The 202,590-nt window shown below is 66.0% G+C and carries 170 protein-coding genes, 2 tRNA genes and 1 pseudogene (2 of these 173 only partly in view); 80 read left to right on the plus strand and 93 right to left on the minus strand.

From position 1 onward, the window contains the following. On the minus strand, positions 1–337 hold the start of the coding sequence (locus QXZ94_RS20135) for a LysR substrate-binding domain-containing protein (RefSeq protein ID WP_315721875.1). It extends 554 nt beyond the left edge of the window; 337 of the gene's 891 nt are visible here — the first part of the coding sequence; it begins with the start codon at positions 335–337; the stop codon falls past the left edge of the window. An 83-nt stretch (positions 338–420) separates the two neighbouring features. On the opposite strand from QXZ94_RS20135, the gene QXZ94_RS20140 reads away from it, so the two are divergent. Then, on the plus strand, positions 421–1,173 hold the full coding sequence (locus QXZ94_RS20140) for a sulfite exporter TauE/SafE family protein (RefSeq protein ID WP_315721876.1): 753 nt from the start codon (positions 421–423) through the stop codon (positions 1,171–1,173). Here QXZ94_RS20140 and QXZ94_RS20145 read toward each other — a convergent pair whose 3' ends face one another. Next, positions 1,174–1,815 carry a LysE family translocator gene (locus tag QXZ94_RS20145; RefSeq protein ID WP_315721877.1) on the minus strand — a complete coding sequence of 214 codons (642 nt, stop codon included), beginning with the start codon at positions 1,813–1,815 and terminating at the stop codon, positions 1,174–1,176. It lies immediately after the preceding gene. A 169-nt stretch (positions 1,816–1,984) separates the two neighbouring features. On the opposite strand from QXZ94_RS20145, the gene QXZ94_RS20150 reads away from it, so the two are divergent. The 3 genes from QXZ94_RS20150 to QXZ94_RS20160 all read left to right on the plus strand — a co-directional run bounded on the left by QXZ94_RS20150 (position 1,985) and on the right by QXZ94_RS20160 (position 8,618). Further along, positions 1,985–3,730 carry an adenylate/guanylate cyclase domain-containing protein gene (locus QXZ94_RS20150; RefSeq protein WP_315721878.1) on the plus strand — a complete coding sequence of 582 codons (1,746 nt, stop codon included), beginning with the start codon at positions 1,985–1,987 and terminating at the stop codon, positions 3,728–3,730. A gap of 113 nt (positions 3,731–3,843) precedes the next feature. After that, on the plus strand, positions 3,844–5,637 hold the full coding sequence (locus QXZ94_RS20155) for an adenylate/guanylate cyclase domain-containing protein (RefSeq protein ID WP_315721879.1): 1,794 nt from the start codon (positions 3,844–3,846) through the stop codon (positions 5,635–5,637). Positions 5,638–5,810: 173 nt separating this feature from the next. Next, on the plus strand, positions 5,811–8,618 hold the full coding sequence (locus QXZ94_RS20160; protein ID WP_315721880.1) for a di-heme-cytochrome C peroxidase: 2,808 nt from the start codon (positions 5,811–5,813) through the stop codon (positions 8,616–8,618). Positions 8,619–8,665: 47 nt separating this feature from the next. On the opposite strand, the gene QXZ94_RS20165 is transcribed toward QXZ94_RS20160, so the two are convergent. Together QXZ94_RS20165 and QXZ94_RS20170 are read right to left on the minus strand one after the other, a co-directional pair. After that, positions 8,666–11,194: a DUF2309 domain-containing protein gene (locus QXZ94_RS20165; protein ID WP_315721881.1), complete on the minus strand. Its 2,529-nt coding sequence runs from the start codon at positions 11,192–11,194 to the stop codon at positions 8,666–8,668. Between the two features lie 13 nt (positions 11,195–11,207). After that, on the minus strand, positions 11,208–12,794 hold the full coding sequence (locus QXZ94_RS20170; protein ID WP_315721882.1) for an NADH-quinone oxidoreductase subunit L: 1,587 nt from the start codon (positions 12,792–12,794) through the stop codon (positions 11,208–11,210). Positions 12,795–12,906: 112 nt separating this feature from the next. On the opposite strand from QXZ94_RS20170, the gene QXZ94_RS20175 reads away from it, so the two are divergent. Then, a complete protein-coding gene (locus QXZ94_RS20175) occupies positions 12,907–13,794 on the plus strand; it encodes a LysR family transcriptional regulator (protein WP_315721883.1) in 888 nt (295 codons plus the stop codon). A gap of 814 nt (positions 13,795–14,608) precedes the next feature. On the opposite strand, the gene QXZ94_RS20180 is transcribed toward QXZ94_RS20175, so the two are convergent. After that, positions 14,609–15,259, minus strand: coding sequence for a CPBP family intramembrane glutamic endopeptidase (locus QXZ94_RS20180; protein ID WP_315721884.1), 651 nt, complete (start codon positions 15,257–15,259; stop codon positions 14,609–14,611). A 454-nt stretch (positions 15,260–15,713) separates the two neighbouring features. Next, complete coding sequence (locus tag QXZ94_RS20185) at positions 15,714–15,863, minus strand: hypothetical protein (RefSeq protein ID WP_172132221.1); 150 nt, start codon at positions 15,861–15,863, stop codon at positions 15,714–15,716. Positions 15,864–16,223: 360 nt separating this feature from the next. On the opposite strand from QXZ94_RS20185, the gene QXZ94_RS20190 reads away from it, so the two are divergent. Further along, positions 16,224–17,459, plus strand: a complete 1,236-nt coding sequence (locus tag QXZ94_RS20190) for a hypothetical protein (RefSeq protein ID WP_315721885.1) — start codon at positions 16,224–16,226, stop codon at positions 17,457–17,459. A gap of 54 nt (positions 17,460–17,513) precedes the next feature. Here QXZ94_RS20190 and QXZ94_RS20195 read toward each other — a convergent pair whose 3' ends face one another. Together QXZ94_RS20195 and QXZ94_RS20200 are read right to left on the minus strand one after the other, a co-directional pair. After that, complete coding sequence (locus tag QXZ94_RS20195; RefSeq protein WP_172113227.1) at positions 17,514–17,837, minus strand: immunity 53 family protein; 324 nt, start codon at positions 17,835–17,837, stop codon at positions 17,514–17,516. Between the two features lie 158 nt (positions 17,838–17,995). Continuing rightward, on the minus strand, positions 17,996–18,799 hold the full coding sequence (locus QXZ94_RS20200) for a GntR family transcriptional regulator (protein WP_315721886.1): 804 nt from the start codon (positions 18,797–18,799) through the stop codon (positions 17,996–17,998). Positions 18,800–18,812: 13 nt separating this feature from the next. Here QXZ94_RS20200 and QXZ94_RS20205 point away from each other — a divergent pair, with 13 nt between their 5' ends. Beyond that, entirely contained in the window at positions 18,813–20,015 is a 1,203-nt protein-coding gene (locus QXZ94_RS20205) for an ABC transporter substrate-binding protein (RefSeq protein ID WP_315721887.1), read from the plus strand. Between the two features lie 99 nt (positions 20,016–20,114). Here the strand turns inward: QXZ94_RS20205 and QXZ94_RS20210 are convergent, their stop codons facing one another. Further along, positions 20,115–21,656, minus strand: a complete 1,542-nt coding sequence (locus QXZ94_RS20210; protein WP_315721888.1) for a PAS domain S-box protein — start codon at positions 21,654–21,656, stop codon at positions 20,115–20,117. 53 nt (positions 21,657–21,709) lie between these two features. Between QXZ94_RS20210 and QXZ94_RS20215 the strand changes: the two genes are divergently transcribed. Next, on the plus strand, positions 21,710–22,420 hold the full coding sequence (locus QXZ94_RS20215; RefSeq protein ID WP_172132217.1) for a hypothetical protein: 711 nt from the start codon (positions 21,710–21,712) through the stop codon (positions 22,418–22,420). Here QXZ94_RS20215 and QXZ94_RS20220 read toward each other — a convergent pair. Together QXZ94_RS20220 and QXZ94_RS20225 are read right to left on the minus strand one after the other, a co-directional pair. Continuing rightward, on the minus strand, positions 22,410–23,252 hold the full coding sequence (locus tag QXZ94_RS20220) for a tetratricopeptide repeat protein (protein WP_315721889.1): 843 nt from the start codon (positions 23,250–23,252) through the stop codon (positions 22,410–22,412). The two genes, QXZ94_RS20215 and QXZ94_RS20220, sit on opposite strands and share 11 nt — an antisense overlap. 79 nt (positions 23,253–23,331) lie before the next feature. Beyond that, entirely contained in the window at positions 23,332–24,279 is a 948-nt protein-coding gene (locus QXZ94_RS20225; protein WP_315721890.1) for an alpha/beta hydrolase, read from the minus strand. Positions 24,280–24,471: 192 nt separating this feature from the next. On the opposite strand from QXZ94_RS20225, the gene QXZ94_RS20230 reads away from it, so the two are divergent. Next, positions 24,472–24,951, plus strand: coding sequence for an Hsp20 family protein (locus QXZ94_RS20230; protein WP_315721891.1), 480 nt, complete (start codon positions 24,472–24,474; stop codon positions 24,949–24,951). Between the two features lie 275 nt (positions 24,952–25,226). Here the strand turns inward: QXZ94_RS20230 and QXZ94_RS20235 are convergent, their stop codons facing one another. Next, positions 25,227–26,258, minus strand: a complete 1,032-nt coding sequence (locus tag QXZ94_RS20235) for a hypothetical protein (RefSeq protein WP_315721892.1) — start codon at positions 26,256–26,258, stop codon at positions 25,227–25,229. 551 nt (positions 26,259–26,809) lie between these two features. Between QXZ94_RS20235 and gltB the strand changes: the two genes are divergently transcribed. Further along, positions 26,810–31,546, plus strand: a complete 4,737-nt coding sequence (gene gltB / locus QXZ94_RS20240) for a glutamate synthase large subunit (RefSeq protein ID WP_315721893.1) — start codon at positions 26,810–26,812, stop codon at positions 31,544–31,546. A gap of 395 nt (positions 31,547–31,941) precedes the next feature. Then, positions 31,942–33,390 carry a glutamate synthase subunit beta gene (locus tag QXZ94_RS20245; RefSeq protein WP_315721894.1) on the plus strand — a complete coding sequence of 483 codons (1,449 nt, stop codon included), beginning with the start codon at positions 31,942–31,944 and terminating at the stop codon, positions 33,388–33,390. A gap of 608 nt (positions 33,391–33,998) precedes the next feature. Here the strand turns inward: QXZ94_RS20245 and QXZ94_RS20250 are convergent. The 3 genes from QXZ94_RS20250 to QXZ94_RS20260 form a co-directional block, all read right to left on the minus strand. Further along, positions 33,999–34,814 carry an arylamine N-acetyltransferase gene (locus QXZ94_RS20250; RefSeq protein ID WP_315721895.1) on the minus strand — a complete coding sequence of 272 codons (816 nt, stop codon included), beginning with the start codon at positions 34,812–34,814 and terminating at the stop codon, positions 33,999–34,001. A 2-nt stretch (positions 34,815–34,816) separates the two neighbouring features. Continuing rightward, complete coding sequence (locus tag QXZ94_RS20255; RefSeq protein WP_315721896.1) at positions 34,817–35,632, minus strand: arylamine N-acetyltransferase; 816 nt, start codon at positions 35,630–35,632, stop codon at positions 34,817–34,819. 81 nt (positions 35,633–35,713) lie between these two features. After that, positions 35,714–36,046 carry a winged helix-turn-helix transcriptional regulator gene (locus QXZ94_RS20260; RefSeq protein WP_172181151.1) on the minus strand — a complete coding sequence of 111 codons (333 nt, stop codon included), beginning with the start codon at positions 36,044–36,046 and terminating at the stop codon, positions 35,714–35,716. A 91-nt stretch (positions 36,047–36,137) separates the two neighbouring features. Here QXZ94_RS20260 and QXZ94_RS20265 point away from each other — a divergent pair, with 91 nt between their 5' ends. Continuing rightward, positions 36,138–36,692 (plus strand): carboxymuconolactone decarboxylase family protein, encoded by a 555-nt coding sequence (locus QXZ94_RS20265; RefSeq protein WP_315721897.1) that lies wholly within the window; start codon positions 36,138–36,140, stop codon positions 36,690–36,692. A gap of 5 nt (positions 36,693–36,697) precedes the next feature. Here QXZ94_RS20265 and QXZ94_RS20270 read toward each other — a convergent pair whose 3' ends face one another. After that, complete coding sequence (locus QXZ94_RS20270; protein WP_315721898.1) at positions 36,698–37,699, minus strand: KpsF/GutQ family sugar-phosphate isomerase; 1,002 nt, start codon at positions 37,697–37,699, stop codon at positions 36,698–36,700. 171 nt (positions 37,700–37,870) lie between these two features. On the opposite strand from QXZ94_RS20270, the gene QXZ94_RS20275 reads away from it, so the two are divergent. Continuing rightward, a complete protein-coding gene (locus QXZ94_RS20275; protein ID WP_315721899.1) occupies positions 37,871–39,589 on the plus strand; it encodes an outer membrane beta-barrel protein in 1,719 nt (572 codons plus the stop codon). A 231-nt stretch (positions 39,590–39,820) separates the two neighbouring features. Here the strand turns inward: QXZ94_RS20275 and QXZ94_RS20280 are convergent, their stop codons facing one another. The 3 genes from QXZ94_RS20280 to hemH form a co-directional block, all read right to left on the minus strand. Beyond that, positions 39,821–40,267, minus strand: a complete 447-nt coding sequence (locus tag QXZ94_RS20280) for an NfeD family protein (RefSeq protein WP_315721900.1) — start codon at positions 40,265–40,267, stop codon at positions 39,821–39,823. 16 nt (positions 40,268–40,283) lie between these two features. Further along, positions 40,284–41,288 carry an SPFH domain-containing protein gene (locus QXZ94_RS20285; RefSeq protein WP_315721901.1) on the minus strand — a complete coding sequence of 335 codons (1,005 nt, stop codon included), beginning with the start codon at positions 41,286–41,288 and terminating at the stop codon, positions 40,284–40,286. Positions 41,289–41,478: 190 nt separating this feature from the next. Further along, positions 41,479–42,534 (minus strand): ferrochelatase, encoded by a 1,056-nt coding sequence (gene hemH, locus QXZ94_RS20290; protein ID WP_315721902.1) that lies wholly within the window; start codon positions 42,532–42,534, stop codon positions 41,479–41,481. Positions 42,535–42,629: 95 nt separating this feature from the next. Between hemH and QXZ94_RS20295 the strand changes: the two genes are divergently transcribed. Next, positions 42,630–43,037: an MAPEG family protein gene (locus QXZ94_RS20295; RefSeq protein ID WP_315721903.1), complete on the plus strand. Its 408-nt coding sequence runs from the start codon at positions 42,630–42,632 to the stop codon at positions 43,035–43,037. A 208-nt stretch (positions 43,038–43,245) separates the two neighbouring features. Continuing rightward, positions 43,246–45,336: a squalene--hopene cyclase gene (shc, locus tag QXZ94_RS20300; protein ID WP_315721904.1), complete on the plus strand. Its 2,091-nt coding sequence runs from the start codon at positions 43,246–43,248 to the stop codon at positions 45,334–45,336. A gap of 226 nt (positions 45,337–45,562) precedes the next feature. Here shc and QXZ94_RS20305 read toward each other — a convergent pair whose 3' ends face one another. From QXZ94_RS20305 to QXZ94_RS20315, 3 genes are read right to left on the minus strand one after another with little or no spacing between them, the layout of a single operon-like run. Continuing rightward, positions 45,563–46,768 carry a nickel/cobalt transporter gene (locus QXZ94_RS20305; RefSeq protein ID WP_315721905.1) on the minus strand — a complete coding sequence of 402 codons (1,206 nt, stop codon included), beginning with the start codon at positions 46,766–46,768 and terminating at the stop codon, positions 45,563–45,565. Next, entirely contained in the window at positions 46,765–47,400 is a 636-nt protein-coding gene (locus QXZ94_RS20310) for a DUF1007 family protein (RefSeq protein WP_315721906.1), read from the minus strand. Before QXZ94_RS20310 ends, QXZ94_RS20305 begins: the two co-directional genes overlap by 4 nt. A 10-nt stretch (positions 47,401–47,410) precedes the next feature. Further along, positions 47,411–49,492: a M3 family metallopeptidase gene (locus tag QXZ94_RS20315; RefSeq protein WP_315721907.1), complete on the minus strand. Its 2,082-nt coding sequence runs from the start codon at positions 49,490–49,492 to the stop codon at positions 47,411–47,413. Positions 49,493–49,616: 124 nt separating this feature from the next. On the opposite strand from QXZ94_RS20315, the gene QXZ94_RS20320 reads away from it, so the two are divergent. The 6 genes from QXZ94_RS20320 to QXZ94_RS20345 all read left to right on the plus strand — a co-directional run bounded on the left by QXZ94_RS20320 (position 49,617) and on the right by QXZ94_RS20345 (position 54,601). Further along, positions 49,617–49,877 (plus strand): hypothetical protein, encoded by a 261-nt coding sequence (locus QXZ94_RS20320; RefSeq protein ID WP_315721908.1) that lies wholly within the window; start codon positions 49,617–49,619, stop codon positions 49,875–49,877. A 676-nt stretch (positions 49,878–50,553) separates the two neighbouring features. Next, complete coding sequence (locus QXZ94_RS20325) at positions 50,554–51,696, plus strand: type III PLP-dependent enzyme (RefSeq protein ID WP_172113199.1); 1,143 nt, start codon at positions 50,554–50,556, stop codon at positions 51,694–51,696. 176 nt (positions 51,697–51,872) lie between these two features. After that, a complete protein-coding gene (locus QXZ94_RS20330; protein WP_315721909.1) occupies positions 51,873–52,460 on the plus strand; it encodes an N-acetyltransferase in 588 nt (195 codons plus the stop codon). Further along, positions 52,448–52,609: a hypothetical protein gene (locus QXZ94_RS20335; protein ID WP_315721910.1), complete on the plus strand. Its 162-nt coding sequence runs from the start codon at positions 52,448–52,450 to the stop codon at positions 52,607–52,609. Before QXZ94_RS20330 ends, QXZ94_RS20335 begins: the two co-directional genes overlap by 13 nt. Before the next feature lie 97 nt (positions 52,610–52,706). Beyond that, the gene (locus QXZ94_RS20340) at positions 52,707–53,096 is read left to right on the plus strand and encodes a RidA family protein (protein WP_315721911.1); all 390 of its coding nucleotides are present in this window, start codon (positions 52,707–52,709) and stop codon (positions 53,094–53,096) included. A gap of 80 nt (positions 53,097–53,176) precedes the next feature. Beyond that, on the plus strand, positions 53,177–54,601 hold the full coding sequence (locus QXZ94_RS20345; protein WP_315721912.1) for a homospermidine synthase: 1,425 nt from the start codon (positions 53,177–53,179) through the stop codon (positions 54,599–54,601). A gap of 301 nt (positions 54,602–54,902) precedes the next feature. Here the strand turns inward: QXZ94_RS20345 and QXZ94_RS20350 are convergent, their stop codons facing one another. From QXZ94_RS20350 to QXZ94_RS20390, 9 genes are all read right to left on the minus strand, one after another. Then, the gene (locus tag QXZ94_RS20350; RefSeq protein WP_315721913.1) at positions 54,903–55,211 is read right to left on the minus strand and encodes a hypothetical protein; all 309 of its coding nucleotides are present in this window, start codon (positions 55,209–55,211) and stop codon (positions 54,903–54,905) included. Positions 55,212–55,357: 146 nt separating this feature from the next. Then, the gene (locus QXZ94_RS20355; RefSeq protein WP_315721914.1) at positions 55,358–56,377 is read right to left on the minus strand and encodes a WD40 repeat domain-containing protein; all 1,020 of its coding nucleotides are present in this window, start codon (positions 56,375–56,377) and stop codon (positions 55,358–55,360) included. After that, the gene (locus QXZ94_RS20360) at positions 56,377–57,414 is read right to left on the minus strand and encodes a GTP-binding protein (RefSeq protein ID WP_315721915.1); all 1,038 of its coding nucleotides are present in this window, start codon (positions 57,412–57,414) and stop codon (positions 56,377–56,379) included. The genes QXZ94_RS20355 and QXZ94_RS20360 overlap by 1 nt, the downstream gene beginning before the upstream one ends. Positions 57,415–57,484: 70 nt before the next feature. Then, on the minus strand, positions 57,485–58,354 hold the full coding sequence (locus QXZ94_RS20365; protein WP_315726403.1) for a metal ABC transporter substrate-binding protein: 870 nt from the start codon (positions 58,352–58,354) through the stop codon (positions 57,485–57,487). 11 nt (positions 58,355–58,365) lie between these two features. Next, a complete protein-coding gene (locus QXZ94_RS20370; RefSeq protein ID WP_315721916.1) occupies positions 58,366–59,235 on the minus strand; it encodes a metal ABC transporter permease in 870 nt (289 codons plus the stop codon). Then, entirely contained in the window at positions 59,235–59,987 is a 753-nt protein-coding gene (locus QXZ94_RS20375) for an ABC transporter ATP-binding protein (RefSeq protein ID WP_315721917.1), read from the minus strand. The genes QXZ94_RS20370 and QXZ94_RS20375 overlap by 1 nt, the downstream gene beginning before the upstream one ends. Before the next feature lie 5 nt (positions 59,988–59,992). After that, positions 59,993–60,214 (minus strand): hypothetical protein, encoded by a 222-nt coding sequence (locus QXZ94_RS20380; protein ID WP_315721918.1) that lies wholly within the window; start codon positions 60,212–60,214, stop codon positions 59,993–59,995. A gap of 424 nt (positions 60,215–60,638) precedes the next feature. After that, positions 60,639–61,028: a fluoride efflux transporter CrcB gene (gene crcB / locus QXZ94_RS20385; RefSeq protein ID WP_315721919.1), complete on the minus strand. Its 390-nt coding sequence runs from the start codon at positions 61,026–61,028 to the stop codon at positions 60,639–60,641. A 195-nt stretch (positions 61,029–61,223) separates the two neighbouring features. Then, the gene (locus QXZ94_RS20390) at positions 61,224–61,823 is read right to left on the minus strand and encodes a superoxide dismutase (RefSeq protein WP_172113186.1); all 600 of its coding nucleotides are present in this window, start codon (positions 61,821–61,823) and stop codon (positions 61,224–61,226) included. A gap of 105 nt (positions 61,824–61,928) precedes the next feature. Between QXZ94_RS20390 and QXZ94_RS20395 the strand changes: the two genes are divergently transcribed. Next, positions 61,929–62,462 (plus strand): GNAT family N-acetyltransferase, encoded by a 534-nt coding sequence (locus tag QXZ94_RS20395; RefSeq protein WP_315721920.1) that lies wholly within the window; start codon positions 61,929–61,931, stop codon positions 62,460–62,462. Positions 62,463–63,554: 1,092 nt separating this feature from the next. Further along, positions 63,555–63,989 carry a DUF2147 domain-containing protein gene (locus tag QXZ94_RS20400; RefSeq protein WP_172113184.1) on the plus strand — a complete coding sequence of 145 codons (435 nt, stop codon included), beginning with the start codon at positions 63,555–63,557 and terminating at the stop codon, positions 63,987–63,989. An 8-nt stretch (positions 63,990–63,997) separates the two neighbouring features. Here the strand turns inward: QXZ94_RS20400 and QXZ94_RS20405 are convergent, their stop codons facing one another. Further along, the gene (locus tag QXZ94_RS20405; RefSeq protein WP_315721921.1) at positions 63,998–65,149 is read right to left on the minus strand and encodes a DUF3095 domain-containing protein; all 1,152 of its coding nucleotides are present in this window, start codon (positions 65,147–65,149) and stop codon (positions 63,998–64,000) included. A gap of 276 nt (positions 65,150–65,425) precedes the next feature. Then, entirely contained in the window at positions 65,426–66,142 is a 717-nt protein-coding gene (locus QXZ94_RS20410; protein ID WP_315726405.1) for an MgtC/SapB family protein, read from the minus strand. Positions 66,143–66,297: 155 nt separating this feature from the next. Between QXZ94_RS20410 and QXZ94_RS20415 the strand changes: the two genes are divergently transcribed. Beyond that, a complete protein-coding gene (locus QXZ94_RS20415) occupies positions 66,298–66,696 on the plus strand; it encodes a hypothetical protein (RefSeq protein WP_315721922.1) in 399 nt (132 codons plus the stop codon). Between the two features lies 1 nt (position 66,697). On the opposite strand, the gene QXZ94_RS20420 is transcribed toward QXZ94_RS20415, so the two are convergent. The 5 genes from QXZ94_RS20420 to QXZ94_RS20440 form a co-directional block, all read right to left on the minus strand. After that, the gene (locus QXZ94_RS20420) at positions 66,698–68,992 is read right to left on the minus strand and encodes a heavy metal translocating P-type ATPase (protein ID WP_315721923.1); all 2,295 of its coding nucleotides are present in this window, start codon (positions 68,990–68,992) and stop codon (positions 66,698–66,700) included. Between the two features lie 111 nt (positions 68,993–69,103). After that, complete coding sequence (locus QXZ94_RS20425) at positions 69,104–69,835, minus strand: SDR family NAD(P)-dependent oxidoreductase (RefSeq protein WP_315721924.1); 732 nt, start codon at positions 69,833–69,835, stop codon at positions 69,104–69,106. Continuing rightward, on the minus strand, positions 69,828–71,216 hold the full coding sequence (locus QXZ94_RS20430; RefSeq protein ID WP_315721925.1) for a fatty acid--CoA ligase family protein: 1,389 nt from the start codon (positions 71,214–71,216) through the stop codon (positions 69,828–69,830). Before QXZ94_RS20430 ends, QXZ94_RS20425 begins: the two co-directional genes overlap by 8 nt. Next, positions 71,203–71,448: an acyl carrier protein gene (locus QXZ94_RS20435; RefSeq protein WP_172132190.1), complete on the minus strand. Its 246-nt coding sequence runs from the start codon at positions 71,446–71,448 to the stop codon at positions 71,203–71,205. The genes QXZ94_RS20430 and QXZ94_RS20435 overlap by 14 nt, the downstream gene beginning before the upstream one ends. A gap of 128 nt (positions 71,449–71,576) precedes the next feature. Then, positions 71,577–73,379: a long-chain-acyl-CoA synthetase gene (locus QXZ94_RS20440; RefSeq protein WP_315721926.1), complete on the minus strand. Its 1,803-nt coding sequence runs from the start codon at positions 73,377–73,379 to the stop codon at positions 71,577–71,579. Positions 73,380–73,556: 177 nt separating this feature from the next. On the opposite strand from QXZ94_RS20440, the gene QXZ94_RS20445 reads away from it, so the two are divergent. Beyond that, entirely contained in the window at positions 73,557–74,555 is a 999-nt protein-coding gene (locus QXZ94_RS20445; protein WP_315721927.1) for a tripartite tricarboxylate transporter substrate binding protein, read from the plus strand. Positions 74,556–74,578: 23 nt separating this feature from the next. On the opposite strand, the gene htpG is transcribed toward QXZ94_RS20445, so the two are convergent. Continuing rightward, positions 74,579–76,450 (minus strand): molecular chaperone HtpG, encoded by a 1,872-nt coding sequence (gene htpG, locus QXZ94_RS20450; protein WP_315721928.1) that lies wholly within the window; start codon positions 76,448–76,450, stop codon positions 74,579–74,581. 298 nt (positions 76,451–76,748) lie between these two features. Further along, positions 76,749–77,243, minus strand: a complete 495-nt coding sequence (locus tag QXZ94_RS20455; RefSeq protein ID WP_315721929.1) for a MarR family transcriptional regulator — start codon at positions 77,241–77,243, stop codon at positions 76,749–76,751. A 130-nt stretch (positions 77,244–77,373) separates the two neighbouring features. Here QXZ94_RS20455 and QXZ94_RS20460 point away from each other — a divergent pair, with 130 nt between their 5' ends. The 5 genes from QXZ94_RS20460 to QXZ94_RS20480 all read left to right on the plus strand — a co-directional run bounded on the left by QXZ94_RS20460 (position 77,374) and on the right by QXZ94_RS20480 (position 81,634). Then, the gene (locus tag QXZ94_RS20460; RefSeq protein ID WP_315721930.1) at positions 77,374–77,916 is read left to right on the plus strand and encodes a VOC family protein; all 543 of its coding nucleotides are present in this window, start codon (positions 77,374–77,376) and stop codon (positions 77,914–77,916) included. 254 nt (positions 77,917–78,170) lie between these two features. After that, complete coding sequence (locus QXZ94_RS20465) at positions 78,171–79,808, plus strand: FAD-dependent oxidoreductase (protein WP_315721931.1); 1,638 nt, start codon at positions 78,171–78,173, stop codon at positions 79,806–79,808. Then, entirely contained in the window at positions 79,805–79,999 is a 195-nt protein-coding gene (locus QXZ94_RS20470; protein WP_315721932.1) for a DUF2783 domain-containing protein, read from the plus strand. The genes QXZ94_RS20465 and QXZ94_RS20470 overlap by 4 nt, the downstream gene beginning before the upstream one ends. Before the next feature lie 441 nt (positions 80,000–80,440). Next, the gene (locus tag QXZ94_RS20475; protein WP_315721933.1) at positions 80,441–81,097 is read left to right on the plus strand and encodes an Mpo1-like protein; all 657 of its coding nucleotides are present in this window, start codon (positions 80,441–80,443) and stop codon (positions 81,095–81,097) included. A 126-nt stretch (positions 81,098–81,223) separates the two neighbouring features. Then, positions 81,224–81,634 carry a hypothetical protein gene (locus QXZ94_RS20480; RefSeq protein WP_315721934.1) on the plus strand — a complete coding sequence of 137 codons (411 nt, stop codon included), beginning with the start codon at positions 81,224–81,226 and terminating at the stop codon, positions 81,632–81,634. 891 nt (positions 81,635–82,525) lie between these two features. Here QXZ94_RS20480 and QXZ94_RS20485 read toward each other — a convergent pair. The 3 genes from QXZ94_RS20485 to QXZ94_RS20495 form a co-directional block, all read right to left on the minus strand. Beyond that, positions 82,526–83,008 carry a hypothetical protein gene (locus tag QXZ94_RS20485; protein ID WP_315721935.1) on the minus strand — a complete coding sequence of 161 codons (483 nt, stop codon included), beginning with the start codon at positions 83,006–83,008 and terminating at the stop codon, positions 82,526–82,528. Positions 83,009–83,159: 151 nt separating this feature from the next. Further along, on the minus strand, positions 83,160–83,648 hold the full coding sequence (locus tag QXZ94_RS20490; protein WP_315721936.1) for a DUF427 domain-containing protein: 489 nt from the start codon (positions 83,646–83,648) through the stop codon (positions 83,160–83,162). Between the two features lie 87 nt (positions 83,649–83,735). After that, entirely contained in the window at positions 83,736–84,539 is an 804-nt protein-coding gene (locus tag QXZ94_RS20495) for an MBL fold metallo-hydrolase (RefSeq protein ID WP_315721937.1), read from the minus strand. 121 nt (positions 84,540–84,660) lie between these two features. Here QXZ94_RS20495 and QXZ94_RS20500 point away from each other — a divergent pair, with 121 nt between their 5' ends. From QXZ94_RS20500 to QXZ94_RS20530, 7 genes are all read left to right on the plus strand, one after another. After that, positions 84,661–85,776: a ring-opening amidohydrolase gene (locus QXZ94_RS20500; protein ID WP_315721938.1), complete on the plus strand. Its 1,116-nt coding sequence runs from the start codon at positions 84,661–84,663 to the stop codon at positions 85,774–85,776. A 268-nt stretch (positions 85,777–86,044) separates the two neighbouring features. Beyond that, positions 86,045–88,453, plus strand: coding sequence for a TonB-dependent siderophore receptor (locus QXZ94_RS20505; RefSeq protein ID WP_315721939.1), 2,409 nt, complete (start codon positions 86,045–86,047; stop codon positions 88,451–88,453). Positions 88,454–88,854: 401 nt separating this feature from the next. Then, positions 88,855–91,386 carry a TonB-dependent receptor gene (locus tag QXZ94_RS20510; RefSeq protein WP_315721940.1) on the plus strand — a complete coding sequence of 844 codons (2,532 nt, stop codon included), beginning with the start codon at positions 88,855–88,857 and terminating at the stop codon, positions 91,384–91,386. 45 nt (positions 91,387–91,431) lie between these two features. Then, entirely contained in the window at positions 91,432–92,121 is a 690-nt protein-coding gene (locus QXZ94_RS20515) for a Fe2+-dependent dioxygenase (RefSeq protein WP_172113160.1), read from the plus strand. 700 nt (positions 92,122–92,821) lie between these two features. Next, positions 92,822–94,147 carry a tonB-system energizer ExbB gene (gene exbB / locus QXZ94_RS20520; protein ID WP_409998759.1) on the plus strand — a complete coding sequence of 442 codons (1,326 nt, stop codon included), beginning with the start codon at positions 92,822–92,824 and terminating at the stop codon, positions 94,145–94,147. A 4-nt stretch (positions 94,148–94,151) separates the two neighbouring features. Continuing rightward, positions 94,152–94,601 carry a TonB system transport protein ExbD gene (gene exbD, locus QXZ94_RS20525; protein ID WP_172113158.1) on the plus strand — a complete coding sequence of 150 codons (450 nt, stop codon included), beginning with the start codon at positions 94,152–94,154 and terminating at the stop codon, positions 94,599–94,601. Between the two features lie 26 nt (positions 94,602–94,627). Beyond that, positions 94,628–95,416 (plus strand): TonB family protein, encoded by a 789-nt coding sequence (locus QXZ94_RS20530; RefSeq protein WP_315721941.1) that lies wholly within the window; start codon positions 94,628–94,630, stop codon positions 95,414–95,416. 341 nt (positions 95,417–95,757) lie between these two features. On the opposite strand, the gene QXZ94_RS20535 is transcribed toward QXZ94_RS20530, so the two are convergent. From QXZ94_RS20535 to QXZ94_RS20550, 4 genes are all read right to left on the minus strand, one after another. Next, the gene (locus QXZ94_RS20535; RefSeq protein WP_315721942.1) at positions 95,758–97,566 is read right to left on the minus strand and encodes an outer membrane beta-barrel protein; all 1,809 of its coding nucleotides are present in this window, start codon (positions 97,564–97,566) and stop codon (positions 95,758–95,760) included. A 270-nt stretch (positions 97,567–97,836) separates the two neighbouring features. Next, positions 97,837–98,178 (minus strand): cupredoxin domain-containing protein, encoded by a 342-nt coding sequence (locus QXZ94_RS20540; RefSeq protein WP_315721943.1) that lies wholly within the window; start codon positions 98,176–98,178, stop codon positions 97,837–97,839. A gap of 621 nt (positions 98,179–98,799) precedes the next feature. Next, positions 98,800–99,594 (minus strand): cytochrome b/b6 domain-containing protein, encoded by a 795-nt coding sequence (locus QXZ94_RS20545; protein ID WP_315721944.1) that lies wholly within the window; start codon positions 99,592–99,594, stop codon positions 98,800–98,802. 10 nt (positions 99,595–99,604) lie between these two features. Continuing rightward, positions 99,605–99,883, minus strand: coding sequence for a PepSY domain-containing protein (locus tag QXZ94_RS20550; protein ID WP_172113154.1), 279 nt, complete (start codon positions 99,881–99,883; stop codon positions 99,605–99,607). Positions 99,884–100,351: 468 nt separating this feature from the next. On the opposite strand from QXZ94_RS20550, the gene QXZ94_RS20555 reads away from it, so the two are divergent. Beyond that, positions 100,352–100,561: a hypothetical protein gene (locus QXZ94_RS20555; protein ID WP_315721945.1), complete on the plus strand. Its 210-nt coding sequence runs from the start codon at positions 100,352–100,354 to the stop codon at positions 100,559–100,561. A gap of 85 nt (positions 100,562–100,646) precedes the next feature. Here the strand turns inward: QXZ94_RS20555 and QXZ94_RS20560 are convergent, their stop codons facing one another. The 3 genes from QXZ94_RS20560 to QXZ94_RS20570 are packed head-to-tail and all read right to left on the minus strand — an operon-like array spanning position 100,647 to position 108,023. Beyond that, positions 100,647–101,261 (minus strand): DUF4399 domain-containing protein, encoded by a 615-nt coding sequence (locus QXZ94_RS20560; protein WP_315721946.1) that lies wholly within the window; start codon positions 101,259–101,261, stop codon positions 100,647–100,649. Between the two features lie 9 nt (positions 101,262–101,270). Then, positions 101,271–102,743 carry a formylglycine-generating enzyme family protein gene (locus QXZ94_RS20565; RefSeq protein ID WP_315721947.1) on the minus strand — a complete coding sequence of 491 codons (1,473 nt, stop codon included), beginning with the start codon at positions 102,741–102,743 and terminating at the stop codon, positions 101,271–101,273. 39 nt (positions 102,744–102,782) lie between these two features. Further along, positions 102,783–108,023 carry an AAA family ATPase gene (locus tag QXZ94_RS20570; protein WP_315721948.1) on the minus strand — a complete coding sequence of 1,747 codons (5,241 nt, stop codon included), beginning with the start codon at positions 108,021–108,023 and terminating at the stop codon, positions 102,783–102,785. Between the two features lie 662 nt (positions 108,024–108,685). Between QXZ94_RS20570 and QXZ94_RS20575 the strand changes: the two genes are divergently transcribed. From QXZ94_RS20575 to QXZ94_RS20590, 4 genes and pseudogenes are all read left to right on the plus strand, one after another. Further along, positions 108,686–109,690, plus strand: a complete 1,005-nt coding sequence (locus tag QXZ94_RS20575) for an efflux RND transporter periplasmic adaptor subunit (RefSeq protein ID WP_315721949.1) — start codon at positions 108,686–108,688, stop codon at positions 109,688–109,690. Then, positions 109,683–112,838 (plus strand): efflux RND transporter permease subunit, encoded by a 3,156-nt coding sequence (locus tag QXZ94_RS20580; protein ID WP_315721950.1) that lies wholly within the window; start codon positions 109,683–109,685, stop codon positions 112,836–112,838. The genes QXZ94_RS20575 and QXZ94_RS20580 overlap by 8 nt, the downstream gene beginning before the upstream one ends. A 58-nt stretch (positions 112,839–112,896) precedes the next feature. Beyond that, positions 112,897–113,295 (plus strand): annotated as a pseudogene (locus QXZ94_RS20585) (ABC transporter permease subunit); the annotation flags it as partial. A gap of 420 nt (positions 113,296–113,715) precedes the next feature. After that, the gene (locus QXZ94_RS20590) at positions 113,716–116,292 is read left to right on the plus strand and encodes a spermidine synthase (RefSeq protein ID WP_315721951.1); all 2,577 of its coding nucleotides are present in this window, start codon (positions 113,716–113,718) and stop codon (positions 116,290–116,292) included. A gap of 6 nt (positions 116,293–116,298) precedes the next feature. Here QXZ94_RS20590 and QXZ94_RS20595 read toward each other — a convergent pair whose 3' ends face one another. The 3 genes from QXZ94_RS20595 to QXZ94_RS20605 form a co-directional block, all read right to left on the minus strand. Continuing rightward, positions 116,299–116,886 carry a 2OG-Fe(II) oxygenase family protein gene (locus tag QXZ94_RS20595; protein ID WP_409998760.1) on the minus strand — a complete coding sequence of 196 codons (588 nt, stop codon included), beginning with the start codon at positions 116,884–116,886 and terminating at the stop codon, positions 116,299–116,301. A 130-nt stretch (positions 116,887–117,016) separates the two neighbouring features. After that, the gene (locus QXZ94_RS20600) at positions 117,017–117,346 is read right to left on the minus strand and encodes a hypothetical protein (RefSeq protein WP_315726409.1); all 330 of its coding nucleotides are present in this window, start codon (positions 117,344–117,346) and stop codon (positions 117,017–117,019) included. 119 nt (positions 117,347–117,465) lie between these two features. Continuing rightward, positions 117,466–119,490: a hypothetical protein gene (locus QXZ94_RS20605; RefSeq protein WP_315721953.1), complete on the minus strand. Its 2,025-nt coding sequence runs from the start codon at positions 119,488–119,490 to the stop codon at positions 117,466–117,468. Positions 119,491–119,768: 278 nt separating this feature from the next. Here QXZ94_RS20605 and QXZ94_RS20610 point away from each other — a divergent pair, with 278 nt between their 5' ends. The 5 genes from QXZ94_RS20610 to QXZ94_RS20630 are packed head-to-tail and all read left to right on the plus strand — an operon-like array spanning position 119,769 to position 123,411. Beyond that, the gene (locus QXZ94_RS20610; RefSeq protein ID WP_172113291.1) at positions 119,769–120,653 is read left to right on the plus strand and encodes a peptidyl-prolyl cis-trans isomerase; all 885 of its coding nucleotides are present in this window, start codon (positions 119,769–119,771) and stop codon (positions 120,651–120,653) included. After that, positions 120,650–121,630, plus strand: a complete 981-nt coding sequence (locus QXZ94_RS20615) for a HupE/UreJ family protein (protein WP_315721954.1) — start codon at positions 120,650–120,652, stop codon at positions 121,628–121,630. The genes QXZ94_RS20610 and QXZ94_RS20615 overlap by 4 nt, the downstream gene beginning before the upstream one ends. 17 nt (positions 121,631–121,647) lie before the next feature. After that, positions 121,648–122,259, plus strand: coding sequence for a HupE/UreJ family protein (locus tag QXZ94_RS20620; protein ID WP_315721955.1), 612 nt, complete (start codon positions 121,648–121,650; stop codon positions 122,257–122,259). Then, positions 122,256–122,873, plus strand: a complete 618-nt coding sequence (locus QXZ94_RS20625) for a HupE/UreJ family protein (RefSeq protein ID WP_315721957.1) — start codon at positions 122,256–122,258, stop codon at positions 122,871–122,873. The genes QXZ94_RS20620 and QXZ94_RS20625 overlap by 4 nt, the downstream gene beginning before the upstream one ends. Before the next feature lie 46 nt (positions 122,874–122,919). Further along, complete coding sequence (locus tag QXZ94_RS20630) at positions 122,920–123,411, plus strand: prepilin peptidase (protein ID WP_315721958.1); 492 nt, start codon at positions 122,920–122,922, stop codon at positions 123,409–123,411. A 19-nt stretch (positions 123,412–123,430) separates the two neighbouring features. On the opposite strand, the gene QXZ94_RS20635 is transcribed toward QXZ94_RS20630, so the two are convergent. Genes QXZ94_RS20635 through QXZ94_RS20680 form a run of 10 tightly spaced genes read right to left on the minus strand, consistent with a single transcriptional unit; the run spans position 123,431 to position 131,565 of the window. Continuing rightward, positions 123,431–124,054, minus strand: a complete 624-nt coding sequence (locus QXZ94_RS20635) for a hypothetical protein (protein WP_315721959.1) — start codon at positions 124,052–124,054, stop codon at positions 123,431–123,433. Continuing rightward, positions 124,054–124,617, minus strand: coding sequence for a type II secretion system protein GspM (gene gspM, locus QXZ94_RS20640; protein WP_315721960.1), 564 nt, complete (start codon positions 124,615–124,617; stop codon positions 124,054–124,056). The genes QXZ94_RS20635 and gspM overlap by 1 nt, the downstream gene beginning before the upstream one ends. After that, positions 124,614–125,684, minus strand: a complete 1,071-nt coding sequence (locus QXZ94_RS20645) for a PilN domain-containing protein (RefSeq protein WP_315721961.1) — start codon at positions 125,682–125,684, stop codon at positions 124,614–124,616. Before QXZ94_RS20645 ends, gspM begins: the two co-directional genes overlap by 4 nt. Then, positions 125,681–126,625, minus strand: a complete 945-nt coding sequence (locus tag QXZ94_RS20650; RefSeq protein WP_315721963.1) for a type II secretion system protein GspK — start codon at positions 126,623–126,625, stop codon at positions 125,681–125,683. The genes QXZ94_RS20645 and QXZ94_RS20650 overlap by 4 nt, the downstream gene beginning before the upstream one ends. Next, positions 126,625–127,347, minus strand: a complete 723-nt coding sequence (locus QXZ94_RS20655; protein ID WP_315721964.1) for a type II secretion system protein — start codon at positions 127,345–127,347, stop codon at positions 126,625–126,627. Before QXZ94_RS20655 ends, QXZ94_RS20650 begins: the two co-directional genes overlap by 1 nt. After that, the gene (locus tag QXZ94_RS20660; protein ID WP_315721965.1) at positions 127,347–127,745 is read right to left on the minus strand and encodes a prepilin-type N-terminal cleavage/methylation domain-containing protein; all 399 of its coding nucleotides are present in this window, start codon (positions 127,743–127,745) and stop codon (positions 127,347–127,349) included. The genes QXZ94_RS20655 and QXZ94_RS20660 overlap by 1 nt, the downstream gene beginning before the upstream one ends. Further along, positions 127,738–128,202, minus strand: a complete 465-nt coding sequence (locus tag QXZ94_RS20665) for a prepilin-type N-terminal cleavage/methylation domain-containing protein (protein WP_315721966.1) — start codon at positions 128,200–128,202, stop codon at positions 127,738–127,740. Before QXZ94_RS20665 ends, QXZ94_RS20660 begins: the two co-directional genes overlap by 8 nt. Further along, on the minus strand, positions 128,199–128,672 hold the full coding sequence (gspG, locus tag QXZ94_RS20670) for a type II secretion system major pseudopilin GspG (protein ID WP_315721967.1): 474 nt from the start codon (positions 128,670–128,672) through the stop codon (positions 128,199–128,201). The genes QXZ94_RS20665 and gspG overlap by 4 nt, the downstream gene beginning before the upstream one ends. A gap of 20 nt (positions 128,673–128,692) precedes the next feature. After that, positions 128,693–129,901 carry a type II secretion system F family protein gene (locus QXZ94_RS20675; RefSeq protein ID WP_315721969.1) on the minus strand — a complete coding sequence of 403 codons (1,209 nt, stop codon included), beginning with the start codon at positions 129,899–129,901 and terminating at the stop codon, positions 128,693–128,695. 8 nt (positions 129,902–129,909) lie between these two features. Then, positions 129,910–131,565 (minus strand): GspE/PulE family protein, encoded by a 1,656-nt coding sequence (locus tag QXZ94_RS20680; protein ID WP_315721970.1) that lies wholly within the window; start codon positions 131,563–131,565, stop codon positions 129,910–129,912. A 254-nt stretch (positions 131,566–131,819) separates the two neighbouring features. On the opposite strand from QXZ94_RS20680, the gene gspD reads away from it, so the two are divergent. The 10 genes from gspD (at position 131,820) to QXZ94_RS20730 (ending at position 142,112) form a co-directional block, all read left to right on the plus strand. Next, complete coding sequence (gene gspD / locus QXZ94_RS20685; protein WP_315721971.1) at positions 131,820–134,120, plus strand: type II secretion system secretin GspD; 2,301 nt, start codon at positions 131,820–131,822, stop codon at positions 134,118–134,120. Then, positions 134,092–134,640, plus strand: a complete 549-nt coding sequence (locus tag QXZ94_RS20690) for a tetratricopeptide repeat protein (RefSeq protein WP_315721972.1) — start codon at positions 134,092–134,094, stop codon at positions 134,638–134,640. Before gspD ends, QXZ94_RS20690 begins: the two co-directional genes overlap by 29 nt. 227 nt (positions 134,641–134,867) lie before the next feature. After that, positions 134,868–135,986, plus strand: a complete 1,119-nt coding sequence (locus QXZ94_RS20695; RefSeq protein WP_315721974.1) for a hypothetical protein — start codon at positions 134,868–134,870, stop codon at positions 135,984–135,986. Positions 135,987–136,355: 369 nt separating this feature from the next. Then, a complete protein-coding gene (locus tag QXZ94_RS20700) occupies positions 136,356–136,601 on the plus strand; it encodes a cysteine rich repeat-containing protein (RefSeq protein WP_172132152.1) in 246 nt (81 codons plus the stop codon). 189 nt (positions 136,602–136,790) lie between these two features. Then, on the plus strand, positions 136,791–137,459 hold the full coding sequence (locus QXZ94_RS20705; RefSeq protein ID WP_315721975.1) for a Crp/Fnr family transcriptional regulator: 669 nt from the start codon (positions 136,791–136,793) through the stop codon (positions 137,457–137,459). A 90-nt stretch (positions 137,460–137,549) separates the two neighbouring features. Then, complete coding sequence (locus QXZ94_RS20710) at positions 137,550–137,753, plus strand: DUF2892 domain-containing protein (RefSeq protein WP_315721976.1); 204 nt, start codon at positions 137,550–137,552, stop codon at positions 137,751–137,753. Positions 137,754–137,821: 68 nt separating this feature from the next. Further along, positions 137,822–138,709 carry an MBL fold metallo-hydrolase gene (locus QXZ94_RS20715; RefSeq protein WP_315721977.1) on the plus strand — a complete coding sequence of 296 codons (888 nt, stop codon included), beginning with the start codon at positions 137,822–137,824 and terminating at the stop codon, positions 138,707–138,709. A 109-nt stretch (positions 138,710–138,818) separates the two neighbouring features. Then, positions 138,819–139,193, plus strand: a complete 375-nt coding sequence (locus tag QXZ94_RS20720; RefSeq protein WP_315721978.1) for a hypothetical protein — start codon at positions 138,819–138,821, stop codon at positions 139,191–139,193. Between the two features lie 175 nt (positions 139,194–139,368). Further along, a complete protein-coding gene (locus tag QXZ94_RS20725; RefSeq protein WP_315721979.1) occupies positions 139,369–141,474 on the plus strand; it encodes a protein-disulfide reductase DsbD family protein in 2,106 nt (701 codons plus the stop codon). Next, positions 141,471–142,112, plus strand: a complete 642-nt coding sequence (locus QXZ94_RS20730; protein ID WP_315721980.1) for a DsbA family protein — start codon at positions 141,471–141,473, stop codon at positions 142,110–142,112. The genes QXZ94_RS20725 and QXZ94_RS20730 overlap by 4 nt, the downstream gene beginning before the upstream one ends. Before the next feature lie 15 nt (positions 142,113–142,127). Here QXZ94_RS20730 and QXZ94_RS20735 read toward each other — a convergent pair whose 3' ends face one another. The 17 genes from QXZ94_RS20735 to QXZ94_RS20815 all read right to left on the minus strand — a co-directional run bounded on the left by QXZ94_RS20735 (position 142,128) and on the right by QXZ94_RS20815 (position 157,797). Next, positions 142,128–144,095, minus strand: coding sequence for a methyl-accepting chemotaxis protein (locus QXZ94_RS20735; protein WP_315721981.1), 1,968 nt, complete (start codon positions 144,093–144,095; stop codon positions 142,128–142,130). A gap of 244 nt (positions 144,096–144,339) precedes the next feature. Further along, positions 144,340–144,681 (minus strand): rhodanese-like domain-containing protein, encoded by a 342-nt coding sequence (locus QXZ94_RS20740; RefSeq protein WP_315721982.1) that lies wholly within the window; start codon positions 144,679–144,681, stop codon positions 144,340–144,342. A 46-nt stretch (positions 144,682–144,727) separates the two neighbouring features. Next, complete coding sequence (locus QXZ94_RS20745; protein WP_172113115.1) at positions 144,728–145,285, minus strand: YeeE/YedE thiosulfate transporter family protein; 558 nt, start codon at positions 145,283–145,285, stop codon at positions 144,728–144,730. Positions 145,286–145,299: 14 nt separating this feature from the next. Further along, the gene (locus tag QXZ94_RS20750) at positions 145,300–145,842 is read right to left on the minus strand and encodes a YeeE/YedE thiosulfate transporter family protein (protein ID WP_315726411.1); all 543 of its coding nucleotides are present in this window, start codon (positions 145,840–145,842) and stop codon (positions 145,300–145,302) included. Positions 145,843–146,295: 453 nt separating this feature from the next. Then, entirely contained in the window at positions 146,296–147,924 is a 1,629-nt protein-coding gene (locus QXZ94_RS20755; RefSeq protein ID WP_315726413.1) for a methyl-accepting chemotaxis protein, read from the minus strand. Between the two features lie 349 nt (positions 147,925–148,273). Then, the gene (locus QXZ94_RS20760) at positions 148,274–149,374 is read right to left on the minus strand and encodes a YeeE/YedE family protein (RefSeq protein ID WP_315721983.1); all 1,101 of its coding nucleotides are present in this window, start codon (positions 149,372–149,374) and stop codon (positions 148,274–148,276) included. A gap of 67 nt (positions 149,375–149,441) precedes the next feature. Continuing rightward, on the minus strand, positions 149,442–149,882 hold the full coding sequence (locus tag QXZ94_RS20765; protein ID WP_315721984.1) for a DsrE family protein: 441 nt from the start codon (positions 149,880–149,882) through the stop codon (positions 149,442–149,444). 9 nt (positions 149,883–149,891) lie between these two features. Then, a complete protein-coding gene (locus QXZ94_RS20770; RefSeq protein WP_315721985.1) occupies positions 149,892–150,794 on the minus strand; it encodes an alpha/beta hydrolase in 903 nt (300 codons plus the stop codon). An 11-nt stretch (positions 150,795–150,805) separates the two neighbouring features. After that, positions 150,806–151,240, minus strand: a complete 435-nt coding sequence (locus QXZ94_RS20775) for a hypothetical protein (RefSeq protein WP_315726415.1) — start codon at positions 151,238–151,240, stop codon at positions 150,806–150,808. Positions 151,241–151,266: 26 nt separating this feature from the next. After that, positions 151,267–152,058, minus strand: coding sequence for a cytochrome c (locus tag QXZ94_RS20780; RefSeq protein ID WP_315721986.1), 792 nt, complete (start codon positions 152,056–152,058; stop codon positions 151,267–151,269). After that, positions 151,997–153,280 (minus strand): sulfite dehydrogenase, encoded by a 1,284-nt coding sequence (soxC, locus tag QXZ94_RS20785; protein WP_315721987.1) that lies wholly within the window; start codon positions 153,278–153,280, stop codon positions 151,997–151,999. Before soxC ends, QXZ94_RS20780 begins: the two co-directional genes overlap by 62 nt. 5 nt (positions 153,281–153,285) lie before the next feature. Beyond that, positions 153,286–154,980: a thiosulfohydrolase SoxB gene (gene soxB, locus QXZ94_RS20790; protein ID WP_315721988.1), complete on the minus strand. Its 1,695-nt coding sequence runs from the start codon at positions 154,978–154,980 to the stop codon at positions 153,286–153,288. Positions 154,981–155,004: 24 nt separating this feature from the next. Continuing rightward, positions 155,005–155,829 carry a sulfur oxidation c-type cytochrome SoxA gene (gene soxA, locus QXZ94_RS20795; RefSeq protein ID WP_315721989.1) on the minus strand — a complete coding sequence of 275 codons (825 nt, stop codon included), beginning with the start codon at positions 155,827–155,829 and terminating at the stop codon, positions 155,005–155,007. A 33-nt stretch (positions 155,830–155,862) separates the two neighbouring features. Next, positions 155,863–156,189, minus strand: a complete 327-nt coding sequence (gene soxZ, locus QXZ94_RS20800) for a thiosulfate oxidation carrier complex protein SoxZ (RefSeq protein ID WP_315721990.1) — start codon at positions 156,187–156,189, stop codon at positions 155,863–155,865. Positions 156,190–156,206: 17 nt separating this feature from the next. Next, a complete protein-coding gene (gene soxY / locus QXZ94_RS20805; protein ID WP_315721991.1) occupies positions 156,207–156,659 on the minus strand; it encodes a thiosulfate oxidation carrier protein SoxY in 453 nt (150 codons plus the stop codon). Positions 156,660–156,679: 20 nt separating this feature from the next. Next, positions 156,680–157,123 (minus strand): sulfur oxidation c-type cytochrome SoxX, encoded by a 444-nt coding sequence (gene soxX / locus QXZ94_RS20810; protein WP_315721992.1) that lies wholly within the window; start codon positions 157,121–157,123, stop codon positions 156,680–156,682. A gap of 125 nt (positions 157,124–157,248) precedes the next feature. Beyond that, positions 157,249–157,797, minus strand: a complete 549-nt coding sequence (locus tag QXZ94_RS20815) for a thioredoxin family protein (protein WP_315726417.1) — start codon at positions 157,795–157,797, stop codon at positions 157,249–157,251. Between the two features lie 123 nt (positions 157,798–157,920). Here QXZ94_RS20815 and QXZ94_RS20820 point away from each other — a divergent pair, with 123 nt between their 5' ends. Further along, positions 157,921–158,634, plus strand: a complete 714-nt coding sequence (locus QXZ94_RS20820) for a hypothetical protein (RefSeq protein ID WP_315721993.1) — start codon at positions 157,921–157,923, stop codon at positions 158,632–158,634. Here QXZ94_RS20820 and QXZ94_RS20825 read toward each other — a convergent pair whose 3' ends face one another. Further along, a complete protein-coding gene (locus tag QXZ94_RS20825; protein ID WP_315721994.1) occupies positions 158,635–159,369 on the minus strand; it encodes a cytochrome c biogenesis CcdA family protein in 735 nt (244 codons plus the stop codon). Positions 159,370–159,490: 121 nt separating this feature from the next. Between QXZ94_RS20825 and QXZ94_RS20830 the strand changes: the two genes are divergently transcribed. From QXZ94_RS20830 to QXZ94_RS20840, 3 genes are all read left to right on the plus strand, one after another. Then, entirely contained in the window at positions 159,491–159,880 is a 390-nt protein-coding gene (locus tag QXZ94_RS20830) for a thioredoxin (RefSeq protein WP_315721995.1), read from the plus strand. Between the two features lie 25 nt (positions 159,881–159,905). Then, entirely contained in the window at positions 159,906–160,256 is a 351-nt protein-coding gene (locus tag QXZ94_RS20835) for an ArsR/SmtB family transcription factor (RefSeq protein ID WP_172113100.1), read from the plus strand. Between the two features lie 141 nt (positions 160,257–160,397). After that, entirely contained in the window at positions 160,398–161,483 is a 1,086-nt protein-coding gene (locus QXZ94_RS20840) for a YeeE/YedE family protein (protein ID WP_315721996.1), read from the plus strand. 368 nt (positions 161,484–161,851) lie between these two features. On the opposite strand, the gene QXZ94_RS20850 is transcribed toward QXZ94_RS20840, so the two are convergent. From QXZ94_RS20850 to QXZ94_RS20865, 4 genes are all read right to left on the minus strand, one after another. Further along, positions 161,852–165,049 carry a hypothetical protein gene (locus QXZ94_RS20850; RefSeq protein WP_315721997.1) on the minus strand — a complete coding sequence of 1,066 codons (3,198 nt, stop codon included), beginning with the start codon at positions 165,047–165,049 and terminating at the stop codon, positions 161,852–161,854. Positions 165,050–165,108: 59 nt separating this feature from the next. Beyond that, complete coding sequence (locus tag QXZ94_RS20855) at positions 165,109–171,342, minus strand: hypothetical protein (protein WP_315721998.1); 6,234 nt, start codon at positions 171,340–171,342, stop codon at positions 165,109–165,111. Positions 171,343–171,823: 481 nt separating this feature from the next. Further along, complete coding sequence (locus QXZ94_RS20860; protein ID WP_315721999.1) at positions 171,824–173,182, minus strand: cytochrome c3 family protein; 1,359 nt, start codon at positions 173,180–173,182, stop codon at positions 171,824–171,826. 12 nt (positions 173,183–173,194) lie between these two features. Continuing rightward, a complete protein-coding gene (locus QXZ94_RS20865; protein ID WP_315722000.1) occupies positions 173,195–173,872 on the minus strand; it encodes a pyridine nucleotide-disulfide oxidoreductase in 678 nt (225 codons plus the stop codon). A 557-nt stretch (positions 173,873–174,429) separates the two neighbouring features. Here QXZ94_RS20865 and QXZ94_RS20870 point away from each other — a divergent pair. From QXZ94_RS20870 to QXZ94_RS20905, 8 genes are all read left to right on the plus strand, one after another. Further along, entirely contained in the window at positions 174,430–175,731 is a 1,302-nt protein-coding gene (locus tag QXZ94_RS20870) for an NAD(P)-binding domain-containing protein (protein WP_315722001.1), read from the plus strand. Then, a complete protein-coding gene (locus QXZ94_RS20875; protein ID WP_315722002.1) occupies positions 175,718–177,214 on the plus strand; it encodes an ankyrin repeat domain-containing protein in 1,497 nt (498 codons plus the stop codon). The genes QXZ94_RS20870 and QXZ94_RS20875 overlap by 14 nt, the downstream gene beginning before the upstream one ends. A gap of 285 nt (positions 177,215–177,499) precedes the next feature. Next, a complete protein-coding gene (locus tag QXZ94_RS20880; RefSeq protein ID WP_315722003.1) occupies positions 177,500–179,488 on the plus strand; it encodes a heme lyase CcmF/NrfE family subunit in 1,989 nt (662 codons plus the stop codon). 8 nt (positions 179,489–179,496) lie between these two features. Then, on the plus strand, positions 179,497–180,033 hold the full coding sequence (locus tag QXZ94_RS20885) for a DsbE family thiol:disulfide interchange protein (protein ID WP_315722004.1): 537 nt from the start codon (positions 179,497–179,499) through the stop codon (positions 180,031–180,033). Between the two features lie 17 nt (positions 180,034–180,050). Further along, positions 180,051–180,536: a cytochrome c-type biogenesis protein gene (locus tag QXZ94_RS20890; RefSeq protein ID WP_315722005.1), complete on the plus strand. Its 486-nt coding sequence runs from the start codon at positions 180,051–180,053 to the stop codon at positions 180,534–180,536. Further along, complete coding sequence (gene ccmI / locus QXZ94_RS20895) at positions 180,533–181,852, plus strand: c-type cytochrome biogenesis protein CcmI (protein ID WP_315722006.1); 1,320 nt, start codon at positions 180,533–180,535, stop codon at positions 181,850–181,852. Before QXZ94_RS20890 ends, ccmI begins: the two co-directional genes overlap by 4 nt. A gap of 62 nt (positions 181,853–181,914) precedes the next feature. Next, positions 181,915–182,568, plus strand: a complete 654-nt coding sequence (locus QXZ94_RS20900) for a response regulator transcription factor (RefSeq protein WP_315722007.1) — start codon at positions 181,915–181,917, stop codon at positions 182,566–182,568. Positions 182,569–182,602: 34 nt separating this feature from the next. Further along, a complete protein-coding gene (locus QXZ94_RS20905; protein WP_315722008.1) occupies positions 182,603–183,940 on the plus strand; it encodes a HAMP domain-containing sensor histidine kinase in 1,338 nt (445 codons plus the stop codon). 305 nt (positions 183,941–184,245) lie between these two features. On the opposite strand, the gene QXZ94_RS20910 is transcribed toward QXZ94_RS20905, so the two are convergent. After that, positions 184,246–184,322: transfer RNA gene (locus QXZ94_RS20910), tRNA-Met, on the minus strand. Positions 184,323–184,427: 105 nt separating this feature from the next. After that, complete coding sequence (locus QXZ94_RS20915) at positions 184,428–185,573, minus strand: hypothetical protein (RefSeq protein WP_315722009.1); 1,146 nt, start codon at positions 185,571–185,573, stop codon at positions 184,428–184,430. A 91-nt stretch (positions 185,574–185,664) separates the two neighbouring features. On the opposite strand from QXZ94_RS20915, the gene QXZ94_RS20920 reads away from it, so the two are divergent. Continuing rightward, entirely contained in the window at positions 185,665–187,020 is a 1,356-nt protein-coding gene (locus QXZ94_RS20920; RefSeq protein WP_315722010.1) for a hypothetical protein, read from the plus strand. A gap of 153 nt (positions 187,021–187,173) precedes the next feature. Here the strand turns inward: QXZ94_RS20920 and QXZ94_RS20925 are convergent. Beyond that, positions 187,174–187,250: transfer RNA gene (locus QXZ94_RS20925), tRNA-Met, on the minus strand. Between the two features lie 492 nt (positions 187,251–187,742). Between QXZ94_RS20925 and QXZ94_RS20930 the strand changes: the two genes are divergently transcribed. Together QXZ94_RS20930 and QXZ94_RS20935 are read left to right on the plus strand one after the other, a co-directional pair. Next, entirely contained in the window at positions 187,743–189,176 is a 1,434-nt protein-coding gene (locus QXZ94_RS20930; protein WP_315722011.1) for a coniferyl aldehyde dehydrogenase, read from the plus strand. Positions 189,177–189,332: 156 nt separating this feature from the next. After that, entirely contained in the window at positions 189,333–190,937 is a 1,605-nt protein-coding gene (locus tag QXZ94_RS20935) for a GMC family oxidoreductase (RefSeq protein WP_315722012.1), read from the plus strand. Between the two features lie 209 nt (positions 190,938–191,146). On the opposite strand, the gene QXZ94_RS20940 is transcribed toward QXZ94_RS20935, so the two are convergent. Then, positions 191,147–191,908 (minus strand): SDR family NAD(P)-dependent oxidoreductase, encoded by a 762-nt coding sequence (locus QXZ94_RS20940; RefSeq protein ID WP_315722013.1) that lies wholly within the window; start codon positions 191,906–191,908, stop codon positions 191,147–191,149. A gap of 111 nt (positions 191,909–192,019) precedes the next feature. On the opposite strand from QXZ94_RS20940, the gene QXZ94_RS20945 reads away from it, so the two are divergent. Beyond that, positions 192,020–192,535 carry a CvpA family protein gene (locus tag QXZ94_RS20945; protein WP_315722014.1) on the plus strand — a complete coding sequence of 172 codons (516 nt, stop codon included), beginning with the start codon at positions 192,020–192,022 and terminating at the stop codon, positions 192,533–192,535. A gap of 114 nt (positions 192,536–192,649) precedes the next feature. After that, the gene (locus tag QXZ94_RS20950; RefSeq protein ID WP_315722015.1) at positions 192,650–193,432 is read left to right on the plus strand and encodes an SDR family oxidoreductase; all 783 of its coding nucleotides are present in this window, start codon (positions 192,650–192,652) and stop codon (positions 193,430–193,432) included. Positions 193,433–193,508: 76 nt separating this feature from the next. Here QXZ94_RS20950 and QXZ94_RS20955 read toward each other — a convergent pair whose 3' ends face one another. Both QXZ94_RS20955 and QXZ94_RS20960 read right to left on the minus strand, forming a co-directional pair. Then, entirely contained in the window at positions 193,509–194,732 is a 1,224-nt protein-coding gene (locus QXZ94_RS20955) for an IS4 family transposase (protein WP_315722016.1), read from the minus strand. Positions 194,733–195,209: 477 nt separating this feature from the next. Continuing rightward, positions 195,210–195,665 (minus strand): DUF3775 domain-containing protein, encoded by a 456-nt coding sequence (locus QXZ94_RS20960; RefSeq protein WP_315722017.1) that lies wholly within the window; start codon positions 195,663–195,665, stop codon positions 195,210–195,212. 115 nt (positions 195,666–195,780) lie between these two features. Between QXZ94_RS20960 and QXZ94_RS20965 the strand changes: the two genes are divergently transcribed. The 4 genes from QXZ94_RS20965 (at position 195,781) to QXZ94_RS20980 (ending at position 199,252) form a co-directional block, all read left to right on the plus strand. Continuing rightward, a complete protein-coding gene (locus QXZ94_RS20965; protein WP_315722018.1) occupies positions 195,781–196,644 on the plus strand; it encodes an MBL fold metallo-hydrolase in 864 nt (287 codons plus the stop codon). A 78-nt stretch (positions 196,645–196,722) separates the two neighbouring features. Further along, positions 196,723–197,565, plus strand: coding sequence for a fumarylacetoacetate hydrolase family protein (locus tag QXZ94_RS20970; RefSeq protein WP_315722019.1), 843 nt, complete (start codon positions 196,723–196,725; stop codon positions 197,563–197,565). A 187-nt stretch (positions 197,566–197,752) separates the two neighbouring features. Next, on the plus strand, positions 197,753–198,367 hold the full coding sequence (locus QXZ94_RS20975; protein ID WP_172181008.1) for a glutathione S-transferase family protein: 615 nt from the start codon (positions 197,753–197,755) through the stop codon (positions 198,365–198,367). A gap of 18 nt (positions 198,368–198,385) precedes the next feature. Then, positions 198,386–199,252, plus strand: coding sequence for an MBL fold metallo-hydrolase (locus QXZ94_RS20980; RefSeq protein WP_315722020.1), 867 nt, complete (start codon positions 198,386–198,388; stop codon positions 199,250–199,252). 2 nt (positions 199,253–199,254) lie between these two features. Here QXZ94_RS20980 and QXZ94_RS20985 read toward each other — a convergent pair whose 3' ends face one another. Both QXZ94_RS20985 and QXZ94_RS20990 read right to left on the minus strand, forming a co-directional pair. Next, entirely contained in the window at positions 199,255–199,587 is a 333-nt protein-coding gene (locus QXZ94_RS20985) for a DHCW motif cupin fold protein (protein ID WP_315722021.1), read from the minus strand. Between the two features lie 94 nt (positions 199,588–199,681). Further along, complete coding sequence (locus tag QXZ94_RS20990; RefSeq protein ID WP_315722022.1) at positions 199,682–200,224, minus strand: methylated-DNA--[protein]-cysteine S-methyltransferase; 543 nt, start codon at positions 200,222–200,224, stop codon at positions 199,682–199,684. Positions 200,225–200,416: 192 nt separating this feature from the next. On the opposite strand from QXZ94_RS20990, the gene QXZ94_RS20995 reads away from it, so the two are divergent. Both QXZ94_RS20995 and QXZ94_RS21000 read left to right on the plus strand, forming a co-directional pair. Further along, positions 200,417–201,217 (plus strand): phytanoyl-CoA dioxygenase family protein, encoded by an 801-nt coding sequence (locus QXZ94_RS20995; protein ID WP_315722023.1) that lies wholly within the window; start codon positions 200,417–200,419, stop codon positions 201,215–201,217. A gap of 161 nt (positions 201,218–201,378) precedes the next feature. Next, positions 201,379–202,590, plus strand: partial view of an NAD(P)H-dependent oxidoreductase gene (locus tag QXZ94_RS21000; protein ID WP_315722024.1) — the 5' portion only. It continues 93 nt past the right edge of the window; 1,212 of the gene's 1,305 nt are visible here — the first part of the coding sequence; its start codon is at positions 201,379–201,381; its stop codon lies off the right edge, out of view.

A 202,590-nucleotide genomic window follows, 5' to 3' on the forward strand; every position in this document is an offset into this window, starting at 1 on the left:
CAAGCGCCCTGGGCAGATGCTCGGCGAGGCCAACCGTGTTGGCGAGCAGCTGCACGTTGGCGCGCCGACCGGCCGCGAAGCCTGACAGCTCGCCCTGCATGGTCTCGACATTGGCCATGATGATGCGGGCGTGCTCGAGCAGGCTCTCGCCCGCAGCAGTCAGGTCGACGCCACGGCGGCCGCGCTTGAACAGCTCCACGCCGAACGCATCCTCCAGGCCCTTGATGCGGGCACTTGCGGAGGCCAGCGCAAGGTGCGCGCGCTCGGCGCCGCCGGTGATGCTGCGGGCCTCGGCAACGGCAATGAACAGCCTGAGATCGACGAGATCGTAGCGCATGCTCCCTGCCTCTGCCCTTGACGAAGGCTGGCTCCGTAACCTTCACATTGTGCTGACGACGGACATTGGTCAATGTCGGCACCATGATCGATCCGATCCTCATCTTCATCGCCCTCGCCCTGACGCTTGCAGGCTTCGTGAAAGGCGCGCTGGGCCTCGGTTTGCCGACCATCTCGGTCGGGCTGCTCGCGATCGCCATGCCGCCGGGGCGCGCGCTCGCCATCGTCATCGTGCCGGCCGTCGTCACGAACATCTGGCAGACCTTCGCCGGTCCCTATCTGCGCGACATCGCAAAGCGGCTGTGGCCGCTGATGGCGGGCACCGCAATCGGCATCTGTCTCAACGCCGGCGCCCTCAGCCATGCATCGACGCGCTACGGCAACATCGCGCTCGGCGCGCTGCTGATCATCTATGCCGTCCTGGGCCTCACTCGCTTTGCCTTCAAGGTGGCGCAGCGCCACGAGAAATGGGTCGGCGGCATCGTCGGGCTCATCACCGGGCTGATCTCAGCCGCGACCGGCGTGCAGGTCGTGCCATCGGTCCCCTACATGCAGGCGATCGGGCTCGAGAAGGACGAGCTGGTCCAGGCGCTCGGCGTGTTCTTCACGGTCGCCACCATCACGCTCGCCTTCAACCTGACGAGTTCCGGCCTGCTCAGCACGGCCACCGCCCTCCCCGGCGCGATCGCGATGGCCTGCGCCTTTCTCGGCATGTTCGCAGGCCAGGCAGCGCGATCGAGACTGCCGGCCGAAGCGTTCCGCCGGGTGTTCCTGATCGCGATGGTCCTGCTCGGCCTCTACCTGGCCGGCAGCGCGATCATCCCGTTGGTACTTTGATCAGCGCGCCTCGAACATCGCGATCCTCACACCGAGATAGACCAGCAGGCCGCCGATGGCGCGATTCAACCAGAGCAGCGCGGCGGACGAGCCGCGGACGCGGCGCGCAGTGCGTGCCGCGATGACGGCGACGCCGAGACACCAGATCGTGCTGTTGACGATGAAGATCGTGCCGAGCAGCACGAAGGCGAGCGCCTTGTTGGGCGCGTCGGCTGCGACGAATTGCGGCAGGAAGGCGAGAAAGAACATCGCCACCTTCGGATTGAGAATGTTGGTGAGCGCGCCCTGCCAGAACACCTGGCTCAGCGTGATCACGGGGGCTACCGGCTCAATGCCCGACTCTGCGGCATTCGGCCGACGCGCAAGCAATTGGGTGAGGCCGAGATAGACCAGGTAGGCGGCACCCGCCCATTTCACGACGGCAAACGCCGTAGCCGATGCGGTGAGCAGGGCCGACAAACCGATCGCGCTGCCGAAAACGTGAACCAGGCAGCCCGTGCTGATGCCGAAGGCGGCGGCCGCGCCCCCCCGCCAGCCGATCTGCGCGCTGCGGCCAACGATGTAGGCCGTGTCCGGGCCCGGCGTCATGTTGAGCAGCAGCCCGGAGAGGAGAAACAGCGGCAGATCATGGATTCCGAGCATGATTGAACGTTTCCTAACGATATCGATCTAATTCTGGAGCCATCCAGGGTGTTGCCCTCCCGAACGGCGGGCTGCAAGCTGCTTGATCGAAGGTCGCGCGATTGGTTCTGCAAAAGGATTGGATTCGGCCGCCTCGGCCATGGTATGCGCGAGGCGGGAGCACGATGTGATGGAAAGACGCCTCGCTGCCATCCTTTGCGCCGACGTCGCCGGCTATTCGCGCATGATGGGGATCGACGAAGCCGGCACCCACGCGGCCTTCAAGGCTCATCGCGGCGCCATCCACCCGATCATCCTCAATCATGCCGGCCGCATCGTCAAACACACCGGCGATGGCTTCCTGCTGGAATTCGCCAACGCCGCCAGCGCGATCCAGTTCGGAGTCGAGATGCAGTGCCTGATGGCGGAGCGGAATGCCGAGTTGCCCGCCGACCGCAGCATGCGCTTTCGGCTTGGAATCCATAAGGGTGAGTTCACGATCGACGATGGCCAGGCCTTCGGAGACGGCATCAACGTCGCCGTCAATCTCGAATCCATCGCGACGCCGGGTGGCGTTGCCGTCTCGGCGAAGGCCTATGAGGAGGCGAGCCCGCAGCTCCCGGTCAGGCTGACCAGTGCCGGGAGCTTCCAGTTCAGGGATCTGCAGGAGCCGGTGCAGGCCTGGACCTGGGAACCCGGCAGCGAGACGACCATCAGGGCACGGACGAATGCCACGACCCTGCCGCCACAATATCGCACGGCGATCGTCGGCGTCTTGCCATTCGTGAACCTCGCGGACGGCCCCGACGAATACCTCGCCGACGGGCTCGCCGACGACCTGATCCACGCGCTTTCGCTGCAATCGTTCTTTCGTGTCTTGAGCCGGACCTCGACGTTTCGCTTCAGGGACCGCGGCCTCAACCCCCGTCTGGTCGCCCGCGAGATCGACGCGACCTATCTGATCCAGGGAACGGTGCGGCGCTCGCTCCAGAAGATCCGCGTGACGGCCGAGCTGATTGCGCCCGAAACCGGCGCCCAATTGTGGGCCGGGCGCTACGACCGCGACCTCGGCGATCTCTTCGCGATGCAGGACGAGATCACGACCAGCCTCTGCGCGGCGCTGATGCCGGAGATCTATCGCGTCGAGGCCTCGGTCCCGGTTCGCTCGTCCGCTGCAGACCCGACGGCCTGGGACCGGTTTCTGCGCGGACTGTCGCACTACTATCGACCGACCAAGGCCGACTATGAGGTCTCGATCACGCTGTTCCGCGAGGCCATCGGCCTCGATCCGACGCTCGGCATTGCCCACGCCTATCTGGCGACCATTCTGATGCAAGGCATCAACTTCGGCTGGATCAAAGGGTCGCGAGAGCTCTGGGACGAAGCAAAGAGTCTCGCACTCGACAGCGTCCGGCTCGATGCGCGCTCCTCCTTCGCCTACGCGATCCTCGCCTTCGTCCAGGCCATGCAGGGCGCTCATGAGGACGGCATGAAAGCGGCGCGCAAGGCGACCGAGCTCAACGCGTATGACATGGGCGCGCGCGGCGTGCTCGGTCTTTGCCACATGGTAACAGGCGATCACCAGCAGGCCATCGATCAGTTCTCGGTCGCAGCCCAGCGCGGCAACAGTGACCCGCGCTATCAATGGCCGGCGTTGAACGCCTACAGCCATTATCTGATCGGCCGCTACGAGGCGGCGTTGTCGTGGGCACGCGAGGAGCTATTCCTCTACCCTAACCATCTGCAGGCGTTGACGATCCGGGCAGCGACCCTGGCTCAGCTCGGCGATCGCGACCAGGCCCGGGACGCCATCGGCGCGCTGTGCGAGCAATATCCCTGGCTGACGCTCGACCGCCACATGAAGAACATCCGTTGGAGGAAGCGGGACGACATCGAGCATTACCGGGACGGGCTGATCAAGGCCGGATTGACCTGACCGATCGGGGCGTCGGTCATCCGCCTGCCACATGGCCTGCACATTGCTTCCGCAAATTCATTGGATTCGAGCTACGTTGCCGTGGTATCGCCCTCTGTCAGAGCGAGGAACGGATGGAGAGACGGCTGGCCGCCATTATCTGTGCCGATGTGGTCGGTTACTCGCGGATGATGGGCGCCGACGAGGCGGGGACCCATGCCGCCTTCAAGGCGCATCGCGGCGCCATCCACCCGATCATTCTCAATCACGGCGGCCGGATCGTGAAGTACACGGGGGATGGCTTCCTCCTGGAGTTTCCGAGCGTCGTCGGCGCGATCGCGGCCGGGGTCGAGGTGCAGAAGCTGATGGCCGAGCGCAACGCGCACCTGCCGGCCGACCGGGTGATGCAGTTCCGCCTCGGCGTCAACATGGGCGACGTCATCTTCGACGAGGACGAGGTGTTCGGCGACGGCGTCAACACCGCCGTGCGACTTGAAGCCGCAGCTCCCCCGGGTGGGATCGCGCTGTCGAACAAGGCCTACCAGGAAGCCAGCAAGCATCTGACGGTCACATTCGTCGATCGCGGACCGTTCCGCTTCAAGAACATCGAAGACACGATCAACGTCTGGACCTGGGATCCTTCCGCCCCCGAGACCAACCGCGAGGCCAGGCCTGCCGCGTCCCTTCCGGCACAGTACCGAACGGCGATCGTCGGCGTGCTGCCCTTTGCCAATCTCAGCAGCGAAACCGACGAATATTTCTCGGACGGATTGGCGGAAGACCTGATCCACGCGCTGTCGCTGCAATCCTTTTTCCGGGTGCTGAGCCGCAACTCGACCTTTGCCTTCAAGCATGCGGGAATGAGCGCCCGCCTCATCGCCCGCGAGATCGATGCGACCTACCTGATCCAGGGCTCGGTGCGGCGGTCCGGCAACAAGATCAGGGTCACGGCCGAGCTGGTCGCGCCGGAGAACGGCGAGCAGTTGTGGGCCGGTCGCTACGACCGCGACATCGGCGATCTGTTCGCCGTGCAGGACGACATCACCGCCAATCTGTGCACCGCGCTGATCCCCGAGATCTACCGTGCCGAGGCGGCGGTGCCGGTGCGGTCCGTCACCACCGACCTCACCGCGTGGGACCGCTTCCTGCGCGGGTTGTCGCATTACTACCAGCCGACCAAGGCCGACTACGAAAGCTCGATCGCGCTGTTCCGTGAGGCGATCAGGATCGACCCCGGTCTCGCGATTGCTCACACCTATCTCGGCACCATCCTGCTGCAGGGCATTCATTTCGGCTGGATCCGAAACTCGCGTGGGCTGTGGGACGAGGCGATGGGGCTCGCCGAGGCCAGCGTGCGGCTCGATTCCCGCTCGTCCTTCTCCTATTCGCTGTTGGCCTACGTCCATGCGATGCAGGGGCGCGTGGAGGCGGGCATGGAGGCTGCGCGCAAGGCGCTGCAGCTCAATCCGTACGATATGGGCGCGCGCGGCGTGCTCGGCGTCTGCCATCTCGTCGGCGGCGAGCACCGTCAAGCGATCGAGCTGTTCTCGGTGGCGGCGCAGCGCGGCAACAGCGATCCGCGCTATCAATGGTCGGTGCTGAGCGCGTTCAGCCACTACATGCTCGGTCAATATGACGCCTCGCTGTCCTGGGCCCGGGAGTCGCACTATCAGAACCCCAACCATCTGCAATGCCTCGCCATTCGCGCCGCCGCCCTGGCGCAGCTCGGACGCTCGGTCGAGGCCGGCGAGGCGGTCGCCGCGCTGCTGAGCCAGCATCCGTGGATGACGATCGACCGGCTTCTGAGCAACATCCGCTGGCGCAATCCGGCCGACATCGCGCATTATCGCGACGGCCTGGTCAAAGCCGGGGTGCCGCTGACCAAGCTGACCCTGGTCGATACCAAGGCCAAACGCGCGAGCGAATGACGCAATCTCGACTTGAGGTTGACACCGCGCCGGGTTACTCCATCATTCATAATTGCATTGTAGCGTTCAGACGCTGAGGGCTACGCCCTTCCGCGGCGCCATTCGGCGCCGGCTTTATCTGTTTGCGTGATCCACGTTTTCATCACTCAGGTGCTTTCCAAGGATGTCGTTCGATGCAAGAAGACACCGCCCGCGTCCGTGACGCCCTTCCTGGACAGATTTCTGTCTCGCCCGACAACCCCTGCCCCTTCCTGCGTGCGCTCGTCGCCGGCGGCTTCGTCGACGGCCACAGCGTCCCGCTGAAGACGATCGGTGATCGCGTCGAGGCGGCCAGCGGCGAGACCGGCTTGAAGAAGCGCATCGTCGGCATCGAAACCTTCGGCGTCGCGCTGATTGCCAACGGCTTCTCGCCGCTGCGGCTGCTGAAGAGCCTGTGGTCGGGCGCCGATCTCGATCAGCTGCGCAACGGGCCGCTCGACAAGCATGGCGGCGGCTCGCGCATCCTCGACGCCGAGGCCAAGGTCCACCCGGACGAGATCGATCGGTTCGCGAGCTTCGGCAGCGATCATGCCGACCCCAATGGTGGCACCGAGCGCGGCCTGAACGCGGCGCAGATCCAGACCTTCATGAAGGCCAATCTGAAGCGCGACGGCGACAAGGCGCGCTGGTACTTCCCCATCCTGATGCAGGGCGAGTGGCCGGTGCTGCTGAATATCCTGGGCAAGGGCGAGGGCGACGGCCGTTATCTGTCCGTCGCCGAGGTCCGTACGTTGTTTGTCGAGCGGCGCTTCCCGCAACGCATCGCGGCGCGGCTGATGGCCAAGCCGAAGCCCGCCAGCGTCATCTGGCGCATCGCCAAGACCGTGGTCAGCGCCGTGGTGCTGGCAGGCGCTGCCGTGCTCTTGGCCTGGATCGCCGCGCCGGATGCGGTGAGCGACAAGCTCAGCGCCATGCTGCCGAAGAAGGTCGCGGCCTTCATCCCGCCGGCACTCCCGGAGGCGGAGCCGACCAAGGCGGCCTACTGGCTCGACCAGGGCTGGACGACCAAGGACCGGCACTGGTTCCATCACGTGACGCAGGGCACGGCCACCTTCCCGATTCCCTACAACTGGTTCATGGCGATGGAGCAGCCTTATCTGTCGCCGTTCGGCACGCCCGGCCTGATCTCAGACAGCGCCTATCTCGAGCGTTTCGGCTTCATCCCGAGCCCCAAGAGCGTCGATGGCGATCCCGGCGCGCTGCGGCCGTTCGGCTACGCAGCCAACGCGACCGCCAAGACCGACATCGCGCCGGCGCTGCCGGCTGGTCTAAAGCCGACGCCGGCCGGCAATGAAGGCGGCCTGCCGGTCGGATTTGCGCGGCTCTCCGGCGCCGCCGATCCGGCCACCGGCGCCGAGCAGTCCGACAAGATCGGCCTCACCTGCGCGGCCTGCCACGCCGGCAGCATCCACTACAAGGGCGTCAGCGTCCGCTTCGACGGCGGCCCGGGCATGGTCGACCTGCGCAAGCTCGAAGAAGCCATGGGCTTTGCGATGATCTTCACGCAATACGTCCCCGGCCGTTTCACGCGCTTTGCCGACCGCGTGCTCGGCCCCAATGCCTCCGACGCCGATCGCGACGCCCTGAAGAAGGGTCTGAAGGCCGCGACCGACTTCGCACTCAACATGCAGGCGAAGAACTACCAGAAAGCGATCGAAGCCAAGGGCCAGACCGAGACCGAGGAAGGCTTCGGCCGGCTCGATGCGCTCAACCGCATCGGCAACCAGGTGTTCTATCTCGACATGGCCGTGAGCGGCCTGCCGAACATGCTCGGCAACCAGGAGGCGATCGACGCGCCGGTGTCCTATCCGCCGATCTGGACCGTGCCGTGGTTCTCCTGGGCGCAGTATGACGGCTCGATCGCGCAGCCGCTGATCCGCAATGCCGGCGAGGCGCTCGGCGTCTTCGCGCAGATCAACTTCTCGCCGGAGACGGCGAGCGACAAGCTATGGCGCTCGTCGATGGCGATCGAGAACCTGCTCCATATCGAGGACATGCTGCGCGGCCCCGATCCGTTTGCGACGACGACGCCGGCGTTCGGCGGCCTGACGTCGCCGAAATGGCCTGAGAAGCTGTTCGCCGGCGACGACGCCTGGAAGGTGGACCAGGCTCGCGTCGAGCGCGGCCGCAAGCTCTACGCCACGGTCTGCGTCGAATGCCATCTCGGCCCGGTTGCCGATCCCGTGTTCGACAAGACCTATCCGGACAAGAGCTTCTGGAAGATCAAGCCGGCCGACGACTGGGAGAGCAAGGGCTGGAACGCCAAGGGCCCGATCCTCGACCTCGTGCAGAAGCCGGTCGATGCGATGCAGACCGATCCCGGCCAGGCCAGCATTCTCGCCACCCGCAAGGTCAAGGTGGCCGGCTTCCTGGAGGTCGACCCGGCCAAGGATCTGAAGGGCTGCAATCTGCCGCAGGGCTCGACGACCGACATGCCCTATGCGCTGGCGCTGATGGCGGTGGTGCAAAAAGCGAGCGACAAATGGATGGAGGATCGCAAGCTATCGCCGGCCGAGCAGGCGGCGCTGTGGGGCGACCGCAAGAACTGCCCGAACCCGGCCGGCAAGAGCTATCGCGCCCGCCCGCTGAACGGCGTCTGGGCCACGGCACCCTATCTGCACAATGGCTCGGTGCCGTCGCTGTACTGGATGCTGACCCCGGCCGCCGAGCGGCCCACCTCGTTCTGCCAGGGCGCGCGCGACTTCGATCCGAAGCATGTCGGCTTCGACGTGCCCAAGGGCGGCGAGACGGCGTGCAAGGTCGGGCAGTCCCTGTTCGCCGTCAAGGACAGCAGCGGCAAGCCGATCAAGGGCAACAGCACGCTCGGCCATTCCTTCGAGGGCCCGACCAAGCCCAACAAGGACTATCCGAACGGCATCATCGGTGGCGCCTTCTCCGAGGAGGAACGCTGGGACCTGATCGAGTATCTGAAGACGTTGTGAGGTCACCACGCGGCGCGTCTCGCTGATGGCGAGGCGCGCCGGCAGGCTCACGCCGCCCTCCAGACGCCGGGACGGAGGCAGCGCCGGATCGTCGCGCCCTGCTCGCTCAGGGAATGCAGCATGACCCAGCCATTGACGACGAGATCGCGCACACCGGGGTGACGCTGCATGACCTCGTCCATCGCGCCCTCCGGCGCGGCAATGAAGACGTTCAAACGCACCGGCTCGTGGATGAAGCGGGTGCCGTCATGCACCGACTGCCATGGCAGCCCGACCCTGAGATCACCGGCATTGCCTTCGAGCACGCCGAGCTGGCCGACGATGTTGTGCAGCACCTTGTTGCCGCTGCCGAAGGCGGCGTTGTTCACCGTCGAGCCGTAGTATTGCAGATTGATCCAGCTCGCGACCACCATCGGCGCCGTCATGATCAGCTCGAGCGTGCGATGGCCGTCGTCGCGCGCTTCCTCGTAGGAATGCAGGAAGGCACGGCCGCCGAGATCGAGCCCGCGGGTGAAGGTCCGCGGCGCGGCGATGAAGGCGGCGTTGCCGGCGAGTCCCCATTCGGGGCGCACCTGCGACCAGTCGCGGCTGCGCGCGATCACGGCTTCGTCGACATCGGATGTGTCGCGGATGCCGAGCAGCGCGCTGCGCTCGAGCCGCGCCAGCCGCGCAGCGTCTGCCAGCCGCGCCTTCAGCCGCGACAGATCTGGCGCGAGCACGGCCGGAACGTCGTCTTCATCGAACAGCGTCACGGCATCGGTCGTGGTGTCGTGCAGCGCGCCGATGAACCAGCAATCGGCGGGAATGTCGATGCCCTTGGCGCGCAGGCCCTCGCGGACGCGCCAGTCGTTCAGCACGGCTGCGGCCACCCGCGCATTCGCCTCGCCGGTGTGGCCGCCGCAGGCGCCGCAATCGAGCCCCGAGGCATGCGGATTGTTGACTGTGGTGCTGCCATGGCCGGCGAGCAGCACCAGCCGCGCGAACGGCCCGGTCAGCGACATCGCCTTCAGCACCGCTTCCGCCATCGCGATGCGCTGCGGATCGGTGAAGCCTGTGGCCCGGCCGCCGAGCTCGCCCGCTGTCAGTCGCGGCTGGACGCGGGCAGCGACCTCCGGATCGAGACCGTCGACGACCGGCGAGGGCACCGGCCGCGTCAGGCCGAGGCTGTCGGTCGCGATCTTGGCGGCAAAGCCGAGGCCGGCGGTCTCGACGAAGGAGAACGACGACACGGCCGAGACCTTGAACGACTTCCACGCCTTGGCCGCGCGCCGCCGCAGCAGCCGCAGGCCGAGCACCTCGGCTTCCTCGACGTCGTCAGCATCCTTGACCGCCTCGCAGACGATGAAGGCGGGCTTCAGCAGCACCGGGCATTGCGCGCCGCCCCGGCCATGACCGATCGGGACATACTCGATCGGGAAGCCGAAGAATCCGGCGAAGCCGATGGTCTCGGCTTCGGGATAGGCGGTCTCCAGCGCGCGCCGGAATATCTCCGAGCGCACGTCGATGCAGAAGGCGGCCTGCACGGCTGGCCGCGCTGCCAGCCGCGCCGGGGCGGCCAGCGACCCGTGTGCCGCCAGCTTTGCAACGAGCGTCGTCCGGAACGCGATCTCATGGGCCTCGTGGAGGACCAGATCGATGGCGAGTTCGGGCGTCTCGTCCAACCGATGATCGGCCGGCAGCTTCGCCGCCTCGGCCATCGCCTCGGCCCAGGCGGTCTTGAACGCCGCGTCGGTGCGCGACTGGAACAGCGCAAAGCCCCAGGCCAGCCGGATCGCCAGCAGCTCCAGCAGCGTGTCGTCGCGCCGGCCATCGAGCTCTGCGGTCCAGCCGATGTAGCGCGCATAGGCCGACCAGCCGCCGAGATCGAACAGCGCCCGCACCAGATAGTCCTCGACCGCGCGCTCGGGGATGCCGAGCCGATCGATGATCAAGTCGATCGCCTGCACCGGATCGCCCGGCAGCTCGGCGATCGCCTCGCGGAATCCGGTCAGGCCCATGACCTCCGGATTGCGGTCGGAGGCCGCGAGCTTCCGCCAAGCGGCGTAAGGCTTCAGCTTGCGCACCGGGCTCGGCCAGCTTGCCTGGCCCTCGTCGAAATAGCTGGCTGAGAACGCCGAGATCTCGTCGATCATGAAGGCGACCAGCGAGACGTAGCGATCGCCCTCGGCGAGCCGGTCGAGCACCTCGGCGACCGTCGCCACCACGGCGGGCGGCGACGATCGTTCGGCATCGGCACGCGCCTTCTGCTTGAGCGCTTCGACGTCGAGGCCCGTCGAGGGATGCAGCGCGAGCGCCTGCGCCAGCGCTGCATCGTCGATCCGGCCGTCGTCGAGCGCCTGCCGATAGTACGCCCGCGGCATCAGCATCCGCGTCCGCGCCACGCGCTCGAAGGTCGCCGCCGTCGCCGCGAAGCTCTGCGAGGTGAAGCCGAGGAACGGATTGACCGCGACGAAGTGCTTGAGCGGCCAGAGCGGCGCGACCCGCCGGCAGGCGCTGTCGATGCAAGCCATCAGCGCGGCATCGGCGGTGGTGTCGATCGGGTCCGTCATCGGCATGGCAAGGGCGGCCTGGGTCATGGGAGATCTCGGATCACGGGTTGGATGGAGAGGAGGTCGAGGTGCGGGGCCAGACCGTCAGCACGAGGCGGTTGGCGAGCGTGTTGAGATAGAGGCCGTTGCGCAGGTGGACGTAAGCCGCGATCCAGAACGGCGCGTCGGCGCGACGCATCATCTGGTTCTGGAACACGGTGACGGCCGCAAACGAGACCACCACGGCGACTGCGATCAGCATCGGCACGACGCCGTCGATCGGGCGTGAGGCAGGGAAGCTGCCGGCCACCAGCCAGGCCATGCCCGTCTGTAGCGTGAAATAGAGCAGCGCGACGCCGACAGCGGTGACCGCGGCGCGGGCGACGACGAAGCCGTTCGGCCGCTCGTCGATGGCATTGGCCATCAGATGCACCAGGCCCATCAGCAGCACCGCGCCGAGCGCGATCTGCGCGGGATTGCTGCGGAGTGTCATGCCGAAGGCGAGCCCGGTCAGCAGCGCCAGACCAATCACCGCGACCAGCGCCAGGATGAGCCGGGCCGCATGCGGCTGGCCGCCCGGGCTCGGCGTCCACGACGCCCGGGCGAGATCGATGATGCTGCCCGAGGACAGGAAGGCGTGCGCCTTGTAGAGCGAGTGCGCCACGATGTGGAGCAGCGCCGCGGAGAAGGCGCCGAGGCCGCATTGCAGCAGCATGAAGCCCATCTGCGCGACGGTCGAATACGCGAGCTGCACCTTGACCGAGGTCTGCGTCAGCATCACCAGCGAGCCGAACAGCGCGGTGGCGCCGCCGACGACCGCGAGCACGTCGAGCGCCGGCGTCGCCAGCAGCAGCACGTCGCTGAGCCGGAGCACCAGGAAGCCGCCGGCATTGATGATGCCGGCATGCAGCAGCGCCGACACCGGCGTGGGCGTCTCCATCACCTCGATCAGCCAGCCATGTAGCGGCAGCTGGGCGGATTTGAGCATCGCGGTCGCGACGATCAGCAACGCGGCGATCGTGACCAGCGTCGATTGTGCCCCCTCCCCCGCCCGGGCGTGGGCGGCGAGGCTGCCGATCTCGAGAGTGCCGAACCGGACGTAGAGCAGCAGCGCCGCGAGCGCGAGGAAGGCGTCGCCGAGCCGGCTCGCCACGAACTTCTTGCGCGCGGCCCGGATCGCGGCCGGCCGGGTGCCGTAGAACAGCAGCAGCTTGCCGAGCGCCAGACTGGTGGCGACCCAGGCGGCGAACAGCAGCACGAGATTGCCGGAGATCGGCAGCAACAGCACCGCCGCCAAGGTCAGCAGCAGCCAGCGCGTGAACCGGACCTGGCCCGGATCGCCGTCGAGATAGTTGCGGCTGTAGCTGATGACGACCAGGCCGATGAAGCTGACCAGCACGGAGAGGATCGCGCCGAGCGCATCGAGCTGCAGCGACAGTCCAAGCCCGTAGCCGCCGAGCAGCGGCGTCCGCCCTGCCCCGATGATCGCTGCGCCCAGGCTTGCGACCAAGGCGATGGCGAGGGCGACCGCAGCAGCCGCGATCGCGTTGCGGGTGACGGCTCTGGCGCTGCCGCCGGTGCCGGCGAGGCCGGCGACGGCGAGCGTGAGGGGCGCAAGCGCTGCAAGACAAGGAAGGAACTGGTTCATGGCGGCCCGGTCGGTTGGTCGGATGAGACGATGTCGCCCTGCTTACCGGCTGCCGTTCCTTGTTAAAATTTCAATGATTGAACCTGATCGTTGTAAAATATAGAACGATGCCATGCCGCATCTGAACTACCATCACCTGCGCTATTTCTGGATCATCGCCAGCGAAGGCAGCATGAGCCGGGCGGCGCAGCGCCTCAACGTCTCGCCCTCCTCGCTGTCGGTGCAGGTCAAGGCGCTGGAGGAGCAGCTCGGGCAGAAGCTGTTCGAGCGCACCGGGCGCACCCTGCAGCTGACCGAGGCCGGACGCATCGCGCTCGACTATGCCGGCAGCGTATTCAAATCCGGCCATGAGCTGATCGAGACGCTGTCCGGTCTGCGCCCTGGCCGGCAGCTGCTGCGGGTCGGCGCCGCGGCCAATCTGTCGCGCAACTTCCAGATCGCCTTCCTGAAGCCGCTGATCGGCCGCGGCGATGTCGAGCTGATCATCCGCACCGGCCAGTTCGCCGACCTCCTGGAGCAGCTCGACGCGCACAAGCTCGACCTCGTGCTCGCCAACCATCCGGCGGCGCCGGACACGCGCAGCAATTTCGACAACACGCTGCTCGACGAGCAGCGCGTCAGCCTGGTCAGCCGTAAGCCGTCCAAGGCCGTCCGCTTCCGCTTTCCGCACGATCTTGCGACGACGCCGGTGATCCTGCCCGGCCGCGGCAGCGCCCTGCGCTCCGCCTTCGATGCGCTGGTCGGGTCGAGCGGAATCCGCCCCATCATCGCCGCCGAGGTGGACGACATGGCGATGCTGCGTCTGATGGCGCGCGAGAGCGGCGCGGTGACCCTGGTGCCGTCGATCGTCGTCATCGACGAACTGCGCTCCGGCGTACTGGTCGAGCGCGCCCGGCTGAGCGCGCTGAAGGAGCAGTTCTTCGCCGTAAGCCAGCAGCGCCGCTATCCGAATCCGCTGGTCGCCGAACTGATCGGATCGCGCGGCAAGAAGGCGGGGTGAGGCCATACGAGTCGCTGCCCGATACAGCGCCCTCTCCCCTTGTGGCAGAGGCATCGCAGATTTTTCCACATACTCGGTTGGGTGAGGGGTTCTCTCCGCCGGTCCCGATCGTGGAGACATCCCCCTCACCCGACCGAGCTTGCCGCGCCGTCCTGCAAGCCCTCTCCCGCAAGGGGAGAGGGCGCATTCACGAGCAACGCAATCATGTCCCATGCCTGTCCTCACATACGAGGGTCAGGCAATCGCACTCGACCTACTACACGGATGTCAAACAGCCTAAATCACACGGGATCGCGCTCTCGCGGCCAAGGCGGCCCGAGCTTTGCGCTTGTTCACCCTCCGCTGATCACGGGAGGGCGCAGGGAAGGCCGGACCTCGACTGAGGCCCGTGGCCCCCGTGCGGACAAGAATGCACGGGGCAGGAACCACAGGTTCAGCCGGACAGACCCGGCCTTCCCTGCGCGATGGCTTTACGAATTATACGCGATCTCCCCGGTGTCCGGCTCTTAGCCACCGTCACCCGCGCGCTTCGTCAAGACAGCGCAGCGAGCTTGACGCCAGCATCGGGGCGTCAGGACCACGCGATTTCTCCGTGCGCAGCGGATCGTTCGTCGGCATGATTGCTCACGCTGCGACCCGCCGCGCCCACCGCATCCAGCCTCCCACGCTCGTGACGACCGCGATACGCCCCTCCTCGCGGAGACCGGACGCGCGCAGACTACACGAATCTTGAATTACGTAAATCAGAATATTTTTCGCCGCAGGGCTGGACAAGGTTGTGCGGGGCAAGCCCGTCGGGCAAATCAGTTGCGGCTCACGCGAAAGCGACCAGGTCGATCAGATAATGCGCGAGGATCACTGGCCATAACGCCACCGATCGCTGCAGCATCAGGGCCAGACCTGCGCCGATCAGCGCCGCCGTCGTGACGTTTCCAAGTCCCGTCCACCAATGATAGACACCGAAGAGAATAGACGAAACGAGGACGATCGAGATGCGATTCTTGTCCAGCCATAGCCGCAACACATGTCCGACACAGCGGCGGAAGACGATCTCCTCGCTGACGGCGACCAGAGCGAGACCGACGACGAGATCGAACAGATATAGCCAGCCCTCGGGACGAGGATAGCTTCCGAAAACCGTCCCAGGAAACATCCCGTTGATGACGGCGCTCATTGGCTGGCAGAGACGTTCGGCCAACGACAGACCGACGACCCAGAGCGCGGTCTCCGAGGGGACGATGCGTGTCTGCTCCCGTCGAAACGCGGCCATTCGTACGGAGGGGATCGCTGCGGCGACCACGAGCGCACCAAGCCGGCCGGCGTAGTCAAAGGCGATCCAGCCGAGCGCTTCGTGCTGGTGCAGCCGCATCACCTGGGACACGATCATCGGTGCAAGCACAGCCGCGAGCCCCGCAACCGCGGCACCTCTGGCCGCCTTGTCGCTGGGATTTCCGATCTCGCGCACGAACTGGCTTCCGGATGTTTGACGACGCAGCAGACTCCATTCGATGCGAACGTCAATCGTTCACGCGTGAAGCCCTGCGCGACTGACCGATGCCAGCCCCGCTGGAAATTTGCTAGTACTACTGCATCAGAAACACTGCCCGCTATCCGTCGTCATTCCGGGGCGCCCGAAAGGCGAGCCCGGAATCCATAGCCACAGAGGGATGTTTGGCGGCAAAGTGCCCACAACCAGCCTGCCTTACACTGTTGCCTGTGGGTATGGGTTCCAGGCTCGCCCTTCTGGCGCCCCGGAACGACACGTGGAGGGAGCAAAGCCCTTTTCTAACGCAGTACTAGACGGTGCTTCGGTGCAGAGAAAATTGATGGACGATTGGCATGCAGGAGTTCGCCAATCTTGCGGACCAACTCCCAACACGCATCAAGCCGGGAGCCAGTCCGCTTTGCGGACGGCCCGATCAGAACATCGCGGGCGGGCTCAGGTTGACGCCGTGCTGGACCAGCACGAGCGACGCGACGACGCCGGTGAGTGCAAACATCGTCACGAGGCCGAAGCCGGAATTGAGGGCGTGGGGACCAAGTAGTTTTCGCGCGATCATCTTCAACATAATTGTCTCCTCCTGGAAATATCAACGCGCATCACTAGAGGGACGGCGCGTTACCGGGGGGTTTCCAAGCTTGGAGAGATCGGCGCGTGGTGAATGCATCCTTGTGTGCGCCGTGGGTCTGGCATGAAGTCCGCTTAACGCTGCCGGCGCATTCGGATCTGCCTTGTCGTCGAGCCGCGAGGCGGCGGTCCCAACCCGAGTCGGTCCATCTGCGGCATCGAGGGGGGCCATCCCCGCTTTGATTGAACACACTCAAAATGATATACATTTCGAATCATCGCGTAAGGGTTGTTTTCATTCGCGTCTGATCGGCTGTTCTTTTCACACCGTTACTTCAATGATTTTCAGGAGATTATAGTGATGACGAGCACCAGCAATGCCGTTCCGATCGTTTTCGAGAACCTCAGCAAACAAGACGTCTGGGTGCAATTCCTCAACGGGTCGTTCGGACCCGGCCAGCTCGGCGGGAGCGGCACGGTCCCGCTCAGCGGCAACACCGGTTATGCGTTGTCGGCCCTGGAGGGGATCGTTCCGGCCTATTCGGCCACGCAGAAGATTCCCAACGTCTTTCTCGACAACTTCACCAATGGCCGGATCTATCTGAACTTCGGATCGAGTGGCCTGTCGGGGCTGGGCAACGGCTATCAGCCGGCGCCGCAGAATCCCAGCGACGCCAACTACAACACGTCCTATGCATATCTGGAGACCAACATCTTCGGCAACACGCAGAACAATCTCGACATCAGCGACATCGATTTCGCCAGCATGGCGCTGGAGGCCAGCACCTGGAGAAGCGGCAAGCAGGTCGGGGCGCTGAAGTTCAACGACTCCAAGCCCGGCGCCATCGGCGCGAACATGGAGGCGCTGGGGACGCTATCCGGCGGAACGGCGGTGGTCGGGAACTACGTTCGCGTCATCGGCCCTGGCCTGACCAGCGGCTACCCGAACTGGAGTGCGTATTTCACCTTCCTGGCGTCGCAGGGACCGACCAAGATCGCCGGCTATTACGGCGGGCAGGCGGGCGGCAGCGGGCCGACCTCCGCTCACCACTACGCGCTGACCGCGAGCTTCGGAAGCGCCGACGTCACCCTCACGGGCACCATCACCAAGGCCGGCTCGCGGACGCCGGAGGCCACGACGATCGTCATCACCTACGCCAACCTGAACCAGCCGACCGGCGTCTATGGCTGCAACCCGTCCTACTCGGTGAACGGCGGAACGCCGACAGCGGGGATCGTCAACGACGTCTATGGCTGGATCGTCGGCGATCTCCTCGCCGGGCTCAGCTACGGCTTCCCCGGCAGCACCACGCAGGTGACGGTCGACGGCAAGTCGACGGCGCTCGGCGACGTGAGCTCCACGACCTGGTTCGAGCTGGCCAAGAGCACCCCGTCGCTGATGTTCGCCGGCGCGCAGAGCAACAGCGCCTACTACAATCAGTACGCGGCGCAGATCGCCGCCATATCGGGCGACTTCTACGGCTTTCCGTTCTCCGACCGCGTGCAGCAGCCGCTGCTGTACTTCCCGCCGCTCGGTCAGTCCGGCGGCGTGGACTATCTGAAGATCACGATCCTGCCGGTCGCCTATCCGGCCTGACGAATCGCGCCCGCGTGCCCATTGCGCCGAATGAGCACGCGGGCTGCCCTCGCATCAATGCTGAGCGCCCCGCGCGGCCGCAATGGCCCAGGCGAGGAAGATCGCGATGACGTCCTCCAGGTGATTGGGTCCGCAGAAGGCCTCGAAGACCTTGCCCCGAACGTGGCAGTGGCACCAGTCATCGTCATCGTCGCCCTGAACCTTCACCTCCGTGAAGGGACGCTCCGCCAATGCCGTGGCGGACAGGTCGATCCTGAGGGTCCATCCCGGATTGTCCAGGGTGCCGATCTTGATCCCGTATTGATGCTCCCACTGGCCGTCGCATTGGGAGGCGTACCAATCCTGAAGGGCTTTCAGAGGGTCGCGCTGATCCCGCATCTGCATCCCATCCGTTGACGACGTCCGGTCCGGGACCGATCGGTCGGAGACATTTGCGGCCTGCGTCCCGGTACGGCGGACCGGTGCAGGATGATGCAAGTCGCTGATCCGCGCGAGAGCCGCCGGAGCACAGTCTCGGGAGCGACTCTCGGCCACCATCACCTCGCCTCGTTCATCGCCGCGGCGGCCAGCAACGCGGCTTCGATCGTGTCCCGGGTCTTGCCGAGATGGGCCGTCATGATGCTCACCGCACGCTCGGTGTCGCGCGCCACCGTCGCCTCCATCAACTCGCGATGCTCGCGAGCCGCGTCGCGCTTGCCCCGGTCGGTCTTGCGGGCGAGGTCGAGGTAACGCTCATTGTGCGCCGACAGCAGATCGCGCACCCGCAACATCCAGGTGCTGCCGCAGGCCTGCGCCAGCGCGGCGTGGAAGTCGCCATGGGCCAGTGTCCAGGCCGGCGAGAAGCTGCCGTCGTCGGCGGCAATCGGCGTCGCCGCCAGACGATGATGGGCGGCAACGACCGCCGTTTCCCATTCGAGATCGCCGTTGGCGATGGCGCGGCGCAGGCATTTGGTCTCGACCTCGATGCGCATGTCCGTGAGGTCGCGCAGATCGGCAATCGACACGGGGGCAACGCGAAAGCCGCGTTGTGGCAGCGCCGTCACCAGCCCCTCCGCCGTCAGCCTGGCCAGCGCCTCGCGGATGGCGCCGGTGCTGACGGAGAACGCCGCGCCGAGTTCGCTGATCTTGAGCTTCTCCTCCGGCCGATAGAGGCCGGCGAGCAGGCTGGCGCGGAGCCGTTCATAGGTAGTCTGTGTGGCGCTTGCGGACATGGCTCGCTCGATGACTCGCAATACGATAGCAGAACCAGAAAATAGATTTTCAATAAAAAGTATATTTTTATTGCCCGTCGCCCGGGACGTCCCTATGCTTCGACACAAGGCCGCCGCCAGCGCGGCCATCAGGGAGGTGTCCATGCGAAGCGTGATTGCAGCTGCAGGCTTGCTCATCGTGTCGTCGATGCCGGGTGCGCCGGCCAGGGCGGAGGATCAGCCGGGTATCACGGCCACCGAGATCCGCATCGGACAGACCATGCCCTATAGCGGGCCGGTGTCCGCCTTCGGCATCCTCGGCAAGGGCGAGGTGGCCTATTTCAAGATGGTCAACGATCGCGGCGGCATCAACGGGCGCAAGGTCAACCTGCTCTCGCTGGACGACGGCTACGTGCCGCCCAAGACGGTCGAGCAGACGCGGCGGCTGGTCGAGAGCGACGAGGTCGCCTTCATCTTCTCGACCATGGGCACCGCGCACAACACCGCGATCGCCAAATATCTGCAGGGCAAGAAGGTGCCGCAGCTGTTCGTGGCTTCCGGTGCCTCGAAGTTCGGCGATCCCGCGCAGTTTCCGCTGGCGCTGATGGGCGTGATGGCACCGTTCCGCAACGAGGCGCGGATGTATGCGCGCTACGCGCTGCAGAAGAAGCCGGATGCGACCTTTGCCATTCTCGCGCAGAACGACGATTTCGGCCGCGACTATCTCGCCGGGCTGAAGGACGTGCTCGGCGAACGCTTCGACACGGCGGTGACGGTGGCGAGCTACGAGTCCACCGAGCCGACCATCGACTCGCAGATCGTGAAGCTGAAATCCTCCGGCGCCGATGCGCTGATCATCGCCGCGACGCCGAAATTCGCCGCGCAGGCAATCCGCAAGACCTTCGAGATCAACTGGCGGCCGATGACGTTCCTGACCAACGTCTCGGTGTGGATGTCCTCGGTGATGGAGCCGGCCGGCCTCGAGGCCGGCACCGGCATCATCTCGACCGCCTACGTCAAGGACCCGCTCGATCCGGCCTGGGCCGACGATCCCGGCGTCAAGGGCTGGCGCGACTACATGGCCAAATACGTGCCCGACGGCGACATCCGCGATTCCAACTACGTCAACGGCTACAACAACGGCATGGCGCTGGAGCACGTGCTCAAGGCCGCCGGCAACGATTTGTCGCGCGAGAACATCCTGAAGCAGGCGCTGTCGATCAAGGATCTGGAGCTGCCGATGCTGCTGCCCGGCATCAAGGTCAACACGTCGGAGGGCGACCATCTGCCGGTCGAGCAGGTGCAGTTCATGCGCTTCACCGGCAAGCAGTGGGAGCGCTTCGGCGAGGTGCTCTCGACGAGATAGTCGAAGGCACCCCGTTGCCGCTGCTGCATCGATCGTGTGCGGCTGACCTGTCACGCCGGCCATGAAATGCAGGGACGGATCGGGCCGTGGCTGTCCGGCTCAGAGCCCCCGCGCTCCGGAATCGTCGCTGCCCTGCGCCTGCACTTGCTCGAGCGGCACATCGAGCCGCCAGACGAAGCCTTCGGGCGGAAAGGCAAGTTGCACCTCCGCCTGCAGTGCCAGGCGCGGATTGCGATCAATCATCACACTGCCGAACCCGGTCCGCTCTGGCGCCGCAACGGCAGGGCCGCCGCTCTCGCGCCAGACTATTCGTAGGCGCTTGCCGTTCGCTTCATCGATGACCGCGCAGGCGATGGAAACCTGCCCGGCGGCGCCGGACAGCGATCCGTATTTGGTCGCGTTCGTGCCGAGCTCGTGGATCGCCAGACCGATCGTCTCGCTGGCGGCGGGGGACAGCAAGACATCGAGATCCCCTGTCAGGATGATCCGGCTCCCGACGAGATCACCGACCGGTGCGAGTTGGGACGAAATCAGCTCGCCGAGCCGCGCGCCGCTCCAATTGTGCTGGGTCAGCAGATCCTGGTTGCGCCCCAACGCCGCGAGCCGACTCGCCAAGGCGTCCGAATCGTGCCGGTCGACAGTTCTCATCACAATAGCCTGGACGACCGTGATCATGTTCTTGGCGCGATGGTTCACCTCCCCCATCAGCAGCCGGATCTTCTCTTCGCTCTGGAGCTGCGCGGTGATGTCGGTGTTGGTTCCGAACCAGCGCCAGATCTGGCCGGTGTCGTCCAGCACCGGCTTGGCTCGTGACAGGAACCAGCGGTAGGTGCCGTCCTTGCCGCGCAGCGGAAAGGTGTCCTCCCATTCGACGCCGGAATCCCAGCTTTCCTGAATGCGCGCCTTCACCCGCTCGACATGATCGGGATGATGCACGCTGGTCCAGCCCCAGCCCTTCATTTGCTCGATGGTCGTACCTGTGTAGTCGTACCAGCGCTCGTTGTACCAGAAGATCGATCCATCGCGATCGGCGATCCAGGCAAGCTGGGCGATGTTGTTCGCCAGCATCCTGAACTGACGTTCGCTGTCGGCCAGCCTGTTTCTCAGCTCGATCGTCCGGCTGATGTCGCTGGCGATCTTCGAGGCACCGACGATCGTCCCGGCCCTGTCTCGGATCGGTGACACGCATATCTCGACCGGGATCGGCAATCCCTGCTTGTTGAGCCGCACCGTCTCGAAGCGAGGCACGATCTCGCCCGCGCCGACCCTTTCGATGATGTGCTCCTCCTCGCGGAGCCGGTCGGCAGGAATGATGGTGCGGATCGAGCGGCCTACGATTTCTCGTGCAGACCAGCCAAAGATGTCCTCTGCGGCGCGATTCCAGCTCCGGATCGTGCCTTGCAAATCTTTTGAGATGATGGCGTCGAAAGAGTTCGCGACGATTGCCGCCAGATGCGCATCACTTGTCCCGCTATTCCTGCGGCCCATTGCAAGCCAGACCCTGCCTTTTTCACGGCAAGGAAAACACAAATTTGCGCAGCTGCAAACAATAGACTTGGGCCACCGGAGGCATATGGCGGAGCTTGACGGAAAAGCCGAATGCCGGCGCTCGAAGCCGGCATGACGGATCATCGCTGTCATCGTGACAATCCGGAGGTTATGATCCTGCGCGCTACAGGAGCACTGCATTTCCGATGTCCGAGACCGATTCCCTCACGTTGAAATTTCGTTGCCCCAAGGAGCTCGAAGGCCGCATTCCGCAGCCGGTGCCGGCGCCGATGGGCGTTCCCGAATGGGTCAAGAGCATGCCCGCGACGGCGTTCAGCGCGCTCAACCAGGCGGAGGAGCAGACCGTCAAGCGCTGCCCGCCGTTCATCGACGCGATGACGACGGGTTTCCTGATTCCGCTGATCTGCGATCTCAAGGTCGAGGACGGCGGCATCAGCTGGGACAACGAGCTGCCGCCGGGCGGCGCCATCGATTTTCCGCGTTCGCCGATCAGCTTTCACGACGTCTCGCAGGTCACGGGATCGCCGCTGTTCGAGGCCGACCGCTTCCTGCTCAAGTTTCACAATCTGTGGACGATCGAGGCGCCCGATGGCTGGGCGCTGCTGTTCACCCACCCCGTGAACCGCTTCGACCTGCCGTTCACCACGGTGACCGGCCTCGTCGACAGCGATCGCTTCCACGACAGCTTCGTGCACTTCCCGGCGCATTGGCACGACACGGCATTTCGTGGCGTGCTGCCGAAGGGGACGCCGGTCGCGCAATGCATCCCGGTGAAACGGCAGACATGGGCGATGCAGACCTCGGCCTTCACCGAGGAGGAGATTGCCGACATTCACGAGGTGCGCGACGCGCTCAAGCGCGAAACCGGCGTCTATCGCAAGAGGTTCAGGGCTTGAGGGTCCCGTCGGCGCCAAGGAATTTGGCGGCCGCGCTCGGACGGAAGAAGAAGCGGCCATGCGAGGTCACCGCCAGCGTGTAGGCCGCACGGGTCAGCAGATGCGGCCGGCCGCGCACCACCGTGCGCAGCGCCGCCTGGGCACCGTCGCGATCGCCCATCTCGGCCAGGCACATCGCCAGATTGGCGCGGGTCTGGGTATCCTCCGGCCGCAGCCCCAGCGCATGGCGGTAGGTGCCGGCGGCCTCCGCGTAGTCGCCATCCAGAAAATGCACCCAGGCGAGTTCGACCAGGATGTCCGGACGTCCCGGCGCCGCCTCGCGCGCCGCGACGAGATTGTCCCGCGCACGCGCGCGCTCATTGGCCTGCAGGCAGAGCCGCGCGAGATCGAGCTTGAGATCGACACTGTCGGGCGATAGCGCCTGCGCCTCCTCGATGACTGCGATGGCCTCGCCGAGGTCGCCGGATTTCGCCAGCCGTCCGGCGAGCTCCTGAAAGGCAGGGAAGAACGGCGGGCGCCGCGCCGCGGTCTTGCGCAATTGCGCGATCCCATCGGCTGCACGCCGCGACTCGCACAAGGCCGCGCCCAGCAACGTCTCCAGCTCCGGATCAGGGCCGCGCAGCGCTGCCTTCTCCAGCGCCGCCACCGCCTCGCCCGCGCGCTGCTGGCCGAGCAGGGCATGGGAATGAACGAGCAGCGCGGCGCGATCGGTCCTGGCCGTGCGCAGGATCGAGGCGGCGATCTGCTCGGCGCGCGCGAACTGCCGCGCACGCAAGGCGTGGATCGCCTCCTGCAGCGCCTGGGCCTGCAACCTGTTCTGCGCCTTGCTCACGACCAGCCGTCACGACCTCTCGGAATGGCCGATAGCTCTAGCCCGCAAGACGACAGGGTGTCCAGCAACGGCGGATGGCTCAGCCGAACAGCGGCGTTCCCGGCACGAAGGCGTCGAACGCGGCCCAGAACTGCGAACGGTAGCGGTCCTGCTCCTGCAGGATCTCGTGCTTGGCGCCGGCGATGACGAGATGCGAGCCGGCGCGCAGATGATAGGCGAACTCCTCGATCGCGGCTGTCGACACCACGCTATCGCTGGAGGCGGCCAGCATCAGGATCGGCTGGCGGATCTGCGACGGGTAGCTGATACCGCGGAAGGTCGCCATGGCCGAGAAGGCGGCATCGGCCCAGGCCACCGTGGGCGAGGCGATGCCCAGCGTCGGATCCTCCTCGAGGATCGCGGCGTTGCGCGCATAGCGCACGGGATCCGAGGTCAGCGGATTGTTGACGAAAGGCGCGAGCCCGCTGATCTCGTCATTGCCGCCGGGCACGTAGCGACCGCCCTGCCCTGCGATCCGCATCGCGCGCAGCAGCAGCCGCGCCGGCAGCGAGGTGCGCCGGCCCGGCAGATCGATCATCGGCGCCGACAGCACGACGCGGTCGAACCAACGCTTGCCGGAATGAGCGAGCCGCAGCAGCACGGTTCCGCCCATCGAATGCGCCAGCGCGAAATAAGGCGGCGGGCAGTCCGGCAGCACCACCTCGGTGACGAAGGTCTCGACGTCGACCTCGTAGTCCGAGAACGAGCGCACATAGCCCTTGCGCGTGTCGCGCAGGCGCCGCGACGAATGGCCCTGGCCGCGCCAGTCGATGATGGCGACCGCAAAGCCGCGATCGCGCAGATCGCGTACCGTCTCGAAATACTTCTCGATCGACTCGCTGCGTCCCGTGAACACGCAGACGGTTCCCTTGCGCCCGGCCGGTGGCGCCCAGCGCGCAAACCGCAGCTCGGCGCCATCCGGAGTCTTGATGGTGCCGGCGGTGGCGTCTTCGGGAACGGGATTGGCGGGAATCGAGACGAGCGTCATGAGGCGCCCATCGAATAGGTGAACGGCAGTGGGAATCAAGGGGTGGAACGGCAAAAAGAGCCGCTTTCGGGGACCCTTGAACGCCAAAACGTCCGACCCATATCGAGATCGTGCAGGCCGTCACGGCTGCACGACAGCCCGGCCCGATGGCGGGCGGGTTTGCCAATAGTCGCTCAATGGAGGACTTTGACCATGCGTACCTACGACCTGACCCCGTTCTATCGTTCCACCGTCGGTTTCGACCGTCTGTTCTCGATGCTCGACCAGGCGACCGCCGAGCCCAGCCCCGGCTACCCGCCCTACAATATCGAGCGCACCGGTGAGAACGCCTACCGCATCACCGTCGCCGTCTCCGGCTTTGGCAAGGATGAGCTCTCCCTCGTCGCGAAGGAAAACACGCTGACGATCAAGGGCGAGAAGGCCGCCAACGAGAACGGCAAGAAGAGCGAGGTGCTGTATCGCGGCATCGCCGCCCGCGCGTTCGAGCGCAGCTTCCAGCTCGCCGACCACGTGGTGGTGAAGAACGCCAGCCTCGAGAACGGCCTGCTCCACGTCGACCTCGTCCGCGAGATTCCCGAGGCCAAGAAGCCGCGGTCGATTCCGATCTCGACCAATGCGCAAGCCGTCGAGCAGCCGGCGATCGAAGGTTCGGCCGAGAAGGCCGCCGCTTAACCGGCACGACGGCACTCCACAGACACGAACGCCCCGGGCAACCGGGGCGTTTTTTTCGCTCTGTCAGCTGGATGGGATCGCGCGCGATCACCCGGAGATGCCGGACCGCCGCTCACCGCTGTCATGCCCGCGCAGGCGGGCATCCAGTACGCCGCGGCGGCGGTGATGAACCGAGATGCCGGTGGCTACTGGATCGCCCGGTCGAGCCAGGCGATGACAGTTGTGGGTGGGGCAGCGGCGGGGGGCAGACGCTCCGCGGAAGTTTTCAGCCTCAGTTATTCCAGCCCCTGGGCCGGCGGCATCTTCGCGGTCGGTAGGATCTGCGGCGCTGGCTTGGCTGCCGGCGCGGCGATCGATCCGGTCGTCTGCGGCGCGGCCGCGGCCGACTGGACGGGTTTGGCATCCGACGGCTTCGCTTCGGTTGCCTTGGGCTCCGATGGCTTGGCGTCAGACGACGTGGCCTCGGCCGGTTTGACCTCGCCTGCCTTCGGCGCGTCGGCCTTCGGATCGGCCTTGGCCTCGACCGGCTTCGTCTCGGCCGGCTTCACCTCCGCGGGCTTAGTCTCGGCCGGCTTGATGTCCGCGGGCTTGGGCGCGGCCGGCCTGGCTGCCTCTGCTGGCTTCGGGTTGAGCGCCGCCGTCTGCGGCGGGGGAGCGACCGGCCGCGCGGCGGGCGTCGGCACCTTCGGCAGCTGCGCCGGCATTGCATTGGCGACCCGGGGCGCCGCCGGCGGCACCAGCCGCGGGTCGGCGCGGATCACGGTCGGCGGCGGCAGCCGGTCGAGGCCACCGCGCGGCGCCGGCTCGTAGCGCATGCGTTCGTAGTCGTCGCCCCACTGGAACGCCGGCACGAAGCGGATGATGCGCCCGGATCGGGCATCGACCACGAGCTTGCCGTCCTCGCCCTGGCGGTCGAGCACCGCCACGACATAGACATTGCCGCGCTGGCGCGGCGCGCCGAGCGGCGAGAAGCCGTTGTCGCGCAGGATGGCATAGACCTCATGCACCGGCAGGAACGCCGGCGCATAGCCATAGTCCTGCTGGTAACCGTCGCGATACCCATCCTGGCGGTACACCGGCGCCGGCGGCGCGTAGCGCTCCTCGCGGTAGCCGTAGTCCGGGGCCGGACGATAGCCGTAGCGCGGCGGCGGCGCGGGCAAGACGGCCGGCGGCGCGTCGGAATAAGGCGCATCGAAATCGGAGACCGCCGTGTACGACCCGCGCAGACCCGACGGCGGCAGCGGCTCGGCCTGCGCGGCAAAGGCTGCGATCAACGAGGCCGAGACGGCTCCAACTAGCAACTTCATGGCTCAAAGCTCCTGCATGCCCCCGCACGTGAAGCTGTTCGCTTCTTCTCAAGTGGGCGGACGTTCTGCCGTGATTCCGGCGGCCCTGGGTCGGAGACGGGGCAGGAACAGGGCGAAAGGTTTCAAAAATGCGCGCGGCGCGTGATCGGTGCGGCGGCTCGCCCGAGAAAAACGGAAGATTTGCCGGGGAATGCGCGCGGTGGGGAGCCCGGAGCTCAGGACTCCGCTGCGCTTGTGTGATAGGTTAAAGTTTGGCATCTTGCGGTTTAGGACAGAATTGCTGTCTAAAATTTCGTTGCAAAGGTGACCGAGACTTTGCAATGATGTTACGGCGCCCAATCACGTTACGACATGGGGCGCTGCGACATGACCAGGCCGTGGTCGTCCAGCGGGGACATGGTCCCCCGGCGACTGGCCTGAATTCTGCAAATGCGGCTCGCTGAAAAGGACGAGCGTTGGCTCCGGAGAGGGGCCCGCGCAGCGCCCGGGGTGCGCCGGACTGTGTACCGGACTGTGGTGAAGGCCCTGACCAATAACTGATGGGGACGGATATGAGCGGATCGAAGGTCGAGCACGGAAAGTTGGGCGGCGCGGTGCTGGCTGTGGATTCGCACGAAAAACCGGCCGAGATCACCCGCGAGCTGCACACGTGGCGCCCGGACGCCGAAGGTCTCTATGACCCCGCGCAGGAGAAGGATTCCTGCGGCGTCGGCTTCATCGCCAACATCAAGGGCCAGAAGTCGCACCAGATCGTCGCTGACGCGCTGAACATCCTGTGCAACCTCGAGCACCGTGGCGCCGTCGGCGCCGACCCGCGCTTCGGCGACGGCGCCGGCATCCTGGTGCAGATCCCGCACGCCTTCTTCTCGCGCAAGGCGAAGGAGCTCGGCTTCACGCTGCCCGCCCCCGGCGAATACGCCATCGGCGCGCTGTTCATGCCGCGCGACGAAGCCTGGCGGAACGTCATCAAGAGCATCATCGCCGACCAGATCGAGGACGAGGGCTTGGTGCTGCTCGGCTGGCGCGACGTGCCGACCGACAACTCCTCGCTGGGCGTGACGGTCAAGCCGACCGAGCCGCGCAGCATGCAGGTGTTCATCGGCCGCAACGGCGCCGCCAAGACCGAGGACGAGTTCGAGCGCAAGCTCTACATTCTGCGCAAGTCGATCTCGCAGGCGATCTATCAGCGCCGCGACCGCGGCATGTCGGGTTACTACCCGTGCTCGATGTCGTGCCGGACCGTGATCTACAAGGGCATGTTCCTGGCCGACCAGCTCGGCAAGTACTACGCCGACCTGCACGAGCCGGACTTCGAGAGCGCGCTGGCGCTGGTGCATCAGCGCTTCTCGACCAACACCTTCCCGACCTGGTCGCTGGCGCACCCCTACCGCATGATCGCGCATAACGGCGAGATCAACACCCTGCGCGGCAACGTCAACTGGATGGCGGCGCGCCAGGCGTCGGTGTCGTCGGAGCTGTTCGGGAAGGACATCAGCCGGCTCTGGCCGATCTCCTATGAGGGACAGTCCGACACCGCCTGCTTCGACAACGCGCTCGAATTCCTGGTGCAGGGCGGCTACTCGCTGCCGCACGCGGTGATGATGATGATCCCGGAGGCGTGGGCCGGCAATCCGCTGATGAGCGAGGAGCGCCGCTCGTTCTACGAATACCATGCCGCGCTGATGGAGCCGTGGGACGGCCCGGCCGCGATCGCCTTCACCGACGGCCGCCAGATCGGCGCCACGCTCGACCGCAACGGCCTGCGGCCGGCGCGCTATCTCGTGACCAAGGACGACCGCATCGTGATGGCGTCCGAGATGGGCGTCCTGAAGATTCCGGAGGACCAGATCGTCACCAAGTGGCGGCTGCAGCCCGGCAAGATGCTGCTGGTCGACCTCGTAGAGGGGCGCCTCATCCCCGACGACGAGATCAAGGCGCAGCTCGCCGCTAGCCATCCCTATCAGGAATGGCTGACGCGCACCCAGATCCAGGTCGAGAAGCTGCCGGACGCGCCGACCAAGGGCGCGCGGACGAACCTGCCGCTGCTCGATCGGCAGCAGGCGTTCGGCTACACGGCCGAGGACATCAACATCCTGATGACGCCGATGGCCGCCACCGGCGAGGAGGCGACGGGCTCGATGGGCAACGACGCGCCAATCTCGGCGCTGTCGGACAAGCCCAAGCTGCTGTTCACCTACTTCAAGCAGAACTTCGCCCAGGTCACCAACCCGCCGATCGACCCGATCCGCGAGGAGCTGGTGATGAGCCTGGTGTCGATCATCGGCCCGCGCCCGAACCTGTTCGACCTCGAAGGCGTCGCCTCGACCAAGCGGCTCGAGGTGCATCAGCCGATCCTGACCGATGCGGACCTCGAGAAGATCCGCTCGATCTCGCAGGTCTCCGACAGCCACTTCGTCTCGCGCACGCTCGACACCACGTTCGATGCGAGCCTGGGCGCCGCCGGCTTCGAGCAGGTGCTCGACGATCTCTGCGGCCGCGCGGAAGCTGCCGTCCGCGAGGGCGTCAACATCATCATCCTGTCGGACCGCATGGTGTCGAACGACCGGATCCCGATCCCGTCGCTGCTCGCCTGCGCCGCCGTGCATCATCATCTGATCCGCACCGGCCTGCGCACGTCGGTCGGTCTCGTCGTCGAGAGCGGCGAGCCGCGCGAGGTGCATCACTTCGCGTGCCTTGCCGGCTACGGCGCCGAGGCGATCAACCCGTATCTGGCCTTCGAGACCATCGTCGCGCTGAAGGACAAGCTGCCGGGCGCGCTGAGCGACTACGAGGTCGTCAAGCGCTATATCAAGTCGATCGGCAAGGGCCTGCTCAAGGTCATGTCGAAGATGGGCATCTCGACCTACCAGTCCTATTGCGGCGCGCAGATCTTCGACGCGGTCGGCCTCAAGGCCGAGTTCGTGCAGAAGTTCTTTTACGGCACCCACACCCGCGTCGAAGGCGTCGGCCTGGCCGAGATCGCCGAAGAAACCGCGCGCCGCCACCGCGATGCGTTCGGCGACGCGCTGGTCTACAAGTCCGCGCTCGACGTCGGCGGCGAATATGCCTTCCGCACCCGCGGCGAGGACCATGCGTGGACCGCCGAGTCCGTCGCGACGCTCCAGCACGCCGTGCGCGGCAACTCCAAGGACCGCTATCAGGCGTTTGCAAAACTGCTCAACGAGCAGTCCGAGCGGTTGTTGACGCTGCGCGGCCTGTTCCGGATCAAGTCGGCCGAGGACGACAAGCGCAAGCCGGTCCCGCTCGACGAGGTCGAGCCGGCCAAGGAGATCGTCAGGCGCTTCGCCACCGGCGCGATGAGCTTCGGCTCGATCTCGCGCGAGGCGCATACGACCTTGGCGATCGCCATGAACCGGATCGGCGGCAAGTCGAACACCGGCGAGGGCGGCGAGGAAGCCGACCGCTTCAAGCCGCTGCCCAACGGCGATTCCATGCGCTCGGCGATCAAGCAGGTCGCCTCGGGACGTTTCGGCGTGACGACGGAGTATCTCGTCAACTCCGACATGATGCAGATCAAGATGGCGCAGGGCGCGAAGCCCGGCGAAGGCGGCCAGCTGCCCGGCCACAAGGTCGATGCGACAATCGCCAAGGTGCGCCACTCGACCCCGGGTGTCGGCCTGATCTCGCCGCCGCCGCACCACGACATCTACTCGATCGAGGACCTCGCGCAGCTGATCTACGACCTGAAGAACGTCAATCCCGACGGCCAGGTTTCGGTCAAGCTGGTGTCCGAGATCGGCGTCGGCACGGTTGCCGCCGGCGTTGCGAAAGCGCGCGCCGACCATGTGACGATCGCGGGCTTCGAGGGCGGCACCGGCGCCTCTCCCCTCACCTCGATCAAGCATGCCGGCTCGCCGTGGGAGATCGGCCTTGCCGAAACCCACCAGACGCTGGTGCGCGAGCGGCTGCGCAGCCGCATCGTGGTCCAGGTCGACGGCGGCTTCCGCACCGGACGTGACGTCGTGATCGGCGCACTCCTTGGCGCCGACGAGTTCGGCTTCGCCACGGCGCCGCTGATCGCGGCCGGCTGCATCATGATGCGCAAGTGCCACCTCAACACCTGCCCGGTCGGCGTTGCCACCCAGGACCCGGTGCTGCGCAAGCGCTTCACCGGCCAGCCGGAGCACGTCATCAACTACTTCTTCTTCGTGGCCGAAGAGGTCCGCGAGATCATGGCAGCGCTCGGCTACCGCTCGTTCAACGAGATGGTCGGCCAGGTGCAGATGCTCGACCAGTCCAAGCTGGTGGCGCATTGGAAGGCCAAGGGTCTCGACTTCTCAAAACTGTTCGTGAAGCAGAAGGAAGCGCCGGGCCAGAAGATCTTCCATTCGGAGAAGCAGGACCATCACCTCGACGCCGTGCTCGACCGCAGGCTGATCGAGCAGGCCAGGCCCGCGCTCGACCGCGGCGCCCCGGTCAAGATCGAGGCCGAGATCAACAACACCGACCGTTCGGCGGGCGCGATGCTTTCCGGCGCGGTGGCCAAGATCTACGGCCATGCCGGCCTGCCGCAGGACACGATTCATGTCAGCCTGAAGGGCACCGCCGGCCAGGCGTTCGGTGCGTGGCTCGCCAACGGCGTCACCTTCGAGCTCGAAGGCGAAGGCAATGACTATGTCGGCAAGGGCCTGTCGGGCGGCCGCATCATCGTCAAGCCGCCGCGCAACTCCGGCATCGTGCCGGAGGAGTCGATCATCGTCGGCAACACCGTGATGTACGGCGCCATCTCCGGCGAGTGCTTCTTCCGCGGCATCGCCGGCGAGCGCTTCGCGGTGCGTAACTCGGGCGCAGTCGCCGTCGTCGAGGGCGCGGGCGATCATTGCTGCGAGTACATGACCGGCGGCATCGTGGTCGTGCTCGGCAAGACCGGGCGCAACTTCGCGGCGGGCATGTCGGGTGGCGTCGCCTATGTGCTCGACGAGGCCGGCGACTTCGACAAGCATTGCAACATGGCAATGGTCGAACTCGAGCCGGTGCTGTCGGAGGAGATGATCGCCGAGGACACCTATCACCAGATGGGCGACCTCGAGGCGCACGGCCGGGTCGACGTGTTCAAGAACCTGCTGGCGTCCGATGTCGAGCGCCTGCACGTTCTGATCTCGCGTCACGCCAAGGCCACCGGCTCCAAGCGCGCCGCCGACATCCTGGCGAACTGGAAGGAGTTTGCGCCGAAGTTCCGCAAGGTCATGCCGGTCGAGTACCGCCGCGCCCTTCGCGAGCTCGCGGCCAAGACCGACGCCGAGCCGAAGATCGCGATCGGGGCTTGATGTTGCTCCTCATGTGAGGAGGCGCGAAGCGCCGTCTCGAACCATGAGGCCGAGAGCGGGGCCTCGCCCTTCGAGACGCGGCGCAAGCGCCGCTCCTCAGGGGTGAGGGTCAAGAGTGAGACGTCATTGCGAGCGCAGCGACGCAATCCAGGGCCAGGAAGAAAGTCTGGATTGCTTCGTCGCCGGAGCCCGTCATCGGGCTCGCCGAAGGCGAGACCCGGTGGGCTCCTCGCAATGACGGAATGAAGCAGACGGGCCTCGCCCTTCGAGACGCGGCGCAAAGCGCCGCTCCTCAGGGTGAGGAGGAGAAGCAGGAAACTAAACCCTCATGGTGAGGAGGCGCGCAAGCGCCGTCTCGAACCATGAGGCCCGAGCAGTCAGGGACGTCACAGGTCATGGGCAAGGTCACAGGTTTTCTCGAAATCGAGCGGCACGATCGCAAGTACGCGCCGGTTGCCGAGCGGCTGAAGCATTTCCAGGAATTCGTGGTGCCGCTCTCCGAGAAGGAGCTGCGTGACCAGGCGGCGCGCTGCATGAACTGCGGCATCCCCTATTGCCACGGCACCGGCTCGGCCGCGCCGGGCACGCCCGGCTGCCCGGTCAACAACCAGATCCCGGACTGGAACGACCTGATCTACAACGGCAACTGGGAAGAGGCGTCGCGCAACCTGCACTCGACCAACAATTTCCCGGAGTTCACCGGCCGCATCTGCCCCGCCCCGTGCGAGGCATCGTGCACCCTGAACATCGACGACAATCCGGTGACTATCAAGACGATCGAATGCGCGATCGTCGACAAGGCGTTCGAGCAGGGCTGGATCAAGCCCGAGCCGGCCGCGGTCAAGACCGGCAAGAAGGTCGCCATCGTCGGCGCCGGCCCGGCCGGCCTCGCAGCCGCGCAGCAGCTCGCGCGCGCCGGTCACGAGGTGCACGTCTATGAGAAGCACGCCAAGGCCGGCGGTCTTCTTCGCTACGGCATTCCCGACTTCAAGATGGAGAAGGGCATCATCGACCGCCGCATCGCGCAGATGGAAGGCGAAGGCGTGGTCTTCCACTACGGCGCCCATGTCGGCGGCAAGGACGGCATCGATGCGAAGTCGCTGCTGAAGGATTACGACGCGGTGGCGCTGACCGGCGGCGCGGAAGCCCCGCGCGACCTGCCGATCCCCGGCCGCGACCTCGCCGGCGTCCACTACGCGATGGATTTCCTGCCGCAGCAGAACCGCCGTGTCGGCAACGAAGCCGTCAACGCCACCGACATCCTCGCCGGCGGCAAGCATGTCGTCGTGATCGGCGGCGGCGACACCGGCTCTGACTGCATCGGCACCTCGCTGCGCCAGGGCGCGCTGTCCGTGACCCAGCTCGAGATCATGCCGGCGCCGCCGGAGCGTGAGAACAAGGAGCTGACCTGGCCGAACTGGCCGCTGAAGATGCGGACCTCGTCGAGCCAGGCCGAAGGCGCGGTGCGCGAATTCGCGGTGCTGACGCAGAAGTTCGAGGGCGAGAACGGCGCGGTCAAGAAGCTGCACTGCGTGCGCGTCGACGGTCAGTTCAAGCCGATCCCGGGCACCGAGTTCGTGCTCGATGCGGACCTGGTGCTGCTGGCGATGGGCTTCGTGCATCCGGTGCACGAGGGCCTGCTCAAGAGCCTCGGCGTCGACCTCGACCCGCGCGGCAACGTCAAGGCCAACCTCTCGGACTACCAGACCTCGCTGCCGAAGGTGTTCTCCGCCGGCGACATGCGCCGCGGCCAGTCGCTGGTCGTCTGGGCGATCCGCGAAGGCCGCCTCTGCGCCCAGGCCGTGGACAAGTTCCTGATGGGCAAGACCGAGCTGCCGCGCTGAGCGGCAGTCAACTCCGCCAGTTGAAATCCAGCTGCTGACCGCACTCGCGCTGCGCTCCCCTCCCCCTTGCGGAGAGGGGAGCGCAGCGTCTTCGCGGCTGAGTCCGGGTCTATTTAAAACGGCGAAGCAAAAATGGGTGGGGGCTTGCTCGACATGTGTCTCCGCGCGGCCCGAAGTGGCAGGTCGGGCCGTGGTCTCATGATCGATTCGGATGAGCGTCGAAGCGTCAGAGTCGACGTTTCACCGTGAAGCCCCCACCCGTCCTGGCCGGGAGGCCAGCTCGGATGAGCCGCATCGCGGCTCTGATGTCAGGAGGGGTGAGGCCGCGCGCGGCGGTGACAGGTCTGCTCCGAGGTGTTCAGCAGGATTGATCGCGTCGCGTGCATTCCGATGTCAGTCATGCTGGACGTTCCCCATCGATCGACGGCCGGACGCCGCGAGCCCCTCAGGTTCCCGCAACCTAAGGCTGCGACTCTTAAGATAAGCACAATGCCCGGCCCGGCATTCCCCTCAAATGCGCTACAACCACGCGATAAGTTCGTATTCGGCTTGGCGTGCGAGCGATGGGGAAGCACGTTCAAACGTCGCGCACAGACGATGCCGCGCGATCAGCTCGTCGTCCGCGCCCAAAGCTCCTCAGCCGACACCGGTGGCGTGACCCGGAACACCTCGTCGATATGCCGGCCGAGCTCTTCGGCGCTCCCGATCATGCGCTCCGCGATCACTTCACCGTTGCGCGCCTCGACGGTGCAGCGGCGGTTGACCAGCTTGTGCCGCGCACCGCGCCCGACCCGCTCCATCATCAATGTCGTCGTGATCGGCACGGTCGGATTGGTCGAGGTGTACCAGCTGCCGAGCACGTAGTCGGCGTGGATCTGCGGCACCAGGTCGAAGGCGTACATCATGCGCCAGCCCGTCGGCTGCTTTGCGCTGATCGTGAAAAGCCCGTTCCATTGGCCGATACGAAAGGTGCCCATCGCGGTCTGCTGCTCGTGGCCGACCTCGAGCCGAATCGGCGCATCCATCATGCAGATGCCAAAGCCAACATCGGCGATGTAGGGGCGGCCATCGAGCTCGACCAGCAGCATCATGTGCTGCCGTGGCCCGAGAGGATCGGTTGGCGCCGAGCGCCACCGCACCCGGCCCGTCAGCCCCGTGACGGCGAAGCCAATCGCCCGCAGCACGGCCTGGAACAGCACGCTCTGCTCGAAGCAGTAGCCGCCGCGCCGGCTGAGCACGAGCTTCTGCTGCACCGACGGCAGATCGACGTCGACCGGACGGCCCAGCAGCGGATCGAGCGCCTCGAACGGGATCGCGTCGACATGCGCCGCCTGGAGCGCCGTGAGCGTCGCGAGATCCGGTGTCAGCGGCCCGGAATAGCCGATGCGGGCGAGATAGGAGTCCAGATCAAAGCCATTTTCCATGCTCAGCTCTCGATCCGCGCCCAGACCTCGTTGACCGGCACCGGGAGCGAGACACCAAACAGATCCTCGACGACGCTGCGCAGCGCGTCCGGCGTTTCGATGATGCGTTCGCTGACGATCTCGCCGTCGCGCGCCTCGGTCACCAGCCGGCGGTTGACGAGCTTGTAGCGTACGTCTCGCGTGAGCCGTTCCAGGATCAGCATCGAGGTGAACGGCGTCAACGGGCTGGTCGAGGTGAACCAGTTGCCGAGCACATAGTCGGCATGGATCTGCGGGATGAGGTCGAAGACGTACATCGTGCGCCAGCCGGCCGGCTGCTTCGCCGCGAGCCAGTGCAGCCCATCGGAGATCGTCAGGCGAAACGTGCCCATGGCCGTGACCTGCTCCACGTCCGGCACCATCCGCAGCGGCGTGTCGAGCAGGCAGGAGCCGAAACCGACATCGGCGATATAGGGGCCGTCCGGCAGGTCGACCTTCAGCATCATGTGCGTGCGCGGCGTCAGCGGCGCATCGGCATCGAGCCGCCAGCGCACCCGCGCCGACAGCGGCGTGACCGTAAAGCCGATCACCTCCAGCGCCGCCTTCAACAGCGCGTTCTGCTCGAAGCAATAGCCGCCGCGGCGGCCGTCGACGATCTTGGCCTGCACCGCGGCGAGATCGATGTTCACGGGACGGCCGAGCAAGGGATCGATCCCCTCGAAGGCGATCGCATCGACATGGGCCGCCTGCAATCCGGCAAGCGTCTCGAAGCTCGGCTCAAGCGGCCCGCGATAGCCGATGCGCGCGAGGTATTTGTCGAGATCGAATTGGTCAGGCATCGCCCCGTCTTTCCGTCGTCGCCGGAGCCATAGCACGGGCCGCCGCGGGCAGACAGCCGGACACGAGCATGGTGGCCCTGCCTACCGCTCATCCACCTGTTTGCGCCAGCGTTCGGAGAAGCGATGCAGCGGCAGGAAAGTCTCGAGGAGCTCCCGCCCGAGCGGCGTCAGCCCATAGCCGTCGCCCCCCAGTTGGAGAAAGCCGGCATCGCGCAGCTCGTCCAGCCGGCTCTGCAGCACGGTCGGAGACGCATCATCGCAGGCCGCCCGCAGCGCGCGCGACGTGAGCTCGCCCTGCCGGAGCTCCCACAGGATGCGCAGCGACCAGCGGCGGCCGAGCAGATCGAGCAGCGCCATGATCGGTCGGCCCGTGCGCGAGCCGCGCACGCGACGCGGCTTGGTGACGCCAGTCATTCCGTGATCCTCCCGGGGTCTTGCCAATCGCTACGGAAAGCGTAGCATCCTGCTACATAATTTGTAGCACACGATCCGGAGACACGCCACCATGCCACGCCTCGGCGCCCTGCAGCCGCCCTACCCGGCCGACATCCAGACCCAGTTCGACCAGATCATGCGTGGCGCGCCGCCCTTGATGCTGTTCCGGGTCATGGCCGGCCATGCGCGCGCCTGGAGCAAATTTCGCGGCGGCAGCCTGCTGGATCGCGGGCCGCTGTCGCTGCGCGACCGCGAGATCGTCATCGACCGGACCTGCGCACTCAACGCCTGCGAATATGAATGGGGCGTCCACGTCGCAACCTTTGGCGCCGCGGCGCAGCTATCGCCGCAACAGATCGAAGCCACTGTGCTGGGCGCGGCGGACGCGCCATGCTGGTCGGAGCAGGAGCAGGCGCTGATCGCAGCGGTGGACGCGCTGCATGCGCGCGCGACCCTGAGCGAGATCGAGTTTGCCGGTTTGAGAGCCTGCTACGCGGAAGACCAGGTGCTGGAGATCATCCTGCTCTGCGGCTTCTACCGCACGGTCTCCTGTCTCGCCAACGCGCTCGGATTGCCGCTGGAGTCAGGCGCGGCACGCTTTCCGCGCGCGGCCGGGACCGGCTGAGACGATCACGCCACGCCGGCGCGCAGCAGGTCGTGCATGTGCAGGATGCCGACGGGCTTGGCGCCGTCGGTCACGATCAGGGTCGTGATCTTGGCGGAGTTCAGGATTTCCAGCGCCTCGGAGGCCAGCGCCTCGCGGCGCACGGTGCGCGGGTTGGCGGTCATGATCTCGTCGACCGAAACGGACAGCAGGTCGGACCGCATCTTCCGGCGCAGATCGCCGTCGGTGATGATGCCAGCGACATGGCCGCGGCCGTCGACGATGATGACGCAGCCCAGCCCCTTGGCCGACATCTCCTCCAGCGCATCGGCCATGCCGGTGCCGAGCGGCTTCAGCGGCACGGCGTCGCCGGAGCGCATCAGATCCGAGATGTGCTTGAGCATGGCGCCGAGCTTGCCGCCCGGATGGAAGTTGGCGAATTCGAGCGCGGTGAAGCCGCGGCCCTCGAGCAGCGCGATGGCGAGCGCATCGCCGATCGCGGCCTGCATCAGCGTGGAGGTGGTCGGCGCCAGATTGTGCGGACAGGCTTCGCGTGCCTTCGGCAGCTCCAGCACGATGCGCGCGGCCTGCCCCAGCGACGACTGCGCGTTCGAGGTGATGGCGACCATGGGGATGGCGAAGCGCTTGGTGTAGTTGACCAGCGTCTTCATCTCCGGCTGCTCGCCGGACCAGGACAGCGCGATGACGACGTCATCCGAAGTGATCATGCCGAGGTCGCCATGACCGGCCTCGGCGGAATGGACGAAGAAGGCCGGCGTGCCGGTCGAGGCCAGGGTCGCCGCCATCTTGCGGGCGACGTGGCCTGACTTGCCGAGCCCGGTCAGGATCGCGCGGCCCTTGGCCTGGCGGATCAGCTCCACCGCAGCGGCAAAGGCCGGGCCCAGGGGACCGCGCAGCGCAGCGGAGATCGCGGCAATGCCGTTGCTGCCGGCGTCGAGCGTGCGCAGCGCCGATTGGATGTCCGCGTTGGCGGGAGGGGCTTCGGTCAACGGCTTCGATCTCGGCATTCGCGCTTCCAAGGCTGAGACAGTCAGGCGCCGCTCTTTAGCATGGGTAAGGCGGCAAGGCGTCATCAACAGCCCATTAACCATATTTGTTTTTACTCCCTTAACGACGCGGTTTGCCGGCGGCGCGGGACTCCCCGACGACGCAGTTGATTTTGTTGGAGTATTTTCATCGTGGGGTGGAGGCCTGACAGCGGCCGCGCAAGGCGCGCGCTACGGGGCGCGATGTGGCGCGGCGCCTCCGCCGCTTGCCTGCTGCTCGGCGCTGTCGGTATCGAAACGGCCGTAGCCCAGACCATCGATGCGTTCCGCCCGGTGCGCGACGGCTTTCTGGCCCCCCAGGAGTCGCCGCTGCGGCGGACGGCCGTGAGCGGCCTGTCGGATGCCGTTCCGACGCCGGGTCTGCCTGCCGCGCCTCCTCCCGTGAGCTCCCAGGCGCGCCAGACGCGGGTTCCTCTGCCCGACGTGCCCGCCGCCAGCGGCGCCGCCGATGTGGGCTATGATTCGTTGAACCGCACCCGCAGGAAGCCGAAATACTATCCCGCCCAGGCGCGGCCGAAGCCGGCCCCGGGGCCTGGCACCCGGCCGTCGGGCGAGCTGACCGGACAGCTACGCCCGACTTTACCGCCCTCGGCCTTCGCCAACCGGCAGCCGGTCCCCGCCGCCATCGCGGGCACGGTGCCCGGCCAGCCGCCGCGCAAGCGGCTGCGGATCGATGACGATCCGTTCGGCGCGGTCGGCGACTATGTCGGCCCGTTCCTGATCAAGGGCGCCGTCGAGCTGTCGGCCGGCTATGACAGCAACCCGGCCCGGCTCGCCAAGCCGCGCGGCATGCCGGCCTGGATGATTGCGCCGGAATTTTTGGCGGTGTCGAACTGGGAGCGCCACGCCCTGGTCGCCGATCTGCGCGGCTCGTTCACCGGCTATGGCAGCACCCTGCCGGCCACGATGGATGGCGGCATCAATTCGGCGCCGACCACGCTCGACCGCCCCGATTTCACCGGCCATGTCGACGGCCGCCTCGACGTCACCCGCGACACCTCGGTCGGTGCCCAGCTTCGGCTGCGCGCCGCGACCGACAATCCCGGCAGCCCGAGCGTGCAGGCCGGGCTGGCCCGTTATCCGGTCTACACCACGCTCGGCACCACCGTGGGGTTCGACCAGCGCTTCAACCGGCTGCAGATCTCGGCCGGCGCCACCGCCGACCGCACCAGCTATCAGCAGAGCAAGCTGACCGACGGCACGATGACGTCGAACGACGACCGCAACTACAACCAGTTCGGCGGCATCGGCCGGGTGTCCTACGAGGTCATGCCCGGCCTGAAGCCGTTCGCCGAGGTGCAGGGCAACACCCGCACCTACGACCAGCAGTTCGACCGCTCGGGCTACCAGCGCGATTCCGCCGGCGGCTATGCCAAGGCCGGCACCTCGTTCGAGTTCACCCGGCTCCTGACCGGCGAGCTGTCGCTCGGCTACGCCACCCGCAGCTACACCGATCCGCGGCTCAACCGGCTGCAGGGCTTCCTCACCACGGCCTCGCTGGTGTGGTCGGCGACGCCGCTGACCACCGCGCGCTTCTTCTCCGACACGCAGGTCGCGGAGACCACCGTCGCCGGCGCCTCCGGCGTGCTGATCCGCACCTACACGGTGCAGGTCGACCACGACTTCCGGCGCTGGCTGACCGGCATCGGCAAGTTCACCTTCGGCACCCTCGACTATCAGGGCTACGGCCGCAACGACCGCACGTATTCGGCCGAAGGCAACCTCGTCTACAAGATGACGCGCAGCCTGTGGGTCAAGGGCACGCTGCGCTACGACAAGCTGGACTCGAACATCACGGGCGCGGCGTCGTCGGGGACCGTGGTGATGCTGGGCGTGCGGCTGCAGAACTGAGCGTCAGCTCATATTCCAACCTCTCGACGATTGCAGCAACCGCAGTGCCCATGACTGCGCCCTCGCCCCTTGTGGGAGAGGGCATGTAGGACAGTGCAGCAAACGCGGTTGGGTGAGGGGTCCTCTCCACGCGCGTGCTCGCGAAGGGAACCCCTCACCCAACCGAGTATGTGGATGGGCCGGTGATGCCCTCTCCCACAAGGGGAGAGGGCGCTGTATCTAACAGCGCACCTACGCCGCCGTCACTGTCAGATGCGCGCCATCCGCCTGCACGATCCGCACGCGGCTGCCGGCTGGTATATCCGGACCGGCCACGCGCCACACCGTGTCGTCGATGCGCACCGTGCCGTTGCCGTCGATGATCGGCTTCTCCAGGGTGAACTCGCGCCCGACAAGCGCCGCCGAGCGGCGGTTGAGGAACGGGTTGTCCTGCGACGGCGCGGCGTTGGCGCGGGCGAGGCGTCGCCACAACGGTACGGCGGCGATCGAGAACAGCGCGAACAGCAGGATCTGCAGCTGCCATCCCGGCGAAAGGGCAAACGACAGCAGCCCGACCAGCAGCGCCGCCAGCCCGAGCCAGATCAGGAAAATGCCCGGTGCGAGCAGCTCCAGCGCCATCAGGATGACGCCGAAAATCAGCCAGTTCCAGGTGCCGAGCGTCACGAACATCTCGCTCATGATGACCTCCCCTGCCTCAGGCCTGCGGCGGTACCGGCGGCTTCGGCGGCGCTCCTGCCGATGGCACCGAGCCGCCGCGACGCGCGGCCGCGACCGCCGAGGCTGAACTCTCCCCGAACGTCGCCTTGGCGATCTCGCCGATGCCGGCGAGCGAGCCGAGCATGCCGGTGGCCTCGATCGGCAGCATGATCACCTTCTGGTTCGGCGAATCCGCGAGCTGGCCGAACGCCTTGATGTATTTGTCGGCGATGAAGTAGTTCAGCGCCGCGACGTCGCCCTTGCCGATCGCGTCCGACACCATCTGCGTCGCCTTGGCCTCGGCCTCCGCCGCGCGCTCGCGCGCCTCGGCGTCCAGGAACGCCGATTGGCGGCGGCCCTCGGCCTGCAGGATCTGGCTCTGCTTGGCGCCTTCGGCGCGCAAAATCTCCGACTGGCGCTGGCCCTCGGCCTGGAGGATGTCGGCGCGCTTGACGCGCTCGGCCTTCATCTGCCGGCCCATCGCCTCGACCAGATCCGCCGGCGGCACGATGTCCTTGATCTCGATACGGTTGACCTTGAGCCCCCATGGCGACACCGCGGCGTCGACAACGCGCAGCAGCCGCTCGTTGATCTCGTCGCGATGCGACAGCACCTGGTCGAGGTCCATCGAGCCCATCACCGAGCGGATGTTGGTCATCGTCAGCGTGATGATGGCCTGATTGAGGTTCGAGACCTCGTAGCTCGCCTTGGCGGCGTCGAACACCTGGTAGAAGGCGACGCCGTCCACCGTCACGGTGGCGTTGTCCTTGGTGATCACCTCCTGCTCGGGGATGTCGATCACCTGCTCCATCATGTTGATCTTGCGTCCGATGCGGTCGAAGAACGGCACGATGATGTTGAGGCCCGGCGACAGCGTGCGAGTATATTTGCCGAACCGCTCCACGGTCCAGTCGAAGCCCTGCGGCACCGTCTTCACGCCGGAATACAGCGTGAAGATGACCAGCAGCACCAGCGCTATGGCGAAAATGTCGAAACCGCTCATGGATCCTCCAAGGGAGGAGACGTCAGTCACCTCACCAGCCTCTGCAGCAATCACAATCTAGGGATTGCTACATGATTTTGTCGGGGGTCCGTGAGGCGCGGTTCAGGAACATATTTTCGACGGCCGCGCCGCCGTTAACCTTGTTCTGGCGCGAAGCCGACCTAGCGGTCGGCAACGGGCCGGTACACGCTCAGAGCCAGCCCTGCAGCTCGCGCAGCACCAGTTGCCGCAGCACCTCCATGCCGGGCGCGCTGTCGTTCAGGCACGGCACGGCGGAAAACTCCTCACCGCCATTGTGCTTGAAGATCTCGCAGTTCTCGCCGGAGATCTCCTCGAGCGTCTCCAGGCAGTCGGCCGCGAAGCCCGGCATCACCACGGCGATGCGCTTGACGCCGTCCTTGGCGAGCTTCTCGATGGTCTTGTCGGTGTAGGGTTGCAGCCACTCCGAGAAGCCGAAGCGGGACTGGAAGGTGAGCAGCAGCTTGCTGTCGTCCATGCCGAGCCGCTTGCGCAGCAGCTCGGTGGTTGCCACGCACTGCTCGCGATAGGGATCGCCCTTGTCGACATATTCCTTGGGCATGCCGTGGAACGAGGCCACGATCAGCTCGGGCGTATACGACAGCGTCTTGAGGTGATCCTCGATCGAGACCGCCAGCGCCTCGATGTAGAAATTGTCGTTGTAATAGGGCGGCGTCACCCGGAGCGTCGGCTGCGCGCGCAGCTCCGTCAGCACCCGGAAGGCCTCGTCACAGACGGTGGCCGAGGTCGCGGCGGAATATTGCGGATAAAGCGGCACCACCAGGATGCGATCACAGCCCTTGGCCATCAGGCCATCGACGCCGGCCTTGATCGACGGATTGCCGTAGCGCATCGCCCAGTCGACGATGACGTGGCTGCGATCGGCGATGCTGACCGCCAGCTTCTCGCTCTGCGCCCGCGTGATCGTCTTCAGCGGCGATTCGTTCTTCTCGGTGTTCCAGATCGACTGGTAGTCCTTGGCCTTCTTGCGCGGCCGGACGTTGAGGATGATGCCGTTGAGGATGATCTTCCACAACAGCCCCTGGTCCTCGATCACGCGGCGGTCGGACAGGAACTCCTTGAGATACACCCGCACGCCGGCGGCGTCGGCCGTATCGGGCGTGCCGAGATTGACCAGCAGCACACCGACGCGCGTCGTGCTCGCGACCGGCAACGGCTTGGCATTGTCAGGAGACCTGGCATTGTCCAGTGAGATGGCGGCGGTCATGATGCCCGTGACTGGTGAAGGGCGTGGCTTGGCGGCTTGTTTCGACATTGTCAAGATAAGGGCCATTTCACCGATGTCATCGGGCTGGAGGAGCCATGACGATTGCAGAATTGTGCATTTTCGCCAGCGTAATGCTCTACCTCTTAACGATCGTGCCGGCGAAATGGATCAGCGTCGACGGCGCCGGACGCTATGACAATGCCCGGCCTAGGAATCCCGCCTTCTATGCCGGCGGCATCCGCGAGCGGGCGCTGGGCGCCCACCAGAACGGCATCGAGGCGTTCCCGTTCTTCGCCGCCGCCGTGCTGCTGGCGGAGTTCCGCGCCGCGCCGCAGAACCTGATCGACGAGCTGTCGGTGCTGTTCGTGATCGTGCGGGTGGCCTACGTGCTGACCTATATCGGCGACCGGCCGTCGCTGCGCTCGATCCTGTGGGCGATCGGCTTCCTGATCACGGTCGGGATCTTCTTCCTTCCTTTGCTGCGCGCCTACCTGCCGGTCTGAGCCCGCCGCCGGACGTGAGGGTCGTCACATCCTCGTCCCCACGGCAGTGCTAACCACGACCACGGAAGACCGCTGTCTGTACGCCCTTCGTTTCCCGTTTGATCCGGCCGGCTACGGCCAGTTGATTGGATTTGGCGGCGAAATTCCCTATAGGGCGGGATGAATTCGACTGCTGAAGCGGCGCCGTGAGGCCGCCAGAGGACTTGTGATGACTTTGACCAGCTCGGCCTCCGCGCGCGCGCCGCGCGACCCGGGAAACTACCAGACTGCCCTGCAATCGACGGTGCGGGCGGCGTCGGACTGGCTGATCGCCAACCAGAAGCCGGACGGCCACTGGGTCGGCCGCGCCGAGTCCAACGCCTGCATGGAGGCGCAATGGTGTCTGGCGCTGTGGTTCCTGGGGCTCGAAGACCATCCCCTGCGCAAGCGCCTCGGCCAGTCGCTGCTCGACAGCCAGCGCCCCGACGGCGCCTGGCAGGTCTATTTCGGCGCGCCCAACGGCGACATCAATGCGACGGTCGAGGCCTATGCCGCGCTCCGCTCGCTCGGTTATCCCGACGACGAGCCGCCGGTGCGACGCGCGCGCGAATGGATCGAGGCCAAGGGCGGCCTGCGCAACATCCGCGTCTTCACGCGCTACTGGCTGGCGCTGATCGGCGAATGGCCGTGGGAGAAGACGCCGAACATCCCGCCCGAGGTGATCTGGTTTCCACTCTGGTTTCCGTTCTCGATCTACAATTTCGCGCAATGGGCGCGCGCCACTTTGATGCCGATCGCGGTGCTCTCCGCAAAGCGGCCGAGCCGGCCGCTGCCGCCGGAGAACCGGCTCGACGCGCTGTTTCCGCGCGGCCGCGCCGCGTTCGACTACGAGCTGCCGGTCAAGGCCAATGCCGGCGGCTGGGACAAGTTCTTCCGCCGCGCCGACAAGGTGCTGCACGCGCTGCAGAACCTCGGCAACAAGCTCAACCTGGGCCTGTTTCGCCCGGCGGCGACCAGCCGCGTGCTGGAATGGATGATCCGCCACCAGGATTTCGACGGCGCCTGGGGCGGCATCCAGCCGCCCTGGATCTACGGGCTGATGGCGCTGTACACCGAAGGGTATCCGCTCAACCATCCCGTGCTCGCCAAGGGGCTTGATGCGCTGAACGATCCGGGCTGGCGCGTCGATGTCGGCGACGCCACCTACATCCAGGCGACCAACAGCCCGGTGTGGGACACGATCCTCACCTTGCTCGCCTTCGACGATGCCGGCGTGCTCGGCGACTATCCGGAAGCCGTCGACAAAGCGGTTAACTGGGTGCTCGACCGCCAGGTGCGCGTGCCCGGCGACTGGTCGATGAAGCTGCCGCGTGTCAAGCCGGGCGGCTGGGCGTTCGAATACGCCAACAACTATTATCCCGACACGGACGACACGGCGGTGGCGCTGATCGCGCTCGCGCCGTTGCGGCATGACCCGAAGTGGAAGGCCAAGGGCATCGACGAGGCGATTGCGCTTGGCGTCGACTGGCTGATCGGCATGCAGAGCCAGGGCGGCGGCTGGGGCGCGTTCGACAAGGACAACAACCAGCAGATCCTGACCAAGATCCCGTTCTGCGACTACGGCGAGGCGCTCGATCCGCCCTCGGTGGACGTCACCGCGCATATCGTCGAGGCGTTCGGCAAGCTCGGCATCTCGCGCAGCCATCCGTCGATGGTGCAGGCGCTGGACTATATCCGACGGGAGCAGGAGCCGAGCGGCCCGTGGTTCGGCCGCTGGGGCGTCAACTACGTCTACGGCACCGGCGCGGTGCTGCCGGCGCTGGCCGCGATCGGCGAGGACATGACGCAGCCCTATATCGGCCGCGCCTGCGACTGGCTGGTCGCCAATCAACAGGCTGATGGCGGCTGGGGCGAGAGCTGTGCCTCCTACATGGACGTCAGCGCCGTCGGCCGCGGCACCACGACAGCGTCGCAGACGGCGTGGGCGCTGATGGCCCTGCTCGCCGCCAACCGTCCCCAGGACAAGGAGGCGATCGAGCGCGGCTGCCTGTGGCTGGTCGAGCGGCAATCGGCCGGCACCTGGGACGAGCCCGAATTCACCGGCACCGGCTTCCCCGGCTACGGCGTCGGCCAGACCATCAAGCTGAACGATCCGGCTTTGCAGGAGCGGCTGATGCAGGGCCCCGAGCTCTCCCGCGCCTTCATGCTCCGCTACGGCATGTACCGCCACTACTTCCCGCTGATGGCGCTGGGCCGGGCCCTGCGGCCGCAGGGGCATGGCCACGCTGCGTCCACGCCCACGCAGTCGTCCCGGCCTTGAGCCGGGACCCATAATCACAGGGAGCAGTTTGAGGCGGGCGGGTCAATCCTAGCTCGCGCATCAGAACCGCCGCGGAGTATGGGTCCCGGCTCAAGGCCGGGACGACACTGTTAGGTGTTGCGCAAGCGGCGCCATAAACTCCGCTGTCATGCCCCGCGCAGGCGGGGCATCCAGTACGCCGCGGCGGGCGTGTTGGACATAAGCGGAGTGGCTGAGCGCACCCCGCTCAGAAGCAGGTCGTCCGTTCCGCCGCCATGTAGCCGAACAGCAATCCGACGCCAAACAACAGCACCAGACCCGCCGCGCCAAACTCCAAGCCCCGCATGATCAGCGCGCCGCCGCCGTCGCGGCCGGCGCTGAGGCGGCGGGCGACGTCCTTGGCGGCGACGGCGAGCACAGCAATGGTGGCGACGGTGATCGCCGTGCCCATGCCCATCACGACGGTGGCGGCGACGCCGGCCCAGAACATGCCCTGAGCCAGCGCGAACACCAGCACCAGGATCGCGCCCGAGCACGGACGGATGCCGGCGGCGAAGATCGCCTGGAAGCCGCGCTGCCAGCCGCCGGGACCGGCGAGCTCGCTCGGTGCCGGGCCGTGGGAATGGCCGCAGCCGCAATCGTCGCCGTGCACGTGATCGTGGTGGACGTGATCATGCGCGGCGTGACCATGCACCGCCGCATGGGCATGACCATGACCGTGGTGATGATCATGTCCATGATGGTCGTGGCCGTGGTGGTCATGGCCATGATGGTGATCATGGCCGGGATGATCATGCTGAGGCGCGCGATGCTGATGATCATGCGCATGGCCTTGATCATGACCCGCCTGCACCGCGCCCGCAGGTGCACCGGCCAGCGCCAGCGCCGGAGCCGGCGGCTGCCAGGTGCGCAGGAACGCCGCGCCCTTCACCCACACCAGACGCGCGCCGAGCAGCGCGATCAGACCGTAGCTCGCGATCTCCACCACCTTTTCGGCGCTGCACATGCTGGCCGCGGTGGCGTTGAGCAGCACCGCGCCGACACCGACGATGGCGACCGCGACAAGCGCCTGCATCAGGCCCGAGGCGAACGACAGCACGATGCCGCGCTTCGCCGTCTCCTGGTTGGCGACGAGATAGGACGCGATGACCGCCTTGCCGTGGCCGGGCCCCGCCGCATGGAAGATGCCGTAGGCGAACGAAATCGCCAGCAGCCACCACACCGCCGAGCCGTCCTCCTTGGCGGAGCGGATCGCCCCGGACATCTGGCGGTAGAACTCCGACTGCTTCGCCAGGATCCAGCCGACGATGCCGCCGACCTGCGGCTCGGCCGCTGGCGCGCCGAACGGCGGCTTGGCGAGCAGCGCGTGGGAGGCGGCGTCGGCGGCGAGAAGCGCAACGAGGATCGCGGCGCAGGTCAGGAACGGTCGGGCGGAGCTGGGGCGAGGTGTCATGGACATTCCACTGAGATCTTGTTGGCGAAGTTCATTCCGAAATTGGCGTTCGCCCCGCCGCTCAGGAATGTCTGTTCGTTCATGGTCTGCGCGACGGTGCCGCCGTCGCTCGGTCTCACCAGGCCGAGCTTGCAGCCTGCGGGAGCGCTGACCAGCTTGACGGGATCCTTCTCCGCCATCTGGAAATCGATGAAATAGCTTGGATCGTAGACCTCGACCTGGAGCTGGCTGGACTTCACCGGCGCTTTCAGCGGCAACGTGAAGTGCAGGGTCAGCTTGGTGTCCTTGTATTCGAGATAGTAGTCGACGGGGTCCACGAGCTTCTGCTTGCGGCCGTCGGCCTTGATGAAGGTGAAGTAGGCATACTCCTTCAGCGACTCGGCGTTGGTCTGCGCCAGCGGCGCCAGCTCCTCGCGGGTGTAGACGCCCTTCTGCTTGGTCTCGAGCCCCTGCAGCGCATAGGTCGCGAACATGTCGTCGAACGTCCAGGCGTGGCGCACGCCGGTCACCGTGCCGTCGGCCGCGTAGAGCAGCTCGCTGGTCGCGGTGACCCAGACATGCGGATGAGCACTCGCGGCGCTCGCGCCCAGCACGAGCGTCAGCGCAGCGAGAACGACACGAACCACCGCCATCACCGTCACCTCAAGCCGCCTTGGGAACATCGAGAAGTCCGCGCCGGCGGAGCAGCGCGTCAGGCTCCGGCTCGCGACCGCGGAATGCCACGTAAGCCGCTTCCGGATCGACCGAGCCGCCCGAGGCGTAGACATTGTCGTGCAGCCGCTTGGCGACCGCGGGATCGAAGATGTTGCCGGCTTCCTCGAAGGCACCGAAGGCATCCGCATCCATCACCTCCGACCACATGTAGCTGTAGTAGCCCGCCGCATAATGGTCTCCCGAGAAGATGTGGCCGAATTGGGTCGGCCGGTGACGCAGCGCGATCTCCTGGGGCATGCCGATCTTCTCCATCTCGGCTTTCTCGAACGCGCGCACGTCCTTCGAGGCCGCGGCCGGCTGAGTGTGGAACTCCAGATCGATCAGCGCCGATGAGACGAACTCGACGGTGGCAAAACCCTGGTTGAAACGGCGCGCCGCCAGGAAGCGCTCCAGCAGGTCCTGCGGCAACGACTCACCGGTCTGGTAGTGCTTCGCGAAGGTCTGCAGCACCTCCGGGCGCTCCTGCCAGTGCTCGTAGAGCTGCGACGGCAGCTCGACGAAATCGGTGAACACCGACGTGCCCGACAGCGAGGGATAGGTCACGTTGGAGAGGATGCCGTGCAAGCCGTGGCCGAACTCGTGGAACAGCGTGCGCGCATCGTCCGGCGACAGCAGCGAGGGCTGGCCGTCGGCGCCCTTGGCGAAGTTGCAGACGTTGATGATCAGCGGCGCGGTGTCGCCGTCGAGCTTCTGCTGGTCACGCAGCGAGGTCATCCAGGCGCCGGAGCGCTTCGAGGAACGGGCAAAGTAGTCGCCGTAGAACAGCGCCTTGTGGCGCCCCTGCGCGTCCGTGATCTCCCAGACCCGCACGTCCGGGTGCCACACCGGAATGTCCTTGCGCTCAGCAAAGGTGATGCCGAACAGCCGCGTGGCGCAGTCGAAGGCCGCCGCGATCATGTTGTCGAGCGCGAGATACGGCTTGATCGCGGCGTCATCGAAATTGGCCTTCGCCTGGCGCAGCTTCTCGGCGTAATAGCGCCAGTCCCAGGCCTCGAGCTTGAAGTTGCCGCCCTCGGCCGTGATCATCGCCTGCAGCTGGTCGCGATCGGCCAGCGCCTTGGCGCGGGCCGGCTTCCACACCCGCTCCAGCAGGCCGCGCACCGCCTCCGGCGTCTTCGCCATGGAATCCTCCAGGCGATAGGCGGCGAAGTTCGCAAAGCCCATGATCTTGGCGGCCTGCTCGCGCAGCGCCAGGATCTCGCCGATGACGGCATTGTTGTCGTTGGAATTGCCATTGTCGCCGCGCGCGGTGAAGGCCTTGAACACCTTCTCGCGCAGGTCACGGCGGGCGGAGCTCTGCAGGAACGGCTCGACCGAGGAGCGCGACAGCGTCACGATCGCCTTGCCGGGCATGCCGCGCTCCTCGGCGGCTGCCTTGGCGGCGGCGACGAAGCTTTCGGAGAGGCCGGCGCGGTCATCCTCGCCGAGCTCGAGGAACCAGTCCTGCTCGTCGCCGAGCACGTGATGGCTGAAGGTGGTGCCGAGCTGGGCGAGCTTCTCGTTGATCTCGGCCATCCGCGCCTTGTCGTCGTCGGAAAGACCGGCGCCGGCGCGGCGGAAGCGGGTGTAGGTGCGCTCCAGCAGCCGCTGCTCCTCGCTCGTGATGGTGAGGTCCTTGCGGTTGTCGTAGAGCAGCGCGATGCGGCCAAACAGCACGGCGTTCATCATGATCGGGTTCCAGTGCCGCGCCATCCGCAGCGACACGTCCTTGTCGATCTCCAGAATGGCCGGGTTGGAGTTGGCGGAGACCAGATCGTAGAACACCGCGGCCACCTTCGACAGCAGCTTGCCGGAGCGCTCCAGCGCCGTGATGGTGTTGGCGAAGTCCGGCTCCGCCGGATCGTGGGTAATCGCAGTGATTTCGGCGGTGTGGTCGGCGAAGGCGCGCTCGAAGGCCGGCAGGAAGTGCTCGGGCCTGATCGCGTCGAACGGCGGTGTCTGGTGCGGGGTCTCCCAGGCCACGAGCAGCGGATTGCTCTGGGCGTCGATCGTGGCGGTCGTGTCGGACATCGGCTCTTGCTCCCCGGATCAAACAGGGCCCCTCTTACCACGGTGACGGTCCTTTTTGGGTCATTTCCCCTTGAAGGACGGAGCCATTTCGGAGAGATTGCGGCCCCCGAGAGGACCCCGGACCATGAGCGCAGACACCACCTCGAAGCCCGCCCGCCAGATCGCCTGGCCGAGCGTGATCACCGTGATCTCGGCAGCGATCCTGATCGGCGCGGAAGTGTTCGGCGCGGCCTTCGCCGGCGGCTGGGCGCTGGCGATTCTGTTCGGGCTCGGCGACGGCGGCGCGCACATCCTGCAGGCCGTGCTGTTCGCGATCGGCGTGTTCGTGATGATCGGCTTCATCCGCGGCGCGCAGCGCATCGAGCCCTTCACCAAGCGCGCGTGAGCAGCGTAAAAACACTGTCCTGCAAGCGTGAACGCGTTACGAAAGTTTAAGCTCGCTTAACGTTCGTTCAGACACCGGCGCCGCTCACTGTGTCGCGTAAGCACAGATTAGGGAAATCTTTCCCGGCGCTGAAAAATCCCTTGCGAACGAAATTCAAAACCCCTATTTCCGCTTCTGCCCAATTTCGCACGTGCCTGTGGTCGTGTGTCAGTCGGTAGGTATCCGGACAAGAGGCCGGACAGCCGCCAAGGGATGAGGAACCGAGGGGTTCTCGGATCGTTGCGATCAAAGATCATCATGATCGAGATCGTCATGCTCCAGGAGCCCAGCATCTCTCTCAAGAGATGCCGCTGAAGGTCACCTCGTCTTTTGCAACCGTGACTGGCAGCCGGAGGCGAACCGGCGCACCCCGCTCTCAACGGGGGACGCGACTTAAAGCAACGACGGATCGGGCTTTTTTGGTCTCTACCGGCAGTCCAACGCCGGCGCGGGCTACTGAAAAGGCTTGTCCTTCATTGCCAGGTGTGCGGGCGGGAAATTCCCAACCAATCCACGGCAGCACAATTCGGCTACGGGTTCGAGGTTTTGTCGCCTTTCCATCGGGCGGCAACGCCAAGGCACCCGTGTCGGGATCATTTTGAACGGGCCTCGTCGCTGGGGCCGTTTGGAGGGTGCTATGACCGAACGTATCCGGGAATTCCTGCGCAACCGCCGCGAGGAAGGTCTGGACCACGAGCCCTGTCTCGTCGTCGACCTCGAGATCGTGCGCGACAACTACATGAACTTCGCTCGGGCGTTGCCGGACAGCCGCGTGTTCTACGCGGTGAAGGCCAACCCGGCGCCGGAAGTGCTGTCGCTGCTGGCCTCGCTCGGCTCGTCCTTCGACACGGCGACCGTCGCCGAGATCGAGATGGCGCTGGCCGCCGGTGCGACGCCGGACCGCATCTCCTATGGCAACACCATCAAGAAGGAGCGGGACATCGCGCGCGCCTATGCGCTCGGCATCCGCCTGTTCGCGGTCGACTGCGCCGCCGAGGTCGAGAAGATCTCGCGCGCCGCGCCGGGCGCGAAGGTGTTCTGCCGCATCCTGTACGATTGCGCCGGCGCCGAGTGGCCGCTGTCGCGCAAGTTCGGCTGCGATCCGGAGATGGCCGTCGAAGTGCTGGACCTGGCGAAGCGCCTCGGCCTCGAGCCGTGCGGCATCTCGTTCCATGTCGGCTCGCAGCAGCGCAAGGTGAAGGCGTGGGACCGCGCGCTGGCGATGGCCTCGACGGTGTTCCGCGACTGCGCCGAGCGCGGCATCAACCTGACCATGGTCAACATGGGCGGGGGCTTCCCGACCAAGTACCTGAAGGACGTGCCGCCGGTCGTGCAGTACGGCCGCTCGATCTTCCGTGCGCTGCGCAAGCATTTCGGCAACCAGATCCCGGAGACGATCATCGAGCCGGGCCGCGGCATGGTCGGCAACGCCGGAATCATCGAGTCGGAAGTGGTGCTGATCTCGAAGAAGAGCGACGAGGACGAACTGCGCTGGGTCTATCTCGACATCGGCAAGTTCGGCGGTCTCGCCGAGACGATGGACGAGTCGATCCGCTACGCCATCCGCACCCCGCATGAGGGCGCGGAGATGACCCCGTGCGTGCTCGCCGGCCCGACCTGCGATTCGGCCGACGTGATGTACGAGAAGCTGCCGTATCCGCTGCCGGTGACGCTCTCGATCGGCGACAAGGTGCTGATCGAGGGGACCGGGGCCTATACGTCGACCTACTCGTCGGTGGCCTTCAACGGCATCCCGCCGCTGAAGACGTATCACATCTGATCCGGCTGCCCTCGCCCGTGCGCGGGTGAGACGGCTAAGAGCCTCGGGTGGGGCGTTCCCCACCCCGACCCTCCCCCGCAAGCGGGGGAGGGAGCGACAGACCGTCACCTTCAACCTGACATCACGTGTTTGCGCGCGGGCGACAGCCCGCGGCGCAGGCCGGGGACTGACGTGCCATGACCGCTTTCCGCTCCCAGATGACTGCGCCCTCTCGGACTGCCGCTCCGTTCGTGATCCGTGCGGAACGTGCCTCCGACGTCGCGGCGCGCGAGACGCTGCTCGACATGTGCTTTGGCGACAACCGCCATGAGCGCACCTGCCAGCGCCTGCGCGACGGACGCGCGCCCGCCGCAGGCCTCGCCCTGACGGCCGTGCGCGGCGGCAAGCTCGTGGGAACGCTGCGGTTGTGGCACGTCAGCGCCGGCGGACGCGATGCGCTGATGCTCGGGCCGCTGGCGGTTGCCCAGGAGGCACGCAGCCTCGGCGTCGGCGCGGCGCTGATGAATGCCGCGCTGATGATCGCGGCGTCGCGCGGCCATGGCGCGGTGGTGCTGCTCGGCGATGCGCCCTATTACGCGCGCTTCGGCTTCGAAGCGGCCAAGGCAGCCACGCTGGAGCTGCCCGGTGCGTTCGAGCGCTCCCGCCTGCTCGGGCTCGAGCTGGTCGACGGCGCGCTGGACGGTGCCGCCGGCATGATCGTCGCCACAGGCGCGCCTGAGCGGAAGGCCCGCCGCCGCAAGGAGCGGCTGCCATGCGCGGCGTGAGGGCCGAGGCGGCGGCACGTCCGCCCCGGCGGACGTGGCTGCCGACGCTGGTGCTGGTCCTGCTCGGCATCATGATCGTCCGCGACATCGTGATCCGGCGCTGGAGCAGCACGCCACCCGCCGGACCCGACGTCACGCGGCTGCGTTAGGCATGCCGGCACTGCGCGCCGCGGCCGCCCCGCCAGGGGTTGCGCAGGTGCAGCAAAAGCTCTTTAACCCCGGAAAATCCCCCGACGAGGTCCCAAAATGCCCCGCCGCCTGATCTCTACCGGATCACCATTCGAGACAACCGCCGGCTACAGCCGCGCTGTCATCGACGGTGATTTCGCCTTCGTCGCCGGGACCACCGGCTATGACTACACCACCATGACGATGCCGGCCGATGTCACGAGCCAGTCACGCAACTGCTTCAAGACCATCGCGGCCGCCCTGCAGGAGGGCGGATTCGAGATGGCCGACATCGTCCGCGCGACCTACTACCTGACCGACGTCGCCGACGCCGACGCGCTTTTTGCGGTCTGCGGCGAAGTGCTCGGCGACATCCGCCCCGCCGCCACGATGGTGGTCGTCGCGGCGCTGCTCAAGCCCGAGATGAAGGTCGAGATCGAAGTCACCGCCAAGCGGCGCAGCCCTTAAGAGCGGCGCAGCGCCCGATTGCTGCCATTTCCTGTGCTTGCGCCCCCGGCGCAGCCACCGTCCGAGAAGAGAGACCCCTCATGAGCTCGCAGATCCACGCCAAGATCACCGGCCCCATCGTCATGATCGGCTTCGGCTCGATCGGCAAGGGCACCCTGCCTTTGATCGAACGCCATTTCGACTACGACAAGAGCCGTTTCGTCATCATCGATCCGCATGACGACGGCGAGCTCGCCAAGAAGCACGGCGTGCGCTTCATCCAGCAGGGCGTGACCCGCGACAATTACCGCGAGCTCTTGGTGCCGCTGCTCACCGAAGGCGGCGGCCAGGGTTTTTGCGTCAACCTCTCGGTCGACACCTCCTCGGTCGACATCATGACCCTGTGCCGCGAGATCGGCGCGCTCTACATCGACACCGTGGTGGAGCCGTGGGCCGGCTTCTATTTCGACAAGCAGATGGGCGTCGAGCAGCGCTCGAACTACGCGCTGCGCGAGACCTTGCTGGCCGCGCGCCGCAAGAGCCCCGGCGGCACCACCGCCGTGTCGACCTGCGGCGCCAATCCCGGCATGGTGTCCTGGTTCGTCAAGCAGGCGCTGCTCGACATCGCCAAGGACACCAAGACCGAGATCGTCGAGCCCAGGAGCCGCGAAGGCTGGGCGCAGCTGATGCAGAAGCTCGGCGTCAAGGGCGTGCACATTGCCGAGCGCGACACCCAGCGCTCCAAGAACCCGAAGCCGATGGACGTGTTCGTCAACACCTGGTCGGTCGAGGGTTTCGTGTCCGAGGGCATGCAGCCGGCCGAGCTCGGCTGGGGCACGCATGAAAAGTGGATGCCGGAGAACGGCCGCTGCCACACCGAAGGCTGCGGCGCTGCGATCTACCTGCTGCAGCCGGGCGCCAACACCCGCGTGCGCTCGTGGTGTCCGACGCCGGGGGCGCAATACGGCTTCCTGGTGACGCACAACGAGTCGATCTCGATCGCCGACTACTACACGGTCCGCGACGGCGACAAGGTGGTGTATCGCCCGACCTGCCACTACGCCTATCACCCCGCCAACGACGCGGTGCTGTCGCTGCACGAGATCTTCGGCGCCACCGGCAAGATGCAGGAGAAGTGGCACATCCTGGATGAGAACGAGATCGTCGACGGCATCGACGAGCTCGGCGTGCTGCTCTACGGCCACGGCAAGAATGCCTATTGGTACGGCTCGCAGCTCTCGATCGAGGAAACCCGCCGCGTCGCGCCGTATCAGAACGCCACAGGCATGCAGGTGTCCTCCGCCGTGCTCGCCGGCATGGTCTGGGCGCTGGAGAACCCGAACGCCGGCATCGTCGAAGCCGACGAAATGGACTTCCGCCGCTGCCTGGAAATCCAGACGCCGTATCTCGGCCCGGTCAAGGGCTACTACACGGACTGGACGCCGCTGAACGATCGCCCGGGCCTGTTCCCGGAGGACATCGACACCTCCGATCCCTGGCAGTTCCGCAACATCCTGGTGCGGTAAGCCTCCGCTGTCGTCCCGGCCTCGAGCCGGGACCCAGACTCCGTGACGCCTATGAGGCGGGAGCTGGAGCTAACAGCCTGTCTCAAATCACGAACGGTGACTATGGGTCCCGGCGTTCGCCGGGACGACGACGGAAATTCCGGCTGCGTTCATCCACACCCTCACCTCCGTCATGGCCGGGCTTGACCCGGCCATCCACGTAGCCGCACCCAACGAAAGACGTGGATGCCCGGGTCAAGCCCGGGCATGACGACGTTGAGACAGAATGCGCCCAATCGAGCACTTCGCTCGTGGCGACCGACTACTTCTTCTCCATCGGCGGTGCGACCTTCTCGGCCGGGGCCGGCGGCAGGGCCGGCTTGGCGCCTTCCTTCTGAGCTTCGATGTCCGGGCGCGCGGGCTCCGGCGCCGGCGTGGTCGGGCGGGTGCCGCCGGGCTTGGATTCGGCGGGCGTGGCCGAGGGCTCGGGCGTCGCCTGCGCCATCTGGTCGAGATGTCCGGCCTTGATCTCGGTGAACGAGATGATCGCCACCAGCGCGCCGAGGCCGAGCAGACCGGCTGCAAGCCAGAGGTCGCGGCGCAGAGTGCGTTTGCTGTTGATCGGGGCCATCGGCTGTCCTCCGCATCGTTCGACGCGCATCGCGCCACCTCATGTGGCGCTCGCATCGGATCATGCGCGGGAACAACGGATTGACAGCGGCGCGGTTCCCATTCGGGGCTGCGCCGCTATGCCCCACTTCCGCCCCTACCGGCCCCTCAGAGCCGCAGCAGCCCCGCCTCGCCGCTTTCGTCGGAGAACGCCAGCCAGGTTCCCGCGGCATTCCAGCCCAGCGCCACCACCGGCGGGGTCTCGTTCCGGCGTACCAGAATCTCGGCGCCGTCCTGCATCCGCACCATCAGCACCGTGCCGTCGTCGTAGCCGCAGGCGAGAATGTCCTGCTTGGGATGGCAGGCGACGGCCGTGACCTTGGCCTTCATCGGCGCCAGCATCGCCGGCTCCTTGCCCATCGGGCCGTCCTTGCCGACGAACGGCCAGAGGATGACCATGTCGGCGCCCGACGTGGCGAGGAAACGCCCGCCGCTGCCCCAGGACATCGACTTCACCCGCGACGGGTAGCCGGTCATGCGCATGTGCCGGCTATCGGCGAGCCGCCAGCCATGCAGCGCCGGCTCGTGCATCGCGGTGACCAGGAACTTGTTGTCCGGGCTGAACGTGACGGCGTGATGCGAGCCGGCCCAGCCGAGGAATTCCGGTTCGCCCGCCATGTTCGGAAACCACAGGGTCGCGCCGTTGTAGTGCGCGATCGCCAGCCGCAGCCCCTTCGGCGCGAACGCCAGCCCGCCCGCGGTCGAGGGCACCTCGAGCGACTTCTCCTCGCCCTTCGGCGCCCGCACGAACGCGGTCTTGCCGACCGACCAGGCGATCGCGCCATCCGGATGGACGGCGACATTGTCGATCCAGCGCCGCTTCGGATCGGTCGCGAGCACGCTCACCGTGCCGGCCTTGTCGAGCGCCGAGACCTTGCCGTCATCGCCGCCGAACAGGATGCGCGAGCCGTCCGACACCGCCGACAAAATGCCGCCACTGGACACCTCGACCTTGCTGATCTCGCCCTCGGTGTCGACCACCGCGACGCTCTCCTCGGTGCCGACGAAGGCTGCGCGATCGCCGAGATAATGCACTGCCGTGACGGCCATGCCGAGCGAGACCGGCTTCACCTTGTCGGTGACGGAGACGATGGATGCGGCCTCGCCGCCCGTATCGAAGTTGGTCATCAGGTCACGATGCAGCGTTCAAAACCTTCGCGGATGGCGTCTTCCGGCAGCTCGCGGCCGATGAAGACGACGCGGCTCTGCCGCGCCTCGTCCGGCTTCCACTTCCGCTGGTGATCGCCCTCCAGCATCATGTGCACGCCCTGGAAGACGTAGCGGTCGTCATCGTCCTGGAACGCCAGGATGCCCTTGGAGCGCAGGATCTTCCCGCCTTCGGTCTGCACCAGGTTCTGCAGCCACGGCATGAATTTCGCCGGGTCGAGCGGCTTGTCGGAGCGCAGCGACAGCGACTGCATCTCCTCGTCGTGATAGTGCTTCAGGCCGTGGTCATGGTGGTGATGATCATGGCCGTGGTCGTGATCATGGTGGTGATGATCGTGATCGTCGCCGGCGTTCAAGAATTCCGGCTCGATCTCCAGGATGCGATCGAGATCGAACGCGCCGCGCTCCAGCACGTCCGAGATCGCGATCTGGCAACGCTCGGTGCGATGCAGCCGCGCGTAGGGGTTGATCGCGCGGATGCGCGCCTCGACCTCGGCGAGCTCCGGCTTGGTGACGAGATCGGTCTTGTTGAGCACGATGACGTCGGCGAAGGCGATCTGGTTCTTGGCCTCCGGCGCATCCTTGAGCCGGTCCGACAGCCACTTTGCGTCGGCGACGGTGACCACCGCATCGAGCCGCGCGTTCTTCTGCACGTCCTCGTCGACGAAGAAGGTCTGCGCCACCGGCGCCGGATCGGCGAGCCCGGTGGTCTCGACGATGATCGCGTCGAACTTGCCCTTGCGGCGCATCAGGCCGGAGATGATGCGGACGAGGTCGCCGCGCACGGTGCAGCAGATGCAGCCATTGTTCATCTCGAACACTTCCTCGTCGGCGCCGACGATGAGGTCGTTGTCGATGCCGATCTCGCCGAACTCGTTGACGATGACGGCGTACTTCTTGCCGTGGTCTTCGGAGAGGATGCGGTTGAGAAGGGTGGTCTTGCCGGCGCCGAGATAGCCGGTCAGCACCGTCACGGGGGTCTTGCTCGCGTCGGACATGCGCACTCCGAAAACGTGGGATCGCGTCGAAAATGGCTCAAAAGCGCCCCGCCGCGAGGGCTCGAAAACCCTAACGGACCAGCGCGCTCGTCAGGGCCCTTATATTGTGCCTGACCAGGGCAATGTAAGTGGGAACGGGCCCCTTTTCATCGCTCAGGGCGTCCGAATACAGGGTGCCGCCGATCTTGGCGCCGGTCTCGGCCGCGATCCGCCCGACCAGGCGGTCGTCGTTGAAATTCTCCAGGAAGACGGCCGGAATCCCGGCTTTTTTCACCTGGCGGATGATCTCGGCGACGTCGCGGGCCGACGGCTCGGTCTCGGTCGAGACGCCGAGCGGGGCGATGAAGGCGATGCCATAGGCATCGGCGAAATAGCCGAAGGCGTCATGGGTGGAGATCACCTTGCGCCGCTCGGCCGGGATCTTGTCGGCCTCCGCGCGCACCTCGCGATCGAGCGCATCGAGCTCGCCGAGATAGCGCGCGGCATTGGCCTTGAACGTCTCGGCATCGGCAGGGTCCGCCGCCACCAGCGCATCGCGGATGTTCGTCACATAGACCTTGGCGTTGCCGACCGACTGCCAGGCATGCGGATCGGCATCCGAGCCGCGCTTGCGCGGGGTGATCCCTGTCGTCGCCACGATGATCGGCGCCTTGCTGCCCGACGCCTGCTGCAACCGCGGCAGCCAGCCTTCGAGGCCGAAGCCGTTGACGATGAGGAGCTTCGCCGCGCCGACCTCCTTCGCGTCGTGCGGCGTCGGCGTGTAGACGTGGACGTCGCTGTCCGGGCCGACCAGCGACACGACACTGACCTTGTCGCCGCCGACCTGGCGGACGAAGTCGGCCAGGATCGAGAAGCTGGTGATGACGTTCAGCCGCGTCTGCGCGGATGCGGGGGTGACGAGAGCAAGGATCAGACCGACGACGGAGAGCAGGCGCATCATGGACATCAATTTCACGCTTCGAGGTGACGCCCCGGAAACAGCTGCGGAAGCACGCCGCCCACGCGTCCGAACAGAACCGAGCCGAGATAGATCAGCGATGCGACCAGGATGATCGCGGGGCCGGAGGGAATGCGGGTCTGGAACGACAGCACCAGGCCGATGTAGCCGGAGACGATCGCCGATCCGACGGCGATGCAGATCATCGGCGTGACGTCGCGCGACCAGAACCGCGCAATGCCGGCCGGGAGGATCATCAGGCCGACCGCGAGCAAGGTGCCGAGCGCCTGGAAGCCGTTGACGAGATTGACCACGATCAGACCGAGAAAGACCAGATGCGCCGGCGCGCCGGCCCGGCTCACCGTGCGCAGGAACAGGGGATCGACGCTCTCGACCACCAGGGGGCGGTAGATCACCGCGAGCACGATCAGCGTGATCGTCGCGTTGGTCGCGACCATCAGCAGGGTCGGATCATCCATCGCCAGGATGTTGCCGAACAGCACGTGCAGCAGATCGATGTTGGTGCCCTTGACCGAGACGATGGTGACGCCGATCGCCAGCGAGGCCAGATAGAAGGTCGCCATCGAGGCGTCCTCCTTCAATCCGGTGGAACGCGAGACGAGACCGGACAGCAGCGCCACAGCGAAGCCGGCGATCAGGCCGCCCGTGGTCATGGCGAACAGATTGAGCCCCGACAGCAGGAAGCCGATCGCGGCACCGGGCAGGATCGCATGCGCCATGGCATCGCCCACCAGGCTCATGCGCCGGAGCATCAGGAAGACGCCGATCGGACCGGAGCCGAGCGACAGTGCGATGACGGCCGCGAGGGCGCGGCGCATGAACTCGAAATCCGAGAACGGGGCGAACAGCAGCTCGTGCAACATCACGCAGCCTGAGAGGCGTGCGCCGGCAGGCAGGGCGCAGCGGCATCGTCGAACGCCTCGCACATCCGGCGCGCCTGCGAGAGATTGTCTGTCGTCAACACTTCCGCGGTCGGTCCCCAGGCCACCGCCTCGCGCGCGAGCAGCAGGGTCTGCGGGAAGTGCGCGCGCACCATGTCCATGTCGTGCAGCGCCGCCAGCACGGTGCGCCGCTCGCCGTGCCAGTGCTCGATCAACTTCAGGAGATCCGCCGACGTCTTGGAGTCCATCGCATTGAACGGCTCGTCGAGCACGATCACCCGGGCATCCTGCAGCAGCACGCGCGCGAACAGCATGCGCTGCATCTGGCCGCCCGACAGCGTGCCGATGCCGCGGCCCTCGAACCCGGTGAGGCCGACCGCGGCAATGGCTTGCGCGATCTTCTCGCGCGCGGCCGCACCGATGCCGCCGAAGATCCCTGTGCTGCGCCATAGCCCGGTGCTGACGAAGTCGAACACCGAGATTGGGAAGGAGCGGTCGATGTCGGCGATCTGCGGCAGATAGGCGATCTCGCGCGGCTTCAGCCCGGCGGCGGAGATGCTGCCGGCGAGCGGCTTCAGCAGGCCGACGATGCCGCGGAACAGGGTCGACTTGCCGGCGCCGTTGGGGCCGATCACGGCCAGCAGCGCGCCCTCGGTCACGTCGCCGGAGAGGTGATGGACGGCCGGGTGCCGGTCATAGCCCAGGGTGACGTCGCGGAACTGCAGTTGCGCCATGGCTCTCACCGCATCGCCAGGATGACGATCACCCACAGCACCGCGCTGGCGGCGAGGGCGGCGCCGAGCCGCACCGTCACCGGCATCCGCAGGATCGACCACGGCGCCGGCTGCGCCGGATGCGGCGCGGCGGGGTCATGGCTGTGAGCGTGATGATGGCCGTGGCTGTGCCCCTGCGCGCCATGCGCATGGCTGTGGCCGTGACTCTGAAGCGCGGAGTGGGTCATTTCGTCATAATGTTACATTATAACATCACCCCTGTCCACCGCAGCCGAGGGACGTTTTCCCGCTTGGACGGTCCTGGTCCGACCCGCATTCGAGGGCAAGGCGAGCTTGAGCCGCACCGCCGGTGCGCGCCCTCTCCCCGTTCTTCACGGGGAGAGGGTTGGGGTGAGGGGCAGCCGCACGGGTGGTGCCAGCTGGCGAGCTACAGCTCGTACTGATTTCTTCAGACGATGCACGCCAGCGTCGTCCTCGAAGCGACGTCCCTAATCGCGCGGTTCAGGCGAGGCCGAGAGTGAGTGAGAAAGGCCTTTCACTAGCACCGCCCGTGCCGCTGCCCCTCACCCCGACCCTCTCCCCGTGAAGAACGGGGAGAGGGAGCACACCGCCGTCTGGGCAGGACATCAGGGCCATCATCAGATCTAGCTCTCAGCTCAAGGCCCGCATCAGCGCCAAGCCGGCGAACAGGCCGGCGATGGAGATGCCGACCGAACCGAGCACGTAAAGGACTGCCAGCCCCAGCGCCCCGCGTTCATAGAGCAGTGCTGTATCGAGCGAAAAGGCGGAGAACGTGGTGTAGCCGCCGAGGATGCCGGTCATGAGCACCAACCGCCACCATTGATGGCTGGCGCCGCTCCTGAACGTGAAATAGCCGGCGATCAGGCCCATCACGGTCGAGCCGGTGATGTTGATGATGAAGGTGCCGTAGGGAAAGGCGGTGCCGAACGCCTTGCTGCTCGCCATGTTGACGGCGTGGCGCAGCGCAGCTCCGGATCCGCCACCGACGAAAACGAGCAGATAGCCTAACAGCTGATTCACGGACCTTCACCCCCGCACGGCATCGAGGAGCACGAACTGCCCTGCCGCCCATCTCGAACGATGCAAGACTTTTGCCGCAGCGGTCTCATCCTTGCAACGCCTGCCCACGTCACATCAGCGTCAAACACCCAACGCGCCAAATAAAAAGGGCGGCGAACTCCAAGCTCGCCGCCCTCCTCTGTCGATCATGTCAGATCAGACAGCCTTGCTGTACAGCTCTTCGACATATTCCCAGTTGATGAGGTTCTCGACGAACGCCTTGAGATAGTCGGGACGGCGGTTGCGATAGTCGATGTAGTAGGAGTGCTCCCAGACGTCGCAGCCGAGGATCGGGGTCGCGCCGTGCACCAGCGGGTTCTCGCCGTTCGGGGTCTTGGAGATTTCCAGCTTGCCGTCCTTGACGGAGAGCCAGCACCAGCCCGAGCCGAACTGGCCGACACCGGCGGCGGCGAAATCGGCCTTGAACTTCTCGAAGCCGCCGAGGTCCTCGTTGATCTTCTTCTCCAGCGCGCCCGGCAGCTTGGAGCCGCCGCCATTCGGCTTCATCCACGACCAGAAATGGATGTGGTTGTAGTGCTGGCCGGCATTGTTGAAGATCGCGGCGTTCTTGCCGAACGAGCCCTTGACGATCTCCTCGAGGGACTTGCCTTCGAATTCGGTCCCCTTGATCGCATTGTTGCCGTTGGTCACATAGGCCTGGTGATGCTTGTCGTGGTGGTACTCGAGCGTCTCCTTGGACATGTAGGGGCCGAGGGCTTCATAGGCGTAAGGCAGGGGGGGAAGCGTAAATGTCATGGGGTCGGTTCCGCAACTTGTGGGAAGACGGGATTTAACGGGACCTCCTTATAGAAGGTTCCGACCTCCTAAACACTGTGATTCTGGAAAAAGCGAGCCGTTTTGATGAGCATCGAAATCGAGGTCCTGAATGGCGACGTCTCCTGGCCGCAGGTCAAGCCGCTCCATGACGCGATCTGGCCGCCCGAGGTGGTCGCCACCTTACCCTGGGCCGGTATCACCTTTGCGCATGCCGACCTGCGCGTGCTGGTGCTGGACGAGGCCGGCGATATGCTCTGTCATGTCGGCATCTATCGCCGCCTGGTGAAATGGAACGGGCAGAACGTCAACATCGCCGGCATCGGCGGCGTTTTGACGCGCGCTGACATGCGCAATCGCGGGCTGGCCACGGTCGGGCTGAACGCCGCGATTCAGACGTTGCGGCACGAGGACTCCATCAACTACGCCCTCCTGTTCTGCGCGCCCGACCGCCTCGGCTTCTACGGCGCACGCGGCTTCATCCCGTTTGACGGCGATGTCTATGCCGAGCAGCCGGAGAAGGGCCGCATCCGCTTCGACACGCTGTCGGCGATGGTCCACGACGTCAAACGCACCGCGCCGACCCGCGGAACGATCGATCTGTGCGGACTGCCGTGGTGACAGCACAAGACCTCTCTCGCGTCGTCCCGGACAAGCGCGCAACGCGCGCGCCGATCCGGGACCCCTACCCCCAGGGAGCAGTTTGACCCACGCCTGCAATTGGCTCTTCGCCCAACACGTCCGCCGCGGCGTCTGGGTCCCGGCTCAAGGCCGGGACGACAGCGGAGCGCGGGGCACGGGCAGTGCCCGCCGGGCTCTCTCTACCCGCCATCTCCGACAATACAACTTCCGAAAAAAATAATCCTCTTGCGTATTTCCGTAAATCATGATTATCTTCCGCGCATCCCGCCTCATGCAGCAGGGGCGTAGCGCGCGATCGTCACGACACGCGAGGCGGGGATGCGGTGGCCGCGAGGGATCGCAGCGTCTTCTCACGAAGGCGCGGACGAACGATCGATCGCGGACGTGAAGTCGCAGCGTCCTGACACCCCGAAGCTGGTGTCGACAGCGCAAGGCGCAAGCCTTGTCGCGGCATGGTGGCCAACAAGCCGGCGCACCAGGGAGACTGCGTATAAGCGTGAAGACCATCGCGCAGGGAATGCCGGCGTGTTCGGCTTTGCCTGTGGTACCTGCCGCCTGCATTTTTTCAGCAGGCGGGCCATGGGTGAGGCCCTCACCCGGCATTCCCTGCGCCCTCTGCATGATTGCGAGGGACGTGTTCGATGCACCACTCGGGCGAGTTTCGCCGCGAGACCACGCCTTCATGTCTTCAAGTCGATCGCTGTTTGACTCGTAAAATCCGCTCCACCCATTGCTGTCGTCCCGGACAAGCCATGACGCGCGCCAGCGCGGCATGGCGCCGATCCGGGATCCAGACTCCTCAGCAGACGTGATGGGCACAGAAGCCAACGACCAGCCTGCCTCAAACCACTCCCTGTGGGTATGGGTTCCGGCTCAAGGCCGGGACGACGGCGGTGATTGTCGCGCCAGCCAGATCTGATCCGAGGGGCCATGAGACAACCGCGCAAGGAATTGAGACAACCCGCCAGCATTGCACCCGATCGTGATGACGGCGCTTTGGACAACCGCACCTCTCCCGATTGCAACCGCGCCGTTTGCTGTTAAGGAAGCGCGGCTTGAACGGGGGGTAAGATGATTTGGAAATTGCGTCTGGCTGGTCTCACACTGGCGGCTCTGGTGATCGCGCAGCCGGCCCTGGCTGCCGACGATCCGAGCGGCACCTGGCTGACCCAGGCCGGCGACGCCAGGATCAAGGTCGCCAAGTGCGGCGCCAATCTGTGCGGCACCGTCGTGTGGCTGAAGGAGCCGATGGACACCGACACCGGCAAGCCGGCCGTCGACAACAAGAACCCCAACCGCGCGCTGGCCAATCGCCCGATCATCGGCCTGCAGCTGTTCGAAGGTGTCCGCCCCGATGGGCCGAACAAATGGTCCGGCAAGATCTACAACGCCGATGACGGCCAGAGCTACACCAGCCACATCTCGGTGTCCGGTCCCGATACGCTGAAGGTCGAAGGCTGCGTCGGCACGCTGTGCGGCGGCGAGACCTGGACGCGCTCGCGCTGACGTCGCGCTCAGGCGGCCGCGGCCTTGAGCGCGGTCGCCGCCGACGCGTAGCCGCCCTGGGCGCCGTCGACGAAATGGACGTGATCGGGGCGAATGGCCGAGGGCGTGAAGCAGGTCATCATCGCCGCGCCCTGCCGGTGCAGGCCATAGCGCACGATGCCCCGTGACGCGGCAGCACCGAGCCGCCGCTCCAGCTCCCGCGCAAGCTCCTCGGTGCAGTCGAGGATCATGCGCAGCGCGTCGTCATACTTCCGAAAGTCGGAATTTTCCACGACCTGCTGCCGGTAGAGCTCCGGCACGAAGCCGCCCATGCGGATGCCGAAGCGCATGACCGTATAGACGAACAGCGTGCGCCCGAGCACGCGGACCCAGCGTGAGAGCAGCGAGCTGCCGCGCGTCGCCCGCACCTCGTAGCCCAGTCCCTGCGGCGGCCAGTTGAGCGCCGGACCGCCGGCGGGCACCGGCCGCCCGGCATCAGGGCTGCGCTCGGTCAGCGCGATGATGTCCTCGATCGCCTTGCGAAACGCGTCCGGCTCGGCCCCGGCTGCCGGCAGCACCAGCACCGAGAGGATCAGACCGCGCGAGGACGGCATCTCCTCGAACCGGCATGACAACCCCGACAGGTCGGGTTGCGCGCCGGGCGGCGCTGGCGGGATCGCGAACTCGCCTCGCTTCATCGCGGCCTCGGCCCAGCCCAGCCCACCGCCGGCGAACATCGCATAGGACAGATTGGCCGACGGTCCGTAGCGCGCCACGCGCACGTCGAGCCCCTCTGCGCGGATCGCGCTCACCGGCACCAGCGCGACGCGCATCGAGAGGCCGAGATCCTCGCGGACCCAGGTCGCTGTCGTCGCCAGCGCCTCGCGCGCGGCGGCCGCATCGTCCGGTCCGACCGCAAAGCTCGCACCATCGCCGCCGAACACGAATGGGAATTCACGCCCCTCCAGCGCATTGGTGACCGCGGCGATGACCGCGGCGCCGGCCATGTTGACCGCCTTGTAGCGCTTGTCGGCAATCGCCTTCGTCGACTCGACGATGTCGGCCGTGCCGATCATCCAGTCGTCCGGCACCGGCTTGTAGAGCTGCGGCTCCATCAGCCGCGCAAAGCCGCGAAACACCGGGATCGAGGCATAATAGTCCGCAGCGCTGGTCATCGGCATCGCGTGGTCATCCGTCCGGAGTAGGCCTTCCATGGGGAGCTACGATCATCCCTGTCAAGCAGGTTCAGCTGCCGGGCGATCCTGCTGCGCCAGACTGCAGCGAGGCTGACCCCGCACGGCGATACCTGCCGGCGTGCCGCCGGGCGACGGGCTGCCCATTCAGCCATGGTTCACAGGCGACATGGAACATTCGGCCCATGTTCGATGAGTTGGTTGCGGGGAATGTCGGACCATGGCGGAGGCAGCAGCGTTTCGGGCGGACGCCTCGTTGCGCCGCTACTCCAGCGCGCTGACGTTCCAGGTCGCATGACGCACGCCGGACAGCTTCGCCAGCTCCGATACGACGCGATCGAGCTCGGCGGTCTCGGCCGCCAGCGGCACCAAGGTCGCGACGATCTCCACGATGTCCTCGGAGCGGTAGGCGACATCGGTTTCCCGCACCGGATATTTGGCGGCCTCCAGCCGCTCGTCGAGCGCCTCGCGCAGCTCGGCGACATGCAGAACATCGGTCGTCACGACGATCTTGTAATTGGCCTCCGAGGCCCGCGCATTCAGCGGGATGCGGTCGATGGCGTTGACCAATGGCCGCAGCAGCGTGTTGCCCGCGAGCACGAACAGGGTCAGCGCGACCGATTGGGCGAGCAGGTCGGCACCCGCACAGGCGCCGACGGCGGCGGAGGCCCACAACGTGGCCGCCGTGTTGAGGCCGCGGACGTTCATGCCTTCCTTCATGATCGTGCCGGCGCCGAGAAAGCCGATGCCCGACACGACATAGGCAATGATCCGCACTGCGCCGTCAGCGCCGGTGAGGCGGTTGCCGATGTCGACGAAGGCCGCCGCGCCGACGGCAACCAGCACGTTGGTGCGCAGGCCGGCGCTGCGCTGCCGGTACTGCCGCTCGGCGCCGATCAGCGTGCCCAACACAAAGGCGGCGAACAGGCTGACCAGCGTGTCGAGGAAATCATGGAGCTGAAAGGTGTGCAGGAATCGCATGGGCAATGACGATCTTCGGGATCACGCTGCGCCGGCCGCCGGGCGGCAGACAGATGTTTGGCCTCCGACGGCGGAACCGCCGCGAGAACGCCGCTTTCTTAGGCCGTCCTTGATCGAAATCAAATCCCATTCCCCCACGCATATTTTAGGCTGATATGATCAACAGGCAGATGACGCCGATGACGCCATTGTCCGACACGCGCAGGGATCACAGTCCCGCTGTCCGGCTGGGACATGATGCAGTGAGCGCGGTGAAGCTGTCGCAGCAGCTCACCGCCGACATCGATGCCTGGGCCGAGACGCACCAGATCACGCGCTCGGATGCGATCAGCCGGCTGCTCGCGATCGGCCTGCATGCGTCGAGGCCGCCGGCCATGACACAGCCGAAACTGCGTGACCCGGTTGCCATCGAGCAGAATGCGATCCGGCTGATCGATCAGATGCTCGATCCGAGCCTGCCTGCCGACGAGCGCGAGCGGCGCATCCGTCGCCTGGTCGAAGGCCCGGCCGAATTTGCCGGCGAGCGCATCGACCTGCCCCGGCACTCGGGCTGAGCTACGCGGCCGAGCGCGCCGCGACAGCCTCGTAGATGTCGTCCTCCTGGGCGGTGTGCATGCGCACCAGGGTCTCGATCGCCTCGATGACCCGCTGGGCATCGCGGATCAGATAGCGGTCGACCTTTTCCGACGGCAGGTCCTCGACCACCCGCCCGAGCAGGCGCGCCAGATGCAGGATTTCCCGGTGCGCCCGGCTCATCGCGGACAGGCCGTGACTATCCTGCAGCAGCCGCGCCAGCCTGGGATAGACCGAGCCTTCGTCATCGCGCTCATGCGCGACGACCTGGTCCTGCACCAGCGCATTGGCTTCGACGATCAGGACGACCGCCCGCTCCGGGGCGGCCTCGTCGAGCGCATCCACGATGGCACGCAGGCGGTCGAGGCCGCGCAGCAGCGCCTGATGATCATGCCGGAGACCGCGGCCGTCCTCGGCCGTGATCTGGCCGACCCTGCCGCGGCCGCCCGGGAGCAGCGCCCTGAGCGCGTTGAGAATGACGGCGACGTCGATCGCCTCCTGCACCAGGGCCGCGGGCACCGGCTGCAGCAGGCCGAAGGCCGCAGCTCCCATGGCAATGAAGGACAGCGCCATGCCGGCGATGATGCTCTCCAGCGCGATCCGTCGGGCGCGCTGCGCGATCACGATCGCCTCGCCGACACGGTCGAGCCGGTCCGCCAGGATGACGACGTCGGCGGCCTCGGACGAGGCGCTGGCGCCGCGGGCGCCGAGCGCGATGCCGACATCGGCCGACGCCAGCGCCGGCGCGTCGTTGATGCCGTCACCGACCATGATGGTCGGATGCAGGCGCTGCTCGCTCTTGACCGCGTCGACCTTGTCGGAGGGCACGCGATCGGCGAGCACGGCATCGAGGTCGAGCGCGGCACCGATCGCCTGCGCGGCCGCCGCACGGTCGCCGGTGACCATCACCATCCGCGCGATGCCCGCCTCGCGCAGCAAGCGGATGGCGCGCGGCGTGTCTGCACGCAGTTCGTCGGCAAGCAGCAACGCCCCGATCGGGCGGCCCTCGACCGCCACGAAGACGATCAGCGCCGAGCGCCAGGAGGCGCGTCGGATGGCGCGCGCCGCCCAAGGTGGCGGCGCATGATTGCCGAGGATGAGGTCCGGCGAGCCGGCGCTGATCCTGCGGCCGTCGATGGCGCCTTCGAGGCCGGAGCCCATCGTCTCCCGCACTCCCTCCGGCACCTTGAGCTTGAACCCGCGGGCGTGGCCGGCCTCGACGATGGCGTGCGCCAGCACATGGTGCGAGGCCTGCTCCAGCGAGGCGCCGAGCAGCAGCACGGCATCGGCCTCCTCGCCGGGCGCCGCTTCGACCGAGAGCAGCCGCGCGCCGCCGACGGTCAGCGTGCCGGTCTTGTCGAACAGCACCGTATGCGCCCGCGCCAGCGCCTCGAGCTTGCCGCCGCCCTTCACCAGGATGCCGCTGCGCGCCGCCTGCGCCACGCCGGCGATGAAAGCGACCGGGGCCGCCAGGATCAGCGGACAGGGCGTCGCGGCGACCAGGACCGCCAGGCTGCGGATGACATCGCCGGAGGCGAAGTAGGCCGCGGCCGCGATGGCGAGGCTGACCGGCAGGAAGATCAGGGCGTAGCGGTCGGCGAGCCGCACGAACGGCGCCTTGGCGGTCTGGGCCGTCGTCACCAGCTTGACGATGCCGGCATAGGTGCTTTCGCCCGCCGTCGCGGTGACCGCCAGGTCGAAGGTCTCACCGGCATTCAGCGAGCCCGACAGAATCGCCATGCCGCGCGTCTTCGACACCGGGATCGGCTCGCCCGTGAGGGCCGACTCGTCGACCACGGCGATGGCTGTTTCCACCACGCCATCGACCGGAACGATCTCCCCGGCCCGCACCATCAGGCGGTCGCCCACGGTGACATCGGCGACCGGAACATCCTCGATGCGATCCTCACGCCAGCGATGCGCCAAGCGCGGCGCCCGGTCGACCAGCGCCCGCAGATCGTGCTCGGCACGCGCGACCGCGATGTCCTCGAGCACGTTGCCGCCGGAATACATCAGCGCCACCACGGCGCCCGCCAACGGCTCGCCGAGGACGATCGCCGCGCTCATCGACACCAGCGCGATGGCGTCGACGCCGATGCGTCCGGCCAGAAAATCTCTGACGATCGAGACAAGCAGGCCAAGGATGACCGGCACCGTCGATGCCGTGAAGGCATATCCTGCGAGATCGGGCCGGCCGACCAGATGCGCAACGCCGCCGGCGGCGAGACCCGCGACGGCGATTGCTACGAGGGTCCACCGCAAGATGCGCTCGAACATGGCACGAAGGTTCCAGATTGTGGCGCCACTATCGCCGCTGCGACCCGGCGTATGCTTGAGCGAAATCAACCGCGAGGCACGTTGCCGCGGTGCCAGCCGGAGGCATTGGCCTCAAGCGGTGTTGCCTGCGTCGACCGTCAGCACGGTACCCGTGACGTTGCGGCCACCCTCGCCCATCAAGTACTCGACCATTGCGGCGACGTCGTCAGTCTCCGGCAGCCGCCGCAGCGCGCTGCGACCGGCGATGCGCCGCTGCTGCTCCGCGTCCATGTTCTGGGTCAGCTCGGTGGCGATGAAACCCGGTGCGATCGCGTTCACGGTGATGCCGACCTTGCCGACCTCCCGTGCCAGCGAGCGCGTGAAGCCGTTGGCGGCTGCCTTGGTCGCACCATACACCGAAAGGCCATTATAGCCGGTGCTGGCGATGATCGAGGAGATGTTGACGATGCGCCCTTCGCCCGCAGCCATCATGTGCCGCACGACATATTTGGTGAGGATCATCGGCGCCAGCACGTTGAGCCGCACCAGGCCCTCGATCTCCGAATTGTGCATGGTCGCAAGCAGACCCTCGGTGCCAATGCCGGCATTGTTGACGAGACCATAGAGCGGACCGAACTCGTCGCGCACCGACTTCACGAAAGCGGGGATCGCGTCGACGGCGCTGAGGTCGCAGGCGCGGAAATGAATTCCGGCACTGCTGGCGCTGAACTCGGCGATGGCCGCGCGCAGATCTTCGCTCTCGCGGCGGGCCACCGCGACGACGTCGAAGCCAGCGCCCGCGAGCCGGCGCGCGATGGCGAGCCCGATGCCGCGGCTGCCGCCGGTGACCAGGACATTACGCATCGCTGCGCGCCAGCTTGCCGGCCGGGGTGACGTCGAGCGCCGGGACGAAGCGGATCATCGCCGGCACCTTGTGAGCCGCGAGACGCGCACGGCAGTCGGCGAGGATCTCCTTGGTCACTGCATCCGCGCGTGAAGGATCAGCATCCGCCGTCAGCACGACCTCGGCGACGACGATGCCGCCGGTAATCGGGCTGCGCCGCGACTTGGCGCGCGACATCCGCACGTCGGGATGGGCATTGATCACGGCTTCGATCTCCTCGGGGTGAACCTTGAGGCCGCCGACATTGATGATGCCGTTGCGCCGGCCGACGAAGTAGTAGCGCTCGCCGCGCAGCTCGACCATGTCACCGGTGTCGACATAGCCATCGCCATCGGTGAGCGCAGCCGCCGCGCGTCCGACATAGGCATGCGCGGCGCGCCTGGAGCGAATGCGCAGCGAACCGTCCACAACCTTCATGTCGACGGCACCGCGGCCTTCGCCGAGCAGCGTCGCGGGAAACCCTTCCAGCCCGTCATTGACGGCGAAGCCGACGCCGGCTTCGGTCGAAGCATAGGCGTGGCCGATCGAGGCCCGCGGAAACGCCTGCTTCAAGCCATCCAGCACCGCCTGATCCGCGATCTCGCCGGAAAGCCGCACGTAGCGCGGTGCGAACTGTTCGGCCGATCCGCTCATCAGCAGCTTGCGCCAATGTGATGGTGTTCCCGAGATGTGCGTGACGCCGCATTTGTTGAGGCGCGCAACATGATCGGCCAGCGCCTCGCCCGGGTCGGACAGCACCATCGAGCCGCCGCCGACGATCGCACGCAGAAAGATCTGCAGCCCGCCGTAGCGGCGGATGTCGTAGAAGGTCGCCCACACCGGCAAAGCGTCGCCCGGGACCGGTCGATCGCCGATGATGGCGCCGCACAGGCCTTCCAGCGTATGGCCGACGATCTTCGGCACCCCCGACGTGCCCGAGGTCAGCATCAGCCATTCGGTGGCACGCGTGGTCTGCGCCATCCGGGCCGAGAGCGCGGGCAGCCCAACCGGAACGCTGAGGTTCACCGCGCACTCGGAGAAGCGCTCCGGCTCGTCCGTGACGATGGCATCGATCTCCGCGTCGGCGATGATGCTGGCGAGATGCTCGGTTTTCAGGTCCGGCGGGCACAGCAGCATGCGCCGGGCAACGCCGTCGATCTCGATCAGCGCCAGGCCGGCCAGGAGCTGGCCGGAGGTCGCGAGCAGCACCGAGCGTCCGTCGAGCTCGCCGGCGCGTCCGCCGAGGCAGCTGCCCGTCGTCAGTTGCGCGAGCGTCACGGCGTGACGCGGATCGGAAATCGTCCGCTCCGTCAGCGCAGTCCCGAGATGATCGCGTAGCGCGAAGATCTCACGCGGGGACATTCTCATAGGCCCTGATGAAGTCGCCGATCGTGTTGGGGAACGTCACGTCCTCGGACAGGGTGAACGGATCGACGCCGAGATCATCCTCGAGGCGGGCGACCAGAATGGCGAACGCAAGCGAATCGAAGCCGGTCTCGTGCAGCGTCAGCTCATCCGTCAGTTGCGGCAGCTTGACCTTCTGCTCGTCCGCAATCTGCTTGATCGCCGCAATGATCCTCAACCGTACCGACATGGGCCAATCCACTTGCTGTTCAAAACGATGCAGCCAACGATAGGGGGCGATGGTGAAGGAACCCGGTGTTTACCCGGATGTTTCGAGAGCGTTGGTAAATGCGCTTCATCGCCTATGATTAAAATTCTCTACAAGCGGACCTCGCCCGCCACGATGCGCGCATAGCCTTCGCGGTCGAGCACGCGATAGGCGCCGGTCACCGCCTCTCTCAGATAGATGGGGTCGGACACCAGCGCCGGATCGAATCCGTCGCCCATGAGTTCCTGCTTTTTTTGCTTGAAGGTCTCAGTCGACTGCAGCGACGGCGTGATGCGCAGCGCCACCGGCTGCGCATAGGCCGGGAGCCGCCGGGCAAGCGCTGCTGATAGCGCATCGACGTCGAAGTCGTCATTGACGACGAGTGCAGCCATGCCGGCACGTCCGTCGGCATTGGGCACGACGACGCCATATGTCGACGCCTCCATGACACCCGGACATTGCAGGATCGCGTCGTTCACCTCGCTGGTCGCGACGTTCTCGCCTTTCCAGCGAAACGTGTCGCCGACGCGGTCGACGAAATAGAAGAAGCCCTGGTCGTCCTGGCGCATCAGGTCGCCGGTACGAAACCAGGCATCGCCCCTGACGAAGACATCGCGCAGGATCTTCTTCTCCGTCTCGGCCCCGTCCGTGTAGCCTTCGAAGCGACCGCCGCCTTCGTCGGCCTTGCCGATGCGGCCCACCGCCTCGCCGGTCTCGCCGCGCGCGCATGGCAGGCACAACCCGTCGGGCCCGCGCAGCGGCGCGCGCTGATCCGCATCGAGCTGGATGATCGCAGCCGGAAACCGATGCGCGAGCAGCGACGGCACCCGGCCGATTGAACCCACCCGGCCCTCGACATTGTAGAGCGAGAAATTGCCTTCGGTCGCCGCGTAGAATTCGAGCACCTGCGGGATCGCGAAGCGCGCCTGGAATGGCTCCCAGATGTCGCCGCGCAGGCCGTTGCCGCAGGCGAGCCGCAGCCGATGCATGCGATCGAGCTCCGAGGGTGGCGCCGCCAGCAGATAGCGGCAGAGCTCGCCGATATATTGGACAAGCGTGCAATCGTGACGAACGATGTCGCGCCAGAAGTTCCGCGCCGAGAATTTCTCCGCCAGCACCGCCGTGCCGCCGGCGCGCAGCATGCTGCAGGGCGCGACGATGCCGCCAACGGAATGATAGACCGGCAGGCAATCGTAGAGCCGGTCATCGGGACCGGCACTGGTCAGGCCGGCAAACCAGCCACCCCAATTCAGGACGCGGCGATGGCTGATGCTGGCGGCCTTGGGCAGGCCGGTCGTGCCGGAGGTGTAGATCAGCAACGCGCGGTCGTTGATGGTGACGGCGGGACGTTCGGCCGCTGCGAGCGCCCGCGTGTCCATGGCCGCGACCGTCGCCTCGAGATCGCCGCCATGCATCCAGACGCGGGGCGCGCTCGCGATCAGCGGCGCCGCGCCGGCGTAGGCTTCGGCGAACTCTCGGGACAGGATGACATGGGCTGGCTTGGCGACGCCGATGCCATGCGCCAGCGACGGTCCGACCAGATTGGTGTTGATGAGCGCGACCACGCCGCCGACGCGGCTGATTCCGAGCCAGGCCGCCAGATAGTCCGGCTGGCTCGGCATGATCAGGGCAACCGTGTCGCCTGGACCGACGCCGACGGTCAGCGCCCAGCGGGCATATTGGTTCACGCGGGCGGACAGGGCGGCATAGCTGAGCGTGCCGCGATCCGAGATCAGCGCCGGCCGCGCGGGCTGCTTCGCGGTCCAGTCGTCGATGATGTCGGCAAACAGCCGTTGAGGCTCGGCCTCGATGCGCGAGGTCAGCTCGATCGCCTTGAGCCAGATCTTCGCCGCCGACGGCTTCGGGCCGGGCATGATGGGGTCCGCAGATCGCTCCGCGCGCTCGGATGTCATGGCTGCCACCGCTTCGAGTTCGGCGTCCTTATAGGCGGCCGCGCCTGACCGGCCGTTAACCGGCACGGTTAACCTGCTGAAAGTCGATCGCGGTTGATGCGAATGCAATCCTTTACGAAGTTCTTGCAAATACCGGCTAGGTTGCATCTCCCAGCACATGCCAACGCGAAGGCCGGCATGCCCAAGGACACGACGATCACACGACGTGCGCTGCTGCAATGCGCCGCCTGGAGCGGCGCTGCCGCGGCCATCCATCCGGCCGCGGCGGCGGCGGGAGGGGACGCGCCCTATCCATCCCGGCCCGTCACCTGGGTCATTCCATTCGCCCCGGGCGGCGCCACCGGCCGCCTGTCGGTGCTGATCTGCGACCGGTTGACCCGCCGGCTCGGCCAGGCCTTCGTGCTCGATCACCGGCCGGGTGCGGGCGGCAACGTCGCCACCAAGAGCGTCGCGAGCGCCGCTCCCGACGGCTACACGATCCTGGCGACATCGACCGCCAACGTCATCAACGCCTCGCGCGAGTCCATGCCCGATCCCGACAGCTCCGGCGAACTCGTGCCGGTGGCGGGCATCGCGCGGCTGCCGTTGCTGCTCCTGGTCAACAAGGAGCTGCCGGTGAAGACGCTGGCCGAGTTCCTCGCTTATGCCAGGGCGAACCCCGGCAAGCTCAGCGTCGGCTCCGCCGGTCCCGGCACCGTCCAGCTGCTGTCGGCCGAGCTGTTCCGGACGCTCGGCGGGATCAGCTGGTCCGTGGTCCAGTATCGCGGCTCGGGCCCGGCGCTGATCGACCTCGCCTCCGGCCACATCCATGCGATGTTCGACAACACCGCGTCCGCCGTCGATCTGCTGCGCAGCGGCAAGGTCAGGGCGCTGGCGGTGTCGACGCGCGAGCGCGCCGCAGCTTTCCCCGATATCCCGCCGGTCGCCGACGTGCTGCCGGCGTTCGAGACCTCCGGCTTCTATGGCGTCGCCGCACCGCGCGGCACCCCGAAGCCGATCGTCGAGCTGCTCAACCGCGAGATCAACGCGGCGCTGCTGGATCCCGAGATCAGCAGGCAGTTCGCCGAGGTCGGCGCCACGCCGATCCCCGGCGACACCGGCATCTACGCCGCGACCTACCGCGCCGAGATCATGCACTGGCGCAAGCTGGTCCCACAGACGAGCGCGAAGAACTGATCTCCGCGCCCGCATCCGGCGCCTCAGGCCCCCGCCACGCCCTGCAGCACCAGCCGGTTGAGCCGCGCGGCGAACGCCGCCGGGTCCTCCGGCAATTCGCCGTCGAGGATCTGCGCCTGCTCGAGCAGCAGGAACGACAGATCGTCGACCTTGGCCTTGTCGGCCGCCGCCTTGGCGACCGCCACGACCAGCGGATGGCGCAGGTTGATCTCGAGGATCGGCTTGGTCCGGGCGCCGCGCGCCTGCTGCGACAGGATCCGCTCCAGCTCGCGATCGGGCCCATGGCTGCCGGCGACGAGGCAGGAGGCGCTGGTGGTCAGCCGGGTCGAGACCTTCACGTCGGTGACGTGATCGCCGAGGCTCGCCTTGATCAGCGCGATGGTGTTGGCCTCGTCGGCCGCCGGCTTCGCTTCGTCCTCGGCCTCCGTCTCGGTCACCGGGATCGGGTCGAAATTGATGTCGCCCTGGCTGAGCGATTTCAGCGGCTTGCCGTCGAACTCCAGCCGCGCCGAGGTCCAGAACGCATCGACCGGATCGGTCAGCAGCAGCACCTCGACGCCGCGCGCCTTGGCGGCCTCGAGCCGCGGATTGGACTTCAGCCGCTCGATGCTGTCGCCGACCAGGAAGTAGATCTCGGTCTGGTTCTCCTTGAGCCCCTCGACATACTGCTTCAGCGAGCGCCGCTCGCCTGAGGTCGTCGTGAAGCGAGCCAGCGCCAGCAGCTTGTCGCGACGCTCGAAGTCCTCGTAGAGGCCTTCCTTGATGACGGCGCCGAACGAGTCCCAGATCTTGTCGAAATTCTCGGCGTCCTTCTCGGCAAGCTGCTCCAGCTCGCTGATCACGCGCGTCGTCACGGCTTTGCGGATCTGCGCCAGCTGCGGATTGTTCTGCAGCATCTCACGCGACAGATTGAGCGGCAGGTCCTCGCTGTCGATCACGCCCCGGATGAAGCGCAGATACGCCGGCATCAAATCGGCATCGTCGGTGATGAACACGCGGCGGACATAGAGCTTGACCTTGCCCTTGCGCGCCGGCTCGAACAGATCGAACGGCTTGGTCGAGGGCGCGAACAGCAGCACGGCGTAGGAATAGCGGCCTTCCGCGCGGTAGTGCAGCGTCATCGCCGGCTCGTCGAAGGCGTTGGCGATCGACTTGTAGGCCTTGGCGTAGTCCTCCGCCGACAGCTCCGATTTGGAGCGCTGCCACAGCGCGCTCGCCGAATTGATCTGGCGCGGCTCGCCTTCCGGCTGGACCAGCATGATCGGGAACTGGATGTTGTCGGAATAGGCGGTGACGATGCGCTCGATCTCGTAGGTTTCGAGATATTTCTTGGCGTCGTCCTTGAGATGCAGCACGATCTCGGTGCCGCGCGTCACCCGGCTGGCATCCTCCTCCGAGCTCGGCGCGACCTCGAAGCCGGCGCCGCCCGACGAGGTCCAGGTCCAGACCTCGCTGCCGCCGGCGCGGCGGCTGATCACGGTGATGCGGTCGGCGACCATGAAGGCGGAATAGAAGCCGACGCCGAACTGGCCGATCAGGCCGGTGCCGTCCTTGGCCTCGGCGAGCTTCTGCACGAACGCCTTGGTCCCGGAGCGGGCGATCGTGCCGAGATGGTCGATCAGCTCCTGACGGTCCATGCCGATGCCGCTGTCGGCGATCGTCAGCGTGTTCGCAGTCTTGTCCGGAATGATGCGAATCTGCGGCGGCTCGCCGTCGCCGATCAGCTCCGGCTTGGCGATGGCCTCGTAACGCAGCTTGTCACACGCGTCTGAGGCATTCGAAATCAATTCGCGCAAAAAGATGTCGGTCTCGGAGTAGACCGAGTGCACCATCAGATGCAGGAGCTCGGAGACTTCGGCCTGGAAGGAATGGCTAACGGTCGCGGTGTCGGTCATCGTCGTGCGTTGGCCCATGCTGGCAATGAAGGGGAGACCGTCGATATAGCGCGGCGACGGCGTCGATCAAGGCTTCGATCGTCCCCTGCCAACGCTCGTTCCGTCCGTATTGGCCGAGCTGTCACCTCGGCCTCCGCTGTCATCGCCCGCGAAGGCGGGCGATCCAGTACGCCGCGGCAGGCGGAATTGAACCGAGAGGCCGCGGCGTACTGGATGCCCGCCTTCGCGGGCATGACGGTTGTGGTTGGAGAGCCGGTGTGCCTCTTCCCAACCCCAGCTGCTACGAAGCGGCGGGACATCATGCCGGCCGCTCCGTGGCGCCCAGGAGCTTGTCGATGACCGCGTTGAGGGTGGCGACCTCGTCCCTGGTCAGGACGTCGAGCAGATCGGTCTCGCGGGCCAGCGCATAGGGCACGATCCTGCGATACAGTGCCCGCCCCGCCGGCGTCAGCGTCACGATCCGCTCGCGTCCATCCGCGGGATCGCGGCTGCGGCTGACGATGCCGCGGGCCTCCAGGCTCTGCATGGCGCGGCTGACGTTCATCTTGTCGAGCGTCGTCAGCCGGCCGATCTGCTTGGTCGGCAGCCGCGGCTGCTCGCCGAGCGCCGCCAGGATCCGCCATTCCTGCCGGGACAGCGCGAAGCGGTCGGCGTAGACCTCCGCCACCGCCAGCGACACCTGCTCGGCGAGCCGCGCCAGCCGGTAGGGGAAATAGCGCTGCAGCCTGAGCTCGCGCTCAGGCGCTCCGTCATCGCCTCTCTGATCCCGGGTCTCGTCGGCCGCCTTCGTCATCGCATCCCCTGTCCTCGTCCGCTCGCCTCTCGCCACCCCAATCCGATCCAGCTCGGGTTGATCTGGATCAAAGCCGCCCAATCGTATCATCCGTTACTATCTTGCCAACAACGATCATGGGAGGACCATCATGCAGATCGAGAAGATCCATCACGTCGCCTATCGCTGCGTCGACGCCAAGGCCACGGTCGACTTCTACAAGAAGGTCCTCGACATGGACCTGCTCGGCGCGATCGCCGAAGACCGCGTGCCCTCGACCAAGGCGCCCGATCCCTACATGCACATCTTCCTCGATGCCGGGAACGGCAACATTCTTGCCTTCTTCGAGCTGCCGAACTCGCCGCCGATGGGCCGCGATCCGAACACCCCGGAATGGACCCAGCACATCGCCTTCCAGGTCAAGGACATGGAGGAGCTGGAAGAGGCCAAGGCGCGCGCGGAGGCCGCCGGGCTCGACGTCGTCGGGATCACCGACCACACCATCTTCAAGTCGATCTATTTCCATGATCCGAGCGGCCACCGCCTGGAGATCGCGACCTGGACCGCCACCCCCGAGCAGATCGCCCGGATGAAGTCGGTCGCCCACGCCATGGTCGACGAATGGGCCACGACCAAGAAGCCGCCGCGCCACACCGCCTGGATGCATGAGAAGGAGTTTGCCGGCGTCGACTGAGCGCTCGTTCTTCTCCACCGTCCCGACCGCAATCAGGGCTATCGCATATGACGATCGATGTGTTGCGCTCATCTGTCTCCACGTCGTCATGGCCGGGCTTGTCCCGGCCAACCACGTCGTCCGGCATACCGAGAACGACGACGTGGATGCCCGGGACGGAGCCCGGGCATGACGATGTGGAGACGGTTTCGCGAAAAACTCAGATGGGTCAAATGCGATAGCCCCGCGAGCGCAACGCGCCAAGCGAGGCAGCCATGAGCAACTATGTCTATCCGCGATTTCCCTATGCCTGCTCGGCTGAGCAGCGCGGCGGCGAGACCCGCCGTCACCCGGTCGTCGTGATCGGCGCCGGACCGATCGGCCTCACCGCGGCGCTCGATCTTGCCGCCCGCGGCCAGCCGGTGGTCGTGCTCGACGACAACGACACCGTCAGCATCGGCTCCCGCGCGGTGTGCTACGCCAAGCGGCCGCTGGAGATCTGGGACCGGCTTGGCTGCGCCGCGCCGATGGTCGACAAGGGCGTCAGCTGGAACATCGGCAAGGTGTTCTTCCGCGACCAGCTGTCCTATCAGTTCGACCTCTTGCCCGAGCCGGACCATCGCTGGCCGGCGATGATCAACCTGCAGCAATATCATCTCGAAGAGATCCTGGTCGACGCCTGCAGCAGGAGCCCGCTGGTCGACCTGCGCTGGAAGCACCGCCTCGTCAGCCTCAGGCAGACCGACGACCACGCGCAGCTCGCGGTGGAGACGCCGGACGGCATCTTCAGCATGGAGGCGCAATGGGTGATCGCCTGCGACGGCGCCAATTCCGACACCCGCCGCATGGTCGGCGCCGAATTCAAGGGCCAGTTCTTCCAGGACCGCTTCCTGATCGCCGACGTCAGGATGACGGCGGACTTCCCGACCGAGCGCTGGTTCTGGTTCGACCCGCCGTTCCATCCTGGACAGTCGGTGCTGCTGCATCGCCAGTCGGACAACATCTGGCGCATCGACTTCCAGCTCGGCTGGGACGCCAATCCCGACGAGGAGAAGAAGCCCGAACGTGTGATCCCGCGCATCCGGGCGATGCTCGGCGAGAGCGCCGATTTCGAGCTCGAATGGGTGTCGATCTATCAGTTCGCCTGTCGTCGCATCGATCAATTCCGCCATGGGCGCGTGCTGTTCGCCGGCGACGCGGCACATCAGGTGTCGCCGTTCGGCGCCCGCGGCGCCAACACCGGCGTGCAGGACATCGACAATCTCGCCTGGAAACTTTCGCTCGTGCTGCGTGGCGAGGCCCCCGAGAGCCTGATCGACAGCTATCACGAGGAGCGGGCGTTCGCCGCCGACGACAACATCCTGAACTCGACGCGTGCTACCGACTTCATCACGCCGAAGACGCAAGTCAGCCGGCACTTCCGCGATGCCGTGCTGGACCTCGCGCAGCACCACAGCTTCGCGCGTCCGCTGGTCAACAGCGGGCGGCTGTCGACGCCGACGCCCTATGTCGCGTCGTCGCTGAACACGCCCGATGGCGCGCCTGACAGCGGCGCCATGACTCCTGGCACCAATGCGGCCGACGCGCCCGTGACCATGGCGGGGCAGCCCGGCTGGCTGCTGAATGGCCTCGGCGGCGGCTTCACGGTTCTCACCTTCGACGACGCCGTTACGGCCAAGGAGCTCAACGTCGACGGCATCGCGGCGCGCGTGCTCGTCGTCGGACGCGATATCGCCGACGCCAAGGGTCTGCTCGCGGAGCGCTACGGCGCCGCTGAAGGCACGACCTATGTATTCCGACCCGATCAATACGTCACCGCCCGCTTCCCGCAGTTCGACGAGGCCAAGATCGCCGCCGCGGTCCGGCGCGCCTGCGGCAAGACCGGCACTGTGCAGCAGGAGCTTGCCGCATGAGTCTGACCCTGACGCCGAACATCAGCGATCCCGATGGTTTCTATGCCGAGCTGATCGGCAGCCAGCGCGAGCTGAGCGAGGACGACGCCCTGCGCATGAATGCGAGACTCGTGCTGCTGCTCGCCAACCACATCGGCGACCGCACGGTCCTGAGCGAGGCCATCCGGCTGGCGCGCGCGCCGGGTCGCTGACGTTGCGACATGAGCGCTGTTGCAACAAACGATCCGCCAACCAGGTAATCCGTCATGCCCGGGCTTGTCCCGGCCATGACGATGTGGAGATAGGCCGGCCCGAAGTTACGATCGTCGAATGCGATCCGAGTGAGAGGATGCGAATCTCTCCGTTGATAATTCCCGTGCGGCTGCCCCTCGCCCCGACCCTCCCCCCGTGGAGAACGGGGAGAGGCGGCGCAACGAAGACCGGCGCGGATTTGACATGAATCAATGACCACAGCCCTGCCACCGACAAAACTAAAAAGATGCGCCTGGCGCGACAGATTGCAGACTCGTTGCATATGCAACGAATAATATCTGAAGCCGGTCGGTTTCATTGTGACAACATCATCATGTCACGTCGCCTTCACTGACGCTCTCTACGTCTCCACCTCGTTCCACAAACGAACGGGGATTCGCATGTCGCGCTACTACAAGACCCTGCAGACGCAGCGCTTCGACGACTATCGCTACTATCATCAGAGCCGGATCAATCAGACGCTGCACCTGATCAGCGCCGTGATCTTCCTCGTCTGCTACGCGCTGTTGTTCAAGGACCCGGCCATGGCCGGCCTGGTCGGCTGGCTGGCGATGCTGACGCGGCAGACCGGGCACTTCTTCTTCGAGCCGAACGGCTATGATCACGTCAATGACGTGACCAACGACTACAAGGAAGCGGTCAAGGTCGGTTACAATCAGACCCGCAAGATCGTGCTGCTCACGGTGTGGGGGCTGGTGCCGGTCGCGCTGTTCGTTTTCCCGACGATGTTCGGGCTGTTCGACGCGCCGGCGAGCCGGATGGAGTTCGTCCGTCACGTCGGCGTGCTCTGGCTCGCGGTCGGCATCGGCGGTGGTCTCTTCCGCGTCGTTCAGCTGTTTGCGACGCAGGATGCCGCGACCGGCCTGATCTGGGCGTTCAAGGTGCTCACCGACCCGCTGCACAACATCGCGCTGTACTGGAAATCTCCGCTGGCGCTGCTGCGCGGCGAGCTGATCGACCCGACCATCAAGAACGCCGCGCATTGGGGCGCCGCCGCCGACGATGACGACGCCGAGGAGGCCGCGCATCTCACCTGATGCGCCTCCCGCGCTGCCACCGCCCGCCAGGCGGGCGGTGGAACCAAACGTCACCTTCCACATCATGGAACGACTTCTCTGCTGCGCCGTTGCGGCCTCGGTGCTGGTGGCCTTCAGGAGCTTTCCATGTGTGACTACAGCCTCCATACTGTTGCTTCCCGTGATGCCAAGATCGACGACGTGCTGGTCTCCTGTCGCTTTCCCAGCACGGAGACCCGTGGCTTCTGTACCAAGGACGATGCGTTGACGGCCGTGTGCCTGCGGCCGGGCACCGAGCTCGCCTTCGAAGGCGACGTGCGCATCAAGGGCTTCTTCTTCCGCCGCAAGGTCGGCGCCCATCTCGCCCGCTTCCGCCAGGTCGACACCAACAAGCCGACCGAGCACCACGACGCGCTCGAATTCTCCAACGGCCGCATCGTCAAGGTCACCGACCTCGCGACCGGCCAGCGCGCCCGCGTGCTGCAGATGCCGGCCGATCCGGCGACCAAGCGCACCGCGACGCCGGTCACGATCGAGCTGCGCGCGACCCAGCTCTGAACGCGTTGATCGCAACGACGACAGCGCCGCATTGGTGCTGCCGTCGCCTGTGATGGAATGGCATCCATGTCGTCGATCTCCGCGGCGACAGATCCGGTGATGAGGAAGTGATCGGCATGCGCGCTCGCGATCCCGCGGCACGACGTGCCCGGGGTGTTGCGGCCGTCAGCCCTCGTGAAACGAGAGGGCGCGGGGAAGGCCGGGTGCTGACCGCGGCCCATGGCCCGCCTGCAACAAGGAAAGCAGGCGGCAGTCACCACAGGTCGGGCCACCAGGCGGCCTCCCCCGCGCAATGGTGTTACGGTGTCCTTCGTGCTCTCCCTGGGGATCGGCTTTCTTGCCCCCATCGCCCGCGCGAGCCGTCACAGCATCGCAGCGCGCTTGACCTCAGCGTCGAGAGGTCAGGACCACACGACTTCGCCGTCCGCGTCGACGAGCGCTCGTCTGGCGCCGCCGTCACGTCCATCGCAGCCCACCTCCACGTTCGTGACGACGCGTACGTCCCTCTGCTCGAGGCGGGATGGGTGGAGGAAAGCATGATTTCTGCAAAATAGCAAGTTGTTTATTTTTTCCAGAACACCGACGGAGCGATGGCCATTGCTCCACCACGGATGAGGCCCGATAAAACGCTCAGTCAAAACGGTCGTAGCCTCCGCACCGGGCGCAATACCGTGCCCTCGCCCCTTGTGGGAGAGGGCAGCGCCGGCCGATCCTCAAGCGCGGTTGGGTGAGGGGTTCTCTCCGCGAGCGACGCGCATGGATGGAGCCCCCTCACCCAACCGCGCCCGTTGCGCTGTCCTACATGCCCTCTCCCACAGGGGGCGAGGGCGCAGTCACGAGCCCCCCCGCTGTGGCATCAGAACTACTCAACAAATATCTGCCCGGCCCGCCTCAATCCGGCAAGTTCGTAAACCGCGGCCGCCACACGCCCAGGATCACGTTCACCGTGGCCACGCCGAGCATGACCCAGATGGCGCCCTGCTCGGTGCCGAAATCGGGCGCGAGCGTCGCGGGATCGATCTGGCCGGCGACGGCGCGGGCGGCCTCCTCGGCCGCCTCCTGCATCGGCCCTTGGACGGCGGCGAAGCCCCATTCGAACACGAGGATGCCGGAGGCGAGCTTGGCGAGCGCCCAGCCGGCGCTGTGCAGCGCGCGGTTGATGGCGATGGCGAGCAGGCCTGCGATCAAGGTCAGACCCAGCGAGGGAAAGAACACGTAGCGCACGATGGCGCCCATGGCCGCCCGCATCTCGGCGTAGTGCGACAGCGATACCGACGGCTGCGGAATGAGGCCGAGCAGCACGACCAGACAGGCCATCGCGCCCATCATGCCGATCGCGCCCATCGTGTGCAGGAACTTCATCAACCGTCGCATGGCATTCCCCCTGCGTCGCGAAGATAGAGCTTGGGACAGGCCTCCGGCATGCCGCCGGTCCGATCCGTGACCCGCCGCGGCGCAACCGCACGCGCAGCCCACATCGTACTATACGATCAATCCGTCGCCGCGGTTCAGCCGATCTGACGGTCTACCAGTGCCGCGTGCCCGGCGCGCCCTTGAATGGACCAACCACACCGGAGGTGATCCAGCCGCCATAGAAATCGCCTTCTTGCGCTGCAACGCGCTCGGCGCCGACGAAGCAGTCGTTCACCCGCGAGGCATAGAAGGCAAGGTGTGAAGCGATCGGCGCGAAGGCCGGCGTCGGCTGCTCGTAGCTCCAGGCCGCCTGCTCGGAGACGCGGCCGTCGACCTCCAGCGTCCAATAGCCGGCGACGCCCTTGAACTCGCAGAACGACCGGCCCGGCGCAGGACGCAGCCACTGCATCGCAATCTCCGGCCTCGGGATGTAGTAGACCGGCGGGTGGCTGGTCTCGAGCACCCGGTAGCCGTCATGGCTGTCGGCAATGGTGACGCCGGCAAAGACGACGCGGAGCCGCGTCGGGCAGCGCTCCAGCCGTGGCGGCCGCGGATAGTCCCACACCGATTCCTGTCCCGGCCCTGGCGCGATGCGCTGCATGTGATCTCTCCTGCGCGACGGCTCGGCCGCCGTCATCGAGATAACGAGCGGCTCATCGATGGGGATCAGTCAGGCGCAGAATCCAGCTCAGGCGATCGCGGCGAGATATCGTGCAACGGAACGGTCGAACGCCGCCTTCGCATCATCAGCGACGTTCTTCTGCCACCACGCGCCGTAGATGCGGTCGAACGCGAGCGGCGCCACGGCAGCGGCGATGCGGCGCACCGCGGCGGCGCCGAGCGGGATGTAGTTCGGATAGGAATACATGAAGCTGACGTGGCGGCGGTCCATCGCGACCATGGCGATGTCGCCCGTCAACAGCGCCCCCCTGCCCGCGGCGCCCTTGCGCCAATGCAGCATGGTGGCGCCGGCGAAGTGTCCGCCGGTCCGCAGCAGCACGATGTCGTCGGAGATGGCGAGGCGATCGCCGGTCCACGGCACGATGCCGGGATGCGGCCGGGTGACGAAGGCGGCGTCGTCGCCATGCAGATAGACCGGCGCGTTGCCGAACGCCGCGCTCCAATCGGCGACCGCACCATAATAGTGCGGATGCGACACCGCGATCGCCTTCAATCCGCCGAGCGAGCGGACGTGGGCGATCGCCGCCTCCGTCGCCAAGGGGATGCAGTCCCACATCACGCAGCCGTCCGGCTCGGGAATGAGCAGCGCGCGCTGGCCGATCGCAAAGCCCGGCTCCAGGGCAAGACCCGTCAGGCCGTCATCCTCGCGCCAGACCACCCGATGCCGCGCGGCGAGCTCGTCACGGCTGAGGAAGCTCTGGCCGCTCCAGTTCACATATTGCCGCTCGTCCTCGCAGACGACGCAGCGGCCAGGGGGCGCCGGCGTGTCGGGGAACTGCGCGCCGCATTGAAGGCAGGTCCAGAGGGGCATGGATCACCATTCGTCGGAAGTCGTGAATGATGAGGTTAGCATGCCGCCCATCCCGCGACAGCGTCGCGCGCGGCTTCGTGATTGCCTAGTGTGGCGCGACAGACCGACAGGAGCTCTCGACATGCCGATCGCCTTGCGCCGCGCCTTCGTCCACCGCCTGCCGATGCGCAGCCCCGATGACGTCGGCGCGCTGGCGACGGCGATCGCCCAAGGCACGATCGACCCGGCCGGCATCGTCGCCATTCTCGGCAAGACCGAGGGCAATGGCTGCGTCAATGATTTCACCCGCGCCTTTGCCGTGCGCTCGCTCGAGACGCTGCTCGGCAGGCATCTCGCACCCGACGCCGTCCGGCAGATCGCCATGGTGATGTCGGGCGGCACCGAGGGCGCGCTGTCGCCGCACATGATCGTGTTCGAGGCGCGCGAGGCAGACAATGACACGCCGCACGCTGATGCGAAGTCGCTGGCGCTGGGACGGGCGCGGACGCCGGAGCTCGCGAGCGAGCATCTCGGCCGGATGCTGCAGGTCGAGCAGGTCGCCGCCGGCGTGCGGGCGGCGATGGCCGATGCCGGCATCGCCGATCCTGCCGACGTCCATTACGTCCAGGTGAAGTGCCCGCTGCTGACGATGGAGCGGATCGAGGCGGCCGAGGCGCGGGGACAGCGCACCGCGGTACGCGATACGCTGAAGTCGATGGGATTTTCCCGCGGCGCCTCGGCGCTCGGCGTTGCCGTGGCGCTCGGCGAGCTGGCGCCGTCCGACCTGTCCGACCAGACGATCTGCGCGGACTACGCGCGCTACAGCGAGCGCGCGGCCACGTCGGGCGGGGTCGAGCTGCTCGATCACGAGATCATGGTGGCCGGCATGTCCGCAGACTGGACCGGCCCGCTGGCCATCGACCACGCCGTAATGGCCGATGGCATCGACATCGAGCCGGCGCGGGCCGCCCTGGCCCGGCTCGGCCTGAACGTGGCCGGCCAGGTCCCCGCGGCCGAGCGCGGCCGCATCGCCGCGGTGCTGGCCAAGGCGGAAGCGGCGCAAAGCGGCAGGGTGCGCGGACATCGGCACACGATGCTCGACGACAGCGACGTCTCCTCGACGCGGCATGCGCGGGCGTTTGTCGGCGGCGCGCTGGCCGGGCTGTTCGGCTTCACCGACCTGTTCGTCTCCGGCGGTGCCGAGCACCAGGGCCCGGACGGCGGCGGCCCGATCGCGATCATCACCCGGCGCGACTGAGACAACGAACGGACGGTCGCGGAGGACGCGGCGCGGCCACCGATGGGGCGCGACAAGAGGTGCCATACAACCTCTTGATGTCACCTTCACATCACATGCGACTGATTATCACATGCATTAGGTACGATCTTCCCAGTCAGGCCACGGGTGGAACCAGCTTTGGTCCCATTTCGGCGACTTGTTGAGAGCCGTTCGCAATTGGAACGGGCCAGTTGTCGAACCAAAGAACCAAAGTTCAGTTCTTGCGTAGCCAATGGGGTGGTCGAATATGGGACAAGCCGTCTTTCCAGCAAGCTTGCGCGCGGGGGGCGCGCATCGCGGGGATCCGTCCTCCAACATGGCGGGGAAGGACATCACCGGGATGAAGGTGTCGGCAGTGGCCGGCCTGATCGCGGTGGCGTCGTTCTCCAGCGCGGAGGCGCAGCAGGCGCCGCTGCCATCGGTGAACGTCGATGCCCCGGCGGCACGGGCCAAGCCGGCGGCGTCGCGGCCGACGGCCGACCAGGTTCGCGCCCGCAGCGCGATGCGCCGCGCCGCCCGCCAGCCGCAGCAGCCGCCGGCGCCGACCGGGCCGCAGACCCCGCCGGACGCCAATCCTTACGCGGACGCAGCCGCGCCCTATAAGGTCGACCGCGTCGCCTCAGGCAAGTTCACCGAGAAGCTGGTCAACACGCCGAAGACCATCACCGTGATGAGCAAGGAGGTGATGGAGGACAAGCACATCACCACCCTGAAGGAGGTCGGGCGCTCGACCGCAGGCGTGACGCTCGGCTCCGGCGAGGGCGGCAACGCCTTCGGCGACCGCTTCTTCATCCGCGGCTTCGACGCGCGCAACGACATCTTCATCGACGGCATCCGCGATCCCGCCGTCTCCGTGCGCGAGAACTTCTTCACCGAGCAGGTCGAGATCCTGCGCGGCCCCGCCTCGGCCTATGCCGGACGCGGCACCGCCGGCGGCGCCATCAACATCATCACCAAGCAGGCCGGCGACCGCAATTTCTACAACGCGGAGTCGACCCTCGGCACCGACCAGACCAAGCGCGTCACGCTCGACGTCAACCAGACGATCTCGCCGACCTTCTCGGTGCGCACCGGCGGCCTGTTCCAGGACGCCAATGTCGCCGGCCGCGACCACGTCACCGACGATCGCTGGGGCGGCTTCATCTCGACCAAGTGGACGCCGAGCGATTCGCTGAAGGTCACGACCAACTACGTCCACACCGACCTCTCCGGCTATCCGGATTTCGGCGTACCATTCTACAAGCAGGGCAACATCCCGGCGACCTCGGCCGGCATCCCCCGCAACAACTGGTACGGCTTCCTCAACCGCGACTTCCAGGCGGCGCGGCAGGATTTCGGCACGCTGGCGGCGGAGCTCAAGCTCAGCGACAGCGTGACCTTCACCAGCAAGCTGCGCGGCGAGCATTCCGAGCTGAACTACATCGGCACCCTGCCCAATGCGAGCGTGGCGGGAACCGCGAACGCCGACCCGACCAAATGGTTCTTCAACGCCAGCGCGCAGAGCCGCTATCAGACCGTCGACAATTGGGCCAACCAGAACGACCTCACGCTCAAATACGACACCGGCGCGATCAAGCACACGACGGTGATGGGCACGGAGTTCTCCAAGGAGAACATCTCGATCGACCGCTATGCGGGCCTGGCCTCGGAGGCGTTCGGCTCGCAGGGCACCACCGGCGGCGGGCTGACGAACCAGAACATGTTCAGCCCGGGCTATACCAACCTGCCGTTCACGACGGTGCCATATCTGACCGGCAACCCGACGCGCTACGACGTCGACAGCAAGAGCGCCTATGTCATCGACACCGCGAACTGGCGCGACACCATCATCTTCACCGGCGGCCTGCGCTATGACGGCTACGCGATGCGCTCGTCGAACAACACGGCGTCGGCGACGGTGGATTCCGACCTGATCAACTACAATCTCGGCCTGGTCTACAAGCCGCTGCCGATCGGCAGCCTGTACGCCGCCTATGCGACCTCGGCCAACCCGTTCGGCTCGGAGCTCGACGGCACCGCGACGGACTACGGCGGCATTCCGCCGAACAGCACCATCATCCTCGGGCCGGAGCGCAACAAGGGCGCCGAGATCGGCACCAAATGGGAGCTGTTCGACCGCCATCTGCTGGTGACCGGCGCGCTGTTCCAGACCGTCAAGGAGAACGCGCGCGAGACCGTCAACGGCCTGCTGACCTCCGGCGCCGCCTACCGCATCCAGGGCATCGACATCGAGGCCGAGGGCAAGATCACCGATCGCTGGAGCATCTTCGGCGGCCTGGTGCTGATGCAGTCGAAGGTCACCCAGAGCGGCGTCGCCGCCAACGCCGGCCTGCAACTCGCCAACATCGCCCACCAGTCGCTCAGCGTGCTGTCGAAATACAAGCTCGACAATGGCTGGGAGATCGGCGGCCAGGCGGTGTACCGCTCGAAGGTGTTCGGCGGCACGTTTGCGGCCAACACCGGCAACGAGCTGCCGAGCTACTGGCGCTTCGACGCCTTCATCGAGAAGCAGATCGACAAGAACTGGAGCATGAAGGTCTACGCCCAGAACCTCACCAACCAGCTCTATTACGACACCTTCTATCGCAGCAACGTGCCCTTCACCCAGGTCGCTCCGGGACGGGCATTCTACCTGATCACGACGGCGAAGTTCTAATCCGGTCCCATCAAGATCGGACGACAATGTCGCCGGGCTCCCGCCGCAATCTCCCCTTGCGGCGGGAGCGAAGCCGAGACAATGACCGCAGCCTGAGACATTCCGACGCGGTGTTTGCGCCCCCGAGGGAGGTAATCAGATCCAGCCTGCCATGACCGAAGATTGAACCTGCCCAGGCGCCTGCAACCGCAGGGTTTCGAGTGTTGCCGCATGGCGACATCTTGCGATCAATTGTCATTGTCAGACACAGATTGAAACTTTTCGCATTCCGGCCACGAGCGGAACCAGCTTTGGACCGCTTTCCCCCTCTTCTTGACTTGCATTCGCAACAGGCGCGCGCCGGTTGCGTGCGTTCAAACGAACCCAAGTCAAGTTTTGCGTAACGAATGGGGTGGTCGAGTATGGGTAAGGCAATCTTTCCAAGGAGCTTGCGTGGGGCAAGCGGGCAGGAATGGGAGTCATCTCCCGAGATTTCAGGTGTGAAGGTCTCGGCGGTCGCCAGCCTGATTGCGGTCGCATCCTTCTCCAGTGCCGAAGCCCAGCAGGCGCCGCTGCCTTCCGTCAACGTCGAAGCCCCGGTGGCCCGCCCGAAGCCGGCCGCCTCGCGCCCGACCGCCGACCAGATCCGCGCCCGCGACGCCATGCGCCGTGCCGCCCGCCAGCAACAGCAGCAGCAGGCCGCCGCGCCCAAGAGCAACCTGCCGCCCGACCGCAACCCCTATTCCAGCGCCGTCTCGGACTACAAGGGCGAGCGGCTGCAGGCGTCGGGCAAGTTCCCGGAGAAGCTGCTCAACACGCCGAAGACCGTGACGGTCCTCAGCAAGGAGATCCTGGCGGACAAGAACTCCACCAGCCTCAAATCCGCCGTGCTCTCCACCGCCGGCGTGACGCTCGGCACCGGTGAAGGCGGCAACGCCTTCGGTGACCGCTTCTTCATCCGCGGCTTCGACGCCCGCAACGACGTCTTCATCGACGGCGTGCGTGACGCCGGCGTCTCGGTTCGCGAGAACTTCTTCACCGAGCAGGTCGAGATCCTGCGCGGGCCGAACTCCTCCTTCGCCGGCCGCGGCACCACCGGCGGCGCGATCAACATCGTGACCAAGCAGGCCACGACCGAAAACAGCTTCTACAACATGGACACCACGCTCGGCACCGACCGCACCAAGCGCGTGGTGATCGACGTCAACCAGAAGGTCACGCCGACCTTCGCCGCGCGCGTCGGCGGCCTGTTCCAGGATGCCGGCGTCGCCGGACGCGACTACGTGACCGACAACCGCAATGGCGGCTTCATCGCCACCAAGTGGACGCCGCTGGACACCGTGACCCTGGCGGCCAACTACATCCACAACGAGGTGACCGGCCGCCCGGACTTCGGCGTGCCGTACTACCGGCCGAGCACGCTCACGGCCGGCGCGCCGTTCCCCGAGGTCGGCGCACCGCGCAACAACTGGTACGGCTTCGTCAACCGCGACTTCTCGCGCGTCGGACAGGACATCGGCTCGTTCAATGCCGAGGTGAAGGTCACGCCGGACCTGACGATCTCGGACAAGGTCCGGGTGTCGCGCTCGACGTTGAACTACATCGGCACGCTGCCGGAAGGCCCGACCATCACCAACCCGCTGTCGAACTCGACCATCCGGGCCAATCCCCAGAGCCGCTTCCAGCAGACCGACGTGCTCGCCAACCAGCTCGAGGCGACCTACAAGTTCGACACCGGCGCCTTCAGGCACACCTTGCTCGCCGGATTCGAGGTCTCGCAGGAAAAGGCCCGCATCAACAGCTACACCGGCCTGACCTCCGAGCAGCAGGGCCTGCCGTTCGCAGGCAGCGGTTCGCTGTCGGGCGTGAGCATCTTCAACCCGCAGTTCACCAACCTGCCGTTCGGCATTCCCTCGCTCGGCCGGTTCCCGACCAACGTGAAGATCGACTCGGCGAGCGTCTACGCGCTCGACAGCGTCAACTATCGCGACCTCGTCATCCTCAATGGCGGCGTCCGCTACGACAAGTACGACGTCCGCGTCGACGGCTTCGGCACGGTCAACGGCGTCGCCAATACGCCGGGCTCGACGGCGGCCTCGAGCGGCATGCCGAACTTCAATGTCGGCCTCACGCTGAAGCCGGTGCCGTATGCCAGCTTCTATGCCGCCTACGCCACCTCGTCGAACCCGGTCGGCGCCGAGTTCGACGGCCTCAGCCCGCAATATGGCGGCCTGTCGGCGGTCACCAATGGCGGCGCGAACCAGATCTTCGGACCGGAGAAGAACACCTCGATCGAGATCGGCACCAAATGGGAGCTGCTCGACAACCGCCTGCTGGTCACGGCGGCGCTGTTCCAGACCGAGAAGGAGAATGCCCGCGAGTCGCGCAACATCACCAGCGCGGCTCAGGCCACGGCGGATTGCCCGTATCCGGCAGGCACCATCGGCTCGGTGCCCTGTCTCTCGGCCGGTGCCGCCTACCGTATCCGCGGCATCGACCTGCAGGCGGGCGGCAAGCTGACCGACAAATGGAGCATCTTCGGCGGCGTCGTGCTGATGCAGTCGGAGGTGACCAAGTCGAACATTCCGCCGGCCAACACGGCGCTGTTCACCAGCAATGTCGGCCTCCAGCTCGCCAACACCGCGCACCAGTCGTTCAGCCTGCTCACCAAGTACCAGCTCAACGACACCTGGGAGATCGGCGGGCAAGCCGTCTACCGCTCGAAGATCTTCGGCGGTACCTGGCTCGCAGCGAACCAGGGCACGGAGTTGCCGAGCTACTGGCGCTTCGATGCGTTTGCTGAAGCCAAGATCGACAAGAACTGGACGGCGAAGGTGTTTGTTGCCAACATCTTCGACAAGCTCTACTACGACGCTCTCTACCAGAGTGCCACGCCGTTCGTGCTCGTCGGTCCGGGAAGAAGCGCATCGATCGTCCTGTCGGGACGGTTCTGATCGCCTGACGATCCAAGCCGGGGGCACACATCAAGTGATGAGTTCATGCTGATCTGTGTCCCCGGAATCTTGAGCAAGGACGATGTGGCGGAATTCCGCCGCATCATGGACTCCAGCGACTGGGAGGACGGCCGCTCGACCGCCGGCGCCCAGTCGGCCATGGTCAAGCGCAACGAACAGTTGCCGCCCGACAGCGAGGTGGCACGCAAGCTCGGCCACCGCATCATTTCCGCGATGACCGCCAATCCGCGCTTTCTCGCCGCCGCCATCCCGCAGCAGATCTTTCCGCCGCTGTTCAACCGCTACAGCGCAGAATCGGGCCACCATTTCGGCATTCATGTCGACAACGCCGTGCGCGGCGACAAGCTCACCGGCCTGCGGATCCGTACCGACCTGTCGGTCACGCTGTTTCTCTCCGAACCCGAGGATTACGACGGCGGCGAGCTGGTCATCGAGGATCTCTACGGCTCGCACGAGGTGAAGCTGCCGGCCGGCGATCTCGTGCTGTACCCCGCCTCGAGCCTGCACATGGTCACGCCGGTGACACGCGGCGTTCGCGTCGCCTCGTTCTTCTGGCTGCAGAGCATGATCCGCGATCCCCTGGCGCGCAGCATGATCTTCGATCTCGACACGACGATTCAGGGATTGTCGCAGCGGATGGGCCGTGACGATCCGGAGATGGTGCGGCTGACCGGCCTCTATCACAACCTGATCCGCTACTGGGCCGAGACCTGAAGCGTCGGCCGCGGCCGACAATTCGCAGCGTGCCCCCCCCCCGCAGCTTCCCGGCACCTGCGTTCCCGCGCGCTCCATCATCGAGCTATCGCGCTGGATCGCCGGCCGACGTCGGCCACCCGTGAGCCGGGTTTCACGAGATGCATCCCGGCTACTCGGCGATTTGCATCCATCGAACCTCGTCCGCACGACGTGCGCTTCGCGAACCTCTGCGAATGCAGGGGCGGAGACGATGATCCTGAAGGACGGCCAACGTATCGCGCGCTGATTCGCATCTCATCGAATTTCAGCCGTGCTCGGGCGACATCCCTGCTCGAGACAACGCGTGATGCGACCCGCGCAAGGTCGAACCGGGTCACGCCGCGGCGGCGGCTAATTAGAATTGATGGAAGTCGGAACGGCGGCAATTGCATGACGGCTGGCCGCATCGGCGGCGCGCGGCGCGCAGTGCGTCGTTTCACCTCAGGACTTTCAGGCAGTTAGGACGTGAACGACGAATCCGACTGACCATGCGCAGCTCGCATGATTCGGTTTTACGTACGGCATCGCACTCATGAGCTTGATTGCCGACATTGATGTTCCCGGTTTGAGTCAACGCCTCGTCTCAAAACAGCCCGGTTACGACTAGAAATATTACAGGTAAGTTAACTACTAAGGGGTGTGCAGCAACATGTTCAGGATCGTTCTTCATGTAGGAGCGGTGATCGCAGCCGTTTCGGTCGGCGCCATGGCGCACGCCGAGCAGCCGGCCACCTCGCCGAGACCTGGCCAGGCTGCTACTGCGCCGCAGACCACAGCGACGACTCCCGCGAGCGCAGCCGCAACGAAGACCGCGCAGACTCCGACCGCAGCGACCACCACGCCGGCTCCAGCGGCCGCGCCCGTCAATGCCGCCGCCGCGACGGCGTCACCGGCGGCCTCACAGCATGCGGCTCCAGCCCAGAGCGCGGCGCCGAAGCCGATGACCACCGGACAGGCCGGGTCCGTGGCCCAGACCGCGGCCGCGCCGCAGACTGCGGCCGCTGCCCCCGCGGCCACGACGCCATCGCCAGCGGCCAATGCAGCGGCCACGACAGGTGCGACGACGCAGCCTGCACCGGCAGCAGCTGCAACGACGCCACCGGCCGTGACTACGGGCCAGGCGCCGAGCACGGCCGCCAGCGAAACGCCAGCGTCGACCGCAACCGAAGCCGTCACTGATGCAGCCGCGGCCGACAAGGCGAAGGATCAGGCAGAGAAGCCGGCCCAGTCAGCTTCACCAGGCGGCGCGCAGGCGGCCTCTCACGTGCCGCACGATCTGTCGCCGTGGTCGATGTTCCTCGCGGCCGACATTCTGGTGAAGTCGGTGATGATCGGCCTCGCCCTCGCTTCACTTGCGACCTGGACCGTGCTGATCGCCAAGACCATCGAGTTCGGCATGCTGCGGCGGCGGCTAACCCGCGCACTGCGCAAGGTGGACGATGTGCGCTGGCTGTCGGAAGCCAAGCTGGCTCTCGGTTCGCGCCAGAGCGTGCTGACGACGCTGATCGATGCGGCCATGCACGAGATCCGGATGTCGTCCGAGCTGCCGCCGCATGGCGTCAACGAGCGCGCCGCGTCGAGCTTCGCCGAGATCGTGCGCGCCGAAGGCCGGCGTTGCCGCACCGGCATGGGCCTGCTCGCCACGATCGGCTCGATCTCGCCCTTCGTCGGCCTGTTCGGCACGGTCTGGGGCATCATGAACAGCTTCATCGGCATCTCGAAGTCGCAGACCACGAACCTCGCCGTCGTGGCGCCGGGCATCGCCGAGGCGCTGCTCGCCACCGCGATCGGCCTGGTCGCCGCGATTCCCGCCGTGATCATCTACAATCACTTCACCCGCGTGACCAAGGGATACATGGAGCTGGTGAACCGCTCCTCCGGCGCCACTGCCCGCATGCTGTCGCGCGATCTCGATCGCGGCCAGAGCCATCACACCCCGCACGGCCGCAGCTTCGAGCCGATCCACGTCCACTCAGCGCCTCCGATGGCGCTGGCAGCGGAGTAAGCCCATGGCCGTCTCCCTCTCGGAAGCCGATGGCGACGACGACCTCGGTGAGTCCAGCGACATCAACGTCACACCGTTCATCGATGTCATCCTGGTGCTGCTGATCATCTTCATGGTGGCGGCACCGCTCTCGACGGTCGACGTGCCGGTCGATCTTCCGACCTCGACCGCCTCGCCCCAGAAGAAGCCGGACAAGCCGATCTATGTCAGCATCAAGCCAGATCTCACGCTGTTCGTCGGCGAGGAGCAGGTGAAACGAGCGAACCTCGTCAGCACGCTCGAGCACATTCCCGAGGCCGCCAAGGACAAGTTCGTCTTCCTGCGTGCCGACCGGGGCGTGGCCTATGGCGAGCTGATGGACGTGATGGAGCTGCTGCGGACCGGCGGCTATCCGAAGATCAAGCTCGTCACGGTCGAAGGCGTCTCACAGGCGGCCGCACAGGCTGCGCATTGAAACCAGTGAAACGACGGAAGTGAAGAATGGTCGAACACAAGTATCAAGGAGCGACCCGCCGCTTGTGGATCTCAGCCGCGATCGGGGCGGTGATGTTGCACGGTGGCGGAGCCGCGCTCGCAGTGGTTCATCTCAGCGGCAATGATGCCGAAGGCGGCCTCGGCGCCGCCGGCGCCGAGTTCGCGCTCGAGATGGCCTCGCCCCAGGTGGAGGACAACGATCTTCCTCCCGGCCCCGACAGCGATGCGGCGGAAGCGGCGCCCGAGCAGATGCAGCAGACCGCCGAGGTCCAGGAGGCCGACGCCGTCAAGGACAAGCCGACCGAGACCGAGGAGGAGGCCGATCGGGTCGTCACCATGAACGAGCCGAAGAAGCCCGAGAAGGAGGAGCAGCAGCAGGCGGCTCAGCAGGCAGAGGCCTCGGTCGCGTCCGCTGCGCAGCAGGAATCGGCGCGCAAGGCCCTGGACGAAGCCGCGCCGCCGGCCGAGACGGCCAAGGCGCCCAATGTCGGCCTCGGCAAGGACAAGCAGAGGCTGACCGACAATTGGGGCCGCAAGATCAGCGCCTATTTCGAGCTCCACAAGCGCTATCCGGATGGCAAGAAGCACAACGGCACGGTCAAGGTCGCCCTGGTGCTGAGCCGGGCCGGCAAGGTGATGTCGGCGTCCGTGATGCAGTCGTGCGGAGACCCGATGTTCGACGACGCGGCGCTGTCGATGATCCGTCGCTCCGACCCGGTGCCGGCGCCGCCCTCCGGCCTGACCGACGATCAGTTCAGCTTCAGCCTCGACGTGAACTTCAATCAGAAGAAGTAGTCGCGCGCGCTTTAGCGCAACCTGCCGATCCGGCAGCGCTCGCGATCGCGCGAGCGCTGCCTTCTGCGTCCGGCCAGCTATGACGAGTCAGTGCGAGACGTCTCCTTCTGGAGGATCCGCAGGAGATATTCGTTACCAGATCGCTGCCGTGTTCACTTGGATTTCGAGATCCTCACTGTCATCCTCCGCAGGCGGGCGATCCAGTCCGCCGTGACGTTTCGGTCGACATTTGCGGCCACGGAGTTCCGGATGCCCCGCTTTCGCGAGGCATGACAGTGTTTGAGACGGTAAGAGCTCAGCTCCCAACGTCACGGAATCGCCGGTTGGGGAAACGCTCGCCCTTAGTACTGCACCCGGGCGCCGACCTGAACGACGGTCGCCGACAGATCGTTTTCGCGGAAGTTGGACCTGGTCGCTTCATGCCGGACGCTGGCCCGGAGCTGCAGCAGCCGGGAGAACTTGTAGAGCATGCCGACCTCGACGAGATAGCGATTGTCGACCCGCGTCGTTCCCGTGAAGGCATCCTGGCCATAGCCTGCAAGGAAGGTACCGACGAGCCACGGCTCGAACTGGTGCTCGACACCGACAGTGACGTCACGCTTGAGCACGCCGGAGATGCCGGGCTCGGTGATCTCGACGACCTGTGACTTGGCGCCGAACTGGACTGCCGTCTCCTTGGCGAACTGCCAGGTGAGATTGGCATCGGCAATGAAGCCGTTGACCGGCTTCAGCATCGGATCCTGGTAACGGCGGGTGAGATAGCCGACGGCGACGTCACCCGTCAGCTTGTCGGCGTAGTTGAAGGTCACGCCTGCCTCGACGGCCGTGCCGGTCGAGTCACGCCGGAAGCCTTCGGCATCGACGGCGATGTCGTGAACGCGGCGATCGACGGCGACGTCGACGAAAGGCCGGATCTCCGGCGTCAGGTTGTAGGTGATGCGGCTCTGAGAGCCGTATTGGACGAAGTTGCGGTCCGCGTTGCTGACGATCTGGCCGTCGATGAGCGGCGCATTCTGAAACGCCACGCGGTCGATGGCCGCCTTGGTCGAGACCTCGACCTCCTCGAACCGCTTGGTGACGCCGGCCGAGCCGCCGACGGTCGAGGCCAGCGGAATTCTGGCGAACCGGCCGGCGAAGCGCGGCGTGCCGGGATCGTCAGCATCGACGGCAACGTGGCCTTCGCCATTGAGCGCAAACGTATCGGTGATGTCGTAGCGCCCATTCACCTTGGCGTCGACGGTCGGCCTCGAGAGCTGCCGGAGCTTGGCATAGTCGATGTAGCCGACGCGCACATCGGCGTTGAGCAGATGCCGCTCGAACTGAGAGCGCACGAGGAGAACCGGCGCAACGCTGACGAACGCCGATCCCTTGCCTTGCGGCACACGTCCGGGATTGGTGTCGAAGCCTGAGGACATTTCGAACGCAGGCTTCAGGATGAAGTTTCCCACGGTAATGCCCTTGGGCTCGAAAGGGTCCTCCTCCATCATCGGCGGCGCCTGAGGCTGCGGCTCCTGCGGCTTCTGTCCCCTGTTGACCGGCGGCAGTCGCATCTTCGGCTTGTCGGCGAGAACGGGCGGGATCGGCTGCGCATCCTGCCGCGGAATCGGCGGCAGATTGCGCGGCAGCACACCGCGGGTCGCAGGCGGCGGGCTGACGGCGAAGGCGAGCGCGTCGAGACAGCGATTAGGAACGTTCGTCGTCGACAACCGGCCGGGCGTGGACAGACAGCCACCGACGAGGAGACCGGCAGACGGCGCACCGAAGAAGCCGTTGCGGACAGGAGCCAGGCGTGGCGCGGGCTCGCGACGGGCAGCCTGGGGAAGCGCGCCGGCGCCAGGATCGATCGGCGATTTCGGCCGCGCCTGCGGACGCTCCTCCGGCTGCGTGGCCGCAGCCTTCGGCTCCGGCTCGCTGCCGCCGGGAGCGACGATCATTTGCGGAATGACCAGGGGACCATTGCCGTTCGCAGGCCTGGCGGGCTGCCGCTTGCGATTGGGCACCACGACGACGGGACCGCCGTCGAACGCTCCCGGATCCGCATAGGCCCTGGCCTGGGTACCCTGAATTGCGGTCTGACCATAGCTGGGAGCAGCGTCGATCAGCAGCACGAGCAGCGCGGTGATCGCAACCGCGCCGTCCGGACGCGGCACGAGGCCGTTTCCGTGGCGGCGTCTGGACTCGATCGTCTCTCGTGCTGCCCGTTCCAAAAAGGCAAGTCTCCCGTCAGGCTCTGTCCCCCGCGACGGATCACCACCGGCCAACGTCGAGAGGACCGCGGCCTGCACGCGCAAACCGCCTTCGGTTGAATTCCGCACGCCCGATGCGCACGCCGTCTGACGCCAGGCAACGCAGAACAAGCGCGCCGGAAGCTGTCGCGTCGGGGTCGGTCGAGACACGACGGGCATCCGGCGGCAGCTCGGCTATTCGACGACCAGGATGCCCTTGTTGCCCTGGTGGAAGTCGTCGAAGAATTCGTAGCGACCCGGCTTCTGCGCCTTGATCTTCACCACACCCTCCATGTTCGGCTTGATCACCGTTTCGAACTGCAGGGGCTCGCTCTCGAACTCGACCGGCGCGCCATCCAGATTCTTGACCTTGAACACGATCGGCGTGTCGGCCGGCGCCTTCAGTTCGGCCGGTTGAAACTTGTTGTCCTTCACCGAGATCTCGATCGTGGTCTCGGCCGCACTGGCCGGGAGCGCGAACGCCATCATCGACAGCGCGACGGCTCCTGCAGCCTGTACATTCCCAAACAGCTTCATGATGTATGTCCTTGTCCCGAATTCACCCGCGCGCCGGATGCTTTCCCCACCCGTCGTTCTCGACGGGTCTCCGACACCTCGTAGAACGACTTTAAAGTTCCGAATGCGGCAATTTGCCGTGTCGAAATTTGACAAACTCGCTGTGTGCGACAAAGCGCGCGTATTTGTTAGTCCCATCTCCACGATGCGTGGTGAAGAGATCGCGCGCCATCGCGCAGCACACGTTGCGACCATCGAAAAACACGGAAATGAGCGGAATTTTCCAGCGAATCGGTGTCATCGCTGCGGACGGATGCGTTCGCGTTGCAGCTGTGCTGATATGAAACACGGCAACAGATCACGGCTTGCGTGCGTGACCTTGCGACAGCACCAACGAGACGCCGAACGCGGCGGGTTCGGGGCAACAACTTGACCACACACTTGATCACCACGGCTGACGGCAGCAATCCACGCCGCGCATCTGTACTCGCGCGCGTTGCCGCGCTCAGCCCGGCGAGCGTCCGTACTCCGCACCGCTGATCGTTGCGGACGTGATAATCCCATTTTGGTGCGGAGGCCGATCGAAGCGGCTCGCGGCTGCACTCCCGCAACCATGAGCCCACACGAGCGATGCACCCAGCCTTACCTGCCCACTCCGAGTCGCTTGTCGTGGATGCTCAAAGACCGCGGCATCCGCGCCGGACCGGCCGGCTTTGCTGCGGCGACCGGCGAGCTCGGACGCAGCGGCGGCAGATCCGGCACGACCGAGATGTTCTCGTCGCCGGCCGCCGGCTCGGGCTGGGACCTCGTTCTCGCACTGACGGTTGCGCGCGCTGCGGCGGGTGCCGTGCGGACGATTCCAGGCACCCGCTTGCGCCCGGTCAGCATCGCGCGTGCCAGGTTCTCCCGCTGCAGCACGCTCATCCACAGCGTCCCGATCACGTGCACCGCGATCAGGGCGATGATGGCATTGGACGACAGCGCATGCGCCTGCTCGATCCATCCGACGCCGAAGAACCGCACCGAGACCTGCATAACGCCGCTGATCGTCGAGACGATCAGGAGAGCAAGCATCACGACGAGCATCGCAGCCCCTGCCGGATTCAACCCGAGATATCGTCCCGTCTCGCCGCGCAGCATGCCGAGGATGTATTGCGGCGCGGCCCGCAGCTTGAGACTGATCCGTGCGAACAGCGAGTGGCGGCTGCCGATCAGCCCCCAGATCAGCCTGAAAGCGAGCAGGCCGATGACGGCGTAGCCCGCCACCCGATGCAGCCGATCGAACGTGTTGGGCGTGACGCAGGCGACGAGCACGAAGCCGGCGAGGGCCCAGTGCCAGACGCGTAGCGGAAAGTCCCAGACGGCGACGGTGTCCGAACGTGGGAGCGCCGGCGTCTCGGACATGACGCTGCGGTGTGCCAGTCCTGCGTCACGCATGATCGTCAGATCACTTCGCGACCGTATGCTTCAGCGCGAGGTTCTCGGGGCTGTAGAACAGCTCGAACAGCTTGCCGCCCTTGACGCCGTAGACCTCGTAGCAGGTGCCCTCGATCTTGGTCTGGCGGACCTCGTAGCCGGCGGCCTTCGCCTTGGCCTCGGCTTCGGCCACCGTCTTCCACGACGCCTTGTCGAGCTTGGTGCAATCCTTGTAGCCGTCGGCGAGTGCAGCAGAGCCGGACGCGAGACCCGCCGCGAGTGCAACGACCATTATCTTGATGACCTTCATTATCTAAATCCTCCTCCAAGACTGCGCCACCGGGCGCCTCCAGCGCTCGATGCGCGCCCTACAAAGGGAGGGAGATTTCAACGAAACTTGGACGTCGTCGGCGGCCGCCGCCGGACCTCATTGCGCACGCGCGCCGCAACTCGTTCCGCATGCAGCCGCATTGTGGCTGGCGCGCGGACTTAGCTGCGTTCAAGTTGAGATCGAACGATGTCGGTGGATCGCGGATCTTTTCTGACGGTATAGAACGTGTGCGGCTCCCGGACATTGCAACTGATATTGATTCGCAAGCACCTATCAGCCCCGCGACGCCACGATCATGTTCCACTCACGCTGGAGGCGTCGCGGCCGGCGCGTTCGGAATCACACTCCTGCCCGATTGGGGCTGTGACGAGGATGAGGCGACAAAGGAGCGGCGAGCCGCAGGCTGCGACCTTAGGCCTCACAAAAAAATTTCGGCGCCGGTCGTCCATGGCGCATCGGATCGATGTTGACGACGCGATCGACGACGCTGACGGCCGGGCGCACGTGGCCGCGCGCCGCCAGACGCACATTCGTGCGGACGGCGTCTCTCCGCCGAATGTCGCAGACGGGCTGATCTCGGCTGCAATCGATGCCGCTGAATGCCGCGGAATTGCTTCGACGCTATCGGCCGGCGCGCGCCGCTACAATGGTGCATGAGAATGAGAGACGCGCGACCGGCGCCCGCTTCGCCGCCTCACGGCGGCGCGCGGCACACACGATGAGCTCTGCGCGGAGAGCGCCGTCAGCGCGATCCGGAGAACACCCGGCTGATGAAGTCCGAGCTCTCCGGCGACTTCGTCATCTCCGGCGTCACCGCTGGCTGCAGCTGCAGCGGCTCGGGAGCTGCGGCCCGCTCCAGGATCCTGCGCCGCTCGTTGACGGGCCTGGTCGCGCGCGCCTGCTCTTCCGAGCCGTTCGGCTTGCCTACGGTGATCATGATCTTCTCGGAGACGACGGGAGGATCGAAATTCAGATGCTTGGTATCGCCCATCACCAGCTGCAGCGTATGCTTGCCCGGAGACAATTCGATCCGCGCCTCGGTCTCGCCGGCGGCGTAGTGAATGTGCTTCTTGTCGCGCGGAATCGTCTCGCCGGCCTGCATCGTCTCGTCGACGTCGACCAGAAGATGATGATGGCCGCTGCCGGCGAAATCATCGCCCGCATGGGTGACGCCCATGTTGCGCAACCCGAAGCGGACGACGAACGCTCCGCCGACGGTCTCGCCGTCCGCCGGCGAGATGAAGTAGACGCGGGCATCCTTCGGCGCCTTGGTGCCCTTGGCCGACAGCAGCGTCGGTGCAAGCGCGAGCGACACGATCAGGATGAGACGAGATCGTCGAGACATGGTCCGCAACATTCAGATCCCCTATGATGACGACGCGACGCGGAAGCCCAGAGTCGGATGCCTGATGCGGCCGTCATAGCGATCGCGGCTTCCTGCCCGCGCATCGGCCGGACCGTTCTTCCACGACCCGGAGCGGATCACGCGGGCGTAGCTGCCCTCCTCGAGCCAGGCCGATCCGTCGGAAGGGGCACCCTTGTAGTTCTTGTGCCAATTGTCGGCGACCCATTGGCCGACGCCGCCGCCCATGTCGAACAGGCCGAACGGATTGGCCGGCGCGCTGCCGATCTTCGGCGGCTGGTCCTGCTCCGCATCGCTGCTGCCGTTGCAGCCTCTGCAATTCGCCATGCCCGGACGCAGACGGTCGCCCCACCAATATCGGGTGCGCTGGCCGGCGCGCGCGGCATATTCCCATTCGGCTTCGGTCGGCAGGCGGAATGTCTTGCCCGTCGCCCTGGACAGCCAGGCGAGATAGGCCTGGGTGTCGTCATAGCTCACATTGGTGACCGGACGGTCGTCGGGCCCCGAGGCGATGTCGGGGCAGCTAGCCGCCGCCACGCAACTTTTCCACTCGCCGACCGTCACGGGATGCTTGCCGAGCGCAAACGGCCGGATGCTGACCTGATGCGAAGGCTGCTCGGAATCGTCGTCGCCGCCCATTGCGAAGCTGCCCCCGGCGACCGCGACCAGATCAGGCACGCGCAACTTCGGCTCGGGTTCGGCTGCCGCCGCAGCCGCGGTTTCGGCGGACGATGGCGGCGCACTCTCCGTGGCCGTGGCCTGACGCGGCAGGACGAAGGAGCTTGGCGGCGAGCGCATGCCGAGCTGAGCTTCCGAAGGCGCGGACGTCGTCTCCAGCAGAATGCGGCGCGGTGACTGCGGCGGTGCGGCGGAGAGCGCCTCGCGCTGCGGTCCGGAGGATCCGGTCATGGCCGGGGGCGAGTGGATCAGCTGCTTGATCTCGCGCAGCGGCAGCAGCACGCCGATGAGAAAGACGATTCCCAGGATCAGGACGCCGATGGTGGCGCGGACCAGCCCCTTCCGAAGTCCCTCGGATCTGGCAAGCAGCGTGCGCATCCACCCCTTCGGTTCGGTGTTCTCATGATCATCGTCGTGACGATCCTCGGCCCACCTGTCCGAAAACACGGCCGCCGGCTCGGGCGCGCGCGGACGCGCCGGAGGCACGATCGAGTGCGGCTCATGCCCGGCCGCGGCATCCGCATCTCCCGTCTCCCAATCGGGCTCGAGCGACTGCTCGAGCGCGCCGCACATCATCAGCAGCAGCCCGCCTTCGCTCTTGCCCGTCCAGCGCTCCTGCACTTCCGGGCACTCGACCTGGTCCTCGACGCGGACGAAGCTCGGCGGGCGCATCGGACTGAGCGAGACCTCCACCGTGCGTCCGCAGCGCCGGCAGGCGACCGCACGCGTCCCCTCGGGCACGGTATCCTCGGCGAGCCTGGGCGCCCGCAGCCATTGCAACGCTGAACCTTCGCTCATGCCGTCCTCGTCTGCTGACGCTGCCAAGCCCTCTGCCGATTACTGACCCCAGCTGGCGAAGGCGTCCTTGAAGACCCGGTCGCCCTCGGTGCCCTTCTCGATCGACAGCAGCGCCCGGTTGCCGCCCTCATAGACGATCGGGATGTCGAACCACTCCTTGCCCTTCAGCAGCATGAGGTTGCGCTTCGCATCCACGTCGTTGGCGGACAATGCGACCATGAAGTATTTCGGCGTCACCTTCGCGGTCTGGGTGACCAGCGCCGTGCCGCGCTCGGCCTCCTCGCCCTTCAGCCCGATGCCTCTCATGCTGGTCAGACCGGTCACGGCCTGATCGGCCCAATCGAATCTCAGCTCCATGACATGGCTCGCCGGCAGCTCCAGCTCGGCATTCCGCCGCAGCGAGACCGTGACCTTCGTACCGTTCTCGATATCGATCTCGCCCTTGATGGAGGGCGATGCGTCGAGCCGCGGTCCCTTGCTCTGCTCGATCGACCAGATGACCTTGCCGGCAAAGCGCTTGCCCTTCGGATCCTGCGGATCCTCATGGTAGAGATACGCCTTGGCCGGCGTGCTGACCGGCACGCTCATGCCGACCGTGGCATGCTCCTCGGCGGCAGCGGCGACCACCGGCTGGCCGTCCGGCATGATCCGCTCGGCGTTGACCTTGCGGGGGCCCTGCTCGTTCGGCAGAGCCGACGCCGCGGTCGCGCCGCTCAGCGAGACCTGAGCCCATTCGGAGGCGCGCTCCCAGGACACGGCCGCACCGACGATGGCGAGCAGTCCGGCCGCGGCAACGGCCATCACGCGACGGCTCGGCAGGCGCCGGCGCGGCAACGCACTGGCTTCTGCAGATTTGAAGGCCATCTCGACCAGTGACGGATGGATCTTGATCTCCTCCGCCACTACGGCCGGAGGCGCCGGCGGTGCAGCGACAACGGCCGGCTTGGCCGGCTCTGCGCTCGCGGGCGGCACCTCGATCACTGCTGCCACCACCTTCTCTTCGACATCACGTTGCGGCGTCTGCTCCGGTTTGTCGACGACCACCGTCGGCACTTCGACGACGGGGCTGACGCGGGGAACGGCCTGATCGAGAGTTGCGACAGCAGGCGGCAGCTCGGGCGGAACCGGCGGTGCAGGCGGAGCGACGGGTTCGGGAGCTGCCGTACGCGGCGGCCGCCGCCGCAGCACCCGGATCTCCGGCGAGGAGACCGGCGACGGCTTGGTCGCGACGTTGATCGCGGACGCGGGCGCGGATGTCGGCGGAGCCGTGCGGGCGACCGATCGTTGCAGCGCCGGACGATCGCCTGCGGTGGCCGCGCTCATGGCGTCATCGGCCCCGGAGCGGCGAGCCATCGACAGATATTTGGCGACGGTGGCAATCTCCTCCTCCAGCGTATGCGTCGCGCTCAGCGGCCGCGGCGGCGCCTGCCGCTTCGGTACCGGAGCAGGCCCGCGAGCCGTCCGCGGCGGCTCGGGGACCCGCGCTTCGGCCGACTTCGCCGTGTCCGGCCGCAGCGGAGCCGCGACCGTGGCCGCATCGACGGCGGCAGGACGCGCGCGGAGCTCGATGATGCGATCCGGGAACAGAATCTCGGCGAGGTCGCGCAGCGAGGCATCGGGCAACAGCAGCCGGCGCAGCGCGGAGGGAATGCCGCGCCGGAAGTTCGACCCGCGACCGATGAGACGATCGCTGCGGCCGGCTTCGGCCTGTACCGCGTCGCGGCGTTCGTCGCTGACCAGAACCTTGCGGGCGCGCAGCATGGCCGTCAGCTCGCGCAGATCGGAGCGCGACGCATGGTCGACGACGAGCAGATCGAAGGTGCCGATCCGCGCCGGAAGCAGCTCGGCGACGCGCCACGCAGGCATCACATGGCAGGGAATCTCCTCGAGCCAGCCGTCCAGAGATCTGCGCGCGGCGAAGCGAAGACGCCGCGCGGTCGGGCCGGAGCACGCCGAGGCCATCTTCTGCATCGTGTCCCTGAACCGCTTCAGCGACTGCCTGACCGCGCCACTGGCGTTCTGCGCGATGCCGAGCGACATGCGGGCGCTGATCACCACTTCAAACAGGGCAAGTGAGCGCTTTTCCAGGCGCAGGCGCTGCGCGGCGAGATCGTGCAGCAGCTGCCGCTCCTCGGGACTTTCGATCCGCATCAGCACGGCCCAATTCCAGGCCGTCACCCATTCCGGGAGCTTTGCATCCTCGTCGGCATTTGCCGTCGGCACCGCCCGCAGCCGATCTGCCAGCTTCGGTGCGCCCGCGGCGGTCGTCAGGCGGCACGCCGTCCTGATCAGCTCGTAGTCCGCGCGCGCGGCGCGGATCTCGTGGATCGAAGCCAGAATGGCGGTCCAGCCGGCTTCGAGCTCACGAGCGTCCGCCTCGGCGTCGCCGACCCGCGAGAGCACATCCGCCTGCACGACGGCAGCGAGCCCGCCCGCGCCGGCAAACAACTCTCCGAGATGGGCAAGCTCGACGAGCGGCCCGGAGACCCGCTTCATGATGCTCCGAATCGCCGCGCCGAACGCGGTCGGCCGCTGCACGTCGGCCAGCATCGCATTGACCTCGCTGTCCTGCATCGACAGCCTGCGGCAGGCATCCATGACGTTGCGGACCGCGAGCGCCGCAGTCACGATCGCCGCCTCGATGCCCTTGACGATGCGCTCGATATCGTCGAACGCCCGCGCGGATTCGAGCTGGATCGTCGGCGCGTCGATCTTCGTCGCAATCGACGTCCATCGCGAGCGGAGCCCATGCAGCTCATGGCGCCACAGCAAGAAACGCCCGACATACTGCCAGTCGGCTAGCGTCGACGGGGCAACCCCGTCCAACGTAATCGCATCGACCGCAGCCTTCAGACCCCGCCGCGACGGCGAGAACCGCGCGAACGGCTTGTCGCCGGCCGCGAGCCGCTCGACGACGCGGATCGCGTCGCGCCTCGTGAACGCCTCGACCGGCGCCTGCACCTGCCGCCTGGCAAATTCGGTGCTCCGCGCCAGCTGGAAGGAAGCGTCCCGCGCCCAGCCCACGACCTTGTCGAGGCCAGCAGAACCGTCGGTTCTTGCGGTCCCGAGCGGCGACAGCCGTGCCAGCCAGGGCTCGTCCGCGATGGCGCGATGACCGGCCACCAGCGCGTCGAGGTCGGCCGCCAGACGGTTGGTGGCATCGAGCCCGAAGGTCGCGATCGCGTCGAGCGCCAGATCCTCGTCGCGGCCGTCATCTGAAGCCGGACCGGCCTGCTGTCGCAGCTCCTCATGCAGCCGCAGGATCGTTGCCGCATCCGGCAGCGCCGAGGCCTCCGGCAAGTCGTCGTCGATGTGCTCGAGACGCTTTCCGAGCCGCAGCCGCGCCTCGCGCGCCCTGTCGACCGCCACGACCAGCGGGTCGGAGCCGGCGAGCAGCCGCTTCGGGCGATCGGTGAACCAGCGATGCAGATCGTGCTCGCTGATCAGCCCCTCGAACAGCTCGAATGGCAGCTCGGGCAAGCCGCCGGCGAGCCGCAGATTGCGCCTGACGATGTCGGCGATCTCATCGTCGAGCGAGGCGATCTGCGTCCGCTTCGAAATGATGTCACGTTCCAGCCGGCCGATCTGACCGACGTGATCGCGCAGGTTGGTGGTGTCGACGATCGACTGCAGCCGGCCGGCCAACGCTTCGGCTTTTCTCAGCACATCCTTGTCGGAGCCGGTCGAGCTGACGGTCAGCTCGCGAATGCCGGACGGCAGGCGCTGGTGCAGCAGCGAGAGCGCCGTCTCGTCCCTCGACACGACGAGGACGCGCGCACCGAGCGCGAGATGGTGACACACCACGTTGACGACCGCCGCGATCCGATCCTCGCGTGCGCCCGACTGAACCACCACGCCGTCGAGCCGGGCGAGCTCGCGCACGACCTCGGCATCCTCCTCGGCAGCCGGCAACGGAAAGAACAGATCGCCATGCTCGACCGGCGCGGGCTTCGGCGCAGGCGCAATGTCGATCGGCCCCCCGACGATGCCGGAGAGATGCCGGCGGGCGACGGCGTGCCCTCGTCCGTCAGGCTGCGTCAGCAGCGCGCTCACGGCAGTCGACAGACAGCACTCGCTTTGCGGCGCATGCTCGATGGCGGTCTTGAGGCATTCGATGTCGCGGAGCGCGACGCTTTCCGGCCGCCGCCGCACCGAGATCACCCAGCGTCCGCTCGAGATCGCCGCTTCGGTGGCCTCCGCGCCTTCGGGAGTCCGCGACGGCCGATGGCCGAGGTGCACACCTGCGGCGTCCAGGATCTGGTCGAGGCTGATCGGCAGGAACGGCGACAGCTCGCCGCGCTCCTCCAGCGCATCGATCAGGCCGTCGGATTTGTCGCGCAAGGCAAGCGCGGCATTGGGAGCGACGGCGTCGAGGGCCTTGAGATTGACGGTTGCGCCGGCGAACCGCGGCCGCACCCTGACCTCGGGATCGGGACGCTCGATGATCTCGATCTCGACCGGGCGCCCGAGCAGCGGAGCCTCGAATTCGCGCCCGCCGTGCCGCCACGACGACAGCGCGATGCCCCACGTGATCTCCATGGCCCGATCGGCACCGGACCTTGCGGCCATGTCGCGCAGCCGCTGATGGATCGCCATGGTGCGACGCCGGCTGCGCTCGGTGTCGGCCCATGCGGTCCAGGCGCTGTTGACGTAGCGCTCGATCCGCTGGACGAGGTCCGGACGCAGCTCAAGGCGCAGCCGTCCGGTCCACGCACCGAGCGTGTTGGCTGGCGAGAAATCCTCGGGTCGCGCATGGCGCGCAAAGGTGAGGCGATTCTTCTCGATCTCGTCGACCGTGATCTGAATGCTCTCGCGCGGCGCTGGACGCCGGTCCGGATCGGACGACAGCTCGACCCAGGCGTCGAGATCGGCATCGACGGCTGGCGGCTCGGTCGCAGCAAGCGCCTCGACGGCGAGCCACACCGGACCATCGACGTCGAACGTGTTCAGCACGACTCCCGGCAGTCCCAGCAGCTCCTCCTGGTCGAGCGCCAGGCCATGATCATCGGCGAACGGATGATCCGGCTGCCGGTCGGCAGCAGATCCGCTGGAGCGAATGATTTCGGTCAGGCTGCCGAGGACGTCCTGCAGCGGCTCGGTGGACGCTCCCGTGCCGAGCTCCTCGCCGGGCTGCGTCTCCCAGGCAACCGGCGGCGCCTCGCTCTCCGCTGCGGACGCCCCGAGGGCGCCGAGCAGCCTCATGCCATGATCGGATCCGATCGACGCGGTGCGGTCGACCGCCTTCGCCTCATTCGGTCGTAGGTGCACTGGATGACTCATCGTGCAGATCCCCCTCTCAGCTGGGCCGCAACGCCGGCTCCGGCTCGGCGCGAGGCTGACCGACAAGGATGGCCCTGGCCGTGATCACGGCGCGCCGGGCGATCGGAGAGTGGGATCAGTCTGGACAAGCTTTCCTCGCTGCAACGTCGATGGAACACCCGACTCGTTGCGGAGGCGTATGGCGAAGGTAGGTCACATCAATGACCCGACAGGTAGATGAATGTGACGGTTCTCAGTCTCGTAGGGGAATCGGGAAAAAGTCCCGGATTAGTCGATGATCAAAAGCGCGCGTAAGGGACGGCTAGTCCTCGGCTTTTCGTCGAGCCGCCGAGGCGAGGCGCGCGCCCGGCGTCGCTCGCGCGCGAATACGGTAGAACATGTCTAAGAATACTTCTAACGCTCAAGAAGAAATATGCGGACGCCCGTTCGACACCCGATCTCCACGCCGCGGCAAGGCTCCGGCCCATGTCTTGCCCGGAACGTGCCGCGCATGCGGCCGGACTGCAAAGGATCGCCCCACCACGTCCTCGCCGCGCGGGCAGCACAGTCGGGCACGTTGCCCGCGGACGGCGCTGCTTGAAACACCTCAAAAGCTGAAGTAGCTGTTGTTGCAACGACAATAACGTCGTCCAGACGATCCCCGATCGACGGGCCGGCACGGCATGGTTTGGCATCCGATGAGAGCTGTCGCCGCATGCGGTGCGATCCTGTTCACGCTGATCAGTTGGGCCTGGAGCGTGCCGCTGTGGGCCGAAACCGCGGGCCGTGAGCCGGCCACCATCAAGCTTTCCGCAACGCAACAAAAGCAGGTCGGACTGCAAACGGCTGTGCTCGCGGCGGAATCCCACCCCGAGCAGTTTCGCGCCTATGGCACGGTTCTGGACGTCGCCAGGCTGACCGAGCTCACCAACAGCTACGCCAACGCCCAGGCCCAGTTGCAGACGGCACAGGCAAAGCTGGACGTGGCTAAGCTGGCCTTCGAGCGTGCCCGCGATCTCGTGCAATCGGCGGCGATGCCGAAGAAGGATGCCGAAGCCGCCGAGGGCACGTTCCGCACCGAGCAGGCCGCGCTTGCCGCCGCCGACTCGCAGGTGAAGACGCTGATGGCGACCGCGCGGCAGGAATGGGGCGCGGTGATCGGGAAGGGGATCATCGAGCGCTCGCCGCAGGTCGTGCAGCTGATCGAACGCGAGCAACTGCTGGTGCAGGTCACGCTGCCGCCGGGCGTGACCTTGGGCGGGCCGCCGCGCGCAGCACTCGCGCAGGCGCCGACCCGCACGGCCAACATCGATCTGCGCTATCTGTCGCCGGCCCCGCGCACCGACCCGCGCATCCAGGGCCTGAGCTACTACTTCGTCGCAGCCGGGGACAGCGGGCTGCTGCCGGGCATGAACACGACGGCATACGTCCCCTCAGGCAAGTCCTACGCCGGCGTGTTCGTCGAGGACACCGCGATCGTGCAGTGGCAGGGCCGTGCCTGGGTCTATCTGCGCGCCGGCCCCGAGACCTTCAAGCGGCATCCGATCCGCACCGACCAGCCGGTCTCCGATGACGACTACGTCGTGCAGGACATTCCTCCGGGCTCCGAGATCGTGCTCCGCGGCGCACAGGTCTTGTTGTCCGAGGAAGCCAAGAGCGAGCTGCGCGGCGGCGGCGACGATGATTGACGGCGTTCGCTTGCCAGCGACCGGGCCGCAGGCCGCGCTGATCTCGTTCGCCATCCGCTTTCGCGGCATGATGCTGGCGCTTGCCTGCACCATCCTCGGCCATGGCGTCTTTGCGCTCGGCAGCGCCAAATATGCCGTCTTTCCAGAATTCGCGCCGCCGCAGGTGTCGATCCAGACCGAGGCGCCCGGCCTTAGTCCGGAACAAGTCGAGGTGCTGGTCACCCAGCCTATCGAAACCTCGATCAACGGTCTCGCCGGCGTCGAGAGCATGCGCTCATCGTCGATCCAGGGCCTGTCCGTCGTTTCCGTCATCTTCCAGCCGGGCACGGACGTCTACCAGGCGCGGCAGCTGGTGACAGAGCGGCTCGCCGTCATCAGCAGCGGATTGCCGCAGGGCGTGCGAGCCCCCGCGATGACCCCGCTGGTGCCCGCGGCAGGCACGGTGCTGGCGATCGGCCTCACCTCCGAGCAGCGCTCGCTGATGGATTTGCGCACCGTCGCCGACTGGACGGTGGCGCGGCGCCTGCTTGCCGTCACGGGCGTCGCGCAGGTGACGACCTACGGACGGGATATCCGCTCACTCCAGGTGCAGGTGCGCTCCGACGATCTGGTCCGCTTCGGCGTCGGCATGAACGACGTCGTGGCGGCGGCGCGCAAGGCGACAGGCGTCCGCGGCGCAGGCTTCGTCGATACCGCCAATCAGCGCGTGATCCTGCAGACGCAGGGGCAATCGCTCACGCCCGAGCAGTTGGCCCGCACCGTGCTGCTGCACCAGGGTGGCGCGAGCGTCGTGCTCGGGGACGTCGCCACGATCGTGAACGCACCCGAACCGCCGATCGGCGGCGCGCTGATCAACGGCCAGCCCGGCATCATGATGATGATCAGTCAGCAATACGGCGCCAACACGCGCAACGTCGCGGCGCGCGTCGAGGCCGCCCTGCAGGAGCTGCGGCCGGCGCTGGAGAGCGAGAAGATCAGGCTGCATGCCGACCTGTTCCGTCCCGCGACCTTCATCGACTCCGCGATCCAGAACGTGCTGTTGGCGCTCCTGGTCGGCGGCGCCCTCGTCATCGTCGTGCTGTTCCTGTTCCTCTACGACTGGCGAACCTCGGTGATCAGTTGCACGGCCATCCCGCTGTCGCTGTTCTCGGCCGTGCTGGCGCTGAACTGGATGGGGCAAAGCCTGGATACGATGACCCTCGGCGGCCTCGCGATCGCGATCGGCGAGGTGGTCGACGACGCCGTGATCGGCGTCGAGAATGTCGCGCGCCGACTACGCGAGAACGGGAGCCTGGCTGCCCCCCGCAACGAGGCGCGCGTCGTCTATGATGCCATGATGGAAGTGCGCAGCGCCGTCGCCTACGCGACCTTCGCGGTGCTGCTGGTGTTCGTGCCGATTCTCGCGCTGCCCGGAATCGCCGGCCGGCTGTTCGGTCCTCTCGGCACGGCCTACATCCTGGCGGTGCTGGCCTCGCTCGTCGTGGCGTTGACCGTCACGCCGGCGCTGTCGATGCTGCTGCTGACCGGCAGCAAGCGGCGCGGCGAGGCCGGCGAGCCGCCCCTGGTACGCTGGTCGCGCCGCCACTACGAGCGCCTGCTACGTCGGCTCAGCCGCTTTCCAAAGCTGGTCATAACGGTCGCCGTGCTCATCACAGCTGCAGGCGCCGGCCTGATGCCGTTCTTCGGCGGCACCTTCCTGCCGGACCTGCGGGAGGGGCACCTGATCCTTCATGTCTCGACGCTTCCCGGGACTTCGCTCGATGAATCGCTGCGCCTCGGCACGCTGATCGCAGACGCCTTGCGCGACGTACCCGAGGTGCGCAGCGTGGCCCAGCATGCCGGTCGCGCCGAGGCAGGCGTCGATACCGCGGGCACACATTCCAGCGAGATCGAGGTCGATCTGAAGCCCGGCCTGTCCGGCAGCGAGCAGGAGCGCGCCGAGCAGCACATTCGCACAGCGCTCGCCAACTTTGCCGGCATCAATCTGTCGATCAAGACCTATCTGACGGAGCGCATCGAGGAGACGCTGTCCGGCTTCAACGCCGCCGTCGTCGTCAACGTGTTCGGTCCCGATCTCGATGATCTCGAGCGCGCGGCGAGCGACATCGCGCGCGAGCTCGGCGAGGTCTGGGGCGCGATCGACATCCAGCAGCAGTCGCCGCCGGGGATGCCGCAGGTCAACGTGACCCTGCGCCCGACCGACCTGCAGTCCTGGGGCCTCGATGCGGTGGAAGTGCTCGAACTGATCCGCACCGCCTATCAGGGTGACGTCGTGGGCCAGGCCTATGAGGGCAATGTCGTCTTCAACGTCATCGTCAAGCTCGATCCCGACGCCAGCGCCCGCCCGACCGAGATCGGCAACATGCCGATCCGGACGGCGAGCGGCGCCTACATCCTGCTGAAGCAGGTGGCCGACGTCTACGGCACGGCCGGGCGCTACGTCGTGCTTCACCGCAACGGGCAGCGCGTGCAGACGGTCACGGCCAACGTCGCCGGGCGCGATCTGGAGTCCTTCGTCGCCGCGGCCAAGAGAAAGATCGCCAAGGAGGTGAAGCTGCCGCCGGGCGCGCATGTCGAGTTCACCGGCGCGGCCGAAGCGCAGGCCAAGTCGCGGCGCGACCTCCTGGTGAATTCGCTGCTGGCGACGATCGGCATCGTGTTGCTGCTGTCCCTCGTCACCGGCCATTGGCGCAACCTGCTGCTGGTGCTGGTCAACCTGCCCTTCGCCTTCGTCGGCGGCATCATCGCCGTCGCATTGACCGGAAGCGTGCTGTCCTTGGGATCGATGGTCGGCTTCGTCACGCTGTTCGGAATCGCGCTGCGCAACTCGATCCTGATGATCTCGCATTACGAGCATCTGGTCATCAAGGAAGGACGAAGCTGGGGGCTGGAGACGGCGATCGCCGGCGCCGCCGATCGCCTGGTGCCGATCCTGATGACCTCGCTGGTGACCGGCCTCGGCCTGCTGCCGCTCGCGCTCGGCGCCGGTGAGCCGGGCCGCGAGATCGAGGGCCCGATGGCCATCGTCATCCTCGGCGGATTGCTGACTTCGATGGCGCTGAACCTGCTGGTACTGCCGACGCTCGCGCTACGCTTCGGGCGGTTTGTCGCCGATGTGCCGTCGACGCGAGGCGCAGACGCCGCCTGATCGACGGCCGGCCTTCTCTGCTCAGCCGAGCGAGCGCAACCATGCCAGACGTGAGATCGCCTGCGCCGCCATGATCGGCTCCTCGGTTCTGCTCGGGGCGGCGTTCGTCGCGATCGGCTATCTCGTCAGCGCCGTCGTCCGCGACCGCGGCACGGCCGCCGGGCCGAGCATCGGGCTGCGGCTGATGCTCGTCCTGATCTACGACATGGCGCTGATCGGCCTTCTGGTGCTCGACCAAGGCCGCAACATCTCCGGCGGCGTGCTCGGCGCGCTGCTGCTGCTCACCCCCGCCGATGCCTACCGGCTGTTCAACCTCACGGGCTTCGCCAATGTCAGCCTGTTCTCCGGCATGGCCGGGCTCGCCGCGAGCAGCACGCTGTCGGTGCAGGCGCTGCTGACAGCGCTCGTACTGTGGACGCTGGTCCCCCTCGCCGGCGCCACGCCGGCCTTGTCCTGAAGAGAGCTATGAATCGCCTCGTTCTTGCCTGCACGCTCGTCGCCGCGTTCGTCCTCACCAGCTGCAAAGAGAAGCAAGGCGCTGCCATGACGGCGCAGCAGAGCCCTACGGTCATCACCGACGCGCGTCCGATCGCGCGCTCGGCGCAATCCTCTCGTTCGAGTTCACAGGCCCGGGAGACGCAACCGGCGACACCGGCAATCGTCGAGGGCTACGGACCAAACCAGCCTCTGTCAAACCAGCGTCACGAAACCCGAACAGAAGGAGACGGTCCCCATCGGGCATGGTCCTGGCACAACTCCGCACGACCGAGCGCTCGCCTCCGGACCTGCACAGCGAGCTGCGCCGTCGACCGATCCCCAGAACCGCAGGTAGCGAGCCTTGACTGACCTATGCCGAGCAGACCCGCGCGGGGCTGAAATGATCGCGGACAAGCAGACTTCGCGGGTTTCTGACGCCGGCCCGAGCGTGGCGCGGCTGCGAGCCCTGACGCTGCTGATCGCCGCCTCGGGCTTCGCCGGCCTGGGTTACGAGATCGTCTGGACGCGCCAGCTCGCGCTCGCGCTGGGCACGGAGATGATGGCCGTGCTCGGCGCCATCGCCGGCTTCTTCGCGGGCCTTGCGCTCGGAGCCTTTGTCCTCGACGGCAGAATCCGACGTGCCGCCCATCCGCACCGGATCTATGCCGTTCTCGAAACGGTCATCGGCCTTTGGGGCATCTGTGCGGTCTGGCTGCTGCCGGCGATCGCGCGCACGCTGGCGCCGCTATTGGGCACGGCGCCGTCGCCCGTCCTGCTATGGAGTGCGAGCTTTCTGCTTCCGACGCTGGTGCTGCTGCCCGCAACCGTTGCGATGGGCGGAACGTTGACGGCCCTGGAGCGCATGATGTCGGCAGCGCATGGCCGTGGGCCGGTCAGTGCCGGCGTCTATGGCGCAAACACGGCCGGCGCCGTTGCCGGCACGCTACTGTCCACCTTCGTGCTGATCCCGTCATTTGGATTCTCGACGACGCTGCTCTGTCTGGCTGCGGTCAACGCGGCCTGCGCGCTGGCAGCGCTTTGCCTCGGCAGCCCCGTGCAGATCGACGCCCGCCCGCGCGGCGACCGCCCGCGCGCCGCTGCCGATCTCCGCCTGACGGGGAGCTTGTTCGCCACCGGTCTTCTCGGCATCTCATTCGAAGTGCTGGTGGTGCGCCTGGCCGCGCAGATGATGCAGGACACCGTCTATAGTTTCGCCTGCCTGCTGGCGGCGTATCTGCTGGGAACTGCTGCGGGTGGACTCCTCTGGCAACGCGTCGGGCCTCGCATTGCGCTCGGCAGAGCGGGACTGATCAGCAGCACGGCCTTGATCTGCCTGGTCACCGCGCTGGAGACGCCCTTCATTGGCGAGCTCGCGGATCGCGCAGCGAGTCTCGGCGTTGCCGGCGAGCTCGGCATGGCGCTGGCGCTCTTTCTGCTGCCGTCGATGGCGATGGGCGCCCTGTTCGGCCGGCTCATCCAGGACGTTCGCGACATCCATGGATCTGTCGGCTGGGCGATCGGCATCAACAGCCTCGGCGCGGCGATTGCGCCGCTGGTCGCGGCACAGCTGCTGATTCCAGCTCTCGGCAGCTGGAAGGCACTCGTCCTCGTTGCGATGGGATACCTGGTGCTGTTGCGGCCGCATCACACCGTGCTGCGCTTCGCCGCGCTGCCAGCTCTGCTTGGCCTTGCACTGCTGTGGCGTCCCGCTCCCCTGCTCGTCAAGGTCCCGCCAGGAGGCAAGCTTCTCGCCGTGCGCGAGGGGCCGATGGCCACCGCGAGCGTCGTCGACGATGCCTCGGGAGCGCGCTATCTCGAAGTCAACGGCCACTTCCGGATGGGCGGCACCAGCTCGGTGCGATCCGATGTCCGCCAGGCCATGCTGCCGCTGCTGCTGCATCCAGCGCCACGCAATGCTCTTTTTCTCGGTGTCGGCACCGGAGCAACCGTGCTGGGCGGCGCGCAGATGCCAGACCTCGACGTCCGTGCGGTCGAACTCTCCGCCGAGGTGGTCGCGTTGCTGCCGTGGTTCGATCACCCAGCGTCCAAGCAGGACAGACCGCCGATCGCCATCGCGGATGCACGACGCTTCATCGCGGCGGATGAGGAACGCTATGATGTCGTGGTGGCCGACCTGTTCCATCCCGCGCTGGACGGCAGCGGGGCGCTCTACACCGCTGAGCATTTCGCCGCCATCAGGCGGCGACTCGCAACCGAAGGCCTGTTCTGCCAATGGCTGCCGCTCTATCAGCTCGATGCGCCTTCGCTGCGGGCCATCATCCGAAGCTTCCTGACCGTGTTTCCCGACGGCTCGGCGTGGCTGAACCATTACAGCGTGCGCACGCCGATGCTGGCTCTGATCGGGTCACGCGCTCCGAGGCCGATGGATCCCGAGCTGCTCGCCGGACGATTCTCGGACGGGAAGCTTCGTCCGATCATTCAGTCGCTCGGCTTCGACCAGCCGATCGACCTTCTCGGCCAATATGTCGCCGGCCCAAAGTCGCTCACGAGCCTTGCCGGGCCGGGGCCGCGCAACACCGACGATTTTCCGTTCGTGACCTTCGACGCCCGGAGCAATGTCGAAGCTCTGTCTGCACCGCCGTGGCAGCTGCTGTCGACGGTCATTGGCGAGGCGAGAACCGATGCGGCCGAATTGCTGGATCCATCGCGCCGCCGCATCTGGGACGACCGACTCGAAGCCTATTGGCAGGCCCGCAACCGCTTCATCCTGGCCGGCGCGGCGCTGAACGGCGAACCGCGAGGGGCTGCGCTCATTGCAGCCGCCGCACCAGGCCTCCTCGCCGCGATCCGCTCCAGCGCCGAGTTCGAGCCGGCCTATGCGCCCCTGATGAGCATGGCGAGATCGCTGCTCGCGTCCGATCGACCGGCAGCGGAACGGCTGCTTCTGGCCATCGACGAGGCTGCTCCATCTCGGCACGACGCGCGCGAGCTGCTGTCGCGCGAGTTCGCCAGATGAGCCGGCTCAGGCCGAGAAGCTGACGCGGTAGCCCCAGCAATCCAGGTGATCAGGGATCGCGTTGAAGGCAATCGTGATCCGCTGGTCGCCCTGGTTGCGCGGCACTTCGTGGTAGAGATAGCTCGGAAACAGCACGAGGTCGCCCGGCTCCGCCTCGGGCAGCACGTATTTGCCGGCGTTGAACGGCCCGACCGCAGCGCTGCGGGTATGATGACGAAATGAGAAATCACTGCCGCCGGGCGGGCGCACGAACACGGTGCGGCTGCCGGGGTGAGACGGCGTCAGATAGAAGATGCCGGAGATGAAGCTGTTGGCGTGGGCATGCAGGGTCTGATTGCCGCCGGTCTCCAGCATGTTCGTCCACATCTCCTTGACCGTCCAGCGCAGCTTCTCGCCGAACAGCAGCTCGCCGAAATCGATCAGCTTGGGTACGGCGAGCTCGGCGATGGTCTGAAACAGATTGTTGGCGCGGGGATCGGCGACCTCGGTGTGAAACAGTTGTCCGGACCGCAGATTGTTCTCGATCTTCGAATTGCGGATGGCTGCCACCGCCGCGTCCTTGAGCTCGGCGCTGAGCAGCCCGGGCGAACGCAACAGCGGTATCGGAAAAAGAGCTTCGATCTGGTCCATGTCTCAAGGCCTTGCACGCGCCGCAACGGCACCGACAATTTGCCGACTTGCATGACAGCCGGATGACGAAATTGGCAACGCCGCGCTTGTACCTTCAGCGCGCCGGCATTTCGTCGGCACGAAGAATGTTGAGCCGCTCGCCGGGTTTCAGGCTGTGGGGCCGGTCGCGCACCTCCAGCACGGCCCGCTCGGCCTTTTCGACGCAGTCATCGAACTCGCCATTGCCGGCCTCGACCAGCGCCTGCTGAATGTCACGCTCGGCGAAATAGCGCGACACGTCGTCGAGGGGCAAGGTGGCGGCCTGTGCGCGTGCCTCGGCAACAGCGGCGTCGCAGGTTTCCTGCGTCGGCTCCTCCTCGTGAGCTGACGCGACGGTGATCGTGAGAGCAAGGATGGCGAAAAACACGGCGAACAGACGAGACATCACGTGGACGACCCTCGGCGCGAGGCAGATCTCAAGGATAAAGCGCCGGCTCGCAAGCCGGCGCTCGGATTGAGCAAAATCCGGCGGTCGCTATCGCCCGCCGGATCGATGCCGATCAATCAGTCGCGGTTGAAAGCCCAGCGACCCCAGTGGCCCCAATGGCCCCAATGATCCCAGTCGTGCCAGTGGTGATGATCGTGCGCCAGCTTGCGTGCCAGATCCTTGTTCTTCTCGACCAGCAGCTGGGGCGCACCGTACGGACGGACGAAGATCGGGTTCGCATAGAACCAGACGTTCGACCAGGCCTGCACGTCGTTGGTCACCTTCTTCACGCCGCCGACGGTGCCGAGATGCGACGGGCACGCCGCATCGGTGCAGCTGACGGTGGCATTGTTGGCGTCGAGCAGCGGATTGCCGGCGCTGTCGGACACGTTCGGCGTGGCCGGCGGGATGTTGGTGCCGCGAGCGCGGATGTAGAACGGAGTCTTGCCCGCGATGAAGGTGGTCCTGAAGCTGAGCCGGACCGAGCCATCGCGGAGCCTGCGGCTCTGCATCTTGGTCGCCTGGATCTGCTTCGCGATCTTGGCCGAGGGATTGTAGACGACGGCCGCTCCGGCGACGCCGGAGGCGTTGCCCACCGCATAGCCCGTGGCGCCCGGCTCGATCGGGCCGGTGATGTCACCGGTGATCAGATCGACGTGGTCGAGCGAGGGCTTGTTCAGCGGCTGCTTGATGCCGACCGGCAGCAGCAGCGGGTTGTTGAAGCTGTACGGGCTGTTGTTGGAAGCCGGAACGGTCATCTCCATCTCGAGCGTGACCTTCTCGCCGGGGCGCACGACCAGCGTCTCGCCCATAGTTTTCCAGTCGTAGTCCCACTCACCCTTCGCACGAAACTCCATGTCGGAGCCGATGATGTCGGCATTGACCGAATACGAGTTGCCGGAGCGCATGCCGTCGATGATGGACTGCTGGGAGAACCGCCGCTCGTTCGGCACGTAGAGCTTGGTGTACTCGCCGGGAATGAAGTCCGCGGTCGTGCCGGGATCACGCGCGCCATAGACGCCGCGGCTGTGCCAGTCCGAGCTCTGGAACAGGAAGAAGTTGCGGCCTTCGCCGAGCAGACCGTCCCACAGCCCGCCAACCTTGGCGGTGTAGACGCCCTGCATGCCGTAGGTGCCGCCGCCGACCGCGCCCGAGCCATAGGATCCCGAGCCGCCGTTCACGCCGCCCTCGGCCATGTGACCCGGAGCTTCGATGCCGAACGCGACCGTCGGGCCGGCATTGTTGAAGTCACGGAAGTGCTCGATGTTGTAGCCGGCCGATCCGTTCGGGTTGAACGGTCCCTGCCGCTCGGTATGGGTCGGCACCGCGTAGGATTGCAACGGATGGTTCGCCTGCAGCCAGGCGATGCCGGCGACGGCCTTCTGGTGACCGGCCGTGCCGGAATTGTTGACGTTATCCTTGCCGGCCCAGACCGGATTGTTGCTGGCATCCACCGGGCCGATCGCATCGGTGTCGGCGCGGTCGAAGCGATATTCGAACTCGGCCATCTTGTCGGCATTGCCGTAGCCACGCGGGTTCTGGCCGGCGATCACAGCGACGTCGCCATGCTCGTGGCCGGGCAGGATCCACTCGAGGCCTTCGACCAGCACCTTGTTGTAGGTCGCGGCACGATTGACGATGGTCGGATACTCGATTTCCTTGATCGACTGCCAGCGCCACATCTTGGCGCTGGTGCCGGTGCCGTTCGGCGTTCCCTTCAGGCTGGTGATGGTGATGCCGTCGATGGTCTTGCCGAGCGTCTGGCTCCAATAGGTCGTCGTGTTGTCGCCGGGGATATTGGCGCTCGCATCGCTGAAGCGGCAATCGCGATTGCCCGAACCGCCGTGGTTGCCGAGCGTAAACCAGTCGAGATCGAAGTTGTTGCCGCCTGCGGCCGCGGCGCCCTTGCCGACTGAGCGGTCGATCGCATAGCCGGCTGCGACCGAACCGTCGGTGCAGGTGTTGTGGTTGTGCATGTCGCCGGCGACATAAGGATTGTTCTTGCTCGTTTCCCCCCAACGCTCGCCTGCGTCGGCGTTCTGCGACAGCGCCAACGACACCGAGGCCGCTGTCAGCAGGATTTTCTTGGCAGATGGAACCATTTCGTCGCCCCTGAAGTATTCGATCGAGTTCTAAACGGTGATGACAACGCGACTGATGCGCCGCTGTCCTTCGCGCGGCGACCAAATCAAAACTCGGAGACAGTTTGTTGAAGGATTTATTTCTTGCCCCGCGTCGTCCACGAACGTCGGGCCGCAGCAGTTACGAAATTTTTGTGACATCGACGTTTGCCCGGTGACAACGGCAAGCATGCCGTTGCATATACGCGCCGCGCAGCAAGCGCGGTGCAAGTTGTAAAGAACTAATGTCAGCCCCTGCCATGTCGAATGCGGCGCAGACCTTCGAGAGCGCCTCTGCACGCTCCAATCAGCAAGATGGCAACGACTCCTCCGCAGCGCGATCATCTTCCGTGACGGCGTTGCGCGGGCTCCTGAGAGAACCGCTCCTGCACTTTCTCGTTCTCGGCGGACTGATCTTCGCGGCCGACGCCTTCATCCATCCGCCGGCGAAGGACGAGAAGGTCGTCACCGTGACCAAGGCGCTGCGCCAGTCCTTCATCGACACGTTCGACGAGGACAAACAGCGCACCCCGAACGAGGCCGAGCTGCAGAAGATGGTCGACGCCTGGGTCGCAAGCGAAATCCTCTACCGCGAGGGCAAGACGCTCGGCGTCGACCGCGGCGACGAAATGATCCGCGACCGTGTCGCGTTCAAGCTGCAATATCTGATCTTCGATCAGGTGCGCGTGCCGCAGCCGAGCGATGAGCAGTTGCGCGCCTGGTTCGCCGACAATCACGCGCGGTTCGACGAGCCCGAGCGTGTCAGCTTCTTCATGACGCCCCCCAGCGACGAAGCGACGGCGCGGAGCTTTCTGAACGACATTCGCGAGCAGCGCGAATCGGAGGAGCTGCGGGACCAGACGCGCGCGATTCTCGACCGGCCCGTGCCGAGCCTCGCCGCCGGCTTCGGCAACGGTTTCAGCGACGGCCTGCTCAAGGCGCCCCTCCAGGAATGGACCCTGCTGCAGTCGAAGGACGGTTGGCACGTGGTTCGCCTCGACGCCCGGACGCCGGGCGCGCCGGCGAAACTCGAGGACATCCGCGCCGAGGCGGCCAAGATCTGGCACACTGAAGAAACCCGCAAGCGGGCCTGGGAGGCCGTGAGCCGGCTCAAGGCCAACTACACCATCAGGTACGAGCCGTGACCGGCCTGCGCGCCCTGATCGCGATCGTGCTCGCGCTCGCCGCGCTGCTGTCTGGGCGGCCGGTGGCCGCGCATCAGGCGACGATCGCCGTGCTCGAGTTTCGCGAGATGCGGCCCGGCGCGTATATCGGACGCTGGACGACGCTGCCGAAGGATGGCGTCAACCGCATCGATCTGAAGATGCCGCCGCATTGCTTCCTGCGCCTGCCGGAGCTCAATTGCGGCGACAAGGGGCTCGTCGGACAGATGACGATCGCCAATCTCGGCGAGGACATGTCGGCTGCCATCATCCGGGTGACCCCGCTCGCTGGAGAGACGCGCAGCTATACGATCTCGGCGTCCAGCCCGGTCGTGACCGTGCTCGGCACGGATGCGCCGACGCTCGACACTTGGCTCGAGCTCGCCAAGACATACGTCAATCTCGGCATCGACCACATCCTGCTCGGCGCCGACCATCTGCTGTTCGTGCTTGGACTGATCTGGATCGTCCAGGGCGGCTGGCGCCTGCTCAAGACGATCACGGCGTTCACGATCGGCCACAGCGCCTCGCTGGCCGCAACGGCGTTCGGATGGATCGGCGTCGCCGAAGCGCCACTCAACGCCTGCATCGCGCTCAGCATCGTGTTCGTCGGCGTCGAGATCATCAAGCAGCAGCGCGGCGAGACCGGGTTGACCGCCCGCTATCCGTGGGCCGTCGCCTTCAGCTTCGGTCTGGTCCACGGCATCGGCTTCGCCAGTGCGCTCGCAGGCCTCGGCCTGGAGCGGCGCATCCTGCCGGCGGCACTGCTGTTCTTCAACGTCGGCGTCGAGATCGGACAGATCCTGTTCGTGCTGCTGGTGCTGGCGCTGATCTGGGCGCATCGCCGCCTCGGCGCGGCGCTGCCGCGCTGGGGCGCCGAGTGGCCCGCCTATGCAATCGGCTCGGTATCCATGTTCTGGTTCCTGGGCCGCCTGGCACGGGTTCTGGCGGCCGCATGATGACGACTGGGACGAACATGACCGCGCGTAAACTCCTCCACGCCGCGCTGGGTGCGGCATTGCTCTCGCTGCTGACCACGAATCCGGGCTTTGCCCATGAGCAGACGGGCGTCGGCGGCGGACTCGCCAGCGGGCTGCTGCACCCCTTGACCGGGCTGGATCATCTGGTCGCGATGGTTGCGGTCGGCATCTGGGGCGCGCAGCTCGGCGGCGCGGCGATCTGGATCCTGCCGATCGTCTTCCCGCTGGTGATGGCGTTCGGTGCCGTCCTGGGAATCCTCAAGGTCGGATTGCCTGTCCCGGAGCTCATCATCGCGTTGTCGGCACTGGTCCTCGGACTTGCGGTCGCGCTGCGCGTCCGCGTCCCGTTCGGGACTGCGGCGATCATCGTCGCGATCTTCGCGATCTTTCATGGCCACGCGCATGGCGTCGAGCTCCCGACGGCGGCAAATCCGCTGGCCTATGGCTGCGGCTTCGTGGTCGCCACCGGGCTCCTTCACGCCTGCGGCATCACGATCGGCGCGCTCGCGCGCTGGCCCGGCGGCGAACGCATCATCCAGGGCGTCGGGGCAGCCATCGCCGCGCTCGGCGGCTACTTCCTGGTGGCAAACCTTGGAGTCGCGGCATGAGCAGGTTGCGCCGGACTGCGCTGCTCGCAGCGGTGCTGCTGGCTCAGGCGCAGATCGCCGACGCCCACATCGTCTCGGCGCGGCTCGGCGACTTCTACGCCGGCGCCCTGCATCCGTTGCTCACCATGCAGGACGTCGTGGTCTGGATTGCGCTCGGCTTGCTGGCGGGCTCGCTCGGCGCGGCTGGCGGACGATGGCTGGTCGTGGTGTTTCCGCTCGGCCTGTGTGCGGGACTGGCATTCGCCGTCGGATCGGGTGTCGCCCCGGCGTCTCCGCTCGTCGACGCCGTGACGATTCTGGTTCTCGGATTGCTGCTGGCGACGGCGTTGCGCATACCCGCGACGCTGCTGAGCGCGATCGCATTCCTGCTCGGCGTGATACGCGGCGCCGCAAATGCCGGCGAACTCGGGCCGCAGAGCGATCGTCTGCTTTATGCGGCCGGTCTTGCCGCCGCAGGCTACGTCACCATCACCCTCGTGATGGCGCTGGCGCTTACCTTCAGGCGTCCCGAGACCGAGCTGGTGTCGAGCTGGCGCGGGATCGCCGTGCGAGCCGTCGGTGGCTGGGTCGCCGCGATCGGCCTGATGATGGCAGGACTATCGCTCGCATCCTGAGCCGGCCTATGCTCCGGCGATCCGACACCGCGAATTCCGGGGCTGCGTGACCGACGTCATCAACATTGTTACGATCGTTGTGCTGCTCGTGACCTGCGCCGGCCTGATCTGGACGGATCTGCGCAGCGGCCTGCTGCCGGACGGAATGAATGCGCTGGTGGCCATAAGCGGCTTCGCCAGACTGGCGGCGCTCACCGATCTGTCCGAAGCGATGTCGACGTCGATCGCGGCTGTCGCTGTCGGCGTGGCACTTCTGCTGCTGCGCCGCATCTATGCGATGGCCCGTGGCCGTCAGGGACTGGGCCTCGGCGACGTCAAGTTTCTCATGGCAGCAACGTTCTGGGCTGGCTTGCCGGGTCTGCCGATCTTGCTGCTCGTCGCCACCATGGCCGCACTCGCTGCGGTTCTCGCTCTCGCCGTCATGGGACGACGTCCGACGGGTCAAACGGCGCTGCCGTTCGGCCCGTTCCTCGTCCTTGGCCTGCTTGCCGTGCTCGCCTTGGAGGCCACCGGGAGCGAATTGACTGCGGCCTTCTGACTGCCGCGAGCCGGTCATCTCACCGCGCGCGGCGCGCCATCCGCTCGCGTCCACTGGGCGGCGGGGTCATCGGTGCCGCCTGCAGGTCGCCATTGGCGGTCGTTCCGAGCTGCGGCATCTGCAAGGTCACAGTCTCCGCCGCCTTCTGCAGCAACGCCTCGCGCGGCCACAGCGACTGCAGCACCCACCCCTCATGCGCGGCGCCGACGCGCAAGCGGAGCGGGGCCTGCGACGACGCGTCGACGAAGATACCGAAGCTCTCCTCGTCGCCGATCACCGTGCCCACGAGCTGGAGGTTCGGTCGTTCCGGCTCTTGCGGCGGCGGCGGAGGTGGCGGCGCCCGCATCACCGTCACGGGCGCAGCGACCGGAGGGGGCCGCCGCGACGCCGAGAAGATCGGACGGTCGCGCGTGGCCGAGAGAGCGCTGATCGGAACATCCCATAGCGGATTGGCACTCTGGCCCGCAACGACCTGTGCGCCCGGAGCGACAGACGCGGCCGGCGGCGGGGAGCCGGGTGCGGCCTGCACGACCGCCACAGCCTCGAGACCATCCGCCGTCTCGGCGAGGGCTTGGCCGAGCGAGGCAGCGATCATGCTAATGGCGGCAATGGTGACGAGACCCGAGCCGACGAACGATCGCATCACATGCTTCCTTGCCATTGGCCCGACACGGTGACCAGCACCGTCAGCCGCCCCGCGCCGCCCGCGGCAGCTGCCAGCGGTTGCTGCACGTGCAGTTGATCGACGAAGAGAAACGGCAATCCGGCTTCGAGATCGTACAGCAGCTCCTGCAGCGCCGGTTGCTCGAGCTCGCAACTGGCGACGACGCTGATCAGGTTGGCGTTGCCGCGTGGCTGGGGCAGTTCGACCTGGGTCGAGAGCACGCTACCACCGGCTTTGCTGATCGCTTCCGTCAGACGCTGCACCAGCGCCGCTCCTGCGATGGTGACCGTTCGCCCTTCGACGAACACCGATCCGCCCGGAGTCGTCGCGCTGCCTGCGGCCGAGTTGCCGCCGGGCCGTTCTCGTCCCGAAAACTGCGCCAGCTGCGCATGGGTGTCGTTGAGTTGGCCGCGCTTGGCGATGAGATCGACGACGCCAGCGGCGCCGAGCCAGAGCAGCGCGATGATGGTCACGCCGTAGAGAACCGCAGACGCGGCCGGCGAGCTCGCGAAGATCCGGCGCAGCGATGTCGACCAGTTCATGCCCGGTCTCCAAAATAGGCGTTGATGCGCGCCTCGATATGGAAGCGCTCCCCCGCTTCGCCGGCGGTCCGCGTCGTCGGCGCGTAGAAGGTGGCGCGGCTGAACTGCGGCGACTGCTCGATCAGCCGGATCAGCGCCGGCGCGTCCCTGGTCAAGCCGGAGATCTGCAGCCGATCGTTCTCGATATGCATCTCGACGACATACGTCTCGTCGGGGAGAATCTTCGACAGCGTATCGAGCACGATCACGCTCGCGGGGGTGATTTGCTTACGTTTGGCGAGCAGCCCGTCGGCCGCGATGGCTCCCATCGCGGGCCGCAGGGCGGCGCGCAGCCGCGTGACCTGCGCCTGCGTGTCCTCGAGCTCGCCATCCAGATATCCGCCGACCAATGTCGTCGAGACCAACAGCACCGCGGTCGTCGCTGCGACCGACAGCCAGCCGAGCTTGAGCACGCGCCCGAGATCACGGCCGCCGGCGAGCGGCGAGCGAAGCGAGGTCTTGAAGAGCTGGATGGGGACGCCGTCGGCCGAGCCGACATCGGCCGTGACGACGAGTTTGGCGGCGCCGACATGATCGGCGAAGGCGAGCAACGGCTGGACCAGAGCGCGCGGCGTCGCCGCGAGCGTCAGCGCGATCCGGTCATTGGCCGCGCGTGGGACGCTATAGCCATAGAGGACCTGATCGAGATTCCACGGCGTCAATCTGCCGATCTGCGTCCGGATCATGCCCTCCAGGAACGGTTCGGCCTGCTTGGGAAAATCGAGCGGGCGGACCAGAACGTTCTCGGCGGCCAGATGAATCTCCACCGCGGCGCCACGCAGCGTCCGCAGCCAGTCGGGCGAAAGCGCAAGGTGCGCTACCTCGTCCGAAAGCCTCACCTTCGCTTGTGCCAGCATCGGTTTCGCCTGCGACGCAGCCGCTACCGTCAAGACGACATGATCGGGCTGGTCATGCCGGATCAGAACCCGCGGACGCCTGAGCTGCCGGTCGGCCACCGCTTCAACCGCGGTCGCGACGCTTGCCGTCCACATGGTCAGTCCGCGCTCGATCGTTTCGGTGAGCTTCATGGCATCCTCCGCGCCTGAAGCGCCCCTCTCGGTTGCGGTCCTTCATCCTGCCGCGCCAGCAGCCGATATGGCTCCTCGCCTTCGCCGGGAACGATCACCGCCGTCGCAGCGTGACGAAGCCCGCCTGCCGGACCGACGACGACGCGCAGCCGGTAAGCCTTGCTCTTGCCCTTGGCGGCATCCTTCGCAGCTGGCCCCAACGTCCTGGCAAGCGTATCGGCATCCTGTGACAGCGACGCGCGCGCGTTGAGGAAATCCTTCAGGATCAGTGGCGTCATTCCCGGCAGCGCAGCAACGACCTCCGGTGCAGCGATCGTCGGATCGATGCCGGGAGAGCCGTTGAAGATGGTCACCAACGGAAGGACCCGATCGACGAGCGATGCGGGAATGCCGAGGACGAGCGACAGCTCGCCGACATGCGCGAACGGCGCCAGGCGCGGCACCCGCTTGAGGCCGGCCGCGGCATAGCGCGCTTCCTCCGCCTGCGCCTTCGCGGCATCGGACGGCTTGGAGCGCCAGGCAACCACCCGCTCGGCATGATCCTTGGCAGGATCGCGCTCGGCGCCCAGCGTGACGAAGAGATTTTCGAGCATGTCCTTCGAGGCGGTGTTGAGATCGATACGCGCGGCTTCGTTGACGAACGAGACCGCGATCTCGTTTCCTGCAAGCGCCAGACGGAAGCCGCCCTGCCGCGGTCGCTCCTCTTCCTTGGACAGAAGCAGGCGGTAGGCCGACAATTCGATCGCCGCCGAGACCAGCGCATCGGCCTCGATCGCTTCGTCCTCAAGCCGCAGCAATCGCGCCGAGCTGCCCAGTTGCTGTGAGACGACCACGACGAGGGCCGCCAGCGCCGCAAGCATCCACAGCGCCGCAATCAGGATGAAGCCATCCTGATCGCGGCACCTTTCGGCAGAACCTCTGGTGAAGCAGCGAACCGGCATCAGTCGATCGGCTCGCTCTTGTTCGACTGAGGCGGCTCGCCCGCGGCCGGCGGCCGGCTCGCGGTGCTGCCCGCTCCCGAATCCGCGACGCCGCCGCCCGGCGTATCGACCTGGATACGGACCGCGCTGACGAGAACCGCAGCACCGCCGCGATTGTCGTCGTAGACCGTCATGCGCACGGCCGACGGCAGCCTGGTCGCATCACGCCACTCCGTCGTCCATGCCATCGTCTTGTCAGCATAGGCGAACGACATCCGGAACGGCGCAGACAGCAGCACCACGGGATCACCGAACCGGAATTGATCGGCCACGGGTTGTCCGACCGACACGGGCTCGAACGCGGCGCGAGATCGCAACAGAGCGCGCTCGCTTCTCGCGCCATCCGCGCCGATGCGCACGATGTCGAGGCCATGCCCGGCATTGGGTCCGAGTTCGGCGCGAACGAACGTCGCCGTGAACTCCCCGCCCACGAACAGCGGTCCCTTCTGCTCGCGATTGGCCGATACGAATTGCGCAGCAGCGAAATCATCACCGACCCGCCGCAGCGCAGCGGCGACCATCTCGGCGCGCTGCACGCGATCGAGGCCGCGCTTCCAGGCCGGCAGCCATTGCGACGTCACCACCGCCAGCGCCGATAACACGATCCCGGCAATCGCGAGCGCACCGAGCGCCTCGATCAGTGCGAAGCCCTGCTCCGGCGATTGATCGGATCGGGCGATCATCACCGCGCTCCTCGCACCAGGCGAACCGTCTGCACGTCGGCGACCGCACCCGAACCAGTCTTGATGCGCAAGGTCACTGCCTCCGGAATCCATCCGGTCTGTCCGGCCGGCTCATTCCAATCGCCGCCGAGCGGCCGGGCCAGCAGCGCCACCGCCCCGGAGCCGGAACGCCGGTCGATGCTGCCCGGCTGCAGCCGGCTGCGATCCGCCAGCATCGTTGCCAACGCCAGCCGCATGTCGGTGACGAGAGTGACGTGCTGTTCGAGCTTGCGAACGCTGGCCGCGTTGCGCGACACCACCGCGCCGATGGCGATGATCGATACGCTGACGACCGCGAGAGCCACGAGCACCTCGATCAGCGTGAAGCCGGCTTCGCCGTGGTCGCGGATCTCAACCATTGGCGAGCGCGCGCGAGACAATGTCGATCCTCCCCGTCAGCCAGTTGACCCTGATCTCCAGGCTCAGATCGGCGCGCGACAACGTGATCGCTCCTCCGCAGGACAGGCCGTCAGGGAAGAAGCTGATCGTCGCAAGCACCGGCCGATGCTGGCAGCTGCGCGGCAACGTCGCCAGGAACGCGACATCGTCGGGCAGCTTCAGCGCAGCCGCGCCGCTGCCGGAGCGGATCAGGCGTCGCGTCGTGTCGATCGCAGTGTCGACCCGCGTACCGGTCCGCATCGATGCAGCCCGGTCCGACTTCAGCAGTGTCACGGCCTGGAGTGCATAGGCCTGCAGCCGCGGCCGCGACGTCTGCCGCGGCAGATAAGGCAGCGCGACGGACGCCAGCAGCGCGACGATCGCGAGTACGCAGACCATCTCGAGCAGCGTAAAGCCGCGCTGGCCGTCGTCACTCACTGCGCGCGGCTCGTTTGCGTTCCCAGGACGACGTCCGCGGCCGTTCCGCTGCCGCCCTCCTGGCCATCGGCGCCATACGACAGAATGTCGTACGGGCCGTGGTCGCCCGGTGCGCGGTAGACGTAGTCGGTATTCCACGGATCTTTCGGCACCGCTCCACCCTTGAGGTAGGGACCGTTCCAGGCGCTCAATCCGGCCGGGCGTTGTGCCAGCGCCGCGAGGCCTTCCGAGGTCGAGGGGTAGCGGCCAGCATCGAGATAGAACAGGTCGAGCGCCGCCGAGAAGCTCTGCAGTTGAATCCGCGCCGCCTTGGTCTTGGATTCGCTGAGATAGTTCAGAACGCGCGGGCCGATCAGCCCCATGATCAGTCCGATGATCGTGATCACGACCAGCATCTCGACCAGGGTGAAGCCGCGCTCGTATTCGCGCGCGGTTCTCGTGGCCGGCTCGATCTGCGTGTTCGATCTCATGTCGTTCTCCTTGATAGCAATCAGCCGACCAGTTGCGTCACAGAAAGCAGCGCCGTCATGATCGAGACGATCAGCCCGCCGACGACCACGCTGATGAGCAGAATGGCGGCCGGGCCGACGATGCCTACGACACGGTCGAGGCCGCGCTGGAGCTTGGCTTCGTAGAATTCGGCGATCCGGGTCGACAGCGTCGGCAACTGGCCGGTCTCCTCGCCAAGCCGCAGCATGCGCAGCGCCATCGGCGGCAGCACGTTTTCTGCCGAGAGCGCCTGGGACAGCTTGCCACCGTGACGAACGCGATCCGCTGCGGCGGACCACGGCGCGCGCGACGAGGTCATCGACATCACGTCGACGAGAATGCGCAAGCCTGCGCTCAGATTGACGCCGCAGCCGAGCAGCAGGCCGAGGTTCCGGCAGAACAGGCTGGTCCGATAGAACATGAGGATGCTGCCGATGCCGGGCGTCAGCGCGAGCGCGTTGGTCAGGCCGGCGCGAATCGCCGGCTGGCGCAACAGCCACCAGCCTGCCGCGATCAGTGCCGCGCAGCCGAGTGAGATCGCGGCTGCATTGGCGCGCAGCAGATCCGACACGGTCATGAAGAAGCCGAGCGCGGTGTCGGCACGACCGCCGAAATCGCGCAGCACTGCGGAGAAGTTCGGCAGCACGGCCACGAGGAAGAACAGCATCACGCCGATCGCCGCGAGGAAGACGAAGGCGGGATATTGCATCGCATCGGTCAATTTGCGGCGCGTCGCCTCCGACCGCTCCCGTTCACCGGCCAGCGCAGTCAGCACGTGATCGAGCGTTCCCGATGCTTCGCCGACGCGCATCAGCGCGACATACATCGGCGAGAACAGCCGGGGCTGGGCGGCCGCCGCATCGGCGAAGCTTTCGCCGGTCAGGATCGCCGCGCGCAGCCGTGCCACCACGGGACGGAGGCGGCCGATGTCGGAATCGTTGGACAACAGGTCGAGCGCGTCATCGAGCCGCGCACCGGCCTTGAGCAGCAAGGCCAAGTCGCGGGTGAACGTGGTGACCTCGGACGCCGAGGGCGTGCCGAACGAGAGCCCGGACGCCGCTCCCGCCCGCTCCTTCTCCTCGACGGTCTCGATCGGCAGCAGCTGCAAATACGAGATGCGCCGTTCGACCTCGCCGCGCGATGGCGCGACGAGCGATCCGACGACGATTTCACCAGATTGTGTCAAGGCGCGATAGCGGTAGCTGGGCACGATCCACCTCACCGCGCGACGAGGACACGAAGCAGCTCGGACGCCGAGGTGACGCCGGCTCGGCACTTGGCGACGCCGTCGTCGAGCATCGTCGTCATGCCTTCCTTGATCGCCAGCCGATCGATGGCGAGGCCGTCGGCACCGTCGGCAATCAGCTCCCGCAGGCTGCCGGTCAGCTCGAGCAGCTCGAAGACGCCGACCCGGCCGCGATAGCCGCTCTGGCCGCATCGCTCGCATCCGGTCGGGTGCCAGGTGACATCGCCGGGGACGAGGCCCAGATGCCCGAAACGCGGATCGTCGCGACAAGCCTCCTCATCAAGGGCCTTCGGCGTCTTGCAATGGTCGCAGAGCTGGCGCACCAGCCGCTGCGCGATCACCGCGCGCAAGGTCGAGCGCAGCAGAAAACCCTCGACGCCGAGGTCGAGCAGCCGCGGCACCGCCGCCGCCGCGGTTTCCGTATGCAGCGTCGTGAGCACGAGATGGCCCGTCAGCGCGGCATGGACGGCGACATGCGCCGTCTCGCTGTCTCTGATCTCGCCGACCATGATGACGTCGGGATCCTGACGAACGAAGGAGCGCAGCGCGCTCGCGAATGTCAGTCCGATCGCGGGCTTGATCTGCGACTGGTTGATGCCGGGGATTTCATATTCCACCGGATCCTCGACGGTGAGGATCTTGCGCTCCGGCGTGTTGAGCATGGACAGGATCGTCGCCAGGGTCGTGGTCTTGCCGCTGCCGGTCGGCCCCGTGATGACGATCATGCCGTGCGGCAGCGCGATCAGACGCCGGAGCGCGGCGTCGTCGCGGGTCGCGAGGCCGAGGCGGCTCGCGACGAGCTGCGAGCGATCCTTTGGCAGGATGCGCAGCACGGCCGATTCCCCGTGCTGCGTCGGCATGACCGCGACACGGACGTCGATCTCGGCACGGCCGGCGCGAATACGCGCGGCGCCGTCCTGCGGCAGGCGCCGCTCGGCAATGTTGAGACCGGCAACGATCTTGATGCGCGAGATCACCGCCTGCGGCAGCACGCCCGCGGGCGCCACGATTGGACGCAGCAGCCCGTCGACACGCAGCCGGACCACGAGCCCGGTCGAGAACGGCTCGATGTGGATGTCGCTGGCGCGCATCTCTACAGCCTTCTCGATCAGATCATTCACGGCGCGAACGACCGGCGCGCCGCTGGCGAGATCGCGCAGGCTCTCGATATCATCGTCCAGCAGCTCCCGGGCCGGAGAGATCCCGGCTTCGTCGGAATCGCCGAGCCGCTGGTCGAGAACCACGGCGATATCCTCATGGGATGCGACTTTGAAAAGAATCCGCGGGCCGAGCACCAACTCGGCGGCCCGGCGCACCGCCTGATCGGTCGGGTCGGCCATCGCAAACACGGCACCGCCGTCGGAGTCCTTGTAGGGATAGCCGAGCACTTCGCGCAGAAAGCGGTCCGAGAACTCGCTCACCGCAGGCAGAGCAGCCATCAGTTCGCGCAATGCAACGCGCTCCAGCCCGGTAAAGCTGGCGGCCTCCTCGGCGAAGATTTCAGCGGTGAGGCCGAACCGCTCCCAGAGCGCGATCTGCGCTTCGCCCGCACCTCGGCCCTCGCCCGCCGCCTGAGGATGGCGCTCGCGCAGATAGGCATGGAATTGCGTCGACAGCGTACCGCTCATGGCGTGATCCGGGTGGCGCCCGTGCCGACGCATCGTCTCGGCACCCCGCAACTGGCTGCCGACGTTATCGATCGCGAACATGACGGCTGTACGAATGCGGTCGATGCCGACAATTCCAACACACAGCTCACGCAAAGGCCGGCAGCGTCGGGCGAATATACATAAGTGTCACATTGGGCCGCTATGCAGACTGCCAGGTCCAACCGAGGCGCGCGCCTCGTTCGACCCGGCAACACGAGTAGATCGGCAAGTTCATGTTTCGTATCGGCAATCGAAGCCAGTCCGCTGCGGTTGTCCGTCATGCCTCTTTGCTTGCGACGGCAGCGCTGCTGGCGTCGTGCAACATGGCAACCCTCAACTCGCAGGCGAGCGCGCCGGCGGATGTCGATGTCATCGACAAGGTGCGCTCGATCGACATCCTGCCGCGCGACAATGCACCGGTCGCATCGATCCAGGGCCGTCCCGAGGTCGAGCGCGCGAGCGCACGGACTTATCAGGGGACGACGATCCAGGAGGTTGCCGAGGCCAGGCCGCTCCCGGCGGCCGATGGCAAGGGGTACGACCTCAACTTCGAGAACACGCCGATCGCGGTGGTCGCGAAGGTCGTGATCGGTGACATTCTCGGCGCGGGCTACGCGATCGATCCCCGCGTGCAGGGCAATGTCAGCCTGGTCTCGGCACGGCCGGTGCCGAAGTCGGACATCCTGTTCGTGCTGGAGAGCGCGCTGCGGCTGTCCGGCGTCGTGCTGGTCCGCGAGGGCGGCAGCTACAAGCTGACCCCGCTCGGCGACGCCGTCGGCGGCGGACGCGTCGACGGCGAGGCCGGCCGCGCCGAGCCCGGCTACGGCGTCTCCGTCGTGCCGCTGCAATATGTCGGCGCGCAGACGATCTTGAAGCTGATGGACAGCTTCGCGACCCGCGCCGGCAGCGTGCGCGCCGACACCACCCGAAACCTGCTGCTGATCCAGGGCACCGGGGCGGAGCGGCGTTCCGCGATCGAAACCGTCATGAGCTTCGACGTCGACTGGATGCGCGGCCAGTCGGTCGGCATCTTTCCGGTCAGCAACTCCGCCCCGGAGCCGCTGATGGCCGAGCTCGAGAAGATCATGGACTCCGGCGAGAACGGTCTGAGCCAGAGTCTCGTCAAGCTGCAGGTCGTCAACCGCCTGAACGCGATCATGGTGGTGACGCGCAAGCCGGCCCTGCTGCAGAGCGCGGCGACCTGGATCCGCCGGCTCGACCAAGCCGATTCCGGCCGCACCAGCGTCCACGTCTATCGCATTCGCTATGGCGACGCGCGCCAACTCGCCAAGGTGCTGACCGACATGTTCGGCGGCGCCGGCTCGTCGTCGACCGACAGCTCAGACGGCCAGACTGCGCCGGGGTCGGACGGCACCACGACATCCGTCGCCGACCGGCTGTCCTTCAACACCAATGCAACGGGATCGTCGAGCTCCGGCGCCAATGCTTCGAGCCGGAACCAAGGCGCGGGCGGCCTGTCCGGCATGCAATCGTCCAGCGCATCATCCGGCAGCACGCCAACATCGACCGGCTTGGAGTCTCGCGCCGGCGGCAGCGGTGGCCAGTCCTTGATGCCGAACATCCGGATCACGCCGGACACCGTGAACAACTCGCTGCTGATCTACGCCGACCGCGAGAACTACCGCATCATCTCCAATACGCTGCAGCAGCTCGACCAGCCGGTGCTGCAGGTCGGCATCGAGGCGACCATCGCCGAGGTGACGCTGACCAACGAATTGTCCTACGGCGTCCAGTCCTATCTTTCGAGCAAGGTGCTGGGCCTCGGAACCGACAAGGGCTCGATCACCAATACCCAGACGACATCAGTTGCGACCGCCACCACGTCAGCCGCGACGACTGCGTTGATCAACCGGGCTTTGCCGGGGTTCAATTTCCTGATCGGAAACGAGGCTTCGCCCAACATGATCCTCGACGCGCTGCACACCGTGACCAGCGTGAAGGTGCTGTCGAATCCGTCGCTGGTCGTGATCAACAACCAGAGCGCCACATTGCAGGTCGGCGACGTCGTGCCGGTCTCGACCGGAAGCGCCACCGTGCTATCGTCGAGCAACACCGTGGTCAACACCATCGACTATCGCAACACCGGCATCATCCTGCGCGTCGTGCCGCGGATCGCCGCCAACGGCAACGTCCGGCTCGAGATCGAGCAGGAGATCAGCAACGTCGCCGCGCAGAGCACGGCAAGTCTCACGCCGACGGTGTCGCAGCGCAAGGTGAAGAGCGCGATCTCGGTCGCCAACGGCCAGACCGTGCTGCTGGCCGGCCTGATCAGCGAGCAGCAGAACGGCAACCGCAATGGCATCCCGGGCTTCGACGAGATCCCGGTGCTCGGCGATGCGTTCTCGCACCAGGGCAAGAAGGGCACGCGCACCGAGCTCATCATCTTCATCCGGCCCCAGATCATTCGCGACGGTAGCGATGCGCATCAGGTGGCCGAAGAACTCCGTTCCAAGCTCCGCGGATCGGTCGGAGCGAGCATCACGGATGATTTGCGTGTCCGCACCACCCGCTGATCCCCGCCAGGTGCCCCATCGGATGATCCGGCGCCTCGCGATCATTTGCATGGCGGCAGGCCTGTTGCTCGGCGCTGAGGCATCGCCCGTCCGGGCCGATTCGATCAGCACCGCGCGGAGCGCCTATGCACGCGGCGATTTCGTGCGCGCCGTGCGCGTGCTGACCCCGCCCGCACTGCGCGGCGATGCGCGGGCACAGGCGATGCTCGGCTTCATGTACGAAAACGGCTTCGGCACGCCGCAGGCCTATGAGGTCGCGAGCGATCTCTATTGCCAGGCCGCGGCGGCCGGCAATCCCTTTGGCCAGGCGATGCTCGGGCTGATGTACGACAAGGGCCACGGCGTTCCGCAGGACGTGGTGCTGGCCTACAAATGGTTGAACCTTGCCGCCGGACATGCCGGGTCGGCACAACGCAGCTACTATCTGCGCCTGCGCAACGCCGTCGCCTCGAAGATGTCGACCAGCCAGATCGCCGCGGGCCAGGCGCTCGCGCTGAGCTGGGCACCCGGCCGGCTCTGAGGCCTTGCGCGATCGAGCCGCGACAAGCTGATCCGCGATCGCAGCGGCGGGACATCGCGTTCTTCATCCCGCACCCGGACAGCGCAGCAACGCCGGGCAGATCATCATCCATCCTTCAGCGGACTGTCAGCCGATCGTCACGCCCTCGTTATTGGTGCTCCGCATCGTCCCGAGACCGCTCGCGTGAAGCGGCCCGATGCAAACCGAGGTCTTGGGGGATCTTGCAGATGTCGTTCCGGCCATCGTTCAAACCTGCCCTTCATCAACTGCTCAAGCTGTCCATTGCAGCGTCGTTGCTCTCGTTCGCCGCCGCGGCGCCGAGCCTTGCGCACGACCACGGCCATGGCGACGATGACGACAGCTACACCATTGGCCTGTGGGGCGACCTGCCCTACTCCACGCTGCAGGCCACCGTCGGCGTGCCGAACCTGATCGCGGACATGAACGCGCACCGGCTGAAGTTCACGGCACATGACGGCGACCTGAAGCAGGGCTCCAACTCGGTGTGTGATGCCGGCCTCTATGCCCAGGCGCTGGCCTATTTCGACAGCCTGGAGGCGCCGGCGATGTTCACGCCGGGCGACAACGACTGGGTCGATTGCGATCGTCCCTCGAATGGCGGCTACAACTCGCGCGACCGGCTCGACTACGAGCGCAAGGTCTTCTTCTCGACGCCGTTCTCGCTCGGTCAGCGCAAGTTGCGCCAGGAGGTGCAGACCGACGCGCTGTGCCTCGGCGCCAACGGCACCAGGGTCGGTTGCGTCGAGAACCGCCGGTGGACTGTCGGCCGCGTGACTTACGCGACCCTGAACATCCAGGGATCCTGCAACAATCTTTGCGACACTAATCCAGATCCGGACGAGTACAACGCACGCAACGCTGCCGTGATCCTCTGGATGCAGCAGACCTTCACCCAGGCCAAGTCGCGCAACGCCGCCGCGGTGATGTTCATCACTCAAGGCAATCCCGGCTGGGACCAGACAGATCCTACGCGCGCGCCGCTGCGCGATCCCAGGACGCTCGCCCAAACCGACGGACAGCCGGACGGCTTCGTCAGCTTCCTGACCGCGTTGCGCATTGAAGTCGAGGCATTCCGCAAGCCGGTCGCCTACGTCCACGGCGATTCGCACTACTTCCGGGTCGACCAGCCGTTCCTCAGCAGCACCGGACAGCGCCTGGAGAACTTCGTCCGCGTCGAGACGTTTGGCGATAACCAGGGCAACGGCAACAACGACGTCCGCTGGCTCAAGGTCACCGTCGATCCGCGCAGCCGCGACGTGTTCTCATTCCAACCCGTCACCGTGCCCGCGAACCGCACCGCCGTTCCGGCACCAGCTCGCAACTGACGCTCATAGCACGCGCCCAATCGCTCACCGAGCGAGAGGGATCGAACCAGGATCACAAAGCAAGACTTCCGTGGCCGATTGGCCGCGGAAGTCTTCGGAGGGGCACAGCTCGACGGTCCGGCTTCGGGATACTGAGCTGCACTGACGTCGCAAAGCCAATGCCGTTCGGCCGGATAGTGTTTCTGTAAAAAATAAATCTCTTGCCAAGTTTCGTAACTCGTGCATCCCGAGAACGGCTCCTCGCTGGAGCACCCGTGTTGCGCGGCATCCGGTGCCGGAGGCCGACAGCCTCGATTGTTGACATAGCGCAACCCTCGCTGCCGCCGCTCGCGATACCGATGTCCGCGGGGTAGGTATCAGGAGGCCTCCATGAAGACGTTGTTCACGCTCGCTCTCGGCATTGCGGTGATGACGGCCGCATCCGCTTATGCCCAAGGAACCGGTCCCGTCGCGACGCAATGCGCCGCGGACATCCAGAGCCTCTGCTCCGGCAAGCAGCACGGTCAGGGACAGGTTCGCGCCTGCCTCGACACCCATCGCGACAAGGTCTCCGCCGACTGTCGCGCCGCACTCGACACCACCGGCGGCGGCCAGGGCAAGGGACCGCGGCGCTAGATCATCATGCGATTCCACCGGATCGCACCATGATCCGCTCCCTTCGCTTGAGCATGATCTTTTCGGAAACCGGCTTCCACTTTTCCGGATCATGCTCTAGGCCAAGTCGCGGGCAACCATCCCTCGACCAGCCGGCGATCCTGTGGCAGATTGGGAGACCCGGCCGGTCTGTCACCGTCGGATTCCGTGATGTCACCGAAGCAGGATTGGACGCACGCCTTCCCGCCGCTGCGGCAGCTGCCCGAGGAGATCTTCGCGCAACTGCGCGAGGCCAGCCTCATCGTCGAGCTCCCCGAGGGCAGCCGCATCTTCGGGCCTGGTCAGGCGCCGGACTCGTTCCTGCTGCTGCTCGACGGGACCATTCGCGTGCAGCAGACCTCGGAGTCCGGCCGCGAGATCGTGCTGTACCGCGTACAGGCGGGAGAAAGCTGCGCCCTGACCACGGCCTGCCTGATGGGCTATGAGGAATACCAGGCAGAGGGCATCGCCGAGACGCAGATCCGCGCCGTGGCGATACCACGTGCGCTGTTCGACCGGCTGATCGCGACCTCGCGCGAATTCCGCCAGTTCGTGTTCACGGCATTCAGCCGCCGGGTCACCAATCTCTTTCGCGTCATCGAAGAGGTCGCATTCGAGCGCATCGACGTGCGGCTGGCGCAGAAGCTGCTCGAACTCTCCGGAGCGAAGCAGCAGGTCGTCGCCACGCATCAGGATCTCGCCAACGAGCTCGGCAGCGCGCGCGAGGTCGTCAGCCGGCAGCTCAATGAGTTCGCCAGGCGCGGCTGGTTGCGAATAGCTCGCGGAATTGTGGAGATCACCGACCGGCCGGCGCTCGTCCGCCTGGCACAGCATGGCTAGGAGCCGGCTCGACTTCGTGACTTAGTTACAGACCATTGCTCGACGCCGCTCTATCGTTTGCAGCATCGCAACGCCAAAGGGGAGCGTGACATGACACAGAACGTTGGCAAGATCGACCGGCTGCTCAGGATCATCGTCGGACTGGCGGTTCTCAGTCTCACCTTCGTCGGGCCGCAAACGATGTGGGGCCTTCTCGGCCTGATCCCGCTCGGCACCGCCCTGGTCGGCTGGTGCCCGCCCTACGCGCTGCTCGGCATCAACACCTGCGGAACCAAGTCCAGCCCGACGTCTTAGACCGGGCATTACAACAACGAGGCGCGGGCGGCGATGCCGCCCCGAAGCTTCATCGGGGAGCAGCAGCCATGTCCTATCCGATCGATCTCCGCGTGCAGCCCAAGGTGGCCGGCTTCTTCGATCCGGACACCAGCACGATCAGCTATGTGGTGAAGGATCCAGCATCGCCGTCCTGCGCGATCGTGGATCCCGTTCTCGATATCGACTATGCTGCCGGCCGCATCAGCACTCGCTCCGCCGACACGCTGATCGACTATGTCAGGATGAACGGTCTGCAGCCGCAATGGTTGATCGAGACCCACGCGCACGCCGATCATCTCTCGGCCGCGCCCTACATCCAGGACAAGCTCGGCGGCAGGATCGGCATCGGCGAGCACATCCTGACGGTGCAGGAGACGTTCGGCAAAGTGTTCAACGAGGGCACCGAATTTCGCCGCGACGGCAGCCAGTTCGACCGGCTGTTCAAGGATGGCGACACCTATCAAGTCGGGAAGATGACTGCGTTCGTGATGCACACGCCCGGCCACACGCCGGCCTGCGCGACGCATGTGATGGGCGATGCAGCGTTCGTCGGCGACACGCTGTTCATGCCCGATGGCGGCACGGCGCGCGCGGACTTTCCGGGCGGCGATGCGCGCACGCTGTTTCGTTCGATCCGCAGGATTCTCGAGACGCTGCCGCGCGAGACCCGGCTCTTCATGTGCCACGACTACGGCCCTGATGGACGCGAGGTGCGCTGGGAAACGACCGTCGGCGCGGAGCGACTCCACAACATCCACGCACGCGACGGCATGACCGAGGACGCGTTCGTCGCGCTGCGCGAGGCCCGTGACAAGACACTCGGCATGCCGCGGCTGATCATTCCGTCGCTGCAGGTCAACATCCGCGCCGGACATCTTCCTCCCGCCGACGAGAGCGGCAAGACCTTCCTGAAGGTGCCGATCAACGTGCTCTGATCCGGCGGACGGCATCATCGTCAGTTCCACGATCGCAGCGTCACGAAGATGTCAGTTGCCAACCATGGCGGTCACGCGCGACCTGTCTGCACTGGAGAAGAGATCCGAGATGAGGCGATTTGGTCTCAAGATGCCCGCGTTGACGCGCCGCCTGGTAGCGGTGCTGCTCGCGCTCGTCATGAGCTTGGCTCCTCTGCTCGGAACGTTCGACGCGGCGGCCGCCGCCACCGGCGACGCCGTTGCGCAGAACTGGTCGCGCCCGGCGACGAGCGCTCCGAAGCCGTGCCGGAAAGCCGTCCTGCCCGGCACCATGAACTCCTGTCCCTTTGCCGGAGCCGGCCTCACCGCGATCCCGGCAGAAGAGGATGCGACGGCGCAGCCCGTGGCGACGTCCCGGACGCTGGCGTGGCGGTCCTATGAAGAGGCGTTGGCGACGCAGTGCCAAGCCTCGTCACCCTACCGCCCGCCCTGTCGCCGCTCGTGATGAGCCAGCCGCTCGCGCCTCGCCCCTTGGCGTAACGCGACGGCTTCAACCGACGAATACTCCATATCGATCGCGCATGACGTGAATCGACGCGAGGCGCCCTGCCGCGAGGCTCGCCGAGCGCCGCAGCGCCATGGCCGCCGCAAACGCGCGATCCGCACGCGGGAGAATCATCATGTTCATTCGTCATCTTGGCCGGCTCGCACTGCTGCTCGGCGCGCTCCATGTTGCGGCGACGGCCGCAGATGCGGCCGAGCCGAGACCTCAGCCGAACCTCGACACGCGGCTGCTGGTCGGCGAGGTCGCACGCGCTGACGACGGTGCCGTCACCGCGTGGGCTGGGCTCGACGTCCGGCTCGGCGCCGGCTGGCACACCTATTGGCGCTCACCGGGCGAGGCCGGCGCGCCACCGCAGTTCGACTGGAGCGGCTCGCGCAACGTCGCCGACGTCACCGTCGAATGGCCGGCCCCCCGCCGCTTCAGCGAGCAGGACATCGACACGTTCGGCTACGACGAACACGTGCTGTTCCCGCTGCAGGTGCGGCTGCAGGACGGAACGGCGCCCGCGCATCTCACGCTGAAGGCCGTCCTGTTCGTCTGCTCCACCATCTGCACCCAGCAGGAAACGAAGCTCGAGGCCGACATCGCCGCCGCCTCGCACCGGCCGAACGATCAGGCGCTGATCGACGCATGGCGGCAGAGCGTCCCTCGCGAGACCGCACCCGGCCTTTCCATCACGGCGTTGCGCATCGTGCGCCAACCCAAGCCGCAATTGCTGATCGAGGCGCAGGCGACGCCGCCGCTGGCCGCGCCCGACGTGTTCCTCGACGGCGACGACGCGGTGTCCGGCGGACGCGCGCAGGTGAGTCCAGCGGCTGATGGCGGCGTGCGCATCATGGTGCCGGTGCAAGGGCTCGATCAGGCGAGCCGGTCGCATCCGCTGCGGGTCACCCTGGTTGACGGGGACCGTGCGATCGAAGCCGGGCTCCCCGTGAACGCAGCTGCGAGCGCACCACCTGCCGCAAAGACGGCGGGCGCGGCTGCGCCGCCGGCCTCGATCTGGGCGATCCTCGGCGTGGCCCTGCTCGGCGGCTTCATCCTCAATTTCATGCCCTGCGTGTTTCCGGTGCTGTCGCTGAAGCTCGTCTCGCTGGTCGATCACGATCCTGCCCACGCGCCTTCGCCGCGTCCAGCCTTCCTGGCGACGGCCGCCGGCATCGTTGCCTCCTTCGTGAGCCTCGCCGCCGTCCTCTCGGGACTCAAGGCAGCCGGGGCCCAGGTCGGCTGGGGACTGCAATTCCAGCAGCCCGCCTTCCTGGTCGCGATGATCGTCGTGCTCGCTGCGTTCGGCGCCAACCTGCTCGGCGTGTTCGAGATCCAACTGCCCTGGTGGATCGCCGGCCGCCTCGGCAACGCCTCCGGCCGCAACACGATGGCCGGTCACGCGCTCAACGGCTTCGTCATGACGCTGCTGGCAACGCCGTGCTCGGCCCCCTTCGTTGGCACCGCGGTCGCGTTCGCGCTGTCGCAGGCGGCCCCGCAGATCCTGTTGGTGTTCGCTGCGCTCGGCCTGGGAATGGCGGCACCCTATCTCGGCCTGGCAGCAGCGCCGCGTCTCGCCGCGCTGTTCCCGCGGCCGGGACGCTGGATGCTGAAGCTGCGTGCCCTTGCAGCGCTGGCGATGGCGGCAACGGCGCTATGGCTGCTGATCGTGCTCGCCGACATCAGCGGCCCGACGCCAGCGATGATCGTCGCAGCAGCGCTGCTGGTGCCTGCGCTCGTCATGACCGCGCGTCGTGCTCGGTTGCGGCAGACGCTGGCCGGAGCCGGTCTCGCCGTCAGCATCGGGCTCGCGCTGATCGCCGCGACGCGTGTGACGCAGCCGGACGCCGCAGGCCAGCCGGCCCGCATCGCCTGGCAGCCGCTGGTGCCCGCTGACGTCGCGACGCGGGTCCAGGCCGGCCACACCGTATTCGTCGACATCGGCGCCAGCTGGTGCCTCACCTGCAAGGTCAATGAGAAGCTCGTGCTCGACAGCGCGGCCGTGCGCACGCGGCTCGCCTCGGGTGTCGTCGCTCTCAGGGCGGACTGGACCTCCCCCAGCGATACGATCGCAAGCTATCTCCGATCGTTCGGCCGCTACGGCCTGCCGTTCAACGTCGTGTTCGGCCCCGGCGCTCCCGGCGGCATTCTGCTCCCCGAGCTGTTGACCCCGCAGATCGTGCTCGACGCCATCGACACCGCATCGACCATTCCTCAACCGGAGAACCACAAGACATGACCCGGACAACATTCGCCGCGTCGCTCGCAACGCTGCTGCTGCTCGCAGCCGCCATGCTGCCGCTCCAGGCCCGCGCCGAGGACGACGACGGCGACATTCTGAGCGAGGCGCGCATCCTGCGCGATCCCGCCATTCCCGTTCTCGGCAACGCCGCTGGCGACATCACGATCGTCGAGTATTTCGACTATCAATGTCCGTATTGCCGCAAGATCAGCCCGGACCTCGCCAAGGTCGTGCGCGACGATGGTCACGTCCGTCTCGTCTTCAAGGACTGGCCGATCTTCGGCGGCCCCTCGATCTACGCCGCCCGAATGACGCTGGCGGCGAAGTACCAGGACAAGTTCGCCGAAGCCCACGAGACGCTGATCTCGCTCAACGAAAAGCTCTCCGAGGCCAAGGTCGACGCGGCGCTTTCTGCAGCCGGGATCGATCTCGCGCGCGCCAAGGCCGATCTCACCGCCAAGGGCGGCGAGATCGACGCCGTGCTTGCCCGCAACCACGAGCAGGCCATGGGCCTCGGCTTCCAAGGCACCCCGGCCTTCATCATCGGCCGCTTCCGCGTGCCCGGCGCCCCCAACGCCCAAGCCTTCAAGCAGGCCATCGCAGATGCGCGGAAGGCGGCGGCGTCCCCGAAGTGAGCCGGCTTACCGGACTCACGCCGCCCGGATGTGAGCCAGGAACTGGTCGACCTCGCCGCGCAGCCGCGTCGACTGCTGGGCCAGTTCACCGGCCGCCGACAACACCTCGTTGGCGGCATGGCCGGTCTGCACGACGCCCGACGTGACGCCGGCGATGTTGCGCGTGACGTCCTGGGTCTTGCCGGCGACGAGGTTCACGTTGCCGGCAATCTCGCGGGTCGCCGCGTCCTGCTGCGCGACGGATGAGGCGATGATGGTCGAGATCTCGTCGACCTCCTGGATCGTGGCGCAGATCAGGCCGATGCTCTGAACGGCGGCCGCGGTTTCGGCCTGCACCGCGGCGATCTGGGCGCCGATCTCCTCGGTCGCCCTGGCGGTCTGGGTTGCCAGCGTCTTCACCTCGCTGGCGACGACGGCGAATCCCCTGCCGGACTCGCCGGCGCGCGCCGCCTCGATGGTTGCATTCAGCGCCAGCAGATTCGTCTGGCTGGCGATCTGGTTGATGAGCGCAACCACCTCGCTGATCTTGCTGGCGGCGATGTTGAGCCGCTGCACCTTGTCGTTCGACTGCTGTCCCTCGTCCGCGGCCTTGCGAACCACCGTCGACGCGCGCTCGAGAGTCTTGCTGATCTCGTTCATCGACGACGACAGCTCCTCGGCGGCCGAGGCCACGGTGTTCACGTTGTCGGACGCGGAGCCGCACGCCTGCGACACGGTCAGGGCCTGCTGCTTCGACTGGTCGATCGTGCTCGACATCGAGCGCGCTGTCGCCTCCATCTCGATGGCCGCAGCCGACACGGCGTCGACGACGCCCCGCACACTGGCCTCGAACCGGTCGGCCACCTCCATCATCACGCGACGCCGGTCCTCCTCGGCACGGGCCTGCGCTTTCTCCTGCTCCCCCTGCAGATCCCTCATCCGAATGGCGTTGTCCCTGAACACGGAAACGGCGCGCGCCATCTGTCCGACCTCGTCCGTGCGCTGCGCGGCTGGAACGCGGACATCCAGATTGCCGTCGGCGAGCTCGCGCATGGCGCTCGTCATCTGAACGATGGGTCGAGAGATGCCCCGGGCGATCAACAGGCCCGCGAGGGCGATCAGGACGAGACCGGCGAGCGTCATTCCGATCATGATGGCGCCGGCGCGATTGCGGGCCTGGATGAACTCGCTGTTGTCCATGACGATCTCGACCGCGCCGATCGGCTTGCCGGAGAAGTCCTTGATCGGACCCAGCAGTGCGACAACGGGCACGCCCTTGAGCTCCCCCTGGCGCGACAGGAAGCTGCCGGAAGTGGCCTGCCGATAGTCGCCGTTCGCGAAGAAGGACGTCTCCCCGATCGTCGTCGCAAATAGCTTGAAAGCCGCATCCCCGGCTAGGCGGAACGCGACGTCGACATGACGGCTACGCTTGAATTCGTCGAAGAAGCCTTGTCCGAAGGTCAGGCCGAACTCGACCGAACCGAGATGCTTGCCGGCAGAGACGATCGGCACCACGCCGCGGAGCCCGAGGCCGGCAACGCCACCTTCGAGCCCGACGATCGGCTTGCGATCGGTGTTGGCGGCCACCACCGTCTTGCGGAAGCCCGACAGATCGTCGCCGAACTTGGCCGGCTGGTGCACGCGGAGGAACGACATCGCCGGCGGGGTATGAAACTGAAACTGGTCGACGCCATAATCGGACTTCAGGCTCGCCATGCCCGCGCCAAACAGCCGCATCAAGGCGTCCCGGTCGTTCTGCGCCATGGCATCCTGGACGGCGGGAATCTTGGCGACCACCGCGCTCATGGCCTCCGCGCGGGTCGACTCCAGCTGCAAACGCGAATTGAACGCATCATATTGGGCGTGGAGCTCGCGCTCATTGGCCCGGTCGATAATGCCGCCGATGATCCACATGGCGACCAGCAGCACGAACAAGGCCGTCACAGCGGCGCCGATCACCAGAGAAAAGGTGATCCTGCTTCTCAAGCCAACAAACTTCAACATGCAATCCTCGAGCTCTGACCGGTGCTCAAGTATTGCAGCGCTGCAACTAATTAATCCTGAATGAGTCAGCCAATATTTCTAACTAACAGGACCAGGTGGGCAGCGAGGCGACCGTCGACACTCCCGCCCCTGGCTCCGTTCTCGCGTCGCAACTTCTTTTAGTTGCACATACTCGTCGATTCAACTTGAAAAGAACGACACTCGGCGCCTGACGGAGCCGAGTGTCCGACAGATTGGACAGAGCCTAGGCGACGGGACCGCCATGCGCACGCCAGCGGCTCATGCCGCCAGCATAGTGGCGGATGTCCTGCCGTCCTGCCGACAGCGCCCGCCGCAGCGCGGTCGCCGAACGACCACCGGCCTGGCAAATCAGGACCACCGGCTTGTCGTGCACGAGGTTGTCCGGGTCGAAGCGCGACAGCGGATGATTGACGGCGCCCGGAATGTGGCCGCTCTTGAACTCGTGCGGCTCCCGGACGTCGACGATCACGCAGCTACGCTGCTGATGCGCGCGTACCAGTTCGTCATGCTCGATGGCCGGCACGCTGGTCGATCCGGTCAGCTTGTTGAACAATCCTGCAAGCATTGGAAGAACCTCTCAACTGTTGACGATAGGGCGGTCGAATGAATGCCTAGCCCTGCGCCCGCTTCGCCTTGGCCTCGGATGCTTCGACCCAGAAGAAGAACGCCCCTGCACCGATCGCGAGCGCGGCAAACCAGACGCCATCCGGCACGCCGGTGATGTCGGGCAGCCGCACCTTGCCGAGCGACCAGACATTGAGGATGTGGGCCTTCACCCAGTCGAAGCTCAGCGCATAGAGGATCGCGCCGGCAATCATGCCGAACGCGCCGACGGCGGCATGCACGCTACCGCTGGCGATGGCGCCGAGCGCGGTGCCCGGACAGTAGCCGTAGACGACCATGCCGATGCCGAACAGTGCTGCGCCGAGCGCCACCGCCAGCATGTTGGCGTCCTTGACGTAGTATTTGGTATTTCCGGTATCGACCAGCAGCAGCACGCCGATGCCCCCGACCACGATCGCGGTGCCCATCACCTTCAGGACGGTGAAGTCGCGCAGCCGGAACTGGTTCTCGATCACGTTGCAGCTCGTGACCTTGCCCTGCTGCAGCAGATAGCCGAACACGGCGCCCATCAGGATCGGTCCGGCGATGCTCATCAATGACGTCATGACCTTTCTCCCTCTCAAGTCTTCCGGAACATCAGGCGCGACACGATCAGGCCGGTCGCGAACATCACCGCGAGGAACAGCCAGCTCGACAGCGCCAGTTGCAGCCCGCCGGAAATGCCGTGCCCGCTGGTGCAGCCGCCGGCCAGCCGCGCGCCATACATGATGACGATGCCGCCGAGAAACGCGGCGACGAAGCGCTTGAGCACCGACGGACCAAAGCGCTCCTTCCAGACCTCCGGCACCAGTTCGAGGCGCCACGTCCCCGAGATGACCGCCGACAGGAACGCGCCAAGCGGAATGCCGACCAGGAACCAGACGCCATAGTCCCATTTCAGCGGCATCGATTTCCAGTAGCTGTTGGCGGCGACGGCCTCGGATCCGATCACCGGCGCGGCGAACAGCGATGCGATGCGCGAAAACGCGGTCGTCACGCCGAGCGGGTCGCCGAACCCGGCAAACGCCACCCAGCTGAGGATGCCGATGCCGGCGCCGACCAGATAAGGCGACCAGTCAATGCGACCGGACTTGCCCAGATCCTTGACCATGACGTCATTCATCATTGCCACGACGGGTCCTCCCTGCTGACGCGGCCCTGCGCCGCGAACGACTTATCCAATTATATGCATATATTCGAATTTACGCAATTATTATTCGGGCCGGGCCGAGACATGAAACGGCGGGCTCTGCGGCAGCCGGACTGCAAGGGAAAGGCGGCATTGCGAATTCGGTGACCGTAGTCCCCGGAGCGAGTCGCGGCGGAGCATGATCCACCACGGCCCACGCTCTGTTCACGTCGGCGCGTCTCGCAAGCCCATCGTCCCGCGCGCCCCGGTCGCGCAGCCTGCCGCGGCCACGCGAGACGTCATCGTGAATGGGCTCACCGGCCAGCGCAGAAGCGATGGCCGGTGAGTGGTGAACGGACCTGCGCACCTGTCCGGCAGTCTCCCGACGCAGGACCGCGAATGGCGGCGAGATCCGATCTGCGCCGCACGCAGTCGCTGCGAGTCGTCCTAGGCAGCTCTCACTCCGGCGATGAATCTCTTCACTTCCATGCTCAGTCTGGCACTGTCGTCGGCCAACGATTTCGCGGCGGACAGCACCTGGGAAGCGGCGGTTCCGGTATCCACGGCGCCGCGCTGCACATCTGCAACGTTGGCTGAGACCTGCTGCGTTCCTGAAGCCGCGTGCTGGACGTTACGCGATATCTCCTGCGTGGCAGCACCCTGCTGCTCCACGGCGGACGCGATCGTGGACGAGATCTCCTGCAATTTCTCGATCGTGATGCTGATGTCGCGGATCGCACCGACGGACTGCTGGGTCGCGGACTGGATGCCGGATATCTGCTGGCCGATCTCGCCCGTGGCCCTCGCCGTCTGCTCGGCCAGCGCCTTGACCTCGGATGCGACCACCGCAAATCCGCGGCCGGCTTCCCCAGCGCGCGCGGCCTCGATCGTCGCATTCAGCGCGAGCAGATTGGTCTGTCCCGCAATCGTATTGATGAGTTCGACGACGTCGCCAATACGGGCAGCAGACTTCGAGAGCTCGCTGACCTGCTCATTGGTCTTGCGAGCCTGCGCAACCGCCTCATTGGCCATCCGGGCCGAATCCTGGACTTGCCTGCTGATCTCGTTGACGGATGCGGACAGCTCCTCGGTCGCAGATGCCACCGACTGCACATTGGTGCAGGCTTCCTCGCTGGCCGCGGTGACGGACGTGGCCAGGTCCTGTGCGCGGCCCGCCGTATGGGTGAGCCCACCGGCGTGACCTTCCAACGCGCTCGATGCCGTGGAGACGGTTTCGACGATCTCACCGACCACAGCCTCGAAGCGGCCGGTGATCTCGTCGAGTCTTCGGCTGCGCTCCAGTTTCACCTCTGCCTCTTTCGAAGCGATATCGTCGGCCCGCTTCTTCGCAATCAAGGCGGTCTTGAAGACCTCCAGCGCGTCGGCCATCATGCCCACTTCCGTCTTCTGGCCGCGATAGGGAATCTCCGTCGTCAGGTTGCCCTCGCCGAGCGCCTGCATGGGCCTGATGATCGAAGCGATGCACCGGGAAATGTCGCGAATGAACCAGCTTCCGATCCCGATGCCGGCGAGAACGGCAAGGACGATGACAGCCGACATCAATGCAAACGCCTCGGCATATCCATCCGCGGCGATCTTCGTCTCGGCGTCGGCGCCCCGATTGTTGAGGTCAATCAGCTTTCGAAGATACTCGTCCGACTGATTGGCGACGCTCCGGACCGTCTTGTTGAACAGGTCGCTCGCCTGCTTGGTCGCGTTGCCGTTCCCTGCGCGCAGCACCTCGAGCACGCCATCGGCAGTCTTGACATATTGCTCCCAGCCCCGCGACCAGCTCTCGAACAGGCTGCGCTCCTCGGCCGACGAGATCATCGCCTCGTAGGAGCGGCGCGCCGTCGCGATCACGGCGAGGGTTGCCTTCATGTTGCGGTCGAGATTGTCCCTCTCCTCAGTCGTGTCAGCCGTCATGTAGGCCCGGAGCTGGGCCCGATTGAGGTTGATCGCGGAACGCAGCTCGCCGAGCACACGCACGCTCGGCAGCCAGTTCTTGGCGATCTGTTCGGTATGCGTGTTGATCGTCTGCATGCCGCGAACGGCCAGCAATCCGACGATGGTCATCGCCACCAACAGCAGCGCAATGACGGCCGCCATTTTTGCTCGAATGGAGAGTTGCGACATCTCGCGTGCCTTTCGTCGTCCGGCGCTTCGTATCGGTCCGCCGCACAATTGCGCCGTCCGCCTCGCGACGGTAACACCCGACCTTCGCAAATTTGGTTAACGGCGAGGATCTCCGGACTGCGATCTATCAACGTCATTGTCCCGTTGATAGTTGATCGGCATGCACTGCTCGGGGCGAGCCGCGGACGATGCGATGTACGCTCCTGCGTAAACGACGCAAAGACGGGGTCTTCGGACCCAGCATTCCCGACGCCGCCTGGCAGAAGCAGTCTCGCTTCCGGACGATGCCTCACAAAGGCATGACGGAGGACGACTGAACCGGACTCTGCACTGGCTTGGCCGCGAACAGCCAGCGGTCGACGACGAGGTCGGTCACGCCCGCACCCAGCCACATGCCGCCGAGCACGATCCAGGCCGTCAGCGCGAACACCGATGCCCCGGTCACGCCGGCTCCGACGGCGCAGCCGCCGGCCAGCATCGCTCCAAATCCCATGAGAACGGCGCCGATCAGATAACGTCGCATGCCCCGGCCGTCCGAGAAGCCTTCGAGGTTGAGCTCGCCCGCCAGCGCGGCGGCGATGAACGAACCGATAAACACGCCCGGGATGATGCCGAGGTCGAAACCCGGCTTCAGCTGCGGGCTGGCGAGCACCTGCATCAGGAGCTCGGCGGAAGGGCCGCTGAAGGTCAGACTTTTCAGCGGCACCGGCGCGAACGAGGCCTGCCCGAGCTGATAAGTCAGCAGCCAGCCGGCGGCGACTGCGACGCCCGCGCCAACGGCCGAGCGCAGGATCTTGGCACCGACCTGAAACTTCGACACCGCGGCGAGACCGGCCAGGAACCAGAGCATGCCGAAGCCGAGCTTCTCCGGCGTGCCGCCGCCGAACACGCTCATGATGTCGCGCGACGGTCCGCCATCGACGAGCCAGAGATTGGTGAGCCACTCACGCAACGGGGAGAGCAGGCCGTGATAGGCGGACTGCGCCGTCACCGCGAAGATCAAGCCTGAGAGCAGCGCCCGCAGATTGCCGTTGGCGGAGAGCACCAGAAGCCGGCTGGCACAGCCGCGCGCCAGGATCATGCCGCAGCCGAACAGGATGCCGCCGATCATCGCGCCGGAGATGCTGCCCTGCTGCGCCAGTTGGCGCGCTTCCGAGACGTCGAGCAGGCCCATCGCCACCAGCGCCTGGGTGCCAAGCAGCGCCGAAGCGAAGGTGAGGAGCCACACCGCCAGCCGCGGACCGCCCTGCCCGCGCGCGAACTCGACGGTAGCTGCGCGCAGACAGAAGCGGCTGCGCTGGGCGAAGAAGCCGAACGCGCCGCCGACCGCGAGCCCGCCCAGCAGCGACACCAGCTCCTCACCCAGAAGGTCGATCAATGCGGTGAGCACGGGCGCTCTCGTAGTTCAGGTCCGCCGCTCAACGCACCGGCGGCATCGGCAAGGACGCACGCGCCCGTCACGGGCGCAGATAGGCATAGCCGCTCTGCTGCAGCTCGGTGAGGCGCACCACGCCGCCCTTCTCCGCCACTGCAAAGCCGGGCAGGAGATCGTCGAGCTTCACCCCCTGCGCCTTCATGGTGTTGGCACAGGCCTCGAAGCCGACGCCGGCCTTCATCAGCCGCTCAGCCAGAGCCGATATGGTCTGGTCGGCCGAGATCGCGTGAAAGGCGCGCAGACCCGGTCCGTGGATCACCAGCCGGATGTCGGCGCGCCCCGGCCCGCCGGTGCCATCGACGTGGTTCTGGAGGTTGCCCAGAACGAACAGCGCGCGGTCCTGATCGGCGAGATGATAGGCGACGCGCTGGCGCGGAGACTCGGTCGCGGCCTGAGCACTGCCGACACCTATCATTCCGAACAGGCTGGCAAGACCGGCTTGCATCAAAGATCGTCGTTCCATGGGCTACTCCTAACGCGCGGCTGCGATGAATCCTGCGATGCGATCCGCAGCATCCTCGGCGGCGAGATCGCGAAAGAAGTGATCGGCATCATCGATCGTCTCCAGCCGGACACGACTGCCGGCGCGCGCGGCCAGCGGCGCGAACGATGCGGCCACGTCCGGGACGGTCTTGTCTTCCGCGGCCGCTAGCACCAGGACCGGGACTCTGACGTCCGCGATCAGCGCCGCCGTGTCCTGGCGCCGGTCGGCGTGGTAGAACGCAGCGAAGGCGCGCGCGGTCACCTTGGCGTCGCGGCAATAGATGAAACCCGGTACCGACATCCACTCGCCGCCACGGCCCGAAGACACAGCAGCTTCAGCCTTGTCGAGCAGCGGCGCCAGGGGCTGGCCATAACTCTCCGCATAGGCGGCCTTCAGGCTGGTCTCGATGCCCACGGTGGCCGGCGCCAGCAGGATCGCGCCCTCAATGGCGGCTTTCGGATTGGCAGTCAGATAGCGTGCGAGCTGATTGGCGCCGCGCGAATGCCCGAGCACGAAAATGCGCGACGAGGTCTGGCGCGCCTCGGCGAGCCAGGCAGCGATCTCTTCGATCGCATCATCCGGCGCGTAGTCATGCGGCTTCGCACAATCGTACATGCCGGTGCGGCGATCCAGCCCGAGCACGAGGTTGTGCGCGAGCGAGGCGATGCCACGCTCCGCCAGCGCCTTCGACAGGCCCTGGATGGTTTCCATGTCCTTGTGGGCAAGCGTGCCGTGCGTCATCAGCACCAGCGGCACATCAGGCGCCGACCGCGCCGGCAGCCTGAGCGTGCCGAGCGCCGTGCGGCCGCCGATCACCAGTTCGCGCGGCTCCTCCGCGGCCAGCGCGACCGAGGCAGAGAGACAGACGACAAGAGCGAGCCACCACCGCATCGCAGATTCCTTCACGGACGCACAATCGTCCAGTTCTTCTCCGACAGCTCCAGCAGGGTCGCGACCCCGGTCTTGACCACCGTGACGCCGGCGAGCAGCGACGGCTGCCGGCCCTCCTTGCTCGCGAGCGTCTCTAACGTGTTGCCGCAGGCGATGAAGCTCACATTGGGCATCGACTTGGCGAAGCCGAGCACCCGCTCCTTCACCGGCGAGCGGTCGGCCAGCAACATGTCGAGGCCGCCATTGAACGCCACCACCACGATCTCGACCTCGTCGCCCTCGCCCGAATAGTGCCGAGAGACATTGGCGGCGACGTCGAGCACCGCGCGCATCTTGGCCGGATCCTCATCGCTGATCTGCAGCGCGAGCCGATGCGGCTCTGCCGCGGCGGCAATCGAAGCGGCCCCGCTCGCGGCGAGCGCGACGGATGCGGCCGCCAACAGCATCTGGCGGCGGCTGCATCCGACCTTCGTCACTCGACGCCCCGCGGCTTGCCGTCCTTGTCCTCGGGCGTCACGTCGACAGCGGTCGCACGTCCGGTGATCTTGACCGGCGCGATGCAGTTCGTCATGCACGGCTCCTTCTGCCAGAACGCCTTCTCGCTGGCAGCCCGATCGTCCATGATGAACCCGCCTTCGTTCGGCATCTTAATGGTGGCGAGATTCTTGTCGGTCAGCTCGAAGTTCTGATCGGTGATGACGTCGTTCAGATAGAGCACATAGGCGACCAGCGCGTAGTACTCGTCGACCTTCAGCGACTGCGGGCTGCCGAACGGCATCGCGTGGCGGACATAATCGAACAGCGTCGAGGCGTAGGGCCAGTAGGAGCCGACCGTCTTGACCGGATTGTCCGAGGTGAGCGAGCCCTTGCCGCCGGCGAGCACCGGCCAGCGGCCGGCGCCCTCGCCGAACTCGCCGTGACAGCTGGCGCAATTGTCCATGAACAGCTTCTCGCCCTGGGCGACCGTGCCCTTGCCGGCCGGCAAACCCTGTCCGTCCGGCCGCACGTCGATGTCCCAGCCGCGGATTTCCTCGACCGTCGGCGCGCGACCGATGTTGAAGCGCTGCGGCGCATTGGTTTCAGTCTTCGCGACGGTCTTTGCCTCGGTCTTTGCCTCGGTCTTGGCCGCGATCTTCTCGGTCGGACCACCGGCGAGCGCGACCGAGCCCGCAATGGTGGCGAGCGCGGCTGCAATGATCAGCTTAGGCGACCTCGACATTCTCGACCTCACCATTTGCCTGCACGTGCCAGGTCTGGATGCCATTGTTGTGGTAGATGGAGTTGTAGCCGCGGACCTTGCGCAGCTCGGCCTTCGAAGGCTGGACGTAGCCGGTCTCGTCCTGCACGCGCGACTGCAGCAGCAACGGCTCACCGTTCCAGTCGAACTCGTAGTAGAAGCGCGTCAGCGCCTTATCCAGCACCGGGCCGTCGATCCGCGCCGGCCACCAGTTGCGGCCGCCATCGAGCGACACGTCGACCCGCTTGACCTTGCCGTTGCCCGACCAGGCCAGGCCCGAGACGATCGTAAACCCCTTGCCGTGCTTGATCGGCGCCTGCGGGCTCGGACTCGTGATCACCGACTTCGCATCCATCGACCAGGTGAAGCGGCGCGCCTTGCCGTTCGGCAGCAGGTCCGTGTACTTCGACGTCTCCTCGCGGGTGTGCCAGGGCTGATCGCCGACCTCGATACGGCGCAGCCACTTGACCCAGAGATTGCCCTGCCAGCCCGGCACGACCAGGCGCATCGGGTAACCCTGCTCGGGATACAGCGCCTCGCCGTTCATCTTGTAGGCGATGATGCAGTCGTCGAGCGCCTTCTCGATCGGCAGGCTGCGATCCATCGACGCGGAGTCCGCGCCCTCGACCAGCAGCCATTTGCCGCTGGGCTTGACGCCCGTCTCTTCCAGCAGCGTGCGCAGCGAGACGCCGGTGTACTGCACGCAGTGGATCATGCCATGCGTGAACTGGCAGCCGTTAAGCTGGGCGCCGCGCCATTCCATGCCGGAGTTGGCGGCGCATTCCATGAAGTGAATGCGGTTGACGCGCGGGTAGCGCTTGAGCTCGTCGAGCGACAGCAGCAGCGGCCGCTCGACCAAGCCATGAATCATCAGCCGGTGATCGGCCGGATCGACCTCGGCGACGCCGCCGTGATGGCGCTCGAAGCACAACCCGTTTGGCGTGATGATGCCTTCGAGCTCGTGCAGCGGCGTGAAGCTGACCGAGGATTCGCGCGAGGCCGTAAGCCATTCGACGTCGCGGCGGACGACGTCCTTCTCGAACTTCGACGGCTTGCCGTAGGGGCGCACGGCGACGCCCTCGCCGAGCGTGCGCGTCCATTCCGGCACGTTCGGCGGCTGGTTGGCGGGATTGCCAGCGCCGGCTCGGGCCTGCGAGGCCAGCGCGGTGGCCGCGAGGCCACCAGCGGCGGTCAGGAAGCCGCGGCGCGACGCGCGCGGGACTGAGGAAAGTGATTTGTCCTTGGACATCGTCGTCACACTCCGGAGACTTTGACGGCCCGGTTGGGCTCGAGACGCACGGTTTTCTGGCGCTGCAGATAGCTCGACACGACCTCCCAGATCGGCGGACCCTGCGTGCCCTCGTTGACGCTAGCCCAGCCCGCGACCTGATATTCGCGCGACGGATCGATCGCGGCGCCGGTCTTGATCAGGCGCATGTCGGAGATGCGCTGCCCCTGCGGCTTGTTGACATCGATCGCGTAGGACATGCCGCCGATGCGGACCATGTCACCGCCCTGCTGATAATAGGGGTCGACATTGAACAGGTTGTCGGCAACGTCCTCGATGATTTCCTTCAGGCGCGTGCCGGTCATGCCCATGCGGTAGACGGCAGGATAGGTGATCGCGGTGGCGTTGGTGACGTCCTCGAAGGTGATGTCCTGGCCCGGCATCACGCTGGTGCCCCAGCGGAAGCCCGGCGACAGCGCGATCTCCGCATCGCGCTCCTGCAGCAGCGCCTGGCAGATCAGGTCGTCGAACGTGCCGTTGAAATTGCCGCGGCGATACAGCAGCGTCTCGGTGCGTCCCAGCGGACGGGCGAGCTCGGCGGCGAACGGCTTGCGCACCTCGGCGATCTTGGCCGCCATCGCCGGATCCGGCGTGATCACGTCGGAGAACAGCGGGATCAGCTTGTAGCGATAGCCCTTCACCTCGCCATCCCCAACGTCGAGATCGAGCCGCGAGACGAACTTGCCGGAAGAGCCCGACGCGATCAGCAGCGTCTTGCCGACCTTGACCGCTTCGGGCAGCGCATCATGGGTGTGGCCGGTCAGGATCACATCGAGCCCCTTGACGCGGCTGGCCAGCTTGCGGTCGACGTCGAAGCCGTTATGCGACAGCAGCACGACGAGGCCGGCGCCGTCCTTGCGCGCCTTGTCGACCTGAGTCTGGACGTCCTCCTCGCGCACGCCGAACGACCAGTTCGGAATCATCCAGCGCGGATTGGCGACCGGCGTGTAGGGGAAGGCCTGGCCGAGCACCGCGATCTTGACGCCGCCGCGCTCGATCATCGTCGAGGCCTCGAACGCCGGTTCGTTCCACTCGGTGTCGCGGATGTTGAGGCCAAGGAAGGGGAAGCCGAGCGCATCCACCGCCTGCTTGACGCGCTCGGTGCCGTAGGTGAACTCCCAATGCCCGGTCATCGCATCGGGCTTCAGCAGCGCCATGCAGTCGATCATGTCCTGGCCGCGGGTCTTCAGCGACGACCATGATCCCTGCCAGGTGTCACCGCCGTCGAGCAGCACGACCTTGTCGCCGCGCTCGGCGCGGATCGCCTTGATGACGGTCGCCGCGCGGTCGAGCCCGCCGATGCGCCCGTAGGTCTTGGCGAGCGCCTCGAAATCCTCCGAGGTCAGCGCATAGGCCGACGACGAGCCCGGCGCGATGCCGAAGCGGGTGAGGAAATCCTTGCCGGTGACGTGAGGCGGCTGGCCCTTGGCGTCGCCGACGCCGAGATTGGTCGACGGTTCGCGGAAATACAGCGGCATCAGCTGGCCGTGGATGTCGGTCACATGCACGAGCGTGACGTTGCCAACCGGATCGAACGCCAGCAGCTCCTTCTCGGTCAGCTTCTGCTGGGCAAAGGCGCGGGTCGTACCTGCGAGCCCGGAGCCGCCCGTCAAGGCAGCCGCCGCCAATGCGACCTGAACGAATTCGCGACGCGATATCATGATGTGTCTTCCTTGTGTCCGCGGCTAGTTGCGGACCGACGGTGTCTCGACGGGCAGACCGATGCCGCGCCAGGCGACGTAGAGCTCGAGCGCCAGAAACTCATCCGACAGCGGCTTGTAAGGCACGCCGCGCACGTCGAACATGCAGCCCTCGAAACGCTCGTGCAGCGGGACCAGGCGCTGATCGCGCAGCCGGTAGGTCGGAAAGCCGTTGGTCTGCCCCTGGCTGAGAAAATCGGCGCGCATGAACTTGCCGTTGTTCTTCTCATGGCAGGAAGCACAGGCGAGATCGAGCTGGCCGACCCTGGTGTAGTAGATCTCCTTGCCCTTCTCGAACCACGGCGACATCGGACCGTCGGTCTTCACCGCCACCGCCATGCCGCGCGACTGGAAACGGACGAAGGTCGTCATGTCCGTCAGTTCCTTGGACTTGAACGCCCAGGGCTGCGCCTTCATGTGCTCGGTGCGGCAGATGTTGATCTGCTGCTCGAGATTGACCGGCTTGTTGAGCTTCTCGCTCCATTTGGGCATCGCCGCGCCCACGCCCTTCATGGTCTTCTCGGCCTCGCCGTGACAACTCATGCACGACTTGCCTTCGCCGCCGTCGACCGTCTTCCAGACGTCGGCGGCCCGCTCGACCGCGAGGAAGCCCGGATTCTCCAGGTCGTCATCCTGGAGCGCGCGCGTTTCCTTGGTGCGGAATTGATAGCCCGAGATGATGGTCTTGAAGACGTGGCCGGGAGGCGCCGGAATGCCCTTCCGTTCCGCCTCCTGGCCGAACGTCGCGACTGCCGACAGGGCCAACGCGGCCGAAGCCAGGACGGCGAGAGAACCGTAGCGAATGGACATCCGTCACTCCTCCTAGCGATGGCACGCTGCCGATCAGGCCTTCAACGCGATCTTTTCCTCGGCCGTCAGCACCGAACCGTCGTCATCGGTCCAGGCGAACTTGAACGTGCCTTCCTCGTCGACCTTCGCGTCGAACTGGATGTACGGATTGGCCGAGATCGCCGGCTCCAGCACGCAGGAGAACACCGGCTTGCCGTTGAACTCGCAGGTGAACTTGTTGATGATCTTGCGCGGAATCGGCTTGCCCTGCGCATCCTTGCGCTGGCCCGATTCCATCAGATGCGAGACCAGCGTCTTGATCTGGATGATCTCGCCCTTCTTGGCTTCCTTCGGAAGCTTGATCCGCGGCTTGTCTGCCATGTCTTCTCTCCCCTGTCTCAGCCGCCGCAGCCGCCGATGGTGACCTTGACGGTCTTGCGCTCGGTGAACAGCGAGCCGTCGCTCATCTTGGCGACCGCGATCACGTTCTGGGTCTGCGCCAGGCGGATGCGGATCGACGCCTCGGCCTTGCCGGACATCGGCGTGAACATCAGCGTCGCGACGCCGGCATTCGGATTGCCGTCGGCCACGAACAGCACCTCCTTGACGTAGTTCTCGGCGGTCATCGGGCTTTCGACCGTGAGCGCGAGCGGCACGGTGTTGCCGTTCTCGGCGATCTCGGGCAGATCGAGCGTGATCTTGCCCTTCACCGCGTCCTTGCCGCCGGTGAACTTCTTGATCATCTCGGCCGCGTCATTGCTCGGCTCGGCGTTGGCGGCCATCGGCAGCACCGTCAAAGCGACGAAACCGCCGCCGAGAAGGAACGCCTGTCGTCTGTTGATTGCGCCCATGCATCATCCTCCAGAGGCGGTTATTTCAATGTTTCGAGAAAGGCGACGACGTCCTCGACCTGCGCGGCCGTGAGAACGGACTTGCCGACGAACTCCGGCCTGACCCGATTGAGTCCGTCGTTCTTGTAGAAGGCGGGCATCACCGTATCGGCGAAGATTCGCTTGGGATCGGCGACGATGAGGCGCAACTGCGCCGTGTTGTAGCGACCGGCCACGCCGTCGAGCGATGGGCCGAACTCGCCATGAAAATCCTCGGACTTCAGCGCCGTGACCTGGTGGCAGGCAAGACAATTGCCCAGCGTCCGCGTCAGGAACACCTTCTTGCCGGCGTCGGCATTGCCGGGCGCGCCCGTCAGCGATTTCGGAATGGCGTAGTCGACGACATCGAGCCTGATCGGCTCATCGCCTCGCGCTGCTGCCGAGAGCAACGCGCAGAACAAGGCAGCCGGAATCAAACGGCGCATGTTTCCACCCTGACGACGAGGCTTCCCCTCGCCTGCTGATGATAAGGACTTACGGTCCATCATATTCACAAATTATGATTTGATAATGTGATTGGTGTCAAGACGAATTCGATGCGGCAGCGCACTCAACCTTTGGACGAAGCGAGATAGTCGCGGAACGTGCCGCGCTCATAGGCCTTGTCGCGCACGAAGCGGAACATCGCGAGGAAGTGCGGCGGCTTCAGATAGCCCGGGGCCCGCGCCACCTCGCGCACGAGCGGCTCCTTGGCTGCAACGCCGTCGGCAGAGGGCGGAAAGAACTGGAAAGTCGGCGTGAAACGGATCGCGTAGCGCTCGGCGAGCTCCTTCTCGGTGAGTTCCTGGCCGTCGAAGTCGGTCACCCTGCGGGCGCCGAGCAGATTGAGTTGAAGAATCTCGAAGTTCGCCCGGATGTACTCGGTGATGGCAGGGTCGGCGAAATTGACCAGATGGGTCTCTCGGCAATAGGGACAGCCGCGCAGCTCCCACATCACCGCGAGCCGCTTGCCTCCCGACGCCGCGCTTTCGAGATCTTCACGGAGATCGAGGAAGCTGTTGAGAAACCACGCCTGATGATAGAGCCCGTCGTCGCCGAGCACCGCGTCCGCTCGCACCGGCATCGGCACGGCGCCGAGCACCGCCGCGGCAGGCAGCATTGCAACCAGGTCGCGACGCGACATCGTTCTGTTCGAGGTCATGGGCCTGCCCGCGCGCTTTGCCAAGTCGGTGAAAGTTCGATACATGATATTCGAATAACAGAATGTGAAAAAGGACATTCGATGCTGCGCCGCGCCATCCTGCTGTCCGTCGTCCTTGCAAGTGTCGGCTGCACCGTCCATGCAACGGCCGGTGAGAGCGCGGGGATGGCGGCCGTCATGCAGTCGGCCATGGCTAGCCTTCGGACCGCGGCGAGCTATGGGCGAACCGGCAACATCGCTCTGGCGCAGATCGAGCTCGACGATGCGCGCCGCGCCTGGACCGCGCTCGGCCGGATCAAGGATCAGCCGGCGCCCTACTCTGCCAAGTCCTTGAAGGATCTGCTCAGAGAAGGTGACGACCGGCTCCGCAAGGCCGACGCTTCGCTCTCAGCGGGCGATGGCGCGACGGCGACGGCGGACATTGCAGCGGTCCGGCAGGCGCTGCATGTGCTGCGGCAACAGGCAGGCGTCGTCGAGCTCGGCGATTGCGTCTTCGAGCTACGGCCTGCCATGGACGATCTGCACCATTTCGCGGCCGACTTTGCAGCAGCCAGGGCGACGGCCGCCGAGGTCAACCGGGCCGGCGAAGCATTGCGCGCGCAACTGCAGCGCTGCAACGGCCTCGCCGCGCCCGACATTGCCGGCCAGGCCGAATTCCGCCGCCTGATCGACGGCGCCGCCACGAGCGCGCAGAACATCGGTCGCGCCGCGCACGAGGGTGACACCGGCCTCGTGCATCGCTACGAGATCGAGCTGCAGTCCTTCGTCAACCTGCTGGATTTCCGCTTCGGCTGATCAGCCGATCGTAGCGAGCGAGGGAAAGCGTTCGAAGATCCATTCCGACAGAAGCGGGATCACGCCGGCGAGAAAGGCGACACCGGTCAGGACGAGAAAGCCGCCCATGGTCTTCTCGACCAGCGGCAGATGCGGCTTGATCCCCTTCAGCATGGTCATGAACTGTCCCGTGAAGGCCGCCGCGATCAGGAACGGGATGCCGGTTCCGACCGAATAGGCCGCGAGCAGCAGCGCGCCCTTTCCCACGGTGGCCTCCGCACTGGCCATCATCAGCACGGCGGCGAGCACCGGCCCCGCGCAGGGCGTCCAGCCAAACGCAAAGGCCAGCCCCATCACGAACGCGCCGAGCAGGCCGGCCGGCTTGCGGCCGACGTCGATCGTCGCGCTTCGGTACAGCAAGGGAATCCTGAGCACCCCGAGGAAATGCAGTCCCATCGTGATGATGACGAGGCCGGCAACGATGCCGAGCTGGCTGAGATGGCCGGCGATGAAGCGACCGAAGACCGAGGCCGTCGCACCCAGACCGACGAACACCAGCGAAAAGCCGCCGACGAAGCACAGCGCGGTCAGCACCGTCCGCCGCCGCTGCGCTCTGCTGGTCTCGGTGATCGTGTCGGCCGCCGAGACGCCCGCCATGTAGCACAGGAACGGCGGGACGAGCGGCAGAATGCAGGGAGACAGGAAGGACAGGAGGCCGGCGGCGAGCGCTGCGCCGAGCGTGACGTCGAGATCCATCTTTCCTCCCGGGCAGCCCGTGCTGCGTGCCCGAGCTGCAGCGCAGGCTTCGGAAATCGCGCACTAGTACATATTCGAATTTAATGATAGATTGACCGGCAAGTCCAGAGAGGATGGCGGCATGTCCGGTAAAATCACGGCGCGCGGGTTGGCAATATTGGCATCGGTCGCGGTCGCCGTACTGTGCCAGTCGTCGCCTCTCCTCGCTTCCGAACTCGTGATGTTCGAGCGTCCGGGCTGCGGCTGGTGCGCCCGGTTCAATGCCGAGATCGCGCCGATCTATGCCAAAACCGACGAAGGGCGCAGCCTTCCCCTGCGGCGGGTCGACCTGACCCAGCCGCTGCCGGCCGATCTCGCCGGCATCGATCCCGGCGCATTCACACCGACATTCGTTGTGGTCGATCAGGGCCGCGAGGTCGGGCGGATCCGCGGCTATCCGGGCGACGCGTTCTTCTTTGGGCTGCTCGGCCGCATCGTGAATGTTACAAGCGGGGCTCAAACCCGCTCCTGACGGACAATCGAGGGATCCAGAATCCATGCCGCTGCCGAATCTGAAGGATATCGAGACCTCCGCCGAGCTCGAGCAGATGATCGAGAAGGCGCGAGAGGCCAGCGAGATGCTCAAGGCGCTGTCCCACGAGTCCAGGCTGCTGCTGCTCTGCATCCTCTCCGAAGGCGAAAAATCCGTCACCGAACTCGAGCAGTTCCTCGGCGAACGGCAGTCGACGGTCTCGCAGCAGCTCGCCCGTCTCAGGCTCGACCGGCTGGTCACGACGCGACGCGACGGCAAGACGATCTATTACAGTCTGGCGAGCGAGGACGTTCGCAAGATCCTGACCGCGATCTATGACGTCTTCTGCGAGCCGGTCCGCAAGCGCCGCCGCTGAGCGTCGCTCTGCGCTGCGAAGATCGACGGCCGCATCCGGCAATCGGGCTCGAACGCCGACAGCGGGCTTTGCAAGAGGGTCTAGCTTCGCCGGCGATCCTGGCGCAGAGTGCCCGGACACGAACAAGGACGTCGGGGAGGAATGCTCGGTCCGTCAGCATTGACGTTCATGTGCGGGCTGTTGGCAGGCGCCGTGCTCGGGGTCGCCGGCCGCGCAGGTCGATTCTGCACGCTCGCGATGCTCGAGGACGCCTTCTTTGGCGCCGACACGCGGCGCCTCAAATCCTTTGCCCTGGCTGCGGCCATCGCGCTGGTCGCGACCCAGCTGCTCGCCAGCTTCGGCCTCGTCGATCTCTCCCGTTCGATCTATCTGACCTCCACCATTCCGCTCGGCGGCGCCATCCTGGGCGGATTTTTGTTCGGGATCGGCATGGCGCTGGTCGGCACCTGCGGCTTCGGGACCCTGGTTCGCATCGGCGGCGGTGATCTGCGCGCCATCGTCGTCTTTCTCGTGCTCGGCGTGTCCGCCCTGGCGGCGATGCGCGGTCTCATCGGATTCATGCGCGTGGGTCTGATCGAGCCGCTGTCCGTGCATCTGCCGGAGGCGATGAATCAGGGCATGGACACGCTGCTGTCCCTTGCGCTCGGGTCATATGCCCGGCCCGCGATCGTGTCCGTCACGGCGGTGGCGCTTGCGGCCTGGGCGCTGGCCGATGGACGGCTGGTGAAATCGCCGCGGCTGATGCTGTCGGGAGTAGCCGTCGGCGGCGCTGTCGCCTTTGGCTGGTTCGCAACCGGATGGCTGGGCAACGACGATTTCGACCCGGAGCGGGTAACCTCGCTCAGCTTCGTCGCCCCGCTCGGCAACACGGTGCTGTACATTGCCACGCTTTCCGGCAGCCACGCCGACTTTGCGATCGGCTCGGTCGCGGGGGTCATCCTGGGGTCCTTCGTCGCGGCAACGTTCTCGCGCGTCTTTCGCTGGGAAGCCTGCGACGACGCTCGCGAACTGAAGCGCCACATGGTCGGCGCGCTGCTGATGGGCACCGGCGGCATCATGTCGATGGGCTGCACCATCGGCCAAGGCCTGTCCGCATTCTCGACCCTCGCGCTATCGGCGCCGCTGACCATGCTCGCAATCACCTGCGGCGCGCGCCTTGGGCTCGAATACACGATGACCGGCGAATGGCGGCCCGCGCTCCTGAACCTGCTGCGCATGCACCCGTGATGAACGACAAAGCCTGACCGGCGCATCGCCCTCGCGCGCCCTCGGCGACGGAGATCGTCGCTCGCGTCAGACCGAGCACGAGGCGAAGCCCGGTGAGCAAGGGTTTCTCGAAGCAATCGGCCCGCGTACCCAGGCTCACATTGTATCGACCATGGCACTGATCACCATCGGGTGCCGGCTCATGCCCAGATAGTCGTTCGGACACCAGATCGCGACCTCGCGCTTGCCTCGCCCGAATGCCAGATCGCATGTGGCACGATAGCGCCGCCCTGATGCAGCCGATCCAGCGCATCGCGGAACATCCCGTCATATTCGGGCAAGAGGGCCGGACGATTGCGCCTGATCGTCCATGATCGACGCCCTGCCTGCTATCTTGCCCGGTTGAACTGGTAGGAGCCCTGGACGAACACGCCGTAACGCTCCGTCGTGTATCTCAGGACCTGATTGAACGAGTCGACGGCATTGGTGCTGAGATGCCACCAACGCCCACCGATGCCGATCCGGAAGTTGTCGGTCAGCTGATAGTTCAGGACGGTCTCGGCCTGGAAGCCGGTTCCTTGTCCCGAAGCAGGATCGCGACCGAAGGTGAAATAGTGCGTGTCGATCGCGTTCTGCGAGGTCCAGACATAAGCGGCCTCCACTTGCCAGTTCAGCCGATCCGACAGCCGCGTGTCGAGTGTGACACCCGCCCGTCCGGTGTGCCACCGATCCTGCTCGGTCACCACCTTGACGCCGGCGCCCAGCGCTGGACTGCAGATCACCGGATTGCCGCCCACCTGGGTGCAGCCGCGCGCATCGACGGTTTCCGTCCAATACTGATAGCCGACGAAGGCGCCAAACCGGAAGCGATCGGTTTCCAGCAGGTTGAAGCCGACATCGAGATTCGCGTATTGCAGCCGCCCGCCGACATTGCTGACGGTCTTGGATGACGGATTGACGAAGGGAGCGAAATCCTCGTCGACGAGCGTGCCCGAGCTGATCTTGCCCGTACCGATATAGCCCTTCAGGAACATGTTGGTGAACGGGCCGTCGAGCGCATCGACCCTGAAGAACATCTCGCCGCTATGCCCGGTCATGCCGCCATAGGCGAGCCGGGAGACCTGCTGCGTGGCGGCCTGGTCGGCGAAATAGCGATAGCGATTCTGGCCCGAGCTGAACCAGTAGCGAACGCCGGTCTCCAGCATGTAGGACGGCATGATCGACGCACGCGACTGCAACGGCATGTCGCCCGAGCCCGCCCCCTGCCCGCCTTGCAACGCTGCGGGCCTGGCCCAGGCGCAACTGACGATCGAGGCGTTGCACTTGGTGACACCGTCGGCGTTGAAGTCGCGCCGCAACGTGACCGTCGCGAACAGATCCTTGGTCGTCGTCTTGACGTTGGCCAGCGTGCTGTCGACGAACCGGTACCCGATCTCCGTTTCCAGGCTGATCTCCTTCGACCAGAGATAGCTGACCAGCAGCGACGGCAGGATCGTGTACTCCTTCAGGTCGGTCTTGGTCCCGGACCTGTACCCCGCCCGCAGCCGCGGGCTGATGGAGAGATCGGGCGTGATCGGATAGCGCGTGGCGAGATCCAGCACGTAGAACTTCGAATCCGCCAGGCTCGCGTAGCGCAGCGCGCCCATGAACAGATCGCCCGGCTTGATGATGCCGTTCCCGGTCAGCTGAGCCGACAGATAATATTCGAGGCCGCTCGCCGGTGTGCCGTCGACGCCTCCGGACGGCAGCGTGCCGGTCAGATTGGTGACCGTGGCATCGGCGGCGACCTGCCAGGTCTCGTTCAAGGGCCGCGAATAGCTCACCATCGCCGACTGGAACGTCGGCGTCCGGTCGATCGCGAGCTGCCTGATCTCGCCCGCGGTGTTGAACTTCATCATGTCGTAGAGCGTCAGGAAGGGTTGGCCCTGCAACGCATTCCAGGTCGAGAGAAAGGGCACCCGCCGATAATCGAACGAGGCGTTGACGACCGACTTGTCCTCGAACGTATACGTTCCCGAGAACACGGCCGCATTGAGCGCGCGGAAATGCGTGTCGTAGTCGATCAGGCCGAGCAGCGACTTATTGGCGTCGAAATAGCGGAATTCGGCGCCGATGGCCTGGCGGTCGACGATGTTGCGGTCGTATTGCGTGATCAGGTAGACGGTGGTTTCGAGCCCGCCCAGGATCTTGCCGAAGTCGATGCTTGCGCCATAGAGCGTCTTGCCGTCCTTGAACGGTGCGTCGAAGCGGCTCCAGTTCGGCGAGCCCGCAAGCACGTTCAGGCGCAGGCCGGGGCTCTTCTGCCAGCTCAGCACCGCACCGTCGAAACGTCCGATCACACCGCCGGTGTTGCGGGATTGGCGTCCGAGACGCAACGTCACATCGGCTTCCTTGAGCGTGTAGTCGACCTGCGCGGTCGAGACGCCGTACTTGTCGTTTCCGGTATCGAACTGGCGTTCATGGGTGAAAGCCAGCCTGAACTTGGTCCTGATGCGATCGTTGTCGGCGGTGCCGAGAAAGTCGAAATTGGTCAGCAGCGTGTTCTGGTGGACACGGTGCGCGTCGGGATCGGCATTCGGGTTCGGCGCGATCGCCCTGTCCTTGACGGCGCTGGTCGTGTCGTTGGTAATGAAGGTCGTCGACAGGCTGCCCGACATCGACCAGCGGGTATCGCCGTTCGGCCCTGCCGCCTTGGTCGGCATATCCGCTCCCATGTCGGGGTTGGCAGCAGGCATGTCGCGCGGCCGCGCCGGCGCGCTGCTGGTCGCGGTGAGAAGCGCGGCGAGCCGCTGTCTGACGCGCTCGGCGCCCTCGCCGCTCGGATAGCGGCGCAGATAGTCTTCATACTCGGCCTGGGCGGCGGCGGTCTGGCCGGCCTTCTGGCGCGCGACGCCGAGCAGCTCCTGCGCCTCGGCGCTCGAACCGTTTTCGGGAAGTTTCAGCACCTTCCTCAGGAGATCGATCGCGGCGCTGAAATTGCCCTTCTTGATCGATGCGCGCGCCTCGTCCATCGACGCCTCCGCAAACCGGATATCCGCCGCGGAGGGCTGCTGCATCGAGCGATTGTCGTTGCGGACCGACGCCGCCGCACCGGGGATCACTGCCGGCTGCGGGGCTTCCGGAGCGGCCACGCTCGGCACCAGGGCCTTCACCTTGCAGGCCGACACCGGGCCCTTCCGGGCAATGACGATCGCCACCTGCTCGAAGCTGCCGGATTGCACGATCTGGTAGGTGAACTCGCCGCCAAACTGGACGACGAGGATCGGTCCTCGGTTCTGATCGAGCGTCAGATAGACGTCCTGGATGCCGGAGCCCTGGGCGTTGTCGACACGCACACCCTCGCGTCTGACCAGGCGCCGCGCAGTGACGGCGTCCCGATCGACCAGTTGCAGCGAGACACTGAGCTGGCTGCCCTGGTCGAGCGGGAAATGCCCGGTGTAGCGGACGCGGACGTGAAAATTGACCCGCAGGAGGCTGCAGTTTCCGACCGTCGTGGCATTCGCGCTGGCGACGAACTGATCGATGACCGGCTGGGCCGGTGCAGCGCCAAGGGCGCCATCGAGCAGGATCGCGAGCAGGCCGGTCAACAGGATGATCGCCCCTCGGGGCGACCTCGCTGCCGCGGCCATTCTGAAGCGGCCGCGCATCACCAGCCGCCTCCATTGACCCGGTGCTGCCGCTGGCGGCGGGTGACGATGGCGGTCTGCGACTTGTCAGCATAGATGTGGCACGCGCCGGTGCAGTCCTTGAGCTCGGCGACGGTGTAGTTCATCGGTGCCGGCTTCAGGAGCTTGGCGTGCTGCTGCGGCCGGAAATCATTCGCGTGACAGGCGGCGCAGTCAGGCCTGTAGGCCGCGAACTTGAAGGGGACGGCTTGCGAGTTGCCGCTGTGGCAGGCGGTACAGCCGATCGCCGCGCTATGGTTCGGATAGCTTGCCGACATATGCCGGTAGTTCACCGAGCTCCAGCTGATCGTCCGGTGGCAACTCTCGCAGGGGACGTTGGTCACGAAGTGCTTCTGCGACTTGCCGGTGGCGTTGGAGCCGTTGTGACAGCTGGCGCACGGCGCCGTCAGGCTGGCGTGATCCATCCGTGCGCCCGAGAACGACACGGTGTTCTTGTGGCAGCTTTCGCAGGGCGCGCTGGTGACCACGTGACGCGGCGGCTTGCCGCTGGCCGATGATCCGTTGTGGCAGGTGGCGCAGGCTGCCATCGTCCCGGTGTGGCTGAAACGCGCGCCACTGAAGGTCGTCGTGCTCTTGTGGCAGGTCTCGCACGGCGCGTTGGTCGCGACGTGCTTCTGCGGCTTGCCGCCCGCGGCCATGCCGTTGTGGCAGCTCGCGCAGGCCGCCGACGTTCCGGTATGGCTGAAGCGGGCGCCGCTGAACGTCGTCGTGCTCTTGTGGCAGGTCTCGCACGGTGCGCTGGTCGCGACGTGCTTCGGCGGCTTGCCGCTCGCAGTCATGCCGTTGTGGCAGCTCGCGCAGGCCGCCGTGGTCCCGGCATGGCTGAAGCGGGCGCCGCTGAACGTCGTCGTGCTCTTGTGGCAGGTCTCGCACGGCGCATTCGTCGCGAGGTGCTTCGGCGGCTTTCCAGGCGCATTCATGCCGTTGTGGCAGGATGCGCACGGTCCCTGCGCGGTCATGTGGTTAAATCGCGCGCCGGGCTCTGGGGCGCTCGGCCCGGCAAGTCCTGCCCTCGGGCTGAACGTCGGCAGCAGCGACGGAAGCCGACCCGCGTTCTTCGCCTCCGGCGAGTCGGTGCCGGCGGCACCGATCGGAGGCGCGAGCTTGCTGCGCAGATCATTCGGTACAGACGCGGTGGGAGCGGACGTCGTTTGCGGCAGCGAGCTCGGCGGCTGCGGCACAGCGGCCACCACACCGCCGGGCTTCGCGGAGCTTTCGGATCTGGAGAGGCCTGGCGCCGCGGCCGAGCTCCCCGCTTCTGAGCCGGTCGTCGCGGCCGTCGACGTCGCAGCCGTATTCGCCAGCGGCTTGCTGCTGAACAGGAGCGTCGAGCTGGATGATGCAGCGGGCTTGGTCGCAGCTGCGGCCTGCGATGCAGCTGGTGCAGCGCTCGCACCCGGTGCGGCATCGGGAATCGTCGCTGCCGTCATGGTGCGGTTGGCGGTCGAGGCCGGCGTCACCGCCTTTGCGACCGGAGCCTGGGCCTGAACCACCGACCTCGCCGTGGTGGAGCAACCCGCCGCCGGCTTTTGCGGGTCGTCGTCCCAGCTGGAGAAGTTGGCGGCGGCGCGGACGTGGCAGCAGCCGCAATCCTGGGTCTTGGCGCTGTGATCCGGCCCCTGCGCTCCTCTGCGGCCCTGGCTCCGGTACGAGCCGTTGTGACAGCTGTCGCAGCGCGTCGCGTGCACGGCGGCATGGCTCATTGTGTAGGTCGCAAAGCTCGCCGCGGTGTTGCTGTGGCAGTTCGAGCACTGGACGCCCGTCACCGGAATGTGCGGCGGCGTCGTCAAGCCCTTCGCGCTCGAGCCGTTGTGGCAGGTGGAGCAATTGGTATTGGCAGCGGAGTGGGTGAACGCAGCGCCACCCCAGCTGGTGAAACCACCGCTCGCCGCTTTGCTGTGACAGCTGACGCAGTCGGCTCCGCCAGTCGCGACGTGGCCCGGGAACGACGCCGTGCCCATGGCACCCTTGGTGCCCTGGCCGGTGAAGCTGCCGTTATGGCAGCTGTCGCAGCGCGCCGTCGCCACCGCGGCGTGGTTCATGGTGTAGGTCGTGAAGCTCGCCGCGGTGTTGCTGTGGCAGTTCGAGCATTGCAGCGTCCCGGTCGGGATGTGCGGCGGCGTCGTCATGCCCTGCGCGGTCTTGCCGTTATGGCAGGCCGCGCAATTGGTGTCGGTGGTGGCATGCTTGAACGCCGCGCCGCCCCAGCTGGTGAAGCCGCTCGCGGCCTTGGCGTGGCAGCTGACGCAGTCGGCGCCGCCGGTCGCGACATGGTTCGGGAACGACGCCGTGCCCAGCGCACCCTTGGTGCCCTGGCCGGTGTAGCTGCCATTGTGGCAGCCGTCGCAGCGCGCCGTCGCCACTGCGGCGTGGTTCATGGTGTAGGTCGTGAAGCTCGCCGCGGTGTTGGTGTGGCAGTTCGAGCACTGCAAGGTGCCGGTCGGGATATGCGGCGGCGTGGTCATGCCCATCGCGGTCTTGCCGTTGTGGCAGGCCGCGCAATTGGTGTCGGTCGCCCTGTGGGCGAACGCGCCGCCGCCCCAGCTGGTGAAGCCACCGCTGGCGGCCTTGGCGTGACAGCTGACGCAGTCGGCGCCGCCAGTCGCGACGTGGCCCGGGAACGACGCCGTGGCCATGGCGCCCTTGGTGCCCTGGCCGGTGAAGCTGCCGTTATGGCAGCTGTCGCAGCGTGCCGTCGCCACCGCGGCGTGGTTCATGGTGTAGGTCGTGAAGCTCGCCGCGGTGTTGGTGTGGCAGTTCGAGCATTGCAGCGTCCCGGTCGGGATGTGCGGCGGCGTGGTCATGCCCTGCGCGGTCTTGCCGTTGTGGCAGGTCGCGCAATTGGTGTCGGTTGCGGCATGCTTGAACGCCGCGCCACCCCAGCTGGTGAAGCCGCTCGCCGCCTTGCTGTGACAGCTGACGCAGTCGGCGCCGCCAGTGGCGACGTGGTTCGGATACGACGCCGTGCCCAGCGCACCCTTGGTGCCCTGGCCGGTGAACGAGCCGTTGTGGCAGCTGTCGCAGCGCGCCGTCGCCACCGCGGCGTGGTTCATGGTGTAGGTCGTGAAGCTCGCCGCGGTGTTGGAGTGGCAGTTCGAGCATTGCAGCGTCCCGGTCGGGATGTGCGGCGGCGTCGTCATGCCCTGCGCGGTCTTGCCGTTATGGCAGGTCGCGCAATTGGTGTCGGTCGCCCTGTGGGCGAACGCGCCGCCGCCCCAGTTGGTGAAGCCACCGCTGGCGGCCTTGGCGTGACAGCTGACGCAGTCGGCGCCGCCGGTCGCGACGTGGCCCGGGAACGACGCGGTGCCCAGCGCACCCTTGGTGCCTTGGCCGGTGAAACTCCCATTATGACAGCTGTCGCAGCGCGCCGTCGCTACCGCGGCGTGGTTCATGGTGTAGGTGGTGAAGCTCGCCGCGGTGTTGGAGTGGCAGTTCGAGCATTGCAGCGTCCCGGTCGGGATGTGCGGCGGCGTGGTCATGCCCTGCGCCGTCTTGCCATTGTGGCAGGTCGCGCAGTTGGTGTCGGTCGCCCTGTGGGCGAACGCGCCGCCTCCCCAGCTGGTGAAGCCGCTCGCGGCTTTGCTGTGACAGCTGACGCAGTCGGCGCCGCCGGTGGCGACGTGGTTCGGGTACGACGCCGTGCCCAGCGCACCCTTGGTGCCCTGGCCGGTGAACGAGCCGTTGTGGCAGCTGTCGCAGCGCGCCGTCGCCACCGCGGCGTGGTTCATGGTGTAGGTCGTGAAGCTCGCCGCGGTGTTGGAGTGGCAGTTCGAGCATTGCAGCGTCCCGGTCGGGATGTGCGGCGGCGTCGTCATGCCCTGCGCGGTCTTGCCGTTATGGCAGGTCGCGCAGTTGGTGTCGGTCGCCCTGTGAGCGAAGGCGCCGCCGCCCCAGCTGGTGAAGCCGCTCGCGGCTTTGCTGTGACAGCTGACGCAGTCGGCGCCGCCGGTGGCGACGTGGTTCGGGTACGACGCCGTGCCCAGCGCACCCTTGGTGCCCTGGCCGGTGAACGAGCCGTTGTGGCAGCTGTCGCAGCGCGCCGTCGCCACCGCGGCGTGGTTCATGGTGTAGGTCGTGAAGCTCGCCGCGGTGTTGGAGTGGCAGTTCGAGCACTGCAGCGTCCCGGTCGGGATGTGCGGCGGCGTGGTCATGCCCATGGCGGTCTTGCCGTTGTGGCAGGTCGCACAATTGGTGTCGGTCGCCCTGTGGGCGAACGCGCCGCCCCCCCAGCTGGTGAAGCCACCCGACGCTGCCTTGGCGTGGCAGCTGACGCAGTCGGCGCCGCCGGTGGCCACGTGGTTCGGGTACGACGCCGTGCCCAGCGCGCCCTTGGTGCCTTGGCCGGTGAAGCTGCCATTGTGGCAGCTGTCGCAACGTGCCGTCGCCACTGCGGCGTGGTTCATGGTGTAGGTGGTGAAGCTCGCCGCGGTGTTGGTGTGGCAGTTCGAGCATTGCAGCGTCCCGGTCGGGATGTGCGGCGGCGTCGTCATGCCCATCGCGGTCTTGCCGTTGTGGCAGGTCGCGCAGTTGGTGTCGGTGGCGGCATGCTTGAACGCCGCGCCGCCCCAGCTGGTGAAGCCGCCCGACGCCGCCTTGGCGTGACAGCTGACGCAGTCGGCTCCGCCAGTCGCGACGTGGCCCGGGAACGACGCCGTGCCCAGCGCGCCCTTGGTGCCCTGGCCGGTGAAGCTGCCGTTGTGGCAGCTGTCGCATCGCGCCGTCGACACCGCGGCGTGGTTCATGGTGTAGGTCGTGAAGCTCGCCGCGGTGTTGGTGTGGCAGTTCGAGCATTGCAGCGTCCCGGTCGGGATATGCGGCGGCGTCGTCATGCCCATCGCGGTCTTGCCGTTGTGGCAGGTCGCGCAATTGGTGTCGGTGGCGGCATGCTTGAACGCCGCGCCGCCCCAGCTGGTGAAGCCGCCGCTCGCGGCCTTGGCGTGACAGCTGACGCAGTCGGCGCCGCCGGTGGCCACGTGGTTCGGGTACGACGCGGTGCCCAGTGCGCCCTTGGCGCCCTGGCCGGTGAAGCTGCCGTTGTGGCAGCTGTCGCAGCGCGCCGTCGCCACCGCGGCGTGGTTCATGGTGTAGGTGGTGAAGCTCGCCGCGGTGTTGCTGTGGCAGTTCGAGCATTGCAGCGTCCCGGTCGGGATGTGCGGCGGCGTCGTCATGCCCATCGCGGTCTTGCCGTTATGGCAGGTCGCACAATTGGTGTCGGTCGCCCTGTGAGCGAACGCGCCGCCGCCCCAGCTGGTGAAGCCGCCCGACGCCGCCTTGGCGTGGCAGCTGACGCAGTCGGCGCCGCCGGTGGCCACGTGGTTCGGGTACGACGCCGTGCCCAGCGCGCCCTTGGTGCCTTGGCCGGTGAAGCTGCCATTGTGGCAGCTGTCGCAACGTGCCGTCGCCACTGCGGCGTGGTTCATGGTGTAGGTGGTGAAGCTCGCCGCGGTGTTGGTGTGGCAGTTCGAGCATTGCAGCGTGCCGGTCGGGATATGCGGCGGCGTCGTCATGCCCATTGCCGTCTTGCCGTTGTGGCAGGCCGCGCAATTGGTGTCGGTCGCGGCATGCTTGAAGCCGGCGCCAGCGAAGCTGGTCGTGCTGGTGTGACAGGTCTCGCACGGCAGATTGGTCTGCAGATGGTTGCCGGACTTGCCGCGCGCCGTCGTGCCGTTGTGGCAGTTGGCGCAGCCGGCGACGATGCCGGCGTGATCCATCTTCATTCTGATACGAAAGCTGGCCGTCGACCTGTGGCAGACATCGCAGGGCGCGGTGGTCGTGACGTGACTCTTCGGCTTGCCGCGTGCCATCACGCCGTTGTGGCAGGTCGTACACGAGCCCTTTGCCTGAGTATGATCGAGCGCGCGAACGTCCTTCCATGACGAGGTCTGATGGCAGCCCTCGCAGCGCCGCGTGGTCATCGGGTGGTTGACCGACATGCCCGCTGTCTGCGCGCCGTTGTGGCAACTGGCGCACTGCGTCTGCGTGCCCTTGAACCGCCCACCGACGTGACACGACGAGCACTCCACCCCGACATGGCCTCCGGTCAGCGGAAAGCCGGTCGAGAGATGGTCGAACGATCCCTGTGCAGCAGCCTGCCCTGCAAACACGAAGGCGAGCAGCATAACAGCGAGCAGCCACCGCACCAGACGGTGCGATGCTCGCCCCAACAGCCCCAGCTTGCTGTAGCAGCTGCCCAACTCGAACTCCGATCTTCACTCTCGACTCGATCGCGATCCGGACGTGCAACGGCGATCGGACTCATCGAGCAGAGACCTTCCGGGCCTCGCTGATCGACGGTCGCCGCGACAAATCCAATAGCTTCTGCAGATTTCCTGTACGGCCCGGCGGCATGTCTCCCCAGCCACCGAATACGCCGAACGCCCCCTGCTCCTTTGATCCAGCGCTACGTCGATCGAGCGGCGACTAAGTCATCAGCTAGATCAGGCAGCGTATGGTACGCCTACGACAGGACTTCCAGAGACGCGCAAAGCTGGCCCAAAACTGGGCCAAGCTGAACTCAAGCTGAATGGCTCGTCGGGTTTCCGGCCTGCTTCGCTCGCAAGGTTCTCGCAGCGCATCGCTCGAGCCATTGAACTGCGGGGAGGCCGACAGCTCTTGCGAGCTCATCTCAGCTCGACGGGATCTCCGACGTCCGATGCGGCCGGGCAGCCGCTCGAATCAGTTCCTGATCTGAACGTTGCGCCATCCCGTGGCGACATGACAGCGCTCGCACGTCTGGCCAAACGTGCCGTTGTGCACGTCCGAGCTGCGATGACAGCTGAAGCAATCCATCGGAAGCTTCAGGTCCGGCGGCGACTTCGCCTTGTGACAGGCCTCGCACGTGATCTTCTGATGAACGCCGACCAGCGGAAATCGCGTCTGCCGCGCGTGATCGAAGCGCCACAGCCGCCATCCGTTCGGATTGTGACACGTCGCACACCGCCCGCCGAGTTTCCCCTGATGGAAATCCTTGTGGCAGCTCTCGCAGGCCATCGGCGTGTTCTTGTAGGCCGAAGTCCGGTGGCACTCCTCGCAGGGCACCGATTTGTGCAGGCCGATCAATGGAAAACGTGTGATTTCATGATCGAAGGAGAGCTTTTTCCGCCAGCCGATATCGCTATGGCACGTCTCGCAACGCTCGCCGAGCTTGCCCTGATGCGGATCCTGCTTGCGGTGACAGGACACGCACGACGTCGCGAGCTTGTCCCGATAGAGGTCGCCGGTATGACAGCTCTCGCATTTCACCTTGGCATGCGCATTCCGCAGCGGGAATCGAGTCTTGTCGTGATTGAAGCGGACCGTCTTCCACTTGTCCTGATCGTGACACGTCTCGCATTTGTCGCCGAAGCGGCCGCCATGGACATCCTGAAGACGGTGGCACGAGCCGCACGACGTCTGCAGGTCCTTGTATTGCTGGCCGGAATGACACGTCGCGCAAGCGACCGATTTGTGGGCGCCCACGAGGGGAAACCGGGTCTTCGTGTGGTCGAACTCCTTTGGTGCGCGCCACTTCACCGCCGTGTGGCAGTTCTCGCAGCGTTCACCGAGGCGGCCACGATGCGGATCGAGCGCCTTGTGACACTCGAAGCAGGTCGACGGCGTGTTGCGGAATTTCACCTTCGCGACGTGGCATCCTGCGCAAGGGACGTTCCGGTGCGCATCGACCAGCCGGTAGTTCGTCATGTCGTGGTTGAAGGTCTCCTTGTCGAGTTGGACGATGTCGGTCCCTCGCCCCTTATGGTCGGTGTGACACTGCCTGCATTCCTGAGTCAGCGCCGCCTGGTCGTGTCCGTGCAGACGCTCACGCTGCCTGCGATCGACGGCAATCTCCTTGTGGCAATCGAGGCAGAGGCCCGACTGCGCCTTCCGCGTAAAGGCTTCGTGGCACTTTCCGCATTCGCTCTCGAGCTTGGCGTGCTTTTCGGTCAGCGGGCCGGGCATGACCAGCTTCTCCAGCAACGTCTGCGCTCGAAGTCCGACCGACAGCATGGCGACGCCGACCAGGAGGGCGACAAGGGCAGCGAGGCGCCACCGCATCACGCAACTCCGTCAATAGTGATGCACGGCCCAGACATGAACGAGACCCGCCAGCAGCATGAGGAAAAACAGCGGCAGATGAAGCACATGCCACAGTGAAAACAACCGTTCGAAGAATGTCAGCTCAGCGGCCTTCCGCACGGCCGCAGCGTACCGCCGCACGACCGCTTCGATCCGTTTCTCGCGGCGCCGGCGCTCGGACCACGACCATCGCGCACGCTTCGCTTCAGCGCGAATAAGCCGGCGCGCTTCCGCAACCACGTTGGCACGCAACCGCCTCGTGCGCGCCGCGATGATCGCTCCCGTCCGCAGGCTGCCCAGCGCTGTCAGCGGCACCTTGTTGTCGAGCCCCTTGCTGAAGGCGGCGAGCTCCCGCGACACGAACGATGCAGCCTGCATCTCCTGACCGAGCTCCGTCCTCATTGCCTCGGCTTCCGCAACCAGCTCCTTGACACGCGCCCTCCCGCCATGAAGGCCCATATGGATCTTGCCATAGATGTACCGACCGATCACACCGCTGATCGCCACGATCAGCATGGCGAAGAACGCCACGTTGCTGTTGAGCGCTCCCAGCTTGAAATTCGCATGAAACAGGATGAGCACGGGGCCGGCGACGCCGAGCAGCATGTGGGTTCTGAACCAGAACGGCACCGATCCCATCCCGCGCAGCGACTTGAAGCGCTTGCGCATCGAATAGGCCAGAAGCGATAGCATCGCGGCGCTGCCGTAGATTCCGAGCCAGTATCCGGTGCCGGATCCCGGCGTAATATACTCCTCCTCCTTCTGCAGCCAGCCGACGGCAATCGCTCCGAGAACGATGACCGTGATGACGACCGGAACGGCTCCTCGAAGAGGATTGCCGCTCACGCGAGCGACCGTTGCCCTGCTCATGTCCTTGACGCGTCCTGCGAAACCCGATTGCCGGATCGGCGGATGTCCGGCTCACCTGCAGATCTCCGCATCTCAATCAAGAGAGCATTTAGTGATAACCACTTGCAACAACTCCTCCGATCTTCCGACACTGACGTCATTAGTCCGAAATCAGCGCGAGCCATATTTCCGCCGACGCCATCTGTTCAACGAATGACCTAATCCTTGTCCGCAAGACGACAGATCATTCTGGAATTTCTATGTCGACATCTCTTGAGAGGAATTTGCATCTAGCACCGACGTCGACCGTTTCGCGCTGCGGTCAGCGACTCCACCGCCCTTCTGTTAGTTCGTAGAATTAGGGGAGCGAGAACGACATGGCGCTCGATCTCCTGATCGTCTACGCAGCTCCGATGCTCGGCGTCTGGGCCACCTACATGGCCGTGCGCAAGAGACGAGAGATAAAGAGCGTCGCGAAGCTCTCGGCTGCCAAGGACGCCGGTCTTCTCGAGCCGGCATCGCTTCATCCGATCATCGATCCCGCCTTGTGCATCGGCTGCGGCTCATGCGTCAGGGCATGTCCGGAGGGAGACATTCTCGGCCTGATCGGCGGCAAGGCGTCGCTGGTGGAGCCCTCGCATTGCATTGGACACGGCGCCTGCAAGGCGGTGTGCCCGGTGAACGCCATCACGCTGGTGTTCGGCACCGAGACGCGCGGCATCGACATTCCGAACGTGGACGAGGCATTCCAGACCAACGTGCCCGGCCTCTTCATCGCCGGCGAGCTCGGCGGGATGGGGCTGGTTCGCAACGCCATCGAGCAGGGACGTCAGGCGATCGACTCCGTCCGCAAGATCAAGACCATCGGCAAGTCCGACATGCTGGACGTCGTGATCGTTGGCTGTGGTCCGGCCGGACTCTCCGCCAGTCTCGCCTGCCTGCAGCATAAGCTGCGCTTCGTCACCCTCGAACAGGACTCGCTCGGCGGCACTGTCGCGCACTTCCCCCGCGGCAAGCTGGTGATGACCGCCCCCTTCACGCTGCCGCTCGCGGGCAAGTTCAATTTCAGGGAGCTCAGCAAGGAACAGCTGATCGCCTTTTTCATGGGCATCGTGCGCAAGGCCCGTCTCAAGGTGCACGTCGGCGAACGCGTCGAAGCCGTCACCCGAGCCGGAGAAGACTTCGAGGTCAGGACCAACCGCGGCAACTACCGAACCCATGCCGTGCTTCTGGCGATCGGACGCCGCGGAACGCCGCGCAAGCTGGAGGCTCCAGGCGAGGAGCAGACCAAGGTCGTCTATCGGCTGATCGATCCCGAGCAATATCGCGGCCAGCACGTGCTCGTCGTCGGCGGCGGCGACGCCGCGCTGGAAGCCGCGTGCTCCATCGCCGACGAGCCTGGAACGACGGTGACGCTTTCGCATCGCAGCGAGTCCTTCAATCGCGCCAAGCTGAAGAACCGCCAGCAGGTCGAAACCGCCGCTCGATCAGGGCGGCTTCGCGTCATCTACAACTCGTCGGTCAAACGGATCGGCCGTGACGACGTCGACATCGATGCCGACGGCAGCATGAACACGATCCCAAACGATGCCGTCATCGTCTGCGTCGGCGGCATTCTGCCGACCGCTTTCCTGAAGAGCATGGGTATCGAGGTCGAGACGAAATATGGCACGGCATAGATCTTCTCTCGTCATCATCCCCCTGATCTGTCTCGTCGGCTTGAACATGGCGTCGGTGGCGCTGTCCGACGACGCGCCGACGGGCGCAAGCGCCGGTGCCACCCAGGCTGCCGATGCGGCGATCCGGGTCGGACGTCCCGAGGAAGCCGTGAAGCTGCTCGAGCGCGCGGCCAGCGCCGGCGATCCGGAGGCACAGTACCGGCTTGCATCGCTCTACCGCTCGGGTCTAGGCACCCGATCCGATGACGCGCTGGCGTTCAGATGGATGGACGCGAGTGCAAGGAAGGGGCACGTCAAGGCGCAATACAATGTCGCGACGATGTATCTCGCGGGGCGCGGGACGCCGGCCGATCCCGAGCGCGCGCGCGATTGGCTGCGCAAATCGGCGACCGCCGGCTATCAACCCGCAGAGCGGTTGCTGGCCGACATGGCCAATCGACCTTCGTTCCCCCGCACCCGCGAGACGGAGCACGTAGCAGCGCGCAAGCCGCCTCCGACGCTCGATGCGCAGGCCGCGATGCGAAATGGCCATCCAGCCATCATCGATGCGGCCCTCCGCGGTCAGCTCGATCCGATGCGCCAACTGATCGCTGCGAAGGCCGACGTCAATGCGGTCAACGAGGACGGCGATACACCGCTGGCGATCGCCGCGGCGGCCGGGCATCTGCGGCTGGTGGAACTGCTGCTGGCCTCAGGCGCCACCCCGAACACGGGCAACCGGCGCGGCGACACGCCGTTGATGCTGGCCGCGGACAAGGATCACGCAGACGTCGTCAAACTGCTGCTGACGCGGGCGGCCGATCCATCCGCCGCGCGGCCGGACGGCTCGACCGCATTGCTGATCGCGGTCAGCCGCTGCAACGTCGCCGCCACCGCCGCGCTTCTCGAGGGCGTTTCGAGCAGCCTGCCGACGACAGCGGACGGCCGGACCCCGCTGATCCTCGCGGTCGCATCATGCGCCAATGCCGCGCTCGATCGGCAGCTCGTTCAGAAGTCCGACCTCAATGCCGCCGATACGCAAGGCCGTACCGCACTCTGGCACGCCGCCAATAACGGCAATGTACGGGCCCTCGATCAACTGATCCGTGCCGGCGCCGGCGTCGACCGCGCCGACGCCGACGGAAAGACGCCGTTGCTCACCGCCATCGAAGGTCGCAGTGCCCCAGCCTCGCTGTTTCTACTGGAGCATGGCGCCGATCCCAGACGTGCGACCACGAGCGGAAACACTGCGCTGATTCTCGCTGCTCGCGCCGGGCTCGCCGACGTCGTCGCGGAACTTCTCAAACGCAAGGCCGATCCGAACTTGCGCAACGCCCAGGGCATGAGCGCACTGATGATGGCCGCGACTGACGGCCATGTCGGCATCGTGCAGAGCCTGCTCGCCGCCGGGGCCGAGAAGCAATTGAAGAACAAGCGGCGCGAGCGTGCCGCGGACATTGCGACAGCCAGCGGCCATGGCGATATTGCCAAGCTCCTGGAATAGCGACGAGCCGTCCTGCATCCGCATCCGTACCAGCGCCGATGCGGCATTCGCCGCGCGAGCCATAAAGAGCTATCAGCGGGCATTTCTCGACCAGCAAGGCGCTTCGTCGCGGAATATAGCCCGCCGATTAGCCGATGCAAATCAGTTGCATTAACACTACGGCGCACGTCGAATGATCATCATCGTTCGGTACGAATGATGCCTCATTCGGCGCATTGAGTACCAGTTCATCACGGACACTTGATAGTTAGTCGCAGGAATAGTCGCTGCGGTCGGGGAGCCAACATGACAGCGGAGGCCGGATCCTTTGCACTCATTATCGCGCTTGTCGTGTCGCTGGCGCAGTCGATCGTTCCGTTTGCGGCGCTGCGTCGCCAGTCCGCGATGATCGCCGGCTTCGTTCGTCACGCCGCCCTGACTCAGTTTCTGTTCGTCGCGATCGCGTTCGTATGCCTGACGTCGCTGTTCGTTCACTCCGACTTTTCGGTGCAGGTCGTCGCGGCCAATTCGCACACGCTGAAGCCGCTGCTCTACAAGATCTCCGGTGTCTGGGGAAACCATGAGGGATCCATGCTGTTGTGGGTCCTGATTCTCTCGGTGTTCGGCGCGGCGGTGGCGCTGTTCGGCACCAACCTGCCCGACAGGCTGCAGAGCAACGTGCTTGGCGTCCACGGCATGATCGGCCTTGGCTTCCTGACCTTCATCGTCTCGACCTCGAATCCGTTCGCACGGCTGATCGATGCTCCTCTCGAAGGCAACGGATTGAATCCGATCCTGCAGGATCCAGGCCTCGCGTTTCATCCGCCGTTTCTTTACCTGGGCTATGTCGGCTTCTCGATGGCCTTCTCATTTTCGGTTGCCGCGCTGATCGAGGGCAGGGTCGATGCAGGCTGGGCCCGCTGGGTTCGGCCGTGGGTGCTGGCGGCCTGGTGCTTTCTCACGATCGGAATCACGCTCGGGAGCGCATGGGCCTACTACACGCTCGGCTGGGGCGGCTGGTGGTTCTGGGACCCCGTCGAGAACGCCTCCTTCATGCCGTGGCTTGCGGGGACGGCCCTGCTGCATTCCGCTCTTGTGGTCGAGCGCCGGAATACGCTCCAGAGCTGGACGATCCTGCTGGGAATCGTAACCTTCTCACTGAGTCTGATCGGGACGTTCCTGGTGAGGTCCGGGGTGCTCACCAGCGTTCATGCCTTCGCGCAGGATCCATCGCGCGGCGCCTTCATCCTGGCGCTGATCCTGGTGGCGACCGGCGGGGCATTGACGCTGTATGCGATCCGCGCGCCGAGCCTGAAGCACGGGGCCTTGTTTGCTGCCGTCAGCCGCGAGAGCGGCCTGGTGCTCAACAACATGCTGCTCACCGCGGCCGTCGCCACGGTGTTTCTCGGCACGTTTTACCCGCTGATCGTCGACATGTTGGGCAACGACAAGATCTCCGTCGGCCCTCCGTACTACAACATGACGTTCGTTCCGATCATGGTCCCGGTGCTGCTCGCCATGGTGGTCGGCCCGGTTCTGAAATGGAAGCGCGATATGTTCGTCGCGGCGTTGCAGCGGCTCCGCCTCGCCGGAGCGCTTGCGGCATTCGTCTCCGTCGCCATCCTGATTGCGACGTTGGGGCAGCGTTTCCTGGTCGCGTTGTTCTTCGGCATCGCCGTCTGGCTCGTCATCGGCTCGCTGATGGTGCTGGTGCATCGCATGCGCCTCGGCCCGGCGACCCCGCTGGCGACATCGCTCAACCTCGCGCGCACCACGCCGCTCGCGGTCTACGGGCTGGTGCTGGCCCATGCAGGAATGGGCGTCACCGTCGCGGGCATCACGGGAATGACGGCGTGGGCCAGCGAAAAGGTGCAGATGCTGCGGCCGGGCGAGAGCCTGCAGCTTGCGGGCTATGACATCAAGCTGCGCTCGATCGGAAAGGTCCCAGGCCCCAACTACGAAGCCGAGCGGGGCGTCTTCGACATCACGCGGAACGGCAAGCCGTTCACGCAGCTGTCGAGCGAGCGCCGCTTCTATCCCGTCCGGCAGCAGATGACCACCGCCGCAGGCATCCGCACCAACCTGATCTGGAACGTATACGTGACGCTCGGTGATCCCGACGACAAGGGCGGCTGGGCGGTGCGCTGCTACTATCATCCACTCGTGCCGCTGGTCTGGATCGGCGCGCTGATGATGGCTTGCGGCGGCTTCATCTCGCTGGCCGACCGGAGACTGCGCGTCGGCGCGCCGCGCCGGGCGATACCGGCCGTGCCGGCGGCCGTTCCTGCCGAATAGGACGAGACATGTCGCGCCTCCCTTATCTCATCCCCGTCGCAGCCTTTGCCGCCCTGGCGGTCGGGCTGGCGTTCAGCCTGACCAACGATCCCCGGCGGATGCCTTCGACGCTCATCGACAAGCCGACGCCGCGCTTCCAGCTTGCATCGCTCGATGGCAAGAGTGCCGGTCTCGCCAATACCGATCTGCAAGGCGACGTCATGCTGCTCAACGTGTTCGCGTCCTGGTGTCCAGGGTGCCGCGTCGAGCACCCGATGCTGCTCAAGCTCGCAGAGAGCGCCGCGATCCCGATCTACGGGCTGAACTGGAAGGACGATCGGAACGACGGCAAGCGCTGGCTTGCCAAGCATGGCAGTCCCTATGCCCGCGTCGGCTCCGATGAGTCCGGCCGGGCAGGCATCGATCTCGGGGTGACCGGTGTCCCCGAGACCTTCGTCATCGACCGGGCCGGCCGCATCCGCTTTCGCTATCCCGGTCCGCTGACCGAGGATGTGTGGCGCAGCGATTTCGAACCGCTGCTGAAGGCCTTGAGGAGCGAGTCATGAGTCGGTCGCGGATCCGAATGACCGCGCTGATCGTCGCCTCGCTCGCCCTGACGACGAGCGTGTCGCCGTCCCTTGCAGTGCTTCCCGACGAAATGCTGCGGGACGAGCGGCTGGAAGCCCGGGCGCGCGCGCTGGGCCAGGAGCTGCGCTGCGTCGTGTGCCAGAATCAGAGCATCGACGACTCCAACGCTCCGCTGGCGCATGATCTGAGAGTCCTGCTGCGCGATCGCCTGCAGGCCGGTGATAGCGACCGGCAGGCGGTGGACTTCCTGGTCGCGCGCTACGGCAATTTCGTCCTGCTCAAGCCGCCCCTGCAGTGGAATACGATTCCGCTGTGGATCGGCCCGCTCCTCGCACTGCTGATCGCCATCGTCGTCTTTGGCCGTTACGTCCGCCGGGCGTCGGCCAATGCGGCAGCGCCCGAGACGGAGCGCGCCGCTCCGCTCAGCGCCGACGAACTCAAAGCCATCGAGGCGATCCTCGATCAACGGAGCCTTTCATGATGCTGTGGCTGATCCTGACGGCGATGATTTCCGTGGCCGCCGTGCTCATCTCGACGCCCTTCATCCGCGGCTACGAGCGGAGACAGTTGGCCTCGGCGCAGGGACTCGCCGTCCACCGCGACCAGCTTCGCGAGATCGAGAACGACACCGCGCGCGGCCTGATCGACAAGTCGGACGGCGAGACCACTGCCAACGAGATCAGACGGCGCATTCTTGCCGCGGCTGCCGCTGAACAGCCGCCAGCCTCCCCCCTCACCAGCTCGGAACGAAAGTTCGCGCTCATCGTCGTCACGACGACGGTCGTGTTCGGCTCCGTCGCCCTGTACGCGCTCGTCGGAAATCCGGATGTGCCCGCAGCCGGGTCGGGCCAGACCGCCGGCAGCACCACCGCGAGGTCGGTCGCCGAGGCGCGATCCGACGCCGGCACCCAGGCCATAGCCTCGCTGGAGCAGATGACCGGGCAGGACGGACGCGACCGGCCGCAGCAGGGCAGCGGCCTGCCGCCGGTCGAGGAGATGATCCAGCGTGTGCAGACGCGACTGGAGCGCAATCCCCGGGATGCCGATGGATGGCGGCTGCTGGGCTGGTCGTTGTTCAACATCGAGCGCTTTGCCGAGGCGGCGCAGGCCTACGGGCGCGCCACGGAGCTGCGGCCGGGCTCGGCCGAATACCGTAGTGCGCGCGGCGAAGCGCTGGTGCGGGCCGCGGACGGCACCGTCACATCGGACGCGCGCGCGGATTTCGATGAAGCGCTCAAGCTCGATCCCAAGGACGCGCGCGCCCGCTTCTTCGTCGGCGTCGTGAAGGAGCAGGAGGGCGACAAGCGAGGTGCGATGGCCGACTGGACCGCCATCGTAGCCGAGTCCGATCCGAACGAGCCGTGGCTGCCCGATCTCAAGCAGCGGCTCGACGCACTTCGCCGCGAGCTCGGAGAGAGCGGCAGCTCGTCCCCGCCTGTTCGGCCTGACCTCTCCGCCGAGCGCATGCAGCAGCTGCTGCGCTCCGGTCAGACGGCCGCGAGCGAGCCGGCCGAGCCGCGCGGCCCCCGCCCCGATGACATCCGCAAGGCGGAGACCATGTCCTCGGATGACCGCAACCTCATGATCCGCGGTATGGTGGACGGCCTTGCGACACGGCTCGAGCAATCACCGAGAGATGCGGAGGGCTGGATCAAGCTGATCCGCTCACGGGTTGTGCTGGGCGAGGTCGAGGCGGCCAAGCAATCCCTGCAGCGCGCCCTGTCGATCTTCTCAGAGGACGTTCCCGAACGCACGCGCATCGCCGACTCCGCCCGGCAGCTCGGGATCAATCCATAGCGTCCGGGGCCGATCCGCGTGTCAGCATCAGCGGCCCCTTCTACAGACTGGAGTCGTGGCAAATGCGCATTCTGCTCATCGAGGACGAGCCCGTCTACGCCGAGCGCATCAAGGCAAGCCTGGCCGACGCCGGCTTCGAGGCGGATCTCGCGACGGATGGCAGGCAAGGCTGGATGCTGGGCAACAGCCAGCCCTATGACGCCGCGGTGCTCGATCTGGGTCTGCCGTGCATCTCGGGCCTCGACGTGCTGCAGCGCTGGCGTCATACCGGACACACGATGCCGGTGCTGATCCTGTCCGCGCGCAGCGGCTGGGCCGAGCGCGTCAACGGTCTCAACGCGGGAGCGGACGACTATCTCGAGAAGCCCTTCAAGGCCCAGGAGCTCGTCGCACGGGTCAAATCGCTGCTCCGACGAGTCGGCAACAGACCTGAAACGGTGCTCCGTCTCCGTCAGATCGAATTCAATCCTGCGGCAGGCTCGGTCAGGAAGGACGGTGAGATCGTCGACCTGACCGCACTCGAGTTGCGTATCCTCGAACTCCTCATGCGCCGCGCCGATCATATCGTGTCACAGACCGAGCTGCTGGACCACATCTATGCCGGCAACGATCATGGCGACTCCAACACCGTCGAGGTCTACATTGCTCGTCTCAGGAGAAAGCTGGGACGCGACTGCATTCGCACCATCAGAGGCTTGGGCTATCGCTTCGGATAGAACAATGTTCCGTCGCAACTTCCGTGCCCGAATGATGGCCGTCGCCGCGATCTGGATTTCGATCGTCTTGTTCTCCAGCGGGCTCGGGCTTTCGATCGTCATTCGACGTGTCGTCGAGGCGCACATTGATCATGACCTGCTCGATCATGCCCGCGAGCTCGTGGATCTCGTGGAGCTCGACGCAGCGCAGCGGCCAATCGTCACCCGTCATCTGAGCGACCCGCGCTTTTCCCCTGCCCGGTCCGGCATGTATTGGCAGGTCATTCTGCAGAACGGCAGCAGCGCGCGTTCGCCGTCGCTGCAGGACGATCTCTTTCTGTCATTCACACCCGACGACGGATCCTCGAGCACCGTGACGACGCTCACGAATGTGGAGGGGCCGACCGGGCCGCTGCGCATGATTCGAACCGTCAGCGAGCCGTCGCGTCTCGGGCAACCGCTCGAAGTCCGCATCGGCGCGGATGAGCGGCTGATCAGCGACGAGATGCAGCACCTCAATCTGACGCTGGTGGCGATGCTGGGCTTCATGGCACTCGCCATGGTCGGCACAGCCTACGCCCAGGTCGTCTACGGACTGCGGCCGCTGCAACGCATGGGTCGCGCCATCGTGGACGTGCGCAGCGGCAAGACCACCCTCCTGCCCGAGGACCTTCCGGGGGAAATCATGCCGCTGGTGACCGAGTTGAACGGAATGATCACGGCCAATCTGACGATGGTCGATCGTGCCCGGGTGCTCGCCGGCAATTTCGCGCATGCGCTGAAGACACCGCTGGCCATTCTCGACGAGGAAGCGGCGCGGCTGAGGGCGTCCGGCCAGGGGCATCACGCCCGGGCCCTCTCGGAGCAATGCTCGCGAATGGCGCTGCTGATCAACTATCAGACAGCGCGCGCCAAGGCGTCCGGAATCGCAAATGCGGGCGCCTGCTCGCTGTTGGCAGACGTGCTGAGGAGCGTCATCAACACCTATTCTCGATTTGGTCCGGGGCACGAGCGGCGGTTCGACGTCGAAGGCCCGACCGACCTCGTCGTCGCCTGCGACACCAACGATCTGACCGAGCTGATCGGCAACCTGCTCGACAACGCCGCCAAATGGGCGCGCGACCGCGTCGTGATTTCGATTCAAGACCTCGAGGGCACCGTGTTGATCACGGTGGAGGACGATGGGCCGGGCATTCCAGTCGAACATCGAACCCGTGTGTTCGACGTGGGCACGAGACTCGACGACACGAAGCCGGGGACCGGGCTCGGCCTCGCGATCGCCCGCGACCTGATCAGCCTCTATGACGGTCGACTGTGGATCGAGAATTCGAGAATGGGCGGCGCCGCCCTCAAGCTCGCGCTGAAAAAGAAGGCCAGCCTAAGCTCATCGTAGCTCGGCTTCTTACGGCACCACCTCTCCACAAGCCTTCTCCTCCCCGGCCCTCTCCTTGCAGGTGGCGCGCCGCTCTCTCCTGGAGCGGACGACTGCCGGTTCTGCGGGACGCAATCGTCACCGGCGAGGCAATCACCGACTCCATAGCTCTCTTATGCTCCGGCCGGGCGCCAAGCGAAGGCAGATCGAGGCCACACTTTATGGGGAACTCGGCACCGTCCTGAGCTGGACCACAGCTCAAAAGGACAAGGGAGCAAAAACCAAAACTCCCACAGCCGGGGCGGCTGCGGGAGTGTCGGCCTCAGTGGTTGCGGGGATAGGATTTGAACCTATGACCTTCAGGTTATGAGCCTGACGAGCTACCGGGCTGCTCTATCCCGTATCAATGAGAAACGCTTGTATAATCTTATATTTACGGAGGGCAAGAAATTAAATTGCGCTCCATTTTGGCGTCATGTGCCAGTTATGTGCCATTCAGCCGCCCGCTTTATTCCTCGGGCCAGTTCGCGGGCATGTCCAGCAATGTCCCCACCGTTGATCCCTCGGACCGTTGATATGCCCCATTTACTAGCGTCAACTCGGCCGTTCCCAGATTGAGCGCGGGCACGGGCTTTCCCGCCCAGGGATTAGGGATCAGGAGCCCATTCTTGGTGACAAAGTTCCAGGCATCGATGCGGAAGAAGGCGAGCACTGCGCTCAACCGCGTGTTCTGTGGTTGTCCATTTGGTGGGCCATACCAAATGCCGTCCGGCCTCCGAAGGTGTTCCTCCTTGAGAGTCCCATCGGGCATTCTTGTGAGGGCAACATACGGTTCGCCCAAAAGCGCGTCGATTACACCTTCCTCGCGTTGATACATCGATAGGCAGTCGATCGCGACAACGTAGGGGTGATCGAGCTCTCCATATCGCGACGCCTTCTTTTTGAGGCCGGGGCGAATTTCCTGATGCGGCGTGATCTGGTTAATCGGGAAGTTACGCACGCCGACGGCTCGATCGCCTTCCTCGGGCTTATTTCTGGGGAACGCCCGCAGTTCGATCCGGCAGCCGTTCTCCTCGTATTTGAATGGGGCGGCGTCCTTGGCGGCCTCACCGGCGGGCAATCCAGCGATCCAAGATTGTACGCCTCGCTTGAGCTTCTTCAGTGAAAGAGGAGCGGTTGGAAGCCCCTCGGTCGTGAGTGAGAGAAAATTGTTCGGCGAAGGAACGTTGTCGATGGCGGCAAGGGCCGTGTTGAGCCGCGCGTACGCTGCGGTTTCCTGATTTGAGCGTCCAGAGGCCAGAACGGCTTCCAGATAGAACCGCTCGCCCGCAGAAGTTTCGACGAGAAAATCGGGGGACTTATTCGTGTGTTGAAGCTTGGGCTCGATTTCGACGATCTTACAGCCTCGAGCACGAAGGAATTTGTGAAGGAACAGCTCGAAAAACGCACTCTGATGGTGATCATCAATATCGGAGCGCAACCGGGCGACGAGGCCTTCACGGTGAGATTCCGGGTATTCCGATATCCACTCATCGACCAAATCGCGCACCCGCTGGGCTTCGGCGCGACTGCTCTTGTTGAGGTAGGAAAAGAGTGGCTCGCCTTCCTGACGCGGCTGATCATTCTCCCGGGCAATATCGTCAAATATGCCCATTGGCATGCAATCCGCTTGCTGCAACCATTCCTTAAGTGTAACGCGAAGGTTAGCACAACTCAAAAAATCCCGCTCTAATTCGTCCTCTCGCATGGCTGAAAACGTCTACCAACGATGGATGAGGGAAGACAACGACCGCTGCCTGCCGGTGGTCGATGGAAAACACCTCGAAGGCCTCATGTACGGCTCGATGGCATACGTCATCGAGAAGCTTGGGGAGGGACCTAAGCCGACCTTTGCGCTTGATCTAGAGCACCTTCAAGTCGCGGACTACGGCGCTTTCGAAGGCGTTTCGGACTTGCAGCGGCAGTTTATTCTTAAGCTTCACGAAGCTGATCCGATACGGCCCGAAGAAATGTTATTCCTGGGCCTCCAATCATTGTTCATCGTGAGCTGGCCCAAGCCCGAAAGTGTCGCCGATATTGAATTTGCGGCGGCATATAACTTCGTTCTCAATAAGTATCTCGCCGAGACCGCACTCAATCTTGCTGACAAGTTTCGAGCGCCGAGCGCTCTGCTTCCTTATTGGGGCCGCTTGAGCTTTCTGCGCGTGATGGCAGAACTCCCAGAGGAGCACGTAACCCGATATAAGCTAGACAAGGTTGCTTGCGCTCTCGTCAAGCGTGCCAAATTCAATGCGACGACATTCGCGCTCGACGATGGTGCATTGATCGGTGCAAATTATGCACTTGAGCCGATCCTTAAGCATCTGAACAAGTATTTGCTGCATTACTTCAGCACGAAGGAAATGGCCGGGCCCAAACGCCTGTCGAGGGCTTGGGAAGGCATCGTGCCCACTGTGCTTCATTTCTGGTCAGACGTAGATGCAACGCGTATTACCAGATCGACAACCACCCTTTACGATGAGCGTATGGGTGCTATGGCGCACCGGCTTACGGTGGAGCAGCTCGACTTCATCATGATGCACGAGCTGGGGCACGTTGCGCTTGATCATCCGCGTCGCCTGAAAGCTGAAAAAGATTCCGGATTCAACATCAAGACCGTGCGTCACGAATTCGAATACGCCGCAGATGCGTTTGCGCTCGGCCTGATGCGGTCAAAGCTTGTTGCAAACACCCGGATCGCGACGGAAGCGCCTGATCGCGCCGACGATGCGCGCGTTAAACGCGTCACGGATGGTCTGCGCGATTACCAAAGTTCGCTTGGGGGCGTCTATCTGCTATTTGTTTATATGGATTTCATACAGCAGGCGGGGGAACTGCTGCAGACAAGGCTAAAAGGAAAACTTCGTTTGCGTGATGCGATGGATTCTCACCCCCGTGCGAGTGATCGGCTCGATCGGCTTGAGCTCACAAACCTCGGTGAATACCTCTACACAAGCCCGCTTGAACGCTACTCGCGCCAATTAATGCAAACCGTTCTGGACTACGGCGCACCCCTCGACGACGAAGCCTTACTCCAAAGCGCAATTGGCACGCTGTCTTAAGCTAGGGCCTGAATTCGGGATCTGGCAACTTTTGCCATTACGGTGACATTGCACTCAACAGCACCAAACATATTCATTTGGTTGCCGGTTCAAAAGGTTCCTGAAACACAAAAACCCTTGAAATCTTCACGATTTCAAGGGCTTAAGTTTACTTGGTTGCGGGGATAGGATTTGAACCTATGACCTTCAGGTTATGAGCCTGACGAGCTACCGGGCTGCTCCACCCCGCGTTAATCCGTGCACGGCCTTCAGAGAATCGTTGGATGCTCCTGGCTGACGCTCACCAGCGCCGCCGATCACATCCCAAAGGCTTCCTGAGAAGGCTTGAGCCCGTCGGCCGGGCCGGCCATCGGGTGCGGGCGGTATGTACCAATGCAGGGCCGGTTTGGAAAGGGCTTTTCGGAAGTTTTTTTGCCGGATTGTGACACCGGCAAAGGCGCCCGGCGCCGCCAAAATTATCATGCAAGATCAAAAACTTAAATATTAGACTCCGTTTCACCCGGCGTCAGACCTCAAAGCGGCCCCGGGGCCCGCGCGGAAGTTCCTCGAAGGCGCAGATGGTGCCACTGCCCTGCCTTGGCCAAGCAGGCTCCGCAGCCCCTCCGTGATCCCGTGTGAAACAGCCGCCGCCCACGCTTGCCAACGGTTCCGCAACGCGGCAGCTTCGGGCAAACCAGAACGACGGCCCGGCACGCGGCCGCAGCACACGTGAGGAGACGTCCATGGACCACTCCCTGAAGAGTCCCCCGATATCGGCGCTCGACGACGTCTTTCACGCCATGATCGAAGCGTCGCGCAGCGCGCTGCCGCCGCCGCTCGCGACGCGGCTGGAACGTCTGACACGGCTGCGGACGTTGCTCGCCGCCAATGAGAAACGCCTGGAGCAGGCGATCTCGGCAGATTTCGGCCATCGCTGCGCCGTCGAGACCACGATCGCCGAGACGCTGTTTCTGCAGACCGAGATCAAGCATACGCTGAAGATGCTGCCGCGCTGGATGGCGGCGCGGCGCATTGCGACCTCGCTGCAATTCTGGCCCGCCCGCAACCGGCTGATCCCGCAGCCGCTGGGCGTCGTCGGCATCATCGCGCCCTGGAACTATCCGTTGCAGCTGACCCTCGCCCCTGCGATCGGCGCCATCGCGGCCGGCAATCGCGTCCTGATCAAGCCAAGCGAGCTGACGCCGCGCTTTTCCGCGCTGCTCAAGGAGCTGATCGCCGCGCAATTCGATCCGACCGAGCTGTCCGTCACCGGCGTCGAGGACGGCATCGCGCAGGCCTTCGCAGGACTGCCCTTCGATCATCTCGTCTTCACCGGCTCGACCCGGGTCGGCCGCATCGTCGCCGAGGCCGCGGGGCGCAATCTGACGCCGGTAACGCTCGAGCTCGGTGGCAAGTCGCCGACCATCGTCGATCTCTCCGCCGACGTCGACCAAGCCGCCGAGCGCATCGCCTACGCCAAGCTGCTCAATGCCGGGCAGACCTGCATCGCGCCCGACTACGTGTTCGTGCCCGAGCCGCAGCGCGACGCGTTCGCCGACAAGCTCCATCGCAACATGCAGGAGATGTTCGGCACCACCCCCACCAATGGCGACTACACGTCGATCATTTCCGACCGGCACTATGCCCGGCTGGAAGGCCTGCTGCGCGACGCAATCGCGCGCGGTGCCAAGCCGCTGAGCACGACAAGCCCGGAAGATCCGGCATGGAAGAAGCTGCGAAAATTCCCGCCGACCGTCGTGGTCGGCGCGACGCCCGACATGGCGATCATGCAGGAGGAGATTTTCGGCCCGCTGCTGCCGGTCATGACCTATCGACATGCCGACGAGGCGATTCGCTACGTCAACGCTCACGACCGGCCGCTGGCGCTGTACTGGTTCGGCAGCGACGAGGCCGCGCGCGAGGCGGTGCTGGCGCGCACCGTCTCCGGCGGCGTCACGATCAACGACTGCCTGCTGCATTTCGCGCAGATGAACCAGCCAATGGGCGGCGTCGGCGCCTCGGGCATCGGCCACTATCACGGTGAATGGGGCTTCAACAGCTTCAGCAAGCTGAAGCCGGTGTTCTACCGCTCGCCATTCAACCGCATGAAGGATCTGTATCCGCCCTACGGCGCCAGCATTGCCAGGATCGAGAAGCTGCTGCGGTTTTTGAGCTAAACAACTCCGAGTCAGTCCGGGGCGCGCGCATCGCGAACCCGGAATCTCGAGGTGATTGACAAGCAAACCAAGCTCGAGATCGGGTTCGCCGCGCAGATGCGCGGCGCCCCGGACTGACGACCAAATAACGAAGAACACATCAGGGAGAAGACGCGCGTGGTGGACGAGGTCGATTTCATTGTCGTGGGTGGCGGCAGCGGTGGAGCGACGGTCGCGGGGCGGCTGTCGGAGGATCCGGCCACGTCGGTGATGCTGCTGGATGCCGGCGGGCGCAACGACAACTGGATCGTGACCACGCCCTACATGCTGTTCCTGATGGTGGCGGGTCCGGTCAACAACTGGTCGTTCACGACGGTGCCTCAGCGCGGCCTCAACGGCCGCACCGGCTATCAGCCGCGCGGACGCGGGCTCGGCGGATCCTCGGCGATCAACGCGATGGTCTACATCCGCGGCCACCGCGCCGACTACGACCATTGGGCTGCGCTTGGCAACGCCGGCTGGTCGTATGAGGACGTCCTGCCCTATTTCAAGCGCGCCGAGAACAATGCCGAGTTTGACGGCGACTATCACGGCCAGTCGGGTCCGCTGCCGGTCAACCGGCTGCGGACCGGCAATCCCGTGCACGAGATCTTCCTGCAGGCGGCGCGCGAGGCGCAGTTTCCGATCCGCGACGATTTCAATGCCGAGACGCAGGAGGGCCTGGGGCTCTACCAGGTCACGCAGAGCAATGGCGAGCGCTGGAGCGCTGCGCGCGCCTACATCCAGCCGCATCTCGGCAGCCGCCGCAATCTGCACGTCGAGACCTCGGCCCACGCCTCGCTGATCCTATTCGACGGCAAGCGCGCCGTCGGCGTGAAGTATCGCCAGGGCAAGGAGGTCAAGGAGATCCGCTGCCGGCGCGAGGTGATCCTGGCTTCCGGTGCATTTCAGACGCCGCAGCTGCTGATGCTCTCCGGCATCGGCGATGCAGCCGCGCTGGCAAGGCTCGGCATCGCCGGCGTTCACCACCTGCCGGGAGTCGGCCAGAACCTGCAGGACCATCCCGACTTCATCTTTGCCTACACCTCCGATAATCCGAACTTCTCATCGCTGTCACCGAAAGGCCTGCGCCGGCTGCTGGCCGGCATCGGCCAGTATCGGCGCGAGCGTCGCGGCGTCCTGACCTCGAACTTCGCCGAATGCGGCGGCTTCCTGAAGACGGATCCCAACCTCGACGTCCCCGACATCCAGCTGCATTTCGGCATGGCCGTGACCGATGATCACGGCCGCAAGCGGCATGGCAACGGCTTCTCATGCCATTTCTGCCTGCTGCGGCCCAAGAGCCGCGGCACGGTGGCGCTGAGGAGCGCCGATCCGCTGGCGCCGCCGCTGATCGATCCGAACTTCCTCGGCGAGGACGACGATCTCGAGACCATGGTCGCGGGCTACAAGACCACGCGGCGGCTGATGGAGACACCGGCCATGCGCGATCTCGGCAAACGCGACCTGTTCACCTCGGACGTCAGGACCGACGACGACATTCGCGCCATCCTGCGCGCCCGCGTCGACACGGTCTATCACCCCGTCGGCACCTGCAAGATGGGCACGGACGATCCGCTCGCGGTGGTCGATCCCGCGCTGAAGGTGCATGGCCTGTCCGGTCTGCGCGTGGTCGATGCCTCGATCATGCCGACCCTGATCGGCGGCAACACCAATGCGCCGACCATCATGATCGGCGAGAAGGCCGCCGACATGATCAGAGCCGAGTTGCGAGCCAACTGATCCTGCCGCGGGCAAGCGTGAGTCGAGCTCATGGAGCGACGAGCAATGACGATGCCCACGGAATCTCGAGATCGTTCAGAATGAGCGTACGACAATCTCCAGATGTCCGGGGCCAGGCCTGCGGCCTTGTCCCGGAATGACAGCCGTGGTGATTGTAGCCGAACTCATCCGACGTCTCGGCGCGCAATGTCCGGCTGATCGCGAAACAACTACGTCAGCAGAAAGCCGCCGTCGACCGTGACCACGCTGCCCGTCATGTAGCGCGAAGCATTCGAGGCCAGCAGCATGATGGCGCCGTCGAGATCGCTCTCGTGGCCGACGCGCCGCTGCGGGATGCGCTTGATGAGCTTCTCGCCGGCCGGCGTCTGCCAGACGTCATGATTGATGTCGGTGTCGATATAGCCCGGCGCCAGCGCATTGACACGAATGTTGTTGGCGGCGAGCTCCAGGGCCAGCGCCTTGGTGGTCTGCACGACGCCGGCCTTCGAGATCGCATAGGGCGATATGAACTTCACGACGCTGAAGCCGAGCACCGAGGCGATGTTGATGATGTTGCCGGGCGCCTTCCGCGCGATCATCCGGCGCGCGACCTCGGTCGCGGCGAAATAGGCGCCCTTCAGGTTGGCGCCGATCACGGCGTCCCAATCGGCCTCGCTCTGCTCCACCGCGAGCTTCTCGACCGCGATGCCGGCATTGTTGATCAGCACCGTGACCGGACCGAGCGCGGCCTCCGCGGCATCGAGACCTCTCGCAATCGATGCATTTCTGGTCACGTCCATCTCGACGGCGACGGCGCGACCGCCCTTGGCCTTGATCTCATCCTCCAGAGCCTTGAGCTTGCCGGTCTGGCGGGCGGCGAGCGCGACGGCAGCACCCTGCGCGGACAGCACGCGCGCGAATTGGCGGCCCAGCCCCTGGCTCGCGCCCGTGATCAGAATCACCTCGCGGCTGACATCGAACAGGCCCGACATGGCACCACCTTGCGTTTCCCCGGTTTGTTGCGGCGCATTGATACAGACGATTTGAAGCAGCGCAAACCGGATTTGTTTACCGGGCAGGCCTACAACCGCAGCATATCAGTCATGAATACTTTCGACCTCGCCGCTTGTGCCGCCCTGATGGTCGCCGTCTATAGCGGCTTCGCGACCGGGCTGCTGCGCAGCGCCATCACCATTCTGGCCTATCTCCTGGCGATGCCGTTGGCGATGGGCGCGGTGGCGGCCATGAGCCCGCAACTGCAGGACGTGCACGGCACCCCCCTGGCGCAGAACTGGCTGCAGTTCTTCGCGGCCTTCGTCGTCATCGGCGTCGCCCTGGGCAAGATCGGCCGGATGCTGCTCGACGAGGCGGTCGGTCCCGAGGCTGGCTTTGGCGACAGGCTCGGCGGCGCCCTGCTGGGAGCGGTCCGCGTCGGCATGGTCGCGACCACGCTGGTGCTGGTGTTCGACAAGATCGTTCCGCCCGAGCGCCAGCCGCGCTTCCTCGATGGCTCGCGCCTGCGGCCCATTCTCTCGCTCGCAGGCGCAAAAGGCTTTCGCTCGCTGCCGCCAGAGGTGGCGGGCCTGATCGATCGTCTCAAGCAGGAGCACCGCATCTGATTGCGAGCCATGCAATTGCGCACAGGCCGGCTGCCCTTATCAGCGGCGGCGGCGTTGGCTAGAATGCCGCATCAATAATGTTCCAGCCTCACTGACATATCGGAGTGATCAATCGTGGATCTCGGGATCAAGGGCCGCCGCGCCATCGTCTGCGCCTCCAGCAAGGGATTGGGCCGCGCCTGCGCCATCGCGCTGGCCAATGAGGGCGTGCATGTCACGATCACTGCGCGCGGCGCCGAGGCGCTGGCCAAGACCGCGGCCGAGATCCGCGCCGCCAATCCCGGCATCACCGTCACCGAAGTGGCCGGTGACATCACCACGCCCGAAGGCCGCGCCGCTGTGCTGAAGGCCTGCCCGGATCCGGATATCCTGATCAACAATGCCGGCGGCCCGCCGCCCGGCGATTTCCGCAACTGGACCCGCGACGACTGGATCAAGGCGATCGACGCCAACATGCTGACGCCGATCGAACTGATCAAGGCGACCGTGGACGGCATGATGGCGCGCAAGTTCGGCCGCATCGTCAACATCACCTCGGCCGCGGTGAAGGCGCCGATCGACATTCTCGGCCTCTCCAACGGCGCCCGCGCCGGCCTCACCGGCTTCGTCGCCGGCCTGTCGCGCAAGACCGTGATCAACAACGTCACGATCAACGCGCTGCTGCCTGGCCCGTTCGAGACCGACCGGCTGCTTTCGACGGCCAAGGGCGAGGCCGAGAAGCGCGGTGTCACGCCGGAGCAGATCCTCGCCGACCGCGCCAAGACCAACCCCGCCGGCCGCTTCGGCGATCCCGAAGAGTTCGGCATCGCCTGCGCGTTCCTCTGCTCCGCAAAGTCCGGCTACATCACGGGACAGAATATCCTGCTGGATGGCGGCGCGTTCCCGGGAACGCTGTAAGCGCAGCGTTTGCTATCGATCGTTTGGACGCAGCATTCGCCGCCGCGTACCTCTCCCCGCAAGAGCGCTAGGGTTTCTACACGATTTGGAGGGCTTTGCCGGCAACGAGGATTTGGAAGCGGGTCATTCCGTTGTGAAAGGTGATTGGCCCGGGAGGCCGGTGCGAGGCGTAGCCGGTCCATCCCCCAAGCTTTGCGATAATCCATGCCGCCCACTCGAGGGTGTTGGGTCGATGCGGGTTCTCCTGAAGCTTGGTCCTGCCTTTCATGGTTTTGTTGATGGCGGCCAGCACTTCGATTTCTTCGGGTGTGAAGGCGCATTTGATCGGCAGTTGTTGACCACCGTTGCGGGCCTGAACGAGCTGAATGACGATACACGCCGCTTTGGTAGCGATCGCCACCAGCTTGATCAGGGCCTGGGCGCTTTCGAGCTGGCTGTCCTCGATACCCAGACCCTGGCTCTTCAGCGAGCGAAAGAGCTGTTCGATGATCCAGCGCAGCTTGTACCAGGAGACGATCTGCCAGGCATCGGCCGCCTTGGCGATCGAATGAGTGGTCAAGAGCAGCCAATGAACGGGCTCGGCGCCCTTCGGAGGATGCAGCTCGACGACTTCCGCGAAGCCGATCTTCACGGACTCAGGCAGCCCCTTCATGCCGGGTCGCGCGGGCCGTTTGAGCTCGACGGTTCCGAAGCGCAGCGAGAGATGGGCTTGGCGAGCGCGGCGATCCATGCGCTGCGGAAGGTCGATCACCGCCTTGTCGCAGAAGCGCGCTCGCTCTACGGCTTGATAGAGCGTGCTGCCGTCAGCCAGCGCATGATCGTGCATGGCTCGCGTCAGCAGGTGGACGTTGTCGCCAGGCGTCAACGCCCAATGCGCAAAGAACTCCCCTTCGCGATCATTGACAACGGTGATCATGCGCGCTGCAGCAAGAACCTCGCAGCCCTGCTCGGCCGTCGTTACCCAGCGCGCCGATTCCTTGTTGGCCAACTCCCGCTGGTCGTGAGGGACCTTAACCTTGCCCCGGCGCGTCCACACCTCGCCACCGGTGAGACCGAGGCAAGCTCCGCTGTCGGCATCAACCGCCATCATGGCATGCAGCAGCACACCGCGGGCATTGCCTTTGCCGACCTTGCCCAGTCCGCGCCGGCGTCCCCGCTGCGTTTGGAACTTGACCTCGCTGGTGTCCTGGATCGCCAGCACATGCCGTCCACCGACGACGGCCGCCGTCTGCCTGCTCCAGCCCTCAATCAGCCGATCGATCGTGACTTGCGGATTGTTCACGAACCGCCAGTACGCCATGTACGCGGCCCAGTCACCCCGCGCCATCTGGCGCAGGCAGACGCTGCGCGCACAAAGCATAGCCTGGACGAACGCCGCCCCCTTTTATCGAGGCGCACGTCGCCAAACTCGCCCAATGACAAATCCGGCTCTCGCTGCATCTCCAACGCTCCTTCAAATCAAAGCGTCGGATACAGAATCATACAACAGGCATAGACGGCGCAACATCATGACAACCCGAGTCAATCTGTCGCGCAAGACGTGTAGAAACCCTAGCGCTTGCGGGGAGAGGTCGGATCGCATCGCCAGATGCGATCCGGGCGAGGGGGTACAGGTCTCTCGCCGAACGCTCCCGGTGCGTATGCCCTTCTCACACTTCCCGTGCGGCTGCCCCTCACCTCACCCCTCTCAGCGCGAGCGGAGCTCGTCGCGCCCCCGTAAGAACGGGGAGAGGGAGCGCATCGTACGCGCGGAAGCCAGCCGGGCTCGAACTGAGAACTACTGCTTGGTGATCTCGTCCTCGTCGCGCTGGCTCGGACTCGAGGAGTCCGCCGTCGTCCGCCCCTCCGTCCAGTCGATGCCGAACGCGTCGAGCCCCTCCGCGAGCAGGTCACCGAGCATCGGCTCGCCCAGCAGATAGCGCGCGGTGTGGCGGTCGCGCTGGCCGGCGGCTTCGCGGCGCAGATCGTCCCATTCGTCGATGTCGCCGTCGCCGCGGCCGAGCCGCATCAGGGCGACCAGATCGGTCTGCTCGTCTTCGGTCATGGCGTTGATGAAGCCGGTGATCTCGCGCACGACGGGATCGTCACCGCTGTCCTGCAGCACATCGATCATGTCGTCATCGGCGGCATTCGAGCCGGAATCGTCATCCGTCGCCTGCTCCTTGACGTCGAACTCGCGGGCCTTCTCGATCAGGAAGGCGACCTTCTCCGGTGATATCGTCAGCTCTGGCATGACACTCTCCTGTTGGACTGGCCACGACAACGCCTGTTCCCGGGAGTCGATCCATTGCGCTGGAACGCACGACGCGGCATCGTCGCGCTCAGCAAGAACAAGCGAGGAAGCGCGCATGCCATGGACGGTCGGCCGGGTCAGGATCACCAAATTCACCGAGCTGGAGACGGTCGGCGGCACCCGCTTCATCCTGCCGCAGGCGACGCCTGAAGCCATCCGCGCGCTGTCCTGGCCAGCGCCCGATTTCGCCACCAGCGAGGGCAAGCTGAAGATGTCGATCCACGCCCTGGTGCTGGAGACGCCGACCAGGCGCATCGTCGTCGACACCGGCCTCGGCAACGACAAGCAGGGCCGCAGCGTGCCGGTGTGGAACGGCCGGACCGCGCCCTTCCTGGAGACGATGACCGCCGGCGGCTTCTCCCCTGACAGCATCGATATGGTGATCTGCACGCATCTCCACGTCGATCATGTCGGCTGGAATACGCGGCTGGTCGACGGCCGCTGGATTCCCACTTTTCCGAACGCGCGCTACGTCTTCGGCCGCACCGAATATGAGCACTGGCGCGACCATGCCGAGGCTGCGGATGAAACCGCGACCTTCGCCGATTCCGTGCAGCCGATCATGGACGCCGGCAGGGCCGAGCTCGTGGCCAGCGATGCCCTGATCACCGACGAGATCACGCTGATCCCGACCCCCGGCCACAGCCCGGGCCATGTCAGCCTGCACATCCGCTCCGATGGTGCGCAGGCACTCCTGAGCGGCGACGTCGCGCACCATCCCTGCCAGATGGCGCAGCTGGATTGGAGCTCGACCGTCGATTCCGATCCGGCGCAGGCGGCCGCCACGCGGCGGGCGCTGTTCTCCCGTTTCGCCGACACCGGCACGCTGGTGATCGGCGGCCATTTCGATGCCGGACACATCCACCGCGACGGCGCCGCCTTTCGTTTCGAAGCAATGCGGGGCGGCGGCAGCGCATAGCCCGCGAGGTTGAATTTCGCCCCGCCATGCTCCATGACAGGGCCCTGGAATACCAAGGATCTGAGGGAGAGAAACCAAATGAAGCTCGTTCGCTACGGCGACAAAGGCGCGGAAAAACCGGGCCTGATCGATGCATCCGGCCAGCTGCGCGACCTGTCGGCCCATGTGAAGGACCTCGATGGCGCCGCCTATGCGCCGGAGTCGCTGAAGAAGCTCGCCGCGCTCGACCCGGCCTCCCTGCCCGCCGTCTCCGGCAAGCCGCGCCTCGGCGCGCCCGTCACCGGCATTTCCAAGTTCGTGGCGATCGGCCTCAACTACTCCGATCATGCCAAGGAAACCGGCAACCCGATTCCGGCCGAGCCGATCTTTTTCCTCAAGGCCAACACCGCGCTGTGCGGCCCGTATGACCGGGTCGAGAAGCCGCGCGGCTCGACCAAGCTCGACTGGGAGGTCGAGATCGCCGCGATCATCGGCACCCGCGCCAAGTATGTGTCCGAGGCCGATGCGCTGAACCACGTCGCCGGCTACGCGATCTGCAACGACGTCTCCGAGCGCAATTTCCAGATCGAGCGCCTGGGCCAGTGGACCAAGGGCAAGTCGCATGACACCTTCGGACCAGTCGGCCCCTGGCTCGTGACCAAGGACGAAATTCCGGACGTGCAGAACCTGTCGATGTGGCTCGACGTCAACGGCCAGCGCCGCCAGACCGGCTCGACCGCGACGATGATCTTCTCGATGGCCAAGTGCATCTCCTACGTCTCGCAGTTCATGACCCTGCTGCCGGGCGACATCGTCACCACCGGCACGCCTCCCGGCGTCGGCATGGGCATGAAGCCCCCGACCTTCCTCAACGTCGGCGATGTCGTGACCCTCGGCATCGAGCGCCTCGGCGAGCAGCGCCAGGAAATCATCGAGGCTTAGTCATCGAGATGTGAGGCGGCCCCAATCTTCAACGTCGTCATGCCCGGGCTTGACCCGGGCATCCACGTCCTGCGGCGCGCGACATGAGAGATGGATGGCCGGGCCTTCGCCGCGCCGAAGGGGCTTCGGCCCCGCAGGCGGGTCAAGCCCGGCCATGACGACGGAAAGAGCATTCCAGGAGCATTACATGAAACTCACCTTCTCGCCCGCCTCGCCGTTCGCCCGCAAGGTGCGCATTGCCGCCATCGAGCTCGGCCTGATCGACAAGATCGAGTTCACGCCCGCCGCTGTCATGCCGGGCCAGGCCAACGACGAGTACATGAAGATCACGCCGCTCAAGAAGCTGCCGGTGCTGATCCTCGACAATGGCGACGTCATCCTGGATTCCTACGTCATCGTCGAATATCTCGACGAGCTCGCCGGCGGCAACAAGCTCATCCCAGCCTCCGGCCCGTCGCGCTGGAAGGTCAAGAGCGAGCATTCGATGCTGCAGGGCATGCTCGATTCCATGCTGCTGTGCCGCTACGAGGCGATGGTGCGCCCCGAGGGCATGCGCTGGCAGGCCTGGTCCGATGATCATTGGAATCGGGCCTGGATGGGCATGGCCCGCTTCAATGCGCAGAGCGACCTGATGACGCGCCCGTTCGACATCGTCTCCATCGGCCTCGTCTGCGTGCTCGGCTATGCCGATTTCCGCTTCGCCGATTGCGGCTGGCGCAAGGCCTATCCGGCGCTCGACGCCTTCCATCAGAAAATGCTGGAGCGCGAGTCGGTGAAGATCTCGGTGCCGCCGGCGGCCTGACAATTCGAGAGGATTGCCGTGACGCTGACGTTTTCGGTCGCCGATCTCACGATCCATCGCATCATCGAGCAGGAGACCACCTTCCTGCCGGCGCTTGAGATGTTTCCAGAGCTGCCGCCGGACGTGCTGGCAGCCGAGCGCAGCGCGCTGCAAGCGGCCAAGGCGCTGGACGCACAGGACACGCTGATCCTGTGCTTCCAGTCCTACCTGGTGAAGACCCCTCACCACACCATCCTGATCGACAGCTGCATCGGCAACGACAAGCCGCGCGCGCGACCGGTCTGGAACATGAAGACCGACGACAGCTACATGCGGGCGCTTGCGGCCGCGGGCCTGTCGGTCGACGATATCGACGTCGTGATGTGCACGCATCTGCACACCGATCATGTCGGCTGGAATACGCGGCTCGACAACGGCCGCTGGGTGCCGACCTTCCCCAATGCGCGCTACGTCATCGCGCAGCGCGAATATGACTATTGGGTCGCGCAGCACGCCAAGGCCGAGGTACCGGCCTTCGCCGACAGTGTGCTGCCGGTCGTCGAGGCCAAGCGCGCAGACATCGTCAGCGACCAGTTCGCGATCGGCGATCACGTCCGGCTGCTGCCGACGCCGGGCCACACGCCCGGCCATGTTGCAGTCGCCATCGGCAGAGGCAGGGACGATGCGGTGTTTTCGGGCGATCTGATGCACTCGCCGCTGCAGCTTTGCTATCCCGAGCTGTCGCCGAAATTCGACGTCGATGCGGCACAGGCCGCCGTGACGCGGCGTGAATTCCTCGGCCGCTATTGCGACACGCCGACGCTGTGCTGCACGGCACATTTCCCGTCGCCCTCGGTCGGCCGCATCACGCGCAAGGGCAACGGCTTCGCCTGCGAGGCGATCTAGCCTCAGTCGACGATGAACAGTTTCGCGCCGGTCGCGGTGAACGACCGGTGCGCGGCGTCGCCGAAATCCGAGACCTGGTAGCTCATGCCCGCCGACAGCGTGAACTTGCGGCCGTCCTTGAGCTCGCTTTCGAGCTCGCCTTCCAGCACCAGCAGGATGTGGCCGCGGTCGCACCAATGATCGGCGAGATAGCCGGGCGTATACTCGACCTGGCGCACCCGGATGTCGCCGATCATCAGCGTCCGCCAATACGCCTTGCCCTGCTCGCCCGGATGCTCGGTCACCGGCACGGCGGACCAGTCGGTGACGGTGAAGGGCAGCGTCGGGATTTTCATGGCGGGCTCTGTGCGGGACATGGGGCGGATCGAAGCTGCCCCATGGCATAGAGCGCCGCGCGCTGGAGATCAAACGCGCCTGCCGCGGCCGCCGTCAATCGAACAGGCTCGGTGTGTGGTTCACCGCCGCGCCCTCGATCGCCAGCATCTTCAGCTTGGTGTCGACGCCGCCATTGGCGGAGAAGCCGCCGGGCTTGTTGCCGGCCGCGAGCACGCGATGGCAGGGCACCACGATCGGGCACGGGTTGCGCCCAAGCGCCTGGCCGACCTCGCGCGACAGCTCGACGCCGCCGAGCTGCCTGGCGATATCGCCATAGGTCAGGGTCTGTCCCGGCGGGATCCGGCGCGCGATGTCGTAGACGCCGCGCTGGAACGCGCTGACGCCGTCGAGATCGAGATCGATGTCGCTGAGATCATCGGGCTGCCCCGCGAGCAGCGCTTTGATACGTCCAATGACGCGCTGCACATGCTGCGGCGGCTCAGCCTCGGCGATCCCGGCATGACGCTGTTGCATGCGCGTCCGGATCTGCGTCGGTCCGCCCATCGGCAGCTGCACGGCGTTGATGCCGCGTGGGCCCCATGCGATCGCGCAGGTGCCGATCGCGGTTTCGAACATTGCGTAGCTCTGGTCTGACATGGCGGGCTCCATCGTCGCGCTGCCCCGTATCATCTGACGATCAAATTAGGCTTGGAGAATGTTGCGATCCACCCGGATTCTGCCAATGTCGACAGGCGCGCATTCGGCCCCCCGGAAGTCGACGGGCGCGGAGACCAGCCGGCGCAAAGACCGGATGTCTCGCCGAGGAAGCCGAAGCAAAGGGAGGACGCCATGAAGCTGACGCCGGAGCAGATCGCATTCTTCAACCGCGAGGGCTGGCTGTTCCTGCCCGAGCTGTTCGGCCCGGAGGAGACCGCCTTCCTCGCCCGCGAGGCGGAAGCGATCTATGCGGCCGACCGGCCGGAGGTCTGGCGTGAGAAGAGCGGCGCGCCGCGGACGGCGTTTGCCGCGCACCTCTACAACGACGCGTTCCGCGTGCTGGCGGCGCATCCGCGCATGATCGAGCCGATCGAGCAGATCTTCGGCGAGAAGCTCTACATGCATCAGTTCAAGATCAACGCCAAATCGGCCTTCACCGGCGACGTCTGGCAATGGCACCAGGACTACGGCACCTGGAAGCGCGACGACGGCATGCCCGAGCCGCGCGCGATGAACATCGCGATCTTCCTCGACGAGGTGATGCCGATCAACGGCCCCCTGATGCTGGTGCCGAAGAGCCAGCACGCCGGCGACCTCGAGGCCTCGCATGATCTTGCCACGACGTCCTATCCGCTGTGGACGCTCGACGAGGCGACGGTGACGCGTCTCGTCGCCGAGGGCGGCATCGTCGCGCCGACCGGCAGGCCCGGCGGCATGCTGATGTTCCACGGCAATCTCGTGCACGGCTCCGCCGGCAACATCACGCCCTATCCGCGCAAGATCGTGTACCTGACGCTGAATGCGGTCTCGAACCACATCCGCACGCCGACGCGCCCGGAGTACATCGCGCACCGCGACTTCACCCCGATCGAAACGCTTCCGGATGATGCGTTGCTGCAGCTGGCGCGAACGCATCGCGAGGCGGCGGAGTAGAAGCACGCCGCGCGCCACAAAAGAGGTCGTCATGCCCGGGCTTGACCCGGGCATCCATCAACAGACGACTCTTCCGATGAGAGATGGATGGCCGGGTCAAGCCCGGCCATGACGAGAACTAATAGGCTGCGCATGTGCCTCAACCAGATCCGGATCGCACAATGAACCTCCATGCCCTCCTCCAAGCCCGCGCCGCCGCCGGGAAGCCCGTCCGTGTCGCGCTGATCGGTGCCGGGAAGTTCGGCTCCATGTTCCTGTCGCAAGTGCCGCATGTCACTGGCCTCGAGGTGCCCGTCATCGTCGATCTCGATCCGGAGCGGGCGCGCGACGCGTGTCGCACCGTCGGCTGGAGCAATGAGCTGATTGAGCACACGACGTTCACGGCCGACGCGACCAAGGCTTTCGCCGACGGCGTCGAGGTGGTCGTCGAAGCGACCGGCAGCCCGGCCGCCGGCATCCGCCACGCGCGCGCATCCATCAAGGCCGGCAAGCACATCGTGATGGTCAATGTCGAAGCCGACGTGCTGGCGGGACCGCTGCTGGCCGACGAAGCACGCAAGGCCGGCGTGGTCTATTCGCTTGCCTATGGCGACCAGCCGGCGCTGACGGCGGAGCTCGTCGACTGGGCGCGTGCGACCGGCTTTCACGTCGTGGCGGCCGGCAAGGGCACGAAGTATCTGCCGGCCTATCACGATGTGACGCCCGACGGCGTCTGGCAGCATTACGGGCTAACCGCGGGCGAAGCTCAGTCCGCCGGCATGAACCCGCAGATGTTCAACTCCTTCCTCGACGGCACCAAGTCGGCGATCGAGATGGCCGCGATCGCCAACGCGACCGGGCTCGACGTGCCCTCGGACGGCCTGTTGTTTCCGCCCTGCGGCGTCGACGATCTGCCGCATGTGCTGCGCCCGCGCGAGCGCGGCGGCATGCTGGAGCGATCGGGCATGGTCGAGGTGGTGTCGTCGCTCGAGCGTGACGGCCGGCCGGTGTTTCGCGATCTGCGATGGGGCGTCTACGTCGTGCTGGAGGCGCCGAACGACTATGCCGCCGACTGCTTCCGTCAGTACGGCTTGAAGACCGACGCCAGCGGCCGCTATGCCGCGATGTACAAGCCCTATCATCTGATCGGGCTGGAGCTGAACGTCTCGGTGCTCTCAGCCGCGCTGCGGCGTGAGCCGACGGGTCAGCCCATCGGCTTCCGCGGCGATGTCGTCGCGGTGGCCAAGAAGGATCTGCGTGCCGGCGAGATGCTCGACGGCGAAGGCGGCTACACCGTGTGGGGCAAGGTGCTTCCGGCGAGCACCAGCCTGCAACACGGCGCGCTCCCGATCGGACTGGCCCACCGCGTGACGCTCGTGAACAACGTCGCACGC

This window comes from Bradyrhizobium sp. SZCCHNS2022 (genome assembly GCF_032377575.1).
GTDB classification, from domain to species: Bacteria; Pseudomonadota; Alphaproteobacteria; order Rhizobiales; family Xanthobacteraceae; genus Bradyrhizobium; species Bradyrhizobium aeschynomenes.

What these genes read in the sequence shown, in the direction of transcription:
- QXZ94_RS20975 (WP_172181008.1), top strand. Translation starts at nt 197,753, where the DNA reads ATGAAACTCACCTTCTCGCCCGCCTCGCCGTTCGCCCGCAAGGTGCGC.
- QXZ94_RS20755 (WP_315726413.1), bottom strand. Translation starts at nt 147,924, where the DNA reads ATGACCATCGTCGGATTGCTGGCCGTTCGCGGCATGCAGACGATCAAC.
- QXZ94_RS20645 (WP_315721961.1), bottom strand. Translation starts at nt 125,684, where the DNA reads ATGAAGCTCACCGAAACGATCGAGCGCGGACTGACCATGTGGACGGCA.
- QXZ94_RS20905 (WP_315722008.1), top strand. Translation starts at nt 182,603, where the DNA reads ATGGCCGTCGCCGCGATCTGGATTTCGATCGTCTTGTTCTCCAGCGGG.
- QXZ94_RS20195 (WP_172113227.1), bottom strand. Translation starts at nt 17,837, where the DNA reads ATGCGGGATCAGCGCGACCCTCTGAAAGCCCTTCAGGATTGGTACGCC.
- QXZ94_RS20400 (WP_172113184.1), top strand. Translation starts at nt 63,555, where the DNA reads ATGATTTGGAAATTGCGTCTGGCTGGTCTCACACTGGCGGCTCTGGTG.
- QXZ94_RS20270 (WP_315721898.1), bottom strand. Translation starts at nt 37,699, where the DNA reads ATGCCGAGATCGAAGCCGTTGACCGAAGCCCCTCCCGCCAACGCGGAC.
- QXZ94_RS20175 (WP_315721883.1), top strand. Translation starts at nt 12,907, where the DNA reads ATGCCGCATCTGAACTACCATCACCTGCGCTATTTCTGGATCATCGCC.
- ccmI (WP_315722006.1), top strand. Translation starts at nt 180,533, where the DNA reads ATGATGCTGTGGCTGATCCTGACGGCGATGATTTCCGTGGCCGCCGTG.
- QXZ94_RS20565 (WP_315721947.1), bottom strand. Translation starts at nt 102,743, where the DNA reads ATGAGCGAAGGTTCAGCGTTGCAATGGCTGCGGGCGCCCAGGCTCGCC.
- QXZ94_RS20635 (WP_315721959.1), bottom strand. Translation starts at nt 124,054, where the DNA reads ATGCGATCGTTCGTCGGCTCGGGTCTCGTCACCATTGCCGCCATTAGC.
- QXZ94_RS20660 (WP_315721965.1), bottom strand. Translation starts at nt 127,745, where the DNA reads ATGGTTGAGATCCGCGACCACGGCGAAGCCGGCTTCACGCTGATCGAG.
- QXZ94_RS20425 (WP_315721924.1), bottom strand. Translation starts at nt 69,835, where the DNA reads ATGCGTAATGTCCTGGTCACCGGCGGCAGCCGCGGCATCGGGCTCGCC.
- QXZ94_RS20355 (WP_315721914.1), bottom strand. Translation starts at nt 56,377, where the DNA reads ATGACCAACTTCGATACGGGCGGCGAGGCCGCATCCATCGTCTCCGTC.
- QXZ94_RS20200 (WP_315721886.1), bottom strand. Translation starts at nt 18,799, where the DNA reads ATGGCCGCGCTGGCGGCGGCCTTGTGTCGAAGCATAGGGACGTCCCGG.
- QXZ94_RS20930 (WP_315722011.1), top strand. Translation starts at nt 187,743, where the DNA reads ATGGACCACTCCCTGAAGAGTCCCCCGATATCGGCGCTCGACGACGTC.
- QXZ94_RS20280 (WP_315721900.1), bottom strand. Translation starts at nt 40,267, where the DNA reads ATGAGCGAGATGTTCGTGACGCTCGGCACCTGGAACTGGCTGATTTTC.
- QXZ94_RS20725 (WP_315721979.1), top strand. Translation starts at nt 139,369, where the DNA reads ATGTTCATTCGTCATCTTGGCCGGCTCGCACTGCTGCTCGGCGCGCTC.
- QXZ94_RS20255 (WP_315721896.1), bottom strand. Translation starts at nt 35,632, where the DNA reads ATGCCTGACCAATTCGATCTCGACAAATACCTCGCGCGCATCGGCTAT.
- QXZ94_RS20875 (WP_315722002.1), top strand. Translation starts at nt 175,718, where the DNA reads ATGGCACGGCATAGATCTTCTCTCGTCATCATCCCCCTGATCTGTCTC.
- QXZ94_RS20840 (WP_315721996.1), top strand. Translation starts at nt 160,398, where the DNA reads ATGCTCGGTCCGTCAGCATTGACGTTCATGTGCGGGCTGTTGGCAGGC.
- QXZ94_RS20250 (WP_315721895.1), bottom strand. Translation starts at nt 34,814, where the DNA reads ATGGAAAATGGCTTTGATCTGGACTCCTATCTCGCCCGCATCGGCTAT.
- QXZ94_RS20825 (WP_315721994.1), bottom strand. Translation starts at nt 159,369, where the DNA reads ATGGATCTCGACGTCACGCTCGGCGCAGCGCTCGCCGCCGGCCTCCTG.
- QXZ94_RS20405 (WP_315721921.1), bottom strand. Translation starts at nt 65,149, where the DNA reads ATGCCGATGACCAGCGCTGCGGACTATTATGCCTCGATCCCGGTGTTT.
- QXZ94_RS20360 (WP_315721915.1), bottom strand. Translation starts at nt 57,414, where the DNA reads ATGTCCGACGCGAGCAAGACCCCCGTGACGGTGCTGACCGGCTATCTC.
- QXZ94_RS20320 (WP_315721908.1), top strand. Translation starts at nt 49,617, where the DNA reads ATGAGCGCAGACACCACCTCGAAGCCCGCCCGCCAGATCGCCTGGCCG.
- QXZ94_RS20510 (WP_315721940.1), top strand. Translation starts at nt 88,855, where the DNA reads ATGGGTAAGGCAATCTTTCCAAGGAGCTTGCGTGGGGCAAGCGGGCAG.
- QXZ94_RS20655 (WP_315721964.1), bottom strand. Translation starts at nt 127,347, where the DNA reads ATGATCGCCCGATCCGATCAATCGCCGGAGCAGGGCTTCGCACTGATC.
- QXZ94_RS20770 (WP_315721985.1), bottom strand. Translation starts at nt 150,794, where the DNA reads ATGCGGTGGTGGCTCGCTCTTGTCGTCTGTCTCTCTGCCTCGGTCGCG.
- QXZ94_RS20960 (WP_315722017.1), bottom strand. Translation starts at nt 195,665, where the DNA reads ATGCCAGAGCTGACGATATCACCGGAGAAGGTCGCCTTCCTGATCGAG.
- QXZ94_RS20185 (WP_172132221.1), bottom strand. Translation starts at nt 15,863, where the DNA reads ATGTTGAAGATGATCGCGCGAAAACTACTTGGTCCCCACGCCCTCAAT.
- QXZ94_RS20365 (WP_315726403.1), bottom strand. Translation starts at nt 58,354, where the DNA reads ATGATGCGCCTGCTCTCCGTCGTCGGTCTGATCCTTGCTCTCGTCACC.
- QXZ94_RS20370 (WP_315721916.1), bottom strand. Translation starts at nt 59,235, where the DNA reads ATGTTGCACGAGCTGCTGTTCGCCCCGTTCTCGGATTTCGAGTTCATG.
- QXZ94_RS20260 (WP_172181151.1), bottom strand. Translation starts at nt 36,046, where the DNA reads ATGACTGGCGTCACCAAGCCGCGTCGCGTGCGCGGCTCGCGCACGGGC.
- QXZ94_RS20210 (WP_315721888.1), bottom strand. Translation starts at nt 21,656, where the DNA reads ATGACAGCGATGATCCGTCATGCCGGCTTCGAGCGCCGGCATTCGGCT.
- QXZ94_RS20500 (WP_315721938.1), top strand. Translation starts at nt 84,661, where the DNA reads ATGCCGATCGCCTTGCGCCGCGCCTTCGTCCACCGCCTGCCGATGCGC.
- QXZ94_RS20680 (WP_315721970.1), bottom strand. Translation starts at nt 131,565, where the DNA reads ATGAGCGGTACGCTGTCGACGCAATTCCATGCCTATCTGCGCGAGCGC.
- QXZ94_RS20970 (WP_315722019.1), top strand. Translation starts at nt 196,723, where the DNA reads ATGAAGCTCGTTCGCTACGGCGACAAAGGCGCGGAAAAACCGGGCCTG.
- hemH (WP_315721902.1), bottom strand. Translation starts at nt 42,534, where the DNA reads ATGACCGCCGCCATCTCACTGGACAATGCCAGGTCTCCTGACAATGCC.
- QXZ94_RS20600 (WP_315726409.1), bottom strand. Translation starts at nt 117,346, where the DNA reads ATGTCTCGTCTGTTCGCCGTGTTTTTCGCCATCCTTGCTCTCACGATC.
- htpG (WP_315721928.1), bottom strand. Translation starts at nt 76,450, where the DNA reads ATGACCGACACCGCGACCGTTAGCCATTCCTTCCAGGCCGAAGTCTCC.
- soxY (WP_315721991.1), bottom strand. Translation starts at nt 156,659, where the DNA reads ATGGGCGCAATCAACAGACGACAGGCGTTCCTTCTCGGCGGCGGTTTC.
- QXZ94_RS20350 (WP_315721913.1), bottom strand. Translation starts at nt 55,211, where the DNA reads ATGGCCCCGATCAACAGCAAACGCACTCTGCGCCGCGACCTCTGGCTT.
- QXZ94_RS20140 (WP_315721876.1), top strand. Translation starts at nt 421, where the DNA reads ATGATCGATCCGATCCTCATCTTCATCGCCCTCGCCCTGACGCTTGCA.
- QXZ94_RS20435 (WP_172132190.1), bottom strand. Translation starts at nt 71,448, where the DNA reads ATGTCGGTACGGTTGAGGATCATTGCGGCGATCAAGCAGATTGCGGAC.
- QXZ94_RS20570 (WP_315721948.1), bottom strand. Translation starts at nt 108,023, where the DNA reads ATGAGTCATCCAGTGCACCTACGACCGAATGAGGCGAAGGCGGTCGAC.
- QXZ94_RS20215 (WP_172132217.1), top strand. Translation starts at nt 21,710, where the DNA reads ATGTCCGAGACCGATTCCCTCACGTTGAAATTTCGTTGCCCCAAGGAG.
- QXZ94_RS20880 (WP_315722003.1), top strand. Translation starts at nt 177,500, where the DNA reads ATGACAGCGGAGGCCGGATCCTTTGCACTCATTATCGCGCTTGTCGTG.
- QXZ94_RS20530 (WP_315721941.1), top strand. Translation starts at nt 94,628, where the DNA reads ATGGTCGAACACAAGTATCAAGGAGCGACCCGCCGCTTGTGGATCTCA.
- QXZ94_RS20860 (WP_315721999.1), bottom strand. Translation starts at nt 173,182, where the DNA reads ATGCGGTGGCGCCTCGCTGCCCTTGTCGCCCTCCTGGTCGGCGTCGCC.
- QXZ94_RS20735 (WP_315721981.1), bottom strand. Translation starts at nt 144,095, where the DNA reads ATGTTGAAGTTTGTTGGCTTGAGAAGCAGGATCACCTTTTCTCTGGTG.
- QXZ94_RS20745 (WP_172113115.1), bottom strand. Translation starts at nt 145,285, where the DNA reads ATGACGTCATTGATGAGCATCGCCGGACCGATCCTGATGGGCGCCGTG.
- soxZ (WP_315721990.1), bottom strand. Translation starts at nt 156,189, where the DNA reads ATGGCAGACAAGCCGCGGATCAAGCTTCCGAAGGAAGCCAAGAAGGGC.
- QXZ94_RS20285 (WP_315721901.1), bottom strand. Translation starts at nt 41,288, where the DNA reads ATGAGCGGTTTCGACATTTTCGCCATAGCGCTGGTGCTGCTGGTCATC.
- QXZ94_RS20420 (WP_315721923.1), bottom strand. Translation starts at nt 68,992, where the DNA reads ATGTTCGAGCGCATCTTGCGGTGGACCCTCGTAGCAATCGCCGTCGCG.
- QXZ94_RS20815 (WP_315726417.1), bottom strand. Translation starts at nt 157,797, where the DNA reads ATGCTGCCTGCCGCGGCGGTGCTCGGCGCCGTGCCGATGCCGGTGCGA.
- QXZ94_RS20265 (WP_315721897.1), top strand. Translation starts at nt 36,138, where the DNA reads ATGCCACGCCTCGGCGCCCTGCAGCCGCCCTACCCGGCCGACATCCAG.
- QXZ94_RS20390 (WP_172113186.1), bottom strand. Translation starts at nt 61,823, where the DNA reads ATGACATTTACGCTTCCCCCCCTGCCTTACGCCTATGAAGCCCTCGGC.
- QXZ94_RS20460 (WP_315721930.1), top strand. Translation starts at nt 77,374, where the DNA reads ATGCAGATCGAGAAGATCCATCACGTCGCCTATCGCTGCGTCGACGCC.
- gspG (WP_315721967.1), bottom strand. Translation starts at nt 128,672, where the DNA reads ATGAGATCGAACACGCAGATCGAGCCGGCCACGAGAACCGCGCGCGAA.
- QXZ94_RS20990 (WP_315722022.1), bottom strand. Translation starts at nt 200,224, where the DNA reads ATGTCAGACCAGAGCTACGCAATGTTCGAAACCGCGATCGGCACCTGC.
- QXZ94_RS20310 (WP_315721906.1), bottom strand. Translation starts at nt 47,400, where the DNA reads ATGGCGGTGGTTCGTGTCGTTCTCGCTGCGCTGACGCTCGTGCTGGGC.
- QXZ94_RS20940 (WP_315722013.1), bottom strand. Translation starts at nt 191,908, where the DNA reads ATGTCGGGCCTGTTCGATGTCAGCCGCGAGGTGATTCTGATCACGGGC.
- QXZ94_RS20170 (WP_315721882.1), bottom strand. Translation starts at nt 12,794, where the DNA reads ATGAACCAGTTCCTTCCTTGTCTTGCAGCGCTTGCGCCCCTCACGCTC.
- QXZ94_RS20205 (WP_315721887.1), top strand. Translation starts at nt 18,813, where the DNA reads ATGCGAAGCGTGATTGCAGCTGCAGGCTTGCTCATCGTGTCGTCGATG.
- QXZ94_RS20465 (WP_315721931.1), top strand. Translation starts at nt 78,171, where the DNA reads ATGAGCAACTATGTCTATCCGCGATTTCCCTATGCCTGCTCGGCTGAG.
- QXZ94_RS20730 (WP_315721980.1), top strand. Translation starts at nt 141,471, where the DNA reads ATGACCCGGACAACATTCGCCGCGTCGCTCGCAACGCTGCTGCTGCTC.
- QXZ94_RS20995 (WP_315722023.1), top strand. Translation starts at nt 200,417, where the DNA reads ATGAAGCTGACGCCGGAGCAGATCGCATTCTTCAACCGCGAGGGCTGG.
- QXZ94_RS20865 (WP_315722000.1), bottom strand. Translation starts at nt 173,872, where the DNA reads ATGCGCAAGCGCTTCAAGTCGCTGCGCGGGATGGGATCGGTGCCGTTC.
- QXZ94_RS20235 (WP_315721892.1), bottom strand. Translation starts at nt 26,258, where the DNA reads ATGAAGTTGCTAGTTGGAGCCGTCTCGGCCTCGTTGATCGCAGCCTTT.
- QXZ94_RS20560 (WP_315721946.1), bottom strand. Translation starts at nt 101,261, where the DNA reads ATGTTGCGGACCATGTCTCGACGATCTCGTCTCATCCTGATCGTGTCG.
- QXZ94_RS20165 (WP_315721881.1), bottom strand. Translation starts at nt 11,194, where the DNA reads ATGACCCAGGCCGCCCTTGCCATGCCGATGACGGACCCGATCGACACC.
- QXZ94_RS20545 (WP_315721944.1), bottom strand. Translation starts at nt 99,594, where the DNA reads ATGCGTGACGCAGGACTGGCACACCGCAGCGTCATGTCCGAGACGCCG.
- exbD (WP_172113158.1), top strand. Translation starts at nt 94,152, where the DNA reads ATGGCCGTCTCCCTCTCGGAAGCCGATGGCGACGACGACCTCGGTGAG.
- QXZ94_RS20345 (WP_315721912.1), top strand. Translation starts at nt 53,177, where the DNA reads ATGAGCTCGCAGATCCACGCCAAGATCACCGGCCCCATCGTCATGATC.
- QXZ94_RS20335 (WP_315721910.1), top strand. Translation starts at nt 52,448, where the DNA reads ATGCGCGGCGTGAGGGCCGAGGCGGCGGCACGTCCGCCCCGGCGGACG.
- QXZ94_RS20325 (WP_172113199.1), top strand. Translation starts at nt 50,554, where the DNA reads ATGACCGAACGTATCCGGGAATTCCTGCGCAACCGCCGCGAGGAAGGT.
- QXZ94_RS20145 (WP_315721877.1), bottom strand. Translation starts at nt 1,815, where the DNA reads ATGCTCGGAATCCATGATCTGCCGCTGTTTCTCCTCTCCGGGCTGCTG.
- QXZ94_RS20885 (WP_315722004.1), top strand. Translation starts at nt 179,497, where the DNA reads ATGTCGCGCCTCCCTTATCTCATCCCCGTCGCAGCCTTTGCCGCCCTG.
- QXZ94_RS20580 (WP_315721950.1), top strand. Translation starts at nt 109,683, where the DNA reads ATGATTGACGGCGTTCGCTTGCCAGCGACCGGGCCGCAGGCCGCGCTG.
- gltB (WP_315721893.1), top strand. Translation starts at nt 26,810, where the DNA reads ATGAGCGGATCGAAGGTCGAGCACGGAAAGTTGGGCGGCGCGGTGCTG.
- QXZ94_RS20715 (WP_315721977.1), top strand. Translation starts at nt 137,822, where the DNA reads ATGTCCTATCCGATCGATCTCCGCGTGCAGCCCAAGGTGGCCGGCTTC.
- QXZ94_RS20225 (WP_315721890.1), bottom strand. Translation starts at nt 24,279, where the DNA reads ATGACGCTCGTCTCGATTCCCGCCAATCCCGTTCCCGAAGACGCCACC.
- soxA (WP_315721989.1), bottom strand. Translation starts at nt 155,829, where the DNA reads ATGTCCATTCGCTACGGTTCTCTCGCCGTCCTGGCTTCGGCCGCGTTG.
- QXZ94_RS20230 (WP_315721891.1), top strand. Translation starts at nt 24,472, where the DNA reads ATGCGTACCTACGACCTGACCCCGTTCTATCGTTCCACCGTCGGTTTC.
- QXZ94_RS20650 (WP_315721963.1), bottom strand. Translation starts at nt 126,625, where the DNA reads ATGCCGGTTCGCTGCTTCACCAGAGGTTCTGCCGAAAGGTGCCGCGAT.
- QXZ94_RS20965 (WP_315722018.1), top strand. Translation starts at nt 195,781, where the DNA reads ATGCCATGGACGGTCGGCCGGGTCAGGATCACCAAATTCACCGAGCTG.
- QXZ94_RS20470 (WP_315721932.1), top strand. Translation starts at nt 79,805, where the DNA reads ATGAGTCTGACCCTGACGCCGAACATCAGCGATCCCGATGGTTTCTAT.
- QXZ94_RS20620 (WP_315721955.1), top strand. Translation starts at nt 121,648, where the DNA reads ATGACCGCGCGTAAACTCCTCCACGCCGCGCTGGGTGCGGCATTGCTC.
- QXZ94_RS20690 (WP_315721972.1), top strand. Translation starts at nt 134,092, where the DNA reads ATGATTTGCGTGTCCGCACCACCCGCTGATCCCCGCCAGGTGCCCCAT.
- shc (WP_315721904.1), top strand. Translation starts at nt 43,246, where the DNA reads ATGACTTTGACCAGCTCGGCCTCCGCGCGCGCGCCGCGCGACCCGGGA.
- QXZ94_RS20295 (WP_315721903.1), top strand. Translation starts at nt 42,630, where the DNA reads ATGACGATTGCAGAATTGTGCATTTTCGCCAGCGTAATGCTCTACCTC.
- QXZ94_RS20150 (WP_315721878.1), top strand. Translation starts at nt 1,985, where the DNA reads ATGGAAAGACGCCTCGCTGCCATCCTTTGCGCCGACGTCGCCGGCTAT.
- gspD (WP_315721971.1), top strand. Translation starts at nt 131,820, where the DNA reads ATGTTTCGTATCGGCAATCGAAGCCAGTCCGCTGCGGTTGTCCGTCAT.
- QXZ94_RS20415 (WP_315721922.1), top strand. Translation starts at nt 66,298, where the DNA reads ATGATCAACAGGCAGATGACGCCGATGACGCCATTGTCCGACACGCGC.
- QXZ94_RS20495 (WP_315721937.1), bottom strand. Translation starts at nt 84,539, where the DNA reads ATGCCCCTCTGGACCTGCCTTCAATGCGGCGCGCAGTTCCCCGACACG.
- QXZ94_RS20710 (WP_315721976.1), top strand. Translation starts at nt 137,550, where the DNA reads ATGACACAGAACGTTGGCAAGATCGACCGGCTGCTCAGGATCATCGTC.
- QXZ94_RS20955 (WP_315722016.1), bottom strand. Translation starts at nt 194,732, where the DNA reads ATGGCGTACTGGCGGTTCGTGAACAATCCGCAAGTCACGATCGATCGG.
- QXZ94_RS20900 (WP_315722007.1), top strand. Translation starts at nt 181,915, where the DNA reads ATGCGCATTCTGCTCATCGAGGACGAGCCCGTCTACGCCGAGCGCATC.
- QXZ94_RS20515 (WP_172113160.1), top strand. Translation starts at nt 91,432, where the DNA reads ATGCTGATCTGTGTCCCCGGAATCTTGAGCAAGGACGATGTGGCGGAA.
- QXZ94_RS20555 (WP_315721945.1), top strand. Translation starts at nt 100,352, where the DNA reads ATGGCGCATCGGATCGATGTTGACGACGCGATCGACGACGCTGACGGC.
- QXZ94_RS20315 (WP_315721907.1), bottom strand. Translation starts at nt 49,492, where the DNA reads ATGTCCGACACGACCGCCACGATCGACGCCCAGAGCAATCCGCTGCTC.
- QXZ94_RS20830 (WP_315721995.1), top strand. Translation starts at nt 159,491, where the DNA reads ATGTCCGGTAAAATCACGGCGCGCGGGTTGGCAATATTGGCATCGGTC.
- QXZ94_RS20340 (WP_315721911.1), top strand. Translation starts at nt 52,707, where the DNA reads ATGCCCCGCCGCCTGATCTCTACCGGATCACCATTCGAGACAACCGCC.
- QXZ94_RS20720 (WP_315721978.1), top strand. Translation starts at nt 138,819, where the DNA reads ATGAGGCGATTTGGTCTCAAGATGCCCGCGTTGACGCGCCGCCTGGTA.
- QXZ94_RS20395 (WP_315721920.1), top strand. Translation starts at nt 61,929, where the DNA reads ATGAGCATCGAAATCGAGGTCCTGAATGGCGACGTCTCCTGGCCGCAG.
- QXZ94_RS20765 (WP_315721984.1), bottom strand. Translation starts at nt 149,882, where the DNA reads ATGGAACGACGATCTTTGATGCAAGCCGGTCTTGCCAGCCTGTTCGGA.
- QXZ94_RS20740 (WP_315721982.1), bottom strand. Translation starts at nt 144,681, where the DNA reads ATGCTTGCAGGATTGTTCAACAAGCTGACCGGATCGACCAGCGTGCCG.
- QXZ94_RS20775 (WP_315726415.1), bottom strand. Translation starts at nt 151,240, where the DNA reads ATGCTGTTGGCGGCCGCATCCGTCGCGCTCGCCGCGAGCGGGGCCGCT.
- QXZ94_RS20155 (WP_315721879.1), top strand. Translation starts at nt 3,844, where the DNA reads ATGGAGAGACGGCTGGCCGCCATTATCTGTGCCGATGTGGTCGGTTAC.
- QXZ94_RS20985 (WP_315722021.1), bottom strand. Translation starts at nt 199,587, where the DNA reads ATGAAAATCCCGACGCTGCCCTTCACCGTCACCGACTGGTCCGCCGTG.
- QXZ94_RS20780 (WP_315721986.1), bottom strand. Translation starts at nt 152,058, where the DNA reads ATGGCATCCAGACCTGGCACGTGCAGGCAAATGGTGAGGTCGAGAATG.
- QXZ94_RS20375 (WP_315721917.1), bottom strand. Translation starts at nt 59,987, where the DNA reads ATGGCGCAACTGCAGTTCCGCGACGTCACCCTGGGCTATGACCGGCAC.
- QXZ94_RS20550 (WP_172113154.1), bottom strand. Translation starts at nt 99,883, where the DNA reads ATGAAGGTCATCAAGATAATGGTCGTTGCACTCGCGGCGGGTCTCGCG.
- QXZ94_RS20475 (WP_315721933.1), top strand. Translation starts at nt 80,441, where the DNA reads ATGTCGCGCTACTACAAGACCCTGCAGACGCAGCGCTTCGACGACTAT.
- QXZ94_RS20455 (WP_315721929.1), bottom strand. Translation starts at nt 77,243, where the DNA reads ATGACGAAGGCGGCCGACGAGACCCGGGATCAGAGAGGCGATGACGGA.
- QXZ94_RS20610 (WP_172113291.1), top strand. Translation starts at nt 119,769, where the DNA reads ATGTCGAATGCGGCGCAGACCTTCGAGAGCGCCTCTGCACGCTCCAAT.
- QXZ94_RS20505 (WP_315721939.1), top strand. Translation starts at nt 86,045, where the DNA reads ATGGGACAAGCCGTCTTTCCAGCAAGCTTGCGCGCGGGGGGCGCGCAT.
- soxC (WP_315721987.1), bottom strand. Translation starts at nt 153,280, where the DNA reads ATGTCCAAGGACAAATCACTTTCCTCAGTCCCGCGCGCGTCGCGCCGC.
- QXZ94_RS20430 (WP_315721925.1), bottom strand. Translation starts at nt 71,216, where the DNA reads ATGTCCCCGCGTGAGATCTTCGCGCTACGCGATCATCTCGGGACTGCG.
- QXZ94_RS20575 (WP_315721949.1), top strand. Translation starts at nt 108,686, where the DNA reads ATGGTTTGGCATCCGATGAGAGCTGTCGCCGCATGCGGTGCGATCCTG.
- QXZ94_RS20445 (WP_315721927.1), top strand. Translation starts at nt 73,557, where the DNA reads ATGCCCAAGGACACGACGATCACACGACGTGCGCTGCTGCAATGCGCC.
- soxB (WP_315721988.1), bottom strand. Translation starts at nt 154,980, where the DNA reads ATGATATCGCGTCGCGAATTCGTTCAGGTCGCATTGGCGGCGGCTGCC.
- QXZ94_RS20160 (WP_315721880.1), top strand. Translation starts at nt 5,811, where the DNA reads ATGCAAGAAGACACCGCCCGCGTCCGTGACGCCCTTCCTGGACAGATT.
- QXZ94_RS20490 (WP_315721936.1), bottom strand. Translation starts at nt 83,648, where the DNA reads ATGCAGCGCATCGCGCCAGGGCCGGGACAGGAATCGGTGTGGGACTAT.
- QXZ94_RS20920 (WP_315722010.1), top strand. Translation starts at nt 185,665, where the DNA reads ATGGCTGAAAACGTCTACCAACGATGGATGAGGGAAGACAACGACCGC.
- QXZ94_RS20480 (WP_315721934.1), top strand. Translation starts at nt 81,224, where the DNA reads ATGTGTGACTACAGCCTCCATACTGTTGCTTCCCGTGATGCCAAGATC.
- QXZ94_RS20330 (WP_315721909.1), top strand. Translation starts at nt 51,873, where the DNA reads ATGACCGCTTTCCGCTCCCAGATGACTGCGCCCTCTCGGACTGCCGCT.
- QXZ94_RS20380 (WP_315721918.1), bottom strand. Translation starts at nt 60,214, where the DNA reads ATGACCCACTCCGCGCTTCAGAGTCACGGCCACAGCCATGCGCATGGC.
- QXZ94_RS20870 (WP_315722001.1), top strand. Translation starts at nt 174,430, where the DNA reads ATGGCGCTCGATCTCCTGATCGTCTACGCAGCTCCGATGCTCGGCGTC.
- QXZ94_RS20440 (WP_315721926.1), bottom strand. Translation starts at nt 73,379, where the DNA reads ATGACATCCGAGCGCGCGGAGCGATCTGCGGACCCCATCATGCCCGGC.
- QXZ94_RS20590 (WP_315721951.1), top strand. Translation starts at nt 113,716, where the DNA reads ATGATCGCGGACAAGCAGACTTCGCGGGTTTCTGACGCCGGCCCGAGC.
- soxX (WP_315721992.1), bottom strand. Translation starts at nt 157,123, where the DNA reads ATGCGCCGTTTGATTCCGGCTGCCTTGTTCTGCGCGTTGCTCTCGGCA.
- QXZ94_RS20410 (WP_315726405.1), bottom strand. Translation starts at nt 66,142, where the DNA reads ATGCGATTCCTGCACACCTTTCAGCTCCATGATTTCCTCGACACGCTG.
- QXZ94_RS20605 (WP_315721953.1), bottom strand. Translation starts at nt 119,490, where the DNA reads ATGGTTCCATCTGCCAAGAAAATCCTGCTGACAGCGGCCTCGGTGTCG.
- QXZ94_RS20835 (WP_172113100.1), top strand. Translation starts at nt 159,906, where the DNA reads ATGCCGCTGCCGAATCTGAAGGATATCGAGACCTCCGCCGAGCTCGAG.
- QXZ94_RS20190 (WP_315721885.1), top strand. Translation starts at nt 16,224, where the DNA reads ATGACGAGCACCAGCAATGCCGTTCCGATCGTTTTCGAGAACCTCAGC.
- QXZ94_RS20705 (WP_315721975.1), top strand. Translation starts at nt 136,791, where the DNA reads ATGTCACCGAAGCAGGATTGGACGCACGCCTTCCCGCCGCTGCGGCAG.
- QXZ94_RS20695 (WP_315721974.1), top strand. Translation starts at nt 134,868, where the DNA reads ATGTCGTTCCGGCCATCGTTCAAACCTGCCCTTCATCAACTGCTCAAG.
- QXZ94_RS20625 (WP_315721957.1), top strand. Translation starts at nt 122,256, where the DNA reads ATGAGCAGGTTGCGCCGGACTGCGCTGCTCGCAGCGGTGCTGCTGGCT.
- gspM (WP_315721960.1), bottom strand. Translation starts at nt 124,617, where the DNA reads ATGAACTGGTCGACATCGCTGCGCCGGATCTTCGCGAGCTCGCCGGCC.
- QXZ94_RS20890 (WP_315722005.1), top strand. Translation starts at nt 180,051, where the DNA reads ATGACCGCGCTGATCGTCGCCTCGCTCGCCCTGACGACGAGCGTGTCG.
- QXZ94_RS20820 (WP_315721993.1), top strand. Translation starts at nt 157,921, where the DNA reads ATGCTGCGCCGCGCCATCCTGCTGTCCGTCGTCCTTGCAAGTGTCGGC.
- QXZ94_RS20945 (WP_315722014.1), top strand. Translation starts at nt 192,020, where the DNA reads ATGAATACTTTCGACCTCGCCGCTTGTGCCGCCCTGATGGTCGCCGTC.
- QXZ94_RS20540 (WP_315721943.1), bottom strand. Translation starts at nt 98,178, where the DNA reads ATGAAGCTGTTTGGGAATGTACAGGCTGCAGGAGCCGTCGCGCTGTCG.
- QXZ94_RS20245 (WP_315721894.1), top strand. Translation starts at nt 31,942, where the DNA reads ATGGGCAAGGTCACAGGTTTTCTCGAAATCGAGCGGCACGATCGCAAG.
- QXZ94_RS20700 (WP_172132152.1), top strand. Translation starts at nt 136,356, where the DNA reads ATGAAGACGTTGTTCACGCTCGCTCTCGGCATTGCGGTGATGACGGCC.
- QXZ94_RS20485 (WP_315721935.1), bottom strand. Translation starts at nt 83,008, where the DNA reads ATGCGACGGTTGATGAAGTTCCTGCACACGATGGGCGCGATCGGCATG.
- QXZ94_RS20915 (WP_315722009.1), bottom strand. Translation starts at nt 185,573, where the DNA reads ATGGGCATATTTGACGATATTGCCCGGGAGAATGATCAGCCGCGTCAG.
- QXZ94_RS20750 (WP_315726411.1), bottom strand. Translation starts at nt 145,842, where the DNA reads ATGAATGACGTCATGGTCAAGGATCTGGGCAAGTCCGGTCGCATTGAC.
- QXZ94_RS20305 (WP_315721905.1), bottom strand. Translation starts at nt 46,768, where the DNA reads ATGACACCTCGCCCCAGCTCCGCCCGACCGTTCCTGACCTGCGCCGCG.